This is a genomic window from Mesorhizobium sp. ES1-4 (assembly GCF_020164745.1).
In the GTDB taxonomy this organism is placed as follows: domain Bacteria; phylum Pseudomonadota; class Alphaproteobacteria; order Rhizobiales; family Rhizobiaceae; genus Mesorhizobium.
Genome location: NZ_JAIUGV010000001.1, coordinates 1 through 224,581 on the forward strand (window position 1 = coordinate 1; position 224,581 = coordinate 224,581).

The 224,581-nt window shown below is 61.9% G+C and carries 227 protein-coding genes, 6 tRNA genes and 3 pseudogenes (1 of these 236 cut by a window edge); 149 read left to right on the plus strand and 87 right to left on the minus strand.

Features of this window, described 5'->3' with window-relative positions:
• Positions 1–343 precede the first annotated feature (343 nt).
• The 8 genes and pseudogenes from LB556_RS00005 to LB556_RS00045 form a co-directional block, all read right to left on the minus strand.
• A complete protein-coding gene (locus LB556_RS00005) occupies positions 344–1,066 on the minus strand; it encodes a uracil phosphoribosyltransferase (RefSeq protein WP_224561940.1) in 723 nt (240 codons plus the stop codon).
• Positions 1,063–1,920, minus strand: coding sequence for a hypothetical protein (locus LB556_RS00010; protein WP_224561942.1), 858 nt, complete (start codon positions 1,918–1,920; stop codon positions 1,063–1,065). The genes LB556_RS00005 and LB556_RS00010 overlap by 4 nt, the downstream gene beginning before the upstream one ends.
• A 374-nt stretch (positions 1,921–2,294) precedes the next feature.
• Positions 2,295–6,074, minus strand: coding sequence for a vitamin B12-dependent ribonucleotide reductase (locus LB556_RS00015; RefSeq protein WP_224561944.1), 3,780 nt, complete (start codon positions 6,072–6,074; stop codon positions 2,295–2,297).
• Between the two features lie 667 nt (positions 6,075–6,741).
• Positions 6,742–7,053: a PilZ domain-containing protein gene (locus LB556_RS00020; protein WP_224561951.1), complete on the minus strand. Its 312-nt coding sequence runs from the start codon at positions 7,051–7,053 to the stop codon at positions 6,742–6,744.
• Between the two features lie 100 nt (positions 7,054–7,153).
• Positions 7,154–7,642 (minus strand): NUDIX hydrolase, encoded by a 489-nt coding sequence (locus LB556_RS00025; protein WP_224561953.1) that lies wholly within the window; start codon positions 7,640–7,642, stop codon positions 7,154–7,156.
• A gap of 210 nt (positions 7,643–7,852) precedes the next feature.
• Positions 7,853–8,353 carry a xanthine phosphoribosyltransferase gene (gpt, locus tag LB556_RS00030; RefSeq protein WP_224561955.1) on the minus strand — a complete coding sequence of 167 codons (501 nt, stop codon included), beginning with the start codon at positions 8,351–8,353 and terminating at the stop codon, positions 7,853–7,855.
• Positions 8,354–8,468: 115 nt separating this feature from the next.
• Positions 8,469–9,301 (minus strand): annotated as a pseudogene (locus LB556_RS31555) (universal stress protein).
• 82 nt (positions 9,302–9,383) lie between these two features.
• A complete protein-coding gene (locus tag LB556_RS00045) occupies positions 9,384–10,127 on the minus strand; it encodes a competence/damage-inducible protein A (protein WP_224561957.1) in 744 nt (247 codons plus the stop codon).
• A gap of 210 nt (positions 10,128–10,337) precedes the next feature.
• Between LB556_RS00045 and LB556_RS00050 the strand changes: the two genes are divergently transcribed.
• Positions 10,338–10,619 carry a hypothetical protein gene (locus LB556_RS00050; RefSeq protein ID WP_224561959.1) on the plus strand — a complete coding sequence of 94 codons (282 nt, stop codon included), beginning with the start codon at positions 10,338–10,340 and terminating at the stop codon, positions 10,617–10,619.
• A 65-nt stretch (positions 10,620–10,684) separates the two neighbouring features.
• Here LB556_RS00050 and LB556_RS00055 read toward each other — a convergent pair whose 3' ends face one another.
• The 3 genes from LB556_RS00055 to LB556_RS00065 form a co-directional block, all read right to left on the minus strand.
• Entirely contained in the window at positions 10,685–10,924 is a 240-nt protein-coding gene (locus tag LB556_RS00055; RefSeq protein ID WP_015318080.1) for a DUF2188 domain-containing protein, read from the minus strand.
• 28 nt (positions 10,925–10,952) lie between these two features.
• Positions 10,953–11,231, minus strand: a complete 279-nt coding sequence (locus LB556_RS00060) for a DUF982 domain-containing protein (RefSeq protein ID WP_032916788.1) — start codon at positions 11,229–11,231, stop codon at positions 10,953–10,955.
• A 161-nt stretch (positions 11,232–11,392) separates the two neighbouring features.
• Positions 11,393–12,496, minus strand: coding sequence for an NADH:flavin oxidoreductase/NADH oxidase (locus LB556_RS00065; RefSeq protein ID WP_224561963.1), 1,104 nt, complete (start codon positions 12,494–12,496; stop codon positions 11,393–11,395).
• A gap of 154 nt (positions 12,497–12,650) precedes the next feature.
• Between LB556_RS00065 and LB556_RS00070 the strand changes: the two genes are divergently transcribed.
• Positions 12,651–13,229, plus strand: coding sequence for an NUDIX domain-containing protein (locus LB556_RS00070; protein WP_224561965.1), 579 nt, complete (start codon positions 12,651–12,653; stop codon positions 13,227–13,229).
• Positions 13,230–13,359: 130 nt separating this feature from the next.
• Here the strand turns inward: LB556_RS00070 and LB556_RS00075 are convergent, their stop codons facing one another.
• Positions 13,360–13,899: a J domain-containing protein gene (locus LB556_RS00075; RefSeq protein WP_224561974.1), complete on the minus strand. Its 540-nt coding sequence runs from the start codon at positions 13,897–13,899 to the stop codon at positions 13,360–13,362.
• Between the two features lie 208 nt (positions 13,900–14,107).
• Here LB556_RS00075 and LB556_RS00080 point away from each other — a divergent pair, with 208 nt between their 5' ends.
• Positions 14,108–14,395: a PilZ domain-containing protein gene (locus tag LB556_RS00080; RefSeq protein WP_224561976.1), complete on the plus strand. Its 288-nt coding sequence runs from the start codon at positions 14,108–14,110 to the stop codon at positions 14,393–14,395.
• A gap of 205 nt (positions 14,396–14,600) precedes the next feature.
• Here the strand turns inward: LB556_RS00080 and LB556_RS00085 are convergent.
• Positions 14,601–14,687: transfer RNA gene (locus LB556_RS00085), tRNA-Leu, on the minus strand.
• Between the two features lie 1,264 nt (positions 14,688–15,951).
• Between LB556_RS00085 and LB556_RS00090 the strand changes: the two genes are divergently transcribed.
• Entirely contained in the window at positions 15,952–16,320 is a 369-nt protein-coding gene (locus tag LB556_RS00090) for a helix-turn-helix domain-containing protein (RefSeq protein ID WP_224561978.1), read from the plus strand.
• 361 nt (positions 16,321–16,681) lie between these two features.
• Here the strand turns inward: LB556_RS00090 and LB556_RS00095 are convergent, their stop codons facing one another.
• On the minus strand, positions 16,682–17,350 hold the full coding sequence (locus tag LB556_RS00095) for an outer membrane protein (protein WP_224561980.1): 669 nt from the start codon (positions 17,348–17,350) through the stop codon (positions 16,682–16,684).
• Positions 17,351–17,670: 320 nt separating this feature from the next.
• On the opposite strand from LB556_RS00095, the gene ade reads away from it, so the two are divergent.
• Positions 17,671–19,488, plus strand: coding sequence for an adenine deaminase (gene ade / locus LB556_RS00100; RefSeq protein ID WP_224561982.1), 1,818 nt, complete (start codon positions 17,671–17,673; stop codon positions 19,486–19,488).
• A 24-nt stretch (positions 19,489–19,512) separates the two neighbouring features.
• Here ade and LB556_RS00105 read toward each other — a convergent pair whose 3' ends face one another.
• Both LB556_RS00105 and LB556_RS00110 read right to left on the minus strand, forming a co-directional pair.
• Entirely contained in the window at positions 19,513–20,673 is a 1,161-nt protein-coding gene (locus tag LB556_RS00105; protein ID WP_224561985.1) for an alpha/beta hydrolase, read from the minus strand.
• Positions 20,674–20,816: 143 nt separating this feature from the next.
• The gene (locus LB556_RS00110; protein ID WP_224561994.1) at positions 20,817–21,890 is read right to left on the minus strand and encodes an alpha/beta hydrolase; all 1,074 of its coding nucleotides are present in this window, start codon (positions 21,888–21,890) and stop codon (positions 20,817–20,819) included.
• A gap of 320 nt (positions 21,891–22,210) precedes the next feature.
• Here LB556_RS00110 and ilvA point away from each other — a divergent pair, with 320 nt between their 5' ends.
• Both ilvA and LB556_RS00120 read left to right on the plus strand, forming a co-directional pair.
• Positions 22,211–23,467: a threonine ammonia-lyase IlvA gene (gene ilvA / locus LB556_RS00115; RefSeq protein ID WP_224561996.1), complete on the plus strand. Its 1,257-nt coding sequence runs from the start codon at positions 22,211–22,213 to the stop codon at positions 23,465–23,467.
• Positions 23,464–24,048, plus strand: a complete 585-nt coding sequence (locus LB556_RS00120; RefSeq protein ID WP_224561998.1) for a DUF1697 domain-containing protein — start codon at positions 23,464–23,466, stop codon at positions 24,046–24,048. Before ilvA ends, LB556_RS00120 begins: the two co-directional genes overlap by 4 nt.
• Before the next feature lie 41 nt (positions 24,049–24,089).
• On the opposite strand, the gene LB556_RS00125 is transcribed toward LB556_RS00120, so the two are convergent.
• Both LB556_RS00125 and LB556_RS00130 read right to left on the minus strand, forming a co-directional pair.
• The gene (locus LB556_RS00125) at positions 24,090–24,383 is read right to left on the minus strand and encodes a DUF2218 domain-containing protein (RefSeq protein WP_224561999.1); all 294 of its coding nucleotides are present in this window, start codon (positions 24,381–24,383) and stop codon (positions 24,090–24,092) included.
• 129 nt (positions 24,384–24,512) lie between these two features.
• Positions 24,513–24,953, minus strand: coding sequence for a VOC family protein (locus LB556_RS00130; protein ID WP_224562002.1), 441 nt, complete (start codon positions 24,951–24,953; stop codon positions 24,513–24,515).
• A gap of 218 nt (positions 24,954–25,171) precedes the next feature.
• On the opposite strand from LB556_RS00130, the gene LB556_RS00135 reads away from it, so the two are divergent.
• The 3 genes from LB556_RS00135 (at position 25,172) to LB556_RS00145 (ending at position 27,257) form a co-directional block, all read left to right on the plus strand.
• Complete coding sequence (locus LB556_RS00135) at positions 25,172–25,768, plus strand: cold-shock protein (protein ID WP_224562004.1); 597 nt, start codon at positions 25,172–25,174, stop codon at positions 25,766–25,768.
• Between the two features lie 137 nt (positions 25,769–25,905).
• Positions 25,906–26,469 carry a DUF192 domain-containing protein gene (locus LB556_RS00140; protein ID WP_224562006.1) on the plus strand — a complete coding sequence of 188 codons (564 nt, stop codon included), beginning with the start codon at positions 25,906–25,908 and terminating at the stop codon, positions 26,467–26,469.
• Positions 26,470–26,489: 20 nt separating this feature from the next.
• The gene (locus tag LB556_RS00145) at positions 26,490–27,257 is read left to right on the plus strand and encodes an alpha/beta fold hydrolase (RefSeq protein ID WP_224562008.1); all 768 of its coding nucleotides are present in this window, start codon (positions 26,490–26,492) and stop codon (positions 27,255–27,257) included.
• Positions 27,258–27,297: 40 nt separating this feature from the next.
• Here the strand turns inward: LB556_RS00145 and LB556_RS00150 are convergent, their stop codons facing one another.
• Positions 27,298–27,894: a hypothetical protein gene (locus LB556_RS00150; protein WP_224562009.1), complete on the minus strand. Its 597-nt coding sequence runs from the start codon at positions 27,892–27,894 to the stop codon at positions 27,298–27,300.
• A gap of 132 nt (positions 27,895–28,026) precedes the next feature.
• On the opposite strand from LB556_RS00150, the gene cysE reads away from it, so the two are divergent.
• On the plus strand, positions 28,027–28,875 hold the full coding sequence (gene cysE / locus LB556_RS00155) for a serine O-acetyltransferase (RefSeq protein ID WP_224562010.1): 849 nt from the start codon (positions 28,027–28,029) through the stop codon (positions 28,873–28,875).
• Between the two features lie 146 nt (positions 28,876–29,021).
• Positions 29,022–29,225, plus strand: coding sequence for a DUF3126 family protein (locus tag LB556_RS00160; RefSeq protein ID WP_006200852.1), 204 nt, complete (start codon positions 29,022–29,024; stop codon positions 29,223–29,225).
• Positions 29,226–29,274: 49 nt separating this feature from the next.
• Here LB556_RS00160 and LB556_RS00165 read toward each other — a convergent pair whose 3' ends face one another.
• Positions 29,275–30,006 carry a hypothetical protein gene (locus LB556_RS00165; protein WP_224562011.1) on the minus strand — a complete coding sequence of 244 codons (732 nt, stop codon included), beginning with the start codon at positions 30,004–30,006 and terminating at the stop codon, positions 29,275–29,277.
• Between the two features lie 132 nt (positions 30,007–30,138).
• On the opposite strand from LB556_RS00165, the gene LB556_RS00170 reads away from it, so the two are divergent.
• Entirely contained in the window at positions 30,139–30,465 is a 327-nt protein-coding gene (locus tag LB556_RS00170) for a DUF6949 family protein (RefSeq protein WP_263485062.1), read from the plus strand.
• 19 nt (positions 30,466–30,484) lie between these two features.
• Positions 30,485–31,012, plus strand: a complete 528-nt coding sequence (locus LB556_RS00175) for a gamma carbonic anhydrase family protein (RefSeq protein ID WP_224562014.1) — start codon at positions 30,485–30,487, stop codon at positions 31,010–31,012.
• 115 nt (positions 31,013–31,127) lie between these two features.
• On the opposite strand, the gene LB556_RS00180 is transcribed toward LB556_RS00175, so the two are convergent.
• The 3 genes from LB556_RS00180 to LB556_RS00190 all read right to left on the minus strand — a co-directional run bounded on the left by LB556_RS00180 (position 31,128) and on the right by LB556_RS00190 (position 33,344).
• The gene (locus LB556_RS00180) at positions 31,128–31,736 is read right to left on the minus strand and encodes a transglutaminase-like cysteine peptidase (RefSeq protein WP_224562016.1); all 609 of its coding nucleotides are present in this window, start codon (positions 31,734–31,736) and stop codon (positions 31,128–31,130) included.
• A 240-nt stretch (positions 31,737–31,976) separates the two neighbouring features.
• The gene (locus LB556_RS00185) at positions 31,977–32,594 is read right to left on the minus strand and encodes a PilZ domain-containing protein (protein WP_224562018.1); all 618 of its coding nucleotides are present in this window, start codon (positions 32,592–32,594) and stop codon (positions 31,977–31,979) included.
• 114 nt (positions 32,595–32,708) lie between these two features.
• Positions 32,709–33,344 (minus strand): PAS domain-containing protein, encoded by a 636-nt coding sequence (locus LB556_RS00190; protein WP_224562020.1) that lies wholly within the window; start codon positions 33,342–33,344, stop codon positions 32,709–32,711.
• Positions 33,345–33,762: 418 nt separating this feature from the next.
• Between LB556_RS00190 and LB556_RS00195 the strand changes: the two genes are divergently transcribed.
• From LB556_RS00195 to LB556_RS00215, 5 genes are all read left to right on the plus strand, one after another.
• Positions 33,763–34,518, plus strand: coding sequence for a rhomboid family intramembrane serine protease (locus LB556_RS00195; RefSeq protein ID WP_224562021.1), 756 nt, complete (start codon positions 33,763–33,765; stop codon positions 34,516–34,518).
• A gap of 87 nt (positions 34,519–34,605) precedes the next feature.
• Complete coding sequence (locus LB556_RS00200) at positions 34,606–35,037, plus strand: CBS domain-containing protein (protein WP_149904984.1); 432 nt, start codon at positions 34,606–34,608, stop codon at positions 35,035–35,037.
• Positions 35,038–35,207: 170 nt separating this feature from the next.
• On the plus strand, positions 35,208–36,707 hold the full coding sequence (gene gatB / locus LB556_RS00205; protein WP_224562023.1) for an Asp-tRNA(Asn)/Glu-tRNA(Gln) amidotransferase subunit GatB: 1,500 nt from the start codon (positions 35,208–35,210) through the stop codon (positions 36,705–36,707).
• A 4-nt stretch (positions 36,708–36,711) separates the two neighbouring features.
• The gene (locus tag LB556_RS00210) at positions 36,712–37,206 is read left to right on the plus strand and encodes a GNAT family N-acetyltransferase (protein ID WP_224562026.1); all 495 of its coding nucleotides are present in this window, start codon (positions 36,712–36,714) and stop codon (positions 37,204–37,206) included.
• A 150-nt stretch (positions 37,207–37,356) separates the two neighbouring features.
• On the plus strand, positions 37,357–38,055 hold the full coding sequence (locus tag LB556_RS00215; protein WP_224562028.1) for an AIM24 family protein: 699 nt from the start codon (positions 37,357–37,359) through the stop codon (positions 38,053–38,055).
• Between the two features lie 158 nt (positions 38,056–38,213).
• Here LB556_RS00215 and panC read toward each other — a convergent pair whose 3' ends face one another.
• Positions 38,214–39,059: a pantoate--beta-alanine ligase gene (gene panC, locus LB556_RS00220; RefSeq protein WP_224562030.1), complete on the minus strand. Its 846-nt coding sequence runs from the start codon at positions 39,057–39,059 to the stop codon at positions 38,214–38,216.
• Positions 39,056–39,901: a 3-methyl-2-oxobutanoate hydroxymethyltransferase gene (gene panB, locus LB556_RS00225; RefSeq protein ID WP_224562031.1), complete on the minus strand. Its 846-nt coding sequence runs from the start codon at positions 39,899–39,901 to the stop codon at positions 39,056–39,058. The genes panC and panB overlap by 4 nt, the downstream gene beginning before the upstream one ends.
• Before the next feature lie 224 nt (positions 39,902–40,125).
• Between panB and LB556_RS00230 the strand changes: the two genes are divergently transcribed.
• From LB556_RS00230 to LB556_RS00240, 3 genes are all read left to right on the plus strand, one after another.
• A complete protein-coding gene (locus tag LB556_RS00230; RefSeq protein ID WP_224562033.1) occupies positions 40,126–40,524 on the plus strand; it encodes an NADH:ubiquinone oxidoreductase subunit NDUFA12 in 399 nt (132 codons plus the stop codon).
• A gap of 156 nt (positions 40,525–40,680) precedes the next feature.
• Entirely contained in the window at positions 40,681–41,283 is a 603-nt protein-coding gene (locus LB556_RS00235) for a DUF2155 domain-containing protein (protein ID WP_224562035.1), read from the plus strand.
• A 75-nt stretch (positions 41,284–41,358) separates the two neighbouring features.
• On the plus strand, positions 41,359–41,742 hold the full coding sequence (locus LB556_RS00240; RefSeq protein ID WP_224562037.1) for a hypothetical protein: 384 nt from the start codon (positions 41,359–41,361) through the stop codon (positions 41,740–41,742).
• An 8-nt stretch (positions 41,743–41,750) separates the two neighbouring features.
• Here LB556_RS00240 and aat read toward each other — a convergent pair whose 3' ends face one another.
• The 6 genes from aat to LB556_RS00270 all read right to left on the minus strand — a co-directional run bounded on the left by aat (position 41,751) and on the right by LB556_RS00270 (position 47,102).
• Positions 41,751–42,368, minus strand: a complete 618-nt coding sequence (gene aat, locus LB556_RS00245; protein ID WP_224562039.1) for a leucyl/phenylalanyl-tRNA--protein transferase — start codon at positions 42,366–42,368, stop codon at positions 41,751–41,753.
• A 26-nt stretch (positions 42,369–42,394) separates the two neighbouring features.
• The gene (accC, locus tag LB556_RS00250; RefSeq protein ID WP_224562041.1) at positions 42,395–43,738 is read right to left on the minus strand and encodes an acetyl-CoA carboxylase biotin carboxylase subunit; all 1,344 of its coding nucleotides are present in this window, start codon (positions 43,736–43,738) and stop codon (positions 42,395–42,397) included.
• Positions 43,739–43,748: 10 nt separating this feature from the next.
• Positions 43,749–44,210: an acetyl-CoA carboxylase biotin carboxyl carrier protein gene (accB, locus tag LB556_RS00255; protein ID WP_224562044.1), complete on the minus strand. Its 462-nt coding sequence runs from the start codon at positions 44,208–44,210 to the stop codon at positions 43,749–43,751.
• A 26-nt stretch (positions 44,211–44,236) separates the two neighbouring features.
• Positions 44,237–44,671: a type II 3-dehydroquinate dehydratase gene (aroQ, locus tag LB556_RS00260; RefSeq protein ID WP_224562046.1), complete on the minus strand. Its 435-nt coding sequence runs from the start codon at positions 44,669–44,671 to the stop codon at positions 44,237–44,239.
• Between the two features lie 145 nt (positions 44,672–44,816).
• Complete coding sequence (locus LB556_RS00265) at positions 44,817–45,638, minus strand: DsbA family protein (RefSeq protein ID WP_224562048.1); 822 nt, start codon at positions 45,636–45,638, stop codon at positions 44,817–44,819.
• A gap of 69 nt (positions 45,639–45,707) precedes the next feature.
• The gene (locus tag LB556_RS00270) at positions 45,708–47,102 is read right to left on the minus strand and encodes a M48 family metalloprotease (RefSeq protein WP_224562050.1); all 1,395 of its coding nucleotides are present in this window, start codon (positions 47,100–47,102) and stop codon (positions 45,708–45,710) included.
• Positions 47,103–47,249: 147 nt separating this feature from the next.
• Here LB556_RS00270 and LB556_RS00275 point away from each other — a divergent pair, with 147 nt between their 5' ends.
• Positions 47,250–48,398: a pyridoxal phosphate-dependent aminotransferase gene (locus LB556_RS00275; protein ID WP_224562052.1), complete on the plus strand. Its 1,149-nt coding sequence runs from the start codon at positions 47,250–47,252 to the stop codon at positions 48,396–48,398.
• Between the two features lie 4 nt (positions 48,399–48,402).
• Complete coding sequence (locus LB556_RS00280) at positions 48,403–49,332, plus strand: glutaminase (protein ID WP_224562053.1); 930 nt, start codon at positions 48,403–48,405, stop codon at positions 49,330–49,332.
• Between the two features lie 93 nt (positions 49,333–49,425).
• Here LB556_RS00280 and LB556_RS00285 read toward each other — a convergent pair whose 3' ends face one another.
• On the minus strand, positions 49,426–52,374 hold the full coding sequence (locus LB556_RS00285) for a ribonuclease E/G (protein ID WP_224562055.1): 2,949 nt from the start codon (positions 52,372–52,374) through the stop codon (positions 49,426–49,428).
• Between the two features lie 654 nt (positions 52,375–53,028).
• Between LB556_RS00285 and LB556_RS00290 the strand changes: the two genes are divergently transcribed.
• From LB556_RS00290 to LB556_RS00315, 6 genes are all read left to right on the plus strand, one after another.
• Positions 53,029–54,288, plus strand: coding sequence for an N-acetylmuramoyl-L-alanine amidase (locus LB556_RS00290; protein ID WP_224562057.1), 1,260 nt, complete (start codon positions 53,029–53,031; stop codon positions 54,286–54,288).
• Positions 54,289–54,501: 213 nt separating this feature from the next.
• Entirely contained in the window at positions 54,502–56,946 is a 2,445-nt protein-coding gene (locus LB556_RS00295; RefSeq protein WP_224562059.1) for a penicillin-binding protein 1A, read from the plus strand.
• 123 nt (positions 56,947–57,069) lie between these two features.
• Positions 57,070–58,201 (plus strand): peptide chain release factor 2 gene (prfB, locus tag LB556_RS00300; RefSeq protein ID WP_224562060.1). Its coding sequence is split into 2 segments (ribosomal slippage): positions 57,070–57,135 and positions 57,137–58,201, totalling 1,131 coding nucleotides; the frame shifts between segments, so codons are not numbered across the junction.
• Between the two features lie 244 nt (positions 58,202–58,445).
• Positions 58,446–58,823: a hypothetical protein gene (locus LB556_RS00305; RefSeq protein ID WP_224562062.1), complete on the plus strand. Its 378-nt coding sequence runs from the start codon at positions 58,446–58,448 to the stop codon at positions 58,821–58,823.
• A gap of 116 nt (positions 58,824–58,939) precedes the next feature.
• On the plus strand, positions 58,940–59,308 hold the full coding sequence (locus tag LB556_RS00310) for a GFA family protein (RefSeq protein WP_224563792.1): 369 nt from the start codon (positions 58,940–58,942) through the stop codon (positions 59,306–59,308).
• Positions 59,309–59,457: 149 nt separating this feature from the next.
• A complete protein-coding gene (locus tag LB556_RS00315; protein ID WP_224562063.1) occupies positions 59,458–60,108 on the plus strand; it encodes an OmpA family protein in 651 nt (216 codons plus the stop codon).
• Positions 60,109–60,191: 83 nt separating this feature from the next.
• On the opposite strand, the gene LB556_RS00320 is transcribed toward LB556_RS00315, so the two are convergent.
• Both LB556_RS00320 and LB556_RS00325 read right to left on the minus strand, forming a co-directional pair.
• Positions 60,192–61,781, minus strand: a complete 1,590-nt coding sequence (locus LB556_RS00320; protein ID WP_224562064.1) for a DEAD/DEAH box helicase — start codon at positions 61,779–61,781, stop codon at positions 60,192–60,194.
• Positions 61,782–61,973: 192 nt separating this feature from the next.
• Positions 61,974–62,747, minus strand: a complete 774-nt coding sequence (locus tag LB556_RS00325; RefSeq protein ID WP_224562065.1) for an NAD kinase — start codon at positions 62,745–62,747, stop codon at positions 61,974–61,976.
• A 697-nt stretch (positions 62,748–63,444) separates the two neighbouring features.
• On the opposite strand from LB556_RS00325, the gene LB556_RS00330 reads away from it, so the two are divergent.
• Entirely contained in the window at positions 63,445–64,416 is a 972-nt protein-coding gene (locus LB556_RS00330) for an NAD-dependent epimerase/dehydratase family protein (RefSeq protein WP_224562066.1), read from the plus strand.
• 33 nt (positions 64,417–64,449) lie between these two features.
• On the opposite strand, the gene glf is transcribed toward LB556_RS00330, so the two are convergent.
• Together glf and LB556_RS00340 are read right to left on the minus strand one after the other, a co-directional pair.
• The gene (glf, locus tag LB556_RS00335) at positions 64,450–65,634 is read right to left on the minus strand and encodes a UDP-galactopyranose mutase (RefSeq protein ID WP_224562067.1); all 1,185 of its coding nucleotides are present in this window, start codon (positions 65,632–65,634) and stop codon (positions 64,450–64,452) included.
• 17 nt (positions 65,635–65,651) lie between these two features.
• Positions 65,652–66,554, minus strand: a complete 903-nt coding sequence (locus LB556_RS00340; RefSeq protein WP_224562068.1) for a hypothetical protein — start codon at positions 66,552–66,554, stop codon at positions 65,652–65,654.
• 179 nt (positions 66,555–66,733) lie between these two features.
• On the opposite strand from LB556_RS00340, the gene LB556_RS00345 reads away from it, so the two are divergent.
• From LB556_RS00345 to LB556_RS00360, 4 genes are all read left to right on the plus strand, one after another.
• Positions 66,734–67,666: a hypothetical protein gene (locus LB556_RS00345; RefSeq protein WP_224562069.1), complete on the plus strand. Its 933-nt coding sequence runs from the start codon at positions 66,734–66,736 to the stop codon at positions 67,664–67,666.
• Positions 67,667–67,950: 284 nt separating this feature from the next.
• Positions 67,951–68,985, plus strand: a complete 1,035-nt coding sequence (locus LB556_RS00350) for an extracellular solute-binding protein (RefSeq protein ID WP_224562070.1) — start codon at positions 67,951–67,953, stop codon at positions 68,983–68,985.
• Between the two features lie 97 nt (positions 68,986–69,082).
• Entirely contained in the window at positions 69,083–70,510 is a 1,428-nt protein-coding gene (locus LB556_RS00355) for an amidase (RefSeq protein WP_224562072.1), read from the plus strand.
• 20 nt (positions 70,511–70,530) lie between these two features.
• A complete protein-coding gene (locus LB556_RS00360) occupies positions 70,531–71,232 on the plus strand; it encodes a TetR/AcrR family transcriptional regulator (RefSeq protein WP_224562074.1) in 702 nt (233 codons plus the stop codon).
• A gap of 7 nt (positions 71,233–71,239) precedes the next feature.
• Here the strand turns inward: LB556_RS00360 and LB556_RS00365 are convergent, their stop codons facing one another.
• The 5 genes from LB556_RS00365 to LB556_RS00385 are packed head-to-tail and all read right to left on the minus strand — an operon-like array spanning position 71,240 to position 75,815.
• Positions 71,240–72,001: an MBL fold metallo-hydrolase gene (locus LB556_RS00365; protein ID WP_224562076.1), complete on the minus strand. Its 762-nt coding sequence runs from the start codon at positions 71,999–72,001 to the stop codon at positions 71,240–71,242.
• A 2-nt stretch (positions 72,002–72,003) separates the two neighbouring features.
• Positions 72,004–73,068 (minus strand): ABC transporter ATP-binding protein, encoded by a 1,065-nt coding sequence (locus tag LB556_RS00370; protein WP_224562078.1) that lies wholly within the window; start codon positions 73,066–73,068, stop codon positions 72,004–72,006.
• Positions 73,065–73,847, minus strand: coding sequence for an ABC transporter permease (locus LB556_RS00375; RefSeq protein ID WP_224562079.1), 783 nt, complete (start codon positions 73,845–73,847; stop codon positions 73,065–73,067). The genes LB556_RS00370 and LB556_RS00375 overlap by 4 nt, the downstream gene beginning before the upstream one ends.
• A 2-nt stretch (positions 73,848–73,849) precedes the next feature.
• The gene (locus LB556_RS00380) at positions 73,850–74,716 is read right to left on the minus strand and encodes an ABC transporter permease (protein ID WP_224562080.1); all 867 of its coding nucleotides are present in this window, start codon (positions 74,714–74,716) and stop codon (positions 73,850–73,852) included.
• Between the two features lie 13 nt (positions 74,717–74,729).
• Positions 74,730–75,815 carry a spermidine/putrescine ABC transporter substrate-binding protein gene (locus LB556_RS00385; RefSeq protein ID WP_224562084.1) on the minus strand — a complete coding sequence of 362 codons (1,086 nt, stop codon included), beginning with the start codon at positions 75,813–75,815 and terminating at the stop codon, positions 74,730–74,732.
• A 91-nt stretch (positions 75,816–75,906) separates the two neighbouring features.
• Here LB556_RS00385 and LB556_RS00390 point away from each other — a divergent pair, with 91 nt between their 5' ends.
• The 3 genes and pseudogenes from LB556_RS00390 to LB556_RS00400 all read left to right on the plus strand — a co-directional run.
• Entirely contained in the window at positions 75,907–76,521 is a 615-nt protein-coding gene (locus LB556_RS00390; protein WP_224562086.1) for a TetR/AcrR family transcriptional regulator, read from the plus strand.
• 126 nt (positions 76,522–76,647) lie between these two features.
• A complete protein-coding gene (locus LB556_RS00395) occupies positions 76,648–77,217 on the plus strand; it encodes a DUF2569 family protein (protein WP_224562088.1) in 570 nt (189 codons plus the stop codon).
• A gap of 110 nt (positions 77,218–77,327) precedes the next feature.
• Positions 77,328–77,453 (plus strand): annotated as a pseudogene (locus tag LB556_RS00400) (helix-turn-helix domain-containing protein); the annotation flags it as partial.
• 514 nt (positions 77,454–77,967) lie between these two features.
• On the opposite strand, the gene LB556_RS00405 reads toward LB556_RS00400, so the two are convergent.
• The 3 genes from LB556_RS00405 to LB556_RS00415 form a co-directional block, all read right to left on the minus strand.
• Positions 77,968–78,702, minus strand: a complete 735-nt coding sequence (locus LB556_RS00405; RefSeq protein ID WP_224562089.1) for a hypothetical protein — start codon at positions 78,700–78,702, stop codon at positions 77,968–77,970.
• A gap of 61 nt (positions 78,703–78,763) precedes the next feature.
• A complete protein-coding gene (locus tag LB556_RS00410; protein WP_411908552.1) occupies positions 78,764–79,042 on the minus strand; it encodes a helix-turn-helix transcriptional regulator in 279 nt (92 codons plus the stop codon).
• Between the two features lie 681 nt (positions 79,043–79,723).
• Positions 79,724–79,799, minus strand: a tRNA-Thr gene (locus tag LB556_RS00415).
• A gap of 155 nt (positions 79,800–79,954) precedes the next feature.
• Here LB556_RS00415 and LB556_RS00420 point away from each other — a divergent pair.
• The 3 genes from LB556_RS00420 (at position 79,955) to LB556_RS00430 (ending at position 81,104) form a co-directional block, all read left to right on the plus strand.
• Complete coding sequence (locus tag LB556_RS00420) at positions 79,955–80,122, plus strand: hypothetical protein (protein ID WP_224562091.1); 168 nt, start codon at positions 79,955–79,957, stop codon at positions 80,120–80,122.
• Positions 80,123–80,273: 151 nt separating this feature from the next.
• Positions 80,274–80,492 (plus strand): hypothetical protein, encoded by a 219-nt coding sequence (locus LB556_RS00425; protein ID WP_224562092.1) that lies wholly within the window; start codon positions 80,274–80,276, stop codon positions 80,490–80,492.
• A 306-nt stretch (positions 80,493–80,798) separates the two neighbouring features.
• The gene (locus LB556_RS00430) at positions 80,799–81,104 is read left to right on the plus strand and encodes a BA14K family protein (protein ID WP_135915540.1); all 306 of its coding nucleotides are present in this window, start codon (positions 80,799–80,801) and stop codon (positions 81,102–81,104) included.
• An 82-nt stretch (positions 81,105–81,186) separates the two neighbouring features.
• Here LB556_RS00430 and LB556_RS00435 read toward each other — a convergent pair whose 3' ends face one another.
• Together LB556_RS00435 and bhcR are read right to left on the minus strand one after the other, a co-directional pair.
• On the minus strand, positions 81,187–81,612 hold the full coding sequence (locus LB556_RS00435; protein ID WP_224562093.1) for a hypothetical protein: 426 nt from the start codon (positions 81,610–81,612) through the stop codon (positions 81,187–81,189).
• Positions 81,613–81,760: 148 nt separating this feature from the next.
• Positions 81,761–82,582: an HTH-type transcriptional regulator BhcR gene (bhcR, locus tag LB556_RS00440; RefSeq protein ID WP_224562094.1), complete on the minus strand. Its 822-nt coding sequence runs from the start codon at positions 82,580–82,582 to the stop codon at positions 81,761–81,763.
• Between the two features lie 214 nt (positions 82,583–82,796).
• Here bhcR and gcl point away from each other — a divergent pair, with 214 nt between their 5' ends.
• The 3 genes from gcl (at position 82,797) to LB556_RS00455 (ending at position 86,516) form a co-directional block, all read left to right on the plus strand.
• Positions 82,797–84,578, plus strand: coding sequence for a glyoxylate carboligase (gene gcl / locus LB556_RS00445; protein ID WP_224562095.1), 1,782 nt, complete (start codon positions 82,797–82,799; stop codon positions 84,576–84,578).
• A 66-nt stretch (positions 84,579–84,644) separates the two neighbouring features.
• Positions 84,645–85,442 carry a 2-oxo-tetronate isomerase gene (gene otnI / locus LB556_RS00450; protein ID WP_224562097.1) on the plus strand — a complete coding sequence of 266 codons (798 nt, stop codon included), beginning with the start codon at positions 84,645–84,647 and terminating at the stop codon, positions 85,440–85,442.
• A 156-nt stretch (positions 85,443–85,598) separates the two neighbouring features.
• Positions 85,599–86,516, plus strand: coding sequence for a 2-hydroxy-3-oxopropionate reductase (locus tag LB556_RS00455; RefSeq protein ID WP_224562099.1), 918 nt, complete (start codon positions 85,599–85,601; stop codon positions 86,514–86,516).
• A 120-nt stretch (positions 86,517–86,636) separates the two neighbouring features.
• On the opposite strand, the gene LB556_RS00460 is transcribed toward LB556_RS00455, so the two are convergent.
• A complete protein-coding gene (locus LB556_RS00460) occupies positions 86,637–87,485 on the minus strand; it encodes a TrmH family RNA methyltransferase (protein WP_224562101.1) in 849 nt (282 codons plus the stop codon).
• 198 nt (positions 87,486–87,683) lie between these two features.
• On the opposite strand from LB556_RS00460, the gene LB556_RS00465 reads away from it, so the two are divergent.
• The 3 genes from LB556_RS00465 (at position 87,684) to LB556_RS00475 (ending at position 89,328) form a co-directional block, all read left to right on the plus strand.
• Positions 87,684–87,768 (plus strand) — tRNA-Tyr (locus LB556_RS00465).
• A gap of 419 nt (positions 87,769–88,187) precedes the next feature.
• The gene (locus LB556_RS00470; RefSeq protein WP_224562108.1) at positions 88,188–88,619 is read left to right on the plus strand and encodes a hypothetical protein; all 432 of its coding nucleotides are present in this window, start codon (positions 88,188–88,190) and stop codon (positions 88,617–88,619) included.
• Positions 88,620–88,833: 214 nt separating this feature from the next.
• Positions 88,834–89,328 (plus strand): DUF1772 domain-containing protein, encoded by a 495-nt coding sequence (locus LB556_RS00475; RefSeq protein WP_224562109.1) that lies wholly within the window; start codon positions 88,834–88,836, stop codon positions 89,326–89,328.
• A 211-nt stretch (positions 89,329–89,539) separates the two neighbouring features.
• Here the strand turns inward: LB556_RS00475 and LB556_RS00480 are convergent, their stop codons facing one another.
• The 3 genes from LB556_RS00480 to LB556_RS00490 all read right to left on the minus strand — a co-directional run bounded on the left by LB556_RS00480 (position 89,540) and on the right by LB556_RS00490 (position 92,631).
• Positions 89,540–91,141 carry a DHA2 family efflux MFS transporter permease subunit gene (locus LB556_RS00480; RefSeq protein WP_224562110.1) on the minus strand — a complete coding sequence of 534 codons (1,602 nt, stop codon included), beginning with the start codon at positions 91,139–91,141 and terminating at the stop codon, positions 89,540–89,542.
• Positions 91,138–92,373, minus strand: coding sequence for an HlyD family secretion protein (locus LB556_RS00485; protein WP_224562111.1), 1,236 nt, complete (start codon positions 92,371–92,373; stop codon positions 91,138–91,140). The genes LB556_RS00480 and LB556_RS00485 overlap by 4 nt, the downstream gene beginning before the upstream one ends.
• Before the next feature lie 75 nt (positions 92,374–92,448).
• Positions 92,449–92,631, minus strand: a complete 183-nt coding sequence (locus tag LB556_RS00490) for a hypothetical protein (RefSeq protein WP_224562112.1) — start codon at positions 92,629–92,631, stop codon at positions 92,449–92,451.
• A 220-nt stretch (positions 92,632–92,851) separates the two neighbouring features.
• On the opposite strand from LB556_RS00490, the gene LB556_RS00495 reads away from it, so the two are divergent.
• A tRNA-Gly gene (locus LB556_RS00495) sits at positions 92,852–92,925 on the plus strand.
• 77 nt (positions 92,926–93,002) lie between these two features.
• On the opposite strand, the gene LB556_RS00500 is transcribed toward LB556_RS00495, so the two are convergent.
• The gene (locus LB556_RS00500) at positions 93,003–93,467 is read right to left on the minus strand and encodes a YidB family protein (protein ID WP_224562113.1); all 465 of its coding nucleotides are present in this window, start codon (positions 93,465–93,467) and stop codon (positions 93,003–93,005) included.
• A gap of 129 nt (positions 93,468–93,596) precedes the next feature.
• Here LB556_RS00500 and LB556_RS00505 point away from each other — a divergent pair, with 129 nt between their 5' ends.
• A complete protein-coding gene (locus LB556_RS00505) occupies positions 93,597–93,854 on the plus strand; it encodes a GlsB/YeaQ/YmgE family stress response membrane protein (protein WP_127279958.1) in 258 nt (85 codons plus the stop codon).
• Positions 93,855–93,963: 109 nt separating this feature from the next.
• Here the strand turns inward: LB556_RS00505 and LB556_RS00510 are convergent, their stop codons facing one another.
• Positions 93,964–94,851 carry a DMT family transporter gene (locus tag LB556_RS00510; protein ID WP_224562115.1) on the minus strand — a complete coding sequence of 296 codons (888 nt, stop codon included), beginning with the start codon at positions 94,849–94,851 and terminating at the stop codon, positions 93,964–93,966.
• Between LB556_RS00510 and LB556_RS00515 the strand changes: the two genes are divergently transcribed.
• The 12 genes from LB556_RS00515 (at position 94,841) to LB556_RS00570 (ending at position 110,049) form a co-directional block, all read left to right on the plus strand.
• Positions 94,841–95,092: a hypothetical protein gene (locus LB556_RS00515; protein WP_224562117.1), complete on the plus strand. Its 252-nt coding sequence runs from the start codon at positions 94,841–94,843 to the stop codon at positions 95,090–95,092. The two genes, LB556_RS00510 and LB556_RS00515, sit on opposite strands and share 11 nt — an antisense overlap.
• A 52-nt stretch (positions 95,093–95,144) precedes the next feature.
• On the plus strand, positions 95,145–96,320 hold the full coding sequence (gene tuf / locus LB556_RS00520; RefSeq protein WP_224562119.1) for an elongation factor Tu: 1,176 nt from the start codon (positions 95,145–95,147) through the stop codon (positions 96,318–96,320).
• Between the two features lie 376 nt (positions 96,321–96,696).
• A tRNA-Trp gene (locus tag LB556_RS00525) sits at positions 96,697–96,772 on the plus strand.
• Positions 96,773–97,128: 356 nt separating this feature from the next.
• Positions 97,129–97,332 (plus strand): preprotein translocase subunit SecE, encoded by a 204-nt coding sequence (gene secE, locus LB556_RS00530; protein WP_013531408.1) that lies wholly within the window; start codon positions 97,129–97,131, stop codon positions 97,330–97,332.
• Between the two features lie 28 nt (positions 97,333–97,360).
• Complete coding sequence (gene nusG / locus LB556_RS00535) at positions 97,361–97,888, plus strand: transcription termination/antitermination protein NusG (RefSeq protein ID WP_015317996.1); 528 nt, start codon at positions 97,361–97,363, stop codon at positions 97,886–97,888.
• A 189-nt stretch (positions 97,889–98,077) separates the two neighbouring features.
• Positions 98,078–98,506, plus strand: coding sequence for a 50S ribosomal protein L11 (rplK, locus tag LB556_RS00540; protein WP_010909262.1), 429 nt, complete (start codon positions 98,078–98,080; stop codon positions 98,504–98,506).
• Positions 98,507–98,510: 4 nt separating this feature from the next.
• A complete protein-coding gene (gene rplA / locus LB556_RS00545; RefSeq protein WP_224562121.1) occupies positions 98,511–99,209 on the plus strand; it encodes a 50S ribosomal protein L1 in 699 nt (232 codons plus the stop codon).
• Between the two features lie 411 nt (positions 99,210–99,620).
• On the plus strand, positions 99,621–100,139 hold the full coding sequence (gene rplJ / locus LB556_RS00550) for a 50S ribosomal protein L10 (protein WP_027146631.1): 519 nt from the start codon (positions 99,621–99,623) through the stop codon (positions 100,137–100,139).
• A gap of 54 nt (positions 100,140–100,193) precedes the next feature.
• Complete coding sequence (gene rplL, locus LB556_RS00555) at positions 100,194–100,571, plus strand: 50S ribosomal protein L7/L12 (RefSeq protein ID WP_015317993.1); 378 nt, start codon at positions 100,194–100,196, stop codon at positions 100,569–100,571.
• 265 nt (positions 100,572–100,836) lie between these two features.
• Positions 100,837–104,973, plus strand: coding sequence for a DNA-directed RNA polymerase subunit beta (gene rpoB, locus LB556_RS00560; RefSeq protein ID WP_224562122.1), 4,137 nt, complete (start codon positions 100,837–100,839; stop codon positions 104,971–104,973).
• 128 nt (positions 104,974–105,101) lie between these two features.
• The gene (gene rpoC, locus LB556_RS00565) at positions 105,102–109,298 is read left to right on the plus strand and encodes a DNA-directed RNA polymerase subunit beta' (protein ID WP_224562123.1); all 4,197 of its coding nucleotides are present in this window, start codon (positions 105,102–105,104) and stop codon (positions 109,296–109,298) included.
• A gap of 85 nt (positions 109,299–109,383) precedes the next feature.
• Entirely contained in the window at positions 109,384–110,049 is a 666-nt protein-coding gene (locus LB556_RS00570; protein WP_224562125.1) for an O-methyltransferase, read from the plus strand.
• Between the two features lie 8 nt (positions 110,050–110,057).
• On the opposite strand, the gene LB556_RS00575 is transcribed toward LB556_RS00570, so the two are convergent.
• Both LB556_RS00575 and LB556_RS00580 read right to left on the minus strand, forming a co-directional pair.
• Positions 110,058–110,981 (minus strand): Gfo/Idh/MocA family protein, encoded by a 924-nt coding sequence (locus LB556_RS00575; RefSeq protein WP_224563795.1) that lies wholly within the window; start codon positions 110,979–110,981, stop codon positions 110,058–110,060.
• Positions 110,982–111,124: 143 nt separating this feature from the next.
• Positions 111,125–111,406, minus strand: coding sequence for a transcriptional regulator (locus tag LB556_RS00580; protein ID WP_127277968.1), 282 nt, complete (start codon positions 111,404–111,406; stop codon positions 111,125–111,127).
• 464 nt (positions 111,407–111,870) lie between these two features.
• Here LB556_RS00580 and rpsL point away from each other — a divergent pair, with 464 nt between their 5' ends.
• The 31 genes from rpsL (at position 111,871) to rplQ (ending at position 130,835) form a co-directional block, all read left to right on the plus strand.
• Complete coding sequence (gene rpsL, locus LB556_RS00585) at positions 111,871–112,242, plus strand: 30S ribosomal protein S12 (protein WP_006333356.1); 372 nt, start codon at positions 111,871–111,873, stop codon at positions 112,240–112,242.
• Between the two features lie 75 nt (positions 112,243–112,317).
• Positions 112,318–112,788 (plus strand): 30S ribosomal protein S7, encoded by a 471-nt coding sequence (rpsG, locus tag LB556_RS00590; protein ID WP_008875664.1) that lies wholly within the window; start codon positions 112,318–112,320, stop codon positions 112,786–112,788.
• Between the two features lie 29 nt (positions 112,789–112,817).
• A complete protein-coding gene (fusA, locus tag LB556_RS00595) occupies positions 112,818–114,908 on the plus strand; it encodes an elongation factor G (RefSeq protein WP_224562135.1) in 2,091 nt (696 codons plus the stop codon).
• 68 nt (positions 114,909–114,976) lie between these two features.
• Positions 114,977–116,152: an elongation factor Tu gene (tuf, locus tag LB556_RS00600; RefSeq protein ID WP_224562119.1), complete on the plus strand. Its 1,176-nt coding sequence runs from the start codon at positions 114,977–114,979 to the stop codon at positions 116,150–116,152.
• A 69-nt stretch (positions 116,153–116,221) separates the two neighbouring features.
• The gene (gene rpsJ, locus LB556_RS00605) at positions 116,222–116,530 is read left to right on the plus strand and encodes a 30S ribosomal protein S10 (RefSeq protein WP_010909272.1); all 309 of its coding nucleotides are present in this window, start codon (positions 116,222–116,224) and stop codon (positions 116,528–116,530) included.
• A 61-nt stretch (positions 116,531–116,591) separates the two neighbouring features.
• Positions 116,592–117,305 carry a 50S ribosomal protein L3 gene (rplC, locus tag LB556_RS00610; protein ID WP_224562137.1) on the plus strand — a complete coding sequence of 238 codons (714 nt, stop codon included), beginning with the start codon at positions 116,592–116,594 and terminating at the stop codon, positions 117,303–117,305.
• Positions 117,305–117,925, plus strand: coding sequence for a 50S ribosomal protein L4 (rplD, locus tag LB556_RS00615; protein ID WP_224562140.1), 621 nt, complete (start codon positions 117,305–117,307; stop codon positions 117,923–117,925). The genes rplC and rplD overlap by 1 nt, the downstream gene beginning before the upstream one ends.
• Positions 117,922–118,215 (plus strand): 50S ribosomal protein L23, encoded by a 294-nt coding sequence (locus LB556_RS00620; RefSeq protein WP_010909275.1) that lies wholly within the window; start codon positions 117,922–117,924, stop codon positions 118,213–118,215. The genes rplD and LB556_RS00620 overlap by 4 nt, the downstream gene beginning before the upstream one ends.
• A 22-nt stretch (positions 118,216–118,237) precedes the next feature.
• Entirely contained in the window at positions 118,238–119,071 is an 834-nt protein-coding gene (gene rplB, locus LB556_RS00625; RefSeq protein WP_010909276.1) for a 50S ribosomal protein L2, read from the plus strand.
• A gap of 16 nt (positions 119,072–119,087) precedes the next feature.
• Positions 119,088–119,366 carry a 30S ribosomal protein S19 gene (gene rpsS / locus LB556_RS00630; RefSeq protein WP_015317982.1) on the plus strand — a complete coding sequence of 93 codons (279 nt, stop codon included), beginning with the start codon at positions 119,088–119,090 and terminating at the stop codon, positions 119,364–119,366.
• A gap of 2 nt (positions 119,367–119,368) precedes the next feature.
• Positions 119,369–119,758, plus strand: coding sequence for a 50S ribosomal protein L22 (gene rplV / locus LB556_RS00635; protein WP_010909277.1), 390 nt, complete (start codon positions 119,369–119,371; stop codon positions 119,756–119,758).
• Complete coding sequence (rpsC, locus tag LB556_RS00640) at positions 119,758–120,486, plus strand: 30S ribosomal protein S3 (protein ID WP_140611528.1); 729 nt, start codon at positions 119,758–119,760, stop codon at positions 120,484–120,486. Before rplV ends, rpsC begins: the two co-directional genes overlap by 1 nt.
• A gap of 27 nt (positions 120,487–120,513) precedes the next feature.
• A complete protein-coding gene (gene rplP, locus LB556_RS00645) occupies positions 120,514–120,927 on the plus strand; it encodes a 50S ribosomal protein L16 (RefSeq protein WP_010909279.1) in 414 nt (137 codons plus the stop codon).
• 14 nt (positions 120,928–120,941) lie between these two features.
• Positions 120,942–121,142, plus strand: coding sequence for a 50S ribosomal protein L29 (rpmC, locus tag LB556_RS00650; protein WP_140701052.1), 201 nt, complete (start codon positions 120,942–120,944; stop codon positions 121,140–121,142).
• A gap of 4 nt (positions 121,143–121,146) precedes the next feature.
• Complete coding sequence (rpsQ, locus tag LB556_RS00655) at positions 121,147–121,386, plus strand: 30S ribosomal protein S17 (protein ID WP_010909280.1); 240 nt, start codon at positions 121,147–121,149, stop codon at positions 121,384–121,386.
• Between the two features lie 84 nt (positions 121,387–121,470).
• Positions 121,471–121,839: a 50S ribosomal protein L14 gene (rplN, locus tag LB556_RS00660; protein WP_006205457.1), complete on the plus strand. Its 369-nt coding sequence runs from the start codon at positions 121,471–121,473 to the stop codon at positions 121,837–121,839.
• Positions 121,840–121,851: 12 nt separating this feature from the next.
• The gene (gene rplX, locus LB556_RS00665; RefSeq protein WP_137934270.1) at positions 121,852–122,166 is read left to right on the plus strand and encodes a 50S ribosomal protein L24; all 315 of its coding nucleotides are present in this window, start codon (positions 121,852–121,854) and stop codon (positions 122,164–122,166) included.
• Positions 122,159–122,737: a 50S ribosomal protein L5 gene (gene rplE, locus LB556_RS00670; protein ID WP_224562142.1), complete on the plus strand. Its 579-nt coding sequence runs from the start codon at positions 122,159–122,161 to the stop codon at positions 122,735–122,737. Before rplX ends, rplE begins: the two co-directional genes overlap by 8 nt.
• A 26-nt stretch (positions 122,738–122,763) precedes the next feature.
• A complete protein-coding gene (rpsN, locus tag LB556_RS00675) occupies positions 122,764–123,069 on the plus strand; it encodes a 30S ribosomal protein S14 (RefSeq protein WP_010909282.1) in 306 nt (101 codons plus the stop codon).
• 12 nt (positions 123,070–123,081) lie between these two features.
• A complete protein-coding gene (gene rpsH, locus LB556_RS00680; protein WP_006205453.1) occupies positions 123,082–123,480 on the plus strand; it encodes a 30S ribosomal protein S8 in 399 nt (132 codons plus the stop codon).
• A gap of 88 nt (positions 123,481–123,568) precedes the next feature.
• A complete protein-coding gene (gene rplF, locus LB556_RS00685) occupies positions 123,569–124,102 on the plus strand; it encodes a 50S ribosomal protein L6 (RefSeq protein WP_013895694.1) in 534 nt (177 codons plus the stop codon).
• Between the two features lie 137 nt (positions 124,103–124,239).
• The gene (gene rplR / locus LB556_RS00690; RefSeq protein WP_149907592.1) at positions 124,240–124,599 is read left to right on the plus strand and encodes a 50S ribosomal protein L18; all 360 of its coding nucleotides are present in this window, start codon (positions 124,240–124,242) and stop codon (positions 124,597–124,599) included.
• A 76-nt stretch (positions 124,600–124,675) separates the two neighbouring features.
• Positions 124,676–125,239, plus strand: a complete 564-nt coding sequence (gene rpsE, locus LB556_RS00695; protein WP_032933400.1) for a 30S ribosomal protein S5 — start codon at positions 124,676–124,678, stop codon at positions 125,237–125,239.
• A 24-nt stretch (positions 125,240–125,263) separates the two neighbouring features.
• Positions 125,264–125,461 (plus strand): 50S ribosomal protein L30, encoded by a 198-nt coding sequence (gene rpmD / locus LB556_RS00700; RefSeq protein WP_006205449.1) that lies wholly within the window; start codon positions 125,264–125,266, stop codon positions 125,459–125,461.
• 22 nt (positions 125,462–125,483) lie between these two features.
• Positions 125,484–125,957, plus strand: coding sequence for a 50S ribosomal protein L15 (gene rplO, locus LB556_RS00705; RefSeq protein WP_140758598.1), 474 nt, complete (start codon positions 125,484–125,486; stop codon positions 125,955–125,957).
• A 193-nt stretch (positions 125,958–126,150) separates the two neighbouring features.
• A complete protein-coding gene (gene secY, locus LB556_RS00710; protein ID WP_224562145.1) occupies positions 126,151–127,491 on the plus strand; it encodes a preprotein translocase subunit SecY in 1,341 nt (446 codons plus the stop codon).
• Positions 127,488–128,084 (plus strand): adenylate kinase, encoded by a 597-nt coding sequence (locus tag LB556_RS00715; protein WP_224562146.1) that lies wholly within the window; start codon positions 127,488–127,490, stop codon positions 128,082–128,084. Before secY ends, LB556_RS00715 begins: the two co-directional genes overlap by 4 nt.
• Before the next feature lie 219 nt (positions 128,085–128,303).
• Positions 128,304–128,672 carry a 30S ribosomal protein S13 gene (gene rpsM, locus LB556_RS00720; protein ID WP_006205445.1) on the plus strand — a complete coding sequence of 123 codons (369 nt, stop codon included), beginning with the start codon at positions 128,304–128,306 and terminating at the stop codon, positions 128,670–128,672.
• Positions 128,673–128,799: 127 nt separating this feature from the next.
• Positions 128,800–129,189: a 30S ribosomal protein S11 gene (rpsK, locus tag LB556_RS00725; protein WP_006205444.1), complete on the plus strand. Its 390-nt coding sequence runs from the start codon at positions 128,800–128,802 to the stop codon at positions 129,187–129,189.
• 102 nt (positions 129,190–129,291) lie between these two features.
• Complete coding sequence (locus tag LB556_RS00730; protein ID WP_006205443.1) at positions 129,292–130,302, plus strand: DNA-directed RNA polymerase subunit alpha; 1,011 nt, start codon at positions 129,292–129,294, stop codon at positions 130,300–130,302.
• Positions 130,303–130,406: 104 nt separating this feature from the next.
• Complete coding sequence (rplQ, locus tag LB556_RS00735; RefSeq protein WP_224562149.1) at positions 130,407–130,835, plus strand: 50S ribosomal protein L17; 429 nt, start codon at positions 130,407–130,409, stop codon at positions 130,833–130,835.
• 66 nt (positions 130,836–130,901) lie between these two features.
• On the opposite strand, the gene LB556_RS00740 is transcribed toward rplQ, so the two are convergent.
• The gene (locus LB556_RS00740) at positions 130,902–131,507 is read right to left on the minus strand and encodes a hypothetical protein (RefSeq protein WP_224562150.1); all 606 of its coding nucleotides are present in this window, start codon (positions 131,505–131,507) and stop codon (positions 130,902–130,904) included.
• A gap of 139 nt (positions 131,508–131,646) precedes the next feature.
• Here LB556_RS00740 and LB556_RS00745 point away from each other — a divergent pair, with 139 nt between their 5' ends.
• The 13 genes from LB556_RS00745 (at position 131,647) to LB556_RS00805 (ending at position 146,447) form a co-directional block, all read left to right on the plus strand.
• Positions 131,647–133,140 (plus strand): DegQ family serine endoprotease, encoded by a 1,494-nt coding sequence (locus tag LB556_RS00745; RefSeq protein ID WP_224562152.1) that lies wholly within the window; start codon positions 131,647–131,649, stop codon positions 133,138–133,140.
• A gap of 40 nt (positions 133,141–133,180) precedes the next feature.
• Positions 133,181–134,488 carry a replication-associated recombination protein A gene (locus tag LB556_RS00750; protein ID WP_224562154.1) on the plus strand — a complete coding sequence of 436 codons (1,308 nt, stop codon included), beginning with the start codon at positions 133,181–133,183 and terminating at the stop codon, positions 134,486–134,488.
• Positions 134,489–134,493: 5 nt separating this feature from the next.
• Positions 134,494–135,162: a DUF930 domain-containing protein gene (locus tag LB556_RS00755; protein WP_224562156.1), complete on the plus strand. Its 669-nt coding sequence runs from the start codon at positions 134,494–134,496 to the stop codon at positions 135,160–135,162.
• Between the two features lie 157 nt (positions 135,163–135,319).
• On the plus strand, positions 135,320–136,150 hold the full coding sequence (locus tag LB556_RS00760; RefSeq protein ID WP_224562158.1) for an aspartyl/asparaginyl beta-hydroxylase domain-containing protein: 831 nt from the start codon (positions 135,320–135,322) through the stop codon (positions 136,148–136,150).
• 63 nt (positions 136,151–136,213) lie between these two features.
• Positions 136,214–137,875: a hypothetical protein gene (locus LB556_RS00765; RefSeq protein ID WP_224562160.1), complete on the plus strand. Its 1,662-nt coding sequence runs from the start codon at positions 136,214–136,216 to the stop codon at positions 137,873–137,875.
• A 177-nt stretch (positions 137,876–138,052) separates the two neighbouring features.
• A complete protein-coding gene (locus tag LB556_RS00770; RefSeq protein ID WP_224562163.1) occupies positions 138,053–139,024 on the plus strand; it encodes a GAF domain-containing protein in 972 nt (323 codons plus the stop codon).
• Positions 139,025–139,165: 141 nt separating this feature from the next.
• Positions 139,166–140,683 (plus strand): aldehyde dehydrogenase, encoded by a 1,518-nt coding sequence (gene adh, locus LB556_RS00775; RefSeq protein ID WP_224563798.1) that lies wholly within the window; start codon positions 139,166–139,168, stop codon positions 140,681–140,683.
• A gap of 104 nt (positions 140,684–140,787) precedes the next feature.
• A complete protein-coding gene (locus LB556_RS00780) occupies positions 140,788–141,165 on the plus strand; it encodes a DUF779 domain-containing protein (RefSeq protein WP_224563800.1) in 378 nt (125 codons plus the stop codon).
• 31 nt (positions 141,166–141,196) lie between these two features.
• Positions 141,197–141,571, plus strand: coding sequence for a fluoride efflux transporter CrcB (crcB, locus tag LB556_RS00785; RefSeq protein ID WP_224562165.1), 375 nt, complete (start codon positions 141,197–141,199; stop codon positions 141,569–141,571).
• Positions 141,572–141,679: 108 nt separating this feature from the next.
• Complete coding sequence (locus LB556_RS00790; protein ID WP_224562167.1) at positions 141,680–142,660, plus strand: RluA family pseudouridine synthase; 981 nt, start codon at positions 141,680–141,682, stop codon at positions 142,658–142,660.
• 47 nt (positions 142,661–142,707) lie between these two features.
• A complete protein-coding gene (locus LB556_RS00795) occupies positions 142,708–143,580 on the plus strand; it encodes a DMT family transporter (RefSeq protein WP_224563803.1) in 873 nt (290 codons plus the stop codon).
• A 12-nt stretch (positions 143,581–143,592) separates the two neighbouring features.
• Complete coding sequence (locus LB556_RS00800; RefSeq protein WP_224562168.1) at positions 143,593–144,384, plus strand: ATP12 family chaperone protein; 792 nt, start codon at positions 143,593–143,595, stop codon at positions 144,382–144,384.
• 173 nt (positions 144,385–144,557) lie between these two features.
• The gene (locus LB556_RS00805) at positions 144,558–146,447 is read left to right on the plus strand and encodes an MFS transporter (protein WP_224562170.1); all 1,890 of its coding nucleotides are present in this window, start codon (positions 144,558–144,560) and stop codon (positions 146,445–146,447) included.
• Positions 146,448–146,528: 81 nt separating this feature from the next.
• Here LB556_RS00805 and LB556_RS00810 read toward each other — a convergent pair whose 3' ends face one another.
• Entirely contained in the window at positions 146,529–146,723 is a 195-nt protein-coding gene (locus LB556_RS00810) for a DUF2735 domain-containing protein (protein WP_224562171.1), read from the minus strand.
• 311 nt (positions 146,724–147,034) lie between these two features.
• On the opposite strand from LB556_RS00810, the gene LB556_RS00815 reads away from it, so the two are divergent.
• Positions 147,035–148,075, plus strand: a complete 1,041-nt coding sequence (locus LB556_RS00815) for a glutamine synthetase beta-grasp domain-containing protein (RefSeq protein ID WP_140758610.1) — start codon at positions 147,035–147,037, stop codon at positions 148,073–148,075.
• A 777-nt stretch (positions 148,076–148,852) separates the two neighbouring features.
• Here the strand turns inward: LB556_RS00815 and glnA are convergent.
• Positions 148,853–150,262, minus strand: a complete 1,410-nt coding sequence (gene glnA, locus LB556_RS00820) for a type I glutamate--ammonia ligase (protein ID WP_006205431.1) — start codon at positions 150,260–150,262, stop codon at positions 148,853–148,855.
• Between the two features lie 66 nt (positions 150,263–150,328).
• Positions 150,329–150,667, minus strand: coding sequence for a P-II family nitrogen regulator (locus tag LB556_RS00825; RefSeq protein WP_224562172.1), 339 nt, complete (start codon positions 150,665–150,667; stop codon positions 150,329–150,331).
• Positions 150,668–151,001: 334 nt separating this feature from the next.
• On the opposite strand from LB556_RS00825, the gene LB556_RS00830 reads away from it, so the two are divergent.
• Complete coding sequence (locus tag LB556_RS00830) at positions 151,002–152,525, plus strand: NAD(P)H-hydrate dehydratase (RefSeq protein ID WP_224562174.1); 1,524 nt, start codon at positions 151,002–151,004, stop codon at positions 152,523–152,525.
• Positions 152,526–152,560: 35 nt separating this feature from the next.
• Here the strand turns inward: LB556_RS00830 and LB556_RS00835 are convergent, their stop codons facing one another.
• The gene (locus tag LB556_RS00835) at positions 152,561–154,093 is read right to left on the minus strand and encodes an acyl-CoA carboxylase subunit beta (protein ID WP_224562176.1); all 1,533 of its coding nucleotides are present in this window, start codon (positions 154,091–154,093) and stop codon (positions 152,561–152,563) included.
• Between the two features lie 408 nt (positions 154,094–154,501).
• Here LB556_RS00835 and LB556_RS00840 point away from each other — a divergent pair, with 408 nt between their 5' ends.
• Complete coding sequence (locus tag LB556_RS00840; protein WP_224562178.1) at positions 154,502–155,926, plus strand: DEAD/DEAH box helicase; 1,425 nt, start codon at positions 154,502–154,504, stop codon at positions 155,924–155,926.
• Positions 155,927–156,033: 107 nt separating this feature from the next.
• Here the strand turns inward: LB556_RS00840 and LB556_RS00845 are convergent, their stop codons facing one another.
• Together LB556_RS00845 and LB556_RS00850 are read right to left on the minus strand one after the other, a co-directional pair.
• On the minus strand, positions 156,034–157,008 hold the full coding sequence (locus tag LB556_RS00845) for an alpha/beta hydrolase (RefSeq protein ID WP_224562180.1): 975 nt from the start codon (positions 157,006–157,008) through the stop codon (positions 156,034–156,036).
• 92 nt (positions 157,009–157,100) lie between these two features.
• Positions 157,101–157,922, minus strand: a complete 822-nt coding sequence (locus LB556_RS00850; RefSeq protein ID WP_224562182.1) for an SDR family oxidoreductase — start codon at positions 157,920–157,922, stop codon at positions 157,101–157,103.
• Positions 157,923–158,148: 226 nt separating this feature from the next.
• Between LB556_RS00850 and LB556_RS00855 the strand changes: the two genes are divergently transcribed.
• Both LB556_RS00855 and LB556_RS00860 read left to right on the plus strand, forming a co-directional pair.
• The gene (locus LB556_RS00855) at positions 158,149–159,183 is read left to right on the plus strand and encodes a cysteine synthase A (protein ID WP_224562184.1); all 1,035 of its coding nucleotides are present in this window, start codon (positions 158,149–158,151) and stop codon (positions 159,181–159,183) included.
• Positions 159,183–159,926, plus strand: a complete 744-nt coding sequence (locus LB556_RS00860) for an alanyl-tRNA editing protein (protein ID WP_224562186.1) — start codon at positions 159,183–159,185, stop codon at positions 159,924–159,926. Before LB556_RS00855 ends, LB556_RS00860 begins: the two co-directional genes overlap by 1 nt.
• A 43-nt stretch (positions 159,927–159,969) precedes the next feature.
• On the opposite strand, the gene LB556_RS00865 is transcribed toward LB556_RS00860, so the two are convergent.
• Positions 159,970–160,902, minus strand: coding sequence for an alpha/beta fold hydrolase (locus LB556_RS00865; protein ID WP_224562187.1), 933 nt, complete (start codon positions 160,900–160,902; stop codon positions 159,970–159,972).
• Entirely contained in the window at positions 160,841–161,770 is a 930-nt protein-coding gene (locus LB556_RS00870; protein ID WP_224562188.1) for an Lpg1974 family pore-forming outer membrane protein, read from the minus strand. Before LB556_RS00870 ends, LB556_RS00865 begins: the two co-directional genes overlap by 62 nt.
• 127 nt (positions 161,771–161,897) lie before the next feature.
• Between LB556_RS00870 and LB556_RS00875 the strand changes: the two genes are divergently transcribed.
• Positions 161,898–163,139, plus strand: coding sequence for a cytochrome P450 (locus LB556_RS00875; RefSeq protein ID WP_224562189.1), 1,242 nt, complete (start codon positions 161,898–161,900; stop codon positions 163,137–163,139).
• 10 nt (positions 163,140–163,149) lie between these two features.
• Here the strand turns inward: LB556_RS00875 and LB556_RS00880 are convergent, their stop codons facing one another.
• Genes LB556_RS00880 through LB556_RS00890 form a run of 3 tightly spaced genes read right to left on the minus strand, consistent with a single transcriptional unit; the run spans position 163,150 to position 165,262 of the window.
• Entirely contained in the window at positions 163,150–163,938 is a 789-nt protein-coding gene (locus LB556_RS00880; RefSeq protein ID WP_224562190.1) for a Stf0 family sulfotransferase, read from the minus strand.
• Between the two features lie 26 nt (positions 163,939–163,964).
• Complete coding sequence (locus tag LB556_RS00885; RefSeq protein ID WP_224562191.1) at positions 163,965–164,831, minus strand: alpha/beta fold hydrolase; 867 nt, start codon at positions 164,829–164,831, stop codon at positions 163,965–163,967.
• Positions 164,831–165,262 (minus strand): hypothetical protein, encoded by a 432-nt coding sequence (locus LB556_RS00890; RefSeq protein WP_224562192.1) that lies wholly within the window; start codon positions 165,260–165,262, stop codon positions 164,831–164,833. The genes LB556_RS00885 and LB556_RS00890 overlap by 1 nt, the downstream gene beginning before the upstream one ends.
• Positions 165,263–165,376: 114 nt before the next feature.
• Here LB556_RS00890 and sseA point away from each other — a divergent pair, with 114 nt between their 5' ends.
• From sseA to LB556_RS00905, 3 genes are all read left to right on the plus strand, one after another.
• Positions 165,377–166,243: a 3-mercaptopyruvate sulfurtransferase gene (gene sseA, locus LB556_RS00895; RefSeq protein WP_224562193.1), complete on the plus strand. Its 867-nt coding sequence runs from the start codon at positions 165,377–165,379 to the stop codon at positions 166,241–166,243.
• A 4-nt stretch (positions 166,244–166,247) separates the two neighbouring features.
• Positions 166,248–166,811 (plus strand): GNAT family N-acetyltransferase, encoded by a 564-nt coding sequence (locus LB556_RS00900; protein ID WP_224562194.1) that lies wholly within the window; start codon positions 166,248–166,250, stop codon positions 166,809–166,811.
• A 210-nt stretch (positions 166,812–167,021) separates the two neighbouring features.
• The gene (locus tag LB556_RS00905) at positions 167,022–167,489 is read left to right on the plus strand and encodes a DUF1203 domain-containing protein (RefSeq protein WP_224562195.1); all 468 of its coding nucleotides are present in this window, start codon (positions 167,022–167,024) and stop codon (positions 167,487–167,489) included.
• Positions 167,490–167,720: 231 nt separating this feature from the next.
• Here the strand turns inward: LB556_RS00905 and ald are convergent, their stop codons facing one another.
• A complete protein-coding gene (gene ald / locus LB556_RS00910; protein ID WP_224562196.1) occupies positions 167,721–168,836 on the minus strand; it encodes an alanine dehydrogenase in 1,116 nt (371 codons plus the stop codon).
• A gap of 158 nt (positions 168,837–168,994) precedes the next feature.
• Here ald and LB556_RS00915 point away from each other — a divergent pair, with 158 nt between their 5' ends.
• A complete protein-coding gene (locus LB556_RS00915; RefSeq protein ID WP_015317948.1) occupies positions 168,995–169,468 on the plus strand; it encodes an Lrp/AsnC family transcriptional regulator in 474 nt (157 codons plus the stop codon).
• A gap of 15 nt (positions 169,469–169,483) precedes the next feature.
• Here LB556_RS00915 and LB556_RS00920 read toward each other — a convergent pair whose 3' ends face one another.
• Positions 169,484–170,143 (minus strand): 5-formyltetrahydrofolate cyclo-ligase, encoded by a 660-nt coding sequence (locus LB556_RS00920; RefSeq protein ID WP_224562197.1) that lies wholly within the window; start codon positions 170,141–170,143, stop codon positions 169,484–169,486.
• A gap of 168 nt (positions 170,144–170,311) precedes the next feature.
• On the opposite strand from LB556_RS00920, the gene LB556_RS00925 reads away from it, so the two are divergent.
• Entirely contained in the window at positions 170,312–171,577 is a 1,266-nt protein-coding gene (locus LB556_RS00925) for an NAD(P)/FAD-dependent oxidoreductase (RefSeq protein ID WP_224562198.1), read from the plus strand.
• A 150-nt stretch (positions 171,578–171,727) separates the two neighbouring features.
• Positions 171,728–173,707, plus strand: coding sequence for a bifunctional 2',3'-cyclic-nucleotide 2'-phosphodiesterase/3'-nucleotidase (locus tag LB556_RS00930; protein WP_224562199.1), 1,980 nt, complete (start codon positions 171,728–171,730; stop codon positions 173,705–173,707).
• A 62-nt stretch (positions 173,708–173,769) separates the two neighbouring features.
• On the opposite strand, the gene LB556_RS00935 is transcribed toward LB556_RS00930, so the two are convergent.
• Complete coding sequence (locus LB556_RS00935) at positions 173,770–175,026, minus strand: SAM-dependent methyltransferase (protein WP_224562200.1); 1,257 nt, start codon at positions 175,024–175,026, stop codon at positions 173,770–173,772.
• A gap of 333 nt (positions 175,027–175,359) precedes the next feature.
• On the opposite strand from LB556_RS00935, the gene LB556_RS31560 reads away from it, so the two are divergent.
• The 6 genes from LB556_RS31560 to LB556_RS00960 all read left to right on the plus strand — a co-directional run bounded on the left by LB556_RS31560 (position 175,360) and on the right by LB556_RS00960 (position 178,603).
• The gene (locus tag LB556_RS31560; protein WP_263485047.1) at positions 175,360–175,494 is read left to right on the plus strand and encodes a hypothetical protein; all 135 of its coding nucleotides are present in this window, start codon (positions 175,360–175,362) and stop codon (positions 175,492–175,494) included.
• A 163-nt stretch (positions 175,495–175,657) separates the two neighbouring features.
• Positions 175,658–175,948 carry a Dabb family protein gene (locus LB556_RS00940; protein WP_224562201.1) on the plus strand — a complete coding sequence of 97 codons (291 nt, stop codon included), beginning with the start codon at positions 175,658–175,660 and terminating at the stop codon, positions 175,946–175,948.
• 204 nt (positions 175,949–176,152) lie between these two features.
• On the plus strand, positions 176,153–177,034 hold the full coding sequence (locus LB556_RS00945) for a VOC family protein (RefSeq protein WP_224562202.1): 882 nt from the start codon (positions 176,153–176,155) through the stop codon (positions 177,032–177,034).
• Complete coding sequence (gene kdsA, locus LB556_RS00950; protein WP_224562203.1) at positions 177,031–177,873, plus strand: 3-deoxy-8-phosphooctulonate synthase; 843 nt, start codon at positions 177,031–177,033, stop codon at positions 177,871–177,873. The genes LB556_RS00945 and kdsA overlap by 4 nt, the downstream gene beginning before the upstream one ends.
• A 76-nt stretch (positions 177,874–177,949) precedes the next feature.
• Entirely contained in the window at positions 177,950–178,153 is a 204-nt protein-coding gene (locus LB556_RS00955) for a dodecin family protein (RefSeq protein ID WP_224562204.1), read from the plus strand.
• 84 nt (positions 178,154–178,237) lie between these two features.
• Positions 178,238–178,603: a PRC-barrel domain-containing protein gene (locus LB556_RS00960; protein WP_224562205.1), complete on the plus strand. Its 366-nt coding sequence runs from the start codon at positions 178,238–178,240 to the stop codon at positions 178,601–178,603.
• Between the two features lie 57 nt (positions 178,604–178,660).
• Here LB556_RS00960 and LB556_RS31565 read toward each other — a convergent pair whose 3' ends face one another.
• A complete protein-coding gene (locus LB556_RS31565) occupies positions 178,661–178,786 on the minus strand; it encodes a hypothetical protein (RefSeq protein ID WP_263485048.1) in 126 nt (41 codons plus the stop codon).
• Positions 178,787–178,986: 200 nt separating this feature from the next.
• Here LB556_RS31565 and eno point away from each other — a divergent pair, with 200 nt between their 5' ends.
• From eno to LB556_RS01010, 10 genes are all read left to right on the plus strand, one after another.
• Entirely contained in the window at positions 178,987–180,261 is a 1,275-nt protein-coding gene (eno, locus tag LB556_RS00965; RefSeq protein WP_224562206.1) for a phosphopyruvate hydratase, read from the plus strand.
• A gap of 153 nt (positions 180,262–180,414) precedes the next feature.
• On the plus strand, positions 180,415–180,738 hold the full coding sequence (locus LB556_RS00970; RefSeq protein ID WP_224562207.1) for an FtsB family cell division protein: 324 nt from the start codon (positions 180,415–180,417) through the stop codon (positions 180,736–180,738).
• A 191-nt stretch (positions 180,739–180,929) separates the two neighbouring features.
• Complete coding sequence (pdhA, locus tag LB556_RS00975; RefSeq protein ID WP_224562208.1) at positions 180,930–181,967, plus strand: pyruvate dehydrogenase (acetyl-transferring) E1 component subunit alpha; 1,038 nt, start codon at positions 180,930–180,932, stop codon at positions 181,965–181,967.
• 15 nt (positions 181,968–181,982) lie between these two features.
• Positions 181,983–183,380, plus strand: coding sequence for a pyruvate dehydrogenase complex E1 component subunit beta (locus LB556_RS00980; RefSeq protein ID WP_224562209.1), 1,398 nt, complete (start codon positions 181,983–181,985; stop codon positions 183,378–183,380).
• An 18-nt stretch (positions 183,381–183,398) separates the two neighbouring features.
• A complete protein-coding gene (locus LB556_RS00985; protein WP_224562210.1) occupies positions 183,399–184,775 on the plus strand; it encodes a pyruvate dehydrogenase complex dihydrolipoamide acetyltransferase in 1,377 nt (458 codons plus the stop codon).
• A 110-nt stretch (positions 184,776–184,885) separates the two neighbouring features.
• Entirely contained in the window at positions 184,886–185,521 is a 636-nt protein-coding gene (locus LB556_RS00990) for an SGNH/GDSL hydrolase family protein (protein WP_224562211.1), read from the plus strand.
• A gap of 15 nt (positions 185,522–185,536) precedes the next feature.
• Positions 185,537–186,985 (plus strand): dihydrolipoyl dehydrogenase, encoded by a 1,449-nt coding sequence (gene lpdA / locus LB556_RS00995; RefSeq protein ID WP_224562212.1) that lies wholly within the window; start codon positions 185,537–185,539, stop codon positions 186,983–186,985.
• 99 nt (positions 186,986–187,084) lie between these two features.
• Positions 187,085–187,342 carry a GlsB/YeaQ/YmgE family stress response membrane protein gene (locus LB556_RS01000; RefSeq protein WP_224562213.1) on the plus strand — a complete coding sequence of 86 codons (258 nt, stop codon included), beginning with the start codon at positions 187,085–187,087 and terminating at the stop codon, positions 187,340–187,342.
• A 136-nt stretch (positions 187,343–187,478) separates the two neighbouring features.
• Positions 187,479–188,444, plus strand: coding sequence for a lipoyl synthase (gene lipA / locus LB556_RS01005; RefSeq protein ID WP_224562214.1), 966 nt, complete (start codon positions 187,479–187,481; stop codon positions 188,442–188,444).
• 112 nt (positions 188,445–188,556) lie between these two features.
• Positions 188,557–189,015: a type II toxin-antitoxin system RatA family toxin gene (locus tag LB556_RS01010; RefSeq protein ID WP_224562215.1), complete on the plus strand. Its 459-nt coding sequence runs from the start codon at positions 188,557–188,559 to the stop codon at positions 189,013–189,015.
• Here LB556_RS01010 and LB556_RS01015 read toward each other — a convergent pair.
• The gene (locus LB556_RS01015) at positions 188,991–189,500 is read right to left on the minus strand and encodes a CinA family protein (RefSeq protein WP_224562216.1); all 510 of its coding nucleotides are present in this window, start codon (positions 189,498–189,500) and stop codon (positions 188,991–188,993) included. The genes LB556_RS01010 and LB556_RS01015 overlap by 25 nt on opposite strands.
• On the minus strand, positions 189,497–190,726 hold the full coding sequence (locus tag LB556_RS01020; RefSeq protein ID WP_224562217.1) for a bifunctional 2-C-methyl-D-erythritol 4-phosphate cytidylyltransferase/2-C-methyl-D-erythritol 2,4-cyclodiphosphate synthase: 1,230 nt from the start codon (positions 190,724–190,726) through the stop codon (positions 189,497–189,499). Before LB556_RS01020 ends, LB556_RS01015 begins: the two co-directional genes overlap by 4 nt.
• A 141-nt stretch (positions 190,727–190,867) precedes the next feature.
• Here LB556_RS01020 and dusB point away from each other — a divergent pair, with 141 nt between their 5' ends.
• The 8 genes from dusB (at position 190,868) to hflX (ending at position 200,995) form a co-directional block, all read left to right on the plus strand.
• Entirely contained in the window at positions 190,868–191,896 is a 1,029-nt protein-coding gene (dusB, locus tag LB556_RS01025) for a tRNA dihydrouridine synthase DusB (protein WP_224562218.1), read from the plus strand.
• Complete coding sequence (locus tag LB556_RS01030) at positions 191,893–193,035, plus strand: two-component system sensor histidine kinase NtrB (RefSeq protein WP_224562219.1); 1,143 nt, start codon at positions 191,893–191,895, stop codon at positions 193,033–193,035. The genes dusB and LB556_RS01030 overlap by 4 nt, the downstream gene beginning before the upstream one ends.
• Positions 193,032–194,492: a nitrogen regulation protein NR(I) gene (ntrC, locus tag LB556_RS01035; protein ID WP_224562220.1), complete on the plus strand. Its 1,461-nt coding sequence runs from the start codon at positions 193,032–193,034 to the stop codon at positions 194,490–194,492. Before LB556_RS01030 ends, ntrC begins: the two co-directional genes overlap by 4 nt.
• A gap of 84 nt (positions 194,493–194,576) precedes the next feature.
• Positions 194,577–196,901 carry an ATP-binding protein gene (locus LB556_RS01040; RefSeq protein ID WP_411908553.1) on the plus strand — a complete coding sequence of 775 codons (2,325 nt, stop codon included), beginning with the start codon at positions 194,577–194,579 and terminating at the stop codon, positions 196,899–196,901.
• Positions 196,891–198,252: a sigma-54-dependent transcriptional regulator gene (locus LB556_RS01045; protein WP_224562222.1), complete on the plus strand. Its 1,362-nt coding sequence runs from the start codon at positions 196,891–196,893 to the stop codon at positions 198,250–198,252. The genes LB556_RS01040 and LB556_RS01045 overlap by 11 nt, the downstream gene beginning before the upstream one ends.
• A 97-nt stretch (positions 198,253–198,349) precedes the next feature.
• Positions 198,350–199,213: a D-amino-acid transaminase gene (locus LB556_RS01050; protein ID WP_224562223.1), complete on the plus strand. Its 864-nt coding sequence runs from the start codon at positions 198,350–198,352 to the stop codon at positions 199,211–199,213.
• A 144-nt stretch (positions 199,214–199,357) separates the two neighbouring features.
• Positions 199,358–199,603 (plus strand): RNA chaperone Hfq, encoded by a 246-nt coding sequence (gene hfq / locus LB556_RS01055; protein ID WP_006202172.1) that lies wholly within the window; start codon positions 199,358–199,360, stop codon positions 199,601–199,603.
• Complete coding sequence (hflX, locus tag LB556_RS01060; RefSeq protein WP_224562224.1) at positions 199,604–200,995, plus strand: GTPase HflX; 1,392 nt, start codon at positions 199,604–199,606, stop codon at positions 200,993–200,995.
• Between the two features lie 36 nt (positions 200,996–201,031).
• Here hflX and mazG read toward each other — a convergent pair whose 3' ends face one another.
• Together mazG and LB556_RS01070 are read right to left on the minus strand one after the other, a co-directional pair.
• Positions 201,032–201,856: a nucleoside triphosphate pyrophosphohydrolase gene (gene mazG / locus LB556_RS01065; protein WP_224562225.1), complete on the minus strand. Its 825-nt coding sequence runs from the start codon at positions 201,854–201,856 to the stop codon at positions 201,032–201,034.
• Positions 201,857–201,945: 89 nt separating this feature from the next.
• Positions 201,946–203,130, minus strand: a complete 1,185-nt coding sequence (locus LB556_RS01070; RefSeq protein WP_224562226.1) for an aromatic amino acid transaminase — start codon at positions 203,128–203,130, stop codon at positions 201,946–201,948.
• 130 nt (positions 203,131–203,260) lie between these two features.
• On the opposite strand from LB556_RS01070, the gene LB556_RS01075 reads away from it, so the two are divergent.
• The 5 genes from LB556_RS01075 (at position 203,261) to LB556_RS01095 (ending at position 207,085) form a co-directional block, all read left to right on the plus strand.
• Positions 203,261–203,854 (plus strand): histidine phosphatase family protein, encoded by a 594-nt coding sequence (locus LB556_RS01075; protein WP_224562227.1) that lies wholly within the window; start codon positions 203,261–203,263, stop codon positions 203,852–203,854.
• A 122-nt stretch (positions 203,855–203,976) separates the two neighbouring features.
• Entirely contained in the window at positions 203,977–204,495 is a 519-nt protein-coding gene (locus LB556_RS01080; RefSeq protein WP_263485050.1) for a sigma-70 family RNA polymerase sigma factor, read from the plus strand.
• Complete coding sequence (locus tag LB556_RS01085; RefSeq protein WP_224562229.1) at positions 204,492–205,265, plus strand: anti-sigma factor family protein; 774 nt, start codon at positions 204,492–204,494, stop codon at positions 205,263–205,265. The genes LB556_RS01080 and LB556_RS01085 overlap by 4 nt, the downstream gene beginning before the upstream one ends.
• A gap of 23 nt (positions 205,266–205,288) precedes the next feature.
• A complete protein-coding gene (locus LB556_RS01090; protein ID WP_224562231.1) occupies positions 205,289–206,005 on the plus strand; it encodes a Bax inhibitor-1/YccA family protein in 717 nt (238 codons plus the stop codon).
• Positions 206,006–206,209: 204 nt separating this feature from the next.
• A complete protein-coding gene (locus tag LB556_RS01095) occupies positions 206,210–207,085 on the plus strand; it encodes an aldose 1-epimerase family protein (RefSeq protein WP_224562233.1) in 876 nt (291 codons plus the stop codon).
• A gap of 138 nt (positions 207,086–207,223) precedes the next feature.
• On the opposite strand, the gene LB556_RS01100 is transcribed toward LB556_RS01095, so the two are convergent.
• The 9 genes from LB556_RS01100 to LB556_RS01140 form a co-directional block, all read right to left on the minus strand.
• Positions 207,224–208,135: an agmatinase gene (locus LB556_RS01100; RefSeq protein ID WP_224562235.1), complete on the minus strand. Its 912-nt coding sequence runs from the start codon at positions 208,133–208,135 to the stop codon at positions 207,224–207,226.
• A 121-nt stretch (positions 208,136–208,256) separates the two neighbouring features.
• Positions 208,257–208,787 (minus strand): dihydrofolate reductase family protein, encoded by a 531-nt coding sequence (locus tag LB556_RS01105; RefSeq protein WP_224562243.1) that lies wholly within the window; start codon positions 208,785–208,787, stop codon positions 208,257–208,259.
• 295 nt (positions 208,788–209,082) lie between these two features.
• Complete coding sequence (locus tag LB556_RS01110; RefSeq protein WP_224562246.1) at positions 209,083–209,904, minus strand: MBL fold metallo-hydrolase; 822 nt, start codon at positions 209,902–209,904, stop codon at positions 209,083–209,085.
• Complete coding sequence (locus LB556_RS01115; RefSeq protein WP_224562248.1) at positions 209,901–210,701, minus strand: TatD family hydrolase; 801 nt, start codon at positions 210,699–210,701, stop codon at positions 209,901–209,903. Before LB556_RS01115 ends, LB556_RS01110 begins: the two co-directional genes overlap by 4 nt.
• A complete protein-coding gene (metG, locus tag LB556_RS01120) occupies positions 210,701–212,254 on the minus strand; it encodes a methionine--tRNA ligase (protein WP_224562250.1) in 1,554 nt (517 codons plus the stop codon). The genes LB556_RS01115 and metG overlap by 1 nt, the downstream gene beginning before the upstream one ends.
• An 83-nt stretch (positions 212,255–212,337) precedes the next feature.
• Positions 212,338–213,393, minus strand: coding sequence for a DNA polymerase III subunit delta' (locus LB556_RS01125; protein ID WP_224562251.1), 1,056 nt, complete (start codon positions 213,391–213,393; stop codon positions 212,338–212,340).
• On the minus strand, positions 213,390–214,064 hold the full coding sequence (tmk, locus tag LB556_RS01130) for a dTMP kinase (RefSeq protein ID WP_224562253.1): 675 nt from the start codon (positions 214,062–214,064) through the stop codon (positions 213,390–213,392). The genes LB556_RS01125 and tmk overlap by 4 nt, the downstream gene beginning before the upstream one ends.
• Positions 214,065–214,144: 80 nt before the next feature.
• Complete coding sequence (locus LB556_RS01135) at positions 214,145–215,308, minus strand: D-alanyl-D-alanine carboxypeptidase family protein (protein WP_224562255.1); 1,164 nt, start codon at positions 215,306–215,308, stop codon at positions 214,145–214,147.
• 96 nt (positions 215,309–215,404) lie between these two features.
• Positions 215,405–216,625: a septal ring lytic transglycosylase RlpA family protein gene (locus LB556_RS01140; RefSeq protein ID WP_224562257.1), complete on the minus strand. Its 1,221-nt coding sequence runs from the start codon at positions 216,623–216,625 to the stop codon at positions 215,405–215,407.
• A 270-nt stretch (positions 216,626–216,895) separates the two neighbouring features.
• Between LB556_RS01140 and LB556_RS01145 the strand changes: the two genes are divergently transcribed.
• Positions 216,896–216,985: transfer RNA gene (locus LB556_RS01145), tRNA-Ser, on the plus strand.
• 207 nt (positions 216,986–217,192) lie between these two features.
• On the plus strand, positions 217,193–218,425 hold the full coding sequence (locus tag LB556_RS01150) for a tyrosine-type recombinase/integrase (RefSeq protein WP_224562260.1): 1,233 nt from the start codon (positions 217,193–217,195) through the stop codon (positions 218,423–218,425).
• Between the two features lie 127 nt (positions 218,426–218,552).
• Here the strand turns inward: LB556_RS01150 and LB556_RS01155 are convergent, their stop codons facing one another.
• On the minus strand, positions 218,553–218,771 hold the full coding sequence (locus tag LB556_RS01155; RefSeq protein ID WP_224562262.1) for a helix-turn-helix transcriptional regulator: 219 nt from the start codon (positions 218,769–218,771) through the stop codon (positions 218,553–218,555).
• 129 nt (positions 218,772–218,900) lie between these two features.
• A complete protein-coding gene (traA, locus tag LB556_RS01160) occupies positions 218,901–221,945 on the minus strand; it encodes a Ti-type conjugative transfer relaxase TraA (RefSeq protein ID WP_224562265.1) in 3,045 nt (1,014 codons plus the stop codon).
• 314 nt (positions 221,946–222,259) lie between these two features.
• Here traA and LB556_RS01165 point away from each other — a divergent pair.
• Positions 222,260–222,820: pseudogene (locus tag LB556_RS01165) on the plus strand (IS110 family transposase); the annotation flags it as partial.
• 217 nt (positions 222,821–223,037) lie between these two features.
• Here the strand turns inward: LB556_RS01165 and LB556_RS01170 are convergent.
• Positions 223,038–224,141, minus strand: coding sequence for a TIGR03032 family protein (locus LB556_RS01170; protein ID WP_224562267.1), 1,104 nt, complete (start codon positions 224,139–224,141; stop codon positions 223,038–223,040).
• 79 nt (positions 224,142–224,220) lie between these two features.
• Positions 224,221–224,581, minus strand: the final stretch of a protein-coding gene (locus LB556_RS01175; protein WP_224562269.1) for a beta strand repeat-containing protein. It continues 4,013 nt past the right edge of the window; 361 of the gene's 4,374 nt are visible here — the last part of the coding sequence; its start codon lies off the right edge, out of view — the gene reads right to left on this strand; it ends in the stop codon at positions 224,221–224,223.

The following is a 224,581-nucleotide window of genomic DNA, read 5'->3' on the forward strand; positions in this document are numbered from 1 at the left end:
CGGCTTGCCCATTGCGATCTCCTTTCAACCGCAATGAATCACGAACTCAAACCAAGGGGAATCCTGAATCCTTTAAAACGCGACAGGCTTTAGCCGGATACCAAAGCTACCTGGCTAACCGGATCCAGCGGGTGACGGCGTTTCGTTCGGAGCAATTCGCGATCTAATTTGGACTGGGCAATAGTTGGGGATGTGGCCTGGGCGACGTCTCGTGCCACCTGCTGTGTAGCCGATTGGGCAGCAATAAAAGCAGAATCCCGCCTTCACTTTTGGATGCTTTTCCCGAAAAACAGCAAAGACGTTAGGCGCAAACGATGCGCTCGCAACTACCCGGCGATCAATTCTATGGCGAAGGCTGATCGATAGGCTTTCGACGGCTGACGATCCGGTCGGCGACAAGCGCGGGCATATAAAAGTTTTTGTCTTGCTGGCTTGTGAATCCCATCCGCTGATAGACACTGCCGCCGATGCCTGGGATGACGTTGCCGTTCTCATCCGCCTGAGCATCCACGGCCAAAATCCAGTACTCGAACTTGTCTCCCACCGAAGCGGGAAACTCAGCCTCGAGCCTCCTCCGAGCGCCCTTGAGCATCACTGGCGACGCGACGTGAATGTGCTCCGCTTCTGTCTCATCAAGCATTCTGAGAAGGCTTGTCCGTATGGTGCACGAACTGGAAACGATGCTCTTCAGAACTACGAAGTGGTCGACATGTGGGGGAATCGGATCCATGTATTCCTGAATGATGTTCGCAACTTCCTCGCGACCAGGAACGTTGAGCGTCTTACGGTCCATCCACAAACAAGTTAGCCGGACGTCCGCACCTGCCCGGGTGAGGACCTCGATAAAGCCGCTTCCTAGCGAGTCGACATCCTCCACGCCTGCGACCACCAAAACGATCTTGCCTTTGAAATCGACAGACTCTGAAATTCGGTGCGCTAGACAGTCGCCCAGCCGTTGCATCGCATCTCGATATGCTGCCGGTGGGGTACCTGTTTCAGCCAAAGCCGAGAGTGGCTGAAGAATGTCGTCGGTGGCTGCGCCTAAATATCGCCTGCGACTCGTCATTGCGCGTCCCTCATCAATGCGAAGAACTCTAGGAAATCCGATGGCGGCGAAAGCTTCAATCGATTCTCAAAATTATTCCACTGCTGAGTGCCGCATTCATAGCGAGCACGACCCTGCAAACCGGGGTACGCAAAAATGACGATCCTCGAACGCACTTGGTAGCTGAAATCGGGTATCTGATCGAGGATGCCGCGAATGTCCTCGGCGAGGGCAAATTCGGGATCGAGTGTTCTAATGGTTCCTGATGAGAAATCGCTCGCGCGCTCCAGGATCTCGGCAAGGGTCGCATTGCGATTGAGCTCTTCCCACGCTGCTAGAATATGGCGGCGGCTGTCCCTCCTTGCGTTGCTGGTATCAAACGGTTCCAGCATAACACCCACAGCCTCATCGTAACCCGGAAAGGGGGGCTCGAAATGGATCACATCTACCTCCCCTAGGTCATCTGGGCGGCTTTCGTCCAGACGAGCGGCCACATCAACTCTGGAAACTACGATCTCGATTGATCCTATGATACCAGCTTCTTCGTTGCATGAGCGCTGCGAGCGGCAATCTTCTGCCAGATCACCCCAACCCTGGCTCTGCTTATCCTTCAGCTGCGAGAAAATGGACCGGTCAGGACGATGGACTAGAAAGTCGTCGATGAAGCAAAGCGCTTGGGCTTGCAGATGTATCCCTGTCCCGTCGTCGTTGGACTCAAGGCATTCCACACCTAGCTGAACGATACGCGCCAAGGCGTATTCACGTTCGTAGGCAGCGCCCTTATCGGCACTGTCTCCGCCACGCCGCTTCCTTTCGACTCTCTTCCGAGCCTCGGCACCGAGCAAAGCTTCAATTTGGTCGGGGGTCAGCATCATTATGGAGCAATTTCTGGTCAAGTGTCGCTGCTTTGCGGCAGTAGTGGATTCGGTTCACAAAGGCGGGTGCAGAGAACAACGGCCCGACAAGCACTTCTAGGGTTTCATGGTAGGAGAAGGCTTGGCACCGCTGTCGGAGCAGACGCGGTTCTTGCGAAAATCAGCTACGGCCTGGCTTACGCTTGTGAAGGAGCGGCCGATTGGCCGCTCCAAGTACAAAACATTTGCTTTCAGGCACCCAACTTTGGGTGTGGCACCATCTGACCGCTCCAAGCCATCTTGGGCCTAGTTACCTAGGCCTGAGATGACCTAGGGGCACAACATTGGCTTGTAGGGGCACAACTTTGCGGATCCCTACACGTCTCAGATTTTCCTCAGCTGCACCCGCTCGTGGCACCACAGGTATCGCACTTCTCGCAGGTCCCGTTCCGCACCATGGTAAAATTCTGGCACTCGGAGCAGGAATTGCCGGTGTAGCCTTGCAGCAGCGACTTGGCGCGGCGGTCGGCGGCGAGTTTCTTCGCCTCGGCCGCTTCATGCGCCGCCGTGTCGGTGAACAGGGCCGCGGTGGTATCGCTCGAGGCTTCGGATGCCGCTTCCTCGAAGGCGATGTCCTCGGCCAGTTCCTTGGCCCGCTCCTCATAGTCGCGCTTGTAGGCGATCGCCTCGTCGCTCGCCGGCTTCAACGCCAGCACGTTGGAGCCGGAGAAGGCCGTCGGCGCCGAGCGGGCAGGGGTGCCGGAGCCGGCAAAGCCCTTCGGCTCGCTGCCGCTTGCCCTCGACACCAGCTTCACCGGCGAGCCGCGGGTCAGGCCCTTGGAGACGGCGTCGGTCTTGCCTTCGCTGATGCCGCGGCCAAGCGCGGTGTTGGAGAAGTCCGACTGGTCGACATGGGCGAGATCGTTGCGGCCAAGATAGGAGATGGCCAATTCACGGAACACATAGTCGAGGATCGACGTCGCGCTCTTGATGGCATCGTTGCCGATGACCATGCCGGCCGGCTCGAACTTGGTGAAGGTGAAGGCGTGCACATATTCGTCGAGCGGCACGCCATATTGCAGGCCGAGTGAGATCGCGATGGCGAAGTTGTTGAGAAGGCCGCGCAGCGTGGCGCCCTCCTTGTTCATGTCGATGAAGATCTCGCCGAGACGGCCATCGTCATATTCGCCGGTGCGCAGGAAGATGGTGTTGCCGCCGATCTTGGCCTTCTGCGTATAACCCTTGCGGCGGCCGGGCAGCTTTTCCTGCTCGCGCGACACGCGTTCGATGATGCGTTCGACGATGCGCTCCGTGATCTGCGCCGCGCGCGCCGCCGCCGGTGCCTGGATGAGCTGCTCGACCGCGTCGTCCTCGTCCTCCTCGCCATCGGCGAGCAGCGAGGCGTTGAGCGGCTGCGACAGCTTCGAGCCGTCGCGGTAGAGCGCGTTGGCCTTCAGCGCCAGCTTCCACGACAGCATGTAGGCGCTCTTGGCGTCCTCCACCGTCGCGTCGTTCGGCATGTTGATGGTCTTGGAGATGGCGCCGGAGATGAAGGGCTGTGCCGCAGCCATCATCTGGATGTGGCTGTTGATCGAAAGCGAGCGCTTGCCGATCTTGCCGCAGGGGCTGGCGCAGTCGAACACCGCCAGATGTTCGGCCTTGAGGAAGGGCGCGCCTTCCAGCGTCATCGCACCGCAGACATGGATGTTGGCGGCCTCGATGTCCTTCTTCGAGAAGCCCATCGCCGGCAGCATTTCGAACGAGAAGTCGTTGAGCTGCTCGTCGGTGAAGCCGAAGGTCTCCTTCACCCAGTCGGCGCCGAGCGTCCACTGGTTGAAGACGAACTTGATGTCGAAGGCCGACTTCAGCGCGGCATTGAGGGCCGCGATCTTGTCGTCGGTAAAGCCCCTGGCCTTGAGCGAGCCGGGGTTGACGGCCGGCGCCTGGTTGAGATTGCCGTGACCGACGGCATAAGCCTCGATCTCGGCGATCTGGCTCTCGGAATAGCCCAGCGTGCGCAGCGCTTCCGGCACGGCGCGGTTGATGATCTTGAAATAGCCGCCGCCGGCAAGCTTCTTGAACTTCACCAGGGCGAAGTCGGGTTCGATGCCGGTGGTGTCGCAATCCATGACCAGGCCGATCGTGCCGGTCGGCGCGATCACGGTTGCTTGCGCGTTGCGGTAGCCATGCTCTTCGCCAAGCTCGATGGCACGGTCCCAGGCGGCTCTGGCGTGAGTGGCCAGATCCTGCTGCTTCAGGTCCGACGCCACGAGAGGCACCGGATTGACGGCGAGTTTTTCGTAACCGTCCCTGTCGCCATACGCGGCGCGGCGATGGTTGCACATGACGCGCAGCATGTTCTGGGCGTTGCGGTCATAGTCGGGGAAGGCGCCGAGTTCGGAAGCCATTTCCGCCGAGGTGGAGTAGGCGACGCCGGTCATGATCGCGGTCAGCGCGGCGCAGATGGCGCGGCCTTCGTCGGAGTCGTAGGGAATGCCCGAGGTCATCAGCAGGCCGCCAATATTGGCGTAGCCGAGGCCCAGCGTGCGGTAGTCGTAGGAGAGCTTGGCGATCTCCTTCGACGGGAACTGCGCCATCATCACCGAGATTTCGAGAACCATGGTCCACAGCCGCACGGTGTGCTCATAGGCAGCGATATCGATCGTGCCGTCGGCATTGCGGTAGGGGAGCAGATTGATCGAAGCGAGGTTGCAGGCCGTGTCGTCGAGGAACATGTATTCCGAGCACGGATTGGAGGCCCGGATCGCACCGGCCGAGGCGCAGGTGTGCCAGTCGTTCATCGTCGTGTTGAAATGCAGGCCGGGATCAGCCGACGCCCAGGCGGCGTAGCCGATCTTTTCCCATAGGTCCCGCGCCTTCAGCGTCTTCAAGACCTTGCCGTCCTTGCGGGCGGTCAGGTGCCAGTCGGCGTCGGTCTCGACGGCGCGCAGGAAATTGTCCTTCAGCGACACCGAGTTGTTGGAGTTCTGGCCCGAAACGGTGAGGTAGGCGTCGGAATCCCAGTCGGTGTCGTAGATCTTGAACGACATCGAGGTGTAGCCCTGCTTGGCGAACTGGATGACGCGGTAGATATAGTTTTCCGGCACCGCCGACTTCTTGGCCGCCTTGATCTCGCGCTTCAGAGCCGTGTTGATGGCCGGATCGAAGCAGTCGTCGTCATGGCCTTCGCAATTGACGCAAGCCTTCATGATCGCTTCGAGATGCTTCTTGACGATCTTGGAGCCAGTCACCAGCGAGGCGACCTTCTGCTCTTCATTGACCTTCCAGTCGATGAATTCCTCGATATCGGGATGGTCGGCGTCGACAATGACCATCTTGGCGGCGCGGCGCGTCGTGCCGCCGGACTTGATGGCGCCAGCGGCGCGGTCGCCGATCTTCAGGAAGCTCATTAGGCCGGAGGAGCGGCCGCCGCCGGACAGCTTTTCGCCTTCGCCGCGCAGCAGCGAGAAGTTCGAGCCGGTGCCCGAGCCATATTTGAACAGGCGCGCCTCGCGCACCCATAGATCCATGATGCCGCCCTCGTTGACGAGATCGTCCTGCACGCCCTGGATGAAGCAGGCATGCGGCTGCGGATGCTCGTAGGAGGATTTCGATTTGGTCAGCTTGCCGGTGAAGGGATCGACATAGAAGTGGCCCTGGCTCGGGCCGTCGATGCCATAGGCCCAATGCAGGCCGGTGTTGAACCATTGCGGCGAGTTCGGCGCGACGCGCTGGGTGGCCAGCATATAGGCAAGCTCGTCGCGGAAGGCGCGCGCATCTTCCTCCGACGCCTTGAAGTAGCCGCCCTTCCAACCCCAATAGGTCCAGGTGCCGGCGAGCCGGTCGAAGACCTGGCGGGCGTCGATCTCGGAACCATAGCGCTCGGCCTCGGGAAGCTTGGCGAGCTCGGCCTCATCGGCGACGGAGCGCCACAGGAAGGAGGGAACGTCGTTCTCCTCGACCTTCTTCAGGCGCGCGGGAACACCGGCCTTGCGGAAGTACTTTTGTGCCAGGATGTCGGCGGCCACCTGGGAGAATTGCGACGGAACGTCGATATTATCCAAGCGGAACACCACCGAGCCGTCCGGATTCTTGATCTCGGAAAGCGCCTTGCGGAATTCAATCTCCGCATAAGCAGATTGCCCCGGCTTGGTGAAACGACGCTCGATGCGCATTGGTCCTGTCCCTTTTGTCTATATATAGCGCTTTCGTCAGGGGATTTCTGCCCCCGAAAGGCGAAAAGCACAGTCCGCCGTTTGCCGGCATTGCGAACAATGCCGGCATCTCCTCTTCGCGAGTGCGGCCACGCACGCGACAAAACGCCTTGCCAGGCATTTGCCGAGGCTGCCAACCGACCCACGGGTCCCTCAAACTTGAATTTTTCGATTCCCTCACCCGAGGGAAATTCACACTATCTAGCGTCGAACCTACCTGCAAACACTAAATATAGTGTTAACAGACAATTTATTCCAGTCCGACAATTCTCCCTTTCGTCGCCCCACCACCCCACGATCCCAACGCTTCCGCCGGCCTCGTAACAGGCGGAAATGCGGGCAAAACGCACATAATCCGGGAAAAAGACCGGGCTCAGAACTTTCCGGTCGCGCTCTCAACAGGAGCACATGGCCTATAAAAGGCGACTCGTTTCGAGCCGTCAAGGATTCGTTTGCGTAGCTTTTGTGACCCCAACATCTTGTGTGTCACACATGTGGATAACGGGGATAGAATTGGCCGCTGAAGGGACCTTTTTTCCAGCGACGGGCATGCGCCACCGTCGGTCCGCGACACGCGGAAATGTCCAGTGGGGCTGCTAGGAGCCCGGCAGGGCTGATGCGGCAGGAGTCAGCCGTAGTGCAGCTTCGGCTTGGGCTCGGTCCCGGTGAACCGTACGCCGAGCCTATTGCTGCGGCGCCAACGGACCGCGCAGCGATAGGCGACGCCATCGAGCGGCACATAGAGAAGGAATTGATCAGGGACCCGGGCCTCGAGCGGTATTTTCAATTCGGCGCCGCTCGCATGCTGGTTGCGCACCGTGCAACTCACTTCGGAATTCTGGATGCCTGTGATGATCGTTCCACCCTTGAGCACGCGCGGGCGATGCTCGCGCTGGGGCTCAGGGAACTCTTGCTGTGGTGGGGTGACAGGATTCGCCATCGATGAAACGCCAGACTGGCTGATTTCTATCGGAGAAAAATTAGCAAACCATTCACGCGATACATCACATGATTGCAAATTTCCCGCGATGCGCGCGTTCTCAGGAGAACCTGCGCGGGTCGGCGCAGAAATAGGCGATGATCTGGCAAAGATCGGGCTCATGGACCATCCGCACGGCTTCGCTCGACCTGACCCATCTGCGGGTGCGGGAGTGCTTCTCCTTCCAGCGGTCGGCGACCTTGCCGACATGCAGCGGAAACACCAGCACCTCGCAAGGCACTTCTTCGCCCGAAGCCAGCACCTTGGCATAGAAATAGCGGCCGGCTTCCAAATGAGAAATGTTTCCGCGCAATCCGGCTTCCTCGGCGGCCTCGCGCGCTGCCGCCTCGCAGAGTGGCTCCCTGGCTTCCGGCCAGCCCTTCGGCAGCACCCAGCGGCCAGTATCACGGCTTGTGATCAGCATGACCTCGACGCCATTCCCGGCGTCGCGCCAGGGAAGGGCGGCAACCTGCAAACGGCACGGCGCGGTGCCGAAGAGTCGCCTGACCCTATCAGCAAGGTGGTTGTGCGTCGTTGGCCTTGTCAACATAGGAGAAGCTAGCCCCAGCCTCCAGAATCATTTGCCCCCTCATGAATCTTAGGGCGTATTGTGACCAATAAAAGTAAAAACTTCGATCAAGCTGGCGGTTTCCCGTCAACAATGGGCGATTTCACAGGATATCTTGTCGGCGGGTCGCGCCGCGCAAGCAGATATTGCCCTCGGCGCTGCCTTCTCGGGGAAAAAGCGGCGAGCCGCGAATCAGCCTGCGTGATCGTCGGCGATCGGCTTCTGATAGGTGAAACCCATGTCCCAGGGGAAATAGATCCAGGTGTCCTGGCTGACCTCGGTGACGAAAGTGTCGACCAGCGGCCGGCCCTTGGGCTTGGCGTAGACGGTCGCGAAATGGGCCTTGGGCATCATCGCCCGCACGATTCCGGCGGTCTTGCCGGTGTCGGTCAGGTCGTCGATGATCAGCACGCCGGCGCCATCGTCGGCCAGCAGGGCCGGCGTGATCTCCTTCAGCACCTGCAATTGTCCCTGGCTGGTGTAGTCGTGATAGGAGGCGACGCAGACCGTCTCGATGACGCGGATGCCGAGTTCGCGCGAGATGATGGCCGCCGGGACCAGGCCACCGCGCGTGATGCAGACGATAGCCTTCCACTGACCTTTGCTGGTGCCGGCAAGCCGCCACGCAAGCGCCCGGGCGTCGCGATGGAACTGGTCCCAGGAGACCGGAAAGGCTTTTTCGGGAAGGGACATTTCTCGCGCACTCCGCGGCACGCGACGACCGCGTGCATGAAAACAGGGGAATGCGCGCGGAATTAACTGGAAACCCCTGGGCTTGGCAAGGTGGCTGGCAGCGATCGCTGTGGACTTACCGCGACAGGAAGGCCGCGACCTGCGCCGTGCGCAGCACCGTGCGTGTCACCCCGCCGAACAGAAGCTGGCGCAGCCACGAGTGGCTGTAGGCGCCAAGTACGAGGAGATCGGCACCGGTCTCCGCGACCCTGTTCTGGATCATGTCGTCGACCGAGATGCCGTCCGATTTCTGCACCGAGACGCTGACGGTGGCGCCGTGGCGTGAGAGGGCCGCCGCGATTTCGGCGCCCGCGGCCTCCGGGCTTTCGTCGAGCGTATCGGGTGGTCGATGACCAGTATGTCGGTTTTCTCGGCCTCGATGATGAAGGGCAGCGCATCGAAAGCTGCGCGCGCGGCCTCCTTGCTGCCGTTCCACGCAAGCAGCACGCGTTTGAAGGTGGTGACCAGCGGGCCCGCGCTCGGCACCACCAGGACCGGCCGGCCGGCGTCGTAGACCAGCGTATCGACGTCCGCGCTCGGATCGCCGCCGGTCTCGCGTTGGGCGGCGATGATGAGATCGGCGGCGCGTACGCTTGAAATGCCGGTCAGCGCGCTGTCGCCGGAGAAGCTCTCCAGGCTGCGCCATTCGAAGGAGAGCCCGGAATCCTCGATGCGCCTGAGGAAGACAGCCTGGAGTTTGTCGGCCCGCTCCCGGTTCATGTCGGCCGAGACCTGCAGGAACTCCGTATCGGGAAAGCCGGTCGCCGAAGTGTAGGGTACCGGGAGCGCCTCCGCATGGATGCCGATCAGATGGCTTTCGAAGCGGCCGGCAAGCGGGATGGCGCAGTCGAGGACCCGCTCGGCGTCCTGCTCGTTCTGCAGAATGGCGACGATGGTCTTGAAACGCATGATGATCCCTCAATCCTGCGAGCGACGGGCCTCGCGGCGAAAAAACGGTGCAGTGCCGTTCTTGGTTCCGGATTGCGTCGGATCAGCCCGCCTTGGCTGCGAAGCCGGCCACCATGGCCTCGACGTCGGCGCGCGCGGCTTCAAGCGCATCCTCATTGCGGGCACGAACCACCAGTTCAGTCCAGAACTTGCCGTCGCCATATTTGGGGTAGGAGCCGATGATCGTATCCGGATGCGCTTTCTGGATCTCGCCCAATGGCCCGCCGACAAGGCCCTCGCCAAACGGGCAGTGCACGGTAGCCGAAAGCATTTTGGTGCCGGCTCTCAGCGACGGGACGACATTGTCGAGCATGGCCTGGAAGATTGAGGGCACGCCGGCCATGACATGGACGTTGCCAATGCGGAAGCCGGGCGCCACGGACACGGGGTTGTCGATAAGGTCGGCACCGCGCGGCATTCGCGCCATGCGCTTGCGGGCCTCCGTGTATTCGATGCCGCGTGCGGCATAGCTCGCCTCCAGCAGGGCATAGGCCTTGGCATCGTATTCGCAAGGCACGCCGAACGCCTTGGCGATCGAATCGGCCGTGATGTCGTCATGCGTCGGGCCAATGCCGCCGGTGGTGAATACATAAGTGTAACGTACGCGCACGGCATTCACCGCCGCGACGATCTCGTCTTCCTCGTCGGGAACAATGCGGACCTCCTTCAGGTCGATGCCGATCGCCGTCATGATATCGGCGAGGTGGCCGATGTTCTTGTCCTTGGTGCGGCCGGACAGAATCTCATCGCCGATGACAAGCATGGCGGCAGTGACGATTTCAGGCATGGGAGGCTCCGGCAGACGGGCCATCTGAATAGCGCGGCGGGCGGTGGGCGGCAATGCCGCCAGATGGCTTTATCGGGCGCAGAGTGGCGCGCGCTTTTGTCGCCCGGCATCCCCGCCATTTCACGAGAATTTCAGGGAACCATTCGGCTGACTGTTGGGTTTTGACCACGTCGTTCCCAAGACGACCAAAGTAGATACGGAGTAACTGATATGTACGTAAAACTTCTAGCCGCATCCGCTCTGACGATCGGTCTTGCCACATCGGCCATGGCTCAGTCGGCAGAACCGACATATTCCAACCACGACTGGTGGCTTTTCGGCAGCAATGACGAAACAACTGTCGACCCGTACACGACGGGGAGCATCAACGCCTACGGTTCAGGGCTGAGCACCCAGGGCAATACCGGAGCTATCGGCCCATGCGCCCATAACACGCCCGGTCCCGACGCCAATTCCGGGCAGAACGTCAACGACCAGTACTGCGGCAAGTGATTGGACCCAAGACGCCGGTTGGCCGCGGATAGTTTTCAAACTATCCGCGGCACCGCCCGTCGTGGTCAATCCGAGATTTCAGTCTGCGGCCGGTCACGGCCGTCGGCTAGTTCCTCATGCCATTTGCCCTCGGCATCCTCATACTGGATGCCATCGGTGGAACCCGCGACCTGTTGTTCGGCCGAAGCGATCTCGGCGGCGCGCAACGCGTCCTGGTGAGTGGGGAATGTCTCGGAGAAGGTCGCGCCGACCTTGTAGGCCCAGCCCCCATCATGCTCGACGATTTTGTAAGTCAGCTTCGCCATCAAAAATCTCCAGTTAAAGGCCGCCTGCTCAATGCAACCGGTCGTCAGGCAGCCGGTCGTCGGGCACCAGCACTTCCGATTCCCTGGCGGCCTCAATCAGTGCCCTGCGCGCTTCCGCTGTCGAACGATAACCTTCCAGCACTTTGAGGCAAGTGTCGAGGGCGTCCCGATGACGAGGGCCGCGATTGAGCGGCCAAACAGTCATCAGGCACTCCGCAGCCTCCTGGGTCGAGCGGATATGGCGATATTTGCCGACATGGCCAAGCTCGACCACGACGGGCGTTTCAAAAGGTTTGTTGTCCATCATCATGGCCGCAACGCAAAGCAGTCAATTTGGTTGCAAAAGTGGCCCTTGGCCTGCGCCCAAAGGTCGCGTCGCGACCGTGACGCGGATTTGGATCTCGGCACAATGCATGCGAGCCGCCCGAAATCACTGGCAGAGCGCACCGGTACCGGGAGAATGGGCGGTCAGCCGGCGGCCTTCATCCAGTGCTCCATCGTCGTCACCGAGCGGGCGAGCTGCGGCGCCGGATGGATCTTTTCGCTGAATGTGGCTGCCGCACGCCATCCCCAGCGCGGATCGGCGAGGAAGGCTCGCGCCAGCGCCACCATGTCGGCGCGACCCTCGGCGATAACAGCCTCGGCCTGTTTCGGGTCGTCGATCAGGCCGACCGCACGGGTCGGAATGCCGGCCCCCTTGCGCACGGCTTCCGCCAGATGCACCTGATAGCCCGGCCCGGAGGGCAATTTCTGCAACGGCGAATTGCCGCCGCTGGAGCAGCAGAGATAGGCGACGCCTTCAGCCTTCAGCGCTTTCGCTACCTCGATGGCGTCCTCGATGTCAAAGCCGCCATCGACCCAGTCCTTCACCGACAGCCGTGCGCCGAGCATCAGCTTCGGCACAGCTTTCTTCACGGCCCTGGCGATTTCAACGGCAAGACGCATCCGGTTTTCCAGCGAGCCGCCCCAGCGATCCGTGCGCTGATTGGACAGCGGCGACAGGAACTGGAAGATCAGGTAGCCATGCGCCGCGTGCAGTTCGATGAAGTCGAAGCCGGCACGTTCGGCCCGCCTTGCGGCTTCCGCGAACCGCTCGATAAGCTGCAGGATTTCCTCGTCGTCCAGGGCATGCGGCACATTCCAGCCGGCGTCGTAGGCGATGGCCGAGGCCGAGACCGTCTGCCAGGGATCCTCGTTCGGCTGCAACGGCCCGCCGCCTTCCCAAGGCTTGCGGTTCGAAGCCTTGCGCCCGGCATGCGCCAATTGCGTGCCGAATTTAGTGCCGGGTGCGGCCACGCGCCGGGCCGCGTCGAGCGCGCGGCGGGCAGCGGCCTCATTGTCTTCGGAATAGAGGCCGAGGCAGCCATGGCTGATGCGTCCGCGCCGCTCGACATCGGTCATCTCGACCGTGACCATGCCGGCGCCTGACATGGCCAAATTCATCCAATGGTAGAGATGCCAGTCGCTGGCCGAGCCGTCCTCGGCGGAATACTGGCACATCGGCGCCACGGCGATGCGATTGGGGAAGGTGAGCCCATCGAGCGTGATCGGCTGGAAAAGCGATGTCGTCATGAAAAAACTCCGGGGAGGGGAATGCGCTATTTAGGCGACATCACCCTTCCATACCATACACGAGACGGTGAAACGCTGGACCAATCGTTGCCCCGATTGCGCCTGTAACGGTTCGCGGCTACGCCTGCATCGCCAGCAAGCATCGAGGTGTCAGATGGAAGACCGCATTCGTATCCGCTCGGAGGAGGTTCTCTCCGATGACTGGGCGGTCCTGAAGAAGACCGTGCTCGACTACCGCCGGCGTGACGGACAATGGGAAACGCAGATTCGCCAGACCTATGATCGCGGCGACGGCGCGGTGATCCTGCCCTATGACCCCCAGCGTTCGACCGTGCTTCTGGTGCGCCAGTTCCGCTATCCCGCTTATGTCACCGGCCACCGTGAACCGCTGATCGAGGCCTGTGCCGGGCTGCTGGACGAAAACGATCCGGAAACCGCCATCCGCAAGGAAGCCGAGGAAGAACTGGGTTACAGGTTGAACAAGATCGAGCGGCTGTTTTCGCCCTATATGAGCCCGGGCAGCGTCACCGAGCGGCTCTGGTTCTTCGTCGCGCGATATTCGCCCGCCGACCGCATCTCGGCCGGTGGCGGCGCTCCGGAGGAGGGCGAGGACATCGAGGTCCTGGAAATGCCGCTTGACGAAGCGCTGGCCGGCATCGCCGACGGCCGCATCGTCGATGCCAAGACCATCATCCTGATCCAGCATCTGAAGCTGAACCCGATGGCGGGTTGATCAACACATGTCGCGCGAAAGTGACCTCGGTTTTGCGACAACGACATGAACGACATGCATCAGGCAACAGCCAAAGCGCGGCGCATAAATCCGTCTATGGGACGCGCTTGACAGTCCGAGGGATTTCAGTTCAGCCCGCATGATCCAACAGTCGGGTGGCGGCTGCGTCACGATGATGCTCGGAATTAACGCGGTCGATGCCTTCAACGGTGATGGCGAACGTCCCGTTTTCTGTTCGTGCTATCCAGCCCTTCGCTTTCAGATACCAGAGGTGAAACTCAAGGTGCTCACGCGGACAGCCTGACATTCGTTCGAGTTCTTCGTCGCCGATGCCAGCATGGTTAACGTCTTGTCGGCGTTTTACGTAAAGAAGTGAAAGCACCTTGGCTTGAACGACGGAATCTCGGTCGAGGCTCTTGGGGTTGCCCGCCTGATCGGTCAGCTCGGAGCGGAGGTTCAAATGGGCCTTGTACTGAATGTCGTACTGCGCACGCTTGACCGGATCCTTGAGCGTATTGTGAGCCTCCAGGATGTCGCTGAAGCGTGACTCGTTGCCGGTGACTTGATTGTCGGGATGGTAGCGCATGGCAAAATGACGAAAAATGCGTTCTATCGTTTCCGAATTCGCATTCGGACTGATCTCCAGCATCTCATAGAAGTCGATGAACATACCGGGCTTCCCGTGCTATGTATTTGGCTGTCCCGCCGCACTCATGGGGACCAGCCCGGCTATGACTGTAGAGTCGAATATTTCACTATATGCTAATATAAAGAACGTACAACGGACAAGACCGGAACTTAAGCGAAAACGTAAGACCTTTGCGTCCTGCACCGCAGACTTTGGTCTGATAGCATTTGCTCGTTGGAGGCAGCTCACCATGACCGAAAAACCTTCTGAACCGCCGATTGAGCGTCGAAGTCACTTAAGAGAGGTGGTTTTGAAAGATGCGTTCATAATCACGCAGGATGGCGAAATAGGCTGCGCGGTCAGAAACCAGCATGAGCACGGCGCCGAGTTGCGTGTCGCCGCGGGGGCAGAAGTGCCAGATAGCTTCCGGCTTCGCGTGCCGTTGGACGGTGCGACTTATCGGGCCGAGGTGCGGTGGAGAAAAGGCGAGAGACTGGGCATTCAAATCCGCGGCGCTTTCGCGCTGAAGGTGACATGATAAAGGAAGTCGGCGGTATTCAGGGTCACTCCTCCAGGGAGCGAAGTCCGATATTCATGCTGGTGCGGACGACCGGAATCCAACCCGCACGATCAGAGACCGAGAGATTTCAAGTCTAGTGCAAGGATGGTGCGGGCGGCGGGACTTGAACCCGCAAGCCTTTGAAGGCGAAGGATTTTAAGTCCGTTTTTTCCCACATTCTGCCTGGTGCGGGCGACGGGGGTCGAACCCGTAAGTCACTGAGGACGCAAGATTTTAAGTCTTGTGCGGTTACCAGTTTCGCCACGCCCGCTTCCGAGGCATGTGGGATTTTCACGCTTTTCCCACGTGAATTCCCACGCAATCTTGAAGTGAGAAAGCGTGATTACCTCATCCTGACGGAAACCGCCACCGCGCGAACGTCACCCTGTCACAGCGTCGCTTTGAGTGTCACAAAGCTCGATGACATAGTCGAGATTAATAAGGTCAAATGCTATCTTCTCGTCCAAAGTATCGTTTAGGCGATCTGCGGCAGCCTTGGTGAGGGGCAACCCGCCGACCATGGAACGGCCCGGTCCCCGCTTTAGCACACGTCTTGCTTCCTCGGTCGTTATCGGTAGCCGACGTGTCCAAACCACCGCTTCTGTCATTTTATCGAAGCAATCCAGATACCACCTGTAGCGGTTATAATCTGGGTTATCGAAATCGACGTGTGGATCGGCTTCTCGTCGCGTCATGCTGCAAGTATAGCGAGGCAATGCGAGAGCCTGCAATGGGTTGAAACCGGTAATTTAGGTCGGTTTGAAATCTAGGGCGCCCCAAATCGACGTTGCCTAGCTATGATGCCATGCGCGGCTTCGCGATGTTTCTCAAGCCACACCAACCGCTTAAAAAACGCTTTGCGCCCTTGACTGCTACCGCCGTTCTCATAGCCCCACAGAGCGTTGGCGATCTGAGCGTTCAGTTGCTCAAGACTAAGCGCCTCGATTTCTTCATCTGTAGTCGGAACCGGTGAGCGTTTTCCCATCAACAAGCCTCTACTCGTAAGGACGGCACTTGGGGGTTTTAAGTCCTTTGCGTATACCAGTTTCGCCACGCCCGCTGCGGGAAATCACCACGCGATTACCACGCGATTTGCCACAGGTCTAGGTAAGGCTACGCATTAGATTTCTAGTCGCCCTGCGCCTTTTGCCTTCTGGCTCCAGGAACTTCACCACGTCAGCCGGATCACTAGGAGCCACCCTGGCGTAGCGGATAGCGGTCAGGCCTGTTGCGGCGGCGCTTGAGAACCACTTGACCCGTTTGGTGAGGGGCATTGCAAACGGGGTTGTTGGCCCCGCTCGCCCAGATGATCAACTCTTGAGGGTCGGCGTGAACCAGTCCCGGAGAGAGTTGACGATCCCGGAGGGCCGGGGCTCCCGTATCGATTATCCTTTAATGATTTCAACGGTGTGCAGTTTATTCGCCCAACTGCGGGTTGTGGTCTGAGTGGCCATCGTCCATGTTCGGGGAATTGCGCCATCGTCGATGGCCGATGCAATCCAATGACAAAATCAACCAAACAGGAGGTAGATCGGGTGTCCGACACCACGAATATTTTTGAACAGTCCCCAGATTTCGACACGTTCGGAGGGCGTCTTTCGAGGGCTCGTGATGCGAGCGGCCTGAGTGTCAAAGAGCTTGCATGGCAACTAAGTGTCAATATGTCGACAATCAATGCTTGGGAGAGCGATCGTTCGCAACCAAGTTCACACCGTCTGTTCAATATAACCGGACTCCTCGGTGTAAGCCTATCGTGGCTGCTCCACGGCATCGGTAGCGGGCCTGCGGAAGACGACTTTGAAAGCCCAATAGACGCATTTTCGGAGCAGTTGGCCAGACTGAGGGCGCTGCATTCCGATACTGGACGACTCATTCGCCAAATGCAGCAGCAAATGGAAGGATAGCGGCACGCTAGAGGGTGCCTTCGCCAGTGTAGGGGGTGTGTAGAGGATTTTAGATCTCTCGCGTATACTGGGCCCTCCGTCCGCAGTTCAGCCCTTTTCAGACGCCGAGCACAGCCCGTTGGGTCGTGTTCTGCGGTGCCCGAACGCACACCCAGAGGAGGCGGCATAACGATACTGGCGCGATCACGGAATTATCCGCGCCGCCAGCATCGGTAAATATCTGCGCGGCGGACTTGATCCGCCATGGCCGGCGCCTCCCAGGCCCAACCCATTCCCCCGCCCACTGGGGACGCCGGCCGCCCCCCATCCGGCAAGATCGGTTCGCGCGCTGCTTGCTCGGCACCGATGCCGATGGAGACGGTCAGAACTTGTAGCTCAGGTTGATGCCGACGGTGTTCAGCTTCACGTCCTGATCGCGGGCGACGAAGCCGTTCGACCCGTCATAGTGCTCGGAGCTGAAATCATAATATCGATACTGCGCGCCGACGACGAACTTGTCGGTCAGCGCATAATCGACGCCGGCACCCAAGGTCCAACCGACGGTCGTGCTTGTGTCGGAGAAGGCGGTGCGCGCGTTTTGCGACGTCTCGACGCCGGCGAACGCTATGCCGCCTATACCGTAGACCAGCACGCGATCGATCGCGTATCCAGCCTTGGCGTTGACCGACCCAAACCACTTGATGTCCGTGCCAAGGACATTTCCAGGCCCACCGAGCTCCGCCGTGCCATCGATCGAGGAATAGTTGAGGTCGGCTTCGGCGCCGATCACCGCCTCGTCGAATTGCCACAGCCCGGCGATGTGGCCACCGATGAAGCCGCCGCCTGTGTCTGGCGACACGGAAAACGGTCCTCCGTCGATGCCTGATATATCGGAGCGGCCCCAGCCATATCCTGCCTGCAGGCCGGCATAGTAGCCGGTCCAGTCGAAGCCAGGCGCCGTCATCGGCACATCAATGGTCGCGTCGGCGGCGAAAGCCGGCACGGACAGAGCGGCAAGAAGACCGGCACTTGCGACCAACGGGCGATACATCGAACTCCCCAAACGAAGAGTCAAAGATCCTGGGTCGAAGCCTAACCTGATTTGCGGCAGAACGGAAATCGGATTTCTGCAACGGCCGTTCGCAGACTCGCGCAGATGTCTGGCGTGCGGCGGGTAGCGTCCTAGCGCGATTGCGGCGGTGCGCGCGCCGTGCGAAGCAGGCCGCCATCCATCGGAGGATTTTGGATGGGGTTCAGCAGGTCGAAGTTGACCTGAACTCCGAGTAATCCGGCAGCCTCCGGGTAAATCCATTCATCCTCGCTGGCCAAAACGCCGTCGGCTTGGCACAGTCGGGCAAACAGGAGTCTTTAATGGCCAGCAAGCCGACCGCCCGCGCGACGAAGCCCAAACCGTGGACCGAAATGGCGACCGATCTGGTCGATGTCGCGATGGGCCGCGAACCCGCCGATCTCGTCATCCGCAACGGGCGCTGGGTGAACGTCCATTCGGGCGAGATCATCGCGGGCACCGATATCGCCATATCAGGCGGACGATTCGCCTATTGCGGGCCGAATGCCAGCCACACCATAGGGCAGGGCACCAAGGTGGTCGACGCCGGTGGACGCTACCTCGTGCCCGGCCTTTGCGACGCGCACATGCATGTCGAGAGCGGCATGGTAACGGTTACCGAGTTCTGCCGCGCCGTCATCCCGCACGGAACCACGTCCATGTTCATCGATCCGCATGAGATCGCCAATGTGCTGGGTCTGCCGGGCGTGCGGCTGATGCATGACGAGGCCGTGGCCATGCCCATCAACGTGCATGTGCAGATGCCGTCCTGCGTACCTTCCGCGCCCGGGCTCGAACATGCCGGCGCCGAACTGACGGTCGCCGATGTCGCGGAGGCGATGACCTGGGGAAACATCATCGGACTTGGCGAGGTGATGAATTTCCCCGGTGTCGCGGCCAACGATCCCGTCATGTCGGGGGAGATCGCGGCGACGGTGAAGGCCGGCAAGACTGTCGGCGGCCACTATGCCTCGCGCGATCTCGGCCTGCCGTTCCATGGCTATGTCGCCGGCGGACCCGAGGACGACCACGAGGGCACGCGCGCCGAGGACGCCATTGCCCGCGTGCGCCAGGGCATGAAGGCGATGCTGCGGCTGGGGTCCGCCTGGTACGACGTTGCCTCGCAGATCAAGGCGGTGACGGAAAGCGGCATCGATCCGCGCAACTTCATCCTCTGCACGGACGACAGCCATTCCGGCACGCTGGTGCATGAGGGACACATGGATCGGGTGGTGCGGCACGCCATCAGCCAGGGTCTGAAGCCGGTGACCGCGATCCAGATGGCAACGCTCAACACCGCCCAGCATTTCAAGCTGGAACGCGAGATCGGTTCGATCGCGCCGGGGCGGTTGGCCGACCTGCTGATCGTCTCCGATCTCGCTCAGATGAGCATCGACGAGGTCTATGCGCGCGGCGTCAGGCTGGCCAAGGGCGGCAAGCTCGACATCGATATTGCGGCCTATGACTATCCGAAGACGGCGAAGAACACCGTCAAGCTCGGCAAGGCCCTCAAGGCCGGCGATTTCGACATCGCGGCCCCCAAAGGCGCCAACGAAGTGCGGGTGCGGGTGATCGGCGTCATCGAGAACCAGGCGCCCACGCGCGCGCTGGAGGCCGATCTGCCGGTCGAGGATGGGCTGGTCGCCATGGATCGCCGTAACGACATCTGCCAGATCGCGCTGGTCGAGCGGCACAGGGGCACGGGCGGCGTCACCAACGCCTTTGTCTCCGGTTTCGGATATATGGCCGACTGCGCCATGGCCTCCAGTGTGGCCCATGACGCCCATCACATCATCTGCGTTGGCACCAACAAGCAGGACATGGCGATGGCCGTGAACCGACTGGGGGAAGTCGGTGGCGGGGTCGTGCTGTTCTCCAAGGGCAAGGAACTGGCGTTGGTCGAAATGCCGATCGCCGGACTGATGTCGGACGAACGGGCCGAGATCGTCGCGGCCAAGGCTGAGAAACTCACGGAGGCAATGCGCAAGATGGGCTGCTCCTTGAACAACGCATACATGCAGCACTCGCTGCTGGCGCTGGTGGTCATTCCCGAACTCAGGATTTCCGATGTCGGGCTGATCGACGTGACGACGTTCCAGAAGGTCGATCTGTTCGTCTGAAGCCGGCCGTACACTCCTGGTTGCTTACCCGCCGGTGGCGATGGTCAGCACCTTGAACGGCGTCGTGATGATGACTTCGGCGGCGGAGCCGACGACCTTGCCCAAGCCTTGACCGAGATCGGCAAGCTGTGCCGGGTCTTCGTCCGCGGCGAGGCCCGCCGGCGTGCGCAGCCTGTCGCCGAGCAATTGCACCAGGAACGGGTTGTCGGCGAATTTGGCGTGGTTGAGGCCGCCGTCGCCGCCTTTCGTCTTGGTCAGGTCGACAACGGCCACGCCGTAGCTGGCGAGGTCGGCGGCGTTGCCATAGTCGCCGACACGCGGCTTGTCGCCGGAGATGAACGAAGACAATTTGAGAGCCCGGTCGTCGCCTGAAAGCAGCACGGCGAACGGCTTGTCGGGCTTGCCATAACGGATCATCTGCTTCTTGAACACGTCGACGTCGATGTCCGGGGAGGCAAGGATGACATAACCCAACTTGCCGCCGAGATCGCGGTCGCCGCTGATGGCGAGTTGGCGCAGCGCCTCCATCGTCAGCCAGGTCCCCATCGAATGGGCAATGATGTCGATGCTCTTGACCCGCGTCTTGGCGAGCATCCTGAGCGTTGCCTCGAGATCGTCACGGGCGGCGGTGGAACTGTCCTTGTCGTAGATATAGCCCGTCGTCTTGGCGCTCGACGCCCACGAGAACAGCACCGGCGTGCCCGGATATTTGGTGTCGTGGGCGATCTGTGTCAGCCGGTAGATGCCGTCGTCGAAACCATTGTTGAAGCCATGCACGAAAACCAGCGCACGATCGCCGCGCATGGCGATGTCGGCGCCGACCGCCTTGGCGAATTGCGGCGCGCCTGCGTAGAAGATGACATCCCTGGCCGTGAAATCCTTGGCCGGATTGCTGTTGGCCGACCCCTTGGCGCGCTCGATGTTGCCGACCTGATGGCTCTTCGGAACCGTGACATCGACCCGTGCGAAGCTGGTGGTCGGGGAACGGTCGCCGTCGAAGACCTGCCGTGGGTCCTTCTGCGCCTTCTGTCGGGTGGTGGCGACAAATATTTCATGGGTGGCCGCAATATCGGACGCCGGCACGATGACCGCCGTCCTGTTGAGCAGGTCATGCGTATTTCCGGCGCAGCCAGCGACCAGCAGCGCGAACGCGACGACACCGAGACTCTTCAAGCGCAAGGCCACGCGCCGGCTCCCGCATAGGGGACGTCAAACGCATGACGCCGCTCGCTATTTCGATAAAGCCAGAGATGTGCGCGGTCCAGTTGAAAGTGGCCAATCGTCCGGCGGTGATGAATCAGGCACGGCGAAACCGCGGCGCCGCACACCTACTGTCCAAGCAGGCTGATGCGGTCGGTCACGTCCCGGTCGCTGGCAAAGCCGTCATCCTCGCGCAGCCGTTGGCCGATCATCTTCACCAGGGTCGGATTGTCGGCGAATTTCGTGTGATTGAAGCTGTCGCTGCCTTTGACCTTGGACAGATCCACGACCGTCACGCCGTAGGAGGCAAGGTCCGCGGCATCCTTGTAGTCCCCGACACGCGGCCGCGAGCCGGCGATCAGGCCGGACAACCTCAACGCGCGGTCGTCATCCGACAACAGCAGGATAAACGGCTTGTCGGGCTTGCCATAGCGGCGCATCTGGCTCTTGAACACATCGACGTCGATATCGGGAGAGGCGAGCACCACATCGCCGAGCTTGCCGCCGAGATCGCGATCGCCGGTGATGGCGAGCTGTCGAAGCGTCTCCATCGTCACCCAGGTTCCCATCGAGTGGGCGACGATGTCTATGCGCCGCGCGCCGCTCTGCGCCAGCATGCGCAACGTCACTTCGAGCTGGTCGCGGGCGGCACTGGCGCTTTCCTTGTCATAGACATAGTCGGTCGTCTTGGCGCCCGAGGCCCACGAGAACAGCACGGGCGTTCCCGGATAGCCTGAATCATGGACGATCTGGGTCAAGCGGTAGACGGCATCGTCGAAGCCGGTGTTGTAGCCGTGGACGAAGACCATGACGCGGCCGCCGCGCGCCGCTATGTCGGCGCTGAGCGCGTTGGCGAATTTCGGCTGCGTGTCGTAGCCGACGACCTCGGAGGCCATGAAATACTTGGCGGGATCGTTCGATTTGCCGCGCGAGCGCCGCTCGATCTGGCCGGTCTTGTGATTGCCGGGAACGGTGACGTTGACACGCGCGTAGTTCAGCGTCGCAGAACGTTCGCCGTCGAAAACCTTGTTTGGATCGTCGGAGGGCTTGCGGGTCGTGGCAATGAAGATCGAGTGGTTGCCCGCGATCTCCGTCACCGGCACGGACATCACCGCGCTGCCGAGCAGTTCTTCGGTTTTGCGGCCGCCGCAGCCTGCCACCAGCAAGGCAAGCGCAAGAATGCAAATTGTCTTCAAAGGCACGTCCAGAAATTCCACTCAAGCCCAGTCAGGGGCTCGTCCACCCTCTGCGATATCTCTCCCCAGCAGGCGAAGTGCGGCGGAAGTAAGTCGTGCCCAGCCAAAATGCGGTCGGCGCCTGCCGACGGCCATGGCACTGTTGCGCGAAAGCCAAAGTGCCGGCGCGATGCCAAAGCATGAACAAACGTTCCCAAGTGCTTGCGAGCATTTCGGGAAGGTGCCGTTGCCGGTACCGGCCCGACCCGGCAATGGTCTTGCCGGGCCGGATGTGTAATAGGGTTGCCGTCTAACTCGCCCGCGGGCGATCCGGGATTGATGTCGCCATGACCAGCTTTTCCACGCGCGTTGCCACCGCCGCCTCCGCCATCCGCCAAATCTTCCCGGAGACACCGCTGCAGGAAAATGACTATTTGTCCAAAAAAACGGGCGCGCGGGTGCTGTTGAAGCGCGAGGATTTGAGTCCCGTGCGATCCTACAAGATCCGCGGCGCCTTCAACTTCTTCCGCAAGGCGCTTGGCGAAGGTAACCAGGCAGAGCTGTTTGTCTGTGCGTCCGCCGGCAACCATGCGCAGGGCTTTGCCTTTGTCTGCCGCCATTTCGGCAAGAAGGGCGTGGTCTTCATGCCAGTGACGACCCCGCAGCAGAAGATTGACAAGACCAGGCTGTTTGGCGGCGACTTCGTCGAGATCAGGCTGGTCGGCGATTTCTTCGACGATTGCTATCGCGCCGCCTTCGACTTCACCGAAAGCTCCGGTGCCCATATGGTGCCGCCCTTCGACCACAAGGACATTATCGAAGGCCAGGCGACGGTCGCCTATGAGATCGCGCACCAGATGTTGGGCGCGCGCATGCCCGACATCGTCATGCTGCCGGTTGGCGGTGGCGGTCTGGCTGCAGGGGTGACGCACTATTTCGCCGATCAGGGCCATGAGGCGCGGTTCGTCTTTTGCGAGCCGGCGGGCGCGCCGAGCCTTCACGACAGCCTCGCGGCCGGAAAGAGGCTGAAGCTCGCAAGGGTCGACAACTTCGTCGACGGCGCGGCGGTCGCCGAGATCGGCCGCGAACCGTTGCGCTATCTCAAGGAGTTTGCCGTCGACAGCGTGCGGCTGGTTCCGGAAAACCGGCTTTGCGCGACCATGATCGAGATGCTCAACGTCGAAGGCGTGGTCCTGGAGCCCGCCGGCGCGCTGGCGATCGATGCGCTGAAGGATTTTTCCAGGAAGGAGATCAGGGGCAAGACCATCGTTGCAGTGGTCTCTGGAGGCAATTTCGACTTCGAGCGGCTGCCGGACGTCAAGGAACGGGCGCTGCGCTTCGAAGGCCTGAAGAAATACTTCATCATCCGCTTTCCGCAGCGGCCGGGCGCGTTGCGCGACTTCCTCGAAATGCTGGGTCCGGATGACGACATCGCGCGCTTCGAATATCTGAAGAAATCGGCCCGCAATTTCGGCTCGGTCCTGATCGGCATCGAAACCAAGGACCGCCGCAATTTCGATTTGCTCAAGGCGAATTTCGAGGCCGAGGGCGTCCAGTATCAGGACATCACCGACAACGAGACATTGGCGGGTTTCATCATATGAGCGGAAAGATCTTCATCGCCCTGTTTTCCGGCATCAATGTCGGCGGCAATCGCATCGTCAAGATGGCGGAGTTGCGGTCATTCTTCGAGGATCTCGGCTTTTCCGATGTCTCCACCTATGTCCAGAGCGGCAATGCCGTGTTTCGGGCCGACAAGGGCGACGCCATCGCGCTGACCAAACAGATCGAGGCGGCTTTCGAGACCAAATGGGGTTTCCATTCGCGCATAATGGTGCGCGATTTAGGATGGTTCGAAAGACTGGTGCGTGAAAATCCCTATCCTGAAGCGGCCGCCGATCACACCAAGCTCCACGCCTACGCGCTGGAGCGTGAGCCGACCGCCGATGAGGTGGCGCGGCTGGCTGAAAAATGCACTGGTCCGGAACGGTTCGAAGTCAAGGGCGACGTGCTCTACCTCAGCGCCCCGGACGGGCTCGGCAAATCGGTGTTTGCTAATCTCATTGGACGCGTTCTGAAGGTGCCGGGCACGGCCCGCAATTGGCGCTCGGTGCTGGCGCTGCTGGAGATGGCGCGCAAGTCCAGCGGCGGCGAGTCCCGCGGCGGCAAGTCCGGTGCCGATTGATCCATGCGTATCGCCGGACAGGCGGCGACACGATGAGCGACCTACGCTGCCTCGGCGCGTTTCCAGTCGAAGACCAGTTCTTCTCGGAACGCAAAGCGCTTGATGTGGTCGGCAACGACGCTTTCGAGACGCTCGATCGAAGCGGATTCGTCGGTTGATACCGTGATGTGCAGCGCCTCGCCGTCTGCGTCCATGATCGTGCGGCCGAGTGAAAGGTCGATCGTGCCGTGGTTGGGGTCGAACTCGACAGGAAACTTGTGCGCCCAATGTTTGCACAGCTGTTGCAGGTAGCGGCTAGCGTGCGCCGTGGTGACATCGGCATGGCTGGTTGGCATGAAGGGGTCTCCGAAGCTGAATCTCACGATGTGGCGCCGCTCTTCAGAGCAGGCGCCATAGCCGGATAGATGGGCGCAACCACGCGAAACACCACGGAGTGGCTGTCGACCAATCGAAAAGGTGATCGATTACCAGCTTCCGGTATTCGCCATCGACGCCCACGGTTCGGCCTTTGCCTTGGCCGGGCCTTTCTGCAGAAGCTCGATGGAGATGCCGTCCGGCGACCTGACAAAGGCCATGTTGCCGTCGCGCGGCGGCCGGTTGATGATGACGCCATTGTCCATCAGATGCTGGCAGGTTGCATAGATGTCGTCGACCTCATAGGCGAGGTGGCCGAAGTTGCGTCCGCCCTTGTAGTCTTCCGGGTCCCAATTGTAGGTGAGCTCGACCAGGGGGGCCTTCTCGTTGATGCCGCTCTGCTCATCCTCGGACGCCGCCAGGAAGATCAGCGTGAAGCGGCCCTGCTCGTTTTCATAGCGGCGAACTTCCTTCAGCCCGAGCTTGTTGCAGTAGAAATCGAGCGAGGCGTCGACATCGGCGATGCGGACCATGGTGTGCAGATAGCGCATGTGTTTTCCTCGACCTGTTGGGTTGCGGCGCAACATAGGGTCGGACCGGTCAAAGGGCAATCGTGCGGCGGCAGGCAGTGCCGGCAAAGAACAAATTCGGTATTCCCGCAATGAACCGTGAAAAAAGGCACGTCAGGTCTTGCACACCCCGGAAGCCGCAGTGTTAATCTGGTGTCAAGAATCAGTTGCGGTGTTCAAAAAAAAAAGGGGGCATTCTTATGGGGGAAAAGGCCTCTTTGACGGGGCGGGCCGGAACCCTTGCCGACGCCTTCACGCGAGACGAAGGCGGCGATGCCGCCGATCTGACCGAAATTGCCGGCGCCATCAAGTGGTTCGATGTGGCCAAGGGCTATGGCTTCATCCTTCCGGATGACGGTGTTTCGGGCGATATCCTCCTCCATGTGACTTGTCTTCGACGCGACGGCTTCCAGACAGCCTTGGAAGGCGCGCGCGTGGTTTGTCTGGTGAAGCAGGGCGAGCGCGGGCTGCAGGCGTTCCGTGTGCTTTCCATGGATGTCACCACGGCCGTCCATCCCGCGGAAATGCAGGAACAGCGCACCCATGTCTCGGTGACGCCTGAAAGCGGGCTCGAACGCGCCCTGGTCAAATGGTTCAACCGCACAAAAGGGTTTGGCTTCCTGACACGCGGCGAGGGCACCGAGGACATTTTCGTCCATATGGAGACCTTGCGGCGCTACGGCATCACCGAGCTTCGGCTTGGGCAGGTCGTGCTTGTCCGTTTCGGTCGCGGTGACAAAGGCCTTATGGCCGCCGAAATTCACCCCGATATGGGCACCTTGCCGGTCTCGCACTAGAGCATGATGCCGAAAAGTGTGAAGCGGTTTTCGGATGACATCATGCTCTATCTCTTTGATTTAGAGACGGATTCAGATTTCAGGTCGACTCGACCTGAAATCATCCGGCTCTAGGGCGATCCGGCCGAGGGTTTCATATGATTCACAAGAACGGGCTGACGGCTGGCGTGATGTGCATCGTGGCTGCCGCCATGATGGCCGCCGCCGCATTCTTCTATTTCCAGCTACCCAGCGCGGCCGATGGCCAGGCGATGATTCTGCCCGTCGATCCCGCGCCGCTGGTCGTTGTGACCAAAAACGGCAAACGCTCCTTCTCCATCGAGGTCGCCGACACCGAGGCGGAGCGTGAAGCCGGCCTGATGTTTCGCCAGGACATGGCCGCCAATCACGGCATGCTGTTCGTCTTCGACGAGACACGCGACGTCAATTTCTGGATGAAGAACACGCCGATGCCGCTCGATCTGATCTTCGTCGGCCAGGACGGCAGGATCCGTGCAATCAAGCAGGGCGAGCCGCAATCAGAGGCGATCGTCTCGCCGGGTGAGCCGGTCCGCTTCGTTCTGGAACTGAAGGCCGGCACTGCCGCCAGGAACGGCATCGCGGACGGAGATCTGCTGCGCCATCCAGCGATAGGCACGGCGTCCGGCCCTGGCATGCCGCCGGCCGACAAGGGCGCTTCTCCGAACGTCGATTCCGACTGAGCGACGAGGACCGCCTTTCAATGCAGTTTTTCTCCCATGACGGTTTCGATCTTGCCTTCCTCGACCGCCGGCCGGCATCGGGTGAGGGCGATCCGGTGCTGATGATCCATGGCTTCGCCTCGAGCCATAATGTCAACTGGGTATCGCCCGGCTGGTTCAAGACGCTCAACGATGCCGGCTATCGCGCCATAGCCTTCGACAATCGCGGCCACGGCTCTTCATCGAAGAGTTACGACGAAGCCGATTATACGCCCGTGAAAATGGCTTCGGACGCGGCAGCCCTGCTCGACCATCTCGGCATCGAGCGGGCTCACGTCATGGGCTACTCGATGGGCGCCCGCATCGCGGCTTTCCTGGCACTTTCCTATCCCGACAAGGTGGCGACGCTGGTCTTTGGCGGCCTCGGCATTGGCATGATCGACGGGGTCGGCGATTGGGATCCGATCGCCGCCGCCCTGCTTGCCGAGGATCCGGCCGCGACCAACCATCCGCGCGGCCGCTCTTTTCGCGCCTTCGCCGACCAGACCCGCAGCGACCGCCGCGCGCTTGCCGCCTGCATCGCCACGTCACGGGAATTGCTCGGTGAAGAGGATGTCGCCCGCATCGCCCAGCCGACGCTGATCGCGGTCGGTACCACCGACGACATAGGCGGTTCGCCGGACGAACTTGCGGCGCTGATGCCCAACGCCCGAGCCTTCCACATCGAGGGGCGCGACCATATGCTGGCCGTCGGCGACAAGACCTTCAAGCAGCGGGTGCTGGAGTTTTACGCCGAAAATTCGCTCTGAGGCTCCGGTTTCCTGGGGACGAAGCGTCCCGGAGACCAACCTAGGTCAAGGCCTGCAGGGACCGCGCGATATTGTGTCTGGCCTGCGGTTCGAAGCGCTGCCGGAACTCCTGCGTATGAAAAATATGTGGTCGCGCAAGGAAGCTCTTCAGCACCGCGCCGCGTCCCGCACGCCACATCGGCTCTTCAACCCATCCATATTCACGGCGAACCGCTCGTTCATAGGCATCGAACGCAACCGGGTCGGCGCCCAGGATCGACAGATCCATGTCGAGGAACAGGCTGGCGTCGCGCGTCGCCGCGGCGTCCTCGAAGGGCGGCAACTGGTGCGTGGCGGTGGCGAGGATCATCGCGCTGATGCGCTCTAGGCGCGCGGCATCGATGCGGCCGCCGAGCTTTTGCTCGGCAAGGGCGGCACTTCGCGCCTCATTGTCCTTGGCCCTGCTGTCGTAGACGGCGTCGTGGAACCAGATCGCCGCTTCGACGGCTTCGGGGTCGTCTAGAAGCGTTCGATAGTCGCCCGCCAGCGCCAGCATTGCCGAGATGTGCGCAAGGCCGTGATAGCGGCGATCCTCGGCGGCATAGAGCGCCGAAAGCTCGGCTTTCAGGGCGTCGTCGATCAAGGGTTCGTTTTCCATGGCTGCTTGAATTCCTGCGAACCAAATCCATTTGACACAGCACTAAGGAAAATTGAGTTCAATCGTGCTATGATCTGGCTTATATGTGCGGCCCACAACAGACAGACTAGCAGGACGCAGGACGAGACGTCGATGAACAGCATCAGCATTTCCCGCCCCAGCGCGTTGCAGCCGGTCGATCCGATCTGGCGTTCGATCCGCGACGAAGCGATGGAAGCGGTCAACCGCGACCCGCTGCTGGCCGCGTTCCTCTATTCGACGATCCTCAACCAGGAGAGCCTGGAAGAGGCGGTGATCCACAGGATCGCGGAGCGGCTCGCCCACCAGGACATCGGTTCCGATCTCATCCGCCAGACCTTCAAGTCGATGCTGGCCGACGACAAGGACTGGCCGACCACGGTGCGCGTCGACATCCAGGCCTATTATGACCGGGATCCGGCCTGCGACCGGTTCATCATGCCAGTGCTCTATTTCAAGGGCTTCCACGCCATCCAGACCCATCGGCTGGCGCACTGGCTGTGGAACCAGGGCCGCAAGGATTTCGCGCTCTACCTGCAGAGCCGTTCGTCCTCGGTCTTCCAGACCGACATCAATCCGGCCGCTCGCATCGGCAAGGGCATCTTCATCGACCACGCCACCGGCCTCGTCGTCGGCGAGACGGCGGTCATCGAGGACGACGTGTCGATCCTGCACGGCGTGACGCTGGGCGGCACCGGCAAGGCCGGCGGCGACCGCCATCCCAAGATCCGCCGTGGCGTGCTGATTGGCGCCGGCGCCAAGATTCTCGGCAACATCGAAGTCGGCCATTGCTCCAAGATCGCCGCCGGATCGGTGGTGCTGTCACCCGTGCCGCACAACAAGACGGTCGCCGGCGTGCCGGCCCGCGTGGTTGGTGAGACCGGTTGCGACCAGCCCTCGCGCCAGATGGACCAGCTTCTGCCGTCGCAGAAGATGGACCACGTGGTCAGTTTCGATATCTGATTTGCCGGCAGTGCCACGGCATGTTGCGATTTGCCCGGCGGCGCTGCTGCTTCCGGTGCAATAAGACCGGCTTGCCTTTACATCGCCATTGTCGACGTGCCAGAAGCGCCGTTCAAACGAGCAAGCCCGATGATCGGAGAAGACTGTTGAAGCCGGACGAAATCAGAAAGCTGGACGCCTATTTCAAGCGCGTCTTCCAGAACCCCAAGCTTGAAGTCAAGGCACGGCCACGCAAGGAAGATTCGGCCGAAGTCTATGTCGGTGACGAATTCCTCGGTATCGTCTTCAAGGATGAGGATGACGGCGACTATAATTTCTCGATGGCGATCCTGGACATCGACCTGGCCTGAGCCCGCAATGCCAAGGCCGGCCGCGTCGAGCGCGGCCGGCCTTGGCCTGTCAACGTCCGGTCTTGAGGATTAGCCTCGCCTCTGCCGTGATCGCCGCGTCGAGCGTCTGCCAGTCGCCAAGGAATTCCCTGGGAAAGCGATAGGTAAGGCTGAGATCATCCCCGACATGGATGTCCCGCTCGCAAGGAGCCAGCGATTCGCCGCCGCTCGGCCCGCTGAGGCAGCGGGCCACGAAGGGGTCCTTGCCTCCGCGCTTGCCGACGACCAGCACCTCGTTCAGGTAGCCTGATTTGTCATTGAATCCGTAGACCGTCGTGCCGCCGGGGCCCGGAATGCCGGGCTGGACGATCAGCGCGCTGTAGATCGGCCCGAACCGGCCGCTCATGTCCCGCGACATCATCTGCTGCTCGAAGGACAGGAAGATGATGTTCCTGTTAGCCCCGGCATGGTTGAAATCATCGCGCGCCGCCTCGCTGTAGCCGTCCATCTGGGGATAGCGCAGGTAAAGGTCGAGGCGCGAGGCGATGCCGTTGCGCCGCGCCTGCTCGAACCGGATGAAATTGGCCGGCACGGCGATGACATTGTTGCCGATCACCACCTCACGCACGGTCGCGTCGTCGGTGTATCCGGCCATGGCAATCGAACGGCCGAACCATTTGCCACCAAGGCTGATGGCTATCGAGAGCAAGGCAAGTGCCGCGAACGCGTAGAACACCCGCCTCATCAGCATGGAATCGACCACGGTGAGTTCCGGGCCGTCGGCGATCGCTGCCTGCTTCATCTCGGTCCTCGTCCCGCCGCCCGTCCGCCATCCAGGTGTCCCTCGACGGCACACGTCGCACGGCACGGCTCTTGCTGCCGTCCTGAAACGACTGTGCGATTTCATGGTAAATGGAGAGTTAATGTGGCCCAGATGGAACTCTTGCTGTTCGCTTTTGTCGTCGGTCTGACGGTTTGCGGGCTGACTGGCTCGACAATGGAGTTGGTATGGGGTCGCAAGGTCGCTTTCGCCGAGCCGTATGTGTCGCCCTCGAATGTCTTGCGCTCGCTGGCTGTCACTGCCGGCGCCGGGCCGTACATGCTGGTCAACGATGCCCTTGATGCGCGGCGCCAGAACCGCATTTCGACGGTGGCGCTCCTGTCATGCGGCTGCACCGCGATTGCCTGGTCCCTCGCGCTGGGCATCGTCGTGCTTGCCATTGCTTCCTGGGTGGTCCGTCTCCTAGGGTTTCCAGCCTGAGACGATTCGGAGACCGACAATGCCGCTTTATGCGATCGATGGAACGGAGCCCAGCTTCGCCGACGCGGACTCCAACTGGATCGCGCCGGATGCCACATTGATCGGCGACGTCAGGGTCGGCCGCAATGCCGGCTTCTGGTTCGGCGTCGTCATAAGGGGCGACAACGAGCCCGTCGTCATCGGCGCCGATACCAATGTCCAGGAACATTCTGTCATGCACACCGATCCCGGCTTTCCGCTGACCATCGGACAGGGCTGTACGATCGGCCATCGCGCCATGCTTCATGGCTGCACGATTGGTGACAACAGCCTGATCGGCATGGGCGCCATTGTGCTGAACGGCGCCAGGATCGGCAAGAATTCGCTCGTCGGCGCCGGCGCTCTGGTCACCGAAGGCAAGGAATTTCCAGACAATTCGCTGATCGTCGGCTCGCCGGCCAAGGCGATCAGGGTGCTCGACGACGCGGCGGTCGAAAGGTTGCGCGGCTCGGCCGCGCACTACGTCGCCAATGGCAAGCGCTTCAAGGCGGGATTGAAGAAACTATAAAACCAATCGGTACCCGCCAGAAATGGCGGAGCCGGCCCGGGGACGGGGCCGGCTCCTTTGACCCGGTCGTTGGGGACGGGGAGGGTGGGGACTCGACCGGGTTTCTCGTTACGCCCTAGCGGACGCTGGCGACCGCATCGGAACGGCCGTCATTGATCGTAACCCAAACGCCGGAATTCTCCGTCGATTGACGCTTGAGATAGGTGTAGTCGGTGTCCGTCCAGGACAGCACCTTGGTTTCCAAATTGTCGAGAATGAACTCGCCGAGGCTGGTGCGCACGGTCAGCACCGCATGGCCGTCGCCGTTCGGCTGGCGTGCAACCGTCATCAAGAGGTCCCCGGCCGGCACGCCCGCATCCATCAGTTCGCGGCGCTTTTCCAGCGCGTAGTCCTCGCAATCGCCAAAGCCATTGTCCGGGTACGCCCAGTACTCCTCGACACCGTAGTTTTCCATGTCGGTGCGAGGCTTAACGCGCGTGTTGACCGAATTGTTGATGCTGATGATCGTCGCCCAGAGCTTGCGGGTCAGGTCGATTGGCGCTCCCCTGGGGGTCTTTTCGTCGCATTCGCCCGGGATGCGTTGGCAGAACTCATAGTGGCCAACAGGCTGTGTGGTGCGTCCGCCGGTATGCATATAGGCCGGACCCGCGGCATATGCTGATCCCCAACCGGAAAGCTGCATCGCTATTGCCATCAGCAACAGCTTGCCCCGCGTTCTTTTCATTATTCAGTCTCCCCGTTCGAGGGAGACATTGCCACATGTGGATTTATGTGGCGCAAAAGCCCGAAGTAGACATTAAGTAAAACGCCTATAGAATAAATATAAAATTTGAATCATTTGAGTATTGAGTTGTTTGGAGTGTCAGAGGGGCTTTGGGCAAGTTCGGCGCCGCGGCCCCAGGTAAGCCCTGGAATCAAAAAGCCGGCCGCGAGGGCCGGCTTGAAGGGTTGGCTTTGCGCCTGATCAGGCGCGCGGCGTGTTGAATTCGGAATCGAGCGTTTCGGGGCGCTGGATGACGGCGAATTCGATGGCGACGCCGTCTTCGAAATGCCGGACGATCTGGCCGCGCATCGTGCCGAGCATGACCTGGACGCCGATCGCCGGCTTGACGTCGATCTCGATCGCGGCGCCGGACAGTGATAGATCGATGATCCGGCACTGGTACTGACGGCCGTCGGCGAGTTGCAGCACGCTGGTCGGGTTGCGTGGCGAGACGCGCTCGTGGCGGCGGTCTTCCGGCAGGTCGAGCTCGTGCTTGTTGGCGAGCCATGTCAGTTGCGCCGCGAGCTTGTCCTTCTTGCGGTCGGACGCGATCACCGTCATTGCGAAGCCGTCCGGCAGCGTCCGTGTCAAGACGCCTTCGATGCGGCCTATATGATCGATATAGGCGATGACCTTCTCACCGGGCATGCCGACACGGTCGGTGCGGAGCGCCACGTTGCCGGGCGACATGTCCATGACCTGGCAGGGGTGCTCGGTGCGGTCCTCCAGCATGAATCGTCCGTATATCTTGACCCGGACGCGCTGAAAGTTACGCCTCTCAGCTTGGGACGGCGCGTAGTCGACCGTCGCTGAACTCATGACTGCCTACACCCCGTTTGGCATCCCGCGCGTCAATGCGAGGAACTTCATCACAGAAGTACAACAAAGCAGGTTAACAAAGGGGAAAAACGAGCCTGCCGGACTGTGCGATCATCAACTATCTTCACGCCCGCCGTCGAAGACGACGAGATGGCGGATGCGGCGCGCGCGGCCCAGTGCCGAGATCGTATCCGGCGCCTCGATCTCGTCGGGCACGAGCGAGGGAACGCCGATCGCCGGGCGGTTGTTCAGCAGCTCTTTCTCCGGGTCGATGACGCGGATGGAATCGATCAAGGCGTCCGTGATCGGATCCGCGCCCAGCCAGAACGGCTTCTCCGCGGCGCCGATCACGCCAAGGCAGCGCGGATTTTCAATGCCGCCGTCGAGCGGCAAGGCGAGCAATTCGAACTTGTTGGAGCGGCCGTTGCGGCTAAAGCCCTCGAAATTGATCAGCACGACCGATTTCTGGTCGAAAACCCCATGGATCAGGCGCGAAACCAGCCGCTGGTCCTTTTCGCGCCACAGTGAGGGGAAGGAGAACCCTTTGAGTTCGCGGCCGTAACAGGCGCATAGCCTGGTGCCGGCCAGACGAAATACAGCCTGCCCACGCGTGTCCCTTTCCAGGATGAACGTATCGGCCAGCAGTGACTTGATATCGGCCGGCTCGACTTCCGATCGCTTCGGAGCAGGGCGTCCGTCACGCAGGCGGTTCCAATAGTGGAACAGCGTGATCGATCCGTTTTGGTTCATGCTAATAAGCTCCGCGCATTCTGTCGTCTGATGTCCCATCGGTGAACAGAAGGGCGCCCTCCGATGACCTACATGCGTTGGGGAGCAGGAAGCGTGCCAGCGTCGTTAACACTTGTTCACGGGTCGGGGTCGTTAAGGTTAACAACTGGTTTACATTGCATGCCGGCGAGCCGTATGGCACACCAAAACCACTCCAGAAGCGGTCGTTTCGCGACGATCGGCAGCACTTCAGTCAAGAGTTTTAGGGGAGCAAGGGGCTCGACCGGCCGTCCAAGGGAAACCTTGGACGGCTTCTTTTTTGATTCGCGTCTGTGATTCGGAGCGGGACGATTCGCCGTTTGCGGTTCCATCGGCGGTGATCTAGATGCTCGCCAGACCGAACCAGCCCAGAACGAACCGGCATCGAGTGCGATTTCAGATGAGCGAACCGCAAAATCCGTACGAACCCGAAACCGCTGAGACCATGCCGCCGCCGGCGCGTGAGCCGGTGTTCAATCTGCCACCGATCGTGCTGGCGGTGATCGGCATCTGCGCGGTCGTCTATCTGCTGCAGCAATATGTGCTGGACGATGCCCAGCGGATGACGTTGCTCTACGACGGTGCTTTCATTCCGGTCCTCTATACCGGCAAATACGGATTCGACTGGTTTCTTTTCACTCGGCCTTTCACCTATGCCTTCATGCATGGCGGCTTTGCCCACATCGCCATCAACATGGTCTGGCTCGCCGCCTTTGGGTCGCCGCTGGCCAATCGTCTCGGCACAATCCGGTTCGCGTTGTTCTTTGCCGCCACCGGACTGGCTTCGGTGACGCTCTTCTGGGCGATGCATCCGTACGGGGAGGCGCCGCTGGTCGGCGCATCGGGCGCGATATCGGGCATGATGGGTGCGGCGGCGCGTTTTGGCTTCCACACCGATCGCTCGGCCGGCAAGGCTGCCTTCGCCGGTCCGGTGCTGCCGGTCGCGGTCGTGCTGCGCTCGCGAGGCGTCGTCATTTTCCTGGCCATGTGGATGATCATCAATCTCGCCACCGGCCTTCTCGGTTTCGCGCCGGGCGTGGACGGCCAGATCGCCTGGGAGGCTCATATTGGCGGCTTTATCGCGGGTTTCTTCGGCCTGCGCTGGTTCGACAGGGGATGGCGAGCACCTGAATGGGAGACGTCCGACCGGACTTGAAATGCAACCGATCACGGCGCACCATGTTCACTCTTATGTGAAAGCCGGTCAGGGCAGGAACCGGTTGGCAAAGTAGAGGAGGACGCCATGACGGTTAAGGCCATTCTCGAGCAAAAAGGCCATGACGTGTTGACGCTCGGGCCGAACGAAAAACTGAGCGAAGCCATCCGTATCCTCGCCGAGCACAGGATCGGCGCGCTGGTCATCACCAATGGTGATCGCAAGATCGTCGGTATCCTGTCGGAGCGCGACATCGTGCGCGTTGTCGCCAGGGAAGGCGGCGCCGCGCTCGATATCCCCGTGCGTTCGGCCATGACGCCGAAGGTGAAGATCTGCAATGAGAACCACACCGTCAACGAGGTGATGGAGATCATGACCAGGGGTCGTTTCCGCCATCTGCCGGTGGAAAAGGACGGCCTGCTGGATGGCATCGTGTCCATCGGCGACGTGGTCAAGCGCCGCATCGAGGACGTCGAGCGCGAGGCAGAGGAGATCCGAGCCTACATCGCCACCGCCTGAGTGGTGCCTGGAACCGCCGGCCGGCGGTTCCAGGCTGCCTGTTGTCGGTCGATGGCTTTGCGCTTGTCTCTTTTGGCGGTTTGCACTAGCCAATGACTTTCACGCCGGACGCGAAAGTCACGTCCCGAGCGTGAAACTCTCGTAAGAGTCACCGTAATTCGCAGGCCACCATGAGCATCATCGATACCCGCACGCCCGACGCCAAACGCCTGATATCAGGCGCCACCGGCGACTGGGAGATCATCATCGGGCTTGAAGTGCATGCGCAAGTGATATCGGAGGCAAAACTCTTCTCCGGCGCCTCAACTGCATTCGGGGCAGCGCCCAATGCCAATGTCAGCCTTGTCGATGCGGCAATGCCCGGCATGCTTCCGGTCATCAACGAGGAATGCGTCAAGCAGGCGATCCGCACCGGTCTCGGGTTGAAGGCGGCGATCAACCACAAGTCGGTCTTCGACCGGAAAAACTATTTCTATCCGGACCTGCCGCAGGGCTACCAGATCTCGCAGTTCAAACAGCCGATCGTCGGTGAGGGTACGGTCATCGTTTCGGTCGGTCCCGATCGCCAGGGCGAGTTCGAGGACATCGAGGTCGGCATCGAGCGCCTGCATTTGGAGCAGGATGCCGGCAAGTCGATCCATGACCAGCACCCGACCATGTCCTATGTCGACCTCAACCGCTCCGGCGTGGCGCTGATGGAGATCGTGTCGAAACCCGATCTGCGCTCCGGCGATGAGGCCAAGGCCTATGTGACCAAGCTGCGTACCATCGTGCGCTATCTCGGCACCTGCGACGGCAACATGGATGAAGGCTCGCTGCGCGCCGATGTCAATGTCTCGGTACGCCGGCCAGGTGGCGAATTCGGCACCCGCTGCGAAATCAAGAACATGAATTCGATCCGCTTCATCGGTCAGGCCATCGACTACGAGGCGCGCCGGCAGATCGCCATCATCGAGGATGGCGGCAAGATCGACCAGGAAACGCGGCTGTTCGATGCCGTCAAGGGCGAGACGCGCTCGATGCGTTCGAAGGAAGAGGCGCACGACTATCGCTATTTCCCCGATCCCGATCTTCTGCCGCTGGAATTCGACCAGGCCTATGTCGATGCGCTGGCCAGGGAATTGCCCGAACTTCCTGACGACAAGAAGATGCGGCTGATCTCCTCGCTCGGCCTCTCGACCTACGACGCGGCGATCCTGGTGTCGGAAAAGCCGATCGCCGATTATTTCGAGAAGGTGGCGGCCGGGCGCGACGGCAAGCTCGCCGCCAACTGGGTCATCAACGACCTGCTGGGCGCTCTCAACAAGGCCGGCAAGGACATTGAATCGGCTCCGGTTTCGCCCGACCAGCTCGGTGCGGTCATCGACCTGATCAAGGAAGGCACCATCTCCGGCAAGATCGCCAAGGACCTGTTCGAGATCGTCTGGAACGAGGGCGGCGACCCACGCCAGCTGGTCGAGAGCCGTGGCATGAAGCAGGTAACCGACACTGGAGCCATCGAGAAGGCGGTCGACGAGGTGATCGCGGCCAATCCCGACAAGGTCGAGCAGGCACGCGCCAAGCCGACCATGGCCGGCTGGTTCGTCGGTCAGGTGATGAAAGCGACCGGCGGCAAGGCCAATCCGCAGGCCGTCAACGATCTCGTCAAGGCCAAGCTCGGTATCGAGTAGCGTCATGTTCGTCCGCACCGCCGGGGATCGCGATCTCGCAGCCGTCCAGGCATTGCTGGTCGAAACCTGGCATGACACCTATGATGCGATCTACGGTGACGGGCGGGTCACCGAAATTGCCAATGAATGGCATTCCGTTGCTTCATTGAAGGCCAGGCTGATCAAGCCGAACAGCGAGTTCCTCGTTGCCGATGACGGCAAGCGCATCGGCGGCATGGCGTTTGCCGAAACCCTCGATAGCGGCGGCGTGGTCATGCTCAGGCAGCTCTATGTGCTTCCGGCGCTGCAGGGCCGAGGCATTGGCGGCATGCTCCTGGACGAAATCATCGAGAGTTTTCCCGAAGCCCACTGCATTCGACTTGAAGTGGAAGAGAGGAACACGCGCGCCGTTGCCTTCTATCAGGCCAATGGCTTCGTCCAGGCCGGTCGCACCGAAAATTGCGGCTCCGCCGGCTCGGCCATCCCGGCGCTGATCTATGAACGGGCACTTTCTGCCTGAGCATCATGGCAGGGTGATCACCTTCGCGCGAGCGCGCGGCAAGGGGTCTGTTTTCGTTTGACGGCCCTGATGTCGGGCACCAAAGCTGCTTGAGCCAACCCGCGCGAAGCCGGAATAAACCGACATGCGCAGGACGGCTTGGGGGAAATCATGCCAAGTCTGCCGGAACTGATGCCGACGCAGGTGTCGGACGAAACCTTTGGTGGCGTCACCTATCACATAGCGGGCGAACTGGTGCCTGTGCTTTCCGTCGACGTGACGCGGATGCCTGTCTATTTCGAGCACCACATCCTGTTGTGGAAGAATTCCACCATCACCATCGGCCTGAAATCGCTCAAAGGGGCGCTGAAGCGCATGATGGCCGGCATGCAGATCTTCGTCACCGAGGCGTCGGGAGCGGGCATCGTCGCCTTCAGCCGCGACGGGCCGGGTCATATCGTGCCGATTCACCTGCGGCGAGGTGAGGAGATCCAGGTGCGCGAGCACCAGTTTCTCGCCGCCACCGGCAATGTCGACTACACGTTCGAGCGAGTACGCGGCCTTGCGACGATGCTGTTCGGCCAGAGCGGCTTCTTCATCGATCGGTTCCGCGGCGATGCCGGCGACGGCATCGTCTGGCTCCACGGCTACGGCAATGTTTTTGAAAAGACGCTCACTCCGGGCGAAACCATAGACATCGAACCCGGCGGCTGGCTGTTCAAGGATGCCTCGGTCAGGATGGAAACCAAGATAGACCGGCTGTCGAGCGGCTTCTTCGGTGCGAACATGAATTTCATCGTCAACCGCTTCACCGGCCCGGGCAGGGTCGGCATCCAGTCGATGTACCTGCATATGCCGACCGAGGAGTAGGTCGGGGAGCTACAAGCGGGACGGGTGAGGGTGGCGTGTAACCTGATGATGCCGCAGTGAATTATTACGTCGGGCGCAAGACTATGCCTGGACGGCGCTTGCCTTTCGACGCCAGCACCGGCGAGCCGGCACAGCGCGACGGGGAGTGCGAACGCCGATCAGGGAATTTCCACATTGTCGATCAGCCTGGTCTTTCCCAGCCAGGCGGCGGCGAGAACGCGACCCGCTCGGGCGTGCCGCCATGGCTTGAGTGTCAGGCTTTCGCGGGCCTCGACATAATCCACTTTCTGGAAGCCGGCCGCGATCAGGGCGCGGCTTGCTTGGGCGACCGTTTCCTCTTGACCTGCGCCGGCCGCCAGGGCCGTTGCCGCCTTGCGCAGGATAAGGTTGAACTGGCGGGCGATCTGGAGTTCGGCTTCATCGAGATAGGCGTTGCGTGACGACATGGCGAGGCCATCCGCGTCGCGTATGGTCGGGCCGCCGATGATTTCGACGGGCATATCGACGTCACGGCAAAGCTGCCTGACGACGCAAAGCTGCTGATAGTCCTTTTCGCCAAAGATGGCTATGTCGGGCGCGGCTTGCAGGAGAAGCTTGGCCACCACAGTGGCGACGCCGTCGAAAAAGGTGGGGCGAAAGTCCGATTCGAGCCCGGCTGACGGTCCGCCGACTGAGATTTTCGTGGCAAAGCCGGCCGGATACATCTCGCTGGCATCGGGCGTGAAGGCGAGATCGGCCTTGGCCGTCGCCAGCATATCGAGGTCGCGGATGAGTTGGCGCGGGTACTTGTCGAGATCCTCGCTCGGCGCGAATTGTGTCGGATTGACGAAGATCGACACCACGCATCGATCGGCTCTTTCGAGCGCGATCTTGACCAGCGAAAGATGTCCGTCATGCAATGCGCCCATGGTCGGCACCAGGGCGACGCGCAGCCCATCGCGCCGCCAGTCGCGGATGCGCGCGCGAAGCGCGGCAACGTTGTTGACCACGTCGGGCCGGTTCATGCTTCTTCATCCCCGCCATTTGTTTTTGAGAAGACGTGGGCACGGCCGGGGAATTCGCGGTTCCGAACCTCCGATGCGTAGCGCTCGGCGGCATGCGCGATCACGCTGCGCAGATCGGCGTATTGCTTGACGAATTTCGGCACGCGGTCGACGGTCAGCCCAACCATGTCGTCGATGACCAGAATCTGACCGTCGCAATCGCTGCTGGCACCGATACCGATCGTCGGGATGGCGAGGCGGCGGGTGATATCGGCGGCAACCGGCTCGATCGTACCTTCGATGACCACCGAGAACGCGCCGGCCTTCTCGACCGCGAGCGCGTCGGCGATCAGCGCCGCCACATTCTCGTCCGTGCGGCCCTTGATCTTGTAGCCACCATCCTTTTCCACCGATTGCGGCTGCAGGCCTATATGGCCCATGACCGGGATATCGGCGGCCACGATCGCCGCGATCTGAGCCGCCATGTCGACGCCTCCCTCGAGTTTCACCGCCTGGCAGCCGGTCTCGCCGACGATGCGCCGCGCCGAGGCCACGGCCTGCTCGGCCGAGTCTTCATAGGTGCCGGCTGGCATGTCGACGACGACGCAGGCTTTGGCCGAGCCCCGCATCACGGCTTGGCCGTGCGCGATCATCATGTCCAGCGAAGCCCCCAGCGTCGTCTCATGGCCATGCAGGACCATGGCGACGCTGTCCCCGACCAGCAGCAGGTCGACATGGGGATCGAGCAGACGGGCGATCGGGTAAGTGTAGGCCGTGAGGCAGACGATCGGAAGAGCGCCCTTCCGGCGGAGAATGGTATCGGCACCGAGGCGGATGCCGGTGGTCGGCAATTTCGTGGCCAATCGTCACCTCCTCGGCCAAAGGCTGGCCTGATATCCATATGGTCACGGGCAGAGCTTTAGAAAGACTGCAACCACTTGGCAACCGTGCCATCCGCGTCGACGGCATCACGGCTTTTGTCAGGTGCCGCGCGCCATTTGCGCACTCCACGTGGCAAAACCCTTGCCTTCCCGAAGGCCTGACGCCATAAGCAGGAAACAGGCGCCGCCAGCGCGAGGGTTCTGAGATGAAGACTTTCCTGACGCAGTTTTTCACCTGGTGGAACAGCCAGACGCTGGGAACGCGTCTGCACACCTGGCGGTACGGCAAGAGGGTCGGCCAGGACGAGACAGGCAATGTCTACTACGAAGGCGGCATCGATTCGGAAGGCCGTACGCGCCGCTGGGTCATCTATCGCAACTATGCGGAAGCTTCGGCTATTCCGCCGGGTTGGCACGGCTGGATTCATCACCGTGTCGACGTCGCTCCCCCCAGCGATGACTACCGTCCGCGCGACTGGCAGAAGCCGCACCTGCCCAATCTGACAGGCACGCCCTCGGCCTATCGTCCGAAAGGCTCGGTGCTGACCAACCAACATCGCCCGCAGGTCACGGGCGACTACGATGCCTGGACGCCTGGCTCGTAACGGCCCGAGTTCCTGACGGGCCGAGGTTTCCGAGGGCAAGTTGTGGGCCGGTCCTTTATCGCCACAATTGGTGTTTAGCTGCTTGCTGATCAAAAAACGGCGACTAGCCTTGGCGATCGACGGAATCACCTGGGCGCGAACCACCGGTACCCCTGCATGAGCTTTTTCAACCTGATATCGACGGGCGGTCTGACGCTAGCCGCCAGCCTCGCCGTCAGCGCCGCGACCTTCGCGGCTTCGCCCGCACCCGCCGCCCCGCCGGTTGCGCCGGCGGCCGCGGGATCGGATCGCATCAGCAACCCGGTCGCCGAGTTCGCCGGCATCGACAAGATTACCGGCCGCATCATCACTTTCGATGTCTATATCGACGAGACGGTGCAGTTTGGCGCCCTGCAGGTGACGCCACGCGTCTGCTATTCCCGGCCGCAGAACGAACAGCCGAAGACCGATTCCTTCGTCGAGGTCGATGAGATCACGCTCGACCGCAAGATCCGCCGCATCTTCACCGGTTGGATGTTCGCCGAAAGTCCTGGTCTCAATGCCGTCGAGCACGCGGTCTATGACGTCTGGCTGAAGGACTGCAAGCAGAAGTCGGATGTGCCGGCGCCCGATGCCACCAAGGCCGATACGACCGACGCCGATACTTCGAAGCCTGCCGCGGCCAAGGCCAAGCCCGCTTCGGCCAAGCCGAAGCCCGCGGCCACTCCGGACGTGGAACAGTCCGACCCCGCGGAACCGGATACGACCACGACCAACTGATCCTCCGGAACCGTCGCGGCCACCACACGTTGGACCACGAACGACCGCGCATCGGTGCGCGTGGAGGATATTCCGATGTCAGACAGCAAGCGACTTACGGCCAACAAGGCGGAATTGCTGGAACTCGAAAAGGGGTTCTGGACGGGCGATGAGGCGTACTATGCGGCCAATGCCGATACCGAGTGCCTGGTGGCGTTTCCGCAGATGGCACAGGCGATGGACAACGCCGATCTGGCCAAGACCGCGACCAATCCCAACCGATGGCGCGACCTCGACATCGAGCTCAAGGGAATAATCGAGCCCGGAAGCGACATTGTCATGCTCACCTATGAGGCGCACGCAACTCGGGAGAATGGCGAACCCTACGCGGCGCTGGTCAGCACCGGCTATGTCCATCGCGTCAACGGCTGGAAGATGATGTTCCATGCGCAGACGCCGATCGAGGCCGCCGCCAAGTAGGGTGTTTTCTACGGAAAAAAGACCGCTTCACCCTTCAGCGCGTCGGCCAGCATCTTTTCATACTTGCCACGCGGCACGTCGACCGCGCCGAAACGCTTGAGGTGCTCGGTGGTGAACTGCGTATCGAGGAGGGCGAAGCCACGTGCCCTCAGGCGCTCGACAAGGTGCACGAGGCAGATCTTCGACGCGTCCGTCTCTTTGGAAAACATGCTTTCCCCGAAAAATACTCTCCCGAGCGAGACCCCATAGAGGCCGCCGACCAGACGCCCCTCGCGCCAAGCCTCGACCGAATGGCAGTGTCCCATCCGGTGCAGTTGCACATAGGCCTCGCGGATAGGCGCGTTGATCCAGGTCGAGCGGCGCTCTTCGCGCCTTTCGGCGCAGCCGTCGATCGTCGCCTCGAAATCGAAATCGAAACGGATGTCGAACAGGTTTCGGCGGATCGTCTTCTTCAGGCTTTTGGGCGTGTGAAAGCCGTCGAGCGGAATGATGCCGCGCGTCTCCGGCCGCACCCAGAAGACCTCCGGGTCACCAGCACTTTCGGCCATCGGGAAGACGCCCGAGGCATATGCCTTGAGCAGAAGATCGGTGGGAATGCGATAGCCTGGCGCGTAGGGACGGGTCATCGCGTCATTATAGCGCCAAGTTAGTGCTATTCGCCCTTGGCCAGATATTTTTCCAGCCAGTGGATATCGTAGTCGCCATTGGCGATGTCGGCATTGCCGACGAGATCGCGAAACAGCGGCAACGTCGTCTTGATCCCGTCGACGACGAATTCGTCGAGCGCCCGGCGCAGCCGCATCATGCACTCGACGCGGTTGCGTCCATGCACGATCAGCTTGCCGATCAGGCTGTCATAGTAGGGCGGGATCTTGTAGCCGGAATAGACACCGGAATCGACGCGGATGCCGAGGCCGCCGGGCGTGTGGAAATGGGTGATCGTGCCGGGCGAGGGGGTGAAGGTGCGCGGATCCTCGGCATTGATGCGGCATTCGATGGCATGGCCAGTGAACTTGATGTCTTCCTGCCTGACCGAAAGACCGCCGCCGGAAGCGACGCGGATCTGCTCGTGAACCAGGTCGATGCCGGTGATCGCTTCCGTCACCGGATGCTCGACCTGGAGGCGAGTGTTCATCTCGATGAAATAGAACTCGCCATTCTCGTACAGGAACTCGATCGTCCCGGCGCCTGAATAGCCGAGATCGGCAATTGCCTTGGCACAGATGCCGCCGATGCGCGACCGTTCCTCGGCGTTGAGCGCCGGCGAGTTGGCCTCTTCCCAGACTTTCTGGTGGCGCCGCTGCAGCGAGCAGTCGCGCTCGCCGAAATGCACGCCGCCTCCAAAGCCGTCGCCGAACACCTGCACCTCGATGTGGCGCGGTTTCTCCAGGTATTTCTCGATGTAGACCGCGTCGTCGCCGAAAGCCGCGCCCGCTTCAGAGCGCGCCGTCTGCAGGGCGATTTCGAGATCGGCCTCGGTATGCGCCACCTTCATGCCGCGTCCGCCGCCGCCGGCAGACGCCTTGATGATGACGGGATAGCCGATCTCGGCGGCGATCCGCTTGGCTTCTTTTTCCTCGGTCACCGCCCCGTCGGAACCGGGCACCACCGGAATGCCGAGGCGTTTCGCCGTCCGCTTGGCCTCGATCTTGTCGCCCATGATGCGGATATGGTCGCCGGACGGACCGATGAACGTGATGTTGTGCGCAGCAAGGATATCGGCGAACTTGGCGTTCTCCGACAGGAAGCCATAGCCCGGATGCACGGCGTCGGCGCCCGTGATCTCACAGGCGGCGACGATCTGGTGAATGTTGAGATAGCTGTCGCGCGACGGCGGTGGTCCGATGCAGACGCTTTCGTCGGCAAGCCGCACATGCATGGCGTCGGCGTCGGCGGTCGAATGCACCACCACCGTCTGGATGCCGAGTTCCTTGCAGGCACGCAGCACCCGAAGCGCGATTTCGCCGCGATTGGCGATGAGGATCTTCTGGAACATCCGGCCCGCTCTATTCGATCACGACGAGCGGCATGCCGTATTCGACCGGCGTCGCGTCCTCGAACAGGATCGCCGTCACCGTGCCGGCGCGCGGCGAGGGGATCTGGTTCATGGTCTTCATCGCTTCGATGATCAGGAGCGTCTGTCCTTCCTTGACCTTCTGGCCGACCTCGATGAACGGCTTGGCGTCCGGCGACGGCGCCAGGTAAGCGGTGCCGACCATCGGCGAAGGGACGGCGTTCTTGGACACGTCGACCGCCGCCGGGGCAGCCACGGCTGCGGATTGGGCGGCCGCGGCCGGCGCATAGGCCGGTTGCGGTGCGGCGATGGCATGGACGGTGGGCGCCTGCCGCGAGACCCGCACCTTCAGGTCGCCGAGTTCAACCTCGATCTCGGTCAGGTTGGTGTCGTTCAGTATGCCCGCCAGATCGCGGATCAGTTGCTGGTCAACACCGGTCTTCTTTATCGACATTTTCGAGCCTTCTGTTTGTTGACCGGTCATAGGCGTGCGGCCAGCGCCTGCAGCGCCAGCGTGTAGCCGAGCGGCCCAAAGCCACAGATCATGCCGACGGCGACCGGCGCGACCATGGAGACGTGGCGGAACGGTTCCCGCGCGTGAATGTTGGAAAGGTGAACTTCGGCCACCGGCAGCGGCGCGATCGAGCGGATGGCGTCGTGGATGGCAATAGAGGTATGGCTGTAGGCGCCCGGGTTGATGACGATGCCGGCGGCCTTGTCTCCGGCTTCCTGGATCCAGTCGACAAGGTCGCCTTCATGGTTCGACTGGCGGAAGTCGATCTCGAGCCCAAGCGATTTGCCTGCCTGCTTGCAGTCGTCGGCGATGGCGGCGAGCGTTATGCCGCCATAGATGCCCGGCTCGCGCTTGCCGAGCGCGTTGAGATTGGGACCGTTCAGGACGAAAACCGTTTTCAAAAAAGCCGACCTTTTCCGGCGCCGGCATCACGCCGGCGCGCTGGGCCTCTATACCGGGCATAGTCGCCTGCGGAAAGAGCGCAAGTGCGTTCTTTCACTGTCCACAACAGGCCGAAATGCGCCGGTGAAGAAAACCGCTCTCCGGTCAAAGCGCGGCTTTCACCGCCTCGATCTTTTCGGCAAGCACTTCCTGCCCGAGCGCCCCGAACACGACTTCATTGCCGACGACGTAGGAAGGGGTTCCGGTGATCTGCAGCTTGTTGGCAAGATCGTAGGTCTTGGAGAAGGCCTCGGGGATCGACGGGTCCTTCATCTTCTCGCGCAGCGTCGCCTCGTCGGCGCCGAGCGAAAGTGCGATCTTGATCGCGGTTGCCTCGGTGGCGCGCCCCTGGCCGCCGAGCAGCGCATTGTGGAACTCGCCATATTTCTCCGGCATCATCAGGTGGAACGCCATCGAAACGACGCTGGCCTTCTGCGAATCCGGACCGAGGATCGGGAATTCCTTGAGCACGAAACGCAGGTCCGGGTCGGACTTGGTCAGGGCCCGCATGTCTTCGATGGCGCGTTTGCAGAAGCCGCAATTGTAGTCGTAGAACTCGACAATCGTCACCTTGCCGTTCGGATTGCCGACGACGCCGTCGAAGGCGGAATTGAAGATCTGGTCCTTGGCGTCCTTGATGACGCCGAGATGGGCGATACGTTGCTCTTCCTTTTGCTTGGCCTCGAGTGCGTCCTGCACTTCGAGCAGCACTTCCGGATTCTTCAGGAGATAGTCGCGGATGATTCCCTCGACCTCAGTGCGGTCGATTTTGGTACCGGCCACGGCCGTCTGGGCAGGCTGAGCCGTCTGGACGGCCTGTGCTGTTCCGGCCTTCGCAACCTGCGGACTGCCGGCCACGAAACCGAAAGTCAGCATGGCAAGGGCGACCGCAACCCCCGTGGTGCCTAGCAGCAGCGCCTTTTTCATCGTTCTCGTTCCTTTTGCCTGTTTTCCGGTCTGGCTTTGTCGCAGCACATGGCCGGAGGGTTCATGAGCTCACTGGCTCTTGCCTGACGATTTGTAGTTTATGATGTCCTGGGCGCGGACCCAGCGCGGCTCGCCGCGCTTCATCCGCTGTTGCGCCCGCATGGCGAAGATCTTCGCATCCTTGTAGTTGGCGGAGTAGAAATGGCCTTCGGCGGTGGCGAGCTCGGCGCCCGGTATGTCCCCCAGCTCGCCGTAAGCCTGCGCCAGGTAACGATACCCGGTGGAATTTTCCTTGTCTCGCCCCAGGCCATCGTTGATCTGCACGACGGCTTTCCTAAGCGAGTCGGGCGTGCCGACCGCCATCAGCGCCTGGCCAAGCGAGATAGGCAGCAAGCCGGACCGTGCCGGATCGAGGCTGACCGCCTTGGTGTAGGCGTCGGCCGCATCCTTGGGCCTGTTCGCTTTCATCAATATATCGCCGCGCAGCTCCTGGAAGTAGGCATTCTGGGGTTGCGCCTTGATCAGGGCGTCGGTCTTGGTGAGCGCTGCCGGGATGCTGCCGTGGAGATAGGTCGACTGGGCATCGCCATATTGCGCCGCCATGCTGCCCCGCATCTTCTGCATCAGCCGCGCAGCGGTGGCCTGGCCTTCCATGTAGACGGCAATCTTCACCCGCATCATGTCATGGCGCTGCTGCAGCGTCGGCGGGTCGAGCTTGTCGACATTGGGGCTCTGCTTGACCAGCACTTCGAGGTTGGCGATGCGGTCCCGCGGCATGGGGTGGCTGATCCGATAGGGATCGACGTGCGCACCCGACAGCGACAGTGCCGACTGGAAGCGGTTGAAGGTCTTCAGCATGCCCATGCCGGACTGGCCGGTGGCATTGAGATAGGTGATGGCCGAGCGATCGGCCGTGATTTCCTCGGTCCGCTGATAGGCGAGAATGCTGCGCTGCGCCATCTCGCCGCCGCCGGCCGCCACGCCCATGCCGGCGCCGGCAAGGCCGCGGCTGTTGGTGGTCGCACCGGCAACGATGGCGCCCGCGCCAAGCAAGGTGGCGATGATGGCCATCGTCTTGGCGCGTTCGAGCTGGTCGCGCAGTTTCTGCTGATGACCGCCAGCGATATGACCGGCCTCGTGTGCGATGACGCCGATGATCTCGTTGGGTGTTTCAGCCGTCATCAGCGCGCCGGTGTTGATGAACATACGGCGCCCGATGACGAAGGCGTTGAAGCTGGAATCATTGACCAGCACGATGTCGATGCCGTCATTTGCCAGCCCGGCCGCCCTGAAGATCGGCCGCGCATAATCGCGCACCAGAGCTTCGATCTCGGCGTCGCGCACCACCGGCACGCCCTGGGCGAAGGCGGTCACCGAACCGGCCACGGCAACCGCGGCGGCAAGCGATATCGTCGCGAAAACACGCGCTGCCTGGGCAATCGTGGATCTGGGTCGGCTCAACATAATGTGTCCACTGGTAGACGAGCGGGCGAAAGATGAAAAGTCGGCGCCTGAAAAACTTCCTCAACTTGTGATCCTCACATCAATCGGGCATTTGTGCGGCGCATGCGTCAGGACCTGGCGCGCTCAATCCTCGCAACAGGGGCAAAAATGGCCGTTTCGCTCTCCCATCGCGGTAATGTCGAGCCGTTCCACGCCATGGACGTTCTGGCCGAAGCGAACCGGCTGAAGGCGCTGGGCATACCGGTGATTTCCATGGCAGTCGGCCAACCATCCGATCCAGCGCCTGTACGGGTTCGCGCCGCCGCGGCCAAGGCGCTGGAGGACGGACGCATAGGCTATACCGATACCTTGGGTCTGGCCTCGCTGCGCAAAGCGATCGCCGGGCATTACGCGGATCATTATGGCCTTGATGTCGACCCCGGCCGGATCGCGGTGACCACCGGGTCGTCGGCGGCCTTCAATCTCGCTTTCCTGGCGATGTTCGATCCGGGCGACCGCGTCGCCATCGCCGCGCCCGGCTATCCCGCTTATCGCAACATCATGGCGGCGCTCGGCATCGAGGTGGTCGAAATCGAGCTTGGCGACGCGGCTTACCTGCATGCCGGCCATCTGGAGGCCGCGCATCGCGACAAGCCGCTGAAGGGCGTGCTGTTTGCAAGTCCGGCCAACCCGACCGGAGCCGTCATACCGGCCGGCGAACTGGCGACTCTGGTCGCCACGGCGGAATCCCTCGGCATCGCCGTCATTTCCGATGAGATCTATCATCGGCTGGCCTATGGCGCCCCAGACACCACGACACTCGCCTTTGGCAACAGTGTGACAGTGATCAATTCCTTCTCGAAGTACTATTGCATGACCGGCTGGCGCATCGGCTGGATGGTGTTGCCGGAAGAGTTGGTGCGGCCCATAGAGCGCATCGCCCAGAGCCTCTACATCTCGCCGCCGGAACTGTCGCAGATCGCGGCGATCGAGGCCTTTGCCGCAACCGAGGAACTGGAGGCGGTGAAGCGGCGCTACGCCTGGAATCGCGAGCTTCTGATGAAGCGCCTGCCCGAGCTGGGGTTTCCCCTGGCGGCGCCCATGGATGGCGCCTTCTACGCCTTTTGCGATGTCACCCGGCACAGCAATGACAGCATGGCTTTTGCCCGCAGGATGCTAGCCGAGGCGCATGTGGCGGCGACGCCCGGCCGCGACTTCGACACCAAAGCGGGGCACCGCACGATGCGGTTTTCCTATGCCGGCAGCCACGACGACATGGTCGAGGCGATGGCGCGCATCGAACGCTGGCTGAGGTAGCGCCATGCCGGAGCTCGAACAGGCGCTGGCGGAAGTCGCGGCGGAAATGGCTGAGCGCAGCGATCGCGGCGATGTCGCGACCTATATTCCCCAACTTGGCAAGGTCGACCCGAAGAAGTTCGGCATTGCTGCGGTCACCAATGACGGCCGCATGCTGGTGGCTGGCGATGCCGACCAGGCGTTTTCGATCCAGAGCATCTCGAAGGTGTTCACGCTTACGCTGGCGCTCGGCAATGTCGGCGACGCGCTGTGGAAGCGGGTAGGGCGCGAGCCCTCCGGCAACCCGTTCAACTCGATCGTCCAGCTCGAGCATGAGAACGGGATTCCCCGCAACCCGTTCATCAATGCCGGCGCCATCGTCATTTCCGACATCCTGCTTGCCGGCCATCAGCCGCGCGAGGCGATCGGCGAGATCCTGCGCTTCATCCAGTTCCTCTGTGACGACGACACAATCATCATCGACCGCGAGGTCGCGGCTTCCGAACGCGCCACCGGCTACCGCAACTTCGCGCTCGCCAATTACATGAAATCCTTCGGCAATCTCAATCATGCGCCGGAACTGGCGCTGGGCGTCTATTTCCACCATTGCGCCATCGCCATGAGCTGCCGGCAACTGGCCATGGCCGGCCGCTTCCTTGCCAATAGCGGCAAGAACCCGGCAACCGGACATTCCGTGGTGTCGGCGGAGCGGGCGCGGCGCATCGGCGCCATGATGCTGACCTGCGGCCATTATGACGGCTCCGGCGATTTCGCCTTCCGCGTCGGCATTCCCGGCAAGAGTGGCGTCGGCGGCGGCATATTGGGCATCGTGCCGGGTGTCGCCTCACTCGCCGTCTGGTCGCCCGGGCTCAACGCCAACGGCAATTCCAAGCTGGGTTCGATCGCGTTGGAAAAGCTGGCCAGGATGATGAACTGGTCGATCTTCGCGCCGTAGCATCACCACCTGCCGGATATGAAAATCCCGCGCCGTTCGTTCGATCGGCGCGGGATTTTTCTGTCAGAAAATCAATGCAGGAATTTGAAAAGCTTAGAAAAAGCCTTTCCGCTGCCACCAGCCGGCGCGCTTCGGCTTTTCCTCGGTCTTGGCCTCCGGTTCATCGGCGACGGTCGAGGAAACCACCGGCACGACAGGTGCGTCGGCGGCTGCCGCCTTGCGGCGTGACGGCCGGGCCTTCGAAGTCTCTTTCTCGACGGCCGCCCCCCCTGTTTCCTGGGCAACTGTCTCCTGGGCAACGGCGACCGGAGCCTCAGCGGCCGTTTCGGCAACCGTCGTTTCGGCGATCGCTTCGGCTGCTGCCTTCTTCGGCTTGGCCGCGCGGCGTGGCTTCTTGGGCTTCTCGGTGCTTGGCACCTCGTCGCTCACGGTAGCCGCTGGCTCCTCGGCGGCAGCGGCAGCCACCGGCTCGATCGACACAGGCTCGCTCAGGGAAGCGTCAGCCTCGGCAGGCTCGGTCGTCTCGCCGGCTTCCGCGTCAGTCGTCTCGCCTTCGCCATCTTCGCGACGGTTGCGCTTGCCGCCGCGCTTGCCACGACGGCGCTTCTTGCCCTGGCCATCGTCGGATGCTTCCGCCGTTTCGACCACAGTCTCGGTTGCGGCCACCCCGGCCTCGTCGTCTGTGTCGGCTTCGTCCTGGTCCGCCGCGCCTTCCGATGCGGAGAAGCCGTCATCGGACGTGGAGACAGAAGCGCCGTCGGTTGGAGCGCCGTGCTCGCGGTCGCGATCCTTGCCGCCGCGCCGCCTGCGGCGCTTCCGGCGTTTGCGGTCACGGCCTTCGCCATCCTCGGCTGTCCGCTGCGGTTGACCCTGTTGGGGATGACGCGGTTGTTCGGCCTGAGCCGGCGCTTCGTCTTCCGCCTCGACGACAATTTCGTCCTCCGGCTCTTCCGGCTCGACATAGGCCGGCAGGCTGCGCGCCTCGACGAAACCTTCCGGCTTTTCGGCCAGCGCGCCACGGAAGATCGCATAATGCTGTGCGCCGACCGTATCGTCGGCCTCGATGGTGATGGTCAGGCCGAAGCGGCTTTCCAGTTCCACCAGCGTGCCGCGCTTGTGGTTGAGCACGTAGAGCGCGGTCGCTGCCGGCGTGCGCACCGTGATGTGGCTTCGCGAATCCTTGAGCAGGAATTCCTCGATCGCCCGCACCACCATCAGCGCCACCGACGAGTCGGAGCGCACATGGCCGGTGCCGCCGCAATGCGGGCACGGCTTCATGGTCGATTCCAGCACGCTGGCGCGGATGCGTTGACGCGACATCTCCATCAGGCCGAAATGCGAAATGCGGCCGACCTGAATGCGGGCACGGTCGTTCTTGAGGTGATCCTTCAGCCGCTTCTCGACGGAGCGGTTGTTGCGGTTCTCCTCCATGTCGATGAAGTCGATGACGATCAGGCCGGCAAGGTCGCGCAGCCGGAGCTGGCGGGCGACTTCTTCCGCAGCTTCCAGATTGGTGTGGAGCGCGGTGTCCTCGATCGAGTGCTCCTTGGTGGAGCGCCCCGAATTGACGTCGATGGCGACCAGCGCTTCGGTCTGGTTGATGATGATGTAGCCGCCGCTCTTGAGCGTCACTTGCGGCTGCAGCATGCGGTCGAGCTGCGCCTCGATGCCGTTGCGCACGAAGATCGGCGTCGTATCGCGGAATGGCTGAACCACCTTGGCGTGGCTCGGCATCAGCATGCGCATGAAGTCCTTGGCCTCGCGATAGCCTTCCTCGCCTGAGACAAGAATCTCGTCGATGTCCTTGTTGTAGAGGTCGCGCACCGAACGCTTGATCAGGCTGCCTTCCTCATAGACCAGGGCAGGGGCGGTGGATTGGAGCGTGAGATTGCGCACGTTCTCCCACAGCCGCATCAGATATTCGTAATCACGCTTGATCTCGGCCTTGGTGCGGCTCTCGCCCGCGGTCCGCAGGATGACCCCCATGCCTTGCGGCACTTCGAGGTCGGCGACGACCTCCTTGAGGCGCTTGCGGTCGACCGCGCTGGTAATCTTGCGCGAAATACCGCCGCCGCGCGCCGTATTCGGCATCAACACCGAATAGCGGCCGGCTAGCGACAGATAGGTGGTGAGCGCCGCGCCCTTGTTGCCGCGCTCTTCCTTGACGACCTGCACCAGCAGGATCTGCCGGCGCTTGATCACTTCCTGGATCTTGTATTGGCGGCGCACCGGCTTGCGGCGGTTGCGCACTTCCTCTAGTGCATCCTCGGCGCCGACCGATTCGATCTCATGGTCGTCGGGATGGGACGAGGAAACTTCTTCCAGCATACCGCGGTCATTGTCGGCGGAGGTGGCTTCGCTGCCCTGTTCCGCTTGCGGGACAGGTTCGGAAATTACATCGGCTTCGACGGAGGCGGCGATTGATTTGGGGCCGCCGTCGCCGGCCTCGCTTTCGTCATGGTCGGAAGAGCCCTCGTCGTCTTCGGATGCACCGCCATGTTCCGGAGCTTCCGACGCGTGTTCCGTGGTCATAGAAACGTCAGACATGTCCTCGGCTATGGCACCCGTGCCATTGTCGTTGTCTTCGTCCGCCTCGCCGGCGGCTTCGGTTGCCTCGCCGGAGTCGGCCGAGCCGGCATCGCGCCTGCTTTCACCACGGTCGCGGGTCTTGCCGCCGCGCCGGCGACCGCGCCGTCCACGATCCCGGCTTTGGCGGTCGTCGCCGTCGCCGTCCTCGTTCTCCTCGTCCTCGGCCTCCTGCGCTTCCGCGCGCAGCAGTGCCTGACGATCGGCGACAGGGATCTGGTAGTAGTCGGGATGTATTTCACTGAAGGCGAGAAAACCGTGACGGTTGCCGCCATATTCGACAAAGGCTGCCTGAAGGGAGGGTTCGACGCGCGTTACGCGGGCGAGGTAGATGTTTCCTTTGAGCTGCTTCTTGTCCTGTGATTCAAAGTCGAATTCTTCGATACGGTTACCGCGTACGACGACAACGCGCGTTTCCTCCGGATGGGAGGCGTCTATCAGCATTTTGTTGGGCATTATTTCGTTTCCCCCCGGCAGCCGTCAGCCGCAGCTGGCGAGCCAAGGCCCGCTGCTGTGTGTCTGGATGAGAGTGGGTGCCGGATAATTGACTGTCCGCCGGACGGTGCCTGCGTGTCATGGCGGTGCCGCCCGCAGCCATATTGGCGCGGTTTGATGCGGACCTTTCCATGATTGCGCTTGAAGCCATCGTCACCAGCAGAACTTTTGAACCAAAGCCCGGAAACCGGACCAGCTTGTTTGCTCATACAGAGCCGGCGCGGGAACAATCCCGGCCGTTTTCCTCACGCAGGCGATTCCCCCGCCACGGGAGCACACCTGCGAAATTCGTCGCAATCACTTGAAGCCTTTTCGCGTGAAGCGAAAGGAGCCGCCTTTCATCTGACCCTGTAGCAGGAAGCTGCGGAGGAGGGCGGTTCCAGGATTGCAGTGATCCACCATCGCTTTTATGATTTGGCGGGGTGGAAGGCAACCCCGATTTCCGATGCCGGCAAAAAGCGGTTCCGTAGCGTAAGCCTGGGGTCCGATCCTTGCGTGAAAAGGCTTGGTTAACCTTCTCTGGATACCAATCGTTAATCGAGTTCGCGGCCTGATCGGCATTTTCGACGACACGAGCCGGCGCCTGGCGCCAAACCGGGAGCGACTGGAAGAGAGATGGGACTGGCGGACTTCACAGACAAGGGATGTCTTGTTGGCGGACGGCTTTTCCGTGCGTTCTGTCTGCTGATGCTGGTTGCGGTTTCCCAGTTCTTTTCCCCTGCCAATGCCGCCGACGCACCGCTCGTCGCCAAGGGCTACAAGATGGCCGGCGATGCCACCAAGATGCGCATCGTCATGGATTTCGATCGCGAGCCTGACATCAAATGGTTCCTGTTGCGCGGCCCCAACCGCCTTGTCATTGATCTGCCGAACACCCGATTTGCCGTCGATGCCAAGGATTTGAAGCCGCGCGGCCTGGTCAAGGGCGTGCGGCTCGGCGAAATTGGCGAGGGCGTCTCGCGAGTGATCCTGACCGGCAAGGGACCGTTCGCTGTCGACAAGCTCGATGTGCTCAAGAACGAGGACGGAACCGGCTACCGCATTGCCATCGACATGTCGGCGGCGTCCGAACGCGAGTTTGACGCCGCTCTCGCCAATCAGGCGCTGACCACCGGTTCCACGGTTTCGACCGACAAGGGCGGCCGGGTCGGCACGGGACCTGTCTCCAATCCGGGCCACCGCTTCACGGTCGTCATCGATCCCGGCCATGGCGGCATAGACGGCGGCGCCGAGGGCCTGCACGGCACCATCGAGAAGAACATTACTCTGGCCTTTGCCACGGAGCTGCGCGACAAGCTCGCGGCCATCGGCAAATACGATGTCTTCATGACCCGTGATACCGATGAATATCTGCGCCTCGACGACCGCGTCCGCATTGCCCGCCAGCATGAGGCCGATCTGCTGATTTCGATCCATGCCGACACGATCAGCGTCAAGGGCATCCGCGGCGCCACTGTCTATACGGTTTCCGACAAGGCGTCCGACCCGGAAGCACAGGCGCTTGCCGACCGAGAAAACCTGTCCGACCAGTTCGCTGGCATGGTCATCAAGGACGACAACAAGGAGGTGACCGATATCCTCATCGACCTGATTCGCCGTGAGACGCACACCTTCTCGATGAGTTTTGCCCACACATTGGTCGGTCAGCTCTCGACCAGTGTCGGGCTTATCAACAATCCGCAGCGTTCGGCCGGGTTCAGGGTGTTGAAGGCCCCGGACGTTCCGTCCGTGCTGGTCGAGCTCGGCTATCTCTCCAACGCCAAGGACGAGGCACAGTTGCTCGACGCCGAATGGCGCGGCAAGGCAGCGCAAAGCATCACCAACGCCGTCGCATTGTTTGCTTCCGCGCACGCCGGGGCCAGAACCGGAGGTTGACATGCTTCGCGGCACCCGCAACCGGAGGCGTCGTTGCGGGATGACAACACCCGGTGCTTTTATTTCCGGCTCGCAGCCGCGAAACGCGGCCCTGCCGTATTTTGTCCACATGGTGGCGACATGGGTTTTCGATTGCGGATTGGGACCGGCTCGAAAGCTTGCGTGGAAGGCGGCTTCGTTTAGGAAATTCCCGAACCAAGGACTGGAGCGGGTATGATTCGTCTCATTGGCTATTTCTTCGGCATCGGCACGACGCTGGCCCTTCTGGTCGCGGCGGGCGTTGCGATTTACATCAGCCATGTAACGAAGGACCTGCCCGACTACGAGGTTCTGGCCAAGTACGAGCCGCCGGTGACCACCCGTATCCATGCCTCGGACGGTTCGCTGATGGCGGAGTATGCACGAGAACGGCGCCTGTATTTGCCGATCCAGGCCATCCCCGACCGCGTCAAGGCGGCCTTCCTGTCCGCGGAGGACAAGAACTTCTACAGCCACCCTGGTGTGGACATAACCGGGTTGGGCAGAGCGGCGATCACTTACGTGTCGGGTGGCCCCATGCAGGGTGGCTCGACGATCACTCAACAGGTTGCCAAGAACTTCCTGCTCACCAACGAGCGCTCCCTGGAACGCAAGGTCAAGGAAGCCATCCTTTCGTTCCGCATCGAACAGGCCTATTCCAAGGATCGTATCCTTGAGCTTTATCTCAATGAGATTTTCTTCGGCTTCAACGCCTATGGTGTCGCCGGTGCGGCACTGACCTACTTCGATAAATCGGTGAACGAGCTGACCGTGGCCGAGGCCGCTTACCTGGCATCGCTCCCGAAAGGTCCGGCCAACTACAATCCCTTCAAGCACGCCGATCGGGCGATTGAACGGCGAAACTGGGTGATCGGCCAGATGGTCGAAAACGGCTACGTGACTCCCGAAGAGGGCGCGAAGGCGAAGGCCGAGCCGCTTGGCGTTGCTCCACGCCGCACCGGCTCTTATCTTTTCGCCGGCGAGTATTTCACGGAAGAGGTTCGTCGGCAGATCATTGCCCGCTACGGCGAGAACGCGCTCTACGAGGGCGGGCTGTCGATCCGCACCACTCTTGACCCGAAGGTCCAGCTCATTGCCCGCAAGGCGATGCAGAATGGATTGATAAAATACGACACCCTGCGCGGTTATCGCGGGCCGGTGAAGACGATCGACGTCTCCGGCGACTGGGGTGTGCCGTTGGGTGCCGTCAAGGGACTCGAAGACGTTCCCGAGTGGTCGCTGGCCGTCGTGCTCGACAGCTCAGCGTCAGGGCTGTCGATCGGCCTGCAGCCGGCACGCCAGGCCTCGGGCGATATCGTGAAGGAACGCGTCGAAGGCACCGTCAGCAAGGACGACATGAGTTTTGCCATGCGCCATGTGGTCGGCGGCAAGACAGTCAAGGCCAAGTCGCCGGCCGAGGTGCTGAAGCCGGGCGACGTCATCTTCGTCCAGAAGAACGACGGCTCCGACAACGCCTACAGCTTGCGTCAGGTCCCCGCGGTGGAAGGCGGCATGATCGTCATGGATCCGCACACCGGCCGCGTGCTGGCCATGGTCGGCGGGTTTTCTTATTCGCAGTCGGAATTCAACCGCGCCACCCAGGCGATGCGCCAGCCGGGCTCCTCGTTCAAGCCGATCGTCTATTCCGCCGCGCTCGACAATGGCTATACCCCGGCCTCGGTGATTATGGACGGACCGATCACCATCCAGAGCGGCAACACCACCTGGACCCCGAAGAACTATGACGGCACGGTCGCCGGCCCGGCAACGCTGCGTTCGGGCATTGAAAAGTCGCGCAACCTCATGACGGTGCGGCTTGCCAATGACATGGGCATGAAGCTGGTGGTCGAATATGCCGAGCGCTTCGGTGTCTATGATCATCTGGCGCCATATCTGCCGATGGCCCTGGGCTCCGGCGAGACGACCGTCATGCGCATGGTTTCGGCCTATTCGATCATGGCCAATGGCGGCAAGTCGATCAAACCGTCACTGATCGACCGTATTCAGGATCGCTACGGCAAGACGGTGTTCAAGCAGGACGAGCGTGGCTGCGAAGGCTGCAACGCGACTGAGTGGAAGAATCAGCCGGAGCCGGAACTTGTCGACAATTCCGAGCAGGTGCTCGATCCGATGACCGCCTACCAGATCACCTCGATGATGGAAGGCGTCGTCCAGCGCGGCACCGGTGCCACCGTCGGCGAGCTTGGCCGCCACATCGCCGGCAAGACCGGCACCACCAACGACGAGAAGGACGCCTGGTTCATCGGCTACACGCCGAACCTCGTGGTTGGTCTCTACATGGGTTACGACACGCCGCGCGGCCTTGGCCATGGCGCCACCGGCGGCGGTCTTGCCGCCCCGATCTTCAAGGATTTCATGCGCGTTGCGCTGGACGGCACGCCCAATGTCGACTTCAAGGTGCCTGACGGCATGAATCTGATCGCCATCAACCGCAAGACCGGCATGCGCGCCTCCTCGGGCGATCCGGGCACCATCATCGAGGCCTTCAAGCCAGGCACCGGCCCCGCCGACAGCTACTGGGTGATCGGCATGGGCGCGGACGGCTCCAATGCCTCCGGCGGCGCACTGTCGCCGCAGGCCAACCAGGCCATCCAGGACGGCGGCGGCGGCCTTTACTGAGGGCGCATCCGCCCAGATGGGTCGGCCTCGGGGCTGGCCCATTTCGCTTTACACATGGCGGCACCGTCCCTATGTATCGCGCCGACCGAAGCGTCATTCAGCAACAGGACAACATATCAGGCCATGCGCGCGGAAACGCAGAATATTGTCGACGAGATCAGGCAGGCGATCACCCTGCTGAGGAGGCATCTTTGACTGGGATCAGGCCATAAAGCGGCTTGAATACCTGAACGTGCGGGCCGAGGATTCCAGCCTCTGGAACGAACCGCTGGAGGCGCAGAAGCTGATGCGCGAACGCCAGGGCCTGGAAGAAGGCATCGCGGCGGTCAAGGGCCTGACCCAGGCGCTGGAAGACAATATCGGCCTGATCGAGCTCGGCGAGGAAGAGGGCGACGAGAGCGTCGTCGCCGAGGCCGAAGCCGCGATTCGCTCGATGCAGGGCGAGGCCAAGGCCCGCCAGGTCGAGACTTTGCTCTCGGGCGAGGCCGACGCCAACGACACCTATCTCGAAATCCATGCCGGCGCCGGCGGCACCGAAAGCCAGGACTGGGCCTCGATGCTGTTGCGCATGTACACGCGCTGGGCCGAGCGCCGCCGGTTCAAGGTCGAGGTGCTGGAAGTGCATGACGGTGAAGAAGCCGGCATCAAGTCCGCCACCTTGCTGATCAAGGGGCACAATGCCTACGGCTGGTTAAAGACGGAATCAGGTGTCCATCGCCTCGTGCGCATTTCGCCCTATGACAGCAATGCGCGCCGTCACACGTCCTTCTCCAGCGTCTGGGTCTATCCTGTCGTCGACGACAGGATAGAGATCGACGTCTCCGAATCCGACGTGCGCATCGATACCTATCGCTCGTCCGGCTCGGGTGGCCAGCACGTCAACACCACCGATTCGGCCGTGCGCATCACCCACATCGCCACCGGCATCGCGGTCGCCTGCCAGGCCGAACGCTCGCAGCACAAGAACAAGGCGAAGGCCTGGGAAATGCTGCGCTCGCGCCTTTACGAGGAAGAGCTGAAGAAGCGCGAAGCGGTCGCCAACGCCACCGAGGCCTCGAAGAGCGACATCGGCTGGGGGCATCAGATCCGTTCCTATGTGCTGCAGCCCTATCAGTTGGTGAAGGATCTGCGCACCGGCGTCGAAAGCACCAGCCCGTCGAGCGTACTCGATGGCGACCTCGACGATTTCATGGAAGCCTCGCTGTCGCAACGCATCGAGGGCGGTGCGGGTGAGACGGTGGCCGACCTGGATTAGGCTGACGGGGAACCAACCGGCCTGAATCTCGTTAGCGGTGGCAGTTTGGTATGCGCGTGCGTCCATATTCCGGACGCGGCGGCTTCTTGCGCCGACCAAGGAATCAGCCCAGCATCCAAATGCTGGGAGACAAAAAGCATTTATGGCCGGACGCGGCATATCTGCGACCTGATGATCCGGCCACTGGGAAGGACACGTTCCGGGAACGGGCAGGCGAAATGCCTGACGCTCGAAAGGAACGTCCATGTCTGCTGCCACACCCAGATCGGCCCGAGCCGTTCACCCGGCCGGCCGACTTATGTTTTCTCTGTTCGCCACCGGCGTGATTGCCATGTTCGCGCCGGTCGCCTTTGCTCATGACGCCAAACCTACGGCGGCAAAGCCGCAGGGTTGGAGCTATCCATTCGCCTGCTGCGCCAACTATGACTGCCGTGCTACGCATACCGGCGAGGTGCTGGAGAAACCTGAGGGCTACGTGATCGCCGGCACCGGCGAGGTCGTTCCGATGACAGACAAGCGCATCAAGGACAGCCCCGACGGCGAGTTTCACTGGTGCGCTCATCAGGCCGGTCTCGATGCCGGCAAGACGATATGCCTGTTCGTGCCGCCACGCTCTTTTTGATGCTGCACCGGCGGTTGAATTGCTTCGGTACAAAAGCCTGCTGACGGATAGTTGTCAGGATCGCTTCTTTATGATGCCTTGCCACTTGGGCGGCGGACTGTGGAGAGGTGATGCTCATGGCCATCAAGGGAAGCTGTCACTGTAAGGCGACGATATTCGAGGTGTCGGAGGCGCCACGTACGGTGACGCAATGCACCTGTTCGTTCTGCTCGAAACGCGGCTCGCTCTGGGCCTACTACACCCCATCGCAGTTCAGGCTCATCACACCGCTGGGGAATGTTTCCTTCTATCAATGGGGCTCGAAGACCGTAAAGCATGGGTTTTGCGCCACCTGCGGCTGCGGCACCTTCACCGAAACCCCGGACTGGTCGACCGGCGAGCCGGATTTCGACAATCCGAAGATCAGCGTCAACTCGCGGCTGTTCGATGATTTCGATCTCGACAAGGTCGAAGTGGTGGTCATCGACGGCAAGAATCTCTGGTAGCCCGTCAAGACGCTTCGTTGCCCAGCGGGCCTGGGAAAACCCGCGACGGCCACTTTCCCCATTCCGCTTTTCGCCGTAATTCATGGTACAAGTCGATCGAAGGGCTGATTTGGCGCCGCGAAAAGGCGCGACTTGGAGAGGGACCATCTATGAAGAAGACAGTGCTCGCCGTTGTGGCGACGGCTTTGCTCGTTACCGCGTGCACCACCACCGATCCGTATACGGGTGACCAGAAGATTTCCAACACGGCCGCGGGCGCCGGCCTTGGCGCTCTGGCAGGCGCCAGTCTCGGTCTGCTTGCCGGCGGCAATGACCGTCGCAACGCGCTGATCGGCGCCGGCATCGGCGCGCTGGCCGGTGGTGCGATCGGCGCCACCATGGACCAGAACGAGGCGGAACTGCGCCGGCAACTCCAGGGCACCGGCGTCAGCGTCACCCGCAGCGGCGACCAGATCATCCTCAACATGCCGTCGGACATCACCTTCAATGTCGATCAGGATGCGGTGAAGCCGGGCTTCTATCCGGTGCTGAATTCGGTCGCGCTGGTGCTGAAGAAGTTCAAGCAGACCACGGTTGACGTCTTCGGCCATACCGATTCGACCGGTGGCGATCAGCACAATTTCGATCTGTCGCAGCGCCGTGCGCTGGCGGTCGCCAACTATCTCTCCGGCCAGGGCGTCGACCAGCGCCGTTTCGCCGTCACCGGCTTCGGCAAGACGCGGCCGATCGCCTCCAACGCGACAGCCGCCGGCCGCGAGCAGAACCGGCGCGTCGAGATCCAGCTTTCGCCGCTCACCTGAGCAGAAGTGCATGCAACGCGAAAACGGCCCCGCAAGGGGCCGTTTTTACGTGGTTTTCCAGAAGATTAGCGAGATCGGCGCGGTCAGACCTTGGCGACGATACGCATGAAGGCCGGCATGTCGTCGCCGAAGCCAACAGTGGTGTCGTTGTCTTCTTGGCGGTGCCGGGCAGGGCGGTTGCCGTCGCGCTGTGGCCTTGTATCGCCCCGTTCCGGCGCGCGATCCGAAGAGGGCTTGCGCTCGGTGTTTTCGGTACGGATCGCATCCTTGCGCGCGCGCCGTTCGGCAATGTCCGATGTCTCGGCCACATCGGGCTGGTCATGCGGCTGAGCAGCCACGGCCGACGCATCTTCCCCGCCGTGTCTGGCGCGACGCTCGCCAGCCTTCTTGCGCTCGCCACTGTCCTTGCGGTCATGGACCTTGCGGTCCTCATCCTTGCGGCCGGCACGGCGCGGAGCGCCCTTGCCACGGCGCGGAGCATCGTCCTCGCCTTCGCTGGCGACCACCGTCGACAGATCGCCGTCATGCCACTCGATCTTGGTGCCGATCAGCCGCTCGATGGCGTCGATATACTTGGTGTCGGACTTGGTCGCGATGGTGAAGGACTTGCCCGAGCGCCCGGCGCGGCCGGTGCGGCCGATACGGTGGACATAGTCCTCGGCGTGGATCGGTACGTCGTAGTTGAAGACATGGCTGACATCGGGAATGTCGAGCCCGCGCGCGGCGACGTCCGAGGCGACGAGATAGCGTAGCTTGCCGTCACGGAAATTGGCCAGCATCTGCATGCGGGCGCGCTGATCCATGTCGCCATGCAGCGCACCGGCGTCGAAATCATATTTCAGCAGCGAGCGGAACAGCTCCGAAACCTCGATCTTGCGGTTGCAGAAGATGATCGCGTTCTTCAGCTCCGCGTCCTCGGCTTTGATCAGGTTGCGCAGCGTTTCACGCTTGTCCCAGGGCTTCGAGCCCGATTTGACCAGCCGCTGGACGATGTTGGTGGCCGCCGACGCGGCCTTGGAGACCTCGACGCGCACCGGCGCGTGCAGGAATTTTTCCGTCAGCTTGGTGATCTCTGGCGGCATGGTGGCCGAGAAGAACAGTGTCTGTCGGGTGAACGGAATCATCTCGCAGATACGTTCGATGTCGGGAATGAAGCCCATGTCGAGCATGCGGTCGGCCTCGTCGATGACGAGGATCTCGACGCCGTTGAGCAGCAATCTGCCGCGCTCGCGGTGGTCGAGCAGGCGGCCCGGCGTCGCGATCAGCACGTCGGCGCCGCGCTCCAGTTTCTTGTCCTGCTCGTCGAACGACACGCCGCCGATCAGCAGCGCGATGTTGAGCTTGTGGTTCTTGCCGTATTTGACGAAGTTTTCTTCGACCTGCGCGGCGAGCTCACGCGTCGGCTCCAGGATCAGCGTGCGCGGCATGCGGGCGCGTGCGCGGCCCTTTTCCAGCCGGGTCAACATCGGCAGCACGAAGGAGGCGGTCTTGCCGGTGCCGGTCTGGGCAATGCCCAGTACGTCCTTGCCGAGCAAGGCGTGCGGGATCGCGCCAGCCTGGATCGGGGTCGGCTGGGTGTAGCCGGCATCGGTAACTGCGGAAAGCACCTTCGCCGACAGGCCAAGGTCTGAAAAGGTCAACGCTTCTTGAGCGATCGTGGTGTCTGAGGACAAGTGTTGCTGTCTTTGGCTGGTTTGGGGGAGCGCAACGCTGTTCGTCGCGGCAAGCGCCACGCGCCTGCAAGATTGGTATTGCGAATAGGCGCAAGTCCGCGATTTGTCAACAGAAACGGGCAGCATTGGCGCGATTGTGAAGTTGTAACCTTAATCGCGATGCTTAATCCTGCCGCTTGTCCCTGTGCCGGCTCAGTAACGGAACTGTTCGGCCAGGATGCGTTCGTTCCAGGAGTGATTGGGATCGAACAGCAAAGTCGCGGTGGCCGTCGGCGATTCCCGCACCGTGACCGAGGTTACCGCCTTGACCTCCGTGTGGTCGGCGGCTGCGTTCACCGGCCGCTTTTCCGGCTCCAGAATGTCGAAGCGCACGGTTGCCTTGTTGGAAAGCAATGCACCGCGCCAGCGTCGCGGGCGGAACGGGCTGACCGGAGTGAGAGCCAGAAGCGGCGCGTCGAGCGGCAGGATCGGGCCGTGCGCGGAAAGATTGTACGCGGTCGATCCGGCCGGTGTAGCGATCATGACGCCGTCGCAATTCAATTCCTCGAGCCGTATCTGGTCATCGACGCTGATGCGGATCTTGGCCGTCTGATAGGATTGGCGCCACAGCGCGACTTCGTTGATCGCCAGCGCGGTGACGTGTTCGCCATCCGAGGTGGTTGCCAGCATCTCCAGCGGACGGATCGTTTCGGCGACCGCGGCCGCGATGCGCTCGGTGAGCCCTCCGGACCGGTACTCGTTCATCAGGAAGCCGATGGTGCCACGGTTCATGCCGTAGACTTTCTTTCCCGTACCCATCGTATCGCGCAAGGTCTGCAGCAGGAAGCCGTCGCCGCCCAGGGCCACCACAACCGCGGCCTCCGCGACCGAACACTGACCATAACGCGCCGACAGACTTTCCAGCGCCGCCTTGGCGTCTGCTGTGTCGGACGAGACAAAGGCGATGCTGTTGGCGGCTGTGCTCATGGCTTCCCGATCGCGACAGATTGGCGCCGGCAGGTTCTGGCCGCGCCAGCGCCGGGGTAGCATGGGGCGGGCGGGTCTGCAAAGAGAGCCTCTGCCAGTGCACGACGCGACGCGGCAGTGCCGCCGCACGCGCCGGTCGCGGTTGATGTCGTGGCGCGATCGAATGTGATGGTTAAGGCCGGGCTTAAGCCCTCGTAAAGCCGGATCGATCATGTTAGCCGGCATGGGTGGCGTGGGGCACCCGCAGCATCGCCTTATCCTTCGGGACGCAAAGGACGCTGCGGCACGGTAGATTTGCGTGCGGATCCTGATGCCAGGGGTCACCGCGCCAGCCAGACGAGGCCGACATGTTGCCGGTAGCACGCCTGATCATTGTCTTTGTCATGTTGGGAAGTTTCGCGCTTGTCTTCGCCGAACTGGTGCGCCGGTCGGAGGAAATGAGCGCTAGGCCCTTGCCCACGGCGTCACGCTGCGGTGATGCCGCCGGCATGCCTTGCCCGCAAAGGGCGCTATAGCCGCGTCATCCCGGGGCGACCGATCACCGGCTGGTGCAAGGCAAATTTGATGGTTGCAATTGCGGCATCGATAAAAGCACTGATAGAAAGGCTTCGGGTCCGAAAATCTGACCCCGTTCCCCCGCCTCTGGGAAACGAGCCGTGCGCCGAGTTGACCGGCCGAATTCTGGAGTGTCAGGCGCATGCCGCGCAACGTGTTGGTTTCCGGGGGATGCGGCTTCATCGGCTCCCATCTTGTCGATCGCCTGCTGCGGCGCAAGGATCTGGGATCGCTTGTCGTCGTGGACAATCTGTGGACCGGATTGCGCGACAACATTGCCCATGTCGCCGACCCACGCTTCAGCCTGCGGATTGGCGATGCCGAAAGCTTCACGGCGAGTGGGCATTTCGATGAGATCATCCATCTCGCGTCACCGGCTTCGCCCGTATGGTACATGCGCGAGCCGGCCCGCACGATCAAAGCCAATATAGGTGGCGCGCTCAATCTTCTGTCGTTGCTGAAGCCCGGCGGCCGCTTCTGCTTCGCCTCGACCTCGGAAGTCTATGGAGATCCCCTGGTGTCGCCGCAGCCGGAGAGCTACCGGGGATCGGTTGACTGCACCGGGCCACGGGCATCCTACGACGAGAGCAAGCGCTGCACCGAAGCGCTGCTGTTCGAACAGCAGCGCGTCAGCGGGCTCGATGTCCGCGTCGTCAGGCTGTTCAACACCTATGGGCCGCGAACGCGCATCGATGACGGCCGCGCCGTTTCGAATTTTGTCGGCCAGGCCCTGACGACCGGAGTCCTGACCGTTTACGGCGACGGCTCCCAGTCACGCAGCTGGGGTTATGTCGACGATATCGTGGAAGGGGTGGAGCGCTTCTTCTGGCGCGACAGCATCTCGCACCGCGGTCCCCTGAACATCGGCAACAATCGCGAGGTCTCGGTTATCGAAACCGCGAAATTCGTCTGCTCGCTTGTTCCCGGCAGCCGTATCGAACATCACGCGCCTGTCCCGCAGGATCCGACGAACCGGTGCCCAGACCTGACCCTGGCAAGGCAGGTTCTTCCCGGATGGGAAGCAAAAACCGGCTATCAGGAAGGGATCCGGCGCACTTTCGAATGGTTCGGGCAACGGATTGCTGCCGGCGGCATAGTAGCGGCAACGGCCTGAAAACCAGAGATTCGCGGCTTCAGGCCCTGTCCGTCATGGCGACCGTGAAACGGAATCGACCCGACCGGCGAAATAGGGCTCGATCACGGTTTCGAAGGCCTTGAGGGCGGCGCTGATCGCCTGGTGCATGTCGAGATAGCGGTAGGTCCCCAACCGTCCCCCGAGATGCAGGTTTTTCTCGGCTAGCGCCCGGTCGAGATAACGGCGATAGACCGCCTGATCCTTGCGCGTGTCGATCGGATAATAAGGCTCGTCGGCACGGCCGGCAAAACGGGAATACTCGCGGCCGATGAGCGTCTTGTCACTCTTGTGCTGGCGCTCCGGGTTGAAATGGCGGAATTCGACCACGCGGGTGTAGGGCACGGCTTCGTCTGCGTAATTCATGATCGCCGTGCCCTGATGGTCCGGCGTATTCATGACCTCCAGGTCGATATCGATGGTTCTCCAGCCGAGTTCGCCCTCGCTATAATCGAAATAGCGGTCGATCGGGCCGGTGTAGACGACCGGCAGATCTTTGCGCAACTGGGGCTTGATATCGAAGAAGTCGACGCCAAGCCGCGTTTCGATAAGCTCCCGCGCAAGCATCTTTTCGAAGATCGCGGTATAGCCATCCGCCGGCTGGCCCTGGAAGCGGTCGTTGAAGTAGCCGTCCTCGAACGTGTAGCGGACCGGCAGACGCGTGATGATCTGCGCCGGCAGCTCGCGCGGGTCCGTCTGCCATTGCTTTGCGGTATAGCCCTTGATGAAGGCCTCGTAGAGGGGTCTGCCGACGAGGGAGATCGCCTTCTCCTCGAGATTGGCCGGGTGGCGATCGCCCAGTTCCGTCGCCTGCTCGGCGATCATGCCGCGCGCCTCGCCGGGGCTCAGCCTTTTGCCGAAGAACTGGCAGATCGTGGCAAGGTTGATCGGCAGCGGATAGACCTTGTCGCGATAGGTCGAGAAGGCGCGATGGCGATAGGCCGTGAAACCGGTGAAGGCACGCAGATAGTTCCAGACCTCATCGTTGGATGTATGGAACAGATGCGGTCCGTAGCGGTGAATCTCGACGCCGGTGACAGGATCTTGTTCGGTGTAGGCATTGCCGCCAATATGCCGGCGCCGGTCGATCACCAGCACGCGCCGGCCAAGCTGCGTGGCGATGCGCTCGGCGAGCGTCGCACCGTAAAAGCCCGCGCCGACGATGAGGATGTCAGCTTCGGCGAGCAGGTCCTCGTCCATTCCTGGGTCTGCCGTCCTCATGATTCGAGCACGATCTGTGAAATCTCCAACGGCTTGGACCATTGCCGGCGCAGAAGGCGCCACAACAGTTTCTTCAGCCGGAACGCCTGGCGAAAGTCTCCTCGATCGGCAAGATAGTCGGCGACCATGCGCAGGCCGATCATGAGACGCGACCGCCAGCGCCGGCCCTTGCGGTCGACGGCTCCGTAGGACAAGGGAAAGAACTCGCTGAAACCATATTGCAACGCCAGTTGGCGGTATTCCGCATCGGCCGTCCGACCGGACTTGAGCATTGCAGTCGCCAGATGAATTCCCACCGGCCGCGTATGACGAACAGGCAAGGCGTCAAAAACAGCTGATCTTCCAAGATTCTGCGCGGCAAGCCTCGTCCATAGGAAGTCGAGGCCAAAGCCGCTCATGGATTTTTTGAACAGGGGCAGCATCTTGGCTGCGACGTCCGCTCGCATGCAGGGAGCCATGATCTCGATCTTGTCGACCAGGCGAAATTCGAAGCTCTTGCAGCGAAGAAATGGCAGGTGGGAAAAATAGCTGTCCAGCGTCAGGGCGGGCTGGGCAATGTGGAGGTCGAGCCGGCGCATCTTGACGAACATCGCCTCGATGGTTGCGCGGTCTGCTTCCAGGTCATCGTCGGGGAACCAGATATACTGGTAGCGATCAAGCAGGTCCGGCCGCTGGTCGAGCAGAGCATGGATGCCATCCCATTTGCCGCCTTTGTAGTCGACTCTGTTTTCATACGGCTGCAGAAATGACGACGGGTCGGTTCCGTAGTAGCTGACGATCAGGTCGAATTCGCATTCGGACACGTCCGCTCCCCATCCGCGATGGAGAGAATTGTCTCCAGCCCTGACGATGACGAGATTTCGGCGGGTACTCGTCGAGGACTTGGTTTCGGTGTCCATTCATGGGTCCAGTTCTGTCGTGGCGAGCCCCCTATACCAAACCCGAATGAAAGCGAAGAGCCAGACATCCGACGAATTGATGGTTCACACTTGATACTCCCGCACTTGTGCTTGCCAATCTAGATTCGCCGCCCGATCGATTCTAGGCTCGGCACGGAACCATTGCAGGCGGGACTCTCATGAAGCTGATTGTTGTGACCCCGGCCGGCCGCGAGAAATATCTTCGCCTGCTCAGCCATCATGTCCTGAAAAGCCCAGAGGTGCATGAATGGCACCTGTGGGACAATTGCCGCAACGAAGCCGACCGCGCCTATCTCCAGCGATTGGCGGCCAGCGATCATCGCTGCCAGATCAAGGCGCTTCCGGGCGCCGACGGCAGCATCGGTGTCATCGGCGGGTTTTTCCGCTTCTGTGACGACGCCGACGCTCTCTATCTGCGTCTCGACGACGACGTGGTTTTTCTGGAGGAAGGCTTCCTTCCCAGATTCAAGGCGCGGGCGATGGCGGAAAAGGGTTCGGCCCTCTGGTATGCGCCGCTCATCATCAACAATGCGGTCTGCAACACCTTGATCAAGAATTTTTCCAGGGTGCTGATCGACGGGCCACTCACCTGTCAGGCGATGTGTCCATATTCCTGGGCGCACGCAAGCTTTCCAGCGGCGCTTCATCCGGTCTTCATCGAGGCTGTCCGGACGAACCGGCTGGGTGATTTCCGCGTTCCCGACCGGGAGGTCAGGCTGGGGCGTTTCTCGATCAACGCGATCGGTTTTTTCGGATCGGAAGTGCTGGACCTCGGTGAACTGTTCTATCCGCCGGGAAGCGACGAGGAGGAATGGCTGTCAGTGACCTTGCCGGCGAAGCTCGATCGTCCAGGCAAGGTTTTCGGCGATCTGGTCGCCGCGCATTTCAGCTTTTACACACAGGAGCAGCGCCTGCTGCAAACCGCCATCCTTGACGATTATTACGCGCTCGCCGGCCTGCCTGCTCCTGTCTACGAGAAGCCGGTTGTCAAAGCGCGATTGAAGGACCGACTGAGGCCGTGGCGGAAGAAGCGGAAGGATCACGCGCCTGAATATAGGGTTTCCCTTCCTGCCGATAGGAATGGCGACTGAAGGCTGGAGCTTTCCTTTGCTTTCCACCCAGGTCGAATGTCAGGCAATTGCCGGGCAACACCAGTGCTGTCGAAAAGATATTGACTGTATAGTTAGTTATAATCTAGCTTCGAAAGCGAACACCGAGTTGGTCAGCTGGCGTCAGCCGGTGAATGGCCGCGAAGAGGGGAATTTTCCTGAACGCCGTTCGGCCCGTTGCAGGGGCGGAAGGCTCAGGCTTGTTCATCAGCAGGAATGGACCTGAGGCGGCGACGCCGCCGGTCCCAACAATGGGAGCAACTCGCATGAACTGGAAACTGACCGCCGCGGCCGTCGGGCTGTCGATGTTCGCAGCAACGGGCGTTGCCCGCGCCGACGGCGAACTCAACATCTACAACTGGGGCAACTACACCAGTCCGGACCTCATCAAGAAGTTCGAGGAGACCTACAAGATCAAGGTCACCGTGACCGACTACGACTCCAACGACACCGCCTTGGCCAAGGTTCGCCAGGGCGCTTCCGGCTATGACATCGTCGTGCCTTCCGCCAGCGTGGTGCCGATCTGGATCAGCGAGGGCCTGCTGCTTGAAACCGACCCCAACACGATGGAGAATTTCAAGAATGTCGATCCCAGATGGGTCGACGTGCCCTTCGATCCGGGCCGTAAATACACCGTTCCCTGGCAGTGGGGCACGACAGGCATTTCGGTGAACAAGTCGGTCTATTCAGGCGACCCGAACACGTCTGCGCTCTTCCTCGACCCGCCGGCCGAGCTTGTCGGCAAGATCAATGTCGTACCCGAAATGGGGGACATCATGTTTCTCGCCATTGCCTATGAAGGCGGCCAGTACTGCACCAACGATATGCAGGTGCTGAAGAAAGTGCATGACAAGCTGGTCGAGGCGAAGGCGAAATGGCTTTCGCTCGACTACGCGGCCGTCGATGGCCTGGGCAGGGGTGACATCGCCGCCGGCGTCAATTGGAACGGCATATCGCTGCGCGAGCGCCTGCAGAACGACAAGATCGTCTACGGTTACCCAAAGGAAGGTTTTCCGATCTGGATGGACAATGTCGCCGTCCTCAAGGACGCCAGGAACGTCGAGAACGCCAAGCTTTTCCAGAATTTCATCATGGACCCGAAGAACGCAGCGATGATCTCGGCTTTCGCCCGCTACTCGAACGGGATCAAGGGCTCGGAAGCCTTCATGCCCGAGGACATGAAGAACGCGCCGGAGGTGAACATCCCGGCCGAATTCGCCGCCAAGGGCCAGTTCATGCCGGCCTGCCCGGCGGATGTGCAGGCGCTTTACACGAAGATCTGGACCGACCTCCAGAAGTAGCGCCACCAGCCGGACCCGACAAAAAGCACCGGGCCGCCACGCGCGGTCCGGTCACCCTTCATGCCAAGTGCGATCACGTGATCGCTGGAGATTTTCGATGTCCGATCTCGACCTCTGCTACATGCCCGCCAGCGAGGCGCTACGGCTGTTCAAGGCGAAGAAACTCTCGCCCGTCGAACTGATGCAGGCCACCATCCGTCGCGCCGAAGCCACGAAGTCGGCGGTCAACTGCTTCACCTTCACGCATTTCGACGAGGCGATGAAGCTGGCCGCCAAGGCAGAGGCGAAATACGCCAAGGGCGCCAGGACCGGCGCGCTCGAAGGGCTCCCGATCGGCATCAAGGACGAGAGCTACATCAAGGGCAAGCCGACGTCGCATGGCTCGCTGCTGTCCGGGGATGCCCTGGGCGGCCACACCTCGACGATGAACGAGCGCATCATCAAGGCCGGTGGCATCGTCCACGCCCGCACCGCGACGCCGGAATTCAGCTGCGCCGGCTACACCTGGTCGAAACGATGGGGCGTGACGCGCAATCCCTGGAACCGCGACTTCACGCCGGGTGGGTCGTCGGGAGGTTCGGCGGCAACCCTGGCATCCGGCACATCGTCGATCGCCACCGGCTCGGACATTGCCGGATCGATCCGTATTCCGGCGTCGGCCTGCGGCCTCGTCGGCTACAAGCCGCCTTATGGGCGCAACCCCGACGAGCCGCCCTTCAACCTCGACTTCTACTGCCACACCGGACCGCTGGCGCGGAACGTCAGGGATGCAATCCTGCTGCAGAATGTCATGGCGGGCCCGAGCCCGCTCGACGTCGCCACGCTTCGCCCCAAGCTGCGCCTGCCGCTTGATTACAAGCCGATCAAGGGCTGGAAGATCGCGTTCTCGATGGATCTGGGCTCTTTCGAGGTCGATGCCGACGTCCGCGGCAACATGCTTGCCGCCTGCGATGTGTTCCGCTCACTGGGGGCGACGGTCGAGGAAGTCGATCTTGGTTGGGACGACGGCGTGCTCAAGGCCGGAATGGCCTATCTGGAGCATCTTTTCGGCGCCTCACTGTCGCAATTGCTTGCCGAGCACAGCGGCGACATGACCAGCTATGCCAGGCGATTTGCCGAGGATGGGCAAAAGTCCAAGGCCACCGACTTCGTAGCGACATTGGATGTGGCCGCAAGGATGTACCAGACGCTGGGTCCGCTGCTGGAGACCTACAATGTGCTGATCTGCCCGACGAATGCGCTTCCCGCAGTGCCAGCGGAGTTCGACCAGACCACGGGAACCGTCGAGATCAACGGCAAAGAGGTGAACCCCTCGCTGGGCTGGGTGATGACGACGCCATTCAATATGGTGAGCCGCTGTCCAGCGCTTTCCATGCCATCGGGCCGGGCGGCGAGCGGTGTGCCGACCGGCTTCCAGATCGTCGGCCGCACCTATAGCGATGCCGATGTCTTCCGGGCCGCGATGGCCTATGAAACGGCGCAGGGGCAATGGTACATAGACGCCCGGACGCGCCCATCGCTTTGACAGGCGGTGCAGGGGAGTGGATGAAGATGGTGCAACGCAAGGCCACGGCAAAACGCGGGGCTGAGCCGGCCAAGGGCAGGGCTTCGGCCAATGACGCCGCGCCCAGGGACCGGCGCCGGGAACGCGGCGAAGCCAGTGTGCAGCGCATCATCGACGCCACCATCGAGCTCATCGCGGAGGAGGGGCTGGCGAGCGTCACCATGCAGCGTATCGCCGAGCATGTCGGCTCGTCCAACGCCCTGGTGGTTTTCCATTTTCGCAGCAAGGAGAACCTGTTCCGGGCCGTCCTGCGGTATCTCAGCGACCAATATGACCAGTTGTGGGTGACACTGGTGCGGGCGCCCGGGCAGTCTCCGGTGGAGAGGCTGTTGGGCGCGGTCGCCTGTGCGCAGAGCTTCGCCAGGCGGCATCCGAAATGGGTGTCCGTCTTTGTCGCTTTCTCCAGCGATCGCAAGAGCATGCAGATCTACAATGAAATCGGCCTGCCCAGCGATCTGGCCTACACCGCCGAAGCGCGCGAATTGCTGGTCGAGATTTCGCGCAGCGGCGGTTATGTCGGCGTCGACATAGACACGCTGTCGGAGAGCCTGAATTACCTTGTTCACGGCGCGTGGTACTGGGATCACCTCAATCCGACCGGCCGTGACACCGACGTGCTGCGAAAGACCATGCTGCTCCTGCTGCACCAGGCCTTCCCACGGCATTTCGACTTGATGGGCTAGCCGCGTCTCAGGAGCTCTGCCGCAGATGGCAGCCTGCCTGCCGCTTCCGCGCCAGATACTCGTCGATCAACTGGCGGTAGCGTACCTTGCCGAAGCTCGGGAAATGGCCGCCATGCACCGCCGAGACGTCGAGATCGCGCATGGCGAGCAGCGTCGCCATGTAGTCTGGTATGTCCGAGTGGTAGACATCATCGATCAGCGGGCCGTCATAGATGATGTCGCCCGACAACAGGATGCCGGTTTTCTTCTCATAAAGCGCAATGCCGCCAGGCGAATGGCCCGGCGTGTGGACAACCTCGAAGGCGCGGTCGCCGAGGTCGATGATGTCGCCATGCGCGAGCAGACGGTCGGCCGGCGCGGGCTGGATGCTGTAGCGCCCTGTTTCCCAGCCCTTCGGCTGGCGATCGAACATCTCGTCGGTCGCATAGGTGCCGGCAGCGGTCCATTCATTGCGTGGATCGGCGAGGATTGCCGCTTCAGCCGAATGCACGCAGCGATCGGGAAACTCATGGTGGCAGCCGATATGGTCGAAATGCGTGTGGCTGGCGACGCAGGTCAGCTTGCGTTCGCTCACCAGGGGCACATGCGTGCGCAGGCTGAAATGACCGAGACCACTGTCGAACAGGAGATCGCGGTCGCGGCCGCGCACATACCACATGTTGCAGCGGAAGAACGGCTTGATCCAGGGCTCATGGATCAGCGTGATGCCGTCCGCCATGCGGATCGTCTCGTACCAGTCCGGCGCGTCGATGACCGCAAGCAAGCCCATGTTCAATCCGTCAGCAGGACGATCTGGTCGATATCGCACGAAACGGCCACGGTGTCGCCCGGCTGGACGGTGGCGGTAGCGGGCAGCTTGGCGACGAACCGCAAGGAGGGCTCTTCGAGGGAGGTCGCGAGCACGCGCTTGAAACTGCCCTGGAAGACGACGTCGCTCACTTCCGCCTTGCCGAGCTTCGTGCCACCCGAGGCCGTGCCCAGCACAAGGTGCTCGGGCCGTATGGCCAACGCAGCTTGCGACCCCATCGGCAACGCACAGGGCAGTGAGATCGATCCGACCGGCGTCGCGACGGCGCTCGTCCTGTCCCCGCTCTCCACGACCTTGCCGGCGAGGATAGTGCTCTCGCCCATGAAGGTCGCGGAAAAGCGCGTCGCCGGCCTCGCATAGACGCGCTCGGGCGGTCCTTCGTCCTCGATGCGGCCGTCATTCATCACCACGCAGTGGTCGGCCAGCGCCATTGCTTCTTCCTGGTCGTGGGTGACATGGATGAAGGCGGTGCCGACGCGTTTCTGGATCGCCTTCAATTCGTCCTGCATCTGGCGGCGCAGTTTCAGGTCGAGCGCGCCGAGCGGCTCGTCGAGCAGAAGCACCGCCGGCTCGATGACCAGCGCGCGTGCCAGCGCCACGCGCTGGCGCTGGCCACCGGAAAGCTGGTGGGGCTTCTTGTCGAAGGCGGCGGCCAGGCCCACCAGGCCCAGCGCCTCACGCGCCTTTGCCGCCCGCGTCGCGCCGTCGACGCCCTGCATGCGCAGGCCGAAGCCGACATTGGCGCCGACACTCATATGCGGGAACAGCGCATAGTCCTGGAACACCGTCGTCGTCGGGCGCTTTGCCGGCGGCATCGAAGTGCAGTCCTGGCCACGGATGAGAACCTTGCCCTCGCTGGGGTCGACGAAACCGCCGAGAATCGAGAGCAACGTCGTCTTGCCGGAACCGGACGGTCCAAGCAGGATCGTATAGCTGCCGGTCTCTATCGTCAGCGAGACATTCTTCAATACGGGATGCTGGCCGAAGCGGTGCGAGACGTCGCGGATATCGACCAGGGGAGCGTTCATGCCGGCTTCCTCCGCAGCAAGGTCAGTTCGAACAACACCACCAGCACGATCGAGACGGCAAAGACCAGCGAGCCGACGGCATTGGTCTTGGGGTTGAGGCCGGAGCGCAGCAGGTTCCAGATTTCCACCGGCAGTGTGGTGTCGAAGCGCGTCAGCAGGAACGAGATCACGAACTCATCCCAGGAGAAGGTCATCGACAGGAAGAAACCGGCGAAAATGGCCGGTGCCATCACCGGCACGCTGATCAGCAGCAGCACCTTCCATTCGGGAGCTCCGAGGTCTCGCGCGGCGCGCTCGATGTTGATCTGGTGGTCGCCCATCTGGCTGTAGATGATGGCAAAGCACAGCGGCAGGTTGATCACGACATGGCCGATGCCGGCGGCAAGCAGCGACTTCGGCACGCCGGCCCAGTTGAACAGCACCAGGAGCCCCATGCCGATGATGAGGTAGCTGACCGTCAGCGGCAGCGTGATCAGGCCGCGCAGCAAGCCAGATCCGGGTAGCACGAAGCGCGCGAACCCCCAAGCCGACAGGAAGCCGAGCGTGACGGCGGTAGCCGAGGAAAACACCGCGACCAGCAACGAATTGACCAGCGCCGAGGTCAACCGCGCGTCGGAAAGCACGGCCTCGTACCAGCGCAGCGACGGCCCGGTGAATGGCGGGATGGGGAAGGAGGTCGACTGCAGCGAGAACAGCACCAGCACGATGACCGGCAGGAAGATGAAGCCGTAGACGGCAAGCGCGTAGAGCCAGGAAGCGATATGGACAATCCCGCGCATGGTTAGGCCCGCTCGATCTTCAACCAGCGGGCGCAGGCGAGATAGGCTAATGTCACCACCGCCATCAGGATGATCGACAACGCCGAGGCCAGCGGAAAGTCGCCGCGACGGCCGATCTGCATCATCACCAGTTGCGGCATCAGAAGCTCGTTGTTGCCGCCGAGGATCTGCGGCGTGATGTAGTCGCCAATGCACAGCACGAAGGTCAGGAAGGCGCCAACCATGATGCCGGGCAGGGTCAGCGGCAGGACGACATGCAGGAAGGTGCGCACCGGTCCGGCGCCGAGATCGGCGGCGGCCTTGCGGTAGCTGGGGCTGAGCTGCTTCAGGTTGGCGAAGATGGTCAGCGTCAAAAGCATGACGAAGAAATGCACGAAGCCGGTGACGGTGGCCAAGCGCGTATTGGCGAGCTGTAGCGGTTCGGCGATGAGCCCGGAGCCGGTCAGCGCGCGGTTGATGACGCCGTTCTGCGCCAGCACCAGCAACCACGAATAGGAGCGTACGACATAGGAGGTCCAGAACGGCAGCACGGCCAGCATCAGCGCCAGCCGCTGCCAGCGCTCCGGCACCTGTTCAGCGAGAATCCAGGCAAAGGGATAAGCGAGCAGCACCGAAACAACGGTCACGATGGCGGTGACCTGCAGCGAATTCACCATCGCCTGCCAATAGGATGCGTTGGTGAAGAACTGGCTGTAGTTGGCGAGCGTGAGGCCGCCTCCCTCGTGCGCCGTGAGGCTCGAAAGCCCCATCGCGACGAACGGCAGCACGAAGAAAGCAAGCGTCCAGGCGAGTGCCGGCGTGACCAGCGCCCAGGGCAGGGCGCGGCCCGCCCGGGGTGGGGCACGCCCGCTGTTTCCCGCGGAGTTCATGGGCAGCGGCCGCTCACTTCGCCTGAAGCATTTCGGTCCACATATCCTGCATCTTCTTGTCGAGGTCGGCATTCGGCGCCGGATAGGCCTGCGCACGGGCAAGGAAGTCGGGCTGCTCGTCGAAGCGCAGGACCTTCTTCTGGTCGCCGGTCAGTGCGGCCTTGGTGTTGGACGGCATGCCCCAATAGCAGGACGACGTGGCAAGGCGCGCCTGGCCTTCCGGGCTCATTATGTACTGGATGAATTTCAGCGCCATGTCCTTGTTCTTGGAGTCCTTGAACATGGCCAGCGACTGCGACCACAGCACCGCGCCCTCCTTGGGAATGGAGAAGTCCAGCGCCGGGTTTTCCTTCGCCAGCCCCGCCGTCACCCACTCGCCGCCGCCGACCAGTATGTCGACCTCACCGGTGGCGAGCGCCGTCTGGCTGGCGGTGACTTCGCCGACCAGCTTGGCGTTGGCCTTCATCTTCAACAGCTCTTCCTTGAGTGCGGGCAGGTCGGCTTCGGTGAGTTCGGCCGTCTTCTTGCCGATGGCGAGCGCGGCCATGCCGATGACGGGGAGATAGTAGTCGTAGATGGCGATCTTGCCCTTGTACTTGTCGCTGGTGAGCGACGCCAAGGACTGCATATCGGCCGGATCGACCTTGGTCTTGTTGAAGCCGATCGTGTTGTAGCCGAATTTTTCGGTGATGCCGTAGCGCTTCCCGCCGACAATGGTCGATCCATCCATCTTCACCTGCGGGAAGAGGTCGCCGAAGGGCAGCTTGTCTTCCGGAAGCGGCTCGAACAGGCCTTTCTCGACGCCGCGCGGCACGTCGATGCTGTCGATCACCATGACGTCCCAGTCGCCCGGCTGCGACTGCTCGACGATGGCGAGGCCAGCACCGGTGCCTTCGAACTCCTTGACATTGACCTTGACGTTGTTGGCTTCCTCGAAAGGCTGCAGCAGCGCCGGATCGGAATGATCGCACCAGATCAGCGCGTTGAGGTCGGCGGCCTCGGCGAGGCTGCCAGCCGCAAGCAGCAATGCGGTGGCGGCGCACGCGGCGTGCAGCCGGCGCTTCAGGACGGAAAGCAGATTCCCGGATTTGACGGACATCGAGTGTTCTCCCTTGCCTTTGTGGCTTCTTGCAAAAAATTGAACCAATTCTAAAATTGAGTCAATTCGATTTTTGTGGCAAGAGGCTGATATGAGCGGATTGCGGGCAAGGCAAAAGGCGGACCGGCAAAGGCGCATCATCGAGGCCGCCGCGGCACTTTTCCGCGACGCCGGCTATGAGGGCGCCAAGATCGAGGCGATCGCCGCGCAAGCCGAAGTGTCGATCGGCACCATCTACAATTATTACCAGAACAAGGGCGACATCCTCGGCGCCATCGTCTCGCTGGAAGTCAACGAGGTGCTCAATGCCGGGCGCGGCGTGGTCGCCAGGCCGCCAGCCAATGTCGGCGATGCGCTGGACACGCTGACCGGCATCTATATCGAGCACTCGCTGCATTATCTCAGCAAGGAGATGTGGCGGCAGGCGATGGCGATCTCGACGCAACTGCCCGACAGCCCGTTCGGCCAGGCTTATACGGCGCTGGACCGTTCACTCACCGAACAGATCCGCGCGCTGATTGCCCGGCTGCAGGAGATTGGCCTGGTGCGCCAGGACATCGACGGCGCGGCGCTCGGCGAACTGATCTTCAACAACATGAACATGATGTTCATCGAATTCGTGAAGCGCGACGAGGCGAGGATTGCGGAGTTGAGGTCGGCGATAAGGCGGCAGAACAGGATCTTGGTGGCGGCGATCGGGGTGTGAGGGGGGCAGGAGCAGGCAGGAGAAGTGGTGGCTTCGGTGTCAGACGTCGTCTTGCGCAAAGCTCAGCCCTTGAGTTGATTTTGAAATCTGATACAACTTAGAGGAGCATAAAAAGCGGAGGGTAAAATGGGGGCATTTTCCATCTGGCATTGGGCGATCGTCCTGCTGTTGATCGGCGTGCCGGTTTTCTTTGCCGTCCGGTCCGCCGCGAAGCCGTCTCAGAATCCTGAGGCTCTTGTGGGCTTTGGCGGCTGGCTGATGCTGCTGGCTATCGGTCAGACATTGTCACCGTTGCGCACACTCGCAGACGTCGCCAATTCGGCCGACGGTTACCAGCAACTCATGACCCTGCCGAACGGCTCCCTGGCCGTATATGGCGAGATTGCCCTCAATATCGCATTTCTTGCGCTTCAGCTGGTTGTGCTGATTTCCATGCTGCGGCGAAGCCGCCGATTTCCGCAATTGTTTCTGCTGCAGTGGCTCGCGCTCCCTGTCGTTTTCGTCCTGGATACGATCTGGATTTCGTCAATTCTGGGCGCCCCGGTGAGCCAGATGCTCGCAGGCGATGCGCTGGTGACCCCCATAGCGTCCTTTGTGGGAACCGGCATCTGGGCGGCTTACGTCTATAAGTCCGTGAGGGTCAGGAATACGTTCACCAGGACGAAAATGTCAGCCCAGATCGCGAGTGCCTCATAGGAGGCTCGCAATCGCGTTTGTCTTTGGGCTCTTTGGTAGTCGTCAGTTGAGCGACCGGAGACATAGGTGACGATTTGTACCGGACACTGGCGTGGAGAGAGTGTTCGGGGATGGAGGAACGTCTACGTTTTGTCGCCCGCCTTCTGGATGGCGAATGTATGAGCGAAGTGTGTCGGGAGTTCGGGATTTCCCGCAAGACCGGCTACAAGATCTTCGACCGCTATAGGGAGAAAGGGGACTGTCAGGAATCTTGTGCGTGAGGCCGGTTGACGTCATTGGCTGACGAACCTTTCGCCGAAGACGACTGCGAACTGTGTCCTGGCCTCGAACCACTCGCGGGGGGTGCGTTTCCATTCCTCGGCGGCGGGACTTCAATGCCGCCATTCAAAATCCTAACGTGCCCAGCTTGGCGGGACGCTCGACGCACCGCAATCATCACATAACACCACAACCCGACCGTCGATCCTTACAAACGGGTTGACGTCCAGGCTGCTGCAAAACGGACAGGCGTCCGGCGTGTGTTTCATGCTTGGCACATTATCCATCGCGTCGACCCCGACGCAATGGTCAGCCAGACTGACTTTTGTGATCTTGGGGTAACGGCTCAACCATTATCGACCAGCGGTCTCTTGCGCTTCGGCGACACGTAGGCTGTCACCACCCTAACCGTGTCGGAACAATGGAGGTTCACACTTGTTGGCGGCCATGGAAAAGGCCGAGTCTCCCGAACCGGCGAAATTCGATCTGCCATTAGTCCGGCGCCCCCTCCATCGGCAGGTTGGCGACGGTGGTGCGCATCGTTCGCCTTCGGAAGGCGCGCCGCCACTTGGCTGTGAAGGCGTTGGCTGCGGCCCAGAAGGTCGCATCGGCGTTTCCCCCGCTCAGGTGTTGCAGGTGAAAGTCGATGACGTAGGCCGAATGGCCCATGATTTCAGCGTTCAGGCAGAGATCCGCGCCATAGAGGTGGAAGCCGTAGAGGTCGTTGGAAAAGCCGATCCGCGGACCTTTGCGCACCACCATGAAGTTCTCATCCAGCGACATGACCCGAACCGGGAACGGCCCGCCCATCGCGGTGTCGCCCGTGTTCGGATCGGTGATCCGGATCGCAAGCGTGCCCGCATCGGTCCCGCCTGCGTTGCCGGCCAGCGCCCAATTCGGGTCCAGCGACGTCAGTTCGGCCAGTCGGGCGTCGAGTTCAGCCCGGCCATCCCGCATGAGGCGGATGTCCTCATGGCAGAGGATGACATATCGGCCTTGTGCCTGGTTGAGAACTTCGTTCAGCCCCTGGAAGGCGTCCCATTGATCGTCGCGCCGGTTGTCAACGAACAGGAACTCGCAGTCGTCCAAGCCGAAGCCGTTGGCGACGAAGGTCTCAACCATTGCCTCGTATTGCTCGGCGTAGCGGGACAGCGTGCCGATGGTGTAGGCTTTGCCATCCGGGCGCAAGGATGTCTTGCTAAGTCGAACGTCTGTCGTTCTCGCCATGCCCTTCCGCCTCCAGCGGCGGGTAGCTACACGCAGTGGGTGTAACTTCGCCTATACAACTTCAGCCGTTTCCAACGATGCCACCTGTCCCGGCCCGTGCATTGCTGCGCAGCCTCACCCCCGCGCCGCCGCCGTTCTCAGGGATGAACTCGACGCCTGCCGATTCGAGGGCGCGGCAGACGGCCTCGACGTTGTTCGCCATGCCAAGGGCTGGCCCGGCGCTTGCTTCCATGCGCTTCACCGTCGGAACCGAGACCTTCGACCGCTCGGCCAGGTCTGGTTGGGTCATCCCGACGAGGGTTCTCGCGGCGGCAATCTGTCGACCGGTGGGCTTGTCCATTCGGATCATATTTATCCAAAAGTGTTTACTTTTGTATCACAGTGGTCTATTCGTATCACCGTAATACGAAAACATCAACTAGAAGACCACCGGCGCAGAGCATGAGCCGTACCCGGCGGGCTGGTCCGGCACCAATGATGATCGGGAGGGCGACGACGACCGCGAACTCGACAATGCGGAGTCCGATTTTCCCGGCTTTATCGAGGGCGGGCAGGGGATCTGAAATCCCCAGTTTTATCAGAGTCTAACGACCGGGAAAGCGAACTGGAAAGGACACTGAGTAACAGTTGATTCAACCATTGCTGGTATCATGCAAAGTGTGGTAGCGGCTCCGGCATTGCTGGCGGGCTGGGGTGCCGGAGCCGCCTACGCAGTCAGGTTGGGGTTTGACCGCGCTGTTCCAAAATAGGACAGCGCGGTCAACGATTCATTAAAGCGCTCCCCAGCACCTCCGCTGATTGGCCGGCGGCTTCCCTCCGGGCATTTGTTCGCCTGTAGGGCATGAGCGACGATATCTCCGAATCTTGGTTCAAGATCGGCGCCAGCGGACTTCAACGGATCATGTTGCAATAGAGGCCCGCTGCCTCACGGTCGCGGGCTTTTTGTTACCCGAAACGTTACCCACTTGGGAAAATGGCGGGGGATGCGCCACGTAAATAGTACCTAAGTGATCAATGTTGCTGGTGCCCCCGGACGGAATCGAACCGCCGACCTTCGGTTTACAAAACCGCTGCTCTACCAGCTGAGCTACAAGGGCACGGCGCTTCGGTTAGCATATTTGTTGCGCCAGTAAAGACAAAACTCCGTTTTTGGGCATCGGCATTGGTGGATGAGGCCATGGGCCCGCATGCTGAAATCCGCGAAGGCGATGCCTACATCAAGGGAAGTGCAATGCGCTGAACGGAGTGTCGCATGATCAGGCTTGTCATCATTCTCCTTGTCGTCGTGCTGGCGTGGATGCTGCTGGTGAAGCTGATCAGCGATGTGAAGAAGGCCAATATCGACTGGACTGGCGTCACCGCCATCATCGGCTTCATCGTGCTCGCCTTCTGGCTTCGCCACGTTACGGGCATGGGGTGAGAGTAGACGAATAGCGAACAGGTTGGTGATGACATCGGCCTTCGCTACTCGCAAAAGAAATCTCCCCGATCCTTCGAACCTTTCGCCGGACCGCGTCGACTGATCTTCAGAGGCGAATGGTCGCCTCGGTCAAAAGATCCAGGAGATCATTATGTTGAAGCGCAGTTTCGTGTCAGGTCTCGCCATCCTCGTTGCAACCGGCGCGCTCGCCGGCACGGTGCAGTCTTCGTCGGCTCATGGCATGCATCACCATCATCATCATTACGACGACTACCTCTACTACCAGGATTATCCGGACTACCCGGATTACTGGTGGGCCTATGGCCATCATCATCACCGTCATCATCACCACCACATCATTGTCTACTGAGATTGGCCTGGCCGCGCGACTAAAGAAACCAGTCCAGGAAAGGGCGGCTTCGGCCGCCCTTTCGCATTGATGCGGCGCTCCCTGTCGCCGTCACCGACGATGACCTGATTGGCGCAAGGTGCCTGAAGCGCACGGATCTGGAGGATCATCGCCGGCGAGGGCGCGAGCCGTTCGGGCCGCGGCTATCTGCTTCTTCGAAAATTTCTTCGACAAAATCAAAACCCCGTCGAACCTTTTCCAATGCCGCAACGACAGATGATCAAGAGGCGGATGGATCGCCTCGGTCAACGAAGCAAGGAGATCGTCATGTTCAAGCGCACACTCGTTTCCGGTCTTATCGCAACCACTGTCGCCGCCACCGCTTTGGTCGGCACTGTCCAGCCCTCGGCGGCTCACTCGCACCACCACGACCTCGGCATCGGCATCGCTGCCGGCGTTGGTGGTTTCGTGCTTGGCAGTCTTCTCGCCCAGCAGCAGCCACGCACTGTCTATGTCGACGAAGATGGCGGTTCATGGCACGTCCGCCGCTGCTTCGAGCGTTACGCGAGCTATGATCCGGACTCCGACACCTATATCGGCCATGACGGTTACAGCCACTACTGCCGGCTCTGAGGGACCAGCGACAGGAAAGTAGACCAACGACAGCAAAGAGAGGTTGCATGGCAGCCTCTCTTCGTCGATTGAAGACGCCAGTCTAAAGGTGCGTCTTCGGGGCGGTGTCGTGGATCGGCAAACCGGCCGCGCGGCAGGTGCCGCCGATTTGAAGCCGGGCAGTCTCCGTATCGTCGCCCATCGCGACCAGTTCAAAGCTGCCTGCGGCTTCCGGATAGGTCTTGGCGATGAATGGCTTGTCGCCGCCATGGACGCCGGACGGGGTGTTGGCGCTGACGGTGCCGCAAACGACGATCTCCTGACGGCCATGAACCGTTCGCTCGCCGGCGAGCATGGTTCCGAACCTGGCGGAGGCCGGATCCGGCAGACGTTGGCGGATGCCGGTCGTGATGATCTCCTCCAGCGCCAGCGAAATCGGAATGGGGCTGACCTGTTGTCCATCGGTTTCGGGTCGTGGTGTCGCCGCCATGCATCCGCAAAGCGAAGCGACAAGCAGAAGCCGGACCATTTTCCACATCCGCGCCCCTTTCGCATGCATTCGGGCGTGACGGCAAGACGGCCAACTTCTACCGAGCGCGCCCCATGTCGGAGTGGCGCACCGGTTCGATCTGATGGTCTCAGCGGCAGCAAGCACCCTGGCAGGCGCTCGGCGGTGATCAACTCGCTGCCACGCCGCCTATCATCCTGGTCACCTCTGCCGCGGCATCGCGCACCAGCGGGCCGACCTCGGCCAGCCGCTCCGGCGTGACCCTTACCGTCGGCCCGGACACCGAAACGCCGCCGATCGGCTCGCCATACTCATTGAAGATGGCAGCGGCGACACAACGCATGCCGGGGTGGCGCTCCTCGTCGTCGACCGACCAGCCGCGATGCTTGATAACAGCCAGATCGTGGGCGAGGGCGGAGATGTCGGAAAGGGTCCTGTCGGTATAGCGCTGCAGGCCCGCCTTGCGCAGGATGGCTCCGACACGCTCCGGTTCGAGATGCGCCAGCACCGCCTTGCCGATGCCCGAGGCATGGAAGGGGCTGCGCGTGCCCGGCCGGAAGAAGGCGCGGATCGCCTGGTGCGTCTCGACCTGGCTGACGAAGACCACGCAGTCGTCCTCGGCGACGCCGAGATTAGCGGTCTCGCCGGTTTTCTCCATCAATTCCTGCATGACGATGCGGGCACGATCGACCAGCTTGCGGCGGCGCAGGAATGCCGCGCCCATGCGGTAGGTTTCGACGCCGATCGACCACAGCTGGTCCGACGTGTCGAATTCGACCATGCCGTGGTTCTCGAGTGTCGTCAGCATGCGGTAGGCGGTGGAGGCGGCGAGCCCGCTTTGCGCCGATATCTCGCTCAATGAGAGGCCGCTGCCGTCCGCGACAATGGCCAGGATGCGCAGGGCCCGGTCGAGCGACTGCACCGAACTGGCCTCGGCTGGTCCGTTGAAGGCGCGCGGCCGGCCGCGCTGGCGTTTTTCGGTCGTATCCATGGTGCCATCCTCGCCGATTTCGCCAAACAAGCAATGAAAAAGTTTTTCACTCAGCCGGAGAGACAAATAATTGGAAAACGGAAAATCCAATAAAATCAGTACTCAGTCGCTCTTCTCTAGAAATGAAAAAATATTCTGAAAAAATTGAAAAATAGCCGGCTTGCTGACATCCTCAGCCGATCCAAAGTGACAACCCCTGTGGAGGGCCGGAAAAATGCCCAGGATGCGCGCTGTCGATGCCGCGGTTCTCGTTCTCGAAAAGGAAGGCATCTCCTGCGCCTTCGGCGTGCCTGGCGCGGCCATCAATCCGCTCTATTCGGCGCTGAAGGCGAGGGGTACGATCCGGCATGTCCTGGCCCGCCACGTCGAGGGCGCCTCGCATATGGCCGAAGGCTACACCCGCGCCAAAGCAGGCAATATCGGGCTCTGCATCGGCACTTCGGGGCCGGCCGGCACCGACATGATCACCGGGCTCTATTCGGCCGCTGCCGATTCCATTCCAATCCTGTGCATCACCGGGCAGGCGCCGCGCGCGCGGCTGAACAAGGAGGATTTCCAGGCCGTCGATATTGCCGCGATCGCGTCGCCGGTCGCCAAATGGGCGGTGACGGTCATGGAGCCCTATCTGGTGCCGATGGCGCTGCAAAAGGCCTTCCATTTGATGCGCTCGTCGCGGCCGGGTCCGGTGCTTGTCGACTTGCCTGTGGACGTCCAACTGGCCGAGATCGAGTTCGACATCGAGGCCTATGAGCCGCTGGCCCCGTTCAAGCCGGCGATGACACGGGCGCAAGCCGAGAAGGCGCTGGCGATGCTCAACGCGGCCGACAAGCCGCTGATCGTCGCCGGCGGCGGCATCATCAACGCCGATGCGTCCGACCTGTTGATCGAATTTGCCGAGATCACGGGCATTCCGGTCATCCCGACGCTGATGGGCTGGGGCGCGATCCCCGACGACCACCGGCTGATGGCCGGCATGTGCGGGCTCCAGACGTCGCACCGTTACGGCAATGCGACGATGCTGGAAGCCGATTTTGTCTTCGGCATCGGCAACCGCTGGGCCAACCGTCACACCGGCTCGGTGGACGTCTATACCAAGGGAAAGAAATTCATTCATGTCGACATCGAGCCGACGCAGATCGGCCGTGTCTTCGCGCCGGACCTCGGCGTCGTCTCCGATGCGGGTGCCGCACTGAAGATGCTGCTCGACGTCGCCACCGAGTGGAAGACGGCGGGCAGGCTGCGCGACTGGTCGGGCTGGGCCAAGGAATGCCAGGACCGCAAGAAGACGATGAAGCGCAAGACCCATTTCGAACAGGTGCCGCTGAAGCCGCAGCGCGTTTACGAAGAAATGAACAAGGCGTTCGGCCGCGACGTCACCTATGTCACCACCATCGGCCTGTCGCAGATCGCCGGCGCGCAGTTCCTGCATGTCTACAAGCCGCGCAACTGGATCAATTGCGGCCAGGCCGGCCCGCTCGGCTGGACCTTGCCGGCAGCGCTTGGCGTGCGCGCCGCCGATCCCGACCGCACAATCGTGGCGCTGTCGGGTGACTATGATTTTCAGTTCATGATCGAGGAACTGGCGGTCGGCGCGCAGCACAAGCTGCCCTACATCCACGTCGTCGTGAACAATGCCTATCTCGGCCTGATCCGCCAGGCGCAGCGCGGCTTTTCGATGGACTACGAGGTCAGTCTCGCCTTCGAAAACATCAATCGCGCTGACGATCCGGAGGCTGGCTATGGCGTCGACCATGTCGCCGTCGCCGAGGCAATGGGTTGCAAGGCGGTCAGGGTGCGCAAGCCCGAGGAATTCGCGGGAGCGTTCAGGCAAGCGCAGCGGCTGATGAACGAGCATCGGGTTCCGGTGGTGCTCGAATTCATCCTCGAACGGGTCACCAACATCTCGATGGGCACCGAGATCGACAAGATCACCGAATTCGAGGACCTTGCCGAACGTCAGGAAGATGCGCCGACCGCGATCGTGATGCTCGATTAGTTTTGTTTGAGCATCGGATTGTCCCAAACGGTCCCACTTTGGGTCCGATGCTCCAGGGAGAAAAGAATGCCGCGTTTTTCAGCCAATCTGTCGATGCTCTTTGGCGAGCATGATTTCCTCGACCGTTTCGACGCCGCCGCCCGCGCCGGATTCAAGGGGGTCGAATATATCGGCCCTTACGAACATGCGCCCGATGTGGTCGCCGCCCGGCTGAAGAAGAACGGCCTGACGCAGGTGCTGTTCAACCTGCCGGCTGGCGACTGGGCCAAGGGCGAGCGCGGCATCGCCGTGCTGCCGGACCGTGTGCCGGAATTCCGCCAGGGCATCGCCAAGGCGATCGCCTATGCGCAGGCGTTGGATTGCCGGCAGGTCAACTGCCTGGCCGGCATCGCGCAGGCCGGTGTCGACCGTAAGGTGCTGGAAGACGTCTTTGCCGAAAACCTAGCCTTCGCGGCGGAAAAATTGGAGCAGGCCGGCATCAAGCTGCTGATCGAGCCGATCAACACGCGCGATATTCCGGGCTTCTTCCTGAACCATTCCGACCAGGCGCTGGCGCTGATCGACCGCGTCGGCTCGAAGAACCTGTACCTGCAATACGACATCTACCACATGCAGATCATGGAGGGGGATCTCGCCCGTAAAATCGAGGCAAACCTCGGCCGCATCGCCCATATCCAGCTTGCGGACAATCCCGGCCGTCACGAGCCGGGCACGGGCGAGATCAACTATCCCTTCCTCTACGACCATATCGACCGGATTGGTTATTCCGGCTGGATCGGCGCGGAGTACAAGCCGAAGGGGGGCACGGAAGCGGGACTAGGCTGGTTCAGGGAATTCAGCGGAAAGGGCAGCGCTGCGGCTTAGGGATAAAAGGCCCTCATCCGGCCGCTGCGCGGCCACCTTCTCCCCTCGGGGAGAAGAGATTATCACGCTGGCGTCTCCCTCTTCTCCCCACTGGGGAGAAGGTGGCCCGAAGGGCCGGATGAGGGGGCGCTTCGGAAAGCAATTCGGAGAAGATTAATGGAAACAATCGGCTTCATCGGCCTCGGCATCATGGGCGCGCCGATGGCTGGGCATCTGCTCGACGGTGGCTATACGGTCGTCGCCAGCGACCACCGCTCCAAACCGCCGGCGGATCTTGTCGCCAAAGGCCTGAAAACCGTCACAGGCCATGCGGCAGTGGCCAAGGCCGCCGACATCATCATCACCATGGTGCCCGACACGCCGCAGGTGGCTGATGTGCTGTTCGGCGACAACGGCGTGGCATCAGGCCTGACGAAAGGTAAACTCGTCATCGACATGAGCTCGATCTCGCCGATCGAGACCAAGGCGTTCGCCCGCAGAATCAATGATCTCGGCTGCGACTATCTCGATGCGCCGGTTTCGGGCGGCGAGGTCGGCGCCAAGGCGGCGTCGCTCACCATCATGGTCGGCGGCGACGAAAAGACCTTCGAGCGCGCAAAACCCGTGTTCGAGAAGATGGGCAAGAACATCACTTTGGTCGGGCCGAACGGAGTCGGCCAGACCACCAAGGTGGCCAACCAGATCGTCGTCGCGCTGACCATTGAAGCCGTTGCCGAAGCGCTTGTTTTTGCATCGAAAGCTGGCGCCGACCCGGCCAAGGTCAGACAGGCGCTGATGGGTGGGCTCGCCGCCTCGCGCATCCTCGAAGTGCATGGTGAGCGCATGGTCAAGCGCACCTTCGCGCCGGGTTTCCGCATCGAACTGCACCAGAAGGATCTGAACCTCGCACTGGAAGGCGCCAAGGCGCTCGGCGTATCGCTGCCCAACACATCGACCACCCAGCAGCTGTTCAATTCCTGCGCCGCCAATGGCGGCGCGAAGGAGGATCACTCTGCACTAGTGAGGGCCTTGGAAAGAATGGCGAATTTCGAGGTCGGCGGCGAGGCAGGCGAAATGAAAGGCAAAGCGGCATAGGTCGGGAGAGGGCGGCATAACGTTCCCAAGCCGCCAACTCTCTTTCCTGTCGAAGAACGGGTTCCCGCGTTTGTCGCTGGAACCCGTCTCTCGCTTTAATGGCGGTACCGCCGCTCCCGGTCAGCCGCGTTTCAGGAATGCTCGTGCCGCATAGAGGCTCACCGCGGCCGCGTTCGACACGTTGAGCGAGCGGATGGCGCCCGGCATGTCGAGCCTGGCCAGCGTCGTCACGGTCTCGCGCGTCTTCTGGCGCAGGCCCTTGCCTTCGGCGCCGAGCACCAGCGCGATCCTATCGCCGGCAAAGCTGACTTCGAGCTCCGCCGGCCCGTCCGAATCAAGGCCGATGGTCTGGAAGCCGGCATCGTGCAATTGCCCCAGCGCATCGGCCAGGTTCTTCACCTCGATCTGGTCGATATGCTCGAGCGCGCCGGAGGCGGATTTTGCCAGCACACCTGATTCCTGCGGGCTATGGCGCGCCGTGGTGATCAGCGCGCCGGCGCCGAAGGCGACCGCCGAGCGCAGGATGGCACCGACATTGTGCGGATCGGTGACCTGGTCGAGCACCAGCACCAGCCTTGTGTCGCCGAGTGCGTCGAGGCGCTTGGGCTTCAGCGGCTCGGCCTCGATCAGCGCGCCCTGATGCACGGCATCCGAGCCGGTAATCTTGTCGATGTCCCTGGGTTCGACCAGTTCCGCCTTGAAGGGCAGGGCGGCGAGATCGGCTATCTCAAGACGCTCGGCCGCATTGCGCGTCACCAGCATTTTTTTGATCCGGCGGCGCGGATTGTCGAGCGCGGCTCGCACTGTGTGCAGGCCATAAAGTCGCACCAGGCCATCGGCGGTATTCTCGCCCGGGGGAACCGGGTGGCGCGGCCGGAACGCCGGCGCGCCGCCGCTTTTTTCGTCGCGGTGCGCGCGGCGCAGCTTGGCGTAATGGGTGTCTTTCGGAGTATTGGTCTTGTTGCTCATGGCCGGCTTCTATAGCTGTCTCCCGTGGCCAGGGATATGGCCCGTCGCCGCAGCCGGCGAACAACATCGAAAAACCCTTCCTGCGCGGTTGACACCCACTGGCCTTGCCGCCATAAGGCGCTTCGCTGGTTTCGGAGAAGACACAACTCGGGTCCGAATTGGCGTGAATGCCTCGTTGCATGGCTCCGGCGGCAGACTGGAGAGGTGCCCGAGTGGTTAAAGGGGACGGACTGTAAATCCGTTAGCTTAGCTTACGTTGGTTCGAATCCAACCCTCTCCACCACTGCCGGCCCGGAAGCCCTGAACGCGAAAAATCCGATCGAAGTGCATGGCGCTCATCGGGTGAATCCGGCACGCCAGCTTGCCGTCCGGTGCCTTCCTCGGCCAAAGGGGTGAATTGCAGGACGATTTCTACCGCCAGGCTCGCGGCCGAAGCATTCGACCTACGCGACGGCAACATTATCAAGAAGTAGGATGCCCTGAAGGCAACCGCCGGGATGCTAGGCCGGTATGGCACCGCTCCTCCGTCGGCAGCGCCTAAAAGCCCGCCATTCGGTGGGCGCGGTCAGCGCATTTATGATGCGACCAGTAGCCATTCGGTGGGGCCGAATTCTTCCGGTTTCGCGCTCTTGTCGAAGTACCGCCGCGCGGTAATTCCGTTGAAGGCGTGGGCACTTCTCCCCTTCACGACAGGAGCTGACCATGAAACACCAGACACTCGACCAACTACAGGCCGTCGCCAGGATTGAACCCTCGGCGCCCCATTCGGAAATGACACGAGATGAGCGCATCGCGCGATGGGCTGACCTTCTCGATCAGAATCCCGAGCGCTGCCTTGGCGCGTTTACAGGCACCGAATACATGCATCCGGAGGCACGCGCCATGGCGCGCGGCGAAGGGTCGGCAATTACTGTTGCCTTCGAAGACCCGATGCTGCGCGCGTCGGGTCTAAGGGATGACACCTACGGCGAGGCCAAGCGATTCTTCGGACTGAACGACTGGCAACTGCATGACATCGTTTGCGATTGTCACGTAGGCGCTACCATGAAAGCACGGTGGGCTGCCGCTCGGGTCCGCGCGACAATTGGCGGCAACAGGTTTCTCACGTGGTTGAGGCAAAGGATGATGTTCTGACGCGTGCGGGGCGGCTTACGGGTGGATCGTCACCTGTTCGCATTCGCGAGCGCGCGCGGTGCGATCCCACCTGACCCGTCTTGTCGATCAGTCCCTGTGCTCGTGGCATAGCCGAACGGCTGCACGACGACTTCTCTGCGTTTCGCCGGCTATGGCGGCTGCAAACGGCCACTCCATGCCGGTTGCGAAAGGGCGCGGCTAATGGAGTAAGAGCATGCGCGTTTTGATGGTTTTCACAATCCTGCTGGTCGCAATCGCAACGGCGCTCTCGCTTGCACACGCGTTGGAGCTACCGGGCAAAATGCGCTTGAAAGAGGCGACCTACAAGGCAGTGCAGACGATCTATTATCCCGGCTTCACGATTGGCGGTTTTGCCGAAATCGGAGGCGTCCTTGCGCTCGCCATCCTGCTCTATTTGACGCCTTCTGCAAGCACTCGGTTCTGGTGGACGCTCGCGTCACTGTTTTTCCTGGCGGCGCAACACGCGACCTATTGGTTGGTCACGCATCCCGTCAATAATTTCTGGGTGCAGGACGTCGCCGTGTCGCGATCGGGCGCGGCGTTTTTCTCCATATTCGCTCGGAAGCAAGATGGTGATTGGAGAGATTTCCGGAATATCTGGGAGATATCGCACGTCATCAGGGCAAGCCTTGCAATGTCGAGTCTGACCTCGATCGCTGTTGCGGCAACGCTTTTTACGGATGGCTGATCGGGCGGCGCCCGAGCGACAAGCCGGACAAGCAAACTCGCGGAGCCTCGTTGTCGACATTAGCCAGAGGAGGTGTCGATGAAAGAAATCCTTGTCGCTCTTCGCACAGCAGGTGGAGACGGATCTGTGGCTGCTGGGCATTCGCCAAGCATTCAATGCTTGCGAATAGCAGGCGGCGAAAGTTCTGGAACAGGTGGCGGGGGCGGCCCGGCTAGTTCGGCTGGCGCTTGTCGGGTTTTGGCGACCGCAGCAGCAAGGCGAGGGGAACGAACAGTGCCGTCGCGATGGCGCAGTAGCGAAAAACGTCGATGTAGGCGAGCAGCGAAGCCTGGCGCGCGATCAACTGCCCGAGCCAACCGATAGCTTGCTGCTTGGCCTGAAGCATGCCCGAGCCTTGTGCGACAAAGTGATCCGTCACCTGGCGCAGCACCTGCTGATAGGCGGCTGACGATTGCGCGGTATGGCTGACAAGGTTCGATTGATGCAACTGCGCGTTTTGAGCGACTACGGTGTTCGACAATGACACGCCGATGCTGCCGCCGATGTTGCGGGCGACATTGATCAGAGCCGACGCCTGGTTGGTCTTCTGCGGAGCGAGACCGACATAGGCCGCCGTCGAAATCGGGATGAACAGGAACGGCAGGCCGATCATCAGGAAGATGCGCGCGAAGGCGAAGAAGCGGAAGCTGGCATCCGGAGTGAGCGACGTCATGTGCCACAGGGCGACGACGACAACGGACATGCCCATCATGATCAGATATTTGGGCTGCACGATGCCGGCGGCAAATCCGGAAATCGGCATCAGTATCAGCATCGCGATGCCGCCTGGCATCATCGAGAGGCCCGACAGGGTAGCCGTGTAATCGAAGGCGGTCTGCTGCAATTGCGGCATCAATTGCGTGGTGCTGAACAACACGGCTCCTACAGCCATCATCACCAGGAACGACGCGCCGAACTGGCGGGTGAACAACAGGCGTACATCGACGATCGGATCGCGGTGACGGAACTCCCATGGGATGAGCAGAAGGAACGAGATCGCCGAAATCAGTGCGAAGGTCGTTATGAATCCCGATGCGAACCAGTCGTTGCGTTGGCCCTCGTCAAGGAAGATTTCCAGGCAGCCGAGAGCGGTGGCGACCAGGATGAACCCGACCCAATCTATTCTGAGACCGCCCTTCAGCCGCTCCTGACGTTCGCGCTCGATCACGTCCGGCTCGACGAGCAGCCACTGCACCAATGAAAGCGACATGATGCCGAACGGCACATTGATGAAGAAGATCCAATGCCAGGAAAAATGGTCCGTCAGCCAACCGCCGAGGGTCGGCCCGACTGTCGGTGCGACGATGACGGCGATGCCATAAAGAGCAAAGGCCTGGGAACGCTTTTCGGGCGGAAACGTGTCGGCGAGGATGGACTGTTCGCTCGGCGCCATGCCGCCGCCGCCGAGGCCCTGCAGGATCCTGAAGAAAATGAGCATTTCCAGGTTTGGCGCGAGGCCGCACAGCAGTGACGCGATGGTGAACGTTGCCACGCAAAGCATGTAGTAGCGCTTGCGTCCGATGACGCTGGCCAGCCAGCCGCTGATGGGGATGATTATGGAATTCGCGACCAGATAGGTGGTGATGACCCAGGTGCTCTCGTCCATCCCGGCGGCTAGGCTGCCGGCGATGTTGCGCAGGGCCACGTTGGCGATCGAAGTGTCCAGCACCAGCATGAAGGTGGCGATGGAGACGACGATGGCGATCAGCCAGGGGCTGCGCCCGCCGGCGGCGGACCGGCTTTGGCCTTGGTCGCTGGAAATTTCGCCCGTCATCGCACCTTGACCGTCGGCACCACCGACAGGCCCGGGCCCAGCAGCACGCCGGGCGGTTTGTCGAAGACGATCTTCACCGGCACGCGCTGCACCACCTTGACGAAGTTACCGGTGGCGTTTTCAGCCGGCAGCAGGCTGAAGGCGGTGCCACTACCCGCCTGGATGCTGTCGACGCGGCCATGGAAAGATCTGTCCGGATAGGCGTCGATCTCGATGTCGACCGGCTGTCCCGGCCGCATCAGAGCGAGCTGTGTTTCCTTGAAGTTCGCCTTCACCCAGACTTCGTCAGGAACAAACATCATCAGCACCTGGCCTGGCTGGGCATAGGTCCCGTTGGCGACCGAAATGCTGGTTGCCCGCCCGGCGACCGGCGCGGTGACGGTTGTGCGGGACAGCGCGGTGCTCGCCTGGTCCTGGGTCGCCTTGGCTTGATTAAGCTTGGCTTGCGCGCTCCTGGTCTGCGCCTGCAAAACAGCGACCTGACTCTTGGCGGCGGCCACATCGGCTTGGGCGCTGTCAAGAGCGGCCTGGTCCTGGCGCAGCGTCGAAGCGGCTTGCTGTGCCTGCTGTTGGGTGGCCGTGCCCTTGGCCAGAAGTTCACGGTTGCGCTGGTCCTCGGCTTTGGCGAAATCGAGCGCGGCCTGTGCCTCCGCCACCTGCTTCTGCGCTGCATCGATCTTCGCGTTTTGTGCTTCGATCTGCGCCCCCAGTTCGACAATGTCGGCCTGCGCCGAAACCACGCCGGCATTGGCCTGTTCGAGGCTGGCCCGATAGTCGCTGTCATCGATGCGCAACAGGACGTCGCCCGCCTTGACCCGCTGGTTGTCGGTCACCGCAAGGTCGGTGATCCGTCCTGCTATTTGGGCGCTGACCGCTATTGTGCGGGCATCGATGAAGGCGTCGTCGGTCGATTCATACTGGCGGGCGTTCAGCCACCACATGATCAGTGCCACGGCGGCCAGGAGAAGCGCGATCAGGATTGCAATGGACACGTAGGGATGACGCCGTGGAAAACCCAGGAGGCTGGGCTTTTGTTCATCCGCGTCACTGTCCCGCGTCTCACGCTCCGGGGCGTCAGGCTCTGCCACATCGCGCGTGCGTTTTGGCGACGCCTCCGATACGGCCCTGCCCGAAGCGCTGCGTGTATTTTTGGTTTTGTCTAATTCTTCGGTCTCGGTTTTTGCGTCCACGGGGAGAACTTTCAAGCAAGGCGCCGGCCGCTCAAGGACCAATTCAACGGCAGCTCTTCACAAAGGTTCCTGACGAACAGGCTCGAGGCCTTCGTCTCGAGTGGTGGCCAAAATCATTCAGCCGACGGCAAATCCGACCACGGCGATGAGGATCACGATGCCGACCAGCCCCGCGACGAAGATGATTCGGCGTGTACTGGTTCGCAGGATGACCTCGCCTTGCCGCGCCTGTTCAGCCGAAAAGACAGGGCCTGCGTCACCATTCCGATCGCTGCGCCCATCGCTCCGATCGCTGCTCATGATCGCCTCCTTCCTTGAACCTGTCGAGGACAACCACGGCTTGCGGCTGAGGTTCCGCATGGCCATGCCGGAAAGAAAACGATCACGGCGATGTGAGGTGGGAGCTTCGCCCTTTTCAACCTGTGTTTGCGTCGTGATGGCCGAGCGGTAGCGATATCCGCAAGGGTCGCGGGAGGCTGCTTGACCTTCGGAACCTTGTCGAATAGCTAGGGCTTAGCACGCGGGTATGGTGAAATGGTATCACATGAGCCTTCCAAGCTCTTGGTGCGGGTTCGATTCCCGCTACCCGCTCCAGATTTTTGAGCCACACCATAGGCAAGCCGAAACACTGCGCGGCAGGCGCAGCGCTTCGGGGCGTTGGCGTGGCCGCGTTAGCTGTTGAACGCGGACGCGACCTGGTGCTGCTGCGGCAATTGGCCGTTTGGCGTCAGCTTGTCGACGACACCGGGCAGGGCCGCGGATAGTTGCTTGAGCAGTTCCTGCTCGTCGAGCCCTGTCCGTTGGGCGATCTCGCGGATGACTTGCGGTCCGATCGCGTTGCCCAGCTCATTGGCGTTGATCGGCTGGTTCTGCCCGGTACCGACCCAGGAGTCGGCGACATTGCCATGGCCTGCGTTCTTGAGCTTGTCGAGCAGGCCGCCCAGTCCGCCGAGCAGGCCGCCGTCACCCGACGCGGTTCCGACGGGTGTGGGGGCGGCCGGCGCGGGAGCTTGAGGCTGGTCCGGCTGTTCGGCACTTCTGCCGCTCAGCATCTTTCCGACCAGCAGCGCTCCGAGCGCGATCATCAGCGGTTTGGTGATATTGCCGCCGGGAACGGCGTTGTCAAAAAGTCCCATGGTGGATCCTCCATCTAGCCGAGCCAGCCCGTCGTCAACAATGGCGAATTCGGGCGGGATTTCAAGCTGGCTTGAGCTTTTGACAATCATATGAAAATGTCCGGTTGGCGGAGGGATGGAGAGGAAAAAATGGGTATCATCAGCTGGATTATTCTCGGCGTCATCGCCGGCTTCATCGGCAGCAAGATCGTCAACAAGACCGGTCAGGGCATGATCATGGATATCGTGCTTGGCATTGTCGGCGCCATCGTCGGCGGCCTGATCTTCAGCGCCTTCGGTGCTTCGGGTGTCACCGGTCTCAACATCTACAGCCTGATCGTCGCCGTGGTCGGCGCGGTCGTTGTTCTGTGGGCGTACCATCAGTTCAGCGGCAAGCGGACCATTTAAAAAGCGATCGGCGGACTACCAGCTCCGCCGAATCCTGAATTGCGATAATCCGCCGTGGGTGCTGCCTGCTCCACGGCGTCGGAATATGCCATGCCGGTGCGCCCGCGGATCAGGCGACCACGGCCAGCCGGCGCTTCCGCTGGTCCAGCGACACGATGGTCAGTCCACTGCAGACGACCAGCAGGATGCCGCAGACAGCCAGCGCATTGGGGAATTGCCCGAACACCAGCAGGCCCGAAATGACGGCCCAGACCGTGAAGCAGTAGTAGAACGGCGCTACCGCTCCGGTCGGCCCGACGCGATAGGCCATGAAGATGAAGAAGTGGCCGAAGATCAGGAAGAAACCGGCTCCCGCCATCAGCAACAGGTGGTGCGCCTCCGGCGCCACCCAGCGCTCGGAAACCAGATGCGCGGCGCCGGCGCCGATCAGGACCACGACCACCGCCGAGATCGCCACGATCATTCCTGGCACGTCGGCCGTGATCTTGCGGCCGGCCAGATCGCGGGCGGCGGCGAATGTCGCGTTGCCGAGCGCCAGCAAGGCATAGACGGAAATGCCTTGCATGGTCGGCTGCGCCACCATCAGCGCGCCGATGAAGCCCAGCCCGATCAGCGCCATGCGTTGGCCGCCGATGCGCTCGCCAAACAGGATCGAGGATCCGACCAGCATCAGCAGCGGCGTGATCTGCCCCAGGGCGGTGGAATCGGCGATCTGCATGTTGGCGAGCGCGACGACGTAACAGAGGATCGCCGTCAACTCGAGCAGGTTCCTGCGCAACACCCGCTTGTCGAAGATAAGCGGGATCTGCTTGCGGTAGCCGAGCGCGAACAACAGCGGAAAGCCCCACAGCGTTGCCGCGGCGCCACGCAGGAAGAGCACTTCGTAGGCCGGCAAGCCGGCAGTGGCGAGCTTCATCATGGTGTCGTTGACCAGATACGACCCGGTCGAGACGATCATGAACAGCGGGCCGCGAATGGCAGTCGGGATGAAATACATCGGCGCAGGAAATCAGACACGGATCGCCGCCGCAATGGGCCATGAACCGCCGGTAAATCCGACAGGGATGGATACGCGGGGTCGCGGAACCGTCCGATTGCCCCGGCTGCTTTCGCCCATTCCATTTTCAACGGCGGATCCCTATATCGACGCCATATCCCCGCAATCGGATCATGGGTTCTGGCCGAGTGAGATGGCGCTTGGGCAAAAGACGCTTGTGTTTTTTGGCCTTTCTCGCTAATCGCCCCGCATTCGACTGAACTGAAGGTCCAGGCCGTCCAAGGAAAGAGACTATGGCAAAAGGTAAATTCGAGCGCACTAAGCCTCATGTGAACATCGGCACGATTGGTCACGTCGACCATGGCAAGACGTCGCTGACGGCTGCGATCACCAAGTATTTTGGCGAATACAAGCGCTATGACCAGATCGACGCGGCGCCGGAAGAGAAGGCGCGCGGCATCACGATCTCGACGGCTCACGTTGAGTACGAGACCGAGAACCGCCACTACGCGCATGTCGACTGCCCCGGCCACGCCGACTATGTGAAGAACATGATCACCGGCGCCGCGCAGATGGACGGCGCGATCCTGGTTGTGTCGGCCGCCGACGGCCCGATGCCGCAGACCCGCGAGCACATCCTGCTTGCCCGTCAGGTTGGCGTGCCGTCGATCGTTGTGTTCCTCAACAAGGTCGACCAGGTCGACGACGCCGAACTGCTCGAACTGGTCGAGCTCGAGGTTCGCGAGTTGCTGTCGAAGAACGAATTCCCCGGCGACGACATTCCGATCGTCAAGGGTTCGGCGCTGGCGGCGCTTGAAGATTCGGACAAGAAGATCGGCGAGGACGCGATCCGCGAGCTGATGGCTCAGGTCGATGCCTACATCCCGACGCCGGTGCGTCCGCTGGACAAGCCGTTCCTGATGCCGATCGAGGACGTGTTCTCGATCTCGGGCCGCGGCACGGTCGTGACCGGCCGCGTCGAGCGCGGTGTGGTCAAGGTCGGCGAGGAGCTTGAAATCATCGGCATCCGTCCGACGACCAAGACGACCTGCACGGGCGTTGAGATGTTCCGCAAGCTGCTCGATCAGGGCCAGGCTGGCGACAACATCGGCGCGCTGCTGCGCGGCGTCGACCGTGAAGGTGTCGAGCGCGGCCAGGTTCTGGCCAAGCCGGGCACGGTGAAGCCGCACAAGAAGTTCGTGGCCGAAGCCTACATCCTGACCAAGGACGAAGGTGGCCGTCACACGCCGTTCTTCACCAACTACCGTCCGCAGTTCTACTTCCGCACGACCGACGTGACCGGCATCGTGTCGCTGCCGGAAGGCACCGAGATGGTGATGCCTGGCGACAACATCACGGTCGATGTCGAGCTGATCGTGCCGATCGCCATGGAAGAGAAGCTGCGCTTCGCCATCCGTGAAGGCGGCCGCACCGTCGGTGCCGGCATCGTCGTCACCATCAAGGAATAATCGATCCGGCTACAGCCGGTTCGACAAGAAAAGGGCGGTCTTCGGGCCGCCCTTTTTCGTTTCAGACGCTCCGTCTGCGTCAAGGGAGCCTTGCCAACGGTGGTTCCAGGGCACCACCGTCGCTCGAACGCACTCAAGGCGAAGGAAATGGGGCTAGGCGCCGGCGTGTTGGAAACCGTCAAGGCGACGCCGGCCGATGGCCTCTGGACCAGGACGGGCCGCCGATGCCGAGTTCGCCGGCGTGCTCGATCCGGACCTCACCGTCACGCCGCGGGCGACCGTCACGCCGCGGGGGGTAAGACATGTTTGCTTGCAAACCACTCTTTACAGAGCGTGCGGAAGCTTTTAGGAAGCGCCTGCGCCGAGGCGCATGTGTACGGGCATAGCTCAGTTGGTAGAGCGGCGGTCTCCAAAACCGCAGGTCGTAGGTTCGAGCCCTGCTGCCCGTGCCATTTTCCAGGATGGCAGGACGATTTTTTTGCGGGCGGCCTTTGAAAATCGGCGACCCGCTTGCCATATTAGCCCAGTTGGGGCATAAGGGCTCCATAGCCGGGACGGAACGACTGGATGGTTCCGAGGCGGCGTTTGGTCATAAAGCAGATACTTGCCACTTGCGTGGATCAAGAATCGGTTTTATGTAGATGAACAGACACGCGACGCGTGAAGCTGGGAAGCCGGCTTTACGCGTCTGATTTGCATGGGCGAAATGATTGCGCTGATTCGGCGCGAGATTTGGCTCAGGCGGCACGTCCCGGCCAGCGGGATCATCCAGGGGGCCCGGCCAACGGGTCTTGAAGACAGGCGGCATATGGCTTCGAAAACCACAAATCCTTTCGTCTTTCTCCAGCAGGTGCGCGCGGAGACAGCCAAGGTGACTTGGCCGTCGCGCCGCGAGACGATGATCTCGACGGTGATGGTCCTGGCCTTCGCTGTGATCGCGATGATCTTCTTCTTCACCGCCGATCAGCTTATGGGCCTCGCGGTCGAGCAGATTCTGGGCATTGGACGCTAAGTCCGGCGATTACGGAGAAGTCGTAAAAATGGCTACGCGCTGGTACATCGTCCACGCCTATTCGAATTTCGAGAAGAAGGTCGCCGAGGACATCGAGAACAAGGCCAAGCAGAAGGGCCTGTCCGCCGATATCGAGCAGATCGTGGTGCCGACCGAAAAGGTCGTCGAGGTTCGTCGCGGCCGCAAGGTCGACGCCGAGCGCAAGTTCTTCCCGGGCTATGTGCTCTTGAAGGCCAACCTGACCGACGCCGTGTTCTCGCTGGTCAAGAACACGCCGAAGGTCACTGGTTTCCTCGGAGACTCCAAGCCGGTGCCGATCACCGAGGCGGAAGCACAGCGCATCCTCAATCAGGTGCAGGAAGGCGTCGAGAGGCCGAAGCCCTCGGTCACTTTCGAGATCGGCGAGGCGATCCGCGTTTCGGACGGTCCCTTCGCCTCGTTCAATGGTTTCGTCCAGGAAGTGGACGAGGAGCGGGCGCGGCTCAAGGTGGAAGTTTCGATCTTCGGGCGCGCCGTGCCTGTCGATCTGGAATTCGGACAGGTCGAAAAAGGCTGATCCGAAATCCCTGATGCTGGTCCGGTGTTGCCGGTCTGGCGATCAGGGGAGGCGGTGCGGTGACGCGCGGCCTTGAGAACGGTGGGAGGCGAAGGCGGCTTTAGCCGGCCGCGAGAGCCGCACCACCAGACTGCAACCGCCGGTGTTTCCCAGATCGTGGGACCGGCATAGACAAAGGCAGGAAAAGAGATGGCTAAGAAAATTGCAGGCCAGCTCAAGCTCCAGGTCTCCGCGGGATCGGCTACGCCGTCGCCCCCGATCGGCCCGGCGCTTGGTCAGCGTGGCATCAACATCATGGAGTTCTGCAAGGCGTTCAACGCGCAGACCCAGGAAATGGAAAAGGGATCGCCGGTTCCGGTCGTCATCACCTATTACCAGGACAAGTCGTTCACCTTCGTCATGAAGACGCCGCCGGTGAGCTACTTCCTGAAGAAGGCCGCGAACCTGAAGTCGGGCTCGAAGGAGCCGGGCAAGGTTAAGGCTGGCACCGTTTCGCGCGACAAGGTTCGCGAAATCGCGACCGCCAAGATGAAGGATCTGAACGCGAACGACGTCGAAGCGGCCATGCGTATGGTCGAGGGCTCCGCCCGCTCGATGGGTCTGGAAGTGGTGGGCTAAGATCATGGCAAAGATTGCAAAGCGTGTATCGAAGACCCGTGAAGGCATCGATCCCAACAAGGCCTATGCGCTCGGTGATGCGCTGAAGCTGCTGAAGGATCGTTCCTCGGTCAAGTTCGACGAGACCGTCGAAGTCGCCATGAACCTGGGCGTCGACCCGCGTCACGCCGACCAGATGGTCCGTGGCGTCGTCAACCTGCCGAACGGCACCGGCCGCTCGGTCCGTGTCGCTGTGTTCGCCCGTGGTGACAAGGCTGAAGAGGCCAAGGCCGCCGGCGCCGACATCGTCGGTGCCGAGGATCTGGTCGACATCGTGCAGAAGGGCACGATCGATTTCGATCGCTGCATCGCCACGCCGGACATGATGCCGCTCGTCGGCCGTCTCGGTAAGGTGCTCGGCCCGCGCGGCATGATGCCGAACCCGAAGGTCGGCACGGTCACCACCGATGTCGCCGCGGCCGTCAAGGCCTCGAAGGGCGGCGCGGTCGAGTTCCGTGTCGAGAAGGCCGGCATCGTTCATGCCGGCGTCGGCAAGGTCTCGTTCGACCTCAAGGCGCTGGAAGAGAACATCCGTGCCTTCGCCGACGCGGTGACCAAGGCAAAGCCGGCTGGCGCCAAGGGCAACTATGTCAAGAAGGTGTCTGTCACCTCGACGATGGGCCCGGGCCTCAAGCTCGACGTCTCGACGCTCGCCGCGTCCTGATTAGACCATTTTGGATCGGCTTCTCGAAAGCTGATCCGTGATTGAATTCCGGGCCTTGGATTTATCCTGGGCCCGGTACCGGAAGCCGGAAGGCTTCCGGACATCCTGTCCGAGATTGCGGGCGGCCCGAGTCTTGATTCAAGAGGAGGGCCTTAATTCATGTGGGCCTGCATGAGACGGGTGAAAACCGGACAACGGAGCAACAAGCTCCAATGAAAGGTTCGAACCGTGTTTGCCTTTTGTCTGCGCATCGCCGGCTTGGCCGTCGATGTGGCGAAAGGGGGCAGGATCCTCGAGCGTCGTTCGGGAGATCCGTTACTGGATGGCCCGGCCGGCAAAAGGCAACCCGACGCCTGTCCTCGAAATGGGAATGTTCCCGTTAACAGGACTGGGGTCAACTGGAGATAGGCAGTGGACAGAGCGGAAAAACGCGAACTCGTCACGGGCCTGAATGATGCGTTTTCTGGCGCAGGTTCAGTCGTCGTGGCCCACTATGCCGGTATCACCGTCGCGCAAATGAACGACCTTCGGTCGAAAATGCGCGCCGCCGGTGGCACCGTTAAAGTCGCGAAGAACCGTCTCGCCAAAATCGCTCTTCAGGGCACGGACTCCGCATCGATCATCGACCTGTTCAAGGGACAGACGCTGATCGCCTATTCGGAGGATCCGATTGCGGCGCCGAAGGTCGCGTCCGATTTCGCCAAGGGGAATGACAAGCTCGTCATTCTCGGCGGCGCAATGGGCACCACCTCGCTCAACGCCGACGGTGTGAAGGCACTCGCCACACTTCCGTCGCTCGATGAGCTGCGCGCCAGGCTGGTTGGCATGATCGCCACGCCGGCAACCCGGATCGCCCAGATCGTCAATGCGCCAGCGGCCTCGGTCGCGCGCGTCATCGGCGCTTACGCCCGGAAGGACGAGGCGGCATGAGGCCGTTCCTCGCTATCAAAAACACACGTTCGAACCTAACGAAGGAATACAACAATGGCTGATCTGGCAAAGATCGTAGACGACCTTTCGAAGCTGACCGTCCTCGAGGCGGCCGAGCTGTCGAAGCTTCTGGAAGAAAAGTGGGGCGTTTCGGCTGCTGCGCCGGTAGCGGTTGCCGCTGCTGGCGGCGCTGCCGCTGCTGCTGCTCCGGTCGAGGAAAAGACGGAATTCGACGTCGTCCTCACCGAGGCAGGCGCTCAGAAGATCAACGTCATCAAGGAAGTCCGCGCCATCACCGGTCTTGGCCTCAAGGAAGCCAAGGACCTGGTCGAAGCGGCTCCGAAGCCGGTCAAGGAAGGCGTTTCCAAGGCCGACGCTGACAAGTTCAAGGCCCAGCTGGAAGCAGCCGGCGCCAAGGTCGACCTGAAGTAAATGTATCAAGCGGCGGGCGGCCTCGCGCCGTCCGCCACTCCCTTGGCCACAGGGGAGGCTGCGTGACGCGAGATGTACGAAAACCTCTTTCCTGAGGGCCGTAAACCGGCCTTCAGGAAACGGGTTTTCTCCCGTTTTAGCCGGTAGCCGCCAAGCAATTGGAAAAGGCGGCCGGAGAACAGACAGAGAGCCGCCGCCCAGGTGGCTCGGTATGCAAGACGAACCGAGGCGAGGTTCGTCCCGAGTTTTGAGCTAAGGAGCGACGATGGCCCAGACCCAGACTTTCAATGGCCGCAGACGCGTACGCAAGTTTTTCGGAAAGATACCGGAAGTTGCGGAGATGCCGAATCTTATCGAGGTTCAGAAGGCATCCTATGACCAGTTCCTGATGGTGGACGAGCCCAAGGGCGGACGTCCCGACGAAGGGCTGCAGGCTGTTTTCAAGTCGGTCTTCCCGATCTCCGATTTTTCCGGCTCCTCGATGCTGGAGTTCGTGAAGTACGAGTTCGAAGGACCGAAATTCGACGTTGACGAATGCCGTCAGCGCGACCTGACCTATGCCGCGCCGCTGAAGGTGACGCTGCGCCTCATCGTGTTCGATATCGACGAGGATACCGGCGCCAAATCGATCAAGGACATCAAGGAGCAGGACGTCTACATGGGCGACATGCCGCTCATGACCTTGAACGGCACCTTCATCGTCAACGGCACCGAGCGCGTCATCGTTTCGCAGATGCACCGCTCGCCGGGCGTCTTCTTCGATCACGACAAGGGCAAGTCGCACTCGTCGGGCAAGCTTCTGTTTGCCGCGCGCGTCATCCCCTACCGTGGCTCGTGGCTCGACATCGAGTTCGATTCCAAGGACGTCGTGCACGCCCGCATCGACCGCCGCCGCAAGATCCCCGTGACGTCGCTGCTGATGGCGCTCGGCATGGACGGCGAGGAGATCCTGTCGACCTTCTACAACAAGATCACCTACAAGCGCGCCGGCGACCATTGGCGCATTCCGTTCAACGTCGAGCGTTTCCGCGGCCTCAAGGCCGTCGGTGACCTTGTTGACGCCGACACCGGCGAGATCGTCGTCGAGGCAGGCAAGAAGATCACCGCCCGCCAGGCGCGTCAGCTCGGCGAAAAGGGTCTCAAGGCGATCAAGGCGACCGACGAGGATCTGCTCGGCAACTATCTGGCCGAGGACATCGTCAACTACGCGACCGGCGAGATTTTCCTCGAGGCGGGCGACGAGATCGACGAAAAGACGCTCAAGGTGCTGCTCGGCACCGGTGAGCAGGAAATCCAGGTTCTCGACATCGACCATGTCAATGTCGGCGCCTATATCCGCAACACGCTCGCCGTGGACAAGAACGAGAGCCGCCAGGACGCGCTTTTCGACATCTACCGTGTCATGCGCCCGGGCGAGCCGCCGACGCTCGAGACCGCCGAGGCCATGTTCAACTCGCTGTTCTTCGATAGCGAGCGCTACGACCTGTCCGCCGTCGGTCGCGTCAAGATGAATATGCGCCTCGAGCTCAAGGCCGAGGACACCGTGCGCGTGCTGCGCAAGGACGACATCCTGGCCGTGGTCAGGACGCTGGTCGAACTGCGTGACGGCAAGGGCGAAATCGACGACATCGACAACCTCGGCAACCGCCGCGTGCGTTCGGTCGGCGAGCTGATGGAGAACCAGTACCGCGTCGGCCTGCTTCGCATGGAGCGCGCGATCAAGGAACGCATGTCCTCGATCGAGATCGACACGGTCATGCCGCAGGACCTGATCAACGCCAAGCCGGCGGCCGCCGCCGTGCGCGAGTTCTTCGGTTCCTCGCAGCTGTCGCAGTTCATGGACCAGACCAATCCGCTGTCGGAGATCACCCACAAGCGTCGCCTCTCGGCGCTTGGACCGGGCGGTCTGACCCGCGAGCGTGCCGGCTTCGAAGTGCGCGACGTGCACCCGACGCACTACGGTCGCATCTGCCCGATCGAGACGCCGGAAGGCCCGAATATCGGTCTGATCAACTCGCTGGCGACCTTCGCGCGCGTCAACAAGTACGGCTTCATCGAAAGCCCCTACCGCAAGATCGTCGACGGCAAGCTGACCAATGACGTCGTCTATCTCTCGGCGATGGAAGAAGCCAAGCACCATGTCGCGCAGGCCAACGCCGAACTCGACAAGAACGGCGGTTTCGTCGACGAGTTCGTCATTTGCCGCAGCGCCGGCGAAGTGATGATGGCGCCGCGCGAAAACGTCGACCTGATGGACGTGTCGCCCAAGCAGATGGTGTCTGTCGCCGCGGCGCTCATCCCGTTCCTCGAGAACGACGACGCCAACCGCGCCCTGATGGGCTCGAACATGCAGCGTCAGGCCGTGCCGCTGGTGCGCGCCGAGGCGCCGTTCGTCGGCACCGGCATGGAGCCGATCGTCGCCCGTGACTCGGGCGCCGCCATCGGCGCACGCCGCGGCGGCATCGTCGACCAGGTGGACGCGACGCGTATCGTTATCCGCGCCACCGAGGATCTCGACCCGGGCAAGTCCGGCGTCGACATCTACCGGCTGATGAAGTTCCAGCGTTCGAACCAGAACACCTGCATCAACCAGCGTCCGCTGGTGCGCATGGGCGACCGGGTCAACAAGGGCGACATCATCGCCGACGGTCCGTCGACCGAGCTCGGTGATCTGGCGCTCGGCCGCAACGTGCTGGTCGCGTTCATGCCGTGGAACGGCTACAACTACGAGGACTCGATCCTCCTGTCCGAGCGCATCGTCGCCGACGACGTCTTCACCTCGATCCACATCGAGGAGTTCGAGGTCATGGCGCGCGATACCAAGCTCGGTCCGGAGGAAATCACGCGCGATATTCCCAACGTCTCGGAAGAAGCGCTGAAGAACCTCGACGAAGCCGGCATCGTCTATATCGGCGCGGAAGTGCAGCCGGGCGACATCCTGGTCGGCAAGATCACGCCGAAGGGCGAAAGCCCGATGACGCCGGAAGAAAAGCTTCTGCGCGCCATCTTCGGCGAAAAGGCTTCCGACGTGCGCGATACTTCGATGCGCATGCCTCCGGGCACCTTCGGCACCGTCGTCGAGGTGCGCGTGTTCAACCGCCACGGTGTGGAGAAGGATGAGCGCGCCATGGCCATCGAGCGCGAGGAGATCGAACGCCTCGCCAAGGACCGTGACGACGAGCAGGCGATCCTGGACCGCAACGTCTATGCGCGTCTTTCCGACGTTCTCGTCGGCAAGGAAGCGATCGCTGGACCGAAGGGCTTCAAGAAGGGCTCGACGCTGTCCAAGGACACGCTCGACGAGTATCCGCGTTCGCAGTGGTGGCAGTTTGCGGTGGAGAACGAAAAGCTCCAGAGCGAACTGGAAGCCCTGCGTGGCCAGTACGACGATTCCAAGAAGGCGCTTGAACAGCGCTTCATGGACAAGGTCGAGAAGGTGCAGCGCGGCGACGAGATGCCTCCGGGCGTCATGAAGATGGTCAAGGTCTTCGTGGCGGTGAAGCGCAAGATGCAGCCCGGCGACAAGATGGCCGGCCGTCACGGCAACAAGGGTGTCGTGTCGCGCATCGTTCCGGTCGAGGACATGCCTTTCCTCGAGGACGGCACGCATGCCGATATCGTGCTCAACCCGCTGGGTGTGCCGAGCCGCATGAATGTCGGCCAGATCCTGGAAACGCATCTGGGCTGGGCTTGCGCAGGCATGGGCAGGAAGATCGGCGAGATGATCGACGCCTACAAGTCGGCGGGCGACATCAAGCCGCTGCGCAAGACGTTGGAAAGCTTCATGCCGGCCAACGATCGCAACGAGCCGATCCGCGAGTATGACGACGAGAGCATTGTTCGCCTCAGCGAGCAGATGCGCCGCGGCGTCTCGATCGCGACCCCGGTGTTCGATGGTGCGCACGAAGCCGACATCAACACCATGCTGGAGCAGGCGGGCCTGCACTCCAGCGGTCAGTCGCAGCTCTATGACGGCCGCACCGGCGAGCCGTTCGATCGCAAGGTGACGATGGGCTATATCTACATGCTCAAGCTTCACCACCTGGTGGATGACAAGATCCACGCGCGTTCGATCGGCCCGTACTCGCTCGTCACCCAGCAGCCGCTGGGCGGCAAGGCGCAGTTCGGTGGCCAGCGCTTCGGCGAAATGGAGGTCTGGGCGCTGGAAGCCTACGGCGCCGCCTACACGCTGCAGGAAATGCTGACGGTGAAGTCGGACGACGTCGCCGGCCGCACCAAGGTCTACGAGGCGATCGTGCGTGGCGACGACACGTTCGAGGCTGGCATTCCCGAGAGCTTCAACGTGCTCGTCAAGGAAATGCGGTCTCTCGGCCTCAATGTCGAGCTGGAGAACACCAAGCTCGACGAAGCTCCGGTCCGACTGCCGGACGCAGCCGAGTAAAGGCTATGGCGCGCCGCGCAACCGTGGCGCGCCACTCAATTTCTACGGCCGGTGGGCCGACAACTCAGCGGGCATTCGGCCCGCGTTAGATGCAAGGGGTTTTCGAGGACCCCGAAAAGGAGAACGGCATGAACCAAGAGGTCATGAATCTCTTCAATCCGCAGGCGCCTGCGCAGGTGTTCGATTCCATCCGGATTTCGCTTGCCAGCCCTGAGAAGATTCTGTCCTGGTCGTTCGGCGAGATCAAGAAGCCGGAGACCATCAACTACCGCACCTTCAAGCCGGAGCGTGACGGCCTGTTCTGCGCGCGCATTTTTGGCCCGATCAAGGACTACGAGTGCCTGTGCGGCAAGTACAAGCGCATGAAGTACAAGGGCGTCATCTGCGAGAAGTGCGGCGTCGAAGTCACGCTGTCGCGCGTCCGGCGCGAGCGCATGGGCCATATCGAGCTGGCGGCACCGGTGGCTCATATCTGGTTCCTGAAGTCGCTGCCCTCGCGCATCGGCACGCTGCTCGACATGACGCTGAAGGACATCGAGCGCGTCCTCTACTTCGAGAACTACATCGTCACCGAACCTGGCCTCACCGCGCTGAAGGAGCACCAGCTGCTCAGCGAGGAAGAATACATGATCGCGGTCGACGAGTATGGCGAAGATTCCTTCACCGCCATGATCGGCGCCGAGGCCATTCATGACCTTCTGGCCGGCATGGATCTGGAGAAGATCGCCGGCGACCTGCGTTCGGAACTGGCTTCGACCACGTCCGAGCTGAAGCAGAAGAAGTATCTGAAGCGGCTCAAGGTCGTCGAGAACTTCATGGAATCCGGCAACCGTCCGGAATGGATGATCATGAAGGTCGTTCCGGTGATCCCGCCGGATCTGCGTCCGCTGGTTCCCCTGGATGGTGGACGCTTCGCGACGTCGGACCTGAACGATCTCTATCGCCGCGTCATCAACCGCAACAACCGCCTCAAGCGGCTGATCGAGTTGCGCGCGCCCGGCATCATCGTGCGCAATGAAAAGCGCATGCTCCAGGAAGCCGTCGATGCGCTGTTCGACAACGGCCGTCGCGGCCGTGTCATCACCGGCGCCAACAAGCGTCCGCTGAAGTCGCTGTCCGACATGCTCAAGGGCAAGCAGGGCCGGTTCCGTCAGAACCTGCTCGGCAAGCGCGTCGACTATTCCGGCCGTTCGGTCATCGTCACCGGTCCCGAGCTCAAGCTGCATCAGTGCGGCCTGCCGAAGAAGATGGCGCTCGAACTGTTCAAGCCCTTCATCTACGCCCGTCTCGACGCCAAGGGTTATTCCTCGACCGTCAAGCAGGCCAAGAAGCTGGTCGAGAAGGAGCGTCCGGAAGTCTGGGATATCCTCGACGAGGTTATCCGCGAGCATCCGGTTCTCTTGAACCGCGCGCCGACGCTGCACCGCCTCGGCATCCAGGCGTTCGAGCCGATCCTGATCGAAGGCAAGGCGATCCAGCTTCACCCGCTGGTCTGCACGGCCTTCAACGCCGACTTCGACGGCGACCAGATGGCTGTTCACGTGCCGCTGTCGCTGGAAGCGCAGTTGGAAGCCCGCGTGCTGATGATGTCGACCAACAACATCCTGCATCCGGCCTCCGGCGCGCCGATCATCGTGCCGTCGCAGGACATGGTTCTGGGTCTCTACTATCTTTCGATCGTCAACCAGAACGAGCCGGGCGAGGGCATGGTGTTTGCCGACATGGGCGAGCTCCAGCACGCGCTCGAGACCAAGGCGGTGACCCTGCATGCCAAGATCAAGGGCCGCTTCCGCACGGTCGACGCCGAAGGCAAGGTCGTTTCGAAGATCTACGACACCACGCCTGGCCGCATGATCATCGGCGAGCTTCTGCCGAAGAACGTCAACGTGCCCTACGAGACCGCCAACCAGGAGATGACCAAGAAGAACATCTCCAAGATGATCGACACCGTCTACCGCCATTGCGGTCAGAAGGAGACGGTCATTTTCTGCGATCGCATCATGGCGCTCGGCTTTGCTCATGCGTGCCGGGCCGGCATCTCGTTCGGCAAGGACGACATGCTGATCCCGGACACCAAGATCAAGCTGGTGTCGGACACCGAGGCTTTGGCCAAGGAATACGAGCAGCAGTACAATGACGGCCTGATCACGCAGGGCGAGAAGTACAACAAGGTCGTCGACGCCTGGGCCAAGTGCTCGGAAAAGGTCGCCGACGAAATGATGGCCCGCATCAAGGCGGTCGAGTTCGAAGACAACGGCCGTCAGAAGCCGATGAACTCGATCTACATGATGTCGCACTCCGGTGCGCGTGGCTCGCCCACCCAGATGCGCCAGCTTGCCGGCATGCGCGGCCTGATGGCCAAGCCGTCGGGTGAAATCATCGAGACGCCGATCATCTCGAACTTCAAGGAAGGCCTGACCGTGCTCGAGTACTTCAACTCGACCCACGGCGCCCGCAAGGGCCTTGCCGACACCGCCTTGAAGACGGCGAACTCGGGTTACCTCACCCGTCGTCTGGTCGACGTGGCGCAGGACTGCATCGTCAACTCCGTGGATTGCGGCACCGACAAGGGCCTCACCATGCAGCCGATCGTCGATGCCGGTCAGGTCGTCGCTTCGGTCGGCCAGCGTGTGCTGGGCCGCACATCGCTCGACGACATCACCCATCCGGTGTCGGGCGAGGTCCTGGTCAAGGCCGGAACGCTGATGGACGAGCGTGACGTCGAGCAGATCGAAAAGGCCGGCGTGCAGTCGGTCCGCATCCGCTCGGCCCTGACTTGCGAAGTCAGGATCGGCGTCTGCGCGGTCTGCTACGGACGCGATCTGGCCCGAGGCACCCCGGTCAACCAGGGCGAAGCCGTCGGCGTCATCGCGGCGCAGTCGATCGGCGAGCCGGGCACGCAGCTCACCATGCGTACCTTCCACATGGGCGGTACCGCGCAGGTGGTGGACAGCTCGTTCCTTGAAGCCTCCTACGAGGGCAAGGTCGAGATCCGCAACCGCAACGTGGTGCGCAACTCTGACGGCCAGCAGATGGTCATGGGCCGCAACATGGCGGTGCTGATCCTCGACGAAGCCGGCAAGGAGCGCGCAACGCACCGTGTCACCTATGGTTCGCGTATCTTCGTGGACGATGGCGACAAGGTGAAGCGTGGCCAGCGTATTGCCGAGTGGGATCCCTATACCCGCCCCATCCTCACCGAAATCGAGGGCAAGGTGGCGTTCGAGGATCTGGTCGACGGCATTTCCGTCCAGGAAACGGCCGACGAGTCGACCGGCATCACCAAGCGTGAGGTCATCGACTGGCGCTCGACGCCGCGCGGCAACGACCTGAAGCCGGCGATCGTCGTTCAGGACGCCAAGGGCAAGGTCGGCAAGCTGTCGAAAGGTGGCGATGCCCGCTTCCTGCTCTCGGTCGAGGCCATTCTCTCGGTCGAGCCGGGTGCTCAGGTTCGCCCCGGCGACGTGCTGGCGCGTATCCCGATGGAAAGCGCCAAGACCAAGGACATCACCGGTGGTCTGCCGCGTGTTGCCGAACTGTTCGAGGCACGTCGTCCGAAGGATCACGCCATCATCGCCGAGATCGATGGCACGATCCGCTTCGGCCGCGACTACAAGAACAAGCGTCGCATCATCATCGAGCCGCATGACTCGACGCTCGAGCCGGTCGAATACCTGATCCCGAAGGGCAAGCCGTTCCATCTCCAGGACGGCGACGTCATCGAGAAGGGCGACTACATCCTCGACGGCAACCCGGCGCCGCACGATATCCTGGCCATCAAGGGCGTGGAGGCGCTTGCGTCCTACCTCGTCAACGAGATCCAGGAAGTCTACCGTCTGCAGGGCGTGTCGATCAACGACAAGCACATCGAGGTGATCGTTCGCCAGATGCTGCAGAAGGTCGAGATCACCACGCAGGGCGACTCGACCTACATCCCGGGCGACCACGTCGACGTGATCGAGCTGGAAGAGGTCAACGAGCGCCTGGTCGAGGACGGCAAGAAGCCGGCCGAAGGCCAGCCGGTGCTGCTCGGCATCACCAAGGCCTCGCTGCAGACGCCGTCCTTCATCTCGGCCGCCTCCTTCCAGGAGACGACCAGGGTGCTGACGGAGGCCGCGGTTGCCGGCAAGACCGACATGCTGCAGGGCTTGAAGGAAAACGTCATCGTCGGCCGGCTGATCCCGGCCGGTACCGGCGGCACGATGAGCCAGATCCGGCGCATCGCCACCTCGCGCGACGAACTCATCATCGACGAGCGCCGCAAGGCCTCGGGCGTGGAAGTCGCCGAGCCGATGCTCGCGGACATGACAACCGCCGCGCAGTAGGCGCGGTGGGCAAGATCTCAGGCAACAGAAGCCGTCGGGGCAACCCGGCGGCTTTTTCGTTTCAACGATCGTTCGAGGAAGAGAAATGAGCACGAAGACCTGGACAGCTGTCGACAATTACATCGTTTCCTCACTCTTCGAGCCGGATGCCGCTCTCGACGCGGTTCTGGCCGCCAACCGCGACCAAGGCCTGCCGGCGATCGACGTCTCGGCGGCGCAGGGAAAGCTGCTCTCGCTGCTGGTGCGCATTGGCAGCGCGAAGAAGGTGCTCGAGATCGGCACGCTGGGAGGCTATTCGACCATCTGGATGGCGCGGGGACTGCCCGCCGACGGCAAGGTCGTGACGCTCGAACTCGATCCGCATCATGCCGAGGTCGCGCGTTCGAATTTCGAGCGGGCAGGGGTTGTGGACCGCGTGGAAGTTCGCGTCGGTCCCGCGCTAGAGTCGCTCGCTGCACTGGGCGGCGAGGATGCCGGTCCGTTCGATCTGATCTTCATCGATGCGGACAAGCCGAACAACCCGCATTATCTGTCCTGGGCCTTGCGTCTGTCGCGCTCCGGAACTGTCATTGTCTGCGACAACGTCATCCGCGACGGCGCCGTGCTGGAAGAGGATGGTCGCGACGCCAATGTCGAAGGCGCACGCGCCGCGTTTTCCTTCATCGGCGGCGACAAACGGCTGGACGGCACGGCCATCCAGACCGTGGGCGCCAAAGGCTATGACGGCTTTGCAATCGCGATCGTCGACTGACGGCTGGCTCAGTCGAAAAACGCCTCGACCACGTTGCGCTTGCCGAGCATGAAGGCGTCGGCGACGTGCTGGAGCGGCGCCAGGTCGACGTCGGATGCGCCGGCGTGCACGATCTCGGCAAAGCGCCGGTAGAGCATCTGATATTCCGCTTCCGGCTCGTCGTGTACGACACCGCCATCGATGGCGAGCTTCGAGCCGCCACCCGAGAGCACCATCTTGCCAGCATCCGTGTCCGCGACAATGTCCCAGCTTTGCGGTCCCGTCTGCAGCCAGTCGAGATCCATCGTCACATCAGATCCGTTCGCGGCGCGGAAGGCGACCTGGGCTGCGATCGGCGCGTCGCGGTTCGCGGGAAAGTCGAGGACGGCCGAAGTTATGTACATGGCTGGCAGGATATAGGTTGCGATCGACAGCGCGTTGATGCCGGGATCGAAGACGCCGAAGCCGCCAGGCTGCCAGATCCAGTCCTGGTTCGGGTGCCAGCGGCGCACATCCTCCTTCCAGACGATCGCGGCCGATTTGATTTTGGTCGAAGCCAGGAATTTTCGCGCCGCTTCGACCGCCGGCGCGTAGCGCGAATGCCAGCTTGCGAACAGCGAGACGCCTTGTTTCGCCGCCAGCGCCTTCAGGTCCTCGACCTCACTGACCGTGGCGCCCGGCGGTTTTTCCAGGAAGACATGTTTCTTGGCTTCCAGCGCCTTGCGGGCGGTGGCGTAGCGGAACTGCGGCGGCATGCAGAGCGACACCGCGTCGAGTTCGGGAACCGCGCCAAGCATCGACTCAATGTCGGGAAAATTCGCGATGCCATCGACCTTCCCGTGCCGGCTGGCCGCGGCGATCAACTGGTAGTCCCGATCCTTTGCCAATGCCGGAAGATGTTGGTCGCGGACGATCTTGCCGACGCCGACAATGCCGATTCTTATGGGCGAGATGGTTGGGGACATGAGGCTCCGCCAGGTTCGGACGACTGCGCGTCTCTTAGCAGATCGGCCATGACGGGCAAGCGTCGGCCGTGCCGGCTACCTGAACGAATCGGCATCATGCCGCGAGGCAGGCGGGGGCGCTCGGCCCGCGCTCAGATCGGCACGTCGAAGGTCACGATCGACACTTCGCCTTCGAGCGCGCCTTGGAAGGCCGAAAGATGCGGCTCATCGTCGGGCTCGCCCTCCATGTCGCCGATCTGGTCGAGTTCGGCCTCGGCGTAGCCTTCCGCCGCGAGCGATTCGAGCGCCCGGCGCACCGCCGAATCGTCGTCGGGCGCCACCAGCATGACATGGACGCCTTCCGGCTTGCCGCCTTTCTTCTTCCACACCCGGCCGGTGATGATTGTGACCGGTCGTTCTTCATTGTCGTTCACGGGCCGATTCCTCCGCAACGAGGGGCTGTCACTGTTCATGCGGCCTTTTCGCATGAAGCAAGGCCCCGCAAAAGCCAAAAGCCGGTCACTTTCTTCCCCGCCCTTGCAAAACCGCGCAAGAAAATTGCATGCGGTTTTCACATGGCTGCCAAGCCCCGGCCTCAATGCAATATTTGCCGCTGCGGGGTTGACGGTTCGCGGGCTTACGAGTAGAAGCCGCCCAGTCAGAACCGATGTGAGGCTCTCGCATCCGAAGCGACACGCTTTGGAGTTTGCCTCAAACAGGGTTCGTTTTACGAGCGAAAAGACATTTCCGGCGTGCACGAAGCGGCTTCCGCTTCCTCTGCGATTTGTTCGGGCAAGACCGCGAGTCGCGGTTTGTGGCCCGAATTTGCGTATGGAAATGACGCTTTGAGCGAGCCTTGACCGGCACGAGACACGGAATTGAGAGACAAGAGGGTTTAATGCCTACCGTCAACCAGCTGATCCGCAAGCCGCGCATTGCGCCGGTGAAGCGCAACAAGGTCCCGGCCATGCAGCAGAACCCGCAGAAGCGGGGCGTCTGCACGCGCGTCTATACCACGACGCCGAAGAAGCCGAACTCGGCGCTGCGCAAGGTGGCCAAGATCCGCCTGACCAATGGTTTTGAAGTGATCGGTTACATCCCCGGCGAAGGTCACAACCTTCAGGAACACTCCGTGGTCATGATCCGCGGCGGTCGCGTCAAGGATCTTCCGGGCGTTCGCTACCACATCATCCGCGGCGTGCTCGACACGCAAGGCGTGAAGAACCGCAAGCAGCGCCGTTCGAAGTACGGCGCCAAGCGTCCGAAATAAGGGCGTCCGAAATAAGGTTTTCCGGCCTTGGCGTTGCTTGAACGCGCCGGGCTACGAGATTGAGAGACAAAAGCCATGTCGCGTCGTCACAGTGCAGAAAAGCGTGAGATCAACCCGGACCCCAAGTTCGGCGATCTGATTGTCACCAAGTTCATGAACGCCGTCATGTATGACGGCAAGAAGTCGGTCGCCGAGACCATCGTCTATGGCGCGCTGGACCAGGTCCAGTCGAAGACCAAGCAGGAGCCGGTCACCGTCTTCCATCAGGCGCTCGACAATGTCGCGCCGCATGTGGAAGTGCGTTCGCGTCGCGTCGGCGGCGCCACCTACCAGGTTCCGGTCGACGTTCGTCCCGAGCGCCGTCAGGCGCTGGCGATCCGCTGGCTGATCGCCGCGGCCCGCAACCGCAACGAGACCACCATGGTCGACCGTCTCTCCGGCGAGCTGATGGATGCGGCCAACAATCGCGGCACCGCCGTGAAGAAGCGTGAAGACACCCACAAGATGGCTGAAGCCAACCGCGCTTTCGCACACTACCGCTGGTAAAGCGCGAACAGGACTGAGAGGCAGCTACGATGGCCCGCGAATACAAAATCGAAGACTACCGCAATTTCGGTATCATGGCGCATATTGACGCCGGCAAGACGACGACCACCGAGCGCGTCCTCTATTACACGGGCAAGTCGCACAAGATCGGCGAAGTGCATGACGGCGCTGCCACCATGGACTGGATGGAGCAGGAGCAGGAACGCGGCATCACCATCACGTCCGCCGCGACCACGACCTTCTGGAAGGGCCGTGACGGCAAGATGCACCGCTTCAACATCATCGACACTCCCGGACACGTCGACTTCACCATCGAGGTCGAGCGTTCGCTGCGCGTGCTCGACGGCGCCATCGCGCTGCTCGACGCCAACGCTGGTGTCGAGCCGCAGACGGAAACCGTCTGGCGTCAGGCCGACAAGTACCGCGTGCCGCGCATGATCTTCTGCAACAAGATGGACAAGATCGGCGCCGACTTCTACCGCTCGGTCGAGATGATCGGCTCGCGCCTCGGTGCGCAGGCTGTCGTCATGCAGTTGCCGATCGGCGCCGAGACCGAGTTCAAGGGTGTCGTAGACCTCGTCGAGATGAATGCGCTTGTCTGGCGCGACGAGACGCTCGGCGCTGCCTGGGACGTCGTCGAGATCCCGGACGATCTCAAGGCTCGTGCCGAGGAATACCGCGAGAAGATGATCGAAGCCGCCGTCGAAATGGACGAGACGGCGCTCGAAAACTACCTCGAAGGCAAGATGCCGTCGAACGACGAGATCCGTGCGCTGATCCGCAAAGGCACGATCGCGGTCAAGTTCTACCCGATGTTCTGCGGTTCGGCCTTCAAGAACAAGGGCGTGCAGCCGTTGCTCGACGCCGTTGTCGAATACCTGCCGTCGCCGGCTGACGTTCCGGCCATCAAGGGCGTCGATGCCAAGACCGACGCCGAGATCGAGCGTCATGCGGACGACAATGAGCCGCTGTCGATGCTGGCCTTCAAGATCATGAACGACCCCTTCGTCGGCTCGCTGACCTTTGCCCGCATCTACTCGGGCAAGCTCTCCAAGGGCGTCTCTGTCGACAACACCGTGAAGGGCAAGAAGGAGCGCATCGGCCGCATGCTGCAGATGCATGCGAACTCGCGCGCCGACGTCGAAGAAGCTTTCGCCGGCGATATCGTCGCCCTGGCTGGCCTCAAGGACACCACCACCGGCGACACGCTGTGCGATCCGCTGCATCCGGTCATTCTCGAACGCATGGAATTCCCCGATCCGGTCATCCAGATCGCCATCGAGCCGAAGACCAAGAACGACCAGGAAAAGATGGGCCTCGCCCTTCACCGGCTGGCTGCCGAGGATCCGTCCTTCCGCGTCAAGACCGACGAGGAAAGCGGCCAGACCATCATCTCCGGCATGGGCGAACTGCACCTCGATATCATCGTCGACCGCATGCGTCGTGAGTTCAAGGTCGAAGCCAATGTCGGCGCGCCGCAGGTGGCCTATCGCGAGACGATCACCCGCAAGCACGAGCAGGACTACACGCACAAGAAGCAGACCGGCGGTACCGGCCAGTTCGCGCGCGTCAAGGTTGTGTTCGAGCCGAATTCCGAGAGCGAGGAATTCGTGTTCGAATCCAAGATCGTCGGCGGCGCGGTGCCGAAGGAATACATTCCGGGCGTCGAGAAGGGCATCCAGAGCGTCATGGGCGCGGGTCCGTTCGCGGGCTTCCCGATGATCGGCGTCAGGGCGACGCTCATCGACGGCGCCTACCACGACGTCGACTCCTCGGTGCTCGCCTTCGAAATCGCGTCCCGCGCCTGCTTCCGTGAAGCTGCTCCCAAGCTTGGCGTGCAGCTGCTGGAGCCGATCATGAAGGTCGAGGTGGTGACACCGGAGGACTACGTCGGCAGCGTCATTGGCGATCTGAACGGCCGTCGTGGCCAGATCCAGGGCCAGGAAGCGCGCGGCGTGGCCGTCGTCATCAACGCGATGGTGCCGCTCGCCAACATGTTCAAGTACGTCGACAACCTGCGCTCGATGAGCCAGGGCCGCGCGGCCTACACGATGCAGTTCGATCACTACGAGCCGGTCCCGACCGCGGTCGCTCAGGAAGTCCAGAAGAAGTACGCGTAACTCGAACAGAGCTGCCGCGGTAACGCAATTCAAAGCCCTCCGGGGCGAGCAGGAAATGGAGACATCACATGGCAAAAGGTAAATTCGAGCGCACTAAGCCTCATGTGAACATCGGCACGATTGGTCACGTTGACCATGGCAAGACGTCGCTGACGGCTGCGATCACCAAGTATTTTGGCGAATACAAGCGCTATGACCAGATCGACGCGGCGCCGGAAGAGAAGGCGCGCGGCATCACGATCTCGACGGCTCACGTTGAGTACGAGACCGAGAACCGCCACTACGCGCATGTCGACTGCCCCGGCCACGCCGACTATGTGAAGAACATGATCACCGGCGCCGCGCAGATGGACGGCGCGATCCTGGTCGTGTCGGCCGCCGACGGCCCGATGCCGCAGACCCGCGAACACATCCTGCTTGCCCGTCAGGTCGGCGTGCCGTCGATCGTTGTGTTCCTCAACAAGGTCGACCAGGTCGACGACGCCGAACTGCTCGAACTGGTCGAGCTCGAGGTTCGCGAGTTGCTGTCGAAGAACGAATTCCCCGGCGACGACATTCCGATCGTCAAGGGCTCGGCGCTGGCGGCGCTTGAAGATTCGGACAAGAAGATCGGCGAGGACGCGATCCGCGAGCTGATGGCTCAGGTCGACGCCTACATCCCGACGCCGGTGCGTCCGCTTGACAAGCCGTTCCTGATGCCGATCGAGGACGTGTTCTCGATCTCTGGCCGCGGCACGGTCGTGACCGGCCGCGTCGAGCGCGGCGTGGTCAAGGTCGGCGAGGAGCTTGAAATCATCGGCATCCGTCCGACGACCAAGACGACCTGCACGGGCGTTGAGATGTTCCGCAAGCTGCTCGATCAGGGCCAGGCTGGCGACAACATCGGCGCGCTGCTGCGCGGCGTCGACCGTGAAGGTGTCGAGCGCGGCCAGGTTCTGGCCAAGCCGGGCACGGTGAAGCCGCACAAGAAGTTCGTGGCCGAAGCCTACATCCTGACCAAGGACGAAGGTGGCCGTCACACGCCGTTCTTCACCAACTACCGTCCGCAGTTCTACTTCCGCACGACCGACGTGACCGGCATCGTGTCGCTGCCGGAAGGCACCGAGATGGTGATGCCTGGCGACAACATCACGGTCGATGTCGAGCTGATCGTGCCGATCGCCATGGAAGAGAAGCTGCGCTTCGCTATCCGTGAAGGCGGCCGCACCGTCGGTGCCGGCATCGTCGTCACCATCAAAGAGTAATTTGGACTTAAACCGATCTGTCGCGGGCGCGGAAGTTGCCCGCGCCGCGCCAGAACAAGGAAGTGACGCATGAACGGACAGAATATCCGCATCCGCCTGAAGGCGTTTGATCACCGCGTGCTTGACGCCTCGACGAAGGAAATCGTGTCGACGGCCAAGCGCACCGGGGCAAACGTCCGCGGCCCCATTCCGCTGCCGACGCGGATCGAAAAGTTCACGGTGAACCGGTCGCCTCACGTCGACAAGAAGAGCCGCGAGCAGTTCGAGATGCGCACGCACAAGCGTCTGCTCGACATCGTCGATCCGACCCCGCAGACCGTCGATGCTTTGATGAAGCTCGATCTGGCGGCCGGTGTCGACGTCGAGATCAAGCTCTAAGGGAATGAGAGCGCGGTAAGGGGCGGTGCCCCTGGCCCGGAACTCTAAAGGAATTGAACCGATGCGTTCAGGTGTGATTGCAAAGAAGGTGGGAATGACCCGCATCTACAACGATGCCGGGGAACATGTTCCCGTCACCGTTCTCCAGATGGAGAACTGCCAGGTCGTGGCACAGCGCACGCAGGAGAAGAATGGCTATACCGCCGTTCAGCTCGGCGTTGGCCTGGCCAAGGTGAAGAACACGTCGAAGGCGATGCGCGGCCATTTCGCGACCGCTTCCGTCGAGCCGAAGGCGAAGCTCGCCGAATTCCGCGTCTCCGCCGACAATTTGATCGACGTCGGCGCCGAGATCACCGTCGAGCACTTTGTCGCCGGCCAGAAGGTCGACGTCACCGGCACGACGATCGGCAAGGGTTTCCAGGGCGTCATCAAGCGCCACCACATGGGTGGTGGCCGCGCGACCCATGGTAACTCGGTTTCGCACCGTACGCACGGCTCGACCGGCCAGCGCCAGGACCCCGGCAAGGTGTTCAAGGGCAAGAACATGGCCGGCCACATGGGCGATACCCGCGTCACCACGCAGAACGTCGAGATCGTCTCGACCGATGCCGATCGCGGCCTGATCCTGATCCGCGGAGCGGTTCCGGGGTCGAAGGGCGCCTGGATCCTGGTTCGCGATGCCGCCAAGGTCGCGCTTCCGGCCAATGCGCCGAAGCCCGCCGCGATCCGCGTCGCCACGAAGAATGAGGCTCCGGCCACAGAGGGAGCGGAATAATGGATCTCAAGATCACAACGCTCGGCGGCAAGGACGCCGGCAAGGTGGAACTTTCCGACGGGATTTTCGGCCTTGACCCGCGCGAGGACATCCTGCAGCGCGTCGTGCGCTGGCAGCTTGCCAAGAAGCAGCAGGGCACGCACAAGGCCAAGGGCCGCGCGGAAATCGCGCGCACCGGTGCCAAGATGTACAAGCAGAAGGGTACGGGCCGCGCTCGTCACCATTCGGCACGCGCTCCGCAGTTCCGCGGCGGCGGCAAGGCTCACGGCCCGGTCGTTCGCAGCCATGAGCATGAACTGCCCAAGAAGGTTCGTGCGCTTGGCCTCAAGCATGCTCTTTCGGCCAAGGCCAAGAGCGCGTCGATCATCATCATCGACGAGCTGAAGCTGACCGAGGCCAAGACCAAGGCGCTGATCGCGAATTTCGCGACGCTGGGCCTGACCAACGCCCTGGTGATTGGCGGCGCCGAGCTTGACCAGAACTTCAAGCTGGCGGCGACCAACATCCCCAACATCGACGTGCTGCCCATCCAGGGCATCAACGTCTACGACATTCTGCGCCGCGGCACGCTGGTCCTTTCGAAGGCCGCCGTCGAGGCTCTCGAGGAGCGCTTTAAATGACCGACCTTCGTCATTACGACGTGATCGTCTCGCCGGCGATCACCGAAAAGTCGACCATGGCTTCCGAGCAGAACCAGGTCGTCTTCAACGTCGCCAAGAAGGCGTCGAAGCCGGAAATCAAGGCCGCCGTCGAAGCGCTGTTCGGCGTCAAGGTGATGGCCGTGAACACGCTTGTCCGCAAGGGCAAGATCAAGCGCTTCCGCGGCACGATCGGCCGCCAGAGCGACGTCAAGAAGGCGATCGTGACGCTGGCCGACGGCCAGTCGATCGACGTCGCGACGGGTCTCTGAGCTAGGCCGCGAGGACAGGACAATGGCACTTAAGAAATTCAACCCGGTAACGCCGAGCACCCGCCAGCTGGTCATCGTCGACCGCTCGGGCCTCTACAAGGGCAAGCCCGTAAAGGGCCTGACCGAAGGCCTGACCAAGTCGGGCGGCCGCAACAACTACGGCCGCATCACGGCCCGCTTCATCGGTGGCGGTCACAAGCGTTCGTACCGCATCATCGACTTCAAGCGCCGCAAGTTCGACGTCGTCGGCACGGTCGAGCGCATTGAATACGATCCGAACCGCACCGCCTTCATCGCGCTGATCAAGTACGACGACGGCGAGCTGTCCTACATCATCGCCCCGCAGCGTCTTGCCGCCGGCGACAAGATCGTGGCTGGCGAAGCCGTCGACGTGAAGCCGGGCAACGCGATGCCGCTGGCCTCGATGCCGGTCGGCACGATCGTCCACAACATCGAGCTGAAGCCGGGCAAGGGCGGCCAGGTCGCCCGTTCGGCCGGCGGTTACGCCCAGCTCGTCGGTCGCGACCAGGGCATGGCGATCCTGCGCCTCAATTCGGGCGAGCAGCGCGTCGTTCACGGTTCCTGCATGGCCACCGTCGGCGCCGTGTCGAACCCCGACCACGGCAACATCAATGACGGCAAGGCCGGCCGCACGGTTTGGCGTGGCAAGCGTCCGCACAATCGCGGCGTGACCATGAACCCGGTCGACCATCCGCATGGCGGTGGTGAAGGCCGCACCTCCGGTGGCCGTCATCCGGTCAGCCCGTGGGGCAAGCCGACCAAGGGCAAGAAGACGCGGTCCAACAAGGCGACCGACAAGTTCATCCTGCGCTCGCGCCATCAGCGCAAGAGCTAAGAAGAGGTAACGCCAAGTGACTCGTTCTATTTGGAAAGGCCCCTTCATCGACGGCTACCTTCTCAAGAAGGTGGACAAGGTTCGTGAAGGTGGTCGCAATGAGGTGATCAAGATGTGGAGCCGTCGCTCCACCATCCTGCCGCAGTTCGTCGGTCTCACCTTCGGTGTCTACAACGGCCAGAAGCACGTTCCCGTTTCGGTGAACGAGGACATGGTCGGTCATAAGTTCGGTGAATTCGCTCCGACGCGGACCTACTACGGTCACGGCGCGGATAAGAAGGCGAAGAGGAAATAATCATGGGCAAGGCCAAAGCTCCGCGCAGGCTTGCTGACAACGAAGCGCGCGCCGTTCTGCGCACGATCCGTATCAGCCCGCAGAAGCTGAACCTGGTTGCCGCGCTGATCCGCGGCAAGAAGGTCGCGACAGCGCTTTCCGACCTCGAATTCTCGGCCAAGCGGATTTCCGGCACGGTCAAGAAGACGCTGGAATCGGCGATCGCGAACGCGGAAAACAACCACGACCTCGATGTCGATGCGCTGGTGGTGGCGGAAGCCTATGTCGGCAAGTCGATCGTCATGAAGCGGTTCCACGCCCGTGGCCGCGGTCGCGCCAGCCGCATCGAGAAGCCGTTCTCGCACCTCACGATCGTCGTTCGTGAAGTCGAAGAAAAAGGGGAGGCCGCATAATGGGCCAGAAAGTCAATCCGATCGGTCTTCGCCTCGGCATCAACCGCACCTGGGATTCGCGCTGGTTCGCGAACACCGGCGAATACGGCAAGCTGCTGCATGAGGACATCAAGATCCGCAAGTATCTCGAGAAGGAGCTGAAGCAGGCCGCCATCTCGAAGGTCGTGATCGAGCGCCCGCACAAGAAGTGCCGCGTCACCATCCATGCCGCGCGCCCGGGTCTGATCATCGGCAAGAAGGGCGCCGACATCGAGAAGCTTCGCAAGAAGCTGATGGAGATGACGAAGTCCGAGACGCACCTCAACATCGTCGAAGTGCGCAAGCCGGAAATCGACGCGACGCTGGTCGCCCAGTCGATCGCCCAGCAGCTCGAGCGCCGCATCGCTTTCCGCCGCGCCATGAAGCGCGCCGTGCAGTCGGCGATGCGTCTCGGTGCCGAAGGCATCCGCATCAACTGCTCGGGCCGTCTCGGCGGCGCCGAAATCGCGCGCATGGAATGGTATCGCGAAGGCCGCGTGCCGCTGCACACGCTGCGCGCCGACGTCGACTACGGCACGGCTGAGGCGAATACGGCTTACGGCATCTGCGGCGTCAAGGTCTGGGTGTTCAAGGGCGAGATCCTCGAGCACGACCCGATGGCTTCGGAGCGTCGCGCCACCGAGGGTGATCATTCGCACGGCGGCGGTGGTGGCGAGCGCGAACGCGGTCGTCGTCGCGAGAACGCCTGAGACATTTAGGAATTTGGAGTTAGAACGATGCTGCAGCCAAAGCGCACAAAGTTCCGTAAGCAGTTCAAGGGCCGTATCCATGGGACCGCAAAGGGCGGCACCAACCTGGATTTCGGTGGTTTTGGGCTGAAGGCGCTTGAGCCGAACCGCGTCACAGCGCGTGAGATCGAGGCGGCCCGCCGCGCGATCACCCGCGAGATGAAGCGCGCCGGCCGCGTCTGGATCCGTATTTTCCCGGATCTGCCGGTCACGTCGAAGCCGACCGAAGTCCGCATGGGTAAGGGCAAGGGCGCGGTCGACTACTGGGCGGCGCGCGTCAAGCCGGGCCGCATCATGTTCGAGATCGACGGCGTCAGTGAAGAAACCGCCCGTGAGGCTCTGCGTCTCGGCGCGGCCAAGCTCTCGGTCAGGACGCGCTTCGTACAGCGCATCGCAGAATAAGGACGGGCTGAATCATGAAAGCCGAAGACATCCGGACCAAGACCCAGGACCAGCTGACCGACGACCTGGCCAGCCTGAAGAAGGAGCAGTTCAACCTGCGCTTCCAGAAGGCCACCGGTCAGCTCGAGAAGACCGCGCGCGTGAAGCAGGTCCGCAAGGACATCGCGCGCATCAAGACCATCGCTGCGGAAAAAGCCGCGGCCAAGAAGGGTTAAGACCATGCCAAAGCGCATTCTGCAGGGCACCGTCGTCAGCGACAAGAACGAGAAGACGGTCGTCGTCAAGGTCGAACGGCGCTTCACGCATCCCGTGATGAAGAAGACCGTGCGCATGACCAAGAAGTACAAGGCGCACGACGAGAACAACGCCCACAAGGTCGGCGATCAGGTGTTCATCCAGGAATCGAAGCCGATTTCCAAGGACAAGCGCTGGATCGTCGTGTCCTCGGACCAAGCCTGACCTCTGGGCGTAAACAACGAATTTTGGACAGACCGGGGAGGGGCTTCGAGCCCGTCCCGTTAGAAAAGAAGAAGGCGGCCAGTCATGATTCAGATGCAAACAAACCTCGACGTGGCGGACAATTCCGGCGCGCGTCGTGTCATGTGCATCAAGGTGCTGGGCGGCTCGAAGCGGAAATACGCTTCCGTGGGCGACATCATCGTGGTGTCGATCAAGGAAGCCATTCCGCGCGGCCGCGTTAAGAAGGGCGATGTGATGAAGGCGGTCGTGGTTCGCACGGCCAAGGACATCCGCCGCCCGGACGGCAGCGTGATCCGTTTCGACAAGAACGCGGCCGTTCTCGTCGACAACAAGAAAGAGCCGATCGGCACGCGTATCTTTGGACCGGTTCCGCGCGAACTCCGCGCCAAGAACCACATGAAGATCATCTCGCTCGCGCCAGAAGTGCTGTAAGGAGCCGGACCAATGCAGAAGATCAGAAAAGGCGACAAGGTCGTCGTGCTCGCCGGCAAGGACAAGGGCCGTACCGGCGAAGTCCTTTCGGTGCAGCCGAAGGATGACACCGCGCTGGTGCGCGGCGTCAACATGATCCGTCGTCACCAGAAGCAGACCCAGTCCCAAGAGGGCGGGATCATCACCAAGGAAGCGCCGATCAACCTGTCGAACATCGCGCTGGCCGACCCCAAGGATGGCAAGCCGACCCGCGTCGGCTTCATCTTCCAGAAGGACGGCAAGAAAGTGCGTGTCGCCAAGCGCTCGGGAGAAGTCATCAATGGCTAAGGCTGAAACCAAGCAGGCGGCTGCCACCAACGTGCCGCGTCTCAAGAAGGTCTACAACGAGACCATCCGCAAGGCGCTGCAGGAGCAGTTCGGCTACAACAACGACATGCAGGTTCCGCGCCTCGACAAGATCGTGCTGAACATGGGCGTCGGCGAAGCGACCGCCGATTCCAAGAAGCCTTCGGTTGCCGCCGAGGACCTGGCGATGATCGCCGGCCAGAAGGCCGTCGTCACCCGCGCCCGCAATTCGATCGCGGGCTTCAAGGTTCGCGAGAACATGCCGATCGGCGCCAAGGTCACGCTGCGCAAGGAACGCATGTACGAGTTCCTCGACCGCCTCGTGAACATCGCGCTGCCGCGCGTCCGCGACTTCCGCGGATTGAACCCGAAGAGCTTTGACGGCCGTGGCAACTACGCCATGGGTATCAAGGAACACATCGTGTTCCCGGAGATCAACTACGACAAGGTTGATCAGGTCTGGGGCATGGACGTCATCGTTTGTACGACGGCGAAGACGGACGATGAAGCCAGGGCGTTGCTCAAGGCTTTCAACTTCCCCTTCCGCCAGTAACGGCAGCGAGAAAAGGAAAATCTGAAATGGCAAAGACCAGCTCAGTCGAGAAGAACAACAGGCGCCGCAAGCTTGCCGACCAGTACGGCCCCAAGCGCGCAGCCCTGAAGGCGATCATCATGGATCAGTCCAAGCCGATGGAGGAGCGCTTCCGCGCTCAGCTCAAGCTTGCTGCCCTGCCGCGCAACTCGGCCAAGATCCGCATCCGCAACCGCTGCGAAGTGACCGGCCGCCCGCGTGCCTACTATCGCAAGCTCAAAGTATCGCGCATCGCGCTTCGGGATCTCGGTAATAACGGCCAGATTCCGGGCCTGGTCAAGTCGAGCTGGTAAGGAGGACATAACATGTCATTGAGCGATCCTCTCGGCGATATGCTGACCCGCATCCGCAACGCTTACGGCCGCAAGAAGTCGAGCGTTTCGACCCCGGCCTCGCGTCTGCGCACCCGCGTCCTCGACGTGCTGAAGGCTGAAGGCTATATCCGCGACTACAGCCAGACCGACTTCGACAACGGCAAGTCCGAAATCGAAATCGAGCTGAAGTATTTCGACGGTGCTCCGGTGGTGCGCGAAATCGCCCGCGTTTCGAAGCCCGGCCGCCGCGTTTACGTTTCGGCCAAGTCGATCCCGCACGTCGCCAACGGCCTCGGCATCGCCATCCTTTCGACACCGAAGGGCGTGATGGCCGACCACGAAGCACGCGAGCAGAACGTCGGCGGCGAGATCCTCTGCCAGATCTTCTGATCTGACAGACCACCGCGAATTGGAATCCGGTCTTCGGATCGTTCCGAAGACAGAGACCTGAAACAAGAGAAGTGACGAGGACAACAAAATGTCTCGTATTGGAAAGAAACCCGTTTCGCTGCCGCAGGGCGTGACCGCGACCGTCAACGGCCAGACCGTGACGGCGAAAGGCCCCAAGGGCGAGCTGAAGTTCGTGGTGAACGACGAAGTGCTGGTCAAGATGGAAGGCAGCGAGATCGCTGTCCAGCCGCGCGACCAGACCAAGACCGCCCGCTCCAAGTGGGGCATGTCGCGCACGCAGATCGTCAACATCCTGCAGGGCGTCAAGGACGGCTTCGAGAAGAAGCTCGAGATCACCGGCGTTGGCTATCGCGCTGCCTTGCAGGGCAAGAACCTGCAGCTGGCCCTTGGCTTCAGCCACGATGTCGTCTACGAGACGCCGGCCGGCATCACGATCACCGTGCCGAAGCCGACCGAAATCACCGTGGCCGGCATCGACAAGCAGCAGGTCGGCCAGGTTGCCGCGGAGATCCGCGAATACCGCGGTCCCGAGCCTTACAAGGGCAAGGGTGTCCGTTACGCTGGCGAGAAGATCGTCCGCAAGGAAGGCAAGAAGAAGTAATCGGCTGGGCCTTGAAAAGTCGCGGACTTTTCGGACAGGACCAAGCCACGGAAGTGTAACGCCGCGGGGAGCGGTCGCGGGAGGCGCTTCGCCTACCGCACATGGCGGCCCCCGATTTTGAAGGCAAGGAAGACATCATGGGTACTAAGGAAGCCATCCAGCGCCGCGCGCAACGCGTCCGCCGCCAGATCAAGAAGGTCGCCGGCGAACGTCCGCGTCTTTCGGTGCACCGCACGTCGAAGAACATCTATGTCCAGGTGATCGACGACGCCAAGGGCCACACCATCGCTGCCGCCTCGACGCTTGAGAAGGACCTCAAGGGTTCGCTCAAGACCGGCGCCGACACCGCGGCCGCTGCCGCGATCGGCAAGCTGATCGCCGAGCGCGCTACCAAGGCCGGCGTCAAGGAAGTTGTGTTCGACCGTGGCCCGTACATCTATCACGGCCGCGTCAAGGCACTGGCCGAGGCTGCCCGCGAAGGCGGCCTCAGCTTCTGATTTTTCGCCGTCGGCGACCCAAAGTGGCGCCGGCAATCAGCAACCCGTGCTTCCGGAAAAGAACAAGGAACAGGATATGGCACAGGAACGTAGGGAAGGCGGCCGCGGCCGCGAGCGTGAAGAGCGCGACGACGGCATGGTGGACAAGCTCGTCCACATCAATCGCGTCGCCAAGGTCGTCAAGGGTGGCCGCCGCTTCGGCTTTGCCGCACTCGTCGTCGTCGGCGACCAGAAGGGCCGCGTCGGCTTCGGCCACGGCAAGGCGCGCGAAGTGCCGGAAGCCATCCGCAAGGCAACCGAATCGGCCAAGCGCGACATGATCTTCGTGCCGCTGCGCTCGGGCCGCACGCTGCACCACGACGTCGAAGGACGCTGGGGCGCGGGCCGCGTGCTGCTGCGCGCCGCCAAGCAGGGTACCGGCATCATCGCCGGCGGCCCGATGCGCGCCGTCTTCGAGACGCTCGGCATGCATGACGTGGTCGCCAAGTCGATGGGTTCGTCGAATCCATACAACATGGTTCGCGCCACCTTCGACGCGCTGAAGAGCCAGATGCATCCCAAGGATGTGGCAGCCGCGCGCGGCATCAAGTATTCGACCCTTCAGGCCCGCCGCGGCACCGCCGTCGCGGCTGAAGAATAGTCGATCTGACCAGGGATTGTGACCATGGCCAAGAAAGCAACCAAGACCATCACCGTTGAGCAGATCGGCTCGCCGATCCGCCGCCCGAAGGAACAGCGCGCGACGCTGGTCGGCCTCGGCCTCAACAAGATGCACAAGCAGCGCACGCTGGAAGATACGCCCTCAGTGCGCGGCATGATCGCCGCCGTCCAGCATCTCGTCCGCGTCGTGGACGAGGGCTGAGCCAAAGCGCAGGAGAAGCAAGATGAAACTCAACGATCTGCGTGACAAGGACGGCGCGACGCACTCCAAGAAGCGTCTCGGCCGCGGTATCGGCTCCGGTTCGGGCAAGACTGCCGGTCGCGGCGTCAAGGGCCAGAAGGCGCGTTCCGGCGTTGCCGTCAACGGCTTCGAGGGTGGCCAGATGCCGCTCTACCGGCGCCTGCCGAAGCGTGGCTTCAACAACATCTTCGCCAAGAGCTTCGTTGTCGTCTCGCTGGCCCGCATCCAGGAGGCCGTCGATGCCAAGAAGCTTGACGTCAAGGCGACCGTGACCGCCGAGGCGCTTGTCGCCGCCGGCGTCATCCGTCGCGTCAAGGATGGCGTGCGCGTGCTGTCGGACGGCGAACTCAAGGCCAAGCTTGCCTTCGACGTCGCCGGCGCCTCCAAGGCCGCGATCGAGAAGATCGAAAAGGCCGGCGGTTCGGTCAAGCTGCCGGAAAAGGCAGCTGCCGAGTAACGGCAATTTGAAGCGCGGCCGGCAAGAGTGGCATCCGTTTTTGCTTTCGATCGCGCTTTGATCTGCTCAATTTAGCGGCCGCGTTGACGCGGCCGCTTGCATGTTTACAGCCCGGAGCTTATCTCGTGAGCTTCGGTGAAACGCACCGCCTGACCTCACGGGCCATCAAGCGTTACCAAGCGGAGAATCAGGCATGGCTTCGGCTGCTGAACAACTAGCCTCGAATCTGAATTTCTCGGCCTTCGCCAAGGCGGAGGACCTGAAGAAGCGCATCTGGTTCACCATCGGCGCGTTGCTCGTCTACCGTCTCGGCACCTACATCCCGCTTCCCGGCATCAATCCCGATGCCTTTGCCCATGCCTTCTCTTCGCAAAGCAAGGGCGTGCTCGGCATGTTCAACATGTTCGCCGGCGGCGCCGTGCAGCGCATGGCGATTTTTGCGCTTGGCATCATGCCTTACATTTCCGCCTCGATCATCATGCAGCTGATGACCTCGGTCATTCCCTCGCTGGAAGCGCTGAAGAAGGAAGGCGAGCAGGGCCGCAAGGTCATCAACCAGTACACGCGCTACGGCACCGTCCTTCTGGCGCTGGTGCAGGCCTACGGCATTTCGGTGGGCCTCGAGAACGGCAACGGCATCGTCAATGACCCAGGCATGTTCTTCCGTCTCTCGACCGTTGTAACGCTGGTCGGCGGAACCATGTTCCTGATGTGGCTTGGCGAGCAGATCACCGCGCGCGGCATCGGTAACGGCATTTCGCTGATCATCTTCTCCGGCATCGTCGCGGGCCTGCCGCGTGCCATATCCGGCACACTGGAACTCGGCCGTACCGGCGCGCTGTCTACCGGCCTGATCCTGGCGATCATCGTGCTGGCCATTGTCGTCATCGCGCTCATCGTGTTCTTCGAGCGCGCCCAGCGCCGTTTGCTGATCCAGTATCCAAAGCGCCAGGTCGGCAACCGCATGTTCCAGGGCGATACCTCGCACCTGCCGCTCAAGCTCAACACGTCGGGCGTCATCCCGCCGATTTTCGCGTCGTCGCTGCTCCTGCTGCCGGCCACTGTCGCGGGCTTCTCGCAGACGACCAATATGCCGGCCTGGGCGAGCACCATCCTGGCCTCGCTCGGCCACGGCCAGCCGCTCTACATGGCATTCTACGCGGCGATGATCGTGTTCTTCGCCTTCTTCTACACTGCGATTGTCTTCAACCCGACGGACACCGCCGACCAGCTCAAGAAGCATTCGGGCTTCATCCCGGGCTACCGCCCTGGCGAGCGCACCGCCGATTACATCGATTACGTCCTCACCCGCATCACCGTCGTCGGCGCCATCTATCTGGTGCTGGTGTGCCTGCTGCCGGAGTTCCTGATCTCGGCGACTGGCGTACCATTCTACCTTGGTGGCACATCGCTTCTGATCGTGGTCAGTGTCACGCTCGATACGGTTGCGCAGATTCAGGGTCACCTGATCGCGCATCAGTATGAAGGCCTGATCAAGAAGTCGAAGCTGCGCGGGGGGAAGAAAGCCAGATGAGGTTGATTTTGCTTGGGCCGCCAGGGGCGGGTAAGGGGACACAAGCACAAAGACTGGTAGAAAGACACGGCATACCCCAGCTCTCGACGGGTGACATGCTGCGTGCCGCCGTTCAGGCGGGTACCGAGGTCGGCAAGCGCGCCAAGGCGGTGATGGATGCCGGCGAACTGGTATCCGACGCCATCGTCAACGCCATCGTCGCTGAACGTATCGACCAGCCCGACTGCGCCAGGGGTTTTATCCTCGACGGCTACCCGCGTACGCTTGTGCAAGCCGATGCGGTTGAATCGATGCTCTCGGAGCGAGGCATTGGTCTCGACACTGTTGTCGAACTCGTCGTTGACGACAGGGCCCTGGTCGGTCGGATCGTCAAGCGCGCCGATGATGCCAAGGCGTCCGGCCAGCCGGTGCGCAAGGACGACAATCCGGCTGTGTTCGAAGAGCGCCTGCGGGAGTACTACAAGAAGACCGCTCCGCTGACCGGCTATTATTACGCCAAGGGCAAGCTCAAGACCGTGGACGGCATGGCCAGTATCGATGCGGTTACCGCCGAGATCGAAGCCGTGCTCGCGGCGGCGGCAAAGGCGCGGTAAGGGAATTTAGAGATTAAGCTTGACGGAGACGGCTCGCTGCGGTATGGCGGCCCGTCTTCCTATCAGGTGCGCACTTTGCTTGTCCGCAAGGGCAAGGCAGTCGCTTTGAACTGGAAACTCCCGCATGGGCCGGCCTCCACCGGACGCGGGGCAATTTGGATAGCGTCGGACCTGCCTTGTTTTTGAGGGTTGGCCGGCCCATATGGAGTAGAGAAGAAAATGGCTCGTATAGCCGGCGTCAACATTCCGACCAACAAGCGCGTCGTCATCGCGCTTCAATACATCCACGGCATTGGCAAGAAGTTCGCCCAGGAGATCGTCGACAAGGTCGGCATCCCGGCCGAGCGCCGCGTCAACCAGCTGACCGACGCGGAAGTGCTGCAGATCCGCGAGACGATCGACCGCGACTACCAGGTCGAGGGCGACCTGCGCCGCGAAGTGTCGATGAACATCAAGCGTCTGATGGATCTCGGCTGCTACCGCGGCCTGCGTCACCGCCGCTCGCTGCCGGTTCGCGGCCAGCGCACGCACACCAATGCACGTACCCGCAAGGGCCCGGCCAAGTCGATCGCCGGCAAGAAGAAGTAAGTGAGCGATTAGCCAGTAGCCATTGGCGGGTAGGGATACCCATTCGTCATTGGCCTGCTCACTACTCGCTTATCAAGGTGGAGCCGCTGGCATTACGGCGGTGTAGAGATCAACTGAAAGGACTACCATGGCCAAGGAAGCCGCTCGTGTTCGCCGCCGCGAACGCAAGAATATCTCGTCGGGCGTTGCCCACGTCAATTCGACCTTCAACAACACGATGATCACCATCACCGACGCGCAGGGCAATTCTATCGCGTGGTCGTCGGCCGGTGCCCAGGGCTTCAAGGGTTCGCGCAAGTCGACCCCGTTCGCCGCCCAGATGGCTGCCGAGGACGTTGCCAAGAAGGCCCAGGAACACGGCATGCGCATGCTCGAAGTCGAGGTCTGCGGACCGGGCTCCGGCCGTGAATCGGCGCTGCGCGCCCTGCAGGCGGCCGGCTTCACCATCACCTCGATCCGTGATGTGACGCCGATCCCGCACAATGGCTGCCGCCCGCGCAAGAAGCGCCGCGTCTAATACTATCGAACGCCGCGCGAACGCTTACAAAAGCGTTCCTCCACGGTATTCCAGGTCGCCCGCCACGATTGGATGGTGGCGGGTCAACGGAAGGAAAGCATCATGATCCAGAAAAATTGGCAAGAGCTGATCAAGCCGAACAAGATCGAGTTCTCGTCGAAGAAGAAGACGCTGACCACACTGGTCGCCGAGCCGCTCGAGCGTGGCTTTGGCCTGACGCTCGGCAACGCACTGCGTCGCGTGCTTCTGTCTTCGCTGCGCGGTGCGGCCGTCACCGCCGTGCAGATCGACGGCGTTCTGCATGAATTCTCGTCTATCGCCGGCGTACGCGAGGACGTGACTGATATCGTCCTCAACATCAAGGAAATCGCCATCCGCATGGAAGGCGACGGCCCCAAGCGCATGGTCGTGCGCAAGCAGGGACCGGGCGCGGTTCTTGCCGGCGACATCCAGACGGTTGGCGACGTCGAGATCCTCAATCCCGACCACGTCATCTGCACGCTGGACGAAGGCGCTGAAATCCGCATGGAATTCACCGTCGACACCGGCAAGGGCTACGTGCCGGCCGAGCGCAACCGCGCCGAAGACGCGCCGATTGGCCTGATCCCGGTCGACAGCCTCTATTCGCCGGTCAAGAAGGTCTCCTACAAGGTCGAGAACACCCGCGAGGGCCAGGTTCTTGACTATGACAAGCTGACCATGACCATCGAGACCGATGGCTCGATCTCGGGCGAGGACGCGGTGGCTTTCGCCGCCCGCATCCTGCAGGACCAGCTTGGCTTGTTCGTCAACTTCGACGAACCGCAGAAGGAAGTCGCCGCCGAAGCCGTCACCGAGCTCGCCTTCAACCCGGCGCTGCTCAAGAAGGTCGACGAACTCGAGCTTTCGGTGCGTTCGGCCAACTGCCTGAAGAACGACAACATCGTCTACATCGGCGATCTCATCCAGAAGACCGAAGCCGAGATGCTGCGCACCCCGAACTTCGGCCGCAAGTCGCTGAACGAGATCAAGGAAGTGCTGGCGGCGATGGGCTTGCATCTCGGCATGGAAGTGCCGGACTGGCCGCCGGAAAACATCGAAGACCTCGCAAAGCGTTACGAAGACCAATATTGAGCATGAATTCCAAGGATCGGCGGCATGAGCCGCTCGATCCGACGGTCATGCGGAAAACCATCAGAGGCCGTGGCCTCTTGAACAACTGAAGAAGGAAAAGAGCCATGCGCCACGGTTTCAAAGGCCGCCGCTTCGCCCGCAGCATAAGCCACCGCAAGTCGATGTTCGCCAACCTGGCGGTGTCGCTGCTCGAGCACGAGCAGATCGTCACCACTCTGCCGAAGGCGAAGGACCTGCGTCCGATCGTCGAGAAGCTGGTGACGCTCGGCAAGCGCGGCGACCTGCACGCCCGCCGCCAGGTGATCGCGCAGATCGGCAATGAAGGCGTCGTCAAGCGTCTGTTCGACATCATCGCGCCTCGCTATGCCACCCGCAACGGCGGCTACCTGCGCATCATGAAGGCGGGCTTCCGTCACGGCGACAATGCCGCGATGGCGGTCATCGAGTTCGTCGATCGCGACACCGACGCCAAGGGTGCCGGCGACCGCGCCCGCCTCGAGGCGGAAGGCACGGATGAAGCCGCGGCCGCATAAGGTTTCGCTTTCCAAGGTGAATTAGAGGGGCCTGCGGGCCCCTTTTTGCTGTCGAAGCAATAGTCGCTAGACTAGCGAGTTGAGGTATTCTTGTCCGCCAATCGGGTTCCAGTCAATCGCGCCTGTTATCTGGTCTACCGCAGGGTGCGGATACGAATAGATGCTGTCTATCTTCGTTCGATGATCGATATCGCTTATCAATTGGCATACGGACACGCTGTTCAAATATTTTTCGGTATCCCGATCTTCGATGAAATCCGTATCAATCCGGAAATGAATCTGGAGAGGCCCCGCGCAGATGTTCAGGTCGATATCGCCGGTCGATGCCGTGTAGAAGAGCATGGCCTCGACTGGCGGCCAAAGGTTCGCGGCCAGAATTTGCGATGGCTTTGTCTTTCCGCTGAACCCATCCAGCGAAAGCGAAACGCGATCTGTGACGGCCTCCAATTTGCCTTTTAAGTAACTGGCGTGCTCGATTTGAAACCAGTTCATCTGGTGAGGCGGCTCCCTATCGAAGGAAAATTCGAGCTTTCCGAATGTCCAGTAATCAGGATCGGCATGCTCGGGCGTGCCGAGCAATTCGGCAATCTCAGCCCTTGTTATGCCGGGGGAGATTGAGCCCAATCTCCCGGTCTTCAAAAGGTCGCGGAATGACAGCAGTTGTTTTTTCATGAGGGTCGATGAGGTTTTCAATTTCAAGTTCAGATATATAGCGGCTTTGTCGCTTAAAATAATCGGATTTCAGCGGCTTAGCCTTTCATTTTGCACAATCGTCGGGACAATGCGCCCGAACTCGCTTGGAGGAATCGGAATGCGCGCCAAAACACTGTCCCTTGTTCTGCTCTGCGCCTTCATGGTGTTCGCAGCCGCACCGGCAGTCCGGCAGGCGCTGGCCGAGGACGCTGCCAAGCCCGCCGATCCGGGTCTCTCCGACGTGCTGACCGATCTGCTGCATGGCGTCGAAGGTCAGAACTCCACCTCCGGCCCGGACAAGCGTGTGCCGTTCGGGCGTGACGAAGTGCAGCTTTCGTTCGCGCCGCTGGTCAAGCAGACGGCGCCGGCCGTGGTCAACGTTTATGCCTCGCAGACGGCCAAGGTCACGTCACCTTTTGAAGGCGATCCTTTCTTCGAGGAATTTTTCGGCCGTGCGCAGCCGCGTGCGCAGTCGTCGCTGGGATCGGGTGTGCTCGTCGATCCAAGCGGCGTCGTCGTCACCAACTTCCACGTCATCAAGGATGCCGACGAGGTCAAGGTGGCGACCGCCGACGGGCGCGAATTCACCAGCAAGGTCATGCTCAAGGACGAGACGCTCGATCTTGCCGTGCTCAAGATCGAGTCCGACAAGCCGTTCCCGGTCATCGCCATCGGCGATTCCGACGCGCTCGAGGTCGGCGATCTGGTGTTAGCCATCGGCAATCCCTTCGGTGTCGGCCAGACCACCACCAGCGGCATTGTTTCGGCACTTGCCCGCAGCCACATCGGCGTTTCGGATTCGGGCTATTTCATCCAGACCGACGCTGCCATCAATCCCGGCAATTCCGGCGGCGCGCTGATCAACATGGGCGGCCAGCTGGTTGGCATCAATACGGCCATCTACAGCCGCAGCGGCGGCTCGATCGGCATCGGCTTTGCCATCCCCGCCAACATGGTGCGGGCTTTCGCCGATGCCGCCAAGGCCGGCCTCGATTTCTTCGAACGGCCCTATATCGGTGCCGAGTTCGAAGCGGTGACGCCGCAGATCGCCGAATCGCTCGGGATGGAAAAGCCGACGGGGGCGCTGGTCTCCTCGGTCGACGCGACGGGCCCTGCTGGCAAGGCGGGGCTGAAGCCGGGCGATGTCGTGCTGCAGGTCAATGGCAAGCCGGTCGAGAGCATCGAGGCGCTGGACTATCGCATGGCGACGCTGTCGATCGGCACCAAGGCGAATTTCGCGGTCCTGACCAAGGGCCAGCAAGCAACCATGGATATCGCGTTGGAGCGTGCGCCGGAAGGTGCGAAAGCCTCGGAAGTGACGCTGCATGGCCGCAGCCCGTTCTCCGGCGCCAAGGTTGCGGAACTGTCGCCGCGGCTCGCCCAGAAGCTTGGCCTGCGCACCGGCCTGAAGGGCGTGACGGTGATCGACATCAACCGTGATTCGCCGGCCGCCGATTTCGGCTTTCAGCCTGGCGATATCGTGCGCGAGGTCAACGGCACCACCATCGACACCGCCGCAACGTTGGCGCAAGTAGCCCAGCAGGATACGCGCTGGTGGCGCTTTACCGTCGAGCGCGGCGGGCAGATACTGCGCCAGGTGTTGCGTTACTGAGTTCGATCCGGACGGGCCGGACTCCAACCTGAAGATGTGAATGGCCGATCTGTTCAGTGTCGATGAGCCGGAAAAGGTGCCGCCCGGGCGGCCGCTGGCCGACAGGTTGCGTCCGAAGAACCTTGGCGAGGTCGTCGGCCAGGAACATCTGACGGGTCCCGATGGCGCGCTGACCCGGCTGATCGGTTCCGGCTCGCTGGGATCGATGATCTTCTGGGGGCCGCCCGGCACCGGCAAGACGACGGTGGCGAGGCTGCTTGCCGGCGAAACCAGCCTTGCTTTCGAGCAGATATCTGCGGTTTTTTCCGGGGTCGCCGACCTCAAGAAAGTCTTCGAGGCGGCCAAGCTGCGCCGCGCCAACGGCCGTCAGACGCTGCTCTTCGTCGATGAGATCCACCGCTTCAACCGTGCCCAGCAGGATTCCTTTCTCCCTGTCATGGAGGATGGAACGGTTGTCCTGGTTGGCGCCACGACCGAAAACCCATCCTTCGAACTCAACGCGGCCTTGTTGTCGCGCGCGCGGGTCATGGTCTTTCATTCGCTCGGCGAAGACAGCATCGCCAAGCTCATGATGCGGGCGGAGGAGACGGAGGGCAGGGCGCTGCCGCTCGACGAACAGGCGCGGGCGATGCTGATCCGCATGAGCGATGGCGACGGACGCGCATCGCTGACGCTCGCCGAGGAGGTCTGGCGTGCCGCCAAGCCTGGCGAGATATTCGATCCCGAAGGGCTGCAGCGCATTGTCCAGCGCCGTGCGCCGATCTACGACAAGGGCCAGGACGGCCATTACAATCTGATCTCGGCGTTGCACAAATCGGTGCGCGGCTCGGATCCGGATGCCGCGCTCTACTATCTCGCGCGCATGTTCGATGCCGGCGAGGATCCGCTTTATCTCGGCCGCCGGCTGGTGCGCATGGCGATGGAAGACATCGGGCTGGCCGATCCGCGGGCACTGGTCGTCGCCAACGCCGCCAAGGATGCCTATGACTATCTCGGCTCTCCGGAGGGCGAACTCGCTTTTGCCGAGGCCACCGTCTATCTCGCCACCGCGCCCAAATCCAACGCCGTCTATAGCGCCTTCAAGGCAGCCACACGGGCCGCGAAGGAACATGGCTCGCTGCTGCCGCCGAAGCACATCCTCAACGCGCCGACCAAGCTGATGAAAGAAGAGGATTACGGCGCTGGCTACCGTTACGACCACGATGAGCCGGACGCCTTTTCAGGCCAGGACTATTTTCCCGAAAAGATGGGTCGCCAGACCTTCTACGACCCGCCCGAGCGTGGTTTCGAGCGCGATATCAGGAAGCGGCTCGACTATTGGGCGAAGCTGCGCAAGGAACGGGAATAGCCGGTTTGCAGAGCCCGGCGGTCGTGAGGCTTGAGGACGAGGCTTCGCCCTGGGGCATTTCAACTTCGCTCGTCCTCCATGCACTGTTCGCCGCGACACTGGCATTGATGCCGTTGCCGAAGCGGCCGAACCGACTGGAGGAAGAGCGGGTGTCGCTGGAAATCCTGACGCCTGAACAGTTCGAGGCATCGACGAGGCCGCCGTCGCCACCTGCGGTGCCGAACCCGCGGGCGGCAGAGCCGCCACCTGCTTCGAACCCGCCCAAAACTCAACCGCCCGCCACACCCGCCATGATTCGCCCGACGCGGATGTTGTCGGCCCAGACCCTGGCCGATCCGCGCAGCAAGCAGGCCCGAGCCGACCTCAAGACCTTTGCGTCCGACGAGCGCATGATACAGCTTTGCAATCTGGAGGCCATGGATCAGATCCGCCAATGGCGCACCGATTTCCAGCCGGAGAGGGTGGTTCCCTACGCAACCGCCGAGGAAAAGATCACCGGCACGACGATCGCCGCCGATGGCGCGGCTTTTCGCAGCCGCAAAAACTGGTACAGTTTGAAGTTCAAATGTCAGCTCGCACCAGACGGCGAAAGCGTCATCGGCTTCGAATTCCTGGTCGGCGATCCAGTGGCCAGGAACAGATGGGACGAACTCGGCTTGCCGGCGGTGCATTGACAGCCCGGCAGCCTTCACCAGGCAGCCAGACCGGCCAGATGCCATGGCCGTTGTACGGTGACCCAAAAAACCTTATCAAGGCGCACGGTCGGGCGGTGGCCGTTGCCATGATTCAGGCACCTCATTCGCAACAGGATCGCGCTTCGCGCGTGGAAAAATGACAAAAAACCTTCGCAAATCCCTTCGCAAATTCGCCATTGCCATCCCGTTACTCGCCCTTGGCTTCTACTTCATTCCGATCCTGACGACGATCTTCATCGTCTGTGGCCTGATCGACGTGCTGCGCAACGACAGGAAGGATCTAGCGCTGTTCAGCGGCTACTTCCTTGGCAACGGGCTCTTCACCTGGTTGCTCTCACCCTTCAACTTGCTGGTCGATCTTCTGTGCTACAGAAATCCGGGCGTGTGGAAGCTGGAGCAGTTTCCCGCCGACTATCAGCGTGAAGTCAACGAGGTCCTTGATATCTTCAAGGCGCGCAAGGACGAGATCATCGCCGATATCGACGCCAATTTCGGCGCCGGGCGGCGCGGCATGTATGTCTACCAATGGTACGGCAAGCACAAGATCGACAACGTCGCCGAGTTCAACAAGGATTTCAAATACATCAAGACCATTGCCGTTTCCGTCTTCAGCAAGCGTGAATCGACTTCCTGGCATTTTGGTCCGCTGCGGCTTAGCCTGCGCATCCTCTACAATTTGGTCCCGGTGAAGTCGGAGATCTTCGTCGAGTGCGGCAGCGTCAAGAATTACTGGTACGACAATCCGCTGTTCATTTTTGACGACACGTTGTTGCACCGTTCGGTCAACGAGTATGACGGCCGCCGCTACTGCGTGTTCATGGATATTATCAGGCCGTCCCCGCTGCCCCGCCTGATCGCGGGCATGCTTGCGATTGTCTCGGTGAGCGTGGAGCGCATCAATTCGATGTTTTACAAGAACTGGAAGATGATTGGCTCCACAAAGCCAAAGAAGGTTGAAACCACCTGAGCCGGCGTCGTCAGGGCGTCTCGATCCTGCCCTCGGCGGTTCTGTCTCTTCCTTCCTCGGCGGATGCAAGTGTCAAAGAACAACGCCCTCGGATTCTGGACGGAAACTTACATATATTCCGTGATGCTGGGCATTGCCATCAGCGCTGCCTACATAGTTCTCGAAGAACCCGTTTACTATTGGGACTACGCTGCCTATTTCAATGCGTTCAATCAGCAGGGAGCGCTCCTGGTCGAGAGCCCCTTCAACTGGCTGAGCCAGTTGGGCACCTCCATCGCCACCCAAGACTACGGTGTGGCGATCCTGGTGCCGTTGATGCCCTTCCACATCGCCTTCGGCGGGTCGAGGCTTTCCTTCGTCGCTGGGATAGTCTCGGTCTACCTGGTTCCAGCGGCTCTTTTCATAGGTAGGATAAGTTACCTCGAGGCGGTCTCCGAGGCACCGTCTCGAAGCTGGCCAGCCGTCTGCATCGCGGCCTTGCTCTACACGCCGTTCTGGGCGCCGACGCTTCGTGGATTACCTGATATTGCTGGTTGTCTCGCTCTCACCGCGGCAACCTATTTCCTGTGGAAGTCAAAATTCCTGACCCGCGAACCGGTGGTGAGCGGAATATCCGTCGGCGCGAGCCTGTGGTTGGCGTTCATGCTGCGTCGTTGGCATGCCTATGCCGCTATCGGGGTTGCCCTTTCCGCGGCGTTCCTGGATTTGCTGCGGATCGCAAGGGACCGGGACGTTCCGGCACTCCGCGCGGCGGTAGCGGGCGGCCTGTGTGCGATCTTCGTTGTCGCCGCAACCACATTGAACTTCCAACTGCCTCTGCTTGCCAGGATTCTGGGAACGAGCTACGGCGACCTTTACAGCGGATACAAGACGACCTTTGTCACTCAACTCGGTGAAATGGGGAACCGGCTCAGCTATGTGAATTGGCTGCTGATCATTGCTGGGCTTTACATTTCCATCGTCCGCCGCAACAGGTTCTCGCTGTTTTGCGCTATCGCCTCGGTGCTCACATTCCTGATTTTCACCCGGACGCAGGATCCAGACCGCCATCATTCACTACCGATGTTTCTCTGGCTTTTTCCTGCATACGCCCAGGCCATCGTCGCGATCGTCTCCGCGCCGGCGTTGAAGTCGCGAGGGTGGACCGCCGGCGTGGCGGTTGCCGCTGGATTCGCTTTCCTGGGCACATTTTTCCCTGCAGGCCGTCAACTCCTGTCTCCGGTCGATTTCGTTTTTGCGCGGCAGGCCACGCTCCCGCTGCATCTCGACAATCTCCCCGAATACAGGCGCTTGATCGATGATCTGACCACCAGGCTGGGACCGGAGGATCGCTTTTCGGTTTTTGCCTCGGGGGCTGTCTTGAGCGATGCCCTGTTGTTCGAGATGGACCGGGACCTCGTTCCTCATATCGGCTGGATTTGTCAGGTGGACAGTCGCGATCGGTTTCGGCCGGACGCATTGAAATCCAGATTTGTCATTGCGACCGACCCGCCGGTTACTCATCTGCGACCGGGCGCGCAGATTTGCGTCACGCTTCCGAACCAATATATCATTGATGGGCAAGGTATCGGTGCCGCGTACAAGCGCATTGCGCGTTACCAATTGTCGGGCGGCGTTACCGGCTACCTCTATGAGCAGATGCGCCCCGTCACGCAGCAGGAAATCGGTGCGCTGTACGGCGAATTCAGGAAGGAATATCCGGACTGGACAACGCCTGTCTGGTGAACCGCGACGGGCGGATCTGGCGCTGGCCGATCGCAAGGATGCCTGTTGCACCATCGTCGTATAGCGCCATCGAGCCGTGATCCCTTACAACGGTAGGGCGGATATGTCTGAGCCGATATAACGCGGCTCATATTGAGCTATGTGAGTTGGAAGCGACATTCGCCTTGGGAGGAAGAGGTGAGCGGACGGCAGCCGACCGGTCATCATGCGGATTTCATTCAGGCCTCCATCGCCAGCAGCGATGCGGCGCGTTCGGCCTTGGTCGCGTCCTGGCGGCGCTCGCTCACCTTGCATGGCCTCGATCCGGCCGAGCGCAAGGCTCCGCGCCGCCTTACCGAGAGCGAACTGCGCGAGGCGAGGCAACGCATGGAGCCGCTGCTACGCGCCGCCGATGCTAGCCTCGACCGTCTTTACCTGGCCGTCGGCGGCGTTGGCTGCTGCGTGCTGCTTGCCGACCGTGACGGCATTCCTGTCGAACGCCGCGGGGCCGTCGCGGATGACGGCACCTTCGACGAGTGGGGCCTGTGGACGGGCACGGTCTGGAGTGAGGACTCCGAGGGGACCAATGGCATCGGCACCTGTCTGGCCGATCAGCGGGCTCTGACCATCCACCGCGACCAGCATTTCTTTTCGCGCAACACGCTGCTCAGTTGCACCACCGCGCCGATCTATGATCACGAAGGCAATCCGGCCGCCGCGCTTGATGTTTCATCCTGCCGCTCCGACCTTACCGAAGGCTTCGTCAACCTGATCGCCATCGCGGTGGGAGATGCAGCGCGCCGCATTGAGGCCGAGAATTTCCGGTTAGCGTTTTCGGGAGCCCGCATCCTGCTGGCGCCGGTCGCCGAGCGCAGCGTCGGCGCACTGATCGCCGTCAATGCCGACGATCTGGTGGTCGGAGCAACACGCTCGGCGCGCCTTGGCCTGGGCATCACCCAACAAATCCTGACCAAGGGCCTCCCGGCCGCCGACATTCTCGGCGGCTCGGCCCGGGCAGCGGAAGATCTGGATGATGCCGAGCGCGGTGTGGTTCAACGGGCCATGGTGCGCGCCGAAGGCAATGTGTCGGCGGCGGCCGGCAATCTCGGGATTTCCAGGGCGACCTTGCATCGCAAGCTTGTCCGGTTCGGCATCCGTCGTCCACATTGAGCTTTGAGCCCGTGAGTGTCGCAGATCTGCGACACTCCGTGCTGGCGAACGCCAGGGCCTGGGCTGACAAACCTGAACTCGTCCGTAACTCTCCCCGGTGACGCGCCACATCCCGTGGTGCCGCCACTTGGGAGGAAGATGATGAACAAGGTGGAATTTTCCCGCACGGCCAAGGTCCCCTTCGCCAAGCGCTATGACAACTACATCGGCGGCAAATGGGTCGCGCCGCATTCAGGAAGGTATTTCGAGAACATATCGCCGGTGACCGGCCGGCCGCTCGGCGAAGTAGCCCGTTCGGACGCGAGCGACATCGAGGCCGCACTTGACGCCGCGCACAAGGCCAAGGACGCTTGGGGCAAGACGAGCGCCGCCGCCCGGGCCTTGATCCTCAACCGCATCGCCGATCGCATGGAAGACAACCTCGATCTGCTGGCGCTTGCGGAGACCTGGGACAATGGCAAGCCGATCCGCGAGACGACCGCCGCCGACCTGCCGCTGGCCATCGACCATTTTCGCTATTTCGCCGGCGCCGTGCGTGCGCAGGAGGGCGGCCTCTCCGAGATCGATCACGATACCGTCGCCTATCACTTCCACGAGCCGCTTGGCGTCGTCGGCCAGATCATACCGTGGAACTTCCCACTGCTGATGGCGGTCTGGAAGCTGGCGCCCGCACTTGCCGCCGGCAATTGCGTGGTGCTGAAGCCTGCCGAGCAGACGCCCGCCACCATCATGCTGTGGGCGGACCTGGTCGGCGACCTCCTGCCGGACGGCGTGCTCAACATCGTCAACGGCTTTGGCCTCGAGGCGGGTAAGCCTCTCGCCTCGTCGAACCGCATCGCCAAGATCGCCTTCACCGGCGAGACGACGACCGGACGGCTGATCTCGCAATACGCCAGCCAGAACCTCATCCCGGTCACGCTCGAACTCGGCGGCAAGTCACCCAATATCTTCTTCCAGGACGTGACCTCCGAAGACGACGACTTCTTCGACAAGGCCATCGAAGGCTTCGTCATGTTCGCGCTCAACCAGGGTGAAGTCTGTACCTGCCCGAGCCGCGCGCTAGTGCATGAAAAAATCTACGACAAGTTCATGGAAAAGGCGCTGAAGCGCGTCGAGGCGATCGTCCAGGGCGATCCGCTCGATCCGGCAACGATGATCGGCGCCCAGGCCTCGGGCGAACAGCTGGAGAAGATCCTGAGCTACTTCGATATCGGCCGCAAGGAAGGCGCCGAGGTGCTGACCGGCGGTGAGCAGAACCATCTGCCGGGCGACCTGGCCGGCGGCTACTACGTCAAGCCGACGGTGTTCAAGGGCCACAACAAGATGCGCATCTTCCAGGAGGAGATTTTCGGACCGGTGGTGTCGGTGACGACCTTCAAGGACGACGACGAGGCATTGTCGATTGCCAACGACACGCTCTACGGTCTCGGGGCCGGTATCTGGAGCCGCGACGCCAACCGCTGCTATCGTTTCGGCCGTGCCATCCAGGCCGGGCGTGTCTGGACCAACTGCTACCATGCCTATCCGGCGCATGCGGCATTCGGCGGTTATAAGCAGTCCGGCATCGGACGGGAAAATCACAAGATGATGCTCGATCACTACCAGCAGACCAAGAACATGCTGGTCAGCTACAGCCCGAAGAAGCTCGGTTTCTTCTGATCGCCTCCCAGGGCCGCGCGTGGTCCCGCAGGATCGTCGTGAACCCGAGGCGCGGCTTTATCAGCCGCGCCTCGGGTGATTTCGAGATGAAGGAGGAGAACGGCATGCCCGACAAGATTTCTCTCGGAAAAGTTTCGGCTACGCCAGAGGCCGTCGCTTTCCTGGCCGAGATCGTTGTCGATCACGGCCCGGTACTGTTCCACCAGTCCGGCGGCTGCTGCGACGGCTCCTCGCCGATGTGCTATCCCCGCGGCGATTTCATCGTCGGGGACAACGACATCATGCTGGGTGAGATCGGCGAGACGCCGTTCTATATCAGTGCCTCGCAATACGAGGCGTGGAGGCACACGGATCTCGTCATAGACGTGGTGCGGGGCAGGGGCGGCATGTTCTCGCTCGATAATGGCCGCGAAAGGCGCTTCCTGACGCGGTCGACTGTCTGTGCCGTTCCCGAAGCAGCGTCACCTGCTTCAAGGGATTGACGCCGGCGCCCTCGCAAGGGCAGTAACGGCTATGTTCAATCTTCTTCTTGTTGCTGTCGGCGGCGGTATCGGTGCCGGCATCCGCCATTTGGCCAGTATGGGCGCGCTGCGCCTCGCCGGCCCCAACTATCCCTGGGGCACGATGGCGATCAACATCATCGGCTCCTTTGCCATGGGGCTGTTCATCGCCACGCTGGCCCGCCGCGGCGGATCGAACGAGCTTCGGCTATTCGTCGCCACCGGCATCTTTGGCGGCTTCACCACTTTTTCCGCCTTTTCGCTCGATTTCGCGACGCTGTGGGAACGGGGAGCCGCGCTGCCGGCGTTTGGCTACGCGCTGGCCAGCGTCATTGGCGCGATCATTGCCCTGTTTCTGGGACTTTGGCTGGCAAGAAGCCTGCCGTAAAGCACGCCATGGCGTGCTTTACGGTTTTGGGTGGGATGCATTAGTGCTATTGCCCCGCCAAGCGCGGGCCAAGAGCCCTGATCGGGAAACGGACAAGCGAAAAAGAGCATGGCAGGCGTTGAACAGATCACGGTGGAGGCCGGCGAGGCGGGCATGCGGCTCGATCGCTGGTTCAAGACCCATTTCCCCGGCCTTGGCTTCGGCCATCTGCAGAAGCTGCTGCGTTCCGGCCAGATCCGCATCGACGGCGGCCGGGTCAAGGCCGACACCCGCGTCGAGCCGGGCCAGATCGTGCGTGTGCCGCCGCTCGAGGTGGACAAGAAGGGCGAGAGCGCGCTCACAGGCCACTCGATTCGCAACCAGGGCGATGCCGATGTGCTCGCCAAAATGCTGATCCATGAGGACCCGAAGGTCTTCGTCTTCAACAAGCCCGCGGGCCTCGCCGTTCAGGGCGGCTCCGGCGTCACGCGCAATGTCGACGACATGTTGGAAGCCTGGCGCAACCAGAAGGGCGAGAAGCCGAGGCTGGTGCATCGGCTCGACCGTGATACGTCGGGCGTGCTGGTCGTCGCCCGTACCAGGCTCGCCGCCATGAAGCTCTCGGAGGCGTTCCGGGCGCGGGAAACCAAGAAGACCTACTGGGCGCTGGTCAAAGGCGTGCCGCCCAAGCGCGAGGACAAGATCTCGACCTGGCTGATCAAGGAGCCGACAGAGGACGGCGACCGCGTGCGCGTAGCCGCGCATGGTGAAAAGGGCGCCGACCATGCTGTGTCCTATTACCGCATCATCGAGCAGGCGGCGCAGACGATGACCTGGCTGGAGATGGAGCCTTATACGGGCCGCACCCACCAACTCCGCGTCCATGCCGCCTATATCGGCTGCCCGATCATCGGCGACCCGAAATACTTCGAAGCCGACACCAACTGGGATTTTCCCGGCGGCATTCAAAACCGGCTGCACCTGCACGCGCGCCGGATCATCATTCCGCATCCGGACAAGGGCGTCATCGACGTCACCGCACCGATGCCACCGCACATGCGCCAGAGCTGGAACCTGATCGGCTTCGACGACGCCAGCGCGGAGGATTGACCGTGAGCGGCGCCACCGGTGCGCTCGATCGGCGTGACACGGTCGATATGGCGGCGGCCGCCATCATGGTCGGCCTGACCTTCTCCTGGGGGCTGAACTACGTCGCCGCCAAGATCTCCTATTCCGGCTACGACCCGGTGTTCCTGTCGATCGCGCGTTCGGTCATCGGTGGCTTCTGCGTCTTCCTCTGGTGCCGCTGGCGCGGCATTGCGCTCTTCACCAGGGATGGGACGTTGCTGGCCGGTATCGCGGTCGGCGTGCTTTTCGGCGTCGAGTTCCTTTGCCTCTATGTCGGCCTGGAGCATACGACCGTGGCCCGCAACACGCTGCTGGTCAACTCGATGCCGTTCTGGATGCTGATCGGCGGCCACTTCCTGCTCGGCGAACAGATCACCACGCGCAAGCTCCTTGGCCTGTTTTTGGCCTTTGCCGGTCTTGCCACGGTTTTTTCCGACAAGCTCGGCGGTAGCGGAGACATGCTGTTCGGCGATCTTCTGAGCCTTGGGTCCGGGTTTTTCTGGGCCTTGACCAATATCCTCATCAAACGATCGAAGCTGGTCGAGGCAACCGCGGAGAAGCTGCTGCTCTATCAACTCGTCGGCGCGGCCGTCGTTGGCGTGTTGGTGATGCCTCTCGCGGGTCCGCCCATTCGCGATCCTGCCTTGCTGCCGACATTGGCGCTGCTTTTCCAGGCGATCTATATCGTTGCCTTCACCTACGTGCTGTGGTTCTGGCTGCTGCGGCGCTATCCGGCTTCAGGCCTGTCGAGCTTCACCTTCCTGTCGCCGGTTTTCGGTGTTTTATGCGGTGCGGTGATCTTGAACGAGCCGCTGACCATCCGCATTTTTCTGGCTCTTGGCTTGATCGCGGCGGGCCTGATCATCGTCAATCGGCCGGCACGCAAGCTGATACCGGTGTGAGAAAGCTTTTTGATGCGTGATATCCTCAACGACCTCGAAGCGGGCAAATATCTTTCCGATCCGGATCCGGTGCGTCGCGCCCAGATCCAGATGAAGACGCCGCTGCCCAAGCGTTTCTATGACGAGGTCTCGGTCGCGCCGGTGGAAGCTGGCTTTGCCGTGCAACTCGACGGCAGGCCGGTGCGAACGCCGGGCAAGGCGCTGCTGGTGCTGCCGACCGAGGCGGCGGCGACGCTGGTTGCCGGCGAGTTCGCGGAACAGGGCGGGACGATCAATCCGGTGACGATGCCGGTGATGCGCCTTGTCAACACCGCCATTGATGGCGTCGCCAGCGATCCGCAGGCGGTGCTGGAAGACATACTGCGCTTTGCTTCGTCGGATTTGCTCTGTTACCGCGCCGACACCCCGCAAGGGCTGGTCGAGCGGCAGAACGAGCGGTGGGATCCCGTCATCGACTGGGCACGCGCCGCACTTGGAGTTCGCTTCAACCTTGCCGAAGGGATCATCCATGTCGAGCAGCCGCGCGAAACCATTGCCGTGCTGGGCAGCCATCTGGCGCAGCGCGCAGAGCCGCTGCGCCTGGCAGCTATCCATGTCATGACATCGCTGACCGGCTCGGCATTGCTGGCGTTGGCGGTCGATTTCGGCGAGCTTGACGGCGAGGAGGCATGGGCCGCCGGCCATGTCGACGAGGACTGGCAGATCGCCCAGTGGGGACAGGACGCCGAAGCAGTCGCGCGCCGCGCCGCCCGCAAACGGGACATGATGGCCGCGGTCAGCTTGCTCGAAGCGCTGCGGGCCTGAGCGCTTCGCACCGCACCTAATACGAAAGTCATAATCCCATCGTCGCGCTGCCTTTCCCCAGCGCTTTCTGCCATTTTTCCTGTGTCGGCTGTGTTTCTTGAGTCCGCGTTCGGAGGAGAACGCAGACGTTGGCGAACAGCATCGAGGACTGGGTCTCACGGGAGGATAACGCAATGGCAATTGCATCGACCGCCAGCGGCGCGAGCCGCGGCATGACGCGGGAGGAGAAGAAAGTCATCTTCGCTTCCTCGCTCGGCACCGTTTTCGAATGGTACGACTTCTATCTCTACGGCTCCCTGGCGGCTTTCATCGGCTCGACCTTTTTCAGTCCGGCCATTCCCGAGGCAACGCGCAATATCTTTGCGCTGCTGGCCTTTGCCGCAGGCTTCCTGGTGCGTCCGTTCGGCGCGCTGCTGTTCGGTCGCATCGGCGACCTCGTCGGCCGCAAATACACATTCCTGGTCACCATGACGATCATGGGCCTGTCGACCTTCCTGGTCGGCCTGCTGCCCGGCTATGCTACCCTGGGCATCGCCGCTCCGGTGATCCTGATCGTCTTGCGCATGCTGCAGGGTTTGGCGCTGGGCGGCGAATATGGTGGTGCGGCGACCTATGTCGCCGAGCACGCACCGGATGATCGCCGCGGCTTCTACACCTCATGGATCCAGACCACGGCGACGCTCGGCCTGTTCCTGTCTCTGATCGTGATCCTGATCGTACAAGGGTCACTGAGCAAGGAGACCTACGCCGCCTGGGGCTGGCGCATTCCTTTCATCGTCTCTTTCCTGCTGCTCGCCGTTTCGGTCTGGATCCGGTTGTCTCTGTCGGAGTCTCCGACGTTCCAGAAGATGAAGGACGAAGGCAAGGGCTCCAAGGCGCCGCTCTCGGAGGCGTTTGGTCAGTGGAAGAACGCCAAGATCGCGCTGCTGGCGCTGCTCGGCCTCACCGCCGGTCAGGCCGTCGTCTGGTACAATGGCCAGTTCTACGCGTTGTTCTTCCTGCAGAACGTGCTGAAGGTCGACGCGCAGTCGGTCAACATCATGATCGCCATCGCGCTGGCGCTCGGCTCGATCTTCTTCGTCGTGTTCGGCTGGCTGTCCGACAAGATCGGCCGCAAGCCGATCATCATGGCTGGCCTTGCGCTCGCCGTCGTCTGCACCTTCCCGCTGTTCAAGGCGCTGACCTGGGCCGGCAATCCGGCGCTCGCCAAGGCACAGCAGAGCACCCGGGCAACGGTGACGGCTGCACCCGGCGACTGCAAGTTCCAGTTCAATCCGGTCGGAACCGCGAAATTCACGACGTCCTGCGACATCGCGACTTCGTTCCTGACGAAGAACTCGGTTCCCTACGACGTGGTGTCGACGGCCCCGGCCGGGGCGGCTGCGTCGGTCAAGATCGGCAATGAGACGGTAAATTCCTACGATGCGGTCGCCGCCGGCGATCAGGCCAAGGCCAAGGACGCGGCCTTCGTCAAGGCCGTCAACATGTCCCTGCAGGACAGCGGATACCCGCTGAGGCGTGCGGCGGCCAAGATTGCGGACCAGAAACTCGATGCCTTCATCGCAGCCAACCCGGAACTTAAGCTCGACGCTGCCGCAATCCGTGCCGGTGAGAAGGCGACTGTACCGATTGATCAGGCGGTCAAGGACAAGCTCTTGACCACCGAGGAGGCGGCGGGCGCACCTGAGGTCACTGTCTACAACATACCCGGCGGCGGTGCCTTCGCCATGTTCGCCGATCCGGCGGCGGTCAATTGGCCGATGACGATCGGCATCCTGTTCATACTGGTGCTGTTCGTGACCATGGTTTACGGGCCGATCGCGGCGATCCTGGTCGAGATGTTCCCGACCCGCATCCGCTACACCGGCATGTCGCTGCCCTATCACATCGGCAATGGCTGGTTCGGCGGCCTTCTGCCGGCGACAGTATTCGCGCTCAGCGCCTACAAGGGCGACATCTACTACGGCCTTTGGTATCCGGTGGTGATCGCGGCGTTCACGCTGATCATCGGCATGATCTTCGTCAAGGACACGCTCGGAACCGACCTGCACGCCAAGGAGTAGCCGGTCGGCCGATAACAACGAAAAGCCCGGCGCGAGCGATCGCGCCGGGCCTTTTCCTGCGAGCTTCGAGGTGGAAGGGCTTCAACTCTTCCGAAGCGGGTTCTCTTCCTCGATGGCGATCTCGTGATACCAACCATCGAAATCGGCGTGCTCGCCGCGAAGCGCGGCAAGCTCTGCCGCGAACTTGGCCTTGGCGCCTAAATTTAAGGCAGACTTACGCGCTGCCAGCGGGAACATCAGGATTTTCGCAGACGGACGCGATTGCGTGACTTGCATTGCCGGTCTCCCTGCTTTTTCAGAGCTTCTTCAATCAATCCCACGCAAAATAGGTTCTGCGATTCATTTAGGCAATATGCTTACGAAAAGATCGTATTCTGCTTATGATTTAAGCAATATTGTCGTCTGGACGATCGGAACGCATCGCTGAGACGGCTCAGCAAAATCAAAGCCTTGGCATGACCATTTTGCCGCACCCCGCGAGGGTCGAGTGGCATACGAATTGCTTTTTAACCATCGGCAGGCCGGCCTGTTACGGCCATGCATCGGCACCGCCTGCTTGCGGTGTCCAAGCAACGAGAGGCTCTAGAATGACCAAATACAAGCTCGAGTATATCTGGCTCGATGGATACACCCCGGTCCCCAATCTTCGCGGCAAGACGCAGATCAAGGAATTCGCCGAATTCCCGACGCTCGAGCAACTGCCGCTGTGGGGCTTCGACGGATCCTCGACGCAGCAGGCCGAGGGGCACAGCTCCGATTGCGTTCTGAAGCCCGTGGCGGTCTATCCGGATCCGGCCCGCACCAACGGCGTGCTGGTCATGTGCGAAGTCATGATGCCCGACGGCGTTACGCCGCACGCGTCCAACAAGCGCGCCACCATCCTCGACGATGAAGGCGCCTGGTTCGGCTTCGAGCAGGAGTATTTCTTCTACAAGGATGGTCGTCCGCTCGGCTTCCCCGAGAGCGGCTACCCCGCACCGCAGGGTCCTTACTATACCGGCGTCGGCTATTCGAATGTCGGCTCCGTTGCACGCCAGATCGTCGAGGAGCATCTTGATCTCTGCCTTGCGGCCGGCATCAACCATGAGGGCATCAATGCCGAAGTGGCCAAGGGCCAGTGGGAATTCCAGATTTTCGGCAAGGGTTCCAAAAAGGCGGCCGACCAGATGTGGATGGCCCGCTATCTGATGCAGCGCCTCACCGAAAAGTACGGCATCGACATCGAATATCACTGCAAGCCGCTCGGCGACACTGACTGGAACGGCTCGGGCATGCATGCCAATTTCTCGACTTCCTACATGCGTGAAGTCGGCGGCAAGGCCTATTTCGAAGCGCTGATGGCGGCCTTTGACAAAAACCTGATGGACCACATTGCCGTCTACGGCCCGGACAACGACAAACGTTTGACCGGAAAGCACGAGACCGCGCCGTGGAACAGGTTCAGCTATGGCATCGCCGATCGCGGCGCCTCGATCCGCGTTCCGCATTCCTTCGTCAAGAACGACTACAAGGGCTATCTGGAAGACCGCCGTCCGAACTCGCAAGGCGACCCCTACCAGATCGCGTCGCAGATCCTGAAGACCATCGCTTCGGTGCCGGCGAGCGCGGAGGTTTCGGCCGCCGCCTGATCCTCATTGCGGCGCGGGCAACTCCGCCGCCAACGGATGCTCACTCGAGAAGGCCTGGGCGAAAACGCCCGGGCTTTTTTTTATCAAGCGCTTGCCGGATCGGCGCTCGCTACTGTCGACCCGCCAGGACCTGTGCAGCGAATTCCCCCAAAAAAAGTCAGGTTGAAAACGGACGGACAATTTTGGCGAAACGAGGGGCTTTGGCTGACATCCCTTGCTGCTGATCGCGTCGTGCGTTTCGGAGTTTCGTTGAAAAAGCCCGGAAATCAGCCTGTTTCAGCTCGTGCGTGCATCGACGATCATTATATAAGCTACTGTTCATACATCGAAATCGGCGCTTTATGCTGCCGGTTGGCGGCGTTGACAGATCACGCAACGGCATGCGTATTCGTGGCCTTGAAGTTACGCCAAAGCGATGCTGTTCGAACGGGGCGGGGTTTCTTGAACGACGGCATTGGCGGGGGCGCCGGACGAGCGGGCATTGCAGCCTGAGGCAGTGCGCCGCTCGCTCCTGGCGTTCTGGTTATGCTCGAAAGGCCATCCGCAACCTCGCTCGAGCGGCCACTGGCCGGGTCTTGCGCTCCTGAGCCGAGGCCTTCCGCCGATGCCCACGAGGCACGGCTGCATCAACTCCGATACGTCTCCCATAACAAATGCAATTTGGGCCGGCGTCGCGTGGCTGACCTCACGCGATCCACCTATGAAACCCATAGGATCAGCAAAAAGCCCTTGAAGGGAAATCCTTCAAGGGCTTTGAAATACTATCCGAACGGAATATCAGACCGAGTAGTACATGTCGTACTCGACCGGATGCGGCGTCATTTCGAAGCGCATCACCTCGGCCATTTTCAACTCGATGTAGCTGTCGATCTGGTCGTCGTCGAAGACGCCGCCGGCCTTCAGGAAGCCGCGATCCTTGTCGAGGCTCTGAAGGGCTTCACGCAGCGAACCGCAGACGGTGGGGATCTTCTTCAGCTCCTTCGGCGGCAGGTCGTAGAGATCCTTGTCCATCGGCTGGCCCGGGTGGATCTTGTTCTTGATGCCGTCGAGGCCGGCCATCAGCATGGCGGCGAACGCGAGGTAGGGATTCGCGCCCGGATCGGGGAAGCGGACCTCGACGCGCTTGGCCTTCGGCGAACTGCCGAACGGAATGCGGCACGAGGCCGAGCGGTTGCGGGCGGAATAGGCAAGCAGCACCGGTGCCTCATAGCCCGGCACCAGACGCTTGTAGGAATTGGTCAGCGGGTTGGTGAAGGCGTTGATCGCCTTGGCGTGCTTGATGATGCCGCCGATGTAGAACAGGCAGCTCTCCGACAGGCCGGCATATTCATTGCCGGCGAAGGTCGGCTTGCCGCCCTTCCAGATCGACTGGTGGACGTGCATGCCCGAGCCGTTGTCGCCGAAGATCGGCTTCGGCATGAAGGTGGCCGTCTTGCCATAGGCGTTGGCGACCTGGTGCACGACGTACTTGTAGATCAGCATCTTGTCGGCGTTGCGGACCAGCGTGTCGAACTTGATGCCGAGTTCGTGTTGGGCGGCGGCCACCTCGTGGTGATGCTTCTCGACGCGCACGCCCATTTCGGCCAGCACCGTCAACATTTCGGAACGCATGTCCTGCGCCGAATCGATCGGCGGCACCGGGAAATAGCCGCCCTTGATGCGCGGACGGTGGCCCAGGTTGCCGGTTTCATAATCGGTGTCGTCGTTCGACGGCAGTTCGGTCGAATCGAGCCTGAATCCGGTGTTATAGGGATCGGCCTTGTACTTGACGTCGTCGAACACGAAGAATTCGGCTTCCGGCCCGACATAGATGGTGTCACCGATGCCTTCCGACTTCATGTAGGCCTCGGCCTTTTTGGCCGTGCCGCGCGGATCGCGGTTGTAGGACTCGCCCGAAACCGGATCGAGGATGTCGCACAGGATGACCATGGTCGACTGGGCGAAGAACGGGTCCATGTGGACCGTGTCCGGATCGGGCATCAGCACCATGTCGGACTCGTTGATTGCCTTCCAGCCGGCGATCGAGGAGCCGTCGAACATGACGCCGTCGGCGAACATGTCTTCCTCGACCTCGACGACATCCATCGTCACGTGCTGCAGCTTGCCCTTCGGGTCGGTGAAGCGCAGGTCGACGAATTTCACGTCGTTGTCCTTGATCTGCTTCATGATGTCTTTGGCTGTCGTCATGTCATGTATCCCTGTGTGCTGACGTGTTTTTGATGGATGACGTTTCTTGGAGGATGGCCGGTCGGATCAAACCGCGTCCAACCCGGTTTCGCCGGTGCGGATGCGCACGACTTCCTCGATGTTGGAGACGAAGATCTTGCCGTCGCCGATACGACCGGTCTGGGCCGCCTTGCGGATGGCCTCGATCGCGCCTTCCACGGCGTCGTCGCCGAGCACGACCTCGATCTTCACCTTGGGCAGGAAGTCGACGACATATTCGGCGCCGCGGTAGAGTTCGGTATGACCTTTCTGGCGCCCGAAGCCCTTGGCCTCGGTCACGGTGATACCTTGCAGTCCGGCCTCCTGAAGCGCTTCCTTCACTTCGTCCAGCTTGAATGGCTTGATGATCGCTTCGATCTTTTTCATGTAAAAAGTGGCCTCCACTGCCAAAAAAACGGGTTGTGACCCCCCGCTTGCGCCTCAATCAAGCACGAACTGTGCCAATTGCGAGGGCTTGAAGCGGTTTCATAAGATTTCAAAACCATGTCGCGGCCAGATGCAAAATCCCGTCATTCGCGGTTCTCCGGTGCGGCATGGACGATTGGACCCTGCTGGCCCGACTGTTTAGGCCTGCCCAATGTATAGGCGAAGTGCTCATTTGGCGGGCAATGCCCTGGACGGTGGTGACTTTGCCAGCTCCTCTGTGTTTGCGTCGGGCCGAAAACTGGACAATGCTTGATCAAATGCGGAACGGCAATCCATGAGCAACGAACTTCTTTCTCCCTCCGAGATGACCGAGGCGGACCGGGTGGCGATCGCCGCCGGACCTCTCGATGGTTTCGGCCTGATGCGCAGGGCGGGCGAAGCTATCGCCGCGGTGGTCCTCAGGCGCTATCCCTCGGCGACGCGTGTGCATGTGCTTTGCGGTCCCGGCAACAACGGCGGCGACGGCTATGTCGCGGCCCGCATCCTGGTTGGCACTGGCGTCGCCGCGACGATCTGGGCATCGGGCGTGCCGAAGCCGGGAAGCGATGCGGCGTACGCTGCCGGCGAATGTCCGGTCGAGCCTCGGCCGCTGGCGGATTTCACGGCCGAGGCTGGAGCCGTCATCGTCGATGCACTTTACGGGGCAGGGCTGTCAAAGCCGCTGTCGGGCGATGCGGCGAGGGCAGTTGAGATTGCGGCTCGCCTGGCTTTGCCTGTCGTCGCGGTCGATCTGCCGTCGGGCGTCTCAGGCGACAGCGGTGGGGTCCTGGGCCACGCCTTCCGCGCCACGATCACGGTCACCTTCGCCCGCAAGAAGCCCGGCCATGTGTTGCAGCCTGGGCGCGAGCTCTGCGGTGAGATCGTGCTCGCCGATATCGGCATTACGGATGACGTCGTAGCGCGGATCCGGCCGCGAACCTTCGAGAACACGCCGGCACTTTGGCTGGGCGCGTTCCCGATCCCTGAAGTCGATGCCCATAAATACAAACGCGGCCATGTCGGCGTCTTTTCCGGCGGCCCGAGCGCCACCGGCGCGGCACGGCTGTCGGCGCTTGCCGCCGCGAGGACCGGGGCAGGGGCAGTGACGGTCTTGTCGCCGGCAAACGCCATGCAGGTGAATGCCATGCATCTGACCTCGATCATGCTGGGCAAGGCCGATAACGCGGCCGACATCGAGGCCTTCATCGGCGAACGCCGACCCTTGGCTTTTGTGCTGGGGCCTGGTTTCGGCGTCGGCGAAAGGGCGCGGGATTTCGCGCTGGCACTTCTGAGTACCCGCAAAGAGCAAGGTGCCGCGATCGACGGGGTCGTCCTGGACGCCGACGGCATCACCTCGTTTCGCGACGCGCCGAGCAACTTGTTCGAAGCCGCTGCCTCAACAGGCGCGCCGGCTTTGGTGATGACGCCGCATGAGGGCGAGTTCGGCCGCTTGTTTCCCGACATCGCCGACGACAAAACCCTGTCCAAACTGGCCAGGGCCCGCGCAGCTGCCCGGCGCGCTAACGCAACGATCATCTACAAGGGCGCAGATACGGTGATCGCCGCTCCGGACGGCAGGGCAGCGATCAACAGCAACGGTGCGCCCTGGCTCGCGACCGCCGGTTCGGGCGACGTGCTGTCCGGCATCGTTGCCGCACTGCTTGCGCAGGACATGCCGCCTTTCGAAGCCGCCTGCGCGGCGGTCTGGATTCATGCCGAGACCGGCAGCCGGTTCGGGCCGGGACTGATCGCCGAGGATTTGCCGCTGGCGCTGGTGCCGGTGCTGCGCGAACTTCTCGCCGGCCGAGGCGTGCTCTGATCAACGCCGCTTGTGGAGCATCGGCGACATTCAGCTCACAGCGGGATGTTGTCGTGCTTCTTCCAGGGGTTCTGCATGTTCTTGTTACGCAGCATCCTGAGTGCCCGCGCCACGCGGCGGCGGGTCGAATGCGGCATGATCACCTCGTCGACATAGCCGCGCTCGGCGGCGACGAAAGGCGACAGGAAGCGGTCCTCGTATGCCTTTGTGTGGGCCGCGATCTTGTCGGCGTCGCCAATGTCCTTGCGGTAGATGATCTCGACCGCGCCTCTCGCGCCCATGACGGCGATCTGCGCCGTCGGCCAGGCATAGTTCATGTCACCGCGCAGATGTTTTGAAGCCATCACGTCATAGGCGCCGCCATAGGCCTTGCGGGTGATCACGGTGATCTTCGGAACGGTCGCCTCGGCATAGGCAAAGAGAAGCTTGGCGCCATGCTTGATCAGCCCGCCATATTCCTGCGCCGTGCCGGGCAGAAAACCGGGAACATCGACGAAGGTGACGATGGGAACGGAAAAACAGTCGCAGAAACGCACGAAGCGCGCCGCCTTGCGGCTGGCGTCGGAATCGAGCACGCCCGCCAGCACCATTGGCTGGTTGGCGACAAAGCCGACCGTGCGGCCCTCGACCCGCCCGAAACCCGTGACGATGTTTTTCGCGAAATTCTGCTGGATTTCGAAGAAGTCGCCTTCATCGGCGACTTTCATGATCAGTTCCTTGATGTCGTATGGTTTGTTGGCGTTGTCGGGGATCAGCCGGTCGAGCGACATGTCATGGTCGGTGACAGACTGGTAGCATTCGATCTCGGGAATTTCGGCCGTGTTGGAAGCTGGCAGCAGGTCGACTAGCCGGCGCATCTGCAACAGTGCTTCGACATCATTGTCATAGGCGCCGTCGGCGATGGAAGATTTCGTCGTGTGTACGGAAGCGCCGCCGAGACTTTCCGCCGTCACCGTCTCGTTGGTAACGGTCTTCACCACGTCAGGCCCGGTGACGAACATGTAGGAGGTGTCGCGCACCATGAAGATGAAATCGGTCATGGCGGGCGAATAGACGTCGCCGCCGGCGCAGGGGCCCATGATGACGGAGATCTGCGGGATGACACCCGAAGCGAGCACGTTGCGCTGGAAGATCTCGGCGTAACCGCCAAGTGCCGCAACGCCCTCCTGGATACGCGCGCCGCCGGCGTCGTAGAGGCCGATGATCGGTGCGCGATTGCGTAGCGCCATCTCCTGCACCTTGATGACCTTTTCGGCATGGGCTTCCGACAGCGAACCGCCGAACACGGTGAAATCCTTGGCGAAAAGATAGACCGGACGGCCATTGACCGTGCCCCAGCCGGTGACGACGCCATCGCCGGCGACCTTGGTCTTCTCCATGCCGAAATCGGTCGAGCGGTGCTCGACATACATGTCGAACTCCTCGAACGAGCCTTCATCGAGAAAGACCTCGATGCGTTCGCGCGCGGTGAGCTTGCCCTTCTTGTGCTGGGCGTCGATGCGGGCCTGGCCGCCACCCATGCGGGCGATGTCGCGCCGCCGCTCGAGTTCCTTCAGCACGTCTTTCATCGCTTGGTCCCCAGAAACGGAAGCTGCGTTTGTGGTAATGATGCCCGCCGGGGAGCGCAAGCTTCGGCTTGTGGTCCGTTTTGTTGCGCTGCAGCATAGTGCCCCTTGCATTCCGGGACGAACTCAGCCATATGCAGCCCATAGGCGCTTGGGCCGGGAACGAATCCGGCCTTCTCGACGAATGAGACTGGTTGCGTCTGTTTTCCCTCTTTCCGGTAAATCGGCTGAAAGTCGGTCGGCAAGGTGGCGAAAAAGCCCCGTGGCATGATGCCTGCGGGCACGACAGCGCAGCCGCGCGGACAATCCTCTGTCCGCCGCCTTGTCGTTCCATGACAGTTTATCCGACGGCAGGTTGCGCCCTGCCGCCATTGATGTTTGCGGCCAGAGGCCGCGTGAAAGAAGATTATTTTGACCAACGAAAACACTTTGCCCGGCAATGACATTGCGGAACTTTCGGGTTTCGCCGCGCTGGGAATTACGGGTGCGCTGCTCAAGGCCACCCACAACGCCGGCTTCACCGAACCGAAGCCGATCCAGATGCAGGCGATCCCGCCGCAGCTGGAAGGCCGTGATATTTTCGGCATCGCGCAGACCGGCTCCGGCAAGACCGCGGCCTTCGCGCTGCCGATCCTGTCGAAGATCATCGCGCTGGGCACCAAGCGGCGCGCCAAGACGACCCGCGCGCTCATTCTGGCGCCGACCCGCGAACTCGCCGTGCAGATCGAGGACACCATCAAGATCCTCGCCAAGGGCGCGCATGTCTCGACGGCGCTCGTGCTGGGCGGCGTATCGCGCTTCAGCCAGGTGAAGAAGGTTGCTCCCGGGGTCGACATCCTGATTGCCACGCCCGGTCGGCTGACCGATCTGGTGCGTGAGGGCGACCTCATCCTTTCCGACACCAAATGGCTGGTGCTGGACGAGGGCGACCGCATGCTCGACATGGGCTTCATCAACGACGTCAAGCGCATCGCCAAGGCGACCGCGCCCGATCGTCAGACGGCGCTGTTCTCGGCCACCATGCCGGACGAGATCGCGGAACTCGCCAAAGGCCTGTTGAAGAACCCGGTCCGTGTCGAGGTCTCGCCGCAGAGCACCGCGGCCGCCGAAATCGTCCAGGGCGTCGTGTTTGCCCGCACCAAGCAGAAGCGCCAGGTGCTGTCGACGATGCTCGCCGACGAAGCAATGAAGTCCGTCATCATCTTTTCGCGCACCAAGCATGGTGCGGACCGGGTGACCAAGGACCTTGATCGCGACGGCTTCAAGGCCGCCGTGATTCACGGCAACAAGTCGCAGAATGCCCGTCAGAAGGCGCTCAACGATTTCCGTGATGGATCGGTGCGCATCCTGGTCGCGACCGACATCGCCGCGCGTGGCATCGACGTGCCCGGCATCAGCCATGTCGTGAATTTCGATCTGCCTGACGAGGCGGAAAGCTACGTCCACCGCATCGGCCGCACCGGCCGCAACGGCAAGGACGGCATCGCGATCACGCTTTGCGACCCTTCGGAGAACAGCAAGCTGCGTCAGGTCGAGCGCATCATCCGCACCAAGTTGCCAATCATTGCCGATCATCTCGGCAGCCCCGATCCGGCACGCAATCCGGCTGAAAAGAACGAGCGCTTCGAACCCGCCAACGATCGCAGCGACCGTAATGGCCGTCGCGACGGCCGGCGGCCGGGCGGCGAAAAGAAGCCGAACAACGGTTTCGGCAAGAAACGTTTCGGCGACAAGCCGGCCTTCGCCGGAGAGCGCAAGCCCGAAGGCACAAAATCCTTCAAGGGCAACAACAAGCGTCGCTTCGGCGGCAGGCGTCCGGCAGCGCGGGCTGCTTGATACGCCTCATGACAGCCGGCCAATTCCTGGCGGTTGGCTGGTTGACTGATTAGCAAGGGAAGGGGCGGCCGAGGCAATGCGTCGGCCGCTCTTTTCGTCTTCGAACCCTACTTCACTACCGCCTCGGCCCAGACGGCAATCCGTTGCGCAAGGAAAGCCGTGGTGGATGGCGACAGCGCGTCGCCGGCAATGACATGATTGTCGGGATCGCCAGTGCTTTCGATGGGGACCAGCTCATGCGCGGCACCCCAGCGCGCGGCGATCTCTCGCGTGCGGTCCGGCCGCACCACTTTGTCCAAATCGGAGAAAACGAACAAAGCCGGGATGGTCGCCTTCTCCACGGGCGCGCCATAGGCGAGTTCGGTCAGCGCCTGCATCGGCATCGTGGCGGCGATCGGATATCTGGTGGTCCAGAATTTCTCATGCAGCGCGTTGCGCGGCACGAAGCTGCGTTCCTTACCAGCGACGAGTTCGGCGATCTGTTTGCCCCATGGCATGGTGAGGATCTCGGCTCCGGATGCCTGCACGCCGAAATTGGGCGAAATGAACGCAATGGCCGCGACATCGTCCGAAGCGCCGGGCTGCGTCGCCGCCCAGGCCGCCAGCGAGCCGCCGGTCGACGTGGAGATGACGACAACCTTGTCACCGATTGCCCGGCCGATGGCGAGCGCTTCCTCATAGTCGTTGATCCAGGCATTGACGCTGCCTTGCGTCATCGCCGCGCCGTCCTGCCCGTGACCGGTGAGGCGGGTGTAGAACAGGTTGGCGTCGAGCCGGTCGGCGACGTCGTCGGGCAACGGCCGGAGCTCGCCCTTGGAAGCGGAAAAGCCGTGGATGTACACGATCGACAGCGGCGTCTTGGCATGCACCATCGGGTTGGCCCAGACGATCTCTTTCTCCAGCCCGTCGCGGATACCGGGCACGGCGGCTTCCGCCTTCGCCACATAGGCCTGTGGATCGTTACCGGCAGCTGAGGGATCGAAACGGATGGTGGTGTCGACGGGAACGCGTGGACCCAATACGAAGACCAGTGCAAGGATGGCGGTCAGGCCCAGCACAGCAAGCACGATCCGTCGCCCCATCGCACACTCCACGCAACAACATTCAAACTACGGCGGTGGTCTTCAACAGGCAACGCCGTTCAGGTAAGCCATGCCCCCAATGCTGTGGGCATCTATTCGTTGGGCGGTTTGCGCTCGTAATGCAGCGGCCGTGCCTTCCAGCTGGTCGTGAGGCTGATCACCCATCGGCACAACGGCCTCGGCAGCATACCGAGAAATTTCAGAGGCCAGCTCGTCCGGTACGGGAAGGTCACTTCGAAGCCGCCGGACTTGATGCCCCGCACCATGCGGCGTGTCGCGCGGCCGACGGGCATCAGGCCTGGCATCGGCAGCATGTTCTTCTCGGTCAATGGCGTGTCGACAAAACCGGGATTTATCACCTGGACGCGGATGTTCATCTTGTCGAAGTCGTACTTCAGGGACTCGGCCAGGATGTTGATCGCCGCCTTGGTGCCGCCATAGGCGGCCGTGGTCGGCCAGCCGAAATAGGCGGTGACCGAGCCGACCAGGACGACATGGCCACGCGCGCGCACCCGCATATGCTCGACGACAGGCACCAGCCCGTTGATGATGCCGAAATAATTGACCTCGAAGGAACGGCGAAAATCGCTGACGACGAGAGCCTCCCCAGGTGTGGAAATGTAGTTTCCCGCATTGAAAACGGCGAGCACGATCGGCCCGAGGTCCTTTTCGATCGCGGCGACCGTTCTTGCCATGCGCGGCTCGTCGCTGACGTCGCAGGGAAAGGACACAACCTTGCCCGGCATCTGCGCTGTCTCGACGATGAGCGTATCGATCGGCTCGTCGTCCAGCGCCGTCACCGCCACCGCATAGCCTTGTGACGCCAGATCCCTGGCCAGCGAGCGGCCAATGCCGCTGCTGCCGCCCGTGACCCAGGCGACGCCATGTTTCGGATCGGCCCGATAGAGTGTCATGCTGCGCCCTGCCGAGTTGTTGGTGCCTTGCTCTAGCGGTGGCGAAATCGAATGAAAAGAGTGCTTTTCCACCATAGGTGAAAATGAACCTGTGGGATGTCGAGCCCGCTCCCCCGCGAAGTCACCGCACGCGGTGCCGGAAATGCGACTGGACCAGACGAATTCTTGCCTTGAAACCGAAGCGTTGGGTTTCTAGGGTTTCGGCGACGTACACAAGGAATCCTGAATGCCCCGTTCTGTGATCGACGCGATCGGCAACACGCCTCTGATCCGCCTCAACAAAGCTTCCGAACAGACCGGCTGCGAGATCCTGGGCAAGGCCGAATTCATGAATCCGGGACAGTCGGTCAAGGATCGCGCTGGCCTGTTCATCATCCGCGACGCCGAACAGCGCGGCCTTTTGCAGCCTGGCGGTGTCATCGTCGAGGGGACGGCCGGCAACACCGGCATCGGGTTAACGCTCGTCGCCAAGGCGCTGGGATACCGTACCGTCATCGTCATCCCGGATACGCAGAGCCAGGAAAAGAAGGACACGATAAGGCTGCTCGGCGCTGAGCTGATCGAAGTGCCGGCGGTGCCTTACAAGAATCCCAACAACTACGTGAAACTATCGGGACGGCTGGCCGAGCAGATGGCCAGGAGCGAGCCGAACGGTACCATCTGGGCCAACCAGTTCGACAATGTCGCCAATCGCGATGGCCATATCCGCACCACGGCCGAGGAAATCTGGACCCAGACCGGCGGCAGGGTCGACGGTTTCGTCTCGGCGGTGGGTTCGGGTGGAACGCTGGCCGGCGTCGGGCTCGGATTGAAGGCCAAGAGCAAGAACGTCAAGATTGCGCTTGCCGACCCGCTCGGCGCCGCGCTCTACAGTTTCTACACCAGCGGTGAGTTGAAGTCCGAAGGCAGTTCGATCACCGAAGGCATCGGGCAGGGGCGCATCACCGCCAATCTTGAAGGCTTCATGCCTGACTTCTCCTACCAGATCAAGGATGAGGACGCGCTGCCGATCGTCTTCGATCTGATCCAGGAAGAAGGCCTGTGCGTCGGCGGCTCGACCGGCATCAACATTGCCGGCGCGATCCGGCTGGCCAGGGAACTGGGCCCCGGCCACACCATCGTGACGATCCTTTGCGACTACGGTACGCGCTACCAATCGAAATTGTTCAACCCGGAATTCCTGCGCGGGAAGAATCTGCCGGTGCCGGGTTGGATGGAACTGCAGAGCAGGATTCCCGTGCCTTTCGAAAAGGTTGCGTGATGGCGCACAAGACACAAGCGCTGTTTCGTGATGACGCCTATCTCAGCACGGCGGACGCTACGGTCGTCGATATCAACGACCGCGGCGGCATCATTCTCGACCGAACCATCTTCTATGCCACCTCGGGCGGCCAGCCGGGAGACACCGGCTACGTCGAACGCGTCGACGGCAGCCCCATCGCCATTGCTGCCACCATTACGGGTGAGACCAAGGACGAGATCATCCATGTACCGGCGCCGGAGCAGACTGCCCTGGCTATCGGCGAGAAGGTGAAACTCGCCATCGACTGGGAACGCCGGCACCTGGTGATGCGCATGCACGCGGCCTGCCATCTGCTTACAGTCATTTGCCCATTTCCGATCACGGGTGCGGCGGTCTCCGAGGACGACAGCCGTGTCGATTTCGACATTCCGGACGCCAGCTTCACCAAGGAAGACGTGACGGCCGGCATGATGGAACTGGTGCGGGCCGATCATCCGATTTTCACGCGGCTGATCAGCGACGAGGAGTTAGCCGCGAATCCCGGCCTGGTGAAATCCAAGAATGTCCGGCCACCTGTTGGCACGGGCAGGATCCGGCTGGTCTGCATCGGCGAGAACGCCTCGGTCGACAGCCAGCCCTGCGGCGGCACGCATGTGAAGAGCACCGGGGAAATCGGCGAAATCCACATCGGCAAAATCGAAAAGAAGGGCCGGGAGAACAGGCGCTTCCGCATCCGCTTCGGCCCGATGCCGGTCGGCTGAGAACAGCGATCTGTTGCTTCCTAGGCGATCGCGAGACACATATTCAAGCACGATGAAGGAAACTGGAAGGTGGCCGCTCCACCCATGCTTCGATTTGTTCGGTGACGAACTTGGCTGCTTGATGATGGATGAAATGACCGGCGCCGGGCAGTGACACCAGCGCGCTCACATTGTCGATTTCGCGAAACGTACCATCGAAGGCGCTGGCTGGAATATAGGGGTCAGCTGTACCAAACAGCACCAAGGTCGGAGCACGGACCGGTGGCAACGCTCCCAGATCCGGCACCCTGCCAAGCGGTATGTTGGCCCTGTAATAGCCCAGCATCGCCTCTGGATCGGAGCGTCTGAGCGAGTCTACGAGCGCCTCCCTGTCTTGCGGATCGGCGACCCAGGCGGCGAGTTCGTCGATATCCAGCATCTGGGCCGCGCCAGGCACCTGAAAGCGGCGAACATATCCGGTGATCTCGGCATTGGCAGGATCGGCAATCGCGCGCAGATGATTGCGCGGGTGCGGCGTCGACAACAGGATGAGATGGCGCACGACCTGTGGCACGCGCATAGCCAGCCACCACGCGATGATGCCGCCCCAGTCATGGCCGACAATCGCGGCTCGGGTCAGCTTTTCCGCTGCGAGAACGGCCAGCACGTCCTCCACCAGGTTCGCCAGCACATAATTGCCATAGCCCTGCGGTGCGTCGCTTCGCCCGAAGCCTCGCAAATCCGGCGCCAGCACGCGGTAGCGTGCTGAGAGCGCCTCCATCTGGCGGCGCCAACCCATGCCATGATCGGGAAAGCCATGCAGAAAAACGATCGGCGGGCCAGAGCCCGCCGCCGTATAATGCAATTTGACGTTGCCGTTGACTGCGATCCTGGACTCAAAATCTGCAGTCGAGGTCACCTGTCGCAGGCCGTCATCACATCTTGACTTCGAGGCGCAGGAACGGGCCGCTGAAGGTCTGGTTGCTGTGATCCGCATTCACGAGCAGATTATGCCACTGTTCGACCTTGTAACCGGCGGTAAAGGTCGCGCCCGCGAGGGGCGTCCAACTCAAGCCGGCCGAGGCGTCGAGGCTGGTGACGGTCTGGTTGGCGGACTCACTAAACAGCGTAACGGACCCTTGGCTATCGGGATTGGTGACGTTGTAATTAAACCCGGTTCGGTCGGTGCGGCGGCCCCACATGACAGCGCCGGAAGCCGCGCCTGTTAGCCCCCAGTTTTCGCCCAGAGGGTAATAGGCCTCAGCGCCAACGCGCGGACCGATGCCCCAGTATTCCGACGACCCAACCTTATCGACGGTACCGCCCTTGTCTGCCCCCGGATTGTCTGGAGTGAAACGTTCCGAAAAAGTTCCGGTTTCATCGGAATGCACCAAGCGAAGGCCGCCGAAGAAGCGGATATCGGCTGCCTGCACTTTGACGTGCTTGCCGACGTCGAAATCGAATGCTTGGAAGCTGAAGTCGTCGCCGTAGCCGAAGTTCAATATGCCCGGAGTACTGCCCCCAACTATCAGGTCCGGGAAATCAAACGAACGCTTCTTCCCGAGGTGAAACGCGCCTGAAAGGCGCCAATCCATATCGGGGGAAAACTGCTTGGTCAGCGCTATCGATCCGGAGAAGTCGCCGTTGCTGTCCCCCAGCTTGTCCGATGCGCCGAACTTGTCGCCACTATGAATGTTATTTTGAAAGAACGCACCTTCGAAGGCGATCTTGACGCGTGAATCGATAGCGGCCGGGTCCGTGACTTTCGTATCCTCTGCGTGCGCCCCAACCATGCCCACGGATGTCACCGAGGCGGCGGATGCCGCGACGGTTGTCAGAAGTTTACCCGGTATCTTAGCTTGCATTTCCAACCCCAAACAGATTCTTGCCCGCCCTAGTATTGCAGAAACAAACATAACGGCATATTGCCGCGAGGCGGTTGCTAGGGACTTTGTGGCGTTAGTGTCACGTCTTTGCCACACTGGCGGACAATTGCCGCAGGCAGTCAAGGTCTGCGTCGAAGGGAATATGGTGGAAAATCCGGCGCAAATCGAAAGCGTTCTCAACAACCTTGTCTATGCGCTTTTTGCCCAAAGCGGCCAGTCGGCTGGAGTTGGGATGCCAAGGGAGATCGGCAACCTGGTGATTTTCGACGATCCTGTCGCCGTCGACAGCATCGTCAAAGCGCCGGATCTCTTCCGCAAGAATTTCTCCCTGATTTCGGCGCTCGGTTTCAGCCGTTTCAACACCAATGACGAGGATTGGGCGGTTAGGCGGACCATCACCCAAGACCGATATCTGTCGGCGGCAAAACCCGCCCATGAACAGAGCGTGGCGGAGATCTACAGGGTCGGTTTCGCCGGTTGCGGCGCGTCATTGGCTAATATCCAGCGTGCACTCTTTGCAGCCGCCATGAACATCTTCTACAAAGCCTTCGGATTGGTGCCTGAGATCGCGCCGACAGCCGAGCTGCTCGACCGGGTCCGTGAGGTGTTGAGGCGGTTGCAATATTATTCCTGGGTTACGCCCACGAATGCCGAACGCAACGGCGCGATCCACGAAGCGCACAAAGTGATTGCCGATTTCGGCTCGCAGTTGATGGCCGATCCTCGATCGGCGGCGGAGATGAATCGGTTCGCCGAGAAGGCCCGCGACATCGATGGATTCTCGCCGATAGAGGAGTTCGTGATGAATCTCTTTGCCGGCGTCGAGACCACGGTGACGACGGCTCTGTGGGTGATTGACCGTCTGGGCGCCAACCAGCAGGTGCAGGAGCGCATCCATGCCGAAATCCTGGCGGACAGGGCGGAGACACCCTTCACAGATTGCATCATCAATGAAACGATGCGGTATTTCCCGCCTATACCGTTTCTGACTCGGGAAGTGGGCGCCGATACGGTGCTCGATGGCAGAACCTTGCGGGCGGGCCAACTGGTCATGGTGTCGATCGTGGGAGTGCATCAAAACCCCGCCTACTGGGAAAGTCCCAGAACATTCGATGCCAGCCGCAAAGAATTCATGGAAGACAGTTTCGACAGGCGGGCATTCATCCCTTTCCTCACCGGACCGCGCATGTGCGGCGGCGCGCGTCTTGGCCGACTGGAAGTGAAAGAGGCGGTTCGCGCCGTGGTGCGCCAGTTCGCCTTCAGCCGCGCGGACGACGTGATCCGCTTTGATTATGCACTGGCACTGCGCCCCGCGAGCGGATTGTCGGTCCGCGTTTCGCGTCGATGAAAACGTCTGGTCAGGTATGGTCCTGCCAGAATCGCTTGAGGCAGGTCCCAAATTGCCTTTTGATCATGATCTTGAACTCGACGTCATGCGCATAGCGCTTGCTTGCCGATATGGCTTTCGATTTTAGCTTGAGGCTTGGGAACCAGTTGCTCATTGTGGCGGAAGCGTTTTCCTGCTGGTTTGCTATAAAGTCCTCATAGCAGACTTGGGCCACCCTGCGCGGTTCAAGAGTGTTCAGGTAGTTTTTCCATCTGACTTCGCCATCGAAAATGTACTGAGCGGTCTCGCTCACAACCCTCTCGGTCAAAATCGATACCGTGGGAATTCCAGACAGTGTCTCCTGACCATCGAACGGCTGTCCCGTATGCAGCATCGAGAGCAGGCTTATGGTTTGATCGATCTTGTTTCTTCTGGAGAGAAAGACATAGAACGAGTTGGCGTCGTCGTCGCCGATTGAATTGCGCGCGAATGGCAGGTTTTCAAAGAAGATTTTGGCGGCGAAAACGCCGTTCTCGGTCCTTTTCCCCAACAGATGGCGACCATAGGCGGGCGCTTGCTGGTTCAGTTTTACAATATCCATGGTGTCGTCCGCCGACCATCGTCTCATCAGTGGCAAGGCATACTGCCACTGAAAATACTCCGTGGGTATTCCCAGGCCGAACTGCTGCAGAACCTGACAATAGGAATGCCCCGCTGTTCGAGGCGTCGTGCAAATCAGGATTTTGGCCGGGTTGTCGGTGGAGCTTTGGCGATCATAGGTCGCAGCGATATATTCACTGTACAAATCGTCGAAATGCATTCCCGAACCGCCCCAACGCTAAGCTTTCAAGCCGCAGACAGGAATCCCAGGATGAGCAGAGCCTGGTCCAGTGTCATCAGCGATGGTGGATCGCCCGCATTGATGTTGTCGACAAGCCACAGATCAGGCCGTACCTTTCGCGTGCGCTCGATAGCCTGCCGGTCAATGACTTGGCTGTCGCGACCGTACATCAGCAGGATACGGGCGTCGACCTTGGCGGCCATCGGGAAAAGATCGTATTCGCGGCCGGCCAGTGCGCCGAAATTTCCAGTGGTGGCCGGATCATAGGCAAGCCGGAAGCCGTCTGGGCCCGAGACTATCCGATTTTCGGCGTAGCGGTTGAACACCGTTTCCTCGACCGGGCCCATGACGGCTTTGGTGGCACTCAGATAATCCTTGGCCGCCGCGCGGGTGGGAAATGCAAGCGCACTCTCTGTCAAAACCTCATTTCTCATCGCGTCGACCTTTGATCCTCCCCGCATGGGAACATCATTGAGAACGATCTTCGAAGCTTTGGAGCCGGTCATGTGCAGAAACAACAGCAAGATCGTGCCGCCCCATGAGGTGCCGATGAAGTGGTTTTCTGTGCCGGCGAACTCGCCCAGCGCACGCAGGCATCTGGAATAGACATTGATGTCGTAACCAGAATCCAGATAGGCGCTGCGTCCACGTCCCAGCAAGTCCGGGCAGATCACCAGGAAGCCATTGCGGCACAGGAAAGTGGCAAGGTAATCAAAGTCGGCGCCGTTGCCGGTGAAGCCGTGCAGGCAGAAGACCGTCGCGCGCGGCGTGCCCGCCGGCCGCCAGATTCGCACGTACATTGCCGCATAGCGGTTATTCAGCCGGATGAGAATTTCTTGCGTCAGTGCCTCGGCTGGGCCGGCCGTATCCATCAGACGTCACGCTTGCGGACGGCGCGCTTGACCGAGCCGCGGTTGTCGATGAAATCGCGTTTCCAGAATACCGATTTGTCCAGATTGATGCGTTTGGCTTCCTTGATCATCGGCAGGATGTGAGACGAGGACCGCGTCGCCAGCACCGTCACTGCGGTGGTGTCCCCGCCGGGGAAGGGATTGAGCGGCCCGCCATTCGCTGCCCAGGCTTCGGCGATCTCACGACTGGTCTGGATCCAGCCGACATAGGCGACGATCGCGTCGTCGATCGACCCGATCATATGTGTCTGCTGATCCAACTGATAACGCAAGGTTTTCACCATCAGGCCGAACTCGTAACCGTCGAACGGCGGATGGTGCGCAATGAAGTTGCAAACGAGCCCAAGCGAAACCGGATTGCTGGGGACACGGGAAAACAGAAGATTGCTCATGCCAGGATTATTGACCCCATCCACCCCAGATCATAACCATCAATCCGTACCCGCCATAAAAGGCGAAGACAATTGAAATTAGAATGCTGCCAAAGACGAACCGGGAGAACAGCAATGGCCGAGGACAGTCCTTTCACCGTCGATGCGGACTGGTTGCAGGAGCGCCTGGGCCAGCCGGGCCTGACGATCATAGATGCCTCGTGGTATCTGCCGGCGCAAAAACGCGACGCGCGCGCCGAGTACGACGCTGCTCATATTCCAGGCGCTCGTTTCCTGGATCAGGATGCCGTTTCGGATCCCGACGCCGCCTTGCCGCATACGCTCGCATCGCCGCAGCATTTCGCCCAGTATGTCGGTGCGATGGGCGTTTCGGCCGATGACACCATCGTCGTCTATGATGGTCCGGGTTTCTTCTCCGCACCCCGGGCATGGTGGATGTTTCGCATCATGGGCGTCTTCCAGACGTATGTTCTGGACGGCGGCTTCGATGGCTGGAAGGCGGCCGGCCGGCCGGTAACGGCCGAGCCGACCAAGATCGCGCCAAGCGTCTTTGATGCCGATTTCGACGCCGGTCGCGTCGTCGGTCTGGCCGAGATGCGTCGGATCGTCGACACGAAGGCAAGCCAGATTGCCGACGCCCGGGGACCGGGCCGCTTTACCGGTGCCGAGCCCGAGCCTCGTTCCGGCATCCGCTCAGGCCATATGCCAGGCGCGCGCAATATCCCCTACTCGGCGCTTTCCGAAAACGGCAGGCTGCTGCCGAAGGACCGTTTACGCAAGGTGATGGAGGACGCCGGTATCGACCTGTCCAAACCCGTCGTCACATCCTGCGGCTCCGGCGTCACCGCCGCTGTGGTCACGCTGGCGCTGGAGACGCTTGGCCACACCGACAACAGGCTTTATGACGGCTCATGGACGGAGTGGGGCGGGCTGCCCGACACATCGGTCGTGACCGGCCCCGCGACGACCGGCAAGGAATGAATTGATGGAAAACGGCGCGCTGCAGGATATTGAAGTCACCGTGACCTTTCTGGAAATGCATGCCCCACCGGCCGCCTCGCCACCGGTGCCCTACAACCGCCAGGTCGCACTGCTGAAAACAAGGGATATCCCCTTGCATTTCTACCGCTACCTGATGGACCGGGTGGGACGCAAATGGCACTGGGTGAATGTGCTGAGGCTGAATGACGATGAGCTGTCAGCCGGAATCCACCGCGAGGATCGCGACATCAGGGTGCTCTATCTCGACGGTGCTCCGGCAGGCTTCTTCGACCTCAAGCCGCATTTGCCGGAGGAAGTCGAACTCGCCTATTTCGGCATGATGGAACACGCCACCGGGCAAGGCATCGGCCGCTGGTTTCTTGGCTCGGCGATTGCGGCGGCATGGTCGTATGGTCCGAAAAGGGTCACGGTGCAGACCTGCACGCTCGATCACCCCGCAGCCCTGCCGCTCTACCAGAAGCTCGGCTTCAACCCGGTCGCTCAGAAGAAAGAGGTCGTGCATCCCCTGCCTTTCGCCGAGCGCTCGGCCAGCGTCATGCGGCCGTAAGGCCAGCCAGAATCTGAACTCCGCTTCGACGATTTCATCAGGTTGTACTTATTAGCCGGTTTAGGTCTGAAGATGCCTGTGATCCCTGCCGAAGGTCAACCGGGTTCCGATTCCCACATCGGATCGGTCCCCGGGACACTTGGCGGGAATCGGGTGGGAAGCCCTGTCGCGAGTGCATAGTTTCCCTGCAACAGCACCGGAGACATTGCCATGGCAATCCAATTCACAGCTCTGCCGACCGAAAATGTCAGGGCCCTACAGCGCGGCGGCCCCGACGCCTATGGTCAGACGCCCGAGCGGAAGGTCTCTGACGGTGACGGCATGCCTTGCCGTCATTGCCTCAGGAATATCGCCGCCGGCGACGCCTACCTCATCCTCGCCTACCGCCCGTTTCCGAACCCTCAGCCCTATGCGGAAACCGGACCGATCTTCCTGCATGCGGAAGAATGCGAGCGCGCCGCCGACATCGAGGCGCTCCCCACGATTCTCGAAAGCCCGGACTACATCGTGCGCGGCTATGGCAGGGATGACCGCATCGTCTATGGCAGCGGTGGTGTCATTCCGACCGAAGCGATCACCGCGCGGTCCGAGACCTTGTTCGAGCGTGAAGACATTGCCTATGTGCATGTCCGCTCGGCGCGCAACAATTGCTACCAATGCCGTATCGAGCGTGCATGAGAGCAAGGGATCGCAGAACGCTTCGCTGTCGTACTGCTGTCGCATAGACCCGCTAGACAGTTATTGTCGATCGATTGGCCGACCGCGGATGAACCGGCGGCAATCTCGATATCGAGGAAGCGGGGCTTTGGCTCCGCTTTTTTGTTGCTTGGGTTCACTACCTCAGTCTCAAGCACGAAAAACCCGCCGGAACGACCGGCGGGTGATTGGAAGAGCTGCTTTCAGGTCAGATCAAGCCGCCAGAACGGCCTTTGGCTCGACCAGTTCGTAGCCGAGCGCTTCGGCGACCGCGCGGTTGGTGATCTTGCCCTTGTGGACGTTGAGGCCGTTGCGCAGGTGATGGTCGTCCACCAGGGCCTTGAGGCCCTTGTCGGCGAGTTGCAGGCCGTAATGCAGCGTTGCGTTGTTCAGGGCATGGGCCGAAGTGACCGGCACCGCGCCAGGCATGTTGGCGACGCAGTAGTGGATAACGCCGTCGACCTCGTAGGTCGGCTCGGCGTGGGTGGTCGCGTGCGAGGTCTCGAAGCAACCGCCCTGGTCGATGGCGACGTCGACCAGCACCGAGCCTTTTTTCATGCCGGACAGCATTTCGCGGGTGACGAGCTTCGGCGCGGCGGCGCCCGGGATGAGCACGGCGCCGACGACGATGTCGGCCGAGAAGCATTCTTCCTCGAGTGCCTCTACGGTCGAATACCGGGTGTGGACCCGGCCGGCGAAGAGGTCGTCGAGCTGGCGCAGACGCGGGATCGAGCGGTCGATGATGGTGACATCGGCGCCAAGGCCGGCGGCCATGCGGGCAGCGTTCAGGCCGACGACGCCGCCGCCGAGCACGGTAACCTTGCCGGGCAGCACGCCGGGCACGCCGCCAAGCAACACGCCGCGGCCGCCATTGGCCTTCTGCAGCGCCGTGGCGCCGGCCTGGATCGACAGGCGGCCGGCGACTTCCGACATCGGCGCCAGCAGCGGCAGGCCGCCGCGATCATCGGTCACGGTTTCATAGGCGATCGCCGTCACGCCGGAAGCTAGCAGGCCCTTGGTCTGTTCCGGATCCGGAGCCAGGTGAAGGTAGGTGTAGAGGATCTGGCCTTCGCGCAACTGCGCCCATTCGGTGGGCTGCGGCTCCTTGACCTTGACGATCATGTCCGACTTGGCGAACACGTCGGCGGCCGTCTTGGCGATGGTGGCGCCGGCGGCGCGATAGGCGTTGTCATCGGCGCCGATGCCGGCGCCCGCGCCGGCCTCCACCAGCACTTCATGGCCATGGGCGACATATTCACGGACCGAGCCCGGCGTGAGGCCGACACGGTATTCGTGATTCTTGATTTCCTTGGGGCAGCCGACGCGCATTTTTCTTCTCCTGATCCGGGCCCTTTTGGGCTCACTCCCTGTAATCACTCAGTGAACCATGAATCGGCGCGCAGGTGTTTGCGAATGCACTTGCAGCGGAATGCATCCTTCGATAATCGTTGCGAAAAATGGACCACTATTCGCAGGAATCACTAAGAATGCCGCTCGACAGGATTGATATCGCCATTCTGGAGACGTTGCAGAAGGATGGCCGGATGCCGAACGCGGCCCTTGCCGAAAAGGTCGGCTTGTCGCAGTCGGCCTGCTCGCGCCGGCTCGACAACCTGGAAAAGTCCGGCACCATCCGCGGTTATCACGCACGGCTTTCCAACGCAGCCCTTGGCCACCAGATGACGGCGATCGTCCACATATCGCTCTCCGGCCAGTTCGAGAAGACACTGTCGGATTTCGAGGCGGCGATCAAACGTTGCCCCAACGTGCTGTCGTGCCACCTGATGTCGGGCGAGTACGACTATATCCTGAGGATCGCGGCCAAGGATCTCGTCGACTACGAGCGCATCCACAAGGAATGGCTGTCGGCGATGCCGCATGTAACCAAGATCAATTCGTCCTTCGCCTTGCGCGAAATCGTCGACCGGACGGCTATGGGGCTGAAGCCGGAGATGGCTTGAGCACTGATCAGTCACTTATGCCGTGGCCGCCTCCGTCACGATCCGGTCCATCGCGATGTCATGCGGCTGTGGATAGATGGTGACGATGCGCTGCAATTCGTAGCCGACGCCGACGACGAGCGGCTTGAACGGCATGGCGGCCAGCGTCCGGTCGAAGAAACCGCCGCCATAGCCCAAGCGATAGTTTGCCGGATCAATGCCGACGATCGGCGAGATGACGATGTCGGGCAGCACCGGGTCGCCCTCGGCCGGGATGGGGATATTCCAGACACCTCTTTCCAATCGGCCGCCCGGTTTGTAGGCGCGAAAGATCAAAGGCCGATCCTTTTCAACGACGATGGGCAGGGCGGTGCGGCCGCCGCGTGCGTTGATGGCGGCCATCCATGGCCGTAAGTCCGGCTCGCCACGAAACGGCCAGTAAAGGCTGACCATGCGGCCCGCAATCTCGCCAACAATTCTGTCAAGGCCTTCCGCAATGCGTTGCGACATTGCCGCACGCACATCGGCCGATACCGCGAGCCGGGCGGCGATCAGCCGTTCGCGCTCGGCTTTGCGCCAGCGCCTCACGTCGGTCCAGTCGCTTGGAGGCGCTCGCAACTCGGGCTCCAGTTCCTGCGTGAAGCATGGCGGGGAGGCATGATGCGCCAGCCCTTGGTCGTCATGATCTTTACCCATGCCTCACCTGTTCGCGTGCTCCTCGATGAGGCTATACCTCGCGATACGATACGACATGTGCTTTCACGACACGAAACGACGAGTCTCGGACACGAGCTTTCTGTTGTTGCATTGCACCAAAAATACTTACATCCATGGCAGGCATTCCGCCCATCAGGAGTGATCGTGATGAACGAAGCCAGACATCAAGTTGTGGTCGTCGGTGCCGGGTTCGGCGGTCTCGAATTCACCCGCGCGCTTGCCGGTGCTCCGGTTCGCATCACCATGATCGACAAGCGCAACCATCATCTTTTCCAGCCGCTGCTCTATCAGGTGGCTACCACGGCGCTGGCGACCTCGGAGGTTGCCTGGCCGATCCGCCATCTTCTGCGCAAACGCAAGGATGTGACCACGCTGCTGGCCAATGTCGTCGGCGTCGACAGGGCCGGCAAGCGCGTGCTGCTCGATGACGGCAGCGCCGTCGCCTACGACACCCTGGTGCTCGCCACCGGCGCACGGCACGCCTATTTCGGCCATGACGAATGGGAGCCTTTCGCGCCGGGCCTGAAGACGTTGGAGGACGCCACCACCATCCGGCGTCGCATCCTTCTGGCCTTCGAGCAGGCGGAGCGGGAGGCCGACCCAGCCAAGCGCCAGGCGCTGCTGACCATTGCCATCGTCGGCGGCGGGCCGACCGGCGTCGAACTCGCCGGAACCATTGCCGAACTGGCGCATGACACGCTGCGCGGCGAATTCCGCAACATCGACACGCGCCAGACGCGCGTGGTGCTGATCGAGGCCGGCGACCGGATTCTGGCTAATTTCGCGCCAAGGCTTTCCGACTACGCAGGCAAGGCGCTGGAACGGCTTGGCGTTGCGGTCGAACTCGGCCGGGCCGTTACGCGCTGCGATGCGGAAGGCGTGGTTTTTGGCGACACGGTTCTGCCCGCCCGCACCATCCTGTGGGCCGCCGGCGTTGCCGCTTCGCCCGCCGCCGAATGGCTGGGAGCGAAGGCGGACCGGGCTGGCAGGGTATTGGTCGAACCTGACCTCAGCGTGCCGGGCAGCCCTGAGATTTTTGTCATAGGCGACGCTGCCCTCGTCCTGCGGCCCGATGGACGGCCCGTGCCCGGCGTGGCGCCTTCCGCCAAGCAGGAGGGACGGCATGTCGCCGCGACCATCAAGGCCAGGCTTGCCGGTGACACGAGACCGCGGCCCTTCCACTACAAGCATGCCGGTGATCTGGCCACGATCGGCAAGCGTGCCGCCGCGATCGACTTCGGCTGGATCAAACTGACCGGCTGGCTAGCCTGGTGGCTGTGGGGCATCGCGCATATCTATTTCCTGATCGGCTTCCGCAACCGGCTTGCCGTTTCGCTGAGCTGGCTATGGATCTACGCCACAGGCCAGCGCAGCGCCCGGCTGATCACGCAGGGCGACGACGACAAGACCTGACTTTCTTCACTGCCTCATTCATCCGCGCGTCATCTGTTGCTGATGGACTGACATGCGGATGCGCGCGACTTCTTGAGTGGACTTCGGCCGATTTCGGCGCGAAGTTCGCTTCGGGGCAGGGCGTGTAACGTCGTCGAAGAAGGAGAAAACATGTCGCAACTGCTCCATTCCGTTTCCCGCCGTGGTCTCCTTGCGGGGGCCGCCGCCACTGGGGCGCTGATCATGCTTCACCCCTTCTCCGCGAGGGCGCAGGCCAATCAGGCCCACCTGAGGATCATGGAGACCACCGATATTCACGTGAACGTGCTGCCCTATGATTATTACGCCGACAAAGCGAATGACACGATGGGGCTCTCGCGCACGGCATCGCTGATCGACGCGGTGCGCAAGGAAGCCGTCAATTCGATGCTGATCGACAATGGCGACCTTTTGCAGGGCAATCCGATGGGCGACTACATCGCCTATGAGAAAGGCCTGAAGGAGGGCGATCTCCATCCGATCATGAAAGGCATGAACCTGCTCGGCTACGAGTGTTCGACACTTGGCAACCACGAATTCAATTACGGCCTGTCGTTTCTGGACAAGGTGCTGGCCGGGGCCAATTTCCCGTTCGTCTGCGCCAATTTGATCCGCGGCACCGAGCTTGCCGCCAACCCGCGCGACGACAAGCTCTATCTCAAGCCCTACATAATCCTGGACAAGAAGATCAGGGACGGTTCTGGCGCGGAGCAACCGATCAGGATCGGCATCATCGGCTTCGTGCCGCCGCAGATCATGATCTGGGATCTCAAGAATCTCGAAGGCAACGTCAAGACGCGCGACATCGTCGAGGCGGCGAAGGCATGGGTGCCGCAGATGAAGGAGGAGGGGGCCGATATCGTCATCGCGCTCTCCCATTCCGGCATCGACGTCAAGCAGGGCGACATGATGGAAAACGCCTCGTTCTTCGTCGCCGGTGTCGACGGCATCGATGCGGTGTTCACCGGCCACCAGCATCTGGTGTTCCCGGGCAAGAAGGATTTCCAGGCATTCGAGGGCGTTGATACACAGAAAGGGACGCTGCAAGGCAAGCCCGCCGTCATGGGCGGCTTCTGGGGCTCGCATATGGGCCTGATCGACCTCATGCTGGAGCGCGACGGATCGAAGTGGAAAGTAGTCTCGGCGACATCGGAGGCACGGCCGATCTTCGAGCGTGTCGACAACAAGAACAAGCCGACAGTCCCGGACGACAAGCGCATCATCGCCGCTCTCGAGCAAGACCACGAGGCAACGCTCGCCTATGTGCGCCGCCCTGTCGGCAAGACCTCGGCTCCACTCTATTCCTATTTCGCGCTGGTGGCCGATGATCCGTCGGTGCAAATCGTCAACCAGGCGCAGAGCTGGTACCTGAAGGATATCCTGAAGAATACCCAGTGGAAGGACGTGCCGATGTTGTCGGCGGCGGCGCCCTTCAAGGCCGGCGGGCGCAGCGGCGCCGACTACTACACCGACGTGCCGGTGGGCGACATCGCGATCAAGAACGTCGCCGACCTCTATCTCTATCCGAACACGGTTCGCGCGGTTGAGATCACTGGCGCGCAGGTGAAGGAATGGCTGGAGATGTCGGCCGGCATCTTCAAGAAGATCGAGGCAGGGAAGGCCGACCAGCCGCTGATCGATACCGAATTCCCATCCTACAATTTCGACGTGATCGACGGCGTCACCTACAGGATAGACCTGTCGCAGCCGCCGAAATACGATGCCAAGGGCGGGATCGCGAACGCTGGTTCCAATCGCATCGCCGACCTCATGTTTGATGGCAAGCCGATTGATCCTGCAGCGAAATTCGTCGTTGCGACCAACAACTACCGCGCCGGCGGCGGCGGCAACTTCCCTGATATCAATGCCTCGAAGATCATCTACGAGGCGCCGGATACCAACCGCGACGTCATCGTCCGCTACGTCGTCAGCCAGGGCACCATCAACCCGACGGCGGATGGCAACTGGTCGTTCGCGCCGTTGCCGGGAACCAGCGTCGTCTTCGAGACTGGCGTCAAGGCAAAGGACTTCATTGCCGATGTGAAATCGCTGAAGATAGAGCCTGCCGGCGAGGGCGAAGCCGGTTTCGCCAGATATCGCATCCTTCTGTGATCCGGTTCGACGGGGTCTCTGTTCCCGGCAGGTTGTGCACGAAGGCTGTCGACGTACCCAGCCTACGCCTTGTAGACCACTTGGCGCACGTCGATATAGCTGGTGCGGAAACCGGCCTCGCAGTAATGAAGGTAGAATTCCCATAGCTTCTTGAAACGTTCGTCGAAGCCGAGCGGCACGATCTTCTCCCACGACCCCCGGAAGCGCTGGCGCCATTCGGCAAGCGTGCGGGCATAATCCTCGGGAAAAACGTGTTCGCGTAAATGGGCAAGGCCATGCGCGGCGCCAAGCGATTTCAGAATTGACGGCGTCGGCAGCATGCCGCCTGGGAAGACGTAGCGCTGGATAAAATCCGGCCTGGCGCGATAGGTGTCGTAGGCGGCTTCGTTGATGGTGATGATCTGCAGACCGGCGGTGCCTCCGGGCTTCAGGCAGGCCTTCATCTTGGAGAAGAACACCGGCCAGTATTTCTCGCCGACCGCCTCGAACATCTCGATCGAGGCGATGCGATCGTAGGTGGCCGTTTCATCGCGGTAATCCTGCAACTTGATGTCGACCTTGTCGGCGAGCCCGGCCTTGGCGATGCGCGCCCTTGCGAAGTCGTGCTGCTCGCGGCTGATGGTCAATCCGGTAACCCGGCAGCCGATTTCGCGTGCCGCGAATTCGGCAAAGCCGCCCCAGCCACAGCCGATCTCCAGCACATGATCCTTTCCGCCGATGCCCATATCCCTGGCCAGCGCCCGGTATTTGGCGGCCTGCGCGCTTTCCAGATCATTGGCGCCATTGGCGTAGAGCGCCGAAGAATAGGTCATGCTCGGGTCGAGCCATTCCTTGTAGAAGGCGTTGCCGAGATCGTAATGCGCCGAGATATTGCGCTTCGCTCCCGTGCGTGTGTTCTCGTTGAACCAGTGGCGGATGCGCTGGACTGTGTTGATGAGCCAGCTGGCGCCGCCAGCGACGCGTTCGCCGATCGCCGAATTGACCACGAACAGTTCGAGGAAGCTGGTGACGTCAGGGCTCTCCCAATCGCCGTCCATGAAGGATTCGGCAACGCCGATGGTACCGCCGGAAAAGGCGCGGCCCGGCAGACGCCAGTTCTTGAGCACCAACTCGGCGTCGGGACCCGGCGCCTTGCCGCCGACGAGAACGGCGCGGCCGTCCGGCATCCTGACCTTCAGCGAGCCGCGCGGCAGGCTCATGGCCGCCGACAGCACCATGCGCGCCTTGGCTGGCAGTCCCTTGACGATCTCGGCGAAATTGAATTCGTCGAGGCGGACGGCGTCGCCCGGCGCTGTGCCATGATGTTCCCCGTGTGCCATTCCATGCCCCTGGATCTCCGTGGTGTCTGCGCAATTGCCGGGCCACGGTTCTCTTGGATCATCCGCCGCCTTCGAACGCCGTTGCCTGATCCCTGCGGGTTCGGCGACAGGCGGCTCGAACGAAAGCGCGCGCCCCCTTAGCCAGGGCTTCAGCGCTTCCCAGTGAATGCCTGTCACAATCTTCCACGTCATGAGGGGGAACTTCAAGAGGCATGCCCGGAGCTGGACTGTGCCACGCAGTGCGCCCGGCTTCCGCCGCCTTGCGTCGGGTTGCTGCAGCCCGAAATCGAAAACACCTATGGCACCCGCATCGCTTGTGCGATAGCTTTAGCCATGCGCTATGTGATTGTCATTGCCGCCATCGCGTTCTTCCTGATCTGGGACGGCCTCTACAATCAGGGCCAGTATCTCGATGTCGCGGTCAGGGAGGTTTCCCACGCGGTGCGCTACGTCACCGGCAAGGCCTAGACATCCTTCCGAATCGCGATGCGCCGCACTTTATCCCTGATGCGCGCGAAATAAGGCCAGGCACCGATCGAGACGCGTCGCCAGGGCATGTGGCGCCATGGCCGGTTGACGCGAAGAGACCGCCGTCACAAAAGACCTCGACATTCAGATCGAGGAGGCGGGATTGATCCGGCATATCGTTTTCTTCAGCGCGCGGCGCAAGGAAGATGTGGAAGCAGTTCGCAACGGGCTGCTGGCGCTCGGCGAAATTCCTCATTCCAGCCTCTTCGAAGTCACTTTGAACACCAAGGTCGACCCGCTGTCGGATGAAGTTGATGTCGTCGTCTACGCGGAATTCGCCGATGACGCGGCGCTCGCCGCCTACAAGGCGCATCCGCTCTATGCGCGAACCACCAGCAAGGTCAAACCATTGCGCGAGCTGCGCTATTCCGCCGATGTCGTGACTGGGAGCTGATACAGAGCCTGCTCCGGAAGCCGCCGTTCGCGGCGCGTCGCGCACAAGCTGGCAGTACGTGAAGCCGCCGGGAAGGTTGTTGGCGTTCCAGGCTCTCAATTCGGCGAGCGCGATGGCGGAAGGCAAAGTCTGCCCGGTGCCGCTGCCGGCGGCATTGCGATCAAGTCTTGAACCAATCTGCCGAATGATGCACATCGCGCTTCCATGGCTCGAACCCGCATTCATCCGCTCGACCACCTAGTTCTGCCGACGCGGAGCCTCGATGCGGCACGCGCCCGGCTCAACGCACTTGGCTTCGTCGTCGCCCCGACCGGCATCCATCCCTTTGGTACGGAAAATTGCTGTGTTTTCTTCACCGACGGCACCTATCTCGAACCGCTCGCGATTGGTGATCAGCAGGCGGCCGCGAAAGCCATCGCCGAGGGCAATGTCTTTGTCGCGCGCGACCGCCTTTATCGCGAAAGCCGTGGCTACGAGGGCTTTTCCGCAGTGGTTCTTGGCACGGACAATGCCGATGGTGACCATGAACGCTATGTCGATGCCGGCCTGTCGGCGGGAGACACGCTGAGCTTCTCGCGAGCCTTCATCGATACGGCGGGCAAAAGCGATACGGCGTCGTTCAAGCTCGCCTTTGCTTCGGCTCATGGCCAAACGGACGCATTTCTTTTTGCCTGCCAGCGCATCAATGCGCCGAAAGTGGACCGCGCAGCACTGCAGGCTCACCCCAATGGCGTCGACGGAATTGTCGAGGTGATTGCAATCAGCCGCGCTCCCGCCGGGCAGCACCGGCTGATTTCAGTGGCGGTCAACGATCCGGCCGCCGATGCGCAAGACGGCTCTTTTCACCTGCCGAACGCGGTCTTGACCGTGCTGGACGCCGCCTCTTTCGGGGCGCGCTTCGCAATGCCGGCCGGGGCGCCATCGGAATTGCGCTTCGCCGCCGTGGTTTTTTCGATACGCGACATTGACGTCGCCGCAAGCTTGCTTGCGGCCAATGCCATCGAACACGATATGTCGGGCGATGACATTATCGTGCAGCCGGCGGCTGGGCAGGGCGCGGCGTTTATCTTTCGGGAGATCCAATGAGCAACCCCCTGTCACCCAATTCGTCGGTAACCGTCGGCAACGTCGTCTTCGACAATGCGGCACCCCTGGCGCTGATCGCCGGGCCATGCCAGTTCGAATCGCGCCAGCACGCCTTCGACATGGCCGGTGCGCTGAAGGAACTGACCAGCAGGCTCGGCATCGGCCTCGTCTACAAGACCAGCTACGACAAGGCCAACCGCACCTCGCTCTCGGCGACACGTGGCGCCGGCATGGACGCCGCACTTCCTGTCTTCGATGAATTGCGCAGGGAATTTTCGTTGCCGGTGCTTACCGATGTTCACACCGAGGAGCAGTGCGCCATCGTCGCGCCGCATGTCGATGTGCTGCAGATACCGGCCTTTCTCTCGCGCCAGACCGACATGCTGGTCGCCGCCGCGAGGACGGGCAAGGTCATCAATGTCAAGAAGGGGCAGTTCCTCGCGCCCTGGGACATGAAGAACGTGGTCGCCAAGATCACCGGGTCCGGCAATGCCAATGTGCTGACCACCGAGCGCGGCGCTTCTTTCGGCTACAACACGCTGGTGTCGGATATGCGCGCTTTGCCTGTCATGGCCGAGATCGGCGCGCCGGTGATTTTCGACGCTACCCATTCCGTGCAACAGCCGGGCGGGCAGGGCGGGTCGTCTGGCGGGGAGCGCCGCTTTGTCGAGACGTTGGCCCGCGCGGCCGTTGCCGTCGGTGTTGCCGGCGTCTTCATCGAAACGCATCAGGATCCCGACAATTCGACGTCATCAGACGGCCCGAACATGCTGCCGCTGAAAGACATGCCGGCACTTCTGGAACGGCTGATGGCCTTCGACAGGATCGCAAAGGGCTGAAGAGCCGACATCTTGTGGCGGACAAGCCCGGGTTGTACGCTTGTTCGGCAAATGTACGCTTTGGCAGGAGGAAGCCATGTCCGTTGCCCGCGTCACCGAAATCACCTCGTCGTCCAAGAAGAGCTTTCAGGACGCCATCGAGAAGGGAATTGCGCGCGCCTCGAAGACCCTGAAGAACGTCGAGGGAGGCTGGATTCAGGATCAGAAGATCGTTGTCGAGGACGGCAAGATCGCGGCCTATCGCGTTAATATGAAGGTGACTTTTATCCTCGCGGAGTGATCAGGCAGCCGCCAAGAAAGTCGGGAACTTTCGCCCGCGCCCCTCATTGTCAGGCAGAGATCAACGACAACGAGGAGTACGATAATGACAACCCAGACAGGCCACACCGAAGCCATTGCTGCTTCGCGAGTCATCGGCACTACCGTCTACAACACCCAAGGCGACAGCATCGGCAGCATCGAGGACGTCATGCTCGACAAGACGTCGAACGGCATCATGTTCGCGGTGATCGGCTTCGGTGGCTTCCTCGGCATTAGCGAGAAGTACCACGCCATTCCTTGGGCAAGCCTCGACTATGACGAGGAGAGAGGCGGCTACGTCGTGCCCTTCACCAAGGAACAGCTGAAGGCAGCGCCTGCCCATTCGATCAACGAACTAGCCGGTGCGGATGGTGAGAGCGCGCGCGACGAGTCCTATCAGTATTACAAAGTCGCGCCCTATTGGCATTGATGCCACAACTGAAAAAGGGGGTCGTTTCGACGGCCCCCTTTTCGATTCAAGGTAACGCTACTCGCTGATCTGCGAAGCCGCCAAAGGCGCAACGGCCTTTGGCGGTGGCTGCTGATTGTCGCACGACGTCAGGAACGCCGCGGCGATCAGGAACAGACTGACAATACCGCTCAACTCAGACATGGCGAAACTCCTCCTGTTTCGCCCCGCGCGATCACACCTATAACTCGGAAATGCGCGTCTGGTGCATGACTTATGATGACAGAAACTTGCGCTTCGTGAATCCGGCGGGCGGCAATATTCGGTGGGCGCCCGATTGCCTTTTGCGTCGCTTTGGCTAAGACGGGCGCGACGCTTTCTTCAGATCAATCGAGGACATCGCAATGACCGCCATCATCGACATTGTCGGGCGTGAAATCCTGGACAGCCGTGGAAATCCGACCGTCGAGGTCGATGTCGTTCTCGAGGACGGTTCGATGGGCCGCGCCGCTGTGCCTTCAGGCGCCTCGACCGGCGCCCATGAAGCCGTTGAGCTGCGCGACGGTGGCGCCCGCTATCTCGGCAAGGGCGTGCTCAGGGCCGTGGAAGCGGTTAATGGCGAACTGTTCGAGGCGATCGGTGGCATGGAGGCCGAAAACCAGATCCATATCGATCAGACCATGATCGAGCTCGACGGCACGCCCAACAAGAGCCGGCTCGGCGCCAACGCCATACTAGGCGTTTCGCTGGCGGTGGCGAAAGCCGCGGCTGACGCCGCCGGCCTGCCGCTCTATCGCTATGTCGGCGGCGCCAAGGCGCATGTCCTGCCCGTGCCGATGATGAACATCATCAATGGCGGCGCGCATGCCGACAACCCGATCGACTTCCAGGAGTTCATGATCCTGCCGGTCGGCGCGCCGACGCTGCGCGAAGGCGTGCGCTGGGGTTCGGAAATCTTCCACACGCTGCGCAAGAAGCTGAAGGATGCCGGCCACAACACCAATGTCGGCGACGAGGGCGGCTTCGCGCCGAACCTGAAGAGCGCGCCGGTGGCGCTCGACTTCATCATGGAATCGATCGAGAAGGCAGGGTTCAGGCCGGGCGAGGAGATCGCACTCGGCCTCGATTGCGCCGCGACCGAGTTCTTCAAGGACGGCAACTATGTCTATGAGGGCGAGAAGAAGACGCGTGACCCCAAGGCGCAGGCCAGATATCTCGCCAAGCTCGCCGCCGATTATCCGATCATCTCGATCGAGGATGGCCTTGCCGAGGATGACTGGGAAGGCTGGAAGTACCTGACGGATCTGATCGGCAAGAAGACGCAGCTTGTCGGCGACGATCTCTTCGTCACCAACACGGCGCGCCTGCGCGACGGTATCCGCATGGGCGTTGCCAATTCGATCCTGGTCAAGGTCAACCAGATCGGCTCGCTGACCGAGACGCTCGACGCGGTCGAGACCGCGCACAAGGCGGCCTACACCGCCGTCATGTCGCATCGTTCGGGGGAGACCGAGGATTCGACCATCGCCGATCTCGCCGTCGCCACCAATTGCGGGCAGATCAAGACCGGCTCGCTGTCGCGCTCCGACCGCATGGCCAAATACAACCAATTGATCCGTATCGAGGAAGAACTCGGCAAGCAGGCGCGTTACGCCGGCAAGTCGGTGGTCAAGAGCTGACCCGGCCTGGATCGTCGATATTGGAAGGGCGGGCCATCCCGCCCTTTTTCATTTCAGGCCAGCCTGGGCGACGTCCCGTAACCGTCCGTTAAGCACAGTCAGGCGAAAAAGGGCTTCTGGCCGTTCGAGTTCGCGGCCACGGGGAAACGGTTCATGTGGACGCGTCAGCACAAGCAGAGAAACACCGGGCGGCTGATCATTCCCTCCTTGTGCGTGGTCTTCCTGGCCTATTTCGGCTTCCACGCCTATCACGGCGAATTCGGCATCAATTCCAAATACAAGCTCGAGGCCGAGACGCTCGCGCTGCAGGGACAGCTCGATGCGATCCAGGCGCGCAGGATGGACCTCGAGCGGCGCGTCAAGCTCATGCACGACGGCACGCTGGAGAAGGACATGCTGGACGAGCAGGCACGTCGAGCGCTCAATCTGTCCCAGGCTGATGAAATCACCATCATGCTGCCGGCCTCCGCCAAGTAACCTATTTTCGGTTAATCACCAATATTTTCAATGATTTTAATCGCTTAGGCGCATGCCAGCTATGCAATTTCGACATGGCGGAACGTCTTTCTACGTGTTAGCCTCCCATAAATCGAAGGGGAGGGCGATCTCCCCGGGGCAGGTTGATCTTGCTCCAGTGTCCGCAAAGAGACGCCAACAGGGAGTGATGCATGGCCACCGCAGCCAGAAAAGCGCCTGCCAAATCGAAATCCGACGGCAAATCCGGCCTGTCGGCACCCAAGCCCGCTGACTTCACCAAGGACGAGGAGCTTGCCGCCTACCGGCACATGCTGCTCATCCGCCGCTTCGAGGAAAAGGCCGGCCAGCTCTACGGCATGGGCTTCATCGGCGGCTTCTGCCATCTCTATATCGGCCAGGAAGCGGTCGTAACCGGGATGAAGATGGCGCTGATCGACGGCGATCAGATGATAACAGCCTATCGCGACCACGGTCACATGCTGGCGATGGAGCTTTCGCCGCGTGGCGTGATGGCCGAGTTGACCGGCCGCCGCGGCGGCCTGTCCAGGGGCAAGGGCGGCTCCATGCACATGTTCTCCAAGGAGAAGCATTTCTATGGCGGTCACGGCATTGTCGGTGCGCAGGTGTCGCTCGGCACCGGCCTCGCCTTCGCCAACCGCTACCGCGGCAACAACAATGTCTCGCTGACCTATTTCGGTGATGGCGCCGCCAACCAGGGCCAGGTCTATGAGAGCTTCAACATGGCCTCGCTGTGGAAGCTGCCGGTGATCTACATCATCGAGAACAACCGCTACGCCATGGGTACCTCGGTTTCGCGCTCTTCAGCGGAGACCGACTTCTCGCACCGTGGCGCTTCCTTCAAGATTCCCGGCATCCAGGTCGATGGCATGGATGTGCGCGCGGTCAAGGCCGCCGGCGATCTTGCCACCGAATGGTGTCGCGCCGGCAATGGCCCGCTGATCCTCGAGATGCAGACCTACCGCTATCGCGGCCACTCGATGTCCGATCCGGCGAAGTACCGGTCGAAGGAAGAAGTGCAGAAGATGCGCTCCGAGCACGACCCGATCGAGCAGGTAAAGGCGCGGCTCATCGAGAAGAAGTGGGCGACCGAGGACGAATTGAAGACCATCGACAAGGAGGTTCGCGACGTCGTCGCCGACGCCGCCGAATTTGCCCAGAACGATGCGGAGCCGGATCCGTCCGAGCTCTGGACCGACGTCGTGTTGTAAAGGGAGGGCCAGGACATGCCGATCGAAATTCTCATGCCCGCTCTCTCGCCGACCATGGAAGAGGGCAATCTTTCCAAGTGGTTGAAGAACGAGGGCGACAAGGTCGTAGCCGGTGACGTGATCGCCGAGATCGAAACCGACAAGGCGACGATGGAAGTCGAGGCCGTCGACGAAGGCACGCTGGGCAAGATCCTGATCGCGGCCGGCACCGAGGGCGTCAAGGTCAACACGCCGATCGCCGTTCTGCTGCAGGACGGCGAGAGCGCCGCCGATGTCGGCAAGTCAGCTGCTCCCGCCAAGGCCGAAGCGCCGGCAAAGGCGGAAGCCCCGGCCGAGGACAAGGCGGAACCGGCAAAGCCGGCCGCCGCAGCCGTCGCGGCCGCGCCGAAAACGGAAATCGCCGCCGATCCGGACATTCCGGCCGGCACCGAGATGGTCTCGACCACGGTGCGCGAAGCGCTGCGTGACGCCATGGCCGAGGAAATGCGCCGCGATGGCGATGTCTTCGTCATGGGCGAGGAGGTCGCCGAATATCAGGGCGCCTACAAGATCACGCAAGGCCTGCTGCAGGAATTCGGGCCGCGTCGCGTCGTCGACACGCCCATCACCGAGCACGGCTTTGCCGGCGTCGGCGTCGGCGCGGCAATGGCCGGACTGAAGCCGATCGTCGAGTTCATGACCTTCAACTTCGCCATGCAGGCGATCGACCAGATCATCAACTCCGCCGCCAAGACGCTCTATATGTCGGGCGGCCAGATGGGCGCGCCGATCGTGTTCCGTGGGCCGAACGGCGCCGCGGCCCGTGTCGCGGCACAGCACTCCCAGTGCTACGCCGCCTGGTATAGCCACATTCCAGGCCTGAAAGTCGTGATGCCTTATACGGCGGCCGACGCCAAGGGCTTGCTCAAGGCGGCGATCCGCGACCCGAACCCGGTCATCTTCCTCGAGAACGAGATCCTCTACGGCCAGTCCTTCGACGTGCCGAAGCTGGATGACTTCGTGCTGCCGATCGGCAAGGCGCGGATCCACAAGACGGGCAAGGACGTCACCATCGTCTCGTTCGGCATCGGCATGACCTATGCGGTCAAGGCGGAAGCAGAGCTGCGCGGCATGGGTATCGATGCCGAGATCATCGATCTCAGGACCATCCGTCCGCTCGATCTCGACACCGTCATCGCCTCGGTCAAGAAGACCAACCGGCTGGTCGTGGTCGAAGAAGGCTACCCGCAGAATTCGGTCGGCGACCATATCGCCAACCAGGTTTCGCAACGCGCCTTCGATTTCCTCGACGCGCCGGTCATCACCATTGCCGGCAAGGACGTGCCGATGCCTTATGCGGCCAACCTCGAAAAGCTGGCATTGCCGAATGTCGGCGAGGTCATCGAGGCGGTCAAAGCCGTCGCATATCGCTGAATCGGACGGGAGGACAAAATGCCAATCAACATCACCATGCCGGCGCTCTCGCCCACGATGGAAGAGGGCAATCTGTCAAAGTGGCTGGTCAAGGAAGGCGACAAGGTTTCGCCCGGCGATGTGATCGCCGAGATCGAGACCGACAAGGCGACGATGGAGGTCGAGGCTGTCGATGAGGGAACGGTTGCCAAGCTCGTCGTGCCGGCCGGTACCGAAGGCGTCAAGGTCAACGCGCTGATCGCCGTGCTTGCCGCCGAAGGTGAGGATGCGGGTGCTGCCGCCAAAAGCGGTGGCGATGCCGCACCGGCGAAAGCCGAAGCGCCGAAAGCTGAAGCCTCAAAGACCGAAGCGCCGAAGGCTGAGGCGCCAAGGACCGAGGCGCCGAAGCCCGAGCCTGTCTCGGCAACTCCAGCCGCCGCCAATGGTCATGCGGCTGGCGAACGTATCTTTGCATCACCGCTTGCCCGTCGTATTGCCAAGGACGCTGGAGTCGATGTTTCTGCCGTGACCGGCACCGGCCCGCACGGCCGCGTCGTGAAGGCCGATGTCGAAGCCGCGATGGCCGGTGGCGACGCCAAGGCGGCACCCGCCGCCAAGGCTCCGGCCGGCGCGCCAGCGGCTGCCGCCGCACCAGCAGTAAAGGCGATGTCGGACGATCAGGTGCTGAAACTGTTCGAGCAGGGCTCCTACGACCTAGTCCCGCACGACAACATGCGCAAGACCATCGCGCGGCGCCTCGTCGAGGCCAAGACCACCATCCCGCATTTCTACCTGACGCTCGATTGTGAACTCGACGCGCTCCTGGCGCTGCGTTCGCAGCTCAATGCGGCCGCACCGGTGAAGAAGACCGACAAGGGCGAAGCACCCGCCTACAAGCTCTCCGTCAACGACATGGTGATCAAGGCGATGGCGATGGCGCTGAAGGCGGTGCCGGACGCCAATGCCTCCTGGACCGAAAGCGCCATGGTCAAGCACAAGCATGCCGATGTCGGCGTTGCCGTGTCGATCCCCGGCGGCCTGATCACACCGATCATTCGGCGTGCGGACGAAAAGACGCTGTCGACCATCTCCAACGAGATGAAGGATCTGGCCAGCCGTGCGCGCAGCCGCAAGCTGAAGCCGGAAGAATACCAGGGCGGCACCACGGCGGTGTCGAACCTCGGCATGTTCGGCATCAAGGATTTCGCCGCGGTGATCAATCCGCCGCATGCGACGATCCTGGCGGTCGGCGCCGGCGAGGAGCGGGCGGTGGTCAGGAATGGCGAGATCAAGATCGCGACCGTGATGTCGGTGACGCTGTCGACCGACCATCGTGCGGTCGACGGCGCGCTGGGAGCGGAACTCTTGGTCGCCTTCAAGAAGTTGATCGAAAACCCGATGGGCATGCTGGTCTAGGTGGGGCTCCGCCTTGGCCTGCCGGGCCTGGTAGCCGTCCCTGCGCAATGGCTATTCGGAGGCTGGGCGTGTGAGACGCGGCCTGACTGTTGAAAGGGCGGGTTGAACCGATGAAGACGGTGCTTTGCTATGGTGACTCGCTGACCTGGGGCTACGATGCCGAGGGTGGCCGCCATGCGTTGCAGGACCGCTGGCCAACTGTGCTGCAAGCCGGGCTCGGCGACGATGTCCAGGTCATCGCCGATGGCCTGAATGGACGCACCACGGCCTTCGACGATCACCTGGCAGGTGCCGATCGCAATGGAGCACGGCTGCTGCCGACGGTTCTGACGACGCACGCACCGATCGACCTGATCGTCATCATGCTTGGCGCCAACGACATGAAGCCCTGGATCCATGGCAATCCGGTCGCGGCCAAGCAGGGCATCCAGCGGCTGATCGACATCGTGCGCGGCCATGACTATCCGTTCGACTGGCCGGCGCCGCGGATCCTGATCGTTTCGCCGCCTCTTGTCAGCCGCACCGAAAATGCCGACTTCAAGGAAATGTTCGCCGGCGGCGATGACGCCTCGAAGCAGCTTGCGCCGCAATATGCGGCACTCGCCGACGAAGAGGGGTGCGGCTTCTTCGATGCCGGCACAGTGGCGCAAACCACACCGCTCGACGGCGTCCACCTCGACGCCGAAAACACGCGAAATATCGGCAAGGCGTTGACGCCAGTCGTGCGCGTGATGCTGGAATTGTGATTGAAGGAGAAAACCGTGGCTGAGAACTACGACGTCATCATCATCGGCTCCGGTCCCGGCGGCTATGTCACGGCGGTGCGTTCCGCCCAGCTCGGCTTCAAGACGGCGATCGTCGAGCGTGAGCATCTCGGCGGCATCTGTCTCAACTGGGGCTGCATTCCGACCAAGGCGCTGCTGCGCTCGGCCGAGATCATGCACTATTCGGATCACCTGAAGGATTATGGCCTGAAGCTCGACGGCGGCAAGATCAGTGCCGATACCGCCGCTGTCGTCGATCGGTCGCGGAAAGTGTCGCTCAGGCTCAATGGCGGCGTCGCCTTCCTGATGAAGAAGAACAAGGTCGACGTCATCTGGGGCGAGGCCAAGTTGTCAAAGCCCGGCGAAATCGTGGTCTCCAAGACGGCCAAGAAGCCCATGGAACCGCAGCCGCCGGTGCCGAAAGGCGTCAAGGGCGAGGGCACCTACACCGCCAAGCACATCATCCTGGCAACTGGTGCCCGACCGCGCGCGCTGCCCGGAATCGAGCCGGATGGCAAGCTGATCTGGACCTATTTCGAGGCCATGGTGCCGAAGGAGATGCCGAAGTCGCTGCTGGTGATGGGCTCGGGCGCCATCGGCATCGAATTCGCCTCTTTCTATCGCACCATGGGCGTCGAGGTGACCGTGGTCGAGCTGCTTTCGGCGGTGATGCCTGTCGAGGACGCCGAAGTCTCGAAGTTCGCGCAAAAGCAGTTCGAAAAGCAGGGCATGAAGATTATTCTCGAGGCCAAGGTGACCAAGGTCGAGAAAGGAGCGAACTCGGTCACCGCGCATGTCGAGATGAAGGACGGCAAGGTCGAGAAGATCACCGCCGACCGGATGATTTCGGCAGTCGGTGTACAGGGCAATATCGAGAATCTCGGCCTTGAAGCGCTTGGCGTGAAGACCGATCGCGGCTGCGTCGTCATCGACGGCTACGGCAAGACCAACGTACCCGGCATCTACGCCATCGGCGATGTCGCCGGTCCCCCGATGCTTGCCCACAAGGCCGAGCATGAGGGCGTGGTGTGCGTCGAAAAGATCGCCGATTTTCCCGGTGTTCACGCGACCGACAAGCTCAAAATTCCCGGCTGCACCTATTGCAACCCGCAGGTCGCCTCCGTTGGCTTGACGGAAGCCAGGGCCAAGGCCGAAGGCTGGGATATTCGCGTCGGTCGCTTCCAGTTCGCCGCCAACGGCAAGGCGATCGCGCTTGGCGAGGACCAGGGTTTCGTCAAGACCATCTTCGACAAGAAGACCGGTCAGCTGCTCGGCGCGCACATGGTCGGCGCCGAGGTCACCGAACTGATCCAGGGCTTTGTCGTGGCGATGAACCTGGAGACGACCGAGGAAGAGCTGATGCACACGATCTTCCCGCATCCGACGCTGTCGGAGATGATGAAGGAAAGCGTGCTCGACGCCTATGGTCGCGCCTTGAACGCATGATAGATTCGCAGCGGGAGACTCAGCTTCGACAGTCGCGGGATCGCGACGGCGAGGCAGTTCGTTTCCGGAGAACTTTTTACTCGCGCAAGGAGAAGGCATATGCACTTGAATGGCGTGGGCTGGATCGCAGCCATCATCATCGGCGGCCTGGCAGGCTGGTTCGCCGAAATGGTCATGAAGAGCAACACCGGCATATTCATGAACATCGTCATGGGGATAGTTGGCGCGGTGGTGCTGAACGCCATCCTGCAGGCGCTTAATATCGGCGTGTTCGGAGTAGGCTGGATCGCCTATCTGATCACCGGTTTCATCGGTGCCTGCCTGCTTATCTGGGTCGGTCGCATGGTGCGCCGCTAGTCGCTATCGTCCCGGCTATGCGAAAACGGTTGCAGTCGCATGCGCCGCTGCAGCCTTTTTCTTTGTGCTGAAAAGTCCTAGATGACGTGAAAGTGACGATCGCCGACGCGCGGTCGCAAGAAAGGCCAGGGTTCAGATGGTCACTGTCCTCGACACGATCGCCAACGCGCCGCGGCTGCGGCACCCCGAGAAGGCGCACAAGCCCGACCAGGAAGTGCTGCGCAAGCCGGACTGGATCCGCGTCAAGGCGCCGGTTTCGAAGGGCTATGCCGAGACACGCGAGATCGTCAAATCCCACAAGCTGGTGACCGTATGCGAAGAGGCCGGATGCCCCAACATCGGTGAGTGCTGGGAAAAGAAGCACGCTACTTTCATGATCATGGGCGAGATCTGCACCCGTGCATGCGCCTTCTGCAATGTCGCCACCGGCATACCGACCGCGCTCGACCTCGATGAGCCGGCCCGCGTCGCGCATGCCGTCAAGCAGATGGGCCTTACCCACGTCGTCATCACCTCGGTCGACCGCGACGATCTCGCCGATGGTGGTGCCCAGCACTTCGCCGACGTGATCCGGGCGATCCGGGCGGCAACGCCTCAGACGACGATAGAAATTCTGACGCCGGATTTCCTGCGCAAGGACGGCGCGTTGGAGATCGTCGTGGCGGCCAGGCCCGACGTCTTCAATCACAATCTCGAAACCGTGCCGTCGAACTATCTGAAGGTCCGGCCGGGCGCCCGCTATTTCCACTCGATCCGGCTGCTGCAGCGGGTCAAGGAACTCGATCCATCAATCTTCACCAAGTCCGGCATCATGGTGGGTCTGGGCGAGGAGCGAAACGAGATCCTTCAGCTGATGGATGATTTGCGTTCGGCCAATGTCGACTTCATGACCATTGGCCAGTACCTGCAGCCGTCGAAGAAGCATCATCCGGTGATCCGCTTCGTCACCCCCGAGGAGTTCAAGTCCTTCGAGACGATCGGCAAGACCAAGGGTTTCCTGCTGGTGGCGTCGAGCCCGCTGACGCGCTCGTCGCATCACGCCGGCGACGACTTCGCCAGGCTGCGCGCCGCCCGCGAAGCGCAGTTCCAGAAATCGGTCTGATGGATGTCGCCCAAAAGTGGTCTCGGTTGGGAGAACGACATGCATGGAAATGAAGAAGCCAAAGCGCGTCGCATGAATCCATTGCGACGCGACGCGCTTTAGAGCCGGGTTCATGCCGAAATTCGAAGCCACCCGCCGCGTTGCCCACACGCCGCAGCAGATGTTCGCACTGGTCGCCGATATCGAGGCTTACCCGCAATTCCTGCCGCTTTGCGAAGCACTGACGGTACGCTCGCGCAAGGAGCGCGACGGGCGCACCATCCTCGTTGCCGATATGAGCATCGGCTACAAGGCGATCCGCGAGACCTTCACGACGCAGGTGCTGCTGAAGCCCGACGAAAACGCCATCGATGTGAAGTATATCGACGGCCCCTTCAAATATCTGACCAATGTCTGGCGTTTCGAGCCAGACGGTGCTGGCTGTGCCGTACGCTTTTTCATCGACTACGAATTCAAGAGCCGCATCCTGGGTGCGCTGATGGGCACGATGTTCGACCGTGCCTTCCGTATGTTCGCCGAGGCTTTCGAAAAGCGCGCCGATGTCATCTATGGAACCGCGCCATCGGCCTGATATCGACCGAGTGCATGCAGACCCAGTTCCAGCGCATGCCGGACGGTTTCGCGGCGGATGAAATCGCGACCCTGGTCGGCAAACAGCTTGTGTTCCGCCATCACGGCCTTGCCCTCCAGGCCGACGCCGAACCAGACCAGGCCGACCGGCTTTTCCACAGAACCGCCACCCGGGCCGGCAATGCCAGTGACCGCCAGCGTCAGCCCGGCGCGCGAACGGGCAAGCGCACCCTCTGCCATCTCGATGGCTGTCTCGCGGGAAACCGCGCCATGCGCGTCGAGCGTGGTGGCGCGGACGCCGAGCATGTCCATCTTGGCTTCATTGGAATAGGTGATGAAGCCGCGGTCGACCACGGCGGAAGAACCGGCAATGTCGGTCAATGCGGCGATGATCATGCCGCCGGTGCAGCTTTCCGCGGTCGCCAGCATGATGCCGCGCTCGCGGCAAGCTTCAAGCAGGGCGGCTGCCAGGTCGCCGTGGGTCATTCGGGAACCTCGCCGGGAAACACCACACTGGCGGTGGCGATCGCCGCGATGCCTTCCTCGCGGCCGACGAAGCCGAGCTTCTCGTTGGTTGTCGCCTTGATCGAGATGCGGTCGGGCGAAATGCCCAGCATCTGCGAAAGGACTGACGTCATCGCCTCACGATGCGGGCCGACACGCGGCGCTTCGCAGATCAGCGTGATGTCGGCATTGGCGATGCGTCCGCCGCGCTCGCGCACCAGGCTTGCCGCATATTCGACGAAGATCCGCGACGCAACGCCCTTCCACCGCGGGTCCGACGGAGGAAAGTGCGTGCCGATGTCGCCGGCGCCGCAGGTCGCGAGCAGCGCGTCGGTCAGGGCGTGCAGGCCGACATCGGCGTCGGAATGGCCAGACAATTTCCTGTCATGAGGAATGGCGACGCCGCACAGGGTGACATGGTCGCCGGGCTCGAAGGCATGGACATCGTAACCGTTGCCGGTGCGGATGTCGGGGAAGTGTACCCGCTCGCTGGAAAGCCGCTGGTGCGCCATGGTGATGTCCCGTGCCCATGTGAGTTTGACATTGTCCGGCGAGCCAGGAACGAGCTTTACCGGCATTTGCATCCATTCAGCGATCGACGCGTCGTCGGTAAAGTCGGTTTTGCCCCTGTTGTAGGCTTCCTCATGCATCGTCATGATCGCGAGGAAGGGAAAGCCTTGCGGCGTTTGCGCCGCATGCAGCCCGCTCCTGGGGACTGTCTCGCCAACCGTGCCCGATACCGACTCGCGTTTCAGCGTGTCGGCAACGGGCAGGGCAGGAAGCGCACCTTCGCGCTCGCCGATGGCCGCGATGGTTCGGTCGATCAGGTCCGCGTCGACGAAAGGGCGAGCGGCGTCGTGGATGAGGACCTTGTCCGGCGCGTAGCTTCTTAGCGCCCGCAGTCCGAGCCGAACCGAATCCTGCCTGGTTGCGCCTCCGGCGATCGCCGTCACCCGATCGGCATCGTTGCCGACCGCTTGGTGAAAAAGCTCGCGGTCCTCGGCATGAATGGCAACGACGATCCGACCGATGAGCGGGTGCGCCAGGAATATATCGATGACACGAGCGATGATGGCCCGACCACCAATTCGTTGATATTGCTTGGGCCCATCGGTCTGCCCGGCGCGTGCGCCGCGACCGGCCGCGACGATAACCACCGCGACTTTGCCACTCGGATCCGAAGCCTGATTTTCAGTTGCGCCAGTCATGCAGTCCGGTCCTAGTCGCGGCCAAGGCCGAAGGCCAGCATTTTTCCCAATTGCGCCTTAATGTGGCGTCATTGCGCGTTGCACATTTCTCTCGATCTGGCTAGTGAATGTGCAACGAATGGACATGCTTGGTTTTTGTGCATGGTTAACTTGATCAGATTGGCCGCGCCGCTCGATATCGGCGGCGTGATAATCCGCAACCGCGTCTTCCTCGCGCCGATGTCGGGGATCACGGACGAGGCCTTCAGGCAGCGCGCCCATGCGCATGGCGCAGGCCTGGTCGTCTCCGAAATGGTGGCCAGCGGCGAGCTCGCCAAGGGCAGGGCCGGCTGCGACCTGCGCATACGTCATTCCGGCCTGCCCGTCCACATGGTGCAGCTTGCCGGCCGTGAGGCTATCCACATGGCCGAAGGCGCACGGATTGCCGCCGGCGAGGGCGCCGACATCATCGACATCAACATGGGCTGTCCGGCCAAGAAGGTCACCGGTGGCTATGCCGGCTCGGCATTGATGCTGGACCTCGACCACGCGCTCTCGCTGATCGAAGCCGTGGTTGGCGCCGTCACGGTGCCGGTAACGGTCAAGATGCGGCTGGGTTGGGACGAGGCCGCACTTAACGCTCCCGTCCTGGCGCGCCGTGCCGAGCAGGCGGGCGTCAGGATGGTCACGGTCCATGGCCGCACACGCTGCCAGTTCTACCAGGGCAAGGCGGATTGGCGTGCCATCGCTCGCGTCAAGGAAGCCGTATCCATCCCTGTCGTGGCCAATGGCGATGTCTGGTCCCCGATCGAGGCGGCCGCCATTATCGAGCAATCCGGCGCCGATGCGGTCATGGTCGGCCGCGCCCACTATGGCGCGCCATGGGTCGCCGGTAGCATCGCTGCCGCGGCGGCGGGCGAAACGGCGACCAACGTGCCAGGGGATCCCGCGGCGCTGGCCGACTATATCGTCGCCCATTACGAGGACATGCTGGCGCTGTATGGCATCGAGAGCGGCTTGCGCCAGGCGCGCAAGCATCTGGGCTGGTATCTCGATCGACACGCCGGGGGCGTCGATGGCGAGACCAGAAAAGCGATCATGACCATGGTCGAGCCGGCCCGTGTCATTGCCTTGCTGCGCGATGTGTTTTCGCGCGCTCCGCAAACCCTGACCATGCGGAGCGCCGCATGACCGCCGCCGCCGGCCAGGGCACTGAAATAGCCGATGCCGCCCAGATCGTTCTGAATACGATCCGCCGCCCGGTGATCATGATCAGCGAGGAAGGCTTCATCATCTTCGCCAATGCCGATGCCGAGGACTTCTTCCGCTCCAGCGCGACCATGCTGGCGCGCAACACCCTGTCCAAGCTCATACCCTTCGGCAGCCCGTTGCTGACGCTGGTAGACCAGGTGCGCGAGCGCCGCGCGCCGGTCAACGAGTACCGGGTCGACGTCTCGTCACCGCGCCTGGGCATCGAAAAGGTGGTCGATCTCTATGTCGCGCCGGTGCCGGAGTTTCCGGGCTCCGTCGTGGTCATGTTCCAGGAGCGGTCGATGGCGGACAAGATCGACCGGCAGATGACGCATCGTGGCGCCGCGCGCTCGGTGACCGGCCTGGCGGCAATGCTGGCGCATGAGATCAAGAACCCGCTTTCCGGCATCAGGGGGGCGGCCCAGCTGCTCGAACTGTCCGCTTCCGATGAGGATCGCGCGCTGACTCGGCTGATCACCGACGAGACGGATCGCATCGTATCGCTGGTCGATCGTATGGAGGTGTTTTCCGACGAGCGGCCGATCGATCGCTACCCCGTCAACATCCACGTCGTGCTCGATCATGTGAAAGCGATCGCAAAGAATGGTTTCGCGAAGAAAATCAAGATATTGGAGGATTACGATCCATCATTGCCTCCAGTATTCGCCAATCGCGACCAGCTGATCCAGGTGTTCCTCAACCTGATCAAGAACGCCGCCGAGGCGATCGGCAGCGATCCCCACGGCGAGATCGTGCTTTCCACCGCCTTCCGGCCCGGCATTCGCGTTTCGGTTCCGGGCACGCAGGACCGCGTATCGCTGCCGCTGGAGTTCTGCGTGCGCGACAATGGTTCCGGCGTCTCGGAAGATATCCTGCCGATCCTGTTCGATCCCTTCATCACCACCAAGCCGAACGGCTCGGGGCTGGGGCTGGCGCTGGTCGCCAAAATCGTCGGTGAACATGGCGGCATCATCGAATGCGATTCGACGCCGCGCGCGACGACGTTCCGGGTTCTGATGCCGGCCTGGAAGGAAACGGCGCTGGTCGGCGATCAAGACGGCGAAGGAGACCGCAAATGACCGTTCGCGGCAATATTCTCGTCGCCGACGACGATGCAGCCATCCGCACCGTCCTCAATCAGGCGCTGTCGCGCGTCGGTCACGAGGTGCGCGTCACCTCCAACGCCTCGACCCTGTGGCGTTGGGTGGCGGCAGGTGAGGGTGATCTCGTCATCACCGACGTCGTGATGCCGGACGAGAACGCTTTCGACATGCTGCCACGCATCAAGAAGGCGCGGCCGGAACTGCCGGTCATCGTCATGAGCGCCCAGAACACCTTCATGACGGCGATCCGCGCTTCCGAAACAGGCGCCTACGAATATCTGCCGAAGCCCTTCGACCTGACCGAGCTCCTCAAGATCGTCAACCGCGCGCTGTCGGAGCCCCGGCGGCCCAAGATCGATGCCCGGCAAGAAGAGCAGCCCGAGACGATGCCGCTGGTCGGCCGTTCGGCCGCCATGCAGGACATCTACCGCATGCTGGCGCGCATGATGCAGACCGACCTGACGGTCATGATCTCGGGCGAATCGGGCACCGGCAAGGAACTGGTGGCGCGCGCGCTGCATGAATACGGACGCCGCCGTGGTGGTCCGTTCGTTGCCATCAACATGGCGGCGATCCCGCGCGATCTGATCGAATCGGAATTGTTCGGCCACGAGAAGGGCGCGTTCACCGGCGCGCAGAACCGATCGACCGGCCGCTTCGAGCAGGCAGAGGGCGGCACGCTGTTCCTCGACGAGATCGGCGATATGCCGATGGAGGCGCAGACGCGCCTGCTGCGCGTCCTGCAACAGGGTGAGTACACGACGGTCGGCGGCCGCACGCCGATCAAGACCGATGTGCGCATCGTTGCTGCCACCAACAAGGACCTGCGCACGCTGATCAACCAGGGCCTCTTCCGCGAGGACCTTTTCTACCGTCTCAACGTCGTGCCGCTCAGGTTGCCGGCGCTGCGAGAGCGCTCCGAGGACGTGCCCGATCTGGTGCGCCATTTCTTCAAGCTCGGCGAGATGGAAGGGCTGCAGACCAAGCGTATCTCGTCCGGCGGTATCGAACTGATGAAGCGCTATCCGTGGCCAGGCAATGTGCGCGAGCTGGAAAACCTCGTTCGCAGGCTGGCCGCGCTCTATTCGCAGGACGAGATTTCCGCCGAGATCATCGAGGCGGAGCTCAAGACAGGCGAGCGCCCGGTCGTGCCAGGCGCCGGCAACCTCATTCCCGACGATCTTTCCATCGGCCAGGCGGTGGAGCATTTCCTGCAGCGCTATTTCGCCTCCTTCGCAGGCGAATTGCCGCCCGCGGGTCTCTACGAGCGCATTCTGTCCGAAGTCGAATATCCGTTGGTGCTGGCTTCGATGACGGCAACCCGCGGCAATCAGATCAAGGCCGCTGAGCTTTTGGGCCTCAACCGCAACACCCTGCGCAAGAAGATTCGCGAATTGGGCGTCAACGTCTACAAGTCGTCCCGCCAGACCTGAGTCCGGGCCAAGCACACGATCTTTTCGGGGGACCGACGGGAGAAAGAGTCCCCCTGTTGTCACACTTGTTGCATAATCGCCACAATGCGTTGCATAGATCGGACGCAATCACTGGCTCTAAACGACGACATGGCTCCGCGGAAACCTCAACTCAACCAACCGCTCTTCAGCGGCGCGCGCGACGGACGTCGCCTGCTGGCACTGACGGGCGTGGTGGCGGTCGTCGGTGCCCTGGTCGTGGCGGCGATTTCGTTCGCCATCCTGGTCGGTGCGACACCGATCGCACCGGACGCCAAGGCGACCTGGGCGCTGATCGCTCTCAACGCCGCCTTCGTGCTCATTCTCATCGCGTTGGTTGGACGCGAGGTGCACCGCATCGTCATGGCGCGCCGGCATGGCAAGGCGGCGTCCCGGTTGCATGTGCGCATCGTTGCCATGTTCGCGCTGGTCGCCGCCATTCCCGCCATCATGGTGGCGATCATCGCCTCGATCACGCTCGATATCGGCCTTGATCGATGGTTCGAGATTCGCACCAAGACGATCGTCAATTCTTCGTTGTCGATCGCGGATGCCTATGTCCAGGAAAACGCCCGCAACCTGCAGGGCACGACGCTGTCGATGGCCTACGATCTCGATGCGTCGCGAACGCTCTACGGCCTCGATCGCACCGGTTTTCTCGACCTCATGAACAAGGAAGCCGTGGGCCGCTCGCTGGCGCATGCCGCGCTGATCAAGCCCGACGGCTCCTTCGTCATGAGCGCCAAGACCGACGCCGATTTCGCCATGCCGGAACCACCGGAAGGAGCGGTTGCCACCGCCACCGACGGCAAGCCTGTGCTGATCGAGCCGCGCACGCGCAACATCATGGGCGCTATCGTCAAGTTGCGTGAGATCGAGGGCCTCTATCTCTACACCATCCGTCTTGTCGACCCCGAGGTGATCAAGGCGCGGCAGATCGTCAGGTCCAACACCGACGAGTATCGCAATCTCGAGGACAACAGGCGCACCTCGCAAGTGGCGTTTGCGCTGCCATATCTGTCGTTGACCCTGATCATCATCCTGTCGGCAATCTGGACCGGCATAGCCGTTGCCGACCGACTGGTGCGGCCAATCCGTCAACTGATCGGCGCGGCCGATGAGGTCGCGACCGGCAATCTCGATGTCGCGGTGCCGGTGCGGCCATCCGATGGCGATGTCGCCTCGCTTGGCGACACGTTCAACAAGATGCTGCTGGAGCTCAAATCACAGCGCAACGAGATCTTGTCGGCGAAGGACCTGATCGACGAGAGGCGGCGTTTTTCGGAAGCCGTGCTTGCCGGTGTCACCGCCGGCGTCATCGGCGTCGATCCTTACGGCATCATCACCATCGTCAACCGTTCCGCCGAATCGATGCTGGCCATTTCCGCCAGCGCGGCGCTCGGGCAGAACCTTTCCGCGATCCTGCCGCATGTCGGCCGCGTCTTCGAGATCGGCCGCAAGTCCGGCAAGCCCGTCTACCGCGAGCAGGTGACTTTCTATCGCGCCGGCGCCGAGCGGACCTTCAATGTGCAGGTCACCATCGAGGCCGGCGACGACGGCTCGGAGGAAAAATCCTATGTCGTGACGGTGGATGACATCACCGATCTGGTACAGGCCCAGCGTTCGTCCGCCTGGGCCGACGTGGCGCGGCGCATCGCCCACGAGATCAAGAACCCGCTGACGCCGATCCAGCTTTCCGCCGAGCGTATCAAGCGCCGCTATGGCAAGGTCATCACCGAAGATCGCGAAGTTTTCGACCAGTGTACCGACACGATCATCCGGCAGGTGGAGGACATTGGCCGTATGGTCGACGAGTTCTCGGCCTTCGCCCGCATGCCAAAGCCCGAGATGAAGGCCATCGACCTGCGCGAATCGCTGCGCGAGGCTTCGTTCCTGGTCGAAGTCAGCCGTGCCGACATCACCTTCGAGCGGATATTCGGCAACGAACCGCTCAAGGGCACTTTCGACAGCCGGTTGATGGCCCAGGCCTTCGGCAATGTGATCAAGAATGCCGCCGAGGCTATCGAGGGGCTGGAACAGAAGGACGGTTCGCACGGCATAATCCGGATTCAAGCCGGCCGCCAGAATGGCGCGATTCGCATCGACGTCATCGACAATGGCAAAGGCCTGCCGCGCGAGAATCGCCAACGGTTGCTGGAGCCTTATATGACCACACGTGAAAAGGGCACCGGGCTTGGCCTCGCTATCGTCAAGAAGATCGTGGAGGACCATGGGGGCCGGCTGGAGCTCAATGACGCGCCCACGGATTTCCATGGCGGGCGCGGCGCCATGATCAGCATCATCCTGCCCTCCGCGACCGGCACACTGCCGCGCGGCGAAAATAGGGCGGACCACGAGAGAGAAACTGAAAAGGTCGGTAATGGCGTCTGATATTCTCATCGTCGATGACGAAGAAGACATCCGCGAACTTGTCGCAGGCATCCTGAGCGACGAGGGTCACGAAACCCGTACGGCATTCGATGCCGACAGCGCCCTTGCGGCCATCGCCGATCGAGCGCCGCGGCTGATCTTCCTGGACATCTGGCTGCAGGGTTCGCGGCTGGACGGCCTGGAGCTGCTCGACGAGATCAAGACCATGCACCCGAGCCTGCCCGTGGTGATGATTTCAGGCCACGGCAACATCGAAACGGCGGTTTCCGCCATCCGTCGAGGCGCTTATGACTTTATCGAGAAGCCATTCAAGGCCGACAGGCTGATCCTCATTGCCGAACGTGCGCTCGAGACCTCGAAATTGCGCCGTGAGGTTTCCGACCTCAAGCTGCGCAGCGGCGAGACGTTCGATCTGATCGGCATGTCGTCGGCGATGAGCCAGTTGCGCCAGACCATCGAGCGCGTCGCGCCGACCAACAGCCGCGTGATGATCGTTGGCCCCTCCGGATCAGGCAAGGAACTGGCGGCACGCGCCATTCACACCCTGTCGGCGCGCAAAGGGGCCCCGTTTGTGACGCTGAGCGCCGCCAACATCACGCCCGAACGCATGGAGATCGAACTGTTCGGCACCGAATCGAACGGGGTCGAACGCAAGGTGGGAGCGCTGGAGGAAGCCCATCGCGGCATCCTCTATATCGACGAAGTGGCCGACATGCCGCGCGAGACGCAGAACAAGATTTTGCGCGTGCTGGTCGAACAACAGTTCGAGCGGGTAGGCGGTACAAAGCGGGTCAAGGTCGATGTCCGCATCATTTCCTCAACCTCGCAGAACCTGGAGGCAATGATCGCCGACGGCCGTTTCCGCGAGGATCTCTACCACCGTCTCGCCGTGGTGCCGGTTATGGTGCCGGGGCTGGCCGAGCGGCGCGAGGACATTCCCTATCTCGTCGACAATTTCATGAAGCAGATCGCCCGCCAGGCCGGCATCAAGCCGCGCCGTATCGGCGATGACGCACTGGCCGTGCTGCAGGCGCACAATTGGCCGGGCAACGTGCGCCAGCTGCGCAACAATGTCGAGCGGCTGATGATCCTGGCACGTGGCGACGACGTCGATGCGCCGATCACCGCGGATCTGCTGCCGTCCGAAATTGGCGATGTCATGCCGCGCACGCCGAACCAGTCGGACCAGCACATCATGGCGCTGCCGCTGCGCGAGGCGCGCGAACAGTTCGAAAAGGACTATTTGATCGCCCAGATCAACCGGTTCGGCGGCAACATTTCAAAGACGGCCGAGTTCATCGGCATGGAGCGCTCCGCCTTGCATCGTAAACTGAAATCGCTGGGCGTCTGACGCGCGGCGTCCGTGGCCGCATCTGGGCCAACCGTTTGCCGGTTACCGCGGCGGCGGAATCGCTTAAGAAAGCCCGAGAATTTTCCAGGGGTCGCCAATGCCGCGCATTGCCTATGTCAACGGGCGCTACGTCGCCCATGCGGACGCTTACGTGCATATCGAGGATCGCGGCTATCAGTTCGCCGACGGCGTCTACGAGGTCTGTGAGGTGGCGCGCGGCTTCATCGTCGACATGCCGCGCCACCTTGCCCGACTCAACCGCTCGCTGACCGAACTGTCGATCGCCTGGCCGGTGACGCGCAACGTGTTGCCGCTGATCCTGCGCGAAGTGGTCAACCGCAATCATGTCGCCAACGGCCTGGTCTATGTCCAGGTGACGCGCGGTGTCGCCGGCCGTGATTTCGTTTTTCCGTCGGCGGCCACGAAGCCGGCTTTGGTGGTGACAGCCAGGAAGGCCGATCCTGCCGCGGGTTCCAAACGCGCCGAGACCGGCATCGCGGTCATCACCGTGCCGGAGAACCGCTGGGACCGTGTCGACATCAAGACCGTCGGGCTGCTGCCCAACGTATTGGCCAAGCAGAAGGCCAAGGAAGCCGGCGCGCAGGAGGCGTGGTTCGTGGATGCCGACGGCCGCGTCAAGGAGGGCGGATCGTCGAATGCCTGGATCGTTACCAGGGACGGCGTTCTGGTCACCAGGCCGGCCGAACATGGCATTCTGCGCGGCATCACGCGCACGACCATGTTCGAAGTCGCGGCAAAGCTTGGCCTGAAGATCGAGGAGCGTGGATTTTCCGTGGCCGAGGCCAAGGCGGCTCGCGAAGCATTCATCAGCTCGGCGACAACTATCGCCATGCCGGTCGTTGCCATTGACGGTGATGCGATAGCCAATGGACACCCCGGCTCAATAACACTTTCGTTGCGGCAGGCCTTTTTTGACATTGCGGAAAAAAGTCCAGCCTGATAACCGCACAGGTGGAATGAACATCAATATATCTCGTTCTGCTTGTCGTTACTGACGACAAGAGGGTGTTTGCGCGCTTGACATGTGCCCGTTAATTTGGCGCATTGGCTGCAAACCGAAGGGGATCGGCGAAAGACAAAAACAATGGCGGAACGATCGCAAAACCTTCAGGACCTGTTCCTGAATTCAGTTCGCAAGAGCAAGAACCCGCTCACCATCTTCCTGATCAACGGCGTGAAGCTGACCGGCGTGGTCACTTCCTTCGACAATTTCTGCGTCCTGTTGCGCCGCGATGGCCACTCCCAGCTCGTTTACAAGCACGCCATTTCCACGATCATGCCGAGCCAGCCGGTTCAGATGTTCGATGGCGAGGAAAGCCAGGGCGCCTGATTGGCACGTGAGAGAGACGCGGACGCAACAGTTCGCGGAAAACCAGCGCATCATCCCGGGACGGAAGGCAAAGCCCCGACCCGGGCAGTTGTTATTGTGCCTGTACTTACCCGCCAACCGCGTACCGACGATGACACGAACCGTCCCCGGCTGACACGCTCGGCCGAGGCACGCCATGACGAAGCGGTCGGCCTTGCCCGGGCCATCGACCTTGATCTGATCCATACGGCGGTCGTGACCGTCAACGACCCGCGCCCGGCGACGTTGCTGGGCAGCGGCAAGGTCGAGGAATTCGCCGAAATCGTGAAGGAGGGCCACGCGGAAGTGGTTATCGTCGACCATCCGCTGACGCCGGTGCAGCAGCGCAATCTCGAGAAGGAGTTCAACGCCAAGGTGCTGGATCGCACGGGGCTGATCCTGGAGATTTTCGGCGAGCGCGCGCGCACCAAGGAAGGCACGCTGCAGGTCGAGCTTGCCCATCTCAACTACCAGAAGGGCCGGCTGGTGCGCAGCTGGACCCACCTGGAGCGTCAGCGTGGCGGTGCCGGCTTCCTCGGCGGCCCCGGTGAAACGCAGATCGAATCCGATCGGCGGCAGTTGCAGGAAAAGATCATAAAGCTGAAGCACGAGCTGGAAACCGTGCGCCGCACCCGCGACCTGCACCGGGCCAAGCGCAAGAAAGTGCCGTTTCCAGTGGTGGCGATCGTCGGCTACACCAATGCCGGCAAGTCGACGCTGTTCAACAAGCTGACCGGAGCAGGCGTGCTGGCGCAGGACATGCTGTTTGCCACGCTCGATCCGACGCTGCGCCGGGTGCGCCTGCCGCATGGCACGCCGATTATTCTTTCCGACACGGTGGGCTTCATCTCCGACCTGCCGACGCATCTGATCGCGGCTTTCCGGGCGACCCTGGAAGAGGTGGTGGAGGCCGATCTCGTCATTCATCTGCGCGACATTTCAGATCCCGATACGGCGGCGCAGGCCGAGGATGTCGAGCGCATCCTCGCCGACCTCGGCGTCGATGCCAGCGACACAAAGCGCGTGATCGAAGTCTGGAACAAGATCGACCTGCTGGACGACGGCAACAGGCAGCGGCTGCTGGCCGACGGCGCCGACGGCAGCAAGGAGCCGCCAATCGCCGTGTCGGCGGTATCAGGCGAAGGCATCGATGCGCTGAAAGCGATCATCGAAACGCGTATGGCCGGCGAGCTGCAAGACCTGACGGTGACGATCGAGCCAGCCCGGTTCGACCTCCTCGACTGGCTCTACCGCAATGGCGATGTCGTTTCGCGAACCGACCATGAAGATGGCAGCGCCACCATCTCGCTTCAGGCCACGCAGAGCGCCCGTGAAGAGATCGAAAGCCGATTGCGCCGTAAAAACAACGGCTAACGCGCGGCAATTCAAGGAAAATTGTATCGCGATTTTCTACTTCGCGGTTTTTGCTTCCTGCCAGAGCGCTTCCATAACCTCCAGGGTAGCTTCCTCCAGCGAGCCGCCTGATTTTTCCAGGGCCTGCTCGACATAGTGAAGGCGCGATCGGAATTTTTCGTTCGTTCCGCTCAGCGCCGCCTCCGAATCCAGCTGCAAGTGGCGGCCAAGATTGACGACGGCAAACAACATGTCACCGAACTCGTCCTTGATGGAGGCGGTTTCGCCCTTGGCCAGAGCGTCGCGCAGCTCCCCGATCTCTTCCTCGATCTTGTCCAGGATGGGAGCGGCCTCGCTCCAGTCGAAGCCGACACGGGCCGCCTTTTCCTGAAGTTTCAAGGCTCGCGTCAAGGCGGGCAGGGCGACCGGAACGCTGTCCAGGAAACCCTTGCCACTATCCTCCGGATCGAGGCCACGGGCGAGGCGGGCTCGCCGCTTCTCGGCCTTCTCCTGCGCCTTGATCTTCTCCCACATGCCCTTGGCCATGCCGGCGCTGCGGGCCTTCTCGTCGCCAAAGACGTGCGGATGGCGGCGGATCATCTTGGTGGTTATGGCCTGGACCACGTCGCCAAAGGCGAACTCGCCAGCCTCCTGCGCCATCTGGGCATGGTAGACGACCTGCAAAAGGAGGTCGCCGAGTTCGTCGCGCAGATCATCGAGATCGCCGCGTGCGATGGCATCCGCGACCTCATAGGCCTCCTCGATCGTATAGGGAGCGATGGTGGAGAAATTCTGCTCGATGTCCCACGGGCAGCCGGTTTTCGGCGCGCGCAAAGCCGCCATGATCTCGATCAGGCGTGAGATGTCTTTCGATGGCGTCATGCAGCGGATGCTATCGCGCGAACCGCCGCGCAGCCAACGCTGTCAGCCGGCGAGGGGACCTTGTCCACAGTTGCACCCTATCCGCTTCCTTAGTCCAGCACGGAAACGATCGCCTTCGCGAGGTCATCCATGCCGTCCTCGGGCAGGCCGGCCACGTTGATGCGGCTGTCCCCGACCACGTAGACGGCGTGCTCGGCGCGCAGCCGTTCGACCTGCGCTTCCGTAAGGCCAAGCCGGGAGAACATGCCGCGATGGCTGGCAACGAAGTCGAAACGGTCGGAATTGGATTGCCGGCGCAGCGCCTCGGCGAACGCGACCCTGAGTCTCAGCATGCGCAGGCGCATCTCTTCGAGCTCGGCTTCCCAGTCGGCGCGCAGCCCGGCGTCTTCCAGCACGATGCGCACCGCGGCCGCGCCATGGTCCGGCGGCATCGAATACATGGCGCGCGCCGCCGACAGCATCTGGCTCATCGCCACGTCGGCCTGCGCGCCGTCCCTGGCCAGCACCATCGCCGCGCCGACACGGTCGCGATAGACGGCGAAATTCTTCGAGCAGCTCGACGCGACCACCATTTCCGGCACTTTCGCGGCCAGCAACCGCAGGCCGAGGGCGTCAGCCTGGAGGCCGTCGCCAAAGCCCTGATAGGCGATGTCGACAAATGGCAGCAAGCCCCTCTCGACGACCAGATCCGTCACGGCCTCCCACTGGAGAGCGTCGAGATTGGCGCCTGTCGGATTGTGGCAGCAGCCATGCAGCAGCACCACGTCGCCGCTGTCGGCCGTCCGCAATGCTGCCAGCATGTCGTCGAAACGAACCGCACCCGAGGCCGCATCGAAGTAGGGGTATTCCCGGATCCGCAGGCCGGCGGCACGCATCACCGGCATATGGTTCGGCCAGGTCGGGTCGGAGACCCAGACCGTCGCGTCCGACCGTGTGCGCTTGAGCAGTTCCGCGACCAGCCGCAGCGCACCTGAGCCGCCAGGCGCCTGTGCCGCCCGGATGCGAGCCATGTCGGCGCCCGGCCCGAAGGCGAGCTTGGCCATGACGGTGTTGAACCCGGTATCGCCGGCAAGGCCGAGATAGGTCTTGGTATCCTGTCCCTCCAACAGCCGCTTCTCGGCCTCCCGCACGGCGCGCATGACCGGCGTCTTGCCGTCGCGATCCTTGTAGACGCCGACGCCGAGGTCGACCTTGCCAGGACGTGGATCGGCGCGATAGAGGCCGATCAGCGCAAGAATCTTGTCGGCCGGAGCTGGCTGCAGGTCTTCGAACATCGTTATGGTTCCGTTGGTGCGGCGGAGTGATACGCAAATTGGCCAGGTTTCACCAGTGGTTTCCGTGCGCCGGCACGAAAGGCGGCACCTGTTGGTGCGGCTTTAATCTGCTTCAAGGAAAGCATGCTCCATGCTCGTCCGTCTGACCATGATCTGTGCCGGCGCCACGGCGGCCACTCGGAAAGGATCGTTTCCTTCGGATGAACCGCTGGAGCCACGATCGCTGACACTGGCAGGGGCGATGCGCGGCACGCTGCGTCGCGCCGACCGTGTGTGGACAGCGCCGGCGCTTCGCGCCTGTCAGACCGCTGAGGCTTTATCGCTGGAAGCGTCTGTCGATCCGATTCTGGCGGACCAGAACTACGGACGATGGGCAGGCAAGAGCCTTGACGACGTGCAGGCGCAACGGCCGGACGAGCTCGCCGCCTGCCTCACGGATCCGAATGCCGCCCCGCATGGCGGGGAGTCGCTGGCCGCCGTTGCCCAGCGGGCCGCTGGATTGATGGATCGATTGATCGCCGAACGTGGCCACACGATCGCCGTGACGCACGCCAGCGTCATCCGCACCGCGATCGTGCATGTCCTTGGTGCGCCGCTGTCCGCCAGTTGGAAGATCGACATCGAGCCGCTCAGCATCACCGATTTTCGCAGCGACGGCCGCCGGTGGATGCTGCGTGCCTGCGGCGTAACAGCTCCCAAACCGGCAAAACTGCTTTCGACCTGAGGGCGCTTACGGAAGCTGGGCAAGGCGAGTGCGAGCCGCGGACAATATCCCCCAGCGAAGAAAAGTGGCACCGCCGGGATTAAAGTCCCCACATGCTCCGTAAACAGGACATGAAACCGTCGATGCCACGCTTTGACATCATAGGACAGCTCGGATCGCTGCGGCGCTACGCGCGCTCGCTGACGCGCGACGGCGTCGAGGCCGAGGATCTGATGCATGACGCGCTCGTGCGTGCCTATGAGCGGCGCGGCACTTTCCGCTCCGGCGGAAACCTGCGGGCGTGGCTGCTGTCGATCGTCCACAACACCTTCATCGACCGCATGCGCGCGCGCCGCTCGGAAGCGGCACGTCTCGAACAGGCTGGATATCTGGCCGACGGCAGCACGCCGGCGCCGCAGGAACATTCCGTGCGTCTGGCACAGGTGCGCGAAGCCTTTTTCAGCTTGCCGGAAGAGCAGCGTTCCGCGCTGCATCTGGTCGCCATCGAGGGGCTTTCCTACCAGCAGGCGGCAAATGCCAGCGGCGTGCCGCTGGGCACCCTGATGTCGCGTATCGGCCGCGCGCGCGCGGCCTTGCGCCAGATGGAAGAGGCGCCGTCCCGCGGCAAAAATCATCTCAGGATCGTGGGAGGTGACTCATGACCGCTTTTGTTGACCCGGTTACGGACGCCGATCTCGACGCCTATGTCGACGACCAACTCGACGTCACCCGCCGCATCGAGGTCGAAGCCTTTCTGTCCGCACGTCCGGAGGCGGCCGCGCGCGTGATGTCGGATCTGCGCACCCGCGACGAACTGCGCGTTGCGCTGGCCGGCTCCCAAGGCATGGCACGGCCCGCAACCGCCGATGCCGCGCGGCGGCTGGAGAGGGGACTTGGCCGGGGCCGCATCTTCGCGGTGCTGCAACGAGCGGCGGCGGTCGCCGCCTTCGTTGCCGCCGGCTGGCTGGCCAACGGCATCGTCGGGCCGATGTCGGTGACGAAGGTCGTCGCTTCGCCGCAACCGCCCGCCTATGTCGACGAGGCGGTGCGGGCACACAGGACGACGCTGGTGCGCGAAAGCATGCCCTCGCAGGCCGAGGCGCCCAACTACAATGCCGGAGAAATCCGTGCCGCCACTGCCATCGTCATGCCATCCCTGCCGAAGGATTGGAAAGTCCGCGACGTGCAGATCTACCCGTCGCGCTTCGGTCCGAGTGTCGAGATTGCGCTTGAAACGAAAGAGATGGGCCTGGTGTCGCTGTTCGCGATCCGGCCGGGGACTTTCGATGTGATCAAACCGGTCGTCGCTCCATCCGGCGACATCTCCTCGGCCTATTTCCAGATTGGCGATGTCGCCTACGCGGTTGTCGCCAAGAGCGAGGTTCATGACCTCGACCGCGCCGCCGAAACGCTCGCCAGAACGCTTTACTGATCGACCCACAAAGGAGACCTCAAATGAATACGCCCAATCTTGGATACCGCGTGGGCGCGGGCGCACATACCGGAGCAGCCTATGACGAGGGCCTGCGTCAGCACATGCTGCGCGTCTACAATTATATGGGCCTTGGACTGGTGGTTACCGGCCTTGTCGCCCTCCTGGTGTCGTCGACGCCCGCTCTCTACGTGCCGATCTTTTCCAGCCCGCTGAAATGGGTGGTGATGCTGGCGCCGCTCGCCTTCGTGCTCCTGTTCTCGTTCAAGATGCAGACCATGTCGGCGGCAAGCGCGCAGGCGATGTTCTGGGCCTTCTGTGCCGTCATGGGCCTGTCGATGGCCTCGGTGTTCCTGGTCTTCACCGGAACCAGCATCGCGCGCACCTTCTTCATCGCGGCCACCATGTTCGGTGCCACCAGCCTCTATGGCTACACGACCAGGCGCGACCTGACCCAGTTCTCGTCCTTCCTGATCATGGGCCTGATCGGCGTGGTGATCGCCAGCATCGTCAACATCTTCCTCGGCTCGACCGCGCTGCAGTTCGCCATTTCGGTGATCGGCATCGCCGTGTTCATCGGCCTGACCGCTTGGGACACGCAGACAATCAAGGAGCAGTATGCGGAGAATTTCGACGCGGAGTCGCGGCAGAAGCTGGCCGTCTTCGGCGCGTTCTCGCTTTATCTGAACTTCATCAACATCTTCCAGCTGCTGCTGAACTTCACCGGCGAGCGGGAATAGTCCGAACCATAGACAGCAACACCTGGCATCCTGCCGTGGCCGGAGGGAAACTTCCGGCCACTCTTTTTTCTTTTGAGACGGCATGGCCGACGGCGTCATCGACGTCATCGCGACTGTGTGAAATGCAAATGCCGTCCGTCGCCTTGAGTTCGAGCCCGGCCATTTGCTAGCCTGCCGGCCACGCCAGACGAACCGCGAGGACATATGGCACAGGACAGCCTGACGCTTCATGGCGACGGCATATCGGCGACCATCGCCGGGCAGGGCGCCGAACTGGTGTCGCTGCGCGATGCGGATGGGCTGGAGCTGTTGTGGCAGGCAGGACCGGCCTGGCGGCGCCATTCGCCGGTGCTGTTTCCGATCGTCGGGCGGCTGATGGGCGATCGACTGCGCCATCGCGGCCAGACCTATCCGATGACACAGCACGGCTTCGCCCGCGACAAACGGTTTGGCTGGGCGCAGAGGGGCGCTCGATCTTGCACGCTGGTGCTTACCGACGACGCGGAAACCCGAACGCACTACCCGTTCGCCTTCCGCCTGGCCGTGACCTATATGCTGGGCGAGGGGCAACTCGACATAGGATTAGAAGTCACCAACACCGGCGGCGAACCGTTACCGGCCTCGGTTGGGGCGCATCCGGCGTTCAACTGGCCGCTTCTGCCCGGTGTGGCCAAGGAGGCCTATCGCCTGACGTTTGCCGAAGCAGAGCGGGCACCGATCCGCCGTCTGAAGGATGGCCTGCTCACGACGACGCCGCAGACAACGCCTGTCAAAGGCAATATCCTCGAACTTTCCGAACGGCTGTTCGACGAAGATGCCGTGATCCTGGACCGGCCAGCCAGCAACAGCGTTCGCTACGGCGCCGAGACCGGTCCGGCGATCGAGGTTTCATGGCAGGGATTTCAGGAACTGGGCATCTGGTCCAAACCCGGCGGCGCGCCGTTCCTGTGCATCGAGCCTTGGCACGGCATTGCCAGCCCGCTGGATTTCGATGGAGAGTTCACCGACAAACCGGGCTTGATGCTGATCGCGCCCGCCGAAAAGCGGAAACTGACCTATCAAATCCGCCTGGACATCTAGACCATCTGCCAATGCAGAGGTGAGGGGGAGCCGATGAGGGCGGTGATAAGTCGGTCCCGTGTGAGAACGATGAGCGGCTCATAGGTTCAGTCTCAACACCTGGAATCCATCATCCGCTCAGCAACGAGAGGCGTCACTTCAAACCTGACGGACAATTGCACCGATCACATTGACGAGAGTCCGGGCGGCTGTGAGGGCCGACAGGCCGTCGACGTCTGCGGGAGGGTAGAACTCGACCAGGTCGAATCCCGCGATTCTGGCCCGTCGGCCGAGGCCCGCGATCAGGTCGATCAACTGCGTATAGGTCAGGCCGCCGGGCGTGCGCGCCGCGACACCCGGCATGATGCTGGGATCGAGGCTGTCAAAGTCCAGGGTGACGACGACCCGTGCTCCCTCAGGAATGTGCCGCAGGACAGCATCAACGCCATCAGTGTGGACCTCGCGCGCGGTCACGAAACGGCTGCCATAGCCTTGTGCCGCTTCGATGTCCGCAACCCGGGCGCTGCCGACGCCGCGGAGACCGACTTGCACGATGCCGGCGACATGCGGCATCTCGCTAGCACGCCGCATCGGGCTCGAATAGCCTTGGCGCTCGCCATGCACCTCGTCGCGCCAGTCGATATGAGCGTCGATCTGCAGGACCCAGACCGGCCCCTGATCGGCAAAGCCAACGAGGAAGGGAATGGTCACCGAACAGTCGCCGCCGAGCAGGATGGGTACGGCCGGCAAAGACAGGATTTCGCGCGTCTTGGCCTCGATCCGGGCTCGATTGCCGGCATTGTCGTGCATGGTGGTCGGGATGTCGCCGGCATCGGTGCAGCAGACCGGCTTGCCATCGAACAGCGGTCCGCCGAGGTCGAAATCCCAGTGCTCCGGAAGCCCGGCATCCTCAAGGCTCGCGGCGCGGACGGCGTTGGCGGCCAGGACATAGCCGCTGCTGTCCTTGCCGGGATAAGTGCTGCCGTGGCCGGCACCGAAGATCACCGCACGAGGCGCCACGCCATCGGCGAGACGATCGGGCAGGCCGAGAAAGAAAGATGGAGCGGTCATTTCCTGTGGCCTTGCGTCTCTTATGGCTTGCGCCGAGCCGAAGCCTGATGAGCAGATCAGGGCGGCCGCTGGCGGTGCCAAAAAGGCCGCGCCGGCGCGAACTCTGGAACAAGTTGTGTGATCAGGCCGGGACGTATGTCAACCTGATCACGTCCGCGCCGATCCGGTCGCTGGCCATGAGGCGGAGCGGTGGCCGTGGACCGGCAAAGAACGGCTTGCCGCCACCAAGCACGACAGGATGGAAGTAGAGCCGATACTCGTCGATCAACCCAAGGTGGGTCAGGCTTCGCGCCAGGTCGGGTCCGGAAACCGAAATCTCGCCGGTCAGTTCATCTTTCAGCCTGCGTATCGCGGTGTCGTCCGCGACAAGTGTGGCGTTGGGGCCGACCGACTTCAGCGAGCGCGACACCACCCATTTCGGTTGCCGCCGCCATGCCGCCGCGAACTCGCGTAAATCCGATGTCCAGTCCGGATGATCCTCGTCCCAATAGCGCATGACCTCGTACATGCCACGACCGTACACGCTGCCCGTCAGGCCGCGCACCTGCTCGATCCAGTGTCGGAAGAGCGCGGCATCAGGCGCAAATGCCTGGTGCTCGTGGTCGACATAGCCATCCAGGGACAAATTCATTCCGAAGACGAGCTTCGCCATGCTGCAAATCTCCATTCCAACTCCTTCAGAATACCTCGATCCGCCAGGACTGTAAGTGAGGTTTGGGCACGATTTGAAAAGTGCCAAGGGCGTGTGCGGGGCGCGCGATACGAGCGCGGGGACATCGTATTTGGCTGTCCGCGATCTATGGCAGAAAGTCGCATAAGATAGATTATGGAACCGCCGCATGGCGCACTGCCAGGAAGTTGCTCTTTGGTTTTCAACGATTGTCGGTGGACATCGTGCCAGGCGAACCTTCGAACGGCGACTTGAAAAGCCGACTGAGCAGCTGCTTCTATCGTTCTGACTCGTATGGGATTTCGATCACCATGCCGTCATAGGCCGGTTCGACATTGTCAGGCGTCTCGGTCATCACGGCGGTGTAATCGAGCGGCACGTGCATGTGCGTCAGCACGGCGCTCCCGGGCGAAAGCAGCTCGATCCAGTCCAGCGCCTGGCCAAGCGAAAGATGGCTTGGATGCGTGTTGTACTGCAGCGCATCGATGACCAGCATGTCGAGCCCTCGCAGCCGGTCGGCAGTGGTCTTGGGAAAGTCGCTGACATCGGGACAGTAGGCGAGCCCGCCGATGCGGAAACCCAGCGAAATGATGTCGCCATGGATCTGGGGCAGCGGCTCGAAGGTGAGGGCACCCCCCTCTCCTTCGATCGCAACGGGCATGGCGTGGTCGATGATATGGGCGTCGACGATCGGCGGATAGGAACTGCCTGGCGGCGTCTCGAAGCAATATCCGAACGCCTCGCGAAGCCGCAGCATGGTCGGCTCGTCGGCATGGATGTCGATGCGATGCCGTTGTTCCTGCACATAACCGCGCAGATCGTCGATGCCGTGGATGTGGTCGGCATGCGGATGCGTGTAGATCACCCCATCGATGCGCCTGACCGAAGCCATCAGCATCTGCTCGCGGAAATCCGGGCCGGTGTCGATGACGACCGTGGTGCGGCCGCCATTGGCGCCTATGCGCTCGACAAGCGCGGCGGTACGCATGCGCCGGTTCTTGGGGTTGGTAGGATCGCAATTGCCCCAGTCGCCGGTGATGCGCGGCGTGCCTGGCGATGACCCGCAGCCCAGAATGGTCAGGCGCAGCCGGTCGCTCATGCCTCGAGCGCCCGCTGGTCCGGGCGCGGCATTTTTCCAAACAGCCGAAAGAAATTGTTCGTCGTCAACGTGGCGATTTCCGCCTCGGTGACGCCGATTGTCTCCGCCAGCACCCTGGCGGTCTGCGCGACATAGGCCGGCTCATTGCGCTTGCCGCGAAACGGGACCGGCGCCAGATATGGTGCGTCGGTTTCAACAAGCAGCCGGTCGTGCGGCACGTCGGCTGCGATGGCGCGCAATTCCACCGAGTTCTTGAAGGTCAGGATGCCCGAGAACGATACATAGCCGCCTAACGAGACGCCGACCTCGGCGAGCCGTCGTCCCGACGAAAAACAATGCAGGATGAACGGGAAAGCGCCCTTCCCGGTCTCGTCCTCGAGAATGGCGGCCATGTCGTCGTCGGCGTCGCGCGAATGGATGACGAGAGGCAGCCCGGTCTCGCGGGCGGCGGCGATATGGGCGCGAAAACCCTGCGCCTGCGCATCGCGCGGTGCCTTGTCGTAGAAAAAATCGAGCCCCGCCTCACCGATCGCCACCACCTTCGGGTGAGTGGACAGGCGAACAAGATCGGCAGTGGTGACGTCGAGCTCCTCGGCGGCATTGTGCGGATGGCTGCCGACCGAGCAATAGATTTCGTCGAAAGTCTCTACGATCTCAAGGATTTGCTGAAACCGTTTCACGCGCGTGGAGATTGTCACCATGCGGCCGATACCGGCCGCCCTGGCGCGGGCGACGATGGCCGCCCGTTCCTCGGCGAAGTCCGGAAAGTCCAGATGGCAATGGCTGTCGACGAGCATCAGGTGTTCGCGTCCGTCTGTTCGACATAGCGCGGAAACACGCCCTCCGGCGCTGGCAGTGCCGTGCCGGACACGAGCGCATGGTCGGCGTGGACGTGCACGAAATCGCGATTGTCCGCCGGCACCGCCAAGAGGTCGAGCAGCTTGCCGGACGAGCCCGGCATGAAGGGCTGGCATAGAACAGCCACGCGCCTGACCACTTCTGCCGTCGTCCACAGCACCGTTTCCATGCGCTCCGGATCGGTTTTCTTGAGCGCCCAGGGTTCCTGCCCGGCGAAATACCGGTCGGCTTCCGCGACGACGCCGAAGATCGCCGCCAGTGCCAGATGGATACCCTGTTGGGCCATTGCCTCGCGCGCGGTAGCGAGAGCGTCGACCGCTTGGTCCAGGATCACCTTGTCGGCTTCCGCCAGATCGCCGCGCTTCGGCACCACGCCGCCGCAGTTCTTGGCAATCATAGACAGCGAGCGCTGCGCCAGATTGCCGAGACCATTGGCCAGATCAGCGTTGGTTCGGTTGACGATCGCTTCATGGCTGTAGCTGCCGTCCTGTCCGAACGGCACTTCACGCAGGAAGAAGTATCGCACCTGATCGAGCCCGTAATGCTCGATCATGGTGAACGGGTCGATGACGTTGCCGACCGACTTCGACATCTTCTCGCCGCGGTTGAACAGGAAGCCATGGCCGAAGACACGCTTCGGCAGCGGGATGCCGGCCGACATCAAGAATGCCGGCCAGTAAACCGCGTGGAAGCGCACAATGTCCTTGCCGATGATGTGCGCATCGGCCGGCCAAAACCGCCAATTATCAGCGTTTTCATTCGGATAGCCGACACCGGTGATGTAATTTGTCAGGGCATCGACCCAGACATACATGACGTGTTTGTCGTCACCTGGCACTGGCACGCCCCAGTCGAATGTGGTGCGCGAGATCGACAGGTCCTTCAGGCCCGACTTGACGAAGCTCATCACCTCGTTGCGGCGCTCGGCCGGGCCGACGAAGTCGGGCTGGCCTTCATAAAGCGCGATGAGCCTGTCCTGGTAGGCCGACAGCCGGAAGAAATAGCTCTCTTCCTCGACCCATTCGACTGGCGTTCCCTGCGGCCCGTAGCGGACATTGTCGGGACGGACCTCGGTCTCTTCCTCGCCGTAATAGGCTTCGTCGCGCACCGAATACCACCCGGCATAGCCGCCCTTGTAGATGTCGCCATTGGCGGCCATCGCCTTCCAGATCGCCTGCGAAGCCGCGTAATGCCGCTCCTCCGTGGTGCGGATGAAATCGTCGTTGGAGGCGTTGAGCGCGGTCGCCATGCGCTTGAACTCGGCCGAGTTGCGGTCGGCCAGCTCGCGCGCCGAAATGCCTTCCTTCTTCGCCGTCTGCAGCATCTTGATGCCGTGCTCGTCGGTGCCGGTAAGGAAGAAGACCTGCCTGCCGTCGAGCCGCTGGAAGCGGGCAAGCGCGTCGGTGGCGATCAGTTCATAGGCATGGCCGATATGCGGTTTGCCGTTCGGATAGGAAATCGCGGTCGTGATGTAGAATGTGTCGCGTGACATGAATGAACCGTCATGAATATCTGAATGGAGGCCGTGGCGGTGGATATCGCATCGGAATGGCGATTGCCATCCCGAAGGGGCCGTCACATTCGCATTGCGGAATTCAGGCGGTCGATCATGGTCAGGGCGTGCTGCTTCTTGTCGAGATTGTAGGTGTCGGTCTCGGATATAGCGTCCAGGGCCTCATGCCAAGTATCCGACAGCGTTTTGGCCCGCTTGAGATCACCAGCCAGCGCCGCCTGGCTTGCCGCGTCCGATAGAAGGTCCAGTGCCCGGCGGTTGAAGATGTCGAACTGGATCGCCTGGTCCTTGCCCGCGACGGCCTCGGCCAGGCGATAGGCGCCGCCAATGTCGCTCTTTCCTGCCGCCACCAGGCCATCGAGCGTCCGCGCGATCTCCAGCCCGCCATACTGCGTCAACAGGATCGCGCTGCGGGCGCTTCCCCCTGCCCGCTCGACCAGTGCTGCTCGCGCATCCGGATCGTTCGGCGGCGGCGGCTCCGCGGTCTCCAGCACCGCCATCAGTTCATTGGCGTCGAGCGGTGTCAGCCGCACCACCTGGCAGCGCGAGCGGATCGTCGGCAGCAGGCTGCCCGGCGCATGGACGATGAGAATGAACAGGGTCCGCGCTGGTGGCTCCTCGAGATTCTTGAGCAAGGCATTGGCCGCATTGGCATTCATGTCGTCGGCCGGATCGACGATCACCACCCGGTAGCTGCCGTCGTGCGACGTCAGCGAGAGGAAGCGGCTGACCTTGCGGATTTCGTCGACGGTGACGACGGTCTTGAAGCTTTTGGTCTTGTCGTTAAGGGGGCGGGTCAGATGCAGCACCCCGGGATGCGCCCCGGTGGCGATCTGGCGAAACAGCGGCGAGGCCGGATCGGGAACCGCAAGATTGCCAGGCGCCTTGTCGAAGGCCGGATGTTTCAAAAGATGGTGGGCGAGATGGAAGGCGAGCGTCGCCTTGCCGATCCCGACCGGTCCGGCGAAGATCAGCGCATGCGGCAGCTTTCCCGCGCGATAGGCGGCGGCAAGCATGGTGGCGGCCTGGCCGTGACCGACCAGGCGCGGCGTTTCGGAGGGTTCCGGCACACCGTCCAGCGTGTCATGCTGTTCCGGCGCGATGCGTTCGAAGATCATACCGGTGCGACCTGCCTGTTGCGCGCGGGCGCCCTTGCCTCCAGCGCCGCGAACACCGCCGCCGTAACGACATCCTCCACCGTGTCCGGATCGGCCGACGCATCGATGACGATGCACCGTTCCGGCTCTGCCGCGGCGATCGCCAGGAACGCTTCGCGGCGCGCCTGATGGATGGCCAGCGTCTCCTTTTCGAAGCGGTCCGCGGCGGCATCGCTGCCACGCCGCAATGTCGCGCGCCTCAAACCCTCGGCCGGGTCGATATCGAAGATCAGGGTCATATCGGGCATCATGCCGTTGATGGCGACCTGTTCCAGCATGGCCATGAATGCCGGATCGAGCCCGCCCGTGACGCCCTGATAGACGCGCGAGGAATCCAGGAAGCGGTCACAGAGCACGATGCAGCCTCGCTCGACCGCCGGACGGATGACCTGCTCGACATGGTCGGAACGCGCGGCGGCGAAGAGCAGCGCTTCCATCTTCGGCCCGAACGGCTCGGCGGCACCAGAAAGCAGTACATGCCGGACCGCTTCGGCGCCCGGCGAGCCGCCCGGCTCGCGCGTGCGCAGGACGTCATACTTCTTGGCGCGCATCCTTGTGGCCAGCCGCTCGATCTGTGTCGACTTGCCTGCGCCTTCGCCGCCTTCGAAGGTGATGAAAAATCCGCGCTCCAACCGAGGCCCTTTGTTCGTGCTTGAGTGGATTGTTGCGCTTTAGATAGTCCGCGTTCGGGAAAACGTCCATGCCGTCGCTGCTATCGCAGCCAGCCGATGGCCAGTTCCTTGACGGCATCGAGGGCGCGTTGCGGCAATGTGCCGACGCCGATCGACTCGGCGGCGAACAGCGGTGTCTCTTGGCTCAGCGTGTCGCCGATCCAGACGCGCAGCGCGCCCACCGGCTGGCCCTTCTCCACGGGAGCCGCAACCGGGCCGGTATAGACGATCCTGGCCGTCAGCTTGTCGCGATTGGTGATCGGAAGGAAGATGTCGATGGGGCCCTTTGCCTTCAGCGTCACGCCGGATTTCGCACCGCCAAAGACCTGGGCCTCCCCGACCACCTCGTCCTTGGCGAAGATTTCGGTCTTCTCGAACGAACGAACGCCCCAATCGAGCAGTTTGCGCGCCTCCTCGGCGCGCTCCTTGTCATTGGCCAGCCCGCTCATTGCCGCGACAACCCGCGTGCCGTCATGGCTGACCGAAGCGACGATGCCGAAGCCGGATGTCTCGCTTGCGCCGACGGCCAAGCCGTCGGCGCCAATGTCCATCGCCAGCAGCGGGTTGCGGTTCCTCTGCGAGATCTTGTTCCAGGTGAAGTCCTTCAAGCCATAGTATCGGTACAAATCCGGATATTCGCGCCATAGATGCAGGGCGAGCTGCGCCAGTTCGCGCACGCTTGTCTGCTGGCCGTCTGCCGGCAGGCCGGTCGAATTGACGAAAGTCGACGTCTTGAGGCCGATCTGGCGCGCGCGTTCGGTCATCTGCGCGGCAAAATTGTCCTCGGAGCCGGCCATGCCCTCGGCGATGACGATGCAGCCGTCATTGGCGGCCTGCACGGTCACCCCCTGGATCAGGTCCTCGAGCCGGATCGCCGATTTGAGCTTGGCGAACATCGTCGAGGTCCCCGACGGCGCCCCACCCCTGCGCCAGGCGTTCTCACTGACCACGAACGCATCGTCGAGCTTGAGGCGCCCGGATTTTATGGCGTTGAAAACCACTTCCATCGTCATCAGCTTGGCCATCGACGCAGGCTGGATCGGCTTGTCGGCGTCTTTCGCGAACAGCACCGTTCCGGTGCCGGCATCGATCATGAAGGCCTGTGCGGCCTTGGTCTCGAAAAGCTGCGCGTGGGCAGGCGCCAGCGAAAGCAGGAGGCCGAGGAGAAAAAAAACGGCGAAAGGCTGAAGCAAGCGAAACTGCATGAAATGCGACCCGTTGGCCGGTCCTTCCGGCATGCCCGAAACTATCGGGCTTTTTCGGCGGGGGATCAACTGCCGGGCGGACAGCCGGTGCTTGGATCAGTCGCGCACGACCAGCGCATCCGGCGCGCCGTGCGACCATGCCGCCTTCAGCAACTCGTCCAGGCTGCCATGGCCATCCGGATAGAGGTTGACCGCGTACCAGTCGTTGCCGTCGAGATCGGAACGCTGGATTTCTATTCTGCCGAAGCGCTTTAGCGCCGAGGCTACCCGGTTGGCTTCGGTGGCGTCGTCGAACGTGCCGGCTGCGACATAGTCGGAATCCGATGGCGCCGCTTGACGGTTGGTCTTCTTCCACGACCGCAATATATCGGCCGGCGACATGCCGCCGTCGTCCAACGACGCAAAGACATCCGTGCGTCGGACGCGTTCATCCGCATAGGACAGCGAGGCCATGGCGAACGGCGATTGCGGCGGCAGGCTGATCTCCGGCCGTTCGGGCACGATCGGCCCGAAATCGGGCAGCGCCGGATCGCCGAAGGCCGGCGACCGCGCGGACATCTGCCCCTGCGCCGTGGCCGCCGCGTCGGTCAGTTGACCTGGAAACGGCACAGCGGCCGCGCCGACCGGAAGGGTCGGCGAAGGCCCGTTCATGGCCACCATGACGCCGGTCGGCAGGCCGTCCGATGGATCCGGTATCCGGTTGCCTGGATGGTAGGAGGCCATCAGGTACTGGTCGTCATCGCCGTCGAGCGGCGCGCGTCCGACATATTCGACCTTCACCTTCGCGGTGCCGACCTTGTCGTAGTCCAGCATCTGCGCGGCTCGCTGCGACACGTCGATGATGCGGCCCTCATGATATGGGCCGCGGTCGTTGACGCGCACGATGACCGAACTGCCGGTTTCGAGGTTGGTGACGCGGGCATAGCTGGGCAGCGGCATGGTCGGATGCGCAGCGGTGAGATGCGCCGTGTCGTAGACTTCGCCATTGGCGGTCAGCCTGCCATGGAAGGCGTCGCCATACCACGAGGCCAGACCCACCTTGGCGTACTTCTTGTCTTCCTTGGGATAATACCACTTGCCGCGCACCTGATAGGGCTTGCCAAGCTGGTCGCGGCCGCCGCCGCGGCGCATGAAGGCGGCGTACGGACTGGCCTTCACGCCATATTCGGTTTCGGCGAAATATTCCTTGGAGCGATGCTTGGGATTGACCATCGCCTTCGGTTGCGGCGACGCGCAGGCCGCCAGCAAGGCGGTCGACACCGCAAGCAGCGCAATCGTGGAAGCGCGACGAAGACGCGGGCGCGTCGCAGCCTGCATTTTCCTGAAATCCCCTACAGTCTCAATCAAAGATGCCGCCGTTTGACATCAGAGGAGCCAAAGCACTCACTCGACAATACCAAAGGCGACTAGAACCCCGATCCCTTTGTGCGCAGGAATTGTTTATCACGGTATTAACCGATTGTGGCCGGAACCGGGCAAGATTGTGACGCCGCTTGCCCTGTCCTCGATGCCGGGAAAGGGCTAGCTCCATGCAAGCCGGTTGACAGGCCTTCGCCGGGCGCACTAGAGCAGTGGCCGGCAGTCATCGGAGGGATGGCCGAGCGGTTTAAGGCACCGGTCTTGAAAACCGGCGTGGGCGCAAGTTCACCGTGGGTTCGAATCCCACTCCCTCCGCCAACCAGACCTTCCCAAGCAGTCCCATCGAATGCCAAAAATTACATATTAACAATCGATTATGGCGATATCATCGTCTCACGATGTGTCATGCGATGGCGCCCAATCTTAGGCATAACCGGGGTATTAACCGGGGTATCGCATCTTTGCATGGCGGGGTGTTTGGGGTAAAGTGGGATTCGAAGTGGAATCCAACTGCGGGACGGTAGCATGCTGACGGACTTTGCGGCCCGGAAAGCCGAGAAGCGCGAGAAGGCTTACAAGCTCTACGACTCTGGCGGTCTGCACCTCGTCGTGGCCGCATCGGGTGGCAAGCTTTGGCGAATGAAATACCAGTTTGGCTCCAAGGAGAAACTGCTTTCCTTTGGCCCCTACCCCGAGGTTACGCTGGCCGCGGCTCGCGAAGCACGAGACGAAGCGCGCGCACAACTGCGCGCAGGCAAAGACCCATCTGTCGCAAAGAAGATCCGCAAGCTTGAGGCGGTAAGCGGCGACGGCACGTTTGAGACGATCGCTCGCGAATGGTACGCGCTGAACAAAGAGCAGTGGGTTGTGCGCCACGCGACGGACGTCATCGAAAGCCTTGAGGCGGAAGTGTTTCCTACCCTTGGCGGCGCACCAATCAAGGACATTTCCGCTGCTGATGTGCTGGCCTGCTTGAGACCAATCGAAAAGCGTGGCGCAAAGGAAACCGCGCGCCGTATCCGGCAGCGCATGTCCGCCGTGTTCGTTTATGCAGTCGCCTCCGGCCGAGCAGAAAATGATCCAGCAGCCATGGTTAAGAAGGCCATGGCTCCCATGAAGAAGGGCAAGCAGCCTGCTGTAATCGATCTGGGCAAAGCACGCGAGATGCTCGTCAATGCCGAATGTGAAACAGCCCACCCGGTCACCAAACTCGCCCTTCGTATCTTAGCCCTTACGGCAGTTCGCCCTGGCACGCTAGCAACGACACCTTGGGCAGAGTGGCCAGCTGGTGGCGACCTTTGGCAAGTTCCCGCCGAAAGAATGAAGTTGCGCCTGCAGCACAAGGACGATGAGGCGCGCGATCATCTCGTGCCACTATCCAGCCAGACCATCGAAGCGATCGATGCGCTACGCACGATATCTGGTCGCGGCCCCCTCGCCTTTCCCAACACCCGCCATGCACACAAGCCGATGAGCGAAAATGCGATTGGCTATCTCCTCAACCGCGCCGGCTACCACAGCAAGCACGTCCCTCACGGCTGGCGCGCTACGTTCTCGTCAGTAATGAACGAGCGCTTCCCGTCCGATCGGCACATCATCGACTTGATGCTGGCCCACATAGCCAAGGACAAAACAGAGGGCGCCTATAACCGCGCTCTGCACATCGGGCGCCGGCGCGAACTGGCCCAAATCTGGGCGGACCTTCTCCTTGAGCGAGCACAACCTGCGTCGGCACTCTTGGTGGGGCCGAGACGATAATCTGCCGACGGCTGCGGCAAGGGCCGATGTCTCGGCACCAATCCGTGCATAAACTGGAGAGCGCCGCCGTAGCCGCCTCCGATCTCGCTCAACGCAAAGGTACAAAGACGGGAAAGATTGTGCGTAGCTACGCCGGAGTGCCGACTCCACCGGCGTCACAGCGCCAGCCAACGGGGTCAGCGATCCACCGATTAACATCCGATTCCCGCCATCCCGCACCGTTTACGCTGATTTTCAGCTGAGCCGGGAACGTGCCTTCGGCGATTTTGCGGTACATCGTTGAGCGGGACAGACCGGTCCGTGCGAGAACAGTCCTAAGGCGAATGATACGATCCGATTCAGTCATGGCTGCCTTGCCTTGCGCTGAGAGAATTTGGCACCTGCTGGAACCACACAGGACAAGCCAAGGCTCGCATGCAATCAGATTTGTCATCGCATCGATCTGGAGCGTGGGAACGGCGGCAAATCGGAGGGTTTAGATTCCTATCCCGCGCCCGCTGCCAATGCCGTGGTTGAACATCAGTTCCACACCTAGGCGCCGGCCGGATTCGATCTGAATGCCGAGCGCCTTCTTGTGATTGGCAAGCAGGGATTCGAGCTGAGGATCGCGTTCGAGGCTCTTTGCCATGTCCGACATGGCCGACCGCGTTGATTTGTAGCCGGACATGTCGCCGGCCAGGTATTGGCCCTGGCTCGTCCGGTCGAGCTTTTGCCAACGTTCCACGAAGCGGTCGGCGCGGCGGCCGGGATCGTTGTCCATCCCGGTGCGGATTTCCGTCTCAAGCTGGAGCGCCAGCACAGTGCGGTTGACACGGCCCGCCCCCGCTTCACGGACCAGCTCGGGGTTCTTGACATAGGCCGCTTCGGCATCGCGCCAGCCATGCGGCCGAACCTTCTCGAACGCACTGCGCGCATCTCCCAATTCATGCATCTGCTCGGGACTGCCCTGACCGTCCGCATTTCCGCTGCGCGAGATCGCATCAATCGCACGCGCGTGACGCACAAGCGCCTTCGTGCGAGCCCTGCGCAACGCCGCCTCCGGGTCCACCGGCACATCCGTGTCGCGCGGCACTCCCCTGGCGGAAGCTTCTCTTTCAGGCGCGGCGCCGGCACCTGTGATTTGCGCGCCAACATCTTCCCTTCCCGGCCTGTGCCCACCGTCCTGGTTGGGCTCGGCGTCGCCGGGCGAGCGCAACCCGTCGAGCAGCCCACCGATCCGTTCGCGCAGCTTCTCCGGAACGATCCGGCGCACGATTTCGACCACGCGCTCGCGGAAAGTGATGCCGCGCCGCTCGGCATAGCTCTGCGCCGGGTCGATCTGCTCGTAATCCGACGCCATGTCCTTGGCGCGGTCGCGTGACAGCGCACGGACCAGCCGGTCGCGTGTGGCAAAGTCATCGCCGCCGTAGTGCAGGTCCATCCCGTCTCGATGCCGCGACAGGGCAACGTAGCTGCTGTGCGCATCCATGCCCGGCGTAGCGAGCACATGGGTGCGGTCAACGGTCATGCCCTGCGCCTTGTGAATGGTCGCGGCATAGCCGTGGTCGATGTGGGCATAGTCTTTGAGATCGAAGCGCACCGACCTACCGTCGTCAGTGCGCACCGACATGCTCTTTGTGCTGACATCTTCGATGACACCGAGCGTGCCGTTCTTGACGCCGAGCCCGCGCTCGTTGCGCAGGAACATGACACGGTCGCCGCTGGCGAAGGCCCTTGCACCGCGTTCCACAGCGACCTGCATTTCTTCGCCGAGATCGCCGGCGGCGCGCATGCGTTCGCGCGCTGCGTGGTTGAGCGCGCGCACCTCGTCGTTTGTGTGGGTGAGAATGATCCGGCTTGTCTGTGGCTGCGCCTGCCTGTCGCGATCCCAGCGCTCGACGAGATCGCTGCGCGCTTCGTCGCGCGTCGCAGCCTGATGCACCATGCCTTGTGTGTCATAGGCGCTGATCGCAGCGCCGATCCTACCGGTTGCCAGATCGCGCGTCGCAGCCCGCTGCCAGTCCTCGCGCTGCCGGCGCACCTGGCCGATCTCGACGCCGCCATGACGCTCGTGGATGGAGCGGAATGCAGCGCCGGCTTCGATCGCCTGCAACTGCTGGGGATCACCAACAAGAACGATTTTTGCGCCGACGTCGGCGGCATGGGAGAGCACGCGCTCCAACTGGCGCGTGCCGACCATGCCGGCCTCGTCGATCACCAGGACATCACGCGCGGTAAGCAGATCACGGCCTTGTCCCCAGCTGTGTTCCATGCTGGCGATGGTGCGTGACGAGATGCCTGATCCGCTTTCGAGATTCTCTGCGGCAATACCGGAGAGTGCGGTGCCTCGAACCTCATAGCCCGCTGCTGCCCATGCCTGGCGCGCAACACCCAGCATGGCGCTCTTGCCGGTTCCGGCAAAGCCGACGACGACACCAAGACCGCGGCTATTCGTGATGTGAACAAGTGCATCACTCTGCTCGCCCGAAAGGACAAGCCCGCGTTGCGCAGCCCGCGCCAGTGCTGCCTCGCGCTGTGCCTCACTTACGGTATGACGCTCCTGACCAGCCATGCGTTCCGCCGCGCGATGCAGGCCCTGTTCGGTCTCGATCATCTGGCGCGTGGTGAAGCGATCTTCGCCGCGTCCGTCCTTGCCGAGTTCGACCAGGTCGGGCGCGCTGCCGATGGCTGCCGCCACCGTGTTGAACTGCTCCATCCCGTCGCTGTGCCGATGCGAGAACTTCGCAATGTCCTTTCGGGTGAAGGTCGATTGCTGATGCGTGATGGCGTCCAGCGCCACGGATGGATCCGCGATGATGCGCGCGCCATTGTTGCGCGCGATCTCGCGATGCAGCTCGGCGCGATCTGCTTCACTGCCGGCGTCAAGGCCACTGCCCTCGATGCGTTGCGCCGGTGCACCAATCTGGGTTTGCGGCTCAAGCGCAATGCCCTGCGCCTCCAGACTGCGATGATCGATGCGGGCGTCGATATCGAGTTCGGCAAGCCGCTCATTGGCAAGCTCCGCCCATCGCTCGCGCCAGCGCTCGACCAGTTCGGTACTGTTCCAGTCGCGAACCTTTGGGCCGAAGCCGTTCTCGTCCACGGACCGCATGGCGAGCATGACATGAGCATGCGGCTTGGGACTTCCGTCTTCAGCCCTGTCCCAATGCACATTGAGATCTGCGACCATGCCCCGGCTGACAAACTCGGCCTGAACAAAGTCGCGTGCCAGTTCGATGCCTTGCGCCTGGCTGAGTTCGCGTGGAAGAGCAAACTCCACCTCGCGGGCAAGCTGCGCATCCCTGCGCACCTCAAGGGCTTCAACATCGTTCCACAGCCGTTCGCGATCGCTCCAGGCTTCCGGTGCATTCTCCGGCAGCATCACCTCGGAATGGACCACGCCGCACTTGGCCGAGAAGTCATGGCTGCGTTCGATGCGCTCGTCGCGCAGCCGCGAGGCCGAGCGGTAGGCGGCTGACGCCACTGCGCTGCTCCCAGCCTTGCGGCCAATGACTTTGACATGAAGGTGATAGATCGCCATCGCGACAGGATCATTTGCACGGCAAAGCCCACGTCGGCACGACGTATAAGCGCGCCCTCCCTCGAAAAATTCTCTGGATGGACCAGCCCGTCCCGGGCTGTATCGGCAACCCTGAAGCCTTCAGGCAGTCGCTCGCCTATCATCGCCACATCGACAACCAATGGAGACAGCCATGCCGCAAACATGGACTAATCGCGGCGCGACTCACGATCTATTCCGTCGGGACGGCGGATGGTGAAGGTGGTTGCTCCTCGATAGAATCGGAAGCGGGCTCACGATTGGCGCCGGGCCCAGATATCGGACGGAGAGCAACCATGGAGCAGTATGTCGGCCTTGATGTTTCCTTGAAAGACACCGCAATTTCGATCCGCCAGGATGGTGAGCGGATGTGGCGTGGAAAATGTCCTTCTGACCCTCAGATACTGGCGCAAGTGGTCCGCAAGCATGCACCGCACGCCAGCCGCGTCGTCTTCGAGACAGGGCCATTGGCAACTTGGTTCTATCACACGTTGGCGGCTAAAGGTCTGCCTGCGATCTGCATCGAAGCGCGCCATGCGCAGAAGGTGCTCGGCGAAACGCTCAACAAGACCGATGCCAATGACGCGGATGGGTTAGCCCGGCTTGCCGAAGCGGGCTTCTTCAAAGCGGTCCGAGTCAAGTCGTACGACACGATGTTGATCCGCACGCTGGTGGCGGCACGCAATCAATTCATCCTCATCTCGACGCAACTTGGCAACCAGATACGCGGAACAATGAAGACGTTTGGGCTCATTGTTCCGCGGGGCAAAGGAGGCGCGTTCGAAAACAATGTCCGGAACCTTCTGGACGGCGAAGAAGGTCTGGCTCGGATCATGCTGCCGCTGCTCGAAGCCTGGCGCGACGATTCGATTCATCAGTTTTTGGCGCTGCCCCTAGCTTTGGAATACTGATAATGTGAAGGGTTAGCTCTGACTGAGTGCTGCGCCCCACGTGGTTAGATGTTGCGGTTGGTAAGGACTTGCGCAACCTCCTTGTAGGGTCATCTTATGATTGTGGCAGACCAACCCGCGACGGTCAGTGCAAGCGATGGTCAGGGGTCGGCAAAAAATTCGCTCAACCTTCACTGTCGATAGTGATCAGCGACGCCATGTTGGGACTGTTGAGCGGGACCGATGACGGGCAGCGGCAGCCTGGAATGACGGCGACATCGAACAGCTCGGTAATGTGTCCCTTGAGTTCGATCCACTCGGCGATGCCGCCGGTGTGCAGGTCGACGATGTAGAGCGCGCAGCGCGGCTCGGCGTCTCGCGCCGAAAGGTTGGCCTGCAGCGGCAGGTCCTTGAATAGGCCGTCGCGCGGCAGCGAGGTGGTGACGATGGCAAAGCGGCCATGGAAGCTCAGGCCACGCAGGAAGCCGGGGCAGAAGGCGATGTTCTGCCTTTCCCAGGTTTTGGGGTCGATGCGGACAAGAAAGCCGCGGCCGGAATCGAGCACCCACAGCGCGCCGTCATGGACGCGCGGCGAATGCGGCATCGACAGATCGTCGACCACCACGTTGTCCTCGCTGATGTCGATGATCATGCCGCCTTCCCAGCGGCGGTCGCGCCAGCCGCCGACCGAGTCCGAGCGGCTGATGGCGCTGACATAGCGGGCGCGGCCATTCTGCATGGCCAGGCCGTTGAGATGGCAGCGATCCTCCGGCACCAGCTTGCTGATGAAGGAAGGCTTCCACAGCGGCCGGAAGGAGTGGGTCGGGCTCAGCGTCGCCAGGCATGAGAATTTGGTGTTGATGAAGACGATCTGCCCGTCTTCGCGCACCGCCAGTTCATGGATGTCGAGGTCGCCGGTGTAAGAGGCGGCGCGCGGCATATACATGCGGTCGTAGACGTTGTTGGCGACCTGATCAGTTCCAAGGATGTTTTCGAGCCGCCAGATTGCGGTGTCGGAGGCGAGCACGATGCGCTGCCCGGCAACGGTCACCCCCATCGCCCTGGTGAAGCTGGTCTGGTGGATCGATGCCTTCTTGTCGCCGGTCAGGCCGACCAGGAACAGTTGTCCGGTCTGGTAGGAGGTGAAGGCGAGGGAACATTGCGCCGTTTCCATCCAGCCGATGAAGCCGCGCGACAACGAGACGTTCGTCTGTTGCTCGGCCGGTCCGGCGGGTGTTGATTCCGCCGGCTTTGCCGCGGCTTCGTCGGTGGCCCTGGATGTGCTCACGCTTACTCCCTGGATAGACCCATTCATGACTACGCCGGCCACGAGGGCCGGCGCAAGAATTTCAATGCAATCCGCCGGACTACCAGCCGTAACGGATGGCCGCGCCGATGGAACCGGCGCTATAGTGGTCGCCGAAGCGCACGCTGCCGCGCAGCACGCCGGACCAGTTGCTGGCGCTCGCCACATTCACGCCGACACCGATTTCACCTGTTGTGCCGTTGCCGGCGCTGTCGGTGGCCGAGAAGGCGTTGCCGGGGAAGTCGATGTTGACGGCGTTGTCGCTGCCGAAATGGTTCCATATGCTGAGCGTCAGGTCGGGGCTGACGGTCATGCCCTTCATCTGCATGTCGGTGCCGATGCGCACGCCAATCCTGGCACGGCCGCTGCTGCCGTTCTGGAAGTCGACGTCGCCGCCGAAGATCGAAAGCGAGTCCATGGTG

Excerpts from the sequence above, each read along its gene's own strand:
- LB556_RS00120 (WP_224561998.1), top strand. The coding sequence starts at position 23,464 with ATGAGCGGAAAGATCTTCATCGCCCTGTTTTCCGGCATCAATGTCGGC.
- LB556_RS01045 (WP_224562222.1), top strand. The coding sequence starts at position 196,891 with ATGGCGTCTGATATTCTCATCGTCGATGACGAAGAAGACATCCGCGAA.
- LB556_RS00345 (WP_224562069.1), top strand. The coding sequence starts at position 66,734 with ATGAAGCTGATTGTTGTGACCCCGGCCGGCCGCGAGAAATATCTTCGC.
- secY (WP_224562145.1), top strand. The coding sequence starts at position 126,151 with ATGGCTTCGGCTGCTGAACAACTAGCCTCGAATCTGAATTTCTCGGCC.
- LB556_RS00390 (WP_224562086.1), top strand. The coding sequence starts at position 75,907 with ATGAGCGGATTGCGGGCAAGGCAAAAGGCGGACCGGCAAAGGCGCATC.
- LB556_RS00430 (WP_135915540.1), top strand. The coding sequence starts at position 80,799 with ATGTTCAAGCGCACACTCGTTTCCGGTCTTATCGCAACCACTGTCGCC.
- glnA (WP_006205431.1), bottom strand. The coding sequence starts at position 150,262 with ATGACGACAGCCAAAGACATCATGAAGCAGATCAAGGACAACGACGTG.
- rplL (WP_015317993.1), top strand. The coding sequence starts at position 100,194 with ATGGCTGATCTGGCAAAGATCGTAGACGACCTTTCGAAGCTGACCGTC.
- LB556_RS01125 (WP_224562251.1), bottom strand. The coding sequence starts at position 213,393 with ATGATCTTCGAACGCATCGCGCCGGAACAGCATGACACGCTGGACGGT.
- LB556_RS00130 (WP_224562002.1), bottom strand. The coding sequence starts at position 24,953 with ATGCGCTATCTGCACACCATGGTCCGCATCGCCGATGTCGACGCCTCG.
- LB556_RS00305 (WP_224562062.1), top strand. The coding sequence starts at position 58,446 with ATGTCTGCTGCCACACCCAGATCGGCCCGAGCCGTTCACCCGGCCGGC.
- LB556_RS00740 (WP_224562150.1), bottom strand. The coding sequence starts at position 131,507 with ATGAAAAAACAACTGCTGTCATTCCGCGACCTTTTGAAGACCGGGAGA.
- rplQ (WP_224562149.1), top strand. The coding sequence starts at position 130,407 with ATGCGCCACGGTTTCAAAGGCCGCCGCTTCGCCCGCAGCATAAGCCAC.
- LB556_RS00435 (WP_224562093.1), bottom strand. The coding sequence starts at position 81,612 with ATGGTCCGGCTTCTGCTTGTCGCTTCGCTTTGCGGATGCATGGCGGCG.
- panC (WP_224562030.1), bottom strand. The coding sequence starts at position 39,059 with ATGAACCGGCCCGACGTGGTCAACAACGTTGCCGCGCTTCGCGCGCGC.
- LB556_RS00870 (WP_224562188.1), bottom strand. The coding sequence starts at position 161,770 with ATGCAAGCTAAGATACCGGGTAAACTTCTGACAACCGTCGCGGCATCC.
- LB556_RS00370 (WP_224562078.1), bottom strand. The coding sequence starts at position 73,068 with ATGAACGCTCCCCTGGTCGATATCCGCGACGTCTCGCACCGCTTCGGC.
- LB556_RS01070 (WP_224562226.1), bottom strand. The coding sequence starts at position 203,130 with ATGTTCGAAGACCTGCAGCCAGCTCCGGCCGACAAGATTCTTGCGCTG.
- crcB (WP_224562165.1), top strand. The coding sequence starts at position 141,197 with ATGTTCAATCTTCTTCTTGTTGCTGTCGGCGGCGGTATCGGTGCCGGC.
- rplE (WP_224562142.1), top strand. The coding sequence starts at position 122,159 with ATGGCTAAGGCTGAAACCAAGCAGGCGGCTGCCACCAACGTGCCGCGT.
- LB556_RS01155 (WP_224562262.1), bottom strand. The coding sequence starts at position 218,771 with ATGACTGAATCGGATCGTATCATTCGCCTTAGGACTGTTCTCGCACGG.
- rplO (WP_140758598.1), top strand. The coding sequence starts at position 125,484 with ATGAAACTCAACGATCTGCGTGACAAGGACGGCGCGACGCACTCCAAG.
- LB556_RS00515 (WP_224562117.1), top strand. The coding sequence starts at position 94,841 with ATGAAATACATCGGCGCAGGAAATCAGACACGGATCGCCGCCGCAATG.
- traA (WP_224562265.1), bottom strand. The coding sequence starts at position 221,945 with ATGGCGATCTATCACCTTCATGTCAAAGTCATTGGCCGCAAGGCTGGG.
- LB556_RS00025 (WP_224561953.1), bottom strand. The coding sequence starts at position 7,642 with ATGTTGACAAGGCCAACGACGCACAACCACCTTGCTGATAGGGTCAGG.
- LB556_RS01150 (WP_224562260.1), top strand. The coding sequence starts at position 217,193 with ATGCTGACGGACTTTGCGGCCCGGAAAGCCGAGAAGCGCGAGAAGGCT.
- LB556_RS00265 (WP_224562048.1), bottom strand. The coding sequence starts at position 45,638 with ATGAAAAAGGCGCTGCTGCTAGGCACCACGGGGGTTGCGGTCGCCCTT.
- LB556_RS01140 (WP_224562257.1), bottom strand. The coding sequence starts at position 216,625 with ATGCAGGCTGCGACGCGCCCGCGTCTTCGTCGCGCTTCCACGATTGCG.
- LB556_RS00355 (WP_224562072.1), top strand. The coding sequence starts at position 69,083 with ATGTCCGATCTCGACCTCTGCTACATGCCCGCCAGCGAGGCGCTACGG.
- gcl (WP_224562095.1), top strand. The coding sequence starts at position 82,797 with ATGCCCAGGATGCGCGCTGTCGATGCCGCGGTTCTCGTTCTCGAAAAG.
- LB556_RS00990 (WP_224562211.1), top strand. The coding sequence starts at position 184,886 with ATGAAGACGGTGCTTTGCTATGGTGACTCGCTGACCTGGGGCTACGAT.
- LB556_RS00425 (WP_224562092.1), top strand. The coding sequence starts at position 80,274 with ATGTTGAAGCGCAGTTTCGTGTCAGGTCTCGCCATCCTCGTTGCAACC.
- ilvA (WP_224561996.1), top strand. The coding sequence starts at position 22,211 with ATGACCAGCTTTTCCACGCGCGTTGCCACCGCCGCCTCCGCCATCCGC.
- LB556_RS00750 (WP_224562154.1), top strand. The coding sequence starts at position 133,181 with ATGGCCGATCTGTTCAGTGTCGATGAGCCGGAAAAGGTGCCGCCCGGG.
- LB556_RS00240 (WP_224562037.1), top strand. The coding sequence starts at position 41,359 with ATGTCAGACAGCAAGCGACTTACGGCCAACAAGGCGGAATTGCTGGAA.
- LB556_RS00095 (WP_224561980.1), bottom strand. The coding sequence starts at position 17,350 with ATGTATCGCCCGTTGGTCGCAAGTGCCGGTCTTCTTGCCGCTCTGTCC.
- LB556_RS00855 (WP_224562184.1), top strand. The coding sequence starts at position 158,149 with ATGCCCCGTTCTGTGATCGACGCGATCGGCAACACGCCTCTGATCCGC.
- LB556_RS00180 (WP_224562016.1), bottom strand. The coding sequence starts at position 31,736 with ATGAAAAGAACGCGGGGCAAGCTGTTGCTGATGGCAATAGCGATGCAG.
- LB556_RS00920 (WP_224562197.1), bottom strand. The coding sequence starts at position 170,143 with ATGGGTAAAGATCATGACGACCAAGGGCTGGCGCATCATGCCTCCCCG.
- LB556_RS00125 (WP_224561999.1), bottom strand. The coding sequence starts at position 24,383 with ATGCCAACCAGCCATGCCGATGTCACCACGGCGCACGCTAGCCGCTAC.
- rpmD (WP_006205449.1), top strand. The coding sequence starts at position 125,264 with ATGGCCAAGAAAGCAACCAAGACCATCACCGTTGAGCAGATCGGCTCG.
- LB556_RS00850 (WP_224562182.1), bottom strand. The coding sequence starts at position 157,922 with ATGACACTCTATCGGGCCGATCCGAAACATGGCGTCGCCTGGGTCACG.
- LB556_RS00455 (WP_224562099.1), top strand. The coding sequence starts at position 85,599 with ATGGAAACAATCGGCTTCATCGGCCTCGGCATCATGGGCGCGCCGATG.
- LB556_RS00200 (WP_149904984.1), top strand. The coding sequence starts at position 34,606 with ATGACGGTTAAGGCCATTCTCGAGCAAAAAGGCCATGACGTGTTGACG.
- LB556_RS00790 (WP_224562167.1), top strand. The coding sequence starts at position 141,680 with ATGGCAGGCGTTGAACAGATCACGGTGGAGGCCGGCGAGGCGGGCATG.
- LB556_RS00285 (WP_224562055.1), bottom strand. The coding sequence starts at position 52,374 with ATGCCCAACAAAATGCTGATAGACGCCTCCCATCCGGAGGAAACGCGC.
- LB556_RS00475 (WP_224562109.1), top strand. The coding sequence starts at position 88,834 with ATGCGCGTTTTGATGGTTTTCACAATCCTGCTGGTCGCAATCGCAACG.
- rpsN (WP_010909282.1), top strand. The coding sequence starts at position 122,764 with ATGGCAAAGACCAGCTCAGTCGAGAAGAACAACAGGCGCCGCAAGCTT.
- LB556_RS00905 (WP_224562195.1), top strand. The coding sequence starts at position 167,022 with ATGGCAATCCAATTCACAGCTCTGCCGACCGAAAATGTCAGGGCCCTA.
- LB556_RS00980 (WP_224562209.1), top strand. The coding sequence starts at position 181,983 with ATGCCGATCGAAATTCTCATGCCCGCTCTCTCGCCGACCATGGAAGAG.
- LB556_RS00890 (WP_224562192.1), bottom strand. The coding sequence starts at position 165,262 with ATGAGCAATCTTCTGTTTTCCCGTGTCCCCAGCAATCCGGTTTCGCTT.
- LB556_RS00150 (WP_224562009.1), bottom strand. The coding sequence starts at position 27,894 with ATGGAAAACGAACCCTTGATCGACGACGCCCTGAAAGCCGAGCTTTCG.
- LB556_RS01010 (WP_224562215.1), top strand. The coding sequence starts at position 188,557 with ATGCCGAAATTCGAAGCCACCCGCCGCGTTGCCCACACGCCGCAGCAG.
- LB556_RS00620 (WP_010909275.1), top strand. The coding sequence starts at position 117,922 with ATGACCGACCTTCGTCATTACGACGTGATCGTCTCGCCGGCGATCACC.
- LB556_RS00065 (WP_224561963.1), bottom strand. The coding sequence starts at position 12,496 with ATGACGACATCGCTTTTCCAGCCGATCACGCTCGATGGGCTCACCTTC.
- LB556_RS00915 (WP_015317948.1), top strand. The coding sequence starts at position 168,995 with ATGCCGCTCGACAGGATTGATATCGCCATTCTGGAGACGTTGCAGAAG.
- rpsE (WP_032933400.1), top strand. The coding sequence starts at position 124,676 with ATGGCACAGGAACGTAGGGAAGGCGGCCGCGGCCGCGAGCGTGAAGAG.
- bhcR (WP_224562094.1), bottom strand. The coding sequence starts at position 82,582 with ATGGATACGACCGAAAAACGCCAGCGCGGCCGGCCGCGCGCCTTCAAC.
- accB (WP_224562044.1), bottom strand. The coding sequence starts at position 44,210 with ATGTCGATAAAGAAGACCGGTGTTGACCAGCAACTGATCCGCGATCTG.
- fusA (WP_224562135.1), top strand. The coding sequence starts at position 112,818 with ATGGCCCGCGAATACAAAATCGAAGACTACCGCAATTTCGGTATCATG.
- rpsL (WP_006333356.1), top strand. The coding sequence starts at position 111,871 with ATGCCTACCGTCAACCAGCTGATCCGCAAGCCGCGCATTGCGCCGGTG.
- rpoC (WP_224562123.1), top strand. The coding sequence starts at position 105,102 with ATGAACCAAGAGGTCATGAATCTCTTCAATCCGCAGGCGCCTGCGCAG.
- LB556_RS00235 (WP_224562035.1), top strand. The coding sequence starts at position 40,681 with ATGAGCTTTTTCAACCTGATATCGACGGGCGGTCTGACGCTAGCCGCC.
- ald (WP_224562196.1), bottom strand. The coding sequence starts at position 168,836 with ATGCGCGTCGGCTGCCCCAAGGAAATCAAGAATCACGAATACCGTGTC.
- LB556_RS00510 (WP_224562115.1), bottom strand. The coding sequence starts at position 94,851 with ATGTATTTCATCCCGACTGCCATTCGCGGCCCGCTGTTCATGATCGTC.
- LB556_RS00360 (WP_224562074.1), top strand. The coding sequence starts at position 70,531 with ATGAAGATGGTGCAACGCAAGGCCACGGCAAAACGCGGGGCTGAGCCG.
- rplV (WP_010909277.1), top strand. The coding sequence starts at position 119,369 with ATGGGCAAGGCCAAAGCTCCGCGCAGGCTTGCTGACAACGAAGCGCGC.
- rplK (WP_010909262.1), top strand. The coding sequence starts at position 98,078 with ATGGCTAAGAAAATTGCAGGCCAGCTCAAGCTCCAGGTCTCCGCGGGA.
- LB556_RS00330 (WP_224562066.1), top strand. The coding sequence starts at position 63,445 with ATGCCGCGCAACGTGTTGGTTTCCGGGGGATGCGGCTTCATCGGCTCC.
- LB556_RS00570 (WP_224562125.1), top strand. The coding sequence starts at position 109,384 with ATGAGCACGAAGACCTGGACAGCTGTCGACAATTACATCGTTTCCTCA.
- LB556_RS01000 (WP_224562213.1), top strand. The coding sequence starts at position 187,085 with ATGCACTTGAATGGCGTGGGCTGGATCGCAGCCATCATCATCGGCGGC.
- pdhA (WP_224562208.1), top strand. The coding sequence starts at position 180,930 with ATGGCCACCGCAGCCAGAAAAGCGCCTGCCAAATCGAAATCCGACGGC.
- metG (WP_224562250.1), bottom strand. The coding sequence starts at position 212,254 with ATGTCACGCGACACATTCTACATCACGACCGCGATTTCCTATCCGAAC.
- rplP (WP_010909279.1), top strand. The coding sequence starts at position 120,514 with ATGCTGCAGCCAAAGCGCACAAAGTTCCGTAAGCAGTTCAAGGGCCGT.
- LB556_RS00215 (WP_224562028.1), top strand. The coding sequence starts at position 37,357 with ATGCCAAGTCTGCCGGAACTGATGCCGACGCAGGTGTCGGACGAAACC.
- rplA (WP_224562121.1), top strand. The coding sequence starts at position 98,511 with ATGGCAAAGATTGCAAAGCGTGTATCGAAGACCCGTGAAGGCATCGAT.
- LB556_RS00395 (WP_224562088.1), top strand. The coding sequence starts at position 76,648 with ATGGGGGCATTTTCCATCTGGCATTGGGCGATCGTCCTGCTGTTGATC.
- LB556_RS00410 (WP_411908552.1), bottom strand. The coding sequence starts at position 79,042 with ATGGACAAGCCCACCGGTCGACAGATTGCCGCCGCGAGAACCCTCGTC.
- LB556_RS00460 (WP_224562101.1), bottom strand. The coding sequence starts at position 87,485 with ATGAGCAACAAGACCAATACTCCGAAAGACACCCATTACGCCAAGCTG.
- LB556_RS01110 (WP_224562246.1), bottom strand. The coding sequence starts at position 209,904 with ATGAGCGACCGGCTGCGCCTGACCATTCTGGGCTGCGGGTCATCGCCA.
- rpsK (WP_006205444.1), top strand. The coding sequence starts at position 128,800 with ATGGCCAAGGAAGCCGCTCGTGTTCGCCGCCGCGAACGCAAGAATATC.
- LB556_RS00010 (WP_224561942.1), bottom strand. The coding sequence starts at position 1,920 with ATGATGCTGACCCCCGACCAAATTGAAGCTTTGCTCGGTGCCGAGGCT.
- LB556_RS00780 (WP_224563800.1), top strand. The coding sequence starts at position 140,788 with ATGCCCGACAAGATTTCTCTCGGAAAAGTTTCGGCTACGCCAGAGGCC.
- LB556_RS00140 (WP_224562006.1), top strand. The coding sequence starts at position 25,906 with ATGATTCACAAGAACGGGCTGACGGCTGGCGTGATGTGCATCGTGGCT.
- rplF (WP_013895694.1), top strand. The coding sequence starts at position 123,569 with ATGTCTCGTATTGGAAAGAAACCCGTTTCGCTGCCGCAGGGCGTGACC.
- LB556_RS00825 (WP_224562172.1), bottom strand. The coding sequence starts at position 150,667 with ATGAAAAAGATCGAAGCGATCATCAAGCCATTCAAGCTGGACGAAGTG.
- LB556_RS00760 (WP_224562158.1), top strand. The coding sequence starts at position 135,320 with ATGACAAAAAACCTTCGCAAATCCCTTCGCAAATTCGCCATTGCCATC.
- LB556_RS00340 (WP_224562068.1), bottom strand. The coding sequence starts at position 66,554 with ATGGACACCGAAACCAAGTCCTCGACGAGTACCCGCCGAAATCTCGTC.
- LB556_RS00165 (WP_224562011.1), bottom strand. The coding sequence starts at position 30,006 with ATGAAGCAGGCAGCGATCGCCGACGGCCCGGAACTCACCGTGGTCGAT.
- LB556_RS00835 (WP_224562176.1), bottom strand. The coding sequence starts at position 154,093 with ATGAAAGACGTGCTGAAGGAACTCGAGCGGCGGCGCGACATCGCCCGC.
- ade (WP_224561982.1), top strand. The coding sequence starts at position 17,671 with ATGGCCAGCAAGCCGACCGCCCGCGCGACGAAGCCCAAACCGTGGACC.
- LB556_RS00745 (WP_224562152.1), top strand. The coding sequence starts at position 131,647 with ATGCGCGCCAAAACACTGTCCCTTGTTCTGCTCTGCGCCTTCATGGTG.
- LB556_RS00070 (WP_224561965.1), top strand. The coding sequence starts at position 12,651 with ATGGAAGACCGCATTCGTATCCGCTCGGAGGAGGTTCTCTCCGATGAC.
- LB556_RS00480 (WP_224562110.1), bottom strand. The coding sequence starts at position 91,141 with ATGACGGGCGAAATTTCCAGCGACCAAGGCCAAAGCCGGTCCGCCGCC.
- LB556_RS00860 (WP_224562186.1), top strand. The coding sequence starts at position 159,183 with ATGGCGCACAAGACACAAGCGCTGTTTCGTGATGACGCCTATCTCAGC.
- lipA (WP_224562214.1), top strand. The coding sequence starts at position 187,479 with ATGGTCACTGTCCTCGACACGATCGCCAACGCGCCGCGGCTGCGGCAC.
- LB556_RS00075 (WP_224561974.1), bottom strand. The coding sequence starts at position 13,899 with ATGTTCATCGACTTCTATGAGATGCTGGAGATCAGTCCGAATGCGAAT.
- LB556_RS00020 (WP_224561951.1), bottom strand. The coding sequence starts at position 7,053 with ATGGCGAATCCTGTCACCCCACCACAGCAAGAGTTCCCTGAGCCCCAG.
- LB556_RS00185 (WP_224562018.1), bottom strand. The coding sequence starts at position 32,594 with ATGAGTTCAGCGACGGTCGACTACGCGCCGTCCCAAGCTGAGAGGCGT.
- LB556_RS00805 (WP_224562170.1), top strand. The coding sequence starts at position 144,558 with ATGGCAATTGCATCGACCGCCAGCGGCGCGAGCCGCGGCATGACGCGG.
- LB556_RS01090 (WP_224562231.1), top strand. The coding sequence starts at position 205,289 with ATGAATACGCCCAATCTTGGATACCGCGTGGGCGCGGGCGCACATACC.
- LB556_RS00175 (WP_224562014.1), top strand. The coding sequence starts at position 30,485 with ATGCCGCTTTATGCGATCGATGGAACGGAGCCCAGCTTCGCCGACGCG.
- LB556_RS00210 (WP_224562026.1), top strand. The coding sequence starts at position 36,712 with ATGTTCGTCCGCACCGCCGGGGATCGCGATCTCGCAGCCGTCCAGGCA.
- rpsJ (WP_010909272.1), top strand. The coding sequence starts at position 116,222 with ATGAACGGACAGAATATCCGCATCCGCCTGAAGGCGTTTGATCACCGC.
- LB556_RS00935 (WP_224562200.1), bottom strand. The coding sequence starts at position 175,026 with ATGGCACACGGGGAACATCATGGCACAGCGCCGGGCGACGCCGTCCGC.
- LB556_RS00500 (WP_224562113.1), bottom strand. The coding sequence starts at position 93,467 with ATGGGACTTTTTGACAACGCCGTTCCCGGCGGCAATATCACCAAACCG.
- LB556_RS00505 (WP_127279958.1), top strand. The coding sequence starts at position 93,597 with ATGGGTATCATCAGCTGGATTATTCTCGGCGTCATCGCCGGCTTCATC.
- LB556_RS00055 (WP_015318080.1), bottom strand. The coding sequence starts at position 10,924 with ATGGCGAAGCTGACTTACAAAATCGTCGAGCATGATGGGGGCTGGGCC.
- LB556_RS00350 (WP_224562070.1), top strand. The coding sequence starts at position 67,951 with ATGAACTGGAAACTGACCGCCGCGGCCGTCGGGCTGTCGATGTTCGCA.
- LB556_RS01105 (WP_224562243.1), bottom strand. The coding sequence starts at position 208,787 with ATGGCGAAGCTCGTCTTCGGAATGAATTTGTCCCTGGATGGCTATGTC.
- LB556_RS00765 (WP_224562160.1), top strand. The coding sequence starts at position 136,214 with ATGCAAGTGTCAAAGAACAACGCCCTCGGATTCTGGACGGAAACTTAC.
- LB556_RS00275 (WP_224562052.1), top strand. The coding sequence starts at position 47,250 with ATGGCCGTTTCGCTCTCCCATCGCGGTAATGTCGAGCCGTTCCACGCC.
- LB556_RS00230 (WP_224562033.1), top strand. The coding sequence starts at position 40,126 with ATGAAGACTTTCCTGACGCAGTTTTTCACCTGGTGGAACAGCCAGACG.
- LB556_RS00145 (WP_224562008.1), top strand. The coding sequence starts at position 26,490 with ATGCAGTTTTTCTCCCATGACGGTTTCGATCTTGCCTTCCTCGACCGC.
- gpt (WP_224561955.1), bottom strand. The coding sequence starts at position 8,353 with ATGTCCCTTCCCGAAAAAGCCTTTCCGGTCTCCTGGGACCAGTTCCAT.
- LB556_RS01040 (WP_411908553.1), top strand. The coding sequence starts at position 194,577 with ATGCGTTGCATAGATCGGACGCAATCACTGGCTCTAAACGACGACATG.
- mazG (WP_224562225.1), bottom strand. The coding sequence starts at position 201,856 with ATGACGCCATCGAAAGACATCTCACGCCTGATCGAGATCATGGCGGCT.
- LB556_RS00385 (WP_224562084.1), bottom strand. The coding sequence starts at position 75,815 with ATGTCCGTCAAATCCGGGAATCTGCTTTCCGTCCTGAAGCGCCGGCTG.
- rplB (WP_010909276.1), top strand. The coding sequence starts at position 118,238 with ATGGCACTTAAGAAATTCAACCCGGTAACGCCGAGCACCCGCCAGCTG.
- LB556_RS00715 (WP_224562146.1), top strand. The coding sequence starts at position 127,488 with ATGAGGTTGATTTTGCTTGGGCCGCCAGGGGCGGGTAAGGGGACACAA.
- LB556_RS00280 (WP_224562053.1), top strand. The coding sequence starts at position 48,403 with ATGCCGGAGCTCGAACAGGCGCTGGCGGAAGTCGCGGCGGAAATGGCT.
- LB556_RS00830 (WP_224562174.1), top strand. The coding sequence starts at position 151,002 with ATGAGCAACGAACTTCTTTCTCCCTCCGAGATGACCGAGGCGGACCGG.
- LB556_RS00270 (WP_224562050.1), bottom strand. The coding sequence starts at position 47,102 with ATGTTGAGCCGACCCAGATCCACGATTGCCCAGGCAGCGCGTGTTTTC.
- LB556_RS00325 (WP_224562065.1), bottom strand. The coding sequence starts at position 62,747 with ATGAGCACAGCCGCCAACAGCATCGCCTTTGTCTCGTCCGACACAGCA.
- LB556_RS00885 (WP_224562191.1), bottom strand. The coding sequence starts at position 164,831 with ATGGATACGGCCGGCCCAGCCGAGGCACTGACGCAAGAAATTCTCATC.
- LB556_RS00380 (WP_224562080.1), bottom strand. The coding sequence starts at position 74,716 with ATGAACTCCGCGGGAAACAGCGGGCGTGCCCCACCCCGGGCGGGCCGC.
- LB556_RS01075 (WP_224562227.1), top strand. The coding sequence starts at position 203,261 with ATGCTCGTCCGTCTGACCATGATCTGTGCCGGCGCCACGGCGGCCACT.
- LB556_RS00470 (WP_224562108.1), top strand. The coding sequence starts at position 88,188 with ATGAAACACCAGACACTCGACCAACTACAGGCCGTCGCCAGGATTGAA.
- secE (WP_013531408.1), top strand. The coding sequence starts at position 97,129 with ATGGCTTCGAAAACCACAAATCCTTTCGTCTTTCTCCAGCAGGTGCGC.
- LB556_RS00365 (WP_224562076.1), bottom strand. The coding sequence starts at position 72,001 with ATGGGCTTGCTTGCGGTCATCGACGCGCCGGACTGGTACGAGACGATC.
- LB556_RS00015 (WP_224561944.1), bottom strand. The coding sequence starts at position 6,074 with ATGCGCATCGAGCGTCGTTTCACCAAGCCGGGGCAATCTGCTTATGCG.
- LB556_RS00985 (WP_224562210.1), top strand. The coding sequence starts at position 183,399 with ATGCCAATCAACATCACCATGCCGGCGCTCTCGCCCACGATGGAAGAG.
- LB556_RS00845 (WP_224562180.1), bottom strand. The coding sequence starts at position 157,008 with ATGGGGCGACGGATCGTGCTTGCTGTGCTGGGCCTGACCGCCATCCTT.
- LB556_RS00960 (WP_224562205.1), top strand. The coding sequence starts at position 178,238 with ATGACAACCCAGACAGGCCACACCGAAGCCATTGCTGCTTCGCGAGTC.
- LB556_RS01020 (WP_224562217.1), bottom strand. The coding sequence starts at position 190,726 with ATGACTGGCGCAACTGAAAATCAGGCTTCGGATCCGAGTGGCAAAGTC.
- adh (WP_224563798.1), top strand. The coding sequence starts at position 139,166 with ATGAACAAGGTGGAATTTTCCCGCACGGCCAAGGTCCCCTTCGCCAAG.
- nusG (WP_015317996.1), top strand. The coding sequence starts at position 97,361 with ATGGCTACGCGCTGGTACATCGTCCACGCCTATTCGAATTTCGAGAAG.
- hfq (WP_006202172.1), top strand. The coding sequence starts at position 199,358 with ATGGCGGAACGATCGCAAAACCTTCAGGACCTGTTCCTGAATTCAGTT.
- LB556_RS00050 (WP_224561959.1), top strand. The coding sequence starts at position 10,338 with ATGTACGTAAAACTTCTAGCCGCATCCGCTCTGACGATCGGTCTTGCC.
- rplX (WP_137934270.1), top strand. The coding sequence starts at position 121,852 with ATGCAGAAGATCAGAAAAGGCGACAAGGTCGTCGTGCTCGCCGGCAAG.
- LB556_RS31565 (WP_263485048.1), bottom strand. The coding sequence starts at position 178,786 with ATGTCTGAGTTGAGCGGTATTGTCAGTCTGTTCCTGATCGCCGCGGCG.
- LB556_RS00405 (WP_224562089.1), bottom strand. The coding sequence starts at position 78,702 with ATGGCGAGAACGACAGACGTTCGACTTAGCAAGACATCCTTGCGCCCG.
- rpsQ (WP_010909280.1), top strand. The coding sequence starts at position 121,147 with ATGCCAAAGCGCATTCTGCAGGGCACCGTCGTCAGCGACAAGAACGAG.
- LB556_RS00490 (WP_224562112.1), bottom strand. The coding sequence starts at position 92,631 with ATGAGCAGCGATCGGAGCGATGGGCGCAGCGATCGGAATGGTGACGCA.
- LB556_RS01135 (WP_224562255.1), bottom strand. The coding sequence starts at position 215,308 with ATGCAGTTTCGCTTGCTTCAGCCTTTCGCCGTTTTTTTTCTCCTCGGC.
- LB556_RS01030 (WP_224562219.1), top strand. The coding sequence starts at position 191,893 with ATGACCGCCGCCGCCGGCCAGGGCACTGAAATAGCCGATGCCGCCCAG.
- accC (WP_224562041.1), bottom strand. The coding sequence starts at position 43,738 with ATGTTCCAGAAGATCCTCATCGCCAATCGCGGCGAAATCGCGCTTCGG.
- dusB (WP_224562218.1), top strand. The coding sequence starts at position 190,868 with ATGGTTAACTTGATCAGATTGGCCGCGCCGCTCGATATCGGCGGCGTG.
- rplD (WP_224562140.1), top strand. The coding sequence starts at position 117,305 with ATGGATCTCAAGATCACAACGCTCGGCGGCAAGGACGCCGGCAAGGTG.
- LB556_RS00310 (WP_224563792.1), top strand. The coding sequence starts at position 58,940 with ATGGCCATCAAGGGAAGCTGTCACTGTAAGGCGACGATATTCGAGGTG.
- LB556_RS00925 (WP_224562198.1), top strand. The coding sequence starts at position 170,312 with ATGAACGAAGCCAGACATCAAGTTGTGGTCGTCGGTGCCGGGTTCGGC.
- LB556_RS00290 (WP_224562057.1), top strand. The coding sequence starts at position 53,029 with ATGGGACTGGCGGACTTCACAGACAAGGGATGTCTTGTTGGCGGACGG.
- LB556_RS01095 (WP_224562233.1), top strand. The coding sequence starts at position 206,210 with ATGGCACAGGACAGCCTGACGCTTCATGGCGACGGCATATCGGCGACC.
- LB556_RS01015 (WP_224562216.1), bottom strand. The coding sequence starts at position 189,500 with ATGACCCACGGCGACCTGGCAGCCGCCCTGCTTGAAGCTTGCCGCGAG.
- ntrC (WP_224562220.1), top strand. The coding sequence starts at position 193,032 with ATGACCGTTCGCGGCAATATTCTCGTCGCCGACGACGATGCAGCCATC.
- glf (WP_224562067.1), bottom strand. The coding sequence starts at position 65,634 with ATGGACGAGGACCTGCTCGCCGAAGCTGACATCCTCATCGTCGGCGCG.
- LB556_RS00005 (WP_224561940.1), bottom strand. The coding sequence starts at position 1,066 with ATGACGAGTCGCAGGCGATATTTAGGCGCAGCCACCGACGACATTCTT.
- cysE (WP_224562010.1), top strand. The coding sequence starts at position 28,027 with ATGAACAGCATCAGCATTTCCCGCCCCAGCGCGTTGCAGCCGGTCGAT.
- LB556_RS00955 (WP_224562204.1), top strand. The coding sequence starts at position 177,950 with ATGTCCGTTGCCCGCGTCACCGAAATCACCTCGTCGTCCAAGAAGAGC.
- eno (WP_224562206.1), top strand. The coding sequence starts at position 178,987 with ATGACCGCCATCATCGACATTGTCGGGCGTGAAATCCTGGACAGCCGT.
- LB556_RS00970 (WP_224562207.1), top strand. The coding sequence starts at position 180,415 with ATGTGGACGCGTCAGCACAAGCAGAGAAACACCGGGCGGCTGATCATT.
- LB556_RS00865 (WP_224562187.1), bottom strand. The coding sequence starts at position 160,902 with ATGCGGATCACAGCAACCAGACCTTCAGCGGCCCGTTCCTGCGCCTCG.
- LB556_RS00800 (WP_224562168.1), top strand. The coding sequence starts at position 143,593 with ATGCGTGATATCCTCAACGACCTCGAAGCGGGCAAATATCTTTCCGAT.
- LB556_RS01115 (WP_224562248.1), bottom strand. The coding sequence starts at position 210,701 with ATGCTCGTCGACAGCCATTGCCATCTGGACTTTCCGGACTTCGCCGAG.
- LB556_RS00945 (WP_224562202.1), top strand. The coding sequence starts at position 176,153 with ATGGCTCGAACCCGCATTCATCCGCTCGACCACCTAGTTCTGCCGACG.
- LB556_RS00375 (WP_224562079.1), bottom strand. The coding sequence starts at position 73,847 with ATGCGCGGGATTGTCCATATCGCTTCCTGGCTCTACGCGCTTGCCGTC.
- gatB (WP_224562023.1), top strand. The coding sequence starts at position 35,208 with ATGAGCATCATCGATACCCGCACGCCCGACGCCAAACGCCTGATATCA.
- aat (WP_224562039.1), bottom strand. The coding sequence starts at position 42,368 with ATGACCCGTCCCTACGCGCCAGGCTATCGCATTCCCACCGATCTTCTG.
- sseA (WP_224562193.1), top strand. The coding sequence starts at position 165,377 with ATGGCCGAGGACAGTCCTTTCACCGTCGATGCGGACTGGTTGCAGGAG.
- rplC (WP_224562137.1), top strand. The coding sequence starts at position 116,592 with ATGCGTTCAGGTGTGATTGCAAAGAAGGTGGGAATGACCCGCATCTAC.
- LB556_RS00880 (WP_224562190.1), bottom strand. The coding sequence starts at position 163,938 with ATGCATTTCGACGATTTGTACAGTGAATATATCGCTGCGACCTATGAT.
- LB556_RS00045 (WP_224561957.1), bottom strand. The coding sequence starts at position 10,127 with ATGCCTGAAATCGTCACTGCCGCCATGCTTGTCATCGGCGATGAGATT.
- LB556_RS00900 (WP_224562194.1), top strand. The coding sequence starts at position 166,248 with ATGGAAAACGGCGCGCTGCAGGATATTGAAGTCACCGTGACCTTTCTG.
- LB556_RS00195 (WP_224562021.1), top strand. The coding sequence starts at position 33,763 with ATGAGCGAACCGCAAAATCCGTACGAACCCGAAACCGCTGAGACCATG.
- rplN (WP_006205457.1), top strand. The coding sequence starts at position 121,471 with ATGATTCAGATGCAAACAAACCTCGACGTGGCGGACAATTCCGGCGCG.
- LB556_RS00315 (WP_224562063.1), top strand. The coding sequence starts at position 59,458 with ATGAAGAAGACAGTGCTCGCCGTTGTGGCGACGGCTTTGCTCGTTACC.
- kdsA (WP_224562203.1), top strand. The coding sequence starts at position 177,031 with ATGAGCAACCCCCTGTCACCCAATTCGTCGGTAACCGTCGGCAACGTC.
- LB556_RS00170 (WP_263485062.1), top strand. The coding sequence starts at position 30,139 with ATGGAACTCTTGCTGTTCGCTTTTGTCGTCGGTCTGACGGTTTGCGGG.
- rpsC (WP_140611528.1), top strand. The coding sequence starts at position 119,758 with ATGGGCCAGAAAGTCAATCCGATCGGTCTTCGCCTCGGCATCAACCGC.
- LB556_RS00810 (WP_224562171.1), bottom strand. The coding sequence starts at position 146,723 with ATGCAAGTCACGCAATCGCGTCCGTCTGCGAAAATCCTGATGTTCCCG.
- rpsG (WP_008875664.1), top strand. The coding sequence starts at position 112,318 with ATGTCGCGTCGTCACAGTGCAGAAAAGCGTGAGATCAACCCGGACCCC.
- rpmC (WP_140701052.1), top strand. The coding sequence starts at position 120,942 with ATGAAAGCCGAAGACATCCGGACCAAGACCCAGGACCAGCTGACCGAC.
- LB556_RS01080 (WP_263485050.1), top strand. The coding sequence starts at position 203,977 with ATGCCACGCTTTGACATCATAGGACAGCTCGGATCGCTGCGGCGCTAC.
- LB556_RS00295 (WP_224562059.1), top strand. The coding sequence starts at position 54,502 with ATGATTCGTCTCATTGGCTATTTCTTCGGCATCGGCACGACGCTGGCC.
- LB556_RS00080 (WP_224561976.1), top strand. The coding sequence starts at position 14,108 with ATGACCGAAAAACCTTCTGAACCGCCGATTGAGCGTCGAAGTCACTTA.
- LB556_RS00135 (WP_224562004.1), top strand. The coding sequence starts at position 25,172 with ATGGGGGAAAAGGCCTCTTTGACGGGGCGGGCCGGAACCCTTGCCGAC.
- LB556_RS00815 (WP_140758610.1), top strand. The coding sequence starts at position 147,035 with ATGACCAAATACAAGCTCGAGTATATCTGGCTCGATGGATACACCCCG.
- LB556_RS00420 (WP_224562091.1), top strand. The coding sequence starts at position 79,955 with ATGATCAGGCTTGTCATCATTCTCCTTGTCGTCGTGCTGGCGTGGATG.
- rplR (WP_149907592.1), top strand. The coding sequence starts at position 124,240 with ATGGGTACTAAGGAAGCCATCCAGCGCCGCGCGCAACGCGTCCGCCGC.
- rpsM (WP_006205445.1), top strand. The coding sequence starts at position 128,304 with ATGGCTCGTATAGCCGGCGTCAACATTCCGACCAACAAGCGCGTCGTC.
- LB556_RS00795 (WP_224563803.1), top strand. The coding sequence starts at position 142,708 with ATGGCGGCGGCCGCCATCATGGTCGGCCTGACCTTCTCCTGGGGGCTG.
- tuf (WP_224562119.1), top strand. The coding sequence starts at position 95,145 with ATGGCAAAAGGTAAATTCGAGCGCACTAAGCCTCATGTGAACATCGGC.
- LB556_RS01085 (WP_224562229.1), top strand. The coding sequence starts at position 204,492 with ATGACCGCTTTTGTTGACCCGGTTACGGACGCCGATCTCGACGCCTAT.
- LB556_RS00930 (WP_224562199.1), top strand. The coding sequence starts at position 171,728 with ATGTCGCAACTGCTCCATTCCGTTTCCCGCCGTGGTCTCCTTGCGGGG.
- rpsH (WP_006205453.1), top strand. The coding sequence starts at position 123,082 with ATGTCATTGAGCGATCCTCTCGGCGATATGCTGACCCGCATCCGCAAC.
- LB556_RS00060 (WP_032916788.1), bottom strand. The coding sequence starts at position 11,231 with ATGATGGACAACAAACCTTTTGAAACGCCCGTCGTGGTCGAGCTTGGC.
- tuf (WP_224562119.1), top strand. The coding sequence starts at position 114,977 with ATGGCAAAAGGTAAATTCGAGCGCACTAAGCCTCATGTGAACATCGGC.
- rpoB (WP_224562122.1), top strand. The coding sequence starts at position 100,837 with ATGGCCCAGACCCAGACTTTCAATGGCCGCAGACGCGTACGCAAGTTT.
- LB556_RS31560 (WP_263485047.1), top strand. The coding sequence starts at position 175,360 with ATGCGCTATGTGATTGTCATTGCCGCCATCGCGTTCTTCCTGATCTGG.
- LB556_RS00190 (WP_224562020.1), bottom strand. The coding sequence starts at position 33,344 with ATGAACCAAAACGGATCGATCACGCTGTTCCACTATTGGAACCGCCTG.
- LB556_RS01100 (WP_224562235.1), bottom strand. The coding sequence starts at position 208,135 with ATGACCGCTCCATCTTTCTTTCTCGGCCTGCCCGATCGTCTCGCCGAT.
- LB556_RS00730 (WP_006205443.1), top strand. The coding sequence starts at position 129,292 with ATGATCCAGAAAAATTGGCAAGAGCTGATCAAGCCGAACAAGATCGAG.
- LB556_RS01050 (WP_224562223.1), top strand. The coding sequence starts at position 198,350 with ATGCCGCGCATTGCCTATGTCAACGGGCGCTACGTCGCCCATGCGGAC.
- otnI (WP_224562097.1), top strand. The coding sequence starts at position 84,645 with ATGCCGCGTTTTTCAGCCAATCTGTCGATGCTCTTTGGCGAGCATGAT.